Source organism: Formicincola oecophyllae (assembly GCF_006542395.2).
GTDB lineage: Bacteria > Pseudomonadota > Alphaproteobacteria > Acetobacterales > Acetobacteraceae > Formicincola > Formicincola oecophyllae.
This window is the reverse complement of record NZ_CP038231.1, coordinates 1,152,966-1,383,651: the sequence shown is the minus strand read 5'-3', so window position 1 is coordinate 1,383,651 and position 230,686 is coordinate 1,152,966. Positions and strand designations below refer to the sequence as shown.

General features: G+C 60.6%; 195 protein-coding genes, 5 tRNA genes, 4 pseudogenes and 1 riboswitch (2 of these 205 only partly in view). Of the genes and pseudogenes, 96 read left to right on the top strand and 108 right to left on the bottom strand.

Annotation, left to right across the window (positions count from 1 at the left end):
* From E3E12_RS06185 to E3E12_RS06060, 26 genes are all read left to right on the top strand, one after another.
* Nucleotides 1-615: the final stretch of a hypothetical protein gene (locus E3E12_RS06185; RefSeq protein WP_240810455.1), read on the top strand. The gene continues 948 nt to the left of window position 1, outside the view; only the last 615 of its 1,563 coding nucleotides appear in the window; the start codon falls outside the window, past its left edge; it ends in the stop codon at nt 613-615.
* Entirely contained in the window at nt 615-830 is a 216-nt protein-coding gene (locus tag E3E12_RS06180; RefSeq protein WP_141443531.1) for a hypothetical protein, read from the top strand. The genes E3E12_RS06185 and E3E12_RS06180 overlap by 1 nt, the downstream gene beginning before the upstream one ends.
* Entirely contained in the window at nt 817-1,059 is a 243-nt protein-coding gene (locus tag E3E12_RS06175) for a hypothetical protein (RefSeq protein WP_141443530.1), read from the top strand. The genes E3E12_RS06180 and E3E12_RS06175 overlap by 14 nt, the downstream gene beginning before the upstream one ends.
* A 2-nt stretch (nt 1,060-1,061) precedes the next feature.
* Nucleotides 1,062-2,801 (top strand): DUF935 domain-containing protein, encoded by a 1,740-nt coding sequence (locus E3E12_RS06170; protein WP_141443529.1) that lies wholly within the window; start codon nt 1,062-1,064, stop codon nt 2,799-2,801.
* Nucleotides 2,798-4,084 (top strand): phage head morphogenesis protein, encoded by a 1,287-nt coding sequence (locus tag E3E12_RS06165; RefSeq protein WP_141443528.1) that lies wholly within the window; start codon nt 2,798-2,800, stop codon nt 4,082-4,084. The genes E3E12_RS06170 and E3E12_RS06165 overlap by 4 nt, the downstream gene beginning before the upstream one ends.
* Before the next feature lie 156 nt (nt 4,085-4,240).
* On the top strand, nt 4,241-4,735 hold the full coding sequence (locus E3E12_RS06160; RefSeq protein ID WP_141443527.1) for a phage virion morphogenesis protein: 495 nt from the start codon (nt 4,241-4,243) through the stop codon (nt 4,733-4,735).
* A gap of 201 nt (nt 4,736-4,936) precedes the next feature.
* On the top strand, nt 4,937-5,956 hold the full coding sequence (locus tag E3E12_RS06155; RefSeq protein WP_141443526.1) for a phage protease: 1,020 nt from the start codon (nt 4,937-4,939) through the stop codon (nt 5,954-5,956).
* Nucleotides 5,956-6,483 (top strand): hypothetical protein, encoded by a 528-nt coding sequence (locus E3E12_RS06150; RefSeq protein WP_141443525.1) that lies wholly within the window; start codon nt 5,956-5,958, stop codon nt 6,481-6,483. Before E3E12_RS06155 ends, E3E12_RS06150 begins: the two co-directional genes overlap by 1 nt.
* 11 nt (nt 6,484-6,494) lie before the next feature.
* Nucleotides 6,495-7,463, top strand: coding sequence for a Mu-like prophage major head subunit gpT family protein (locus tag E3E12_RS06145; protein WP_141443524.1), 969 nt, complete (start codon nt 6,495-6,497; stop codon nt 7,461-7,463).
* 14 nt (nt 7,464-7,477) lie between these two features.
* Nucleotides 7,478-7,747: a hypothetical protein gene (locus E3E12_RS06140; RefSeq protein ID WP_141443523.1), complete on the top strand. Its 270-nt coding sequence runs from the start codon at nt 7,478-7,480 to the stop codon at nt 7,745-7,747.
* Nucleotides 7,737-8,168, top strand: a complete 432-nt coding sequence (locus E3E12_RS06135) for a DUF1320 domain-containing protein (protein WP_141443522.1) — start codon at nt 7,737-7,739, stop codon at nt 8,166-8,168. Before E3E12_RS06140 ends, E3E12_RS06135 begins: the two co-directional genes overlap by 11 nt.
* A 2-nt stretch (nt 8,169-8,170) precedes the next feature.
* The gene (locus E3E12_RS06130; protein WP_141443521.1) at nt 8,171-8,791 is read left to right on the top strand and encodes a hypothetical protein; all 621 of its coding nucleotides are present in this window, start codon (nt 8,171-8,173) and stop codon (nt 8,789-8,791) included.
* On the top strand, nt 8,784-9,008 hold the full coding sequence (locus tag E3E12_RS06125; RefSeq protein ID WP_141443520.1) for a hypothetical protein: 225 nt from the start codon (nt 8,784-8,786) through the stop codon (nt 9,006-9,008). Before E3E12_RS06130 ends, E3E12_RS06125 begins: the two co-directional genes overlap by 8 nt.
* The gene (locus E3E12_RS06120) at nt 9,001-10,473 is read left to right on the top strand and encodes a phage tail sheath subtilisin-like domain-containing protein (protein WP_141443519.1); all 1,473 of its coding nucleotides are present in this window, start codon (nt 9,001-9,003) and stop codon (nt 10,471-10,473) included. Before E3E12_RS06125 ends, E3E12_RS06120 begins: the two co-directional genes overlap by 8 nt.
* An 11-nt stretch (nt 10,474-10,484) precedes the next feature.
* Complete coding sequence (locus tag E3E12_RS06115) at nt 10,485-10,841, top strand: phage tail tube protein (protein WP_141443518.1); 357 nt, start codon at nt 10,485-10,487, stop codon at nt 10,839-10,841.
* Nucleotides 10,842-10,854: 13 nt separating this feature from the next.
* Nucleotides 10,855-11,235, top strand: a complete 381-nt coding sequence (locus E3E12_RS06110) for a phage tail assembly protein (RefSeq protein WP_141443517.1) — start codon at nt 10,855-10,857, stop codon at nt 11,233-11,235.
* A 142-nt stretch (nt 11,236-11,377) separates the two neighbouring features.
* Entirely contained in the window at nt 11,378-14,503 is a 3,126-nt protein-coding gene (locus E3E12_RS06105; RefSeq protein WP_141443516.1) for a phage tail tape measure protein, read from the top strand.
* Nucleotides 14,503-15,960: a DNA circularization N-terminal domain-containing protein gene (locus tag E3E12_RS06100; RefSeq protein ID WP_141443515.1), complete on the top strand. Its 1,458-nt coding sequence runs from the start codon at nt 14,503-14,505 to the stop codon at nt 15,958-15,960. Before E3E12_RS06105 ends, E3E12_RS06100 begins: the two co-directional genes overlap by 1 nt.
* Nucleotides 15,957-17,192: a phage baseplate assembly protein gene (locus E3E12_RS06095; protein ID WP_149498268.1), complete on the top strand. Its 1,236-nt coding sequence runs from the start codon at nt 15,957-15,959 to the stop codon at nt 17,190-17,192. Before E3E12_RS06100 ends, E3E12_RS06095 begins: the two co-directional genes overlap by 4 nt.
* Entirely contained in the window at nt 17,189-17,734 is a 546-nt protein-coding gene (locus E3E12_RS06090; RefSeq protein ID WP_141443513.1) for a phage baseplate assembly protein, read from the top strand. Before E3E12_RS06095 ends, E3E12_RS06090 begins: the two co-directional genes overlap by 4 nt.
* A 65-nt stretch (nt 17,735-17,799) precedes the next feature.
* Complete coding sequence (locus E3E12_RS06085; RefSeq protein ID WP_141443512.1) at nt 17,800-18,288, top strand: phage GP46 family protein; 489 nt, start codon at nt 17,800-17,802, stop codon at nt 18,286-18,288.
* On the top strand, nt 18,285-19,376 hold the full coding sequence (locus E3E12_RS06080) for a baseplate J/gp47 family protein (protein WP_141443511.1): 1,092 nt from the start codon (nt 18,285-18,287) through the stop codon (nt 19,374-19,376). Before E3E12_RS06085 ends, E3E12_RS06080 begins: the two co-directional genes overlap by 4 nt.
* Nucleotides 19,373-20,020, top strand: coding sequence for a DUF2313 domain-containing protein (locus tag E3E12_RS06075; RefSeq protein WP_141443510.1), 648 nt, complete (start codon nt 19,373-19,375; stop codon nt 20,018-20,020). Before E3E12_RS06080 ends, E3E12_RS06075 begins: the two co-directional genes overlap by 4 nt.
* On the top strand, nt 20,013-23,012 hold the full coding sequence (locus E3E12_RS06070) for a hypothetical protein (RefSeq protein WP_141443509.1): 3,000 nt from the start codon (nt 20,013-20,015) through the stop codon (nt 23,010-23,012). Before E3E12_RS06075 ends, E3E12_RS06070 begins: the two co-directional genes overlap by 8 nt.
* Nucleotides 23,013-23,053: 41 nt before the next feature.
* Nucleotides 23,054-23,428: a hypothetical protein gene (locus E3E12_RS06065; RefSeq protein ID WP_141443508.1), complete on the top strand. Its 375-nt coding sequence runs from the start codon at nt 23,054-23,056 to the stop codon at nt 23,426-23,428.
* Nucleotides 23,428-23,883 (top strand): hypothetical protein, encoded by a 456-nt coding sequence (locus E3E12_RS06060; protein WP_141443507.1) that lies wholly within the window; start codon nt 23,428-23,430, stop codon nt 23,881-23,883. The genes E3E12_RS06065 and E3E12_RS06060 overlap by 1 nt, the downstream gene beginning before the upstream one ends.
* An 80-nt stretch (nt 23,884-23,963) precedes the next feature.
* On the opposite strand, the gene E3E12_RS06055 is transcribed toward E3E12_RS06060, so the two are convergent.
* Both E3E12_RS06055 and xseA read right to left on the bottom strand, forming a co-directional pair.
* The gene (locus E3E12_RS06055; protein ID WP_141443506.1) at nt 23,964-24,389 is read right to left on the bottom strand and encodes a hypothetical protein; all 426 of its coding nucleotides are present in this window, start codon (nt 24,387-24,389) and stop codon (nt 23,964-23,966) included.
* A gap of 30 nt (nt 24,390-24,419) precedes the next feature.
* Complete coding sequence (gene xseA, locus E3E12_RS06050; RefSeq protein WP_141444136.1) at nt 24,420-25,799, bottom strand: exodeoxyribonuclease VII large subunit; 1,380 nt, start codon at nt 25,797-25,799, stop codon at nt 24,420-24,422.
* Between the two features lie 533 nt (nt 25,800-26,332).
* Between xseA and purD the strand changes: the two genes are divergently transcribed.
* The gene (gene purD / locus E3E12_RS06045; RefSeq protein ID WP_141443505.1) at nt 26,333-27,592 is read left to right on the top strand and encodes a phosphoribosylamine--glycine ligase; all 1,260 of its coding nucleotides are present in this window, start codon (nt 26,333-26,335) and stop codon (nt 27,590-27,592) included.
* A gap of 27 nt (nt 27,593-27,619) precedes the next feature.
* Here the strand turns inward: purD and E3E12_RS06040 are convergent, their stop codons facing one another.
* Nucleotides 27,620-28,345, bottom strand: coding sequence for an HAD family hydrolase (locus tag E3E12_RS06040; protein ID WP_141443504.1), 726 nt, complete (start codon nt 28,343-28,345; stop codon nt 27,620-27,622).
* Between the two features lie 135 nt (nt 28,346-28,480).
* Nucleotides 28,481-31,459: a DNA polymerase I gene (gene polA, locus E3E12_RS06035; protein WP_408869923.1), complete on the bottom strand. Its 2,979-nt coding sequence runs from the start codon at nt 31,457-31,459 to the stop codon at nt 28,481-28,483.
* A gap of 129 nt (nt 31,460-31,588) precedes the next feature.
* Here polA and E3E12_RS06030 point away from each other — a divergent pair.
* A tRNA-Arg gene (locus E3E12_RS06030) sits at nt 31,589-31,665 on the top strand.
* Between the two features lie 103 nt (nt 31,666-31,768).
* On the opposite strand, the gene E3E12_RS09105 is transcribed toward E3E12_RS06030, so the two are convergent.
* The 6 genes from E3E12_RS09105 to E3E12_RS06005 all read right to left on the bottom strand — a co-directional run bounded on the left by E3E12_RS09105 (nt 31,769) and on the right by E3E12_RS06005 (nt 39,291).
* Nucleotides 31,769-31,903: a hypothetical protein gene (locus E3E12_RS09105; RefSeq protein WP_286206884.1), complete on the bottom strand. Its 135-nt coding sequence runs from the start codon at nt 31,901-31,903 to the stop codon at nt 31,769-31,771.
* A 197-nt stretch (nt 31,904-32,100) separates the two neighbouring features.
* Nucleotides 32,101-34,479, bottom strand: coding sequence for a nitric-oxide reductase large subunit (locus E3E12_RS06025; RefSeq protein WP_206338643.1), 2,379 nt, complete (start codon nt 34,477-34,479; stop codon nt 32,101-32,103).
* 400 nt (nt 34,480-34,879) lie between these two features.
* Nucleotides 34,880-36,187, bottom strand: a complete 1,308-nt coding sequence (locus E3E12_RS06020) for a cystathionine gamma-synthase family protein (RefSeq protein ID WP_141443503.1) — start codon at nt 36,185-36,187, stop codon at nt 34,880-34,882.
* Nucleotides 36,188-36,387: 200 nt separating this feature from the next.
* Nucleotides 36,388-37,533, bottom strand: coding sequence for a glycerol dehydrogenase (locus E3E12_RS06015; RefSeq protein ID WP_141443502.1), 1,146 nt, complete (start codon nt 37,531-37,533; stop codon nt 36,388-36,390).
* A gap of 152 nt (nt 37,534-37,685) precedes the next feature.
* Nucleotides 37,686-38,570 (bottom strand): pantoate--beta-alanine ligase, encoded by an 885-nt coding sequence (gene panC, locus E3E12_RS06010; protein WP_240810453.1) that lies wholly within the window; start codon nt 38,568-38,570, stop codon nt 37,686-37,688.
* Between the two features lie 394 nt (nt 38,571-38,964).
* On the bottom strand, nt 38,965-39,291 hold the full coding sequence (locus E3E12_RS06005; RefSeq protein ID WP_168194407.1) for an HU family DNA-binding protein: 327 nt from the start codon (nt 39,289-39,291) through the stop codon (nt 38,965-38,967).
* A gap of 141 nt (nt 39,292-39,432) precedes the next feature.
* Here E3E12_RS06005 and E3E12_RS06000 point away from each other — a divergent pair, with 141 nt between their 5' ends.
* The gene (locus tag E3E12_RS06000) at nt 39,433-40,755 is read left to right on the top strand and encodes a TIGR03862 family flavoprotein (RefSeq protein WP_240810452.1); all 1,323 of its coding nucleotides are present in this window, start codon (nt 39,433-39,435) and stop codon (nt 40,753-40,755) included.
* The gene (locus tag E3E12_RS05995) at nt 40,752-42,305 is read left to right on the top strand and encodes an ATP-binding protein (protein ID WP_141443500.1); all 1,554 of its coding nucleotides are present in this window, start codon (nt 40,752-40,754) and stop codon (nt 42,303-42,305) included. Before E3E12_RS06000 ends, E3E12_RS05995 begins: the two co-directional genes overlap by 4 nt.
* A 178-nt stretch (nt 42,306-42,483) precedes the next feature.
* Here E3E12_RS05995 and E3E12_RS05990 read toward each other — a convergent pair whose 3' ends face one another.
* From E3E12_RS05990 to tkt, 7 genes are all read right to left on the bottom strand, one after another.
* Nucleotides 42,484-43,002, bottom strand: a complete 519-nt coding sequence (locus E3E12_RS05990; RefSeq protein WP_141444131.1) for a gluconokinase — start codon at nt 43,000-43,002, stop codon at nt 42,484-42,486.
* 32 nt (nt 43,003-43,034) lie between these two features.
* Nucleotides 43,035-43,853, bottom strand: a complete 819-nt coding sequence (gene rpiA / locus E3E12_RS05985; RefSeq protein WP_141443499.1) for a ribose-5-phosphate isomerase RpiA — start codon at nt 43,851-43,853, stop codon at nt 43,035-43,037.
* Between the two features lie 168 nt (nt 43,854-44,021).
* Nucleotides 44,022-44,786: a 6-phosphogluconolactonase gene (gene pgl, locus E3E12_RS05980; protein ID WP_141443498.1), complete on the bottom strand. Its 765-nt coding sequence runs from the start codon at nt 44,784-44,786 to the stop codon at nt 44,022-44,024.
* Nucleotides 44,783-45,637 (bottom strand): Cof-type HAD-IIB family hydrolase, encoded by an 855-nt coding sequence (locus E3E12_RS05975; protein ID WP_168194406.1) that lies wholly within the window; start codon nt 45,635-45,637, stop codon nt 44,783-44,785. Before E3E12_RS05975 ends, pgl begins: the two co-directional genes overlap by 4 nt.
* A 220-nt stretch (nt 45,638-45,857) precedes the next feature.
* Nucleotides 45,858-46,862 carry a phosphogluconate dehydrogenase (NAD(+)-dependent, decarboxylating) gene (gene gnd / locus E3E12_RS05970; RefSeq protein ID WP_141443496.1) on the bottom strand — a complete coding sequence of 335 codons (1,005 nt, stop codon included), beginning with the start codon at nt 46,860-46,862 and terminating at the stop codon, nt 45,858-45,860.
* A gap of 5 nt (nt 46,863-46,867) precedes the next feature.
* Complete coding sequence (locus tag E3E12_RS05965; RefSeq protein WP_141443495.1) at nt 46,868-48,700, bottom strand: hypothetical protein; 1,833 nt, start codon at nt 48,698-48,700, stop codon at nt 46,868-46,870.
* Between the two features lie 119 nt (nt 48,701-48,819).
* Nucleotides 48,820-50,982: a transketolase gene (gene tkt / locus E3E12_RS05960; RefSeq protein WP_408869940.1), complete on the bottom strand. Its 2,163-nt coding sequence runs from the start codon at nt 50,980-50,982 to the stop codon at nt 48,820-48,822.
* A gap of 342 nt (nt 50,983-51,324) precedes the next feature.
* On the opposite strand from tkt, the pseudogene E3E12_RS08970 reads away from it, so the two are divergent.
* From E3E12_RS08970 to E3E12_RS05945, 4 genes and pseudogenes are all read left to right on the top strand, one after another.
* A pseudogene (locus E3E12_RS08970) lies at nt 51,325-51,780 on the top strand (ankyrin repeat domain-containing protein); the annotation flags it as partial.
* Complete coding sequence (gene hisC, locus E3E12_RS05955) at nt 51,775-52,932, top strand: histidinol-phosphate transaminase (RefSeq protein ID WP_141444129.1); 1,158 nt, start codon at nt 51,775-51,777, stop codon at nt 52,930-52,932. The pseudogene E3E12_RS08970 and the gene hisC, both read left to right, overlap by 6 nt.
* Before the next feature lie 41 nt (nt 52,933-52,973).
* Nucleotides 52,974-54,263: an aminopeptidase gene (locus E3E12_RS05950; RefSeq protein ID WP_141443494.1), complete on the top strand. Its 1,290-nt coding sequence runs from the start codon at nt 52,974-52,976 to the stop codon at nt 54,261-54,263.
* 59 nt (nt 54,264-54,322) lie between these two features.
* Complete coding sequence (locus E3E12_RS05945; RefSeq protein ID WP_141443493.1) at nt 54,323-54,898, top strand: hypothetical protein; 576 nt, start codon at nt 54,323-54,325, stop codon at nt 54,896-54,898.
* Nucleotides 54,899-54,955: 57 nt separating this feature from the next.
* Here the strand turns inward: E3E12_RS05945 and E3E12_RS05940 are convergent, their stop codons facing one another.
* Nucleotides 54,956-55,237 carry a hypothetical protein gene (locus tag E3E12_RS05940; RefSeq protein WP_141443492.1) on the bottom strand — a complete coding sequence of 94 codons (282 nt, stop codon included), beginning with the start codon at nt 55,235-55,237 and terminating at the stop codon, nt 54,956-54,958.
* A gap of 398 nt (nt 55,238-55,635) precedes the next feature.
* Here E3E12_RS05940 and E3E12_RS05935 point away from each other — a divergent pair, with 398 nt between their 5' ends.
* The gene (locus E3E12_RS05935; RefSeq protein WP_141443491.1) at nt 55,636-56,358 is read left to right on the top strand and encodes a response regulator transcription factor; all 723 of its coding nucleotides are present in this window, start codon (nt 55,636-55,638) and stop codon (nt 56,356-56,358) included.
* Between the two features lie 87 nt (nt 56,359-56,445).
* Here E3E12_RS05935 and glmM read toward each other — a convergent pair whose 3' ends face one another.
* The 15 genes and pseudogenes from glmM to secA all read right to left on the bottom strand — a co-directional run bounded on the left by glmM (nt 56,446) and on the right by secA (nt 73,903).
* Nucleotides 56,446-57,813 carry a phosphoglucosamine mutase gene (gene glmM, locus E3E12_RS05930; RefSeq protein WP_141443490.1) on the bottom strand — a complete coding sequence of 456 codons (1,368 nt, stop codon included), beginning with the start codon at nt 57,811-57,813 and terminating at the stop codon, nt 56,446-56,448.
* A gap of 176 nt (nt 57,814-57,989) precedes the next feature.
* Nucleotides 57,990-59,909: an ATP-dependent zinc metalloprotease FtsH gene (ftsH, locus tag E3E12_RS05925; RefSeq protein ID WP_141443489.1), complete on the bottom strand. Its 1,920-nt coding sequence runs from the start codon at nt 59,907-59,909 to the stop codon at nt 57,990-57,992.
* 179 nt (nt 59,910-60,088) lie between these two features.
* Complete coding sequence (tilS, locus tag E3E12_RS05920) at nt 60,089-61,459, bottom strand: tRNA lysidine(34) synthetase TilS (protein WP_141443488.1); 1,371 nt, start codon at nt 61,457-61,459, stop codon at nt 60,089-60,091.
* Entirely contained in the window at nt 61,456-62,304 is an 849-nt protein-coding gene (locus E3E12_RS05915) for a tetratricopeptide repeat protein (protein ID WP_141443487.1), read from the bottom strand. Before E3E12_RS05915 ends, tilS begins: the two co-directional genes overlap by 4 nt.
* Nucleotides 62,294-62,812: a peptidoglycan-associated lipoprotein Pal gene (pal, locus tag E3E12_RS05910; RefSeq protein WP_240810451.1), complete on the bottom strand. Its 519-nt coding sequence runs from the start codon at nt 62,810-62,812 to the stop codon at nt 62,294-62,296. The genes E3E12_RS05915 and pal overlap by 11 nt, the downstream gene beginning before the upstream one ends.
* A 307-nt stretch (nt 62,813-63,119) precedes the next feature.
* Nucleotides 63,120-64,499, bottom strand: coding sequence for a Tol-Pal system beta propeller repeat protein TolB (gene tolB, locus E3E12_RS05905; RefSeq protein WP_141443486.1), 1,380 nt, complete (start codon nt 64,497-64,499; stop codon nt 63,120-63,122).
* Nucleotides 64,500-64,757: 258 nt separating this feature from the next.
* Complete coding sequence (locus E3E12_RS05900; protein WP_240810450.1) at nt 64,758-65,783, bottom strand: energy transducer TonB; 1,026 nt, start codon at nt 65,781-65,783, stop codon at nt 64,758-64,760.
* Nucleotides 65,784-65,796: 13 nt separating this feature from the next.
* Nucleotides 65,797-66,213 (bottom strand): protein TolR, encoded by a 417-nt coding sequence (gene tolR / locus E3E12_RS05895; protein ID WP_141443485.1) that lies wholly within the window; start codon nt 66,211-66,213, stop codon nt 65,797-65,799.
* A gap of 3 nt (nt 66,214-66,216) precedes the next feature.
* A complete protein-coding gene (tolQ, locus tag E3E12_RS05890; RefSeq protein ID WP_141444126.1) occupies nt 66,217-67,005 on the bottom strand; it encodes a protein TolQ in 789 nt (262 codons plus the stop codon).
* A 196-nt stretch (nt 67,006-67,201) separates the two neighbouring features.
* Nucleotides 67,202-67,666, bottom strand: a complete 465-nt coding sequence (locus tag E3E12_RS05885) for a YbgC/FadM family acyl-CoA thioesterase (protein WP_240810449.1) — start codon at nt 67,664-67,666, stop codon at nt 67,202-67,204.
* Nucleotides 67,663-68,724 carry a Holliday junction branch migration DNA helicase RuvB gene (ruvB, locus tag E3E12_RS05880; protein ID WP_141444124.1) on the bottom strand — a complete coding sequence of 354 codons (1,062 nt, stop codon included), beginning with the start codon at nt 68,722-68,724 and terminating at the stop codon, nt 67,663-67,665. The genes E3E12_RS05885 and ruvB overlap by 4 nt, the downstream gene beginning before the upstream one ends.
* A 134-nt stretch (nt 68,725-68,858) precedes the next feature.
* Nucleotides 68,859-69,464: a Holliday junction branch migration protein RuvA gene (gene ruvA / locus E3E12_RS05875; RefSeq protein WP_141443484.1), complete on the bottom strand. Its 606-nt coding sequence runs from the start codon at nt 69,462-69,464 to the stop codon at nt 68,859-68,861.
* Nucleotides 69,465-69,696: 232 nt separating this feature from the next.
* Nucleotides 69,697-70,173, bottom strand: a pseudogene (gene ruvC / locus E3E12_RS05870) (crossover junction endodeoxyribonuclease RuvC); the annotation flags it as partial.
* Between the two features lie 96 nt (nt 70,174-70,269).
* Entirely contained in the window at nt 70,270-71,022 is a 753-nt protein-coding gene (locus E3E12_RS05865) for a YebC/PmpR family DNA-binding transcriptional regulator (RefSeq protein ID WP_141443483.1), read from the bottom strand.
* 142 nt (nt 71,023-71,164) lie between these two features.
* A complete protein-coding gene (secA, locus tag E3E12_RS05860; protein ID WP_141443482.1) occupies nt 71,165-73,903 on the bottom strand; it encodes a preprotein translocase subunit SecA in 2,739 nt (912 codons plus the stop codon).
* A 529-nt stretch (nt 73,904-74,432) separates the two neighbouring features.
* On the opposite strand from secA, the gene E3E12_RS05855 reads away from it, so the two are divergent.
* The 5 genes from E3E12_RS05855 to E3E12_RS05835 all read left to right on the top strand — a co-directional run bounded on the left by E3E12_RS05855 (nt 74,433) and on the right by E3E12_RS05835 (nt 79,842).
* The gene (locus E3E12_RS05855; RefSeq protein WP_141443481.1) at nt 74,433-75,335 is read left to right on the top strand and encodes a peptidylprolyl isomerase; all 903 of its coding nucleotides are present in this window, start codon (nt 74,433-74,435) and stop codon (nt 75,333-75,335) included.
* Between the two features lie 199 nt (nt 75,336-75,534).
* Nucleotides 75,535-76,770: a bifunctional glutamate N-acetyltransferase/amino-acid acetyltransferase ArgJ gene (gene argJ, locus E3E12_RS05850; RefSeq protein ID WP_141443480.1), complete on the top strand. Its 1,236-nt coding sequence runs from the start codon at nt 75,535-75,537 to the stop codon at nt 76,768-76,770.
* Nucleotides 76,771-76,997: 227 nt separating this feature from the next.
* Complete coding sequence (locus E3E12_RS05845) at nt 76,998-78,260, top strand: NAD(P)/FAD-dependent oxidoreductase (RefSeq protein ID WP_168194405.1); 1,263 nt, start codon at nt 76,998-77,000, stop codon at nt 78,258-78,260.
* A gap of 193 nt (nt 78,261-78,453) precedes the next feature.
* Nucleotides 78,454-79,203 carry a 2OG-Fe dioxygenase family protein gene (locus E3E12_RS05840; protein WP_206338642.1) on the top strand — a complete coding sequence of 250 codons (750 nt, stop codon included), beginning with the start codon at nt 78,454-78,456 and terminating at the stop codon, nt 79,201-79,203.
* Nucleotides 79,204-79,239: 36 nt separating this feature from the next.
* The gene (locus E3E12_RS05835) at nt 79,240-79,842 is read left to right on the top strand and encodes a hypothetical protein (protein ID WP_141443477.1); all 603 of its coding nucleotides are present in this window, start codon (nt 79,240-79,242) and stop codon (nt 79,840-79,842) included.
* A 124-nt stretch (nt 79,843-79,966) separates the two neighbouring features.
* Here E3E12_RS05835 and E3E12_RS05830 read toward each other — a convergent pair whose 3' ends face one another.
* Complete coding sequence (locus E3E12_RS05830) at nt 79,967-80,191, bottom strand: hypothetical protein (protein WP_141443476.1); 225 nt, start codon at nt 80,189-80,191, stop codon at nt 79,967-79,969.
* A 484-nt stretch (nt 80,192-80,675) separates the two neighbouring features.
* Here E3E12_RS05830 and E3E12_RS05825 point away from each other — a divergent pair, with 484 nt between their 5' ends.
* Nucleotides 80,676-81,581 carry a dihydrodipicolinate synthase family protein gene (locus tag E3E12_RS05825; protein WP_141443475.1) on the top strand — a complete coding sequence of 302 codons (906 nt, stop codon included), beginning with the start codon at nt 80,676-80,678 and terminating at the stop codon, nt 81,579-81,581.
* Nucleotides 81,582-81,625: 44 nt separating this feature from the next.
* Here E3E12_RS05825 and E3E12_RS05820 read toward each other — a convergent pair whose 3' ends face one another.
* Nucleotides 81,626-82,390 (bottom strand): hypothetical protein, encoded by a 765-nt coding sequence (locus tag E3E12_RS05820; protein ID WP_141443474.1) that lies wholly within the window; start codon nt 82,388-82,390, stop codon nt 81,626-81,628.
* Nucleotides 82,391-82,515: 125 nt separating this feature from the next.
* Here E3E12_RS05820 and E3E12_RS05815 point away from each other — a divergent pair, with 125 nt between their 5' ends.
* Nucleotides 82,516-83,172, top strand: a complete 657-nt coding sequence (locus E3E12_RS05815; protein ID WP_141443473.1) for a hypothetical protein — start codon at nt 82,516-82,518, stop codon at nt 83,170-83,172.
* Between the two features lie 99 nt (nt 83,173-83,271).
* Nucleotides 83,272-83,694, top strand: a complete 423-nt coding sequence (locus tag E3E12_RS05810) for a hypothetical protein (protein ID WP_141443472.1) — start codon at nt 83,272-83,274, stop codon at nt 83,692-83,694.
* A gap of 199 nt (nt 83,695-83,893) precedes the next feature.
* Here the strand turns inward: E3E12_RS05810 and E3E12_RS05805 are convergent.
* Nucleotides 83,894-83,967 (bottom strand) — tRNA-Gly (locus tag E3E12_RS05805).
* Between the two features lie 168 nt (nt 83,968-84,135).
* Here E3E12_RS05805 and E3E12_RS05800 point away from each other — a divergent pair.
* The 3 genes and pseudogenes from E3E12_RS05800 to E3E12_RS05790 all read left to right on the top strand — a co-directional run bounded on the left by E3E12_RS05800 (nt 84,136) and on the right by E3E12_RS05790 (nt 86,854).
* The gene (locus E3E12_RS05800; protein WP_141443471.1) at nt 84,136-84,636 is read left to right on the top strand and encodes an ApaG domain-containing protein; all 501 of its coding nucleotides are present in this window, start codon (nt 84,136-84,138) and stop codon (nt 84,634-84,636) included.
* Nucleotides 84,637-84,720: 84 nt separating this feature from the next.
* A pseudogene (ispF, locus tag E3E12_RS05795) lies at nt 84,721-85,994 on the top strand (2-C-methyl-D-erythritol 2,4-cyclodiphosphate synthase).
* A 14-nt stretch (nt 85,995-86,008) separates the two neighbouring features.
* The gene (locus E3E12_RS05790) at nt 86,009-86,854 is read left to right on the top strand and encodes a winged helix-turn-helix domain-containing protein (RefSeq protein ID WP_141443470.1); all 846 of its coding nucleotides are present in this window, start codon (nt 86,009-86,011) and stop codon (nt 86,852-86,854) included.
* A gap of 74 nt (nt 86,855-86,928) precedes the next feature.
* Here the strand turns inward: E3E12_RS05790 and E3E12_RS05785 are convergent, their stop codons facing one another.
* The 7 genes from E3E12_RS05785 to aat form a co-directional block, all read right to left on the bottom strand.
* Nucleotides 86,929-87,648: an ATP12 family protein gene (locus E3E12_RS05785; protein ID WP_141443469.1), complete on the bottom strand. Its 720-nt coding sequence runs from the start codon at nt 87,646-87,648 to the stop codon at nt 86,929-86,931.
* 112 nt (nt 87,649-87,760) lie between these two features.
* Nucleotides 87,761-90,493: an AsmA family protein gene (locus tag E3E12_RS05780; RefSeq protein WP_141443468.1), complete on the bottom strand. Its 2,733-nt coding sequence runs from the start codon at nt 90,491-90,493 to the stop codon at nt 87,761-87,763.
* 48 nt (nt 90,494-90,541) lie between these two features.
* Nucleotides 90,542-91,516, bottom strand: coding sequence for an RluA family pseudouridine synthase (locus E3E12_RS05775; RefSeq protein WP_141443467.1), 975 nt, complete (start codon nt 91,514-91,516; stop codon nt 90,542-90,544).
* A 187-nt stretch (nt 91,517-91,703) separates the two neighbouring features.
* Nucleotides 91,704-93,077 (bottom strand): replication-associated recombination protein A, encoded by a 1,374-nt coding sequence (locus tag E3E12_RS05770; RefSeq protein ID WP_141443466.1) that lies wholly within the window; start codon nt 93,075-93,077, stop codon nt 91,704-91,706.
* Nucleotides 93,078-93,119: 42 nt separating this feature from the next.
* Nucleotides 93,120-96,512, bottom strand: a complete 3,393-nt coding sequence (locus E3E12_RS05765; protein WP_141443465.1) for a YhdP family protein — start codon at nt 96,510-96,512, stop codon at nt 93,120-93,122.
* Between the two features lie 132 nt (nt 96,513-96,644).
* Nucleotides 96,645-97,265, bottom strand: coding sequence for a hypothetical protein (locus E3E12_RS05760; RefSeq protein ID WP_141443464.1), 621 nt, complete (start codon nt 97,263-97,265; stop codon nt 96,645-96,647).
* Between the two features lie 189 nt (nt 97,266-97,454).
* Complete coding sequence (gene aat, locus E3E12_RS05755; protein WP_408869939.1) at nt 97,455-98,129, bottom strand: leucyl/phenylalanyl-tRNA--protein transferase; 675 nt, start codon at nt 98,127-98,129, stop codon at nt 97,455-97,457.
* A gap of 102 nt (nt 98,130-98,231) precedes the next feature.
* Here aat and E3E12_RS08885 point away from each other — a divergent pair, with 102 nt between their 5' ends.
* Nucleotides 98,232-98,402 carry a hypothetical protein gene (locus E3E12_RS08885; protein WP_168194404.1) on the top strand — a complete coding sequence of 57 codons (171 nt, stop codon included), beginning with the start codon at nt 98,232-98,234 and terminating at the stop codon, nt 98,400-98,402.
* A 52-nt stretch (nt 98,403-98,454) separates the two neighbouring features.
* Here the strand turns inward: E3E12_RS08885 and E3E12_RS05750 are convergent, their stop codons facing one another.
* The gene (locus E3E12_RS05750) at nt 98,455-99,408 is read right to left on the bottom strand and encodes an EcsC family protein (protein WP_141443462.1); all 954 of its coding nucleotides are present in this window, start codon (nt 99,406-99,408) and stop codon (nt 98,455-98,457) included.
* Between the two features lie 212 nt (nt 99,409-99,620).
* Between E3E12_RS05750 and ccmC the strand changes: the two genes are divergently transcribed.
* The 8 genes from ccmC to E3E12_RS05710 all read left to right on the top strand — a co-directional run bounded on the left by ccmC (nt 99,621) and on the right by E3E12_RS05710 (nt 107,970).
* The gene (gene ccmC / locus E3E12_RS05745) at nt 99,621-100,400 is read left to right on the top strand and encodes a heme ABC transporter permease CcmC (protein ID WP_168194403.1); all 780 of its coding nucleotides are present in this window, start codon (nt 99,621-99,623) and stop codon (nt 100,398-100,400) included.
* The gene (locus E3E12_RS05740; RefSeq protein WP_141443460.1) at nt 100,397-100,588 is read left to right on the top strand and encodes a hypothetical protein; all 192 of its coding nucleotides are present in this window, start codon (nt 100,397-100,399) and stop codon (nt 100,586-100,588) included. Before ccmC ends, E3E12_RS05740 begins: the two co-directional genes overlap by 4 nt.
* Before the next feature lie 11 nt (nt 100,589-100,599).
* A complete protein-coding gene (locus E3E12_RS05735) occupies nt 100,600-101,196 on the top strand; it encodes a cytochrome c maturation protein CcmE (protein WP_206338641.1) in 597 nt (198 codons plus the stop codon).
* Nucleotides 101,189-103,393, top strand: a complete 2,205-nt coding sequence (locus E3E12_RS05730) for a cytochrome c-type biogenesis CcmF C-terminal domain-containing protein (protein WP_141443459.1) — start codon at nt 101,189-101,191, stop codon at nt 103,391-103,393. The genes E3E12_RS05735 and E3E12_RS05730 overlap by 8 nt, the downstream gene beginning before the upstream one ends.
* A 46-nt stretch (nt 103,394-103,439) precedes the next feature.
* Complete coding sequence (locus E3E12_RS05725) at nt 103,440-104,012, top strand: thioredoxin domain-containing protein (protein ID WP_168194402.1); 573 nt, start codon at nt 103,440-103,442, stop codon at nt 104,010-104,012.
* Nucleotides 103,999-104,493 (top strand): cytochrome c-type biogenesis protein, encoded by a 495-nt coding sequence (locus tag E3E12_RS05720; protein ID WP_141443457.1) that lies wholly within the window; start codon nt 103,999-104,001, stop codon nt 104,491-104,493. Before E3E12_RS05725 ends, E3E12_RS05720 begins: the two co-directional genes overlap by 14 nt.
* A 341-nt stretch (nt 104,494-104,834) precedes the next feature.
* Complete coding sequence (locus E3E12_RS05715) at nt 104,835-106,490, top strand: NAD-dependent malic enzyme (protein ID WP_141443456.1); 1,656 nt, start codon at nt 104,835-104,837, stop codon at nt 106,488-106,490.
* 34 nt (nt 106,491-106,524) lie between these two features.
* Complete coding sequence (locus tag E3E12_RS05710) at nt 106,525-107,970, top strand: class II fumarate hydratase (RefSeq protein ID WP_141443455.1); 1,446 nt, start codon at nt 106,525-106,527, stop codon at nt 107,968-107,970.
* 88 nt (nt 107,971-108,058) lie between these two features.
* Here the strand turns inward: E3E12_RS05710 and purF are convergent, their stop codons facing one another.
* The 4 genes from purF to hemA all read right to left on the bottom strand — a co-directional run bounded on the left by purF (nt 108,059) and on the right by hemA (nt 112,448).
* Nucleotides 108,059-109,540, bottom strand: a complete 1,482-nt coding sequence (gene purF, locus E3E12_RS05705; protein ID WP_141443454.1) for an amidophosphoribosyltransferase — start codon at nt 109,538-109,540, stop codon at nt 108,059-108,061.
* A gap of 584 nt (nt 109,541-110,124) precedes the next feature.
* A complete protein-coding gene (locus E3E12_RS05700) occupies nt 110,125-110,634 on the bottom strand; it encodes a CvpA family protein (RefSeq protein ID WP_141443453.1) in 510 nt (169 codons plus the stop codon).
* A gap of 36 nt (nt 110,635-110,670) precedes the next feature.
* Nucleotides 110,671-111,102 (bottom strand): hypothetical protein, encoded by a 432-nt coding sequence (locus E3E12_RS05695; RefSeq protein WP_141443452.1) that lies wholly within the window; start codon nt 111,100-111,102, stop codon nt 110,671-110,673.
* A gap of 98 nt (nt 111,103-111,200) precedes the next feature.
* Nucleotides 111,201-112,448: a 5-aminolevulinate synthase gene (gene hemA / locus E3E12_RS05690; RefSeq protein WP_141443451.1), complete on the bottom strand. Its 1,248-nt coding sequence runs from the start codon at nt 112,446-112,448 to the stop codon at nt 111,201-111,203.
* A 164-nt stretch (nt 112,449-112,612) separates the two neighbouring features.
* On the opposite strand from hemA, the gene E3E12_RS05685 reads away from it, so the two are divergent.
* Nucleotides 112,613-113,908 carry an MFS transporter gene (locus E3E12_RS05685; protein ID WP_141443450.1) on the top strand — a complete coding sequence of 432 codons (1,296 nt, stop codon included), beginning with the start codon at nt 112,613-112,615 and terminating at the stop codon, nt 113,906-113,908.
* An 8-nt stretch (nt 113,909-113,916) separates the two neighbouring features.
* On the opposite strand, the gene E3E12_RS05680 is transcribed toward E3E12_RS05685, so the two are convergent.
* The gene (locus E3E12_RS05680) at nt 113,917-115,608 is read right to left on the bottom strand and encodes an NAD(P)/FAD-dependent oxidoreductase (RefSeq protein WP_141443449.1); all 1,692 of its coding nucleotides are present in this window, start codon (nt 115,606-115,608) and stop codon (nt 113,917-113,919) included.
* 215 nt (nt 115,609-115,823) lie between these two features.
* On the opposite strand from E3E12_RS05680, the gene E3E12_RS05675 reads away from it, so the two are divergent.
* The 4 genes from E3E12_RS05675 (at nt 115,824) to E3E12_RS05660 (ending at nt 120,070) form a co-directional block, all read left to right on the top strand.
* Nucleotides 115,824-116,876: a cation diffusion facilitator family transporter gene (locus tag E3E12_RS05675; RefSeq protein WP_141443448.1), complete on the top strand. Its 1,053-nt coding sequence runs from the start codon at nt 115,824-115,826 to the stop codon at nt 116,874-116,876.
* Nucleotides 116,873-117,844: a cation diffusion facilitator family transporter gene (locus E3E12_RS05670; protein WP_240810448.1), complete on the top strand. Its 972-nt coding sequence runs from the start codon at nt 116,873-116,875 to the stop codon at nt 117,842-117,844. Before E3E12_RS05675 ends, E3E12_RS05670 begins: the two co-directional genes overlap by 4 nt.
* A gap of 144 nt (nt 117,845-117,988) precedes the next feature.
* Entirely contained in the window at nt 117,989-118,978 is a 990-nt protein-coding gene (locus E3E12_RS05665) for an aldo/keto reductase (protein ID WP_408869938.1), read from the top strand.
* Between the two features lie 108 nt (nt 118,979-119,086).
* The gene (locus E3E12_RS05660) at nt 119,087-120,070 is read left to right on the top strand and encodes a DUF2272 domain-containing protein (RefSeq protein WP_141443446.1); all 984 of its coding nucleotides are present in this window, start codon (nt 119,087-119,089) and stop codon (nt 120,068-120,070) included.
* Between the two features lie 134 nt (nt 120,071-120,204).
* Here the strand turns inward: E3E12_RS05660 and E3E12_RS05655 are convergent, their stop codons facing one another.
* A complete protein-coding gene (locus E3E12_RS05655) occupies nt 120,205-121,542 on the bottom strand; it encodes an RsmB/NOP family class I SAM-dependent RNA methyltransferase (protein WP_141443445.1) in 1,338 nt (445 codons plus the stop codon).
* A gap of 151 nt (nt 121,543-121,693) precedes the next feature.
* Between E3E12_RS05655 and E3E12_RS05650 the strand changes: the two genes are divergently transcribed.
* The 4 genes from E3E12_RS05650 (at nt 121,694) to E3E12_RS05635 (ending at nt 126,375) form a co-directional block, all read left to right on the top strand.
* Nucleotides 121,694-122,392, top strand: coding sequence for a YggS family pyridoxal phosphate-dependent enzyme (locus E3E12_RS05650; RefSeq protein ID WP_141443444.1), 699 nt, complete (start codon nt 121,694-121,696; stop codon nt 122,390-122,392).
* 210 nt (nt 122,393-122,602) lie between these two features.
* Nucleotides 122,603-124,570 (top strand): potassium transporter Kup, encoded by a 1,968-nt coding sequence (locus E3E12_RS05645; protein WP_141443443.1) that lies wholly within the window; start codon nt 122,603-122,605, stop codon nt 124,568-124,570.
* Between the two features lie 72 nt (nt 124,571-124,642).
* Entirely contained in the window at nt 124,643-125,821 is a 1,179-nt protein-coding gene (gene hemW / locus E3E12_RS05640) for a radical SAM family heme chaperone HemW (protein WP_206338640.1), read from the top strand.
* Nucleotides 125,822-125,922: 101 nt separating this feature from the next.
* A complete protein-coding gene (locus E3E12_RS05635; RefSeq protein ID WP_141443442.1) occupies nt 125,923-126,375 on the top strand; it encodes a DUF1489 family protein in 453 nt (150 codons plus the stop codon).
* Between the two features lie 57 nt (nt 126,376-126,432).
* Here E3E12_RS05635 and E3E12_RS05630 read toward each other — a convergent pair whose 3' ends face one another.
* From E3E12_RS05630 to E3E12_RS05580, 11 genes and pseudogenes are all read right to left on the bottom strand, one after another.
* Nucleotides 126,433-127,863, bottom strand: a complete 1,431-nt coding sequence (locus tag E3E12_RS05630; RefSeq protein ID WP_141443441.1) for an NAD(P)H-dependent flavin oxidoreductase — start codon at nt 127,861-127,863, stop codon at nt 126,433-126,435.
* A gap of 156 nt (nt 127,864-128,019) precedes the next feature.
* Entirely contained in the window at nt 128,020-130,164 is a 2,145-nt protein-coding gene (gene pnp, locus E3E12_RS05625) for a polyribonucleotide nucleotidyltransferase (protein ID WP_141444119.1), read from the bottom strand.
* Nucleotides 130,165-130,524: 360 nt separating this feature from the next.
* Nucleotides 130,525-130,794 carry a 30S ribosomal protein S15 gene (gene rpsO / locus E3E12_RS05620; protein ID WP_141443440.1) on the bottom strand — a complete coding sequence of 90 codons (270 nt, stop codon included), beginning with the start codon at nt 130,792-130,794 and terminating at the stop codon, nt 130,525-130,527.
* Nucleotides 130,794-131,753, bottom strand: coding sequence for a tRNA pseudouridine(55) synthase TruB (truB, locus tag E3E12_RS05615; RefSeq protein WP_141444118.1), 960 nt, complete (start codon nt 131,751-131,753; stop codon nt 130,794-130,796). Before truB ends, rpsO begins: the two co-directional genes overlap by 1 nt.
* A 157-nt stretch (nt 131,754-131,910) precedes the next feature.
* On the bottom strand, nt 131,911-132,366 hold the full coding sequence (gene rbfA / locus E3E12_RS05610) for a 30S ribosome-binding factor RbfA (protein ID WP_408869922.1): 456 nt from the start codon (nt 132,364-132,366) through the stop codon (nt 131,911-131,913).
* Entirely contained in the window at nt 132,336-135,056 is a 2,721-nt protein-coding gene (gene infB, locus E3E12_RS05605) for a translation initiation factor IF-2 (RefSeq protein ID WP_141443438.1), read from the bottom strand. Before infB ends, rbfA begins: the two co-directional genes overlap by 31 nt.
* A 2-nt stretch (nt 135,057-135,058) precedes the next feature.
* Nucleotides 135,059-135,760: a DUF448 domain-containing protein gene (locus tag E3E12_RS05600; protein ID WP_240810447.1), complete on the bottom strand. Its 702-nt coding sequence runs from the start codon at nt 135,758-135,760 to the stop codon at nt 135,059-135,061.
* A 154-nt stretch (nt 135,761-135,914) separates the two neighbouring features.
* A pseudogene (gene nusA, locus E3E12_RS05595) lies at nt 135,915-137,450 on the bottom strand (transcription termination factor NusA); the annotation flags it as partial.
* 45 nt (nt 137,451-137,495) lie between these two features.
* Nucleotides 137,496-138,038, bottom strand: a complete 543-nt coding sequence (gene rimP / locus E3E12_RS05590) for a ribosome maturation factor RimP (protein ID WP_408869937.1) — start codon at nt 138,036-138,038, stop codon at nt 137,496-137,498.
* A 229-nt stretch (nt 138,039-138,267) separates the two neighbouring features.
* Nucleotides 138,268-139,755, bottom strand: coding sequence for an ABC transporter substrate-binding protein/permease (locus E3E12_RS05585; RefSeq protein WP_240810612.1), 1,488 nt, complete (start codon nt 139,753-139,755; stop codon nt 138,268-138,270).
* 125 nt (nt 139,756-139,880) lie between these two features.
* Nucleotides 139,881-140,624, bottom strand: coding sequence for an amino acid ABC transporter ATP-binding protein (locus E3E12_RS05580; protein WP_141444115.1), 744 nt, complete (start codon nt 140,622-140,624; stop codon nt 139,881-139,883).
* A 361-nt stretch (nt 140,625-140,985) separates the two neighbouring features.
* On the opposite strand from E3E12_RS05580, the gene ccmA reads away from it, so the two are divergent.
* Entirely contained in the window at nt 140,986-141,606 is a 621-nt protein-coding gene (gene ccmA, locus E3E12_RS05575; RefSeq protein ID WP_141443435.1) for a heme ABC exporter ATP-binding protein CcmA, read from the top strand.
* Nucleotides 141,606-142,223 carry a heme exporter protein CcmB gene (locus E3E12_RS05570; protein ID WP_141443434.1) on the top strand — a complete coding sequence of 206 codons (618 nt, stop codon included), beginning with the start codon at nt 141,606-141,608 and terminating at the stop codon, nt 142,221-142,223. The genes ccmA and E3E12_RS05570 overlap by 1 nt, the downstream gene beginning before the upstream one ends.
* A gap of 20 nt (nt 142,224-142,243) precedes the next feature.
* Here the strand turns inward: E3E12_RS05570 and accC are convergent, their stop codons facing one another.
* The 3 genes from accC to aroQ all read right to left on the bottom strand — a co-directional run bounded on the left by accC (nt 142,244) and on the right by aroQ (nt 144,625).
* A complete protein-coding gene (accC, locus tag E3E12_RS05565) occupies nt 142,244-143,608 on the bottom strand; it encodes an acetyl-CoA carboxylase biotin carboxylase subunit (protein ID WP_141444114.1) in 1,365 nt (454 codons plus the stop codon).
* Nucleotides 143,609-143,732: 124 nt separating this feature from the next.
* A complete protein-coding gene (locus tag E3E12_RS05560; RefSeq protein WP_168194401.1) occupies nt 143,733-144,179 on the bottom strand; it encodes an acetyl-CoA carboxylase biotin carboxyl carrier protein in 447 nt (148 codons plus the stop codon).
* On the bottom strand, nt 144,176-144,625 hold the full coding sequence (gene aroQ, locus E3E12_RS05555) for a type II 3-dehydroquinate dehydratase (protein WP_141443433.1): 450 nt from the start codon (nt 144,623-144,625) through the stop codon (nt 144,176-144,178). The genes E3E12_RS05560 and aroQ overlap by 4 nt, the downstream gene beginning before the upstream one ends.
* A gap of 139 nt (nt 144,626-144,764) precedes the next feature.
* Here aroQ and E3E12_RS05550 point away from each other — a divergent pair, with 139 nt between their 5' ends.
* Nucleotides 144,765-145,358, top strand: coding sequence for a septal ring lytic transglycosylase RlpA family protein (locus E3E12_RS05550; protein WP_168194400.1), 594 nt, complete (start codon nt 144,765-144,767; stop codon nt 145,356-145,358).
* Nucleotides 145,359-145,437: 79 nt separating this feature from the next.
* Here E3E12_RS05550 and E3E12_RS05545 read toward each other — a convergent pair whose 3' ends face one another.
* Nucleotides 145,438-146,364: a YihY/virulence factor BrkB family protein gene (locus E3E12_RS05545; protein WP_408869936.1), complete on the bottom strand. Its 927-nt coding sequence runs from the start codon at nt 146,362-146,364 to the stop codon at nt 145,438-145,440.
* 595 nt (nt 146,365-146,959) lie between these two features.
* On the opposite strand from E3E12_RS05545, the gene E3E12_RS05540 reads away from it, so the two are divergent.
* Both E3E12_RS05540 and nth read left to right on the top strand, forming a co-directional pair.
* Nucleotides 146,960-147,550: a hypothetical protein gene (locus E3E12_RS05540; protein ID WP_149498264.1), complete on the top strand. Its 591-nt coding sequence runs from the start codon at nt 146,960-146,962 to the stop codon at nt 147,548-147,550.
* A gap of 65 nt (nt 147,551-147,615) precedes the next feature.
* Nucleotides 147,616-148,320 carry an endonuclease III gene (nth, locus tag E3E12_RS05535; protein ID WP_141443429.1) on the top strand — a complete coding sequence of 235 codons (705 nt, stop codon included), beginning with the start codon at nt 147,616-147,618 and terminating at the stop codon, nt 148,318-148,320.
* Nucleotides 148,321-148,335: 15 nt separating this feature from the next.
* Here the strand turns inward: nth and E3E12_RS05530 are convergent, their stop codons facing one another.
* Both E3E12_RS05530 and E3E12_RS05525 read right to left on the bottom strand, forming a co-directional pair.
* The gene (locus E3E12_RS05530) at nt 148,336-150,060 is read right to left on the bottom strand and encodes a ComEC/Rec2 family competence protein (protein WP_240810611.1); all 1,725 of its coding nucleotides are present in this window, start codon (nt 150,058-150,060) and stop codon (nt 148,336-148,338) included.
* Nucleotides 150,061-150,779: 719 nt separating this feature from the next.
* Nucleotides 150,780-151,382: a DUF1796 family putative cysteine peptidase gene (locus tag E3E12_RS05525; RefSeq protein ID WP_141443427.1), complete on the bottom strand. Its 603-nt coding sequence runs from the start codon at nt 151,380-151,382 to the stop codon at nt 150,780-150,782.
* A gap of 823 nt (nt 151,383-152,205) precedes the next feature.
* Between E3E12_RS05525 and gltX the strand changes: the two genes are divergently transcribed.
* The 7 genes from gltX to E3E12_RS05490 all read left to right on the top strand — a co-directional run bounded on the left by gltX (nt 152,206) and on the right by E3E12_RS05490 (nt 162,275).
* On the top strand, nt 152,206-153,666 hold the full coding sequence (gltX, locus tag E3E12_RS05520) for a glutamate--tRNA ligase (RefSeq protein ID WP_141443426.1): 1,461 nt from the start codon (nt 152,206-152,208) through the stop codon (nt 153,664-153,666).
* Complete coding sequence (locus E3E12_RS05515) at nt 153,663-154,628, top strand: aspartate carbamoyltransferase catalytic subunit (protein ID WP_240810446.1); 966 nt, start codon at nt 153,663-153,665, stop codon at nt 154,626-154,628. Before gltX ends, E3E12_RS05515 begins: the two co-directional genes overlap by 4 nt.
* Nucleotides 154,625-155,959 (top strand): dihydroorotase, encoded by a 1,335-nt coding sequence (locus tag E3E12_RS05510; RefSeq protein ID WP_141443425.1) that lies wholly within the window; start codon nt 154,625-154,627, stop codon nt 155,957-155,959. Before E3E12_RS05515 ends, E3E12_RS05510 begins: the two co-directional genes overlap by 4 nt.
* Nucleotides 155,956-156,576 carry a glycerol-3-phosphate 1-O-acyltransferase PlsY gene (gene plsY, locus E3E12_RS05505; protein ID WP_141443424.1) on the top strand — a complete coding sequence of 207 codons (621 nt, stop codon included), beginning with the start codon at nt 155,956-155,958 and terminating at the stop codon, nt 156,574-156,576. Before E3E12_RS05510 ends, plsY begins: the two co-directional genes overlap by 4 nt.
* 5 nt (nt 156,577-156,581) lie before the next feature.
* Entirely contained in the window at nt 156,582-157,793 is a 1,212-nt protein-coding gene (gene dprA, locus E3E12_RS05500) for a DNA-processing protein DprA (RefSeq protein ID WP_141443423.1), read from the top strand.
* 213 nt (nt 157,794-158,006) lie between these two features.
* Nucleotides 158,007-160,781, top strand: coding sequence for a type I DNA topoisomerase (topA, locus tag E3E12_RS05495; RefSeq protein ID WP_141443422.1), 2,775 nt, complete (start codon nt 158,007-158,009; stop codon nt 160,779-160,781).
* A gap of 132 nt (nt 160,782-160,913) precedes the next feature.
* Nucleotides 160,914-162,275 (top strand): OmpA family protein, encoded by a 1,362-nt coding sequence (locus E3E12_RS05490; RefSeq protein WP_141443421.1) that lies wholly within the window; start codon nt 160,914-160,916, stop codon nt 162,273-162,275.
* Nucleotides 162,276-162,418: 143 nt separating this feature from the next.
* On the opposite strand, the gene E3E12_RS05485 is transcribed toward E3E12_RS05490, so the two are convergent.
* Entirely contained in the window at nt 162,419-163,075 is a 657-nt protein-coding gene (locus E3E12_RS05485; protein WP_141443420.1) for a hypothetical protein, read from the bottom strand.
* 306 nt (nt 163,076-163,381) lie between these two features.
* Here E3E12_RS05485 and E3E12_RS05480 point away from each other — a divergent pair, with 306 nt between their 5' ends.
* The 3 genes from E3E12_RS05480 (at nt 163,382) to E3E12_RS05470 (ending at nt 167,422) form a co-directional block, all read left to right on the top strand.
* Nucleotides 163,382-163,951, top strand: coding sequence for a hypothetical protein (locus E3E12_RS05480; RefSeq protein ID WP_141443419.1), 570 nt, complete (start codon nt 163,382-163,384; stop codon nt 163,949-163,951).
* 207 nt (nt 163,952-164,158) lie between these two features.
* Complete coding sequence (locus E3E12_RS05475; protein WP_141444111.1) at nt 164,159-166,198, top strand: DNA gyrase/topoisomerase IV subunit B; 2,040 nt, start codon at nt 164,159-164,161, stop codon at nt 166,196-166,198.
* A gap of 111 nt (nt 166,199-166,309) precedes the next feature.
* On the top strand, nt 166,310-167,422 hold the full coding sequence (locus tag E3E12_RS05470; protein ID WP_141443418.1) for an MIP/aquaporin family protein: 1,113 nt from the start codon (nt 166,310-166,312) through the stop codon (nt 167,420-167,422).
* Nucleotides 167,423-167,648: 226 nt separating this feature from the next.
* Here E3E12_RS05470 and E3E12_RS05465 read toward each other — a convergent pair.
* Nucleotides 167,649-167,734 (bottom strand) — tRNA-Tyr (locus E3E12_RS05465).
* 99 nt (nt 167,735-167,833) lie between these two features.
* Between E3E12_RS05465 and rlmB the strand changes: the two genes are divergently transcribed.
* The gene (gene rlmB, locus E3E12_RS05460) at nt 167,834-168,625 is read left to right on the top strand and encodes a 23S rRNA (guanosine(2251)-2'-O)-methyltransferase RlmB (RefSeq protein WP_141443417.1); all 792 of its coding nucleotides are present in this window, start codon (nt 167,834-167,836) and stop codon (nt 168,623-168,625) included.
* Between the two features lie 36 nt (nt 168,626-168,661).
* Here the strand turns inward: rlmB and E3E12_RS05455 are convergent, their stop codons facing one another.
* Nucleotides 168,662-169,201 (bottom strand): hypothetical protein, encoded by a 540-nt coding sequence (locus E3E12_RS05455; protein ID WP_141443416.1) that lies wholly within the window; start codon nt 169,199-169,201, stop codon nt 168,662-168,664.
* Between the two features lie 70 nt (nt 169,202-169,271).
* On the opposite strand from E3E12_RS05455, the gene E3E12_RS05450 reads away from it, so the two are divergent.
* The gene (locus tag E3E12_RS05450; RefSeq protein WP_141443415.1) at nt 169,272-170,243 is read left to right on the top strand and encodes an RluA family pseudouridine synthase; all 972 of its coding nucleotides are present in this window, start codon (nt 169,272-169,274) and stop codon (nt 170,241-170,243) included.
* Nucleotides 170,244-170,622: 379 nt separating this feature from the next.
* On the top strand, nt 170,623-171,504 hold the full coding sequence (gene rpoH / locus E3E12_RS05445; RefSeq protein WP_240810610.1) for an RNA polymerase sigma factor RpoH: 882 nt from the start codon (nt 170,623-170,625) through the stop codon (nt 171,502-171,504).
* A 244-nt stretch (nt 171,505-171,748) separates the two neighbouring features.
* On the opposite strand, the gene E3E12_RS05440 is transcribed toward rpoH, so the two are convergent.
* Both E3E12_RS05440 and gap read right to left on the bottom strand, forming a co-directional pair.
* Nucleotides 171,749-172,963 (bottom strand): phosphoglycerate kinase, encoded by a 1,215-nt coding sequence (locus E3E12_RS05440; protein WP_141443414.1) that lies wholly within the window; start codon nt 172,961-172,963, stop codon nt 171,749-171,751.
* A 2-nt stretch (nt 172,964-172,965) separates the two neighbouring features.
* Nucleotides 172,966-174,000, bottom strand: coding sequence for a type I glyceraldehyde-3-phosphate dehydrogenase (gene gap / locus E3E12_RS05435; RefSeq protein ID WP_141444109.1), 1,035 nt, complete (start codon nt 173,998-174,000; stop codon nt 172,966-172,968).
* A gap of 281 nt (nt 174,001-174,281) precedes the next feature.
* Between gap and E3E12_RS05430 the strand changes: the two genes are divergently transcribed.
* Nucleotides 174,282-174,812, top strand: coding sequence for a hypothetical protein (locus E3E12_RS05430; RefSeq protein WP_141443413.1), 531 nt, complete (start codon nt 174,282-174,284; stop codon nt 174,810-174,812).
* Nucleotides 174,813-174,867: 55 nt separating this feature from the next.
* Here the strand turns inward: E3E12_RS05430 and E3E12_RS05425 are convergent.
* The 4 genes from E3E12_RS05425 to hpnH all read right to left on the bottom strand — a co-directional run bounded on the left by E3E12_RS05425 (nt 174,868) and on the right by hpnH (nt 178,620).
* Nucleotides 174,868-174,942: transfer RNA gene (locus E3E12_RS05425), tRNA-Thr, on the bottom strand.
* Between the two features lie 142 nt (nt 174,943-175,084).
* Nucleotides 175,085-175,501 (bottom strand): RNA polymerase-binding protein DksA, encoded by a 417-nt coding sequence (dksA, locus tag E3E12_RS05420; RefSeq protein WP_141443412.1) that lies wholly within the window; start codon nt 175,499-175,501, stop codon nt 175,085-175,087.
* A 396-nt stretch (nt 175,502-175,897) separates the two neighbouring features.
* Nucleotides 175,898-177,193: a hemolysin family protein gene (locus E3E12_RS05415; protein ID WP_141443411.1), complete on the bottom strand. Its 1,296-nt coding sequence runs from the start codon at nt 177,191-177,193 to the stop codon at nt 175,898-175,900.
* Nucleotides 177,194-177,414: 221 nt separating this feature from the next.
* On the bottom strand, nt 177,415-178,620 hold the full coding sequence (hpnH, locus tag E3E12_RS05410; RefSeq protein WP_141443410.1) for an adenosyl-hopene transferase HpnH: 1,206 nt from the start codon (nt 178,618-178,620) through the stop codon (nt 177,415-177,417).
* A 298-nt stretch (nt 178,621-178,918) separates the two neighbouring features.
* Between hpnH and E3E12_RS05405 the strand changes: the two genes are divergently transcribed.
* Genes E3E12_RS05405 through hpnK form a run of 4 tightly spaced genes read left to right on the top strand, consistent with a single transcriptional unit; the run spans nt 178,919 to nt 183,128 of the window.
* Complete coding sequence (locus tag E3E12_RS05405; RefSeq protein WP_141443409.1) at nt 178,919-179,584, top strand: ABC transporter substrate-binding protein; 666 nt, start codon at nt 178,919-178,921, stop codon at nt 179,582-179,584.
* A gap of 13 nt (nt 179,585-179,597) precedes the next feature.
* Nucleotides 179,598-180,818: a bacteriohopanetetrol glucosamine biosynthesis glycosyltransferase HpnI gene (hpnI, locus tag E3E12_RS05400; RefSeq protein WP_141443408.1), complete on the top strand. Its 1,221-nt coding sequence runs from the start codon at nt 179,598-179,600 to the stop codon at nt 180,816-180,818.
* Between the two features lie 25 nt (nt 180,819-180,843).
* A complete protein-coding gene (gene hpnJ, locus E3E12_RS05395; protein WP_141443407.1) occupies nt 180,844-182,280 on the top strand; it encodes a hopanoid biosynthesis associated radical SAM protein HpnJ in 1,437 nt (478 codons plus the stop codon).
* A 2-nt stretch (nt 182,281-182,282) separates the two neighbouring features.
* On the top strand, nt 182,283-183,128 hold the full coding sequence (gene hpnK, locus E3E12_RS05390) for a hopanoid biosynthesis-associated protein HpnK (protein ID WP_141443406.1): 846 nt from the start codon (nt 182,283-182,285) through the stop codon (nt 183,126-183,128).
* Between the two features lie 147 nt (nt 183,129-183,275).
* Here hpnK and E3E12_RS05385 read toward each other — a convergent pair whose 3' ends face one another.
* Complete coding sequence (locus E3E12_RS05385; protein WP_141443405.1) at nt 183,276-184,265, bottom strand: adenosine kinase; 990 nt, start codon at nt 184,263-184,265, stop codon at nt 183,276-183,278.
* A gap of 317 nt (nt 184,266-184,582) precedes the next feature.
* On the opposite strand from E3E12_RS05385, the gene E3E12_RS05380 reads away from it, so the two are divergent.
* Nucleotides 184,583-185,083: a bactofilin family protein gene (locus E3E12_RS05380; RefSeq protein WP_141443404.1), complete on the top strand. Its 501-nt coding sequence runs from the start codon at nt 184,583-184,585 to the stop codon at nt 185,081-185,083.
* Between the two features lie 162 nt (nt 185,084-185,245).
* Here E3E12_RS05380 and E3E12_RS05375 read toward each other — a convergent pair whose 3' ends face one another.
* From E3E12_RS05375 to tsaE, 6 genes are all read right to left on the bottom strand, one after another.
* Nucleotides 185,246-185,905 carry a GcrA family cell cycle regulator gene (locus E3E12_RS05375; RefSeq protein ID WP_286206883.1) on the bottom strand — a complete coding sequence of 220 codons (660 nt, stop codon included), beginning with the start codon at nt 185,903-185,905 and terminating at the stop codon, nt 185,246-185,248.
* A gap of 82 nt (nt 185,906-185,987) precedes the next feature.
* Nucleotides 185,988-187,196 carry a ribonuclease D gene (gene rnd / locus E3E12_RS05370; RefSeq protein ID WP_141444108.1) on the bottom strand — a complete coding sequence of 403 codons (1,209 nt, stop codon included), beginning with the start codon at nt 187,194-187,196 and terminating at the stop codon, nt 185,988-185,990.
* A gap of 83 nt (nt 187,197-187,279) precedes the next feature.
* A complete protein-coding gene (trxA, locus tag E3E12_RS05365) occupies nt 187,280-187,606 on the bottom strand; it encodes a thioredoxin (RefSeq protein WP_141443402.1) in 327 nt (108 codons plus the stop codon).
* Between the two features lie 69 nt (nt 187,607-187,675).
* Entirely contained in the window at nt 187,676-191,608 is a 3,933-nt protein-coding gene (locus E3E12_RS05360) for a UvrD-helicase domain-containing protein (protein WP_168194398.1), read from the bottom strand.
* Entirely contained in the window at nt 191,605-194,952 is a 3,348-nt protein-coding gene (gene addB / locus E3E12_RS05355; RefSeq protein ID WP_141443400.1) for a double-strand break repair protein AddB, read from the bottom strand. Before addB ends, E3E12_RS05360 begins: the two co-directional genes overlap by 4 nt.
* Nucleotides 194,949-195,446: a tRNA (adenosine(37)-N6)-threonylcarbamoyltransferase complex ATPase subunit type 1 TsaE gene (gene tsaE, locus E3E12_RS05350; protein ID WP_141443399.1), complete on the bottom strand. Its 498-nt coding sequence runs from the start codon at nt 195,444-195,446 to the stop codon at nt 194,949-194,951. Before tsaE ends, addB begins: the two co-directional genes overlap by 4 nt.
* A gap of 233 nt (nt 195,447-195,679) precedes the next feature.
* Between tsaE and E3E12_RS05345 the strand changes: the two genes are divergently transcribed.
* Nucleotides 195,680-196,732, top strand: coding sequence for an NAD(P)/FAD-dependent oxidoreductase (locus E3E12_RS05345; protein WP_141443398.1), 1,053 nt, complete (start codon nt 195,680-195,682; stop codon nt 196,730-196,732).
* Between the two features lie 31 nt (nt 196,733-196,763).
* Here E3E12_RS05345 and thiD read toward each other — a convergent pair whose 3' ends face one another.
* From thiD to typA, 8 genes are all read right to left on the bottom strand, one after another.
* The gene (gene thiD / locus E3E12_RS05340) at nt 196,764-197,567 is read right to left on the bottom strand and encodes a bifunctional hydroxymethylpyrimidine kinase/phosphomethylpyrimidine kinase (RefSeq protein ID WP_141443397.1); all 804 of its coding nucleotides are present in this window, start codon (nt 197,565-197,567) and stop codon (nt 196,764-196,766) included.
* Entirely contained in the window at nt 197,564-198,532 is a 969-nt protein-coding gene (locus tag E3E12_RS05335; protein ID WP_141443396.1) for a HesA/MoeB/ThiF family protein, read from the bottom strand. Before E3E12_RS05335 ends, thiD begins: the two co-directional genes overlap by 4 nt.
* Nucleotides 198,533-198,542: 10 nt before the next feature.
* Nucleotides 198,543-199,178 (bottom strand): thiamine phosphate synthase, encoded by a 636-nt coding sequence (locus tag E3E12_RS05330; RefSeq protein WP_141443395.1) that lies wholly within the window; start codon nt 199,176-199,178, stop codon nt 198,543-198,545.
* Nucleotides 199,165-200,010, bottom strand: coding sequence for a beta/alpha barrel domain-containing protein (locus E3E12_RS05325; protein WP_141443394.1), 846 nt, complete (start codon nt 200,008-200,010; stop codon nt 199,165-199,167). The genes E3E12_RS05330 and E3E12_RS05325 overlap by 14 nt, the downstream gene beginning before the upstream one ends.
* Nucleotides 200,011-200,013: 3 nt before the next feature.
* Nucleotides 200,014-200,286, bottom strand: coding sequence for a sulfur carrier protein ThiS (thiS, locus tag E3E12_RS05320; RefSeq protein WP_206338638.1), 273 nt, complete (start codon nt 200,284-200,286; stop codon nt 200,014-200,016).
* Nucleotides 200,279-201,289, bottom strand: a complete 1,011-nt coding sequence (locus E3E12_RS05315) for an FAD-dependent oxidoreductase (protein ID WP_141443393.1) — start codon at nt 201,287-201,289, stop codon at nt 200,279-200,281. Before E3E12_RS05315 ends, thiS begins: the two co-directional genes overlap by 8 nt.
* Nucleotides 201,290-201,296: 7 nt before the next feature.
* Entirely contained in the window at nt 201,297-203,024 is a 1,728-nt protein-coding gene (gene thiC / locus E3E12_RS05310; protein ID WP_168194397.1) for a phosphomethylpyrimidine synthase ThiC, read from the bottom strand.
* A gap of 202 nt (nt 203,025-203,226) precedes the next feature.
* Nucleotides 203,227-203,337, bottom strand: a riboswitch (TPP riboswitch).
* Between the two features lie 181 nt (nt 203,338-203,518).
* On the bottom strand, nt 203,519-205,339 hold the full coding sequence (gene typA / locus E3E12_RS05305) for a translational GTPase TypA (RefSeq protein ID WP_141443392.1): 1,821 nt from the start codon (nt 205,337-205,339) through the stop codon (nt 203,519-203,521).
* Between the two features lie 286 nt (nt 205,340-205,625).
* Here typA and queF point away from each other — a divergent pair, with 286 nt between their 5' ends.
* Nucleotides 205,626-206,120, top strand: coding sequence for a preQ(1) synthase (queF, locus tag E3E12_RS05300; protein WP_141443391.1), 495 nt, complete (start codon nt 205,626-205,628; stop codon nt 206,118-206,120).
* A 59-nt stretch (nt 206,121-206,179) separates the two neighbouring features.
* Here the strand turns inward: queF and lldD are convergent, their stop codons facing one another.
* The 5 genes from lldD to E3E12_RS05275 all read right to left on the bottom strand — a co-directional run bounded on the left by lldD (nt 206,180) and on the right by E3E12_RS05275 (nt 213,939).
* The gene (gene lldD / locus E3E12_RS05295; protein ID WP_141443390.1) at nt 206,180-207,328 is read right to left on the bottom strand and encodes an FMN-dependent L-lactate dehydrogenase LldD; all 1,149 of its coding nucleotides are present in this window, start codon (nt 207,326-207,328) and stop codon (nt 206,180-206,182) included.
* A 171-nt stretch (nt 207,329-207,499) separates the two neighbouring features.
* A complete protein-coding gene (locus E3E12_RS05290) occupies nt 207,500-208,966 on the bottom strand; it encodes an outer membrane beta-barrel protein (RefSeq protein ID WP_240810444.1) in 1,467 nt (488 codons plus the stop codon).
* 81 nt (nt 208,967-209,047) lie between these two features.
* Nucleotides 209,048-211,030, bottom strand: coding sequence for a carbohydrate porin (locus tag E3E12_RS05285; protein ID WP_141443389.1), 1,983 nt, complete (start codon nt 211,028-211,030; stop codon nt 209,048-209,050).
* 148 nt (nt 211,031-211,178) lie between these two features.
* Nucleotides 211,179-212,714, bottom strand: a complete 1,536-nt coding sequence (locus E3E12_RS05280) for a peptide MFS transporter (protein ID WP_141443388.1) — start codon at nt 212,712-212,714, stop codon at nt 211,179-211,181.
* Nucleotides 212,715-213,018: 304 nt separating this feature from the next.
* A complete protein-coding gene (locus E3E12_RS05275) occupies nt 213,019-213,939 on the bottom strand; it encodes a DnaJ C-terminal domain-containing protein (RefSeq protein ID WP_141443387.1) in 921 nt (306 codons plus the stop codon).
* 305 nt (nt 213,940-214,244) lie between these two features.
* On the opposite strand from E3E12_RS05275, the gene E3E12_RS05270 reads away from it, so the two are divergent.
* A complete protein-coding gene (locus E3E12_RS05270) occupies nt 214,245-215,261 on the top strand; it encodes a glycosyltransferase family protein (protein ID WP_141443386.1) in 1,017 nt (338 codons plus the stop codon).
* A 16-nt stretch (nt 215,262-215,277) separates the two neighbouring features.
* On the opposite strand, the gene E3E12_RS05265 is transcribed toward E3E12_RS05270, so the two are convergent.
* From E3E12_RS05265 to E3E12_RS05245, 5 genes are all read right to left on the bottom strand, one after another.
* The gene (locus E3E12_RS05265; protein WP_141443385.1) at nt 215,278-216,822 is read right to left on the bottom strand and encodes an efflux transporter outer membrane subunit; all 1,545 of its coding nucleotides are present in this window, start codon (nt 216,820-216,822) and stop codon (nt 215,278-215,280) included.
* Nucleotides 216,823-216,916: 94 nt separating this feature from the next.
* Entirely contained in the window at nt 216,917-217,828 is a 912-nt protein-coding gene (locus tag E3E12_RS05260) for an efflux RND transporter periplasmic adaptor subunit (RefSeq protein ID WP_141443384.1), read from the bottom strand.
* Nucleotides 217,829-217,878: 50 nt separating this feature from the next.
* Entirely contained in the window at nt 217,879-218,073 is a 195-nt protein-coding gene (locus E3E12_RS05255) for a DUF1656 domain-containing protein (RefSeq protein ID WP_141444104.1), read from the bottom strand.
* A 262-nt stretch (nt 218,074-218,335) separates the two neighbouring features.
* Nucleotides 218,336-218,842: a hypothetical protein gene (locus E3E12_RS05250; protein WP_141443383.1), complete on the bottom strand. Its 507-nt coding sequence runs from the start codon at nt 218,840-218,842 to the stop codon at nt 218,336-218,338.
* Nucleotides 218,843-219,079: 237 nt separating this feature from the next.
* Nucleotides 219,080-219,367 (bottom strand): hypothetical protein, encoded by a 288-nt coding sequence (locus tag E3E12_RS05245; protein WP_141443382.1) that lies wholly within the window; start codon nt 219,365-219,367, stop codon nt 219,080-219,082.
* Between the two features lie 143 nt (nt 219,368-219,510).
* Between E3E12_RS05245 and E3E12_RS05240 the strand changes: the two genes are divergently transcribed.
* The 3 genes from E3E12_RS05240 to E3E12_RS05230 all read left to right on the top strand — a co-directional run bounded on the left by E3E12_RS05240 (nt 219,511) and on the right by E3E12_RS05230 (nt 221,082).
* Nucleotides 219,511-220,125: a YcgN family cysteine cluster protein gene (locus tag E3E12_RS05240; protein ID WP_141443381.1), complete on the top strand. Its 615-nt coding sequence runs from the start codon at nt 219,511-219,513 to the stop codon at nt 220,123-220,125.
* Nucleotide 220,126: 1 nt separating this feature from the next.
* Complete coding sequence (locus E3E12_RS05235; RefSeq protein ID WP_141443380.1) at nt 220,127-220,915, top strand: M48 family metallopeptidase; 789 nt, start codon at nt 220,127-220,129, stop codon at nt 220,913-220,915.
* 81 nt (nt 220,916-220,996) lie between these two features.
* Nucleotides 220,997-221,082 (top strand) — tRNA-Leu (locus tag E3E12_RS05230).
* A gap of 41 nt (nt 221,083-221,123) precedes the next feature.
* Here E3E12_RS05230 and E3E12_RS05225 read toward each other — a convergent pair.
* Both E3E12_RS05225 and E3E12_RS05220 read right to left on the bottom strand, forming a co-directional pair.
* Entirely contained in the window at nt 221,124-222,032 is a 909-nt protein-coding gene (locus E3E12_RS05225; protein WP_141443379.1) for a DMT family transporter, read from the bottom strand.
* Nucleotides 222,033-222,105: 73 nt separating this feature from the next.
* The gene (locus E3E12_RS05220) at nt 222,106-223,116 is read right to left on the bottom strand and encodes an SDR family oxidoreductase (protein ID WP_141443378.1); all 1,011 of its coding nucleotides are present in this window, start codon (nt 223,114-223,116) and stop codon (nt 222,106-222,108) included.
* A gap of 702 nt (nt 223,117-223,818) precedes the next feature.
* On the opposite strand from E3E12_RS05220, the gene E3E12_RS05215 reads away from it, so the two are divergent.
* Both E3E12_RS05215 and E3E12_RS05210 read left to right on the top strand, forming a co-directional pair.
* Nucleotides 223,819-224,559 carry an epoxyqueuosine reductase QueH gene (locus E3E12_RS05215; protein WP_141443377.1) on the top strand — a complete coding sequence of 247 codons (741 nt, stop codon included), beginning with the start codon at nt 223,819-223,821 and terminating at the stop codon, nt 224,557-224,559.
* Nucleotides 224,556-225,101 (top strand): GAF domain-containing protein, encoded by a 546-nt coding sequence (locus E3E12_RS05210; protein WP_141443376.1) that lies wholly within the window; start codon nt 224,556-224,558, stop codon nt 225,099-225,101. Before E3E12_RS05215 ends, E3E12_RS05210 begins: the two co-directional genes overlap by 4 nt.
* 52 nt (nt 225,102-225,153) lie before the next feature.
* On the opposite strand, the gene E3E12_RS05205 is transcribed toward E3E12_RS05210, so the two are convergent.
* The 5 genes from E3E12_RS05205 to moaA all read right to left on the bottom strand — a co-directional run.
* Nucleotides 225,154-227,394, bottom strand: a complete 2,241-nt coding sequence (locus E3E12_RS05205) for a TonB-dependent receptor (protein ID WP_240810443.1) — start codon at nt 227,392-227,394, stop codon at nt 225,154-225,156.
* A 281-nt stretch (nt 227,395-227,675) separates the two neighbouring features.
* Nucleotides 227,676-228,263 carry a molybdenum cofactor biosynthesis protein MoaE gene (locus tag E3E12_RS05200; RefSeq protein WP_240810442.1) on the bottom strand — a complete coding sequence of 196 codons (588 nt, stop codon included), beginning with the start codon at nt 228,261-228,263 and terminating at the stop codon, nt 227,676-227,678.
* A gap of 5 nt (nt 228,264-228,268) precedes the next feature.
* Nucleotides 228,269-229,201, bottom strand: a complete 933-nt coding sequence (locus E3E12_RS05195) for an NTP transferase domain-containing protein (RefSeq protein ID WP_240810441.1) — start codon at nt 229,199-229,201, stop codon at nt 228,269-228,271.
* Nucleotides 229,198-229,731, bottom strand: coding sequence for a cyclic pyranopterin monophosphate synthase MoaC (gene moaC, locus E3E12_RS05190; RefSeq protein ID WP_141443375.1), 534 nt, complete (start codon nt 229,729-229,731; stop codon nt 229,198-229,200). Before moaC ends, E3E12_RS05195 begins: the two co-directional genes overlap by 4 nt.
* Nucleotides 229,732-229,734: 3 nt before the next feature.
* A protein-coding gene (moaA, locus tag E3E12_RS05185; protein WP_141443374.1) for a GTP 3',8-cyclase MoaA crosses the window boundary here: on the bottom strand, nt 229,735-230,686 show its 3' portion. 107 nt of this gene lie beyond the right edge of the window; the window shows 952 of its 1,059 coding nt (coding positions 108-1,059); its start codon lies beyond the right edge, outside the window; the stop codon is at nt 229,735-229,737.

Genomic DNA, 230,686 nt, shown 5'->3' with positions numbered 1-230,686 from the left:
TCTGGGGATCTGAGCGTGTTTTGGCTGTTCGAACTGGCCTCGAACAACGTTCGTAAAACGGCGCTTGAGCTAGAGCTGCGCAACGTGCCTTTCGAGCAGCAGAAGCAGATTTTGTTCCACATCCTGGAACACACACCGCGCCTGCGTGCGGGCAAAATGGACGCTGGCGGCAACGGCGCATGGCTGGCGGAGGTCACACGCCAGAAGTTTGGCGCCAGGGTGGAGGCAGTGAGTTTTTCAGAGGGGTGGTACCGCGACACCATGCCCCCCCTTAAAGCGGCATTTGAAGACGGCAGCCTGACGGTGCCAGTTGACCGGGAGGTGCATGACGACATCCGCACCCTGCGGCTGGTGAATGGCGTTGCGCGCGTGCCCCAGCAGCGCAGCAAGGGCGAAGGCGGCCAGCGCCATGGTGACGCGGCGGTGGCCCTGGCGCTGGCTTATGCCGCTAGCCGCACAGAGGCCCATGAGTACGCTTACACCGCTGTGCCATCAGGCTGGCGAGCCATGCAGCCACCGGCAGGCGCAGACCGCCTGGCGGCGGAGCTGGAGCAAGAACGCGCAGGCAGGGCTGGCATGAACAGTTGGGGCCTGCGTGGCGGGGTGTTGCTGTGATGGCCGGCGCCATCACACTTCTGGCCATGGCGCTTGCAGGGTTAGGTGCGCTTGTGGCCCTCGCTGTGCGTGCTGCCCAAGCCAGGCTTGCCCAACGCCAAGCGGTGCGGGCGGCCACCAGCCAGCGCCTGCAGCAGCAGGCGGACCAGGCTAGCGCCATGGCTTGCCGCACAGATGAAGGCCTGGAGGAGGCGTTGCGCCATGACGATTTTTAAAGGTCCCTGGCCAGTTTTGGTGCTGGGCGCCCTGGTTGGTTGCGCCCAGGCGCCAGCGCAGCCCCTGTGCCCTGCTTATGTGGACTATGGCCATGCTGACCAGCAGGCCCTGCTGAAGGCTCTGCAGTCCGTGCCCGACAATGACAGCACCCAGCCTTTGTGGCAGGCACTGCGCGACTACGGCAAGCTGCGCGCCGCTGTGCGTGTGCTGTGTGGCGGGGGGAGTTAACCATGATACCCAGAAAACGCCTTCTAAACGCCCAAGGACAACCTGTGGACGCCCAGGGGGCGCCACATTCAAGCACCCAGCCATTGCGCCAAGACGTCATGGGGCCGCGCGTCATTGGGGACAGGCCAGCCACATTGGACCATCTGGGCCTGACGCAGGCTAGTCCGGATGTTGTGGCCAACCTGCTGGCCAGCGCAGCGCAGGGGGAAAGCCGTGACTGGCAGGTTTTCTGTGAACTGATCGAAGAACGGGACCTGCACTATTTGGGGGTGCTGACGACACGGAAAAGGGCCGTTGCCCAGCTTCCCATCACGGTGGATGACGCAGGTCCCAGCGAGCTGCAGAAACGCCAGGGGGATTTTGTGCGGACCTGGTTAGAAAAGGGCATTTTTCAGCGCGCGATGTTCGACATTCTGGACGCCATTGCCAAGGGCTTTTCAGTTCATGAAATCGTGTGGCACTGCGAGGCGGCCAACTATTGGCCAAGCCAGCTGGTGTTCCGCCCCCAGCGGTTCTTTGAGGTCTCCTACCAAGATGGGGAGAGCATCTACCTGCGCGCAATGGAATCCCAGGCCACCCCGGCGCTTGAGGATGCCACGCCGGAGCTGATGCGCCAGCCGCTTGATCCCAGGCGGGCGCTTGTGCACAGGCACCCTTCATGGTCTGGACTGCAGTTGCGGCAAGGACTGACGCGCGCCATAGCCTTCAACAGCTTGTTCAAGCTCTATTCAAGCCGCGACTGGGGTGTTTTCGTTCAAGCTTTCGGCCTGCCTATCCGTGTTGGCAAATATGACAACGGTTCATCTGAAAATGACCGCAACGTTTTGTGGAAAGCAGTGACTGACCTTGCTGGCGCCATGGCCTGCACGATGCCTGAGAGCATGAACATTGAGTTCATAGAGCCGAAGGGCACAACAGCTAGTGACGTTCATGAAAAACGCTGCAAATGGCTGGACGAGCAGACAAGCAAGGCCGTGCTGGGACAAACAGGCACAACCGATGCCCGCACAGGCACGCACGCCGCAGCACAGACACACAGACTGGTTCAGGAGGACATAGAGCGCGCGGACGCAACGCTTTTGGCGCACACGCTCAACAGCCAGCTTGTCAAACAGATGATTGACTTGAGCTTTGGACCGCCCAAGGACGGGCGCTACCCAGTCGCGTCCATCGGCAGGCCTGATGAAGCACCGCTTGAAACGGTGCTGGACGCTATCGCCAAGGCGGGGCCACAGGGCTTGAAAGTGAAGGCTGATGAGCTCCTGGCGCGCCTGAACATGACGCCACCCGGAAAAGGTGACGCGGTGGTTGGATTGATGGCCCAGCCCCAGCCAGCGCAGCCTGCCGAGGACACAGCGCCAGAAACGCGCCCAGGGAAAGTGACCCCAGCCCATGTTCCCCCTGTGACGGACCAGGACCCCCCAGCGCCCGCCGCAGGACAGGAACAAACGCTGCACGCCAGGCTGGGCGCGCTGGTGAGCCGCCACGCCCAGAGCCAGCCCGCCATCCTGGACATGCTTTCTAACAGTCTGGCTAATGAGGCCAGCACGGCGTGGGACCAGATGACAGGCCCCGTGCGCGCTGCCATTGAAAGTGCCCATTCACTTGAAGAGCTGCAACAAGTGCTGGAGGAAATGCGCTTGCCGGATGACCAATTTCAGGAAGCCATGCAGCAGGGATTGCTTGCGGCTGAACTTGCCGGCGAAGCGTCCATCCTGGCGGGACTGGGTGTTGGCCGATGAGCACAACACTGGACAGCGAGGTGTTGGAGAACCCCCACCTTGCGCGCCATGACTTGGCCCCTGGCGTTGTGGCAGAGGGGGCGGCGCTGGCGCCAAGCGAAGCCATAACGTTTTTTAGGCAAAAAGTGCCGGTGCCAACACGGAAGTGGGGGGAGGTCAGTTCTGAGGGCTATGCGCGTTCCTTCGCTGTGGCGGGCGCTGCCAGCCAGGCCCTGGTAACGGATTTCCAGGCGGCAGTGAACAAGGCATTGGCGCAGGGGACAACGCTGGCTGATTTTCGAAAGCAGTTCGACCGTTTGGTGAAGAAATACGGCTGGGACTATCACGGCAGCAGAAATTGGCGCAGCGCACTCATCTATGACACCAACTTGAGCGCCGCTTATGCGGCTGGACGCTACAGGCAGATGACAACGCCAGAGGCGCTGGAGCTCTATCCCCTGTGGCGCTACAGGCACAACGCCTGCCTGCACCCACGACTAGAACATGTTGCGTGGGACGGCACCATCCTGCCAGCCAACCATCCTTGGTGGGACACGCATTACCCGCCCAATGGTTGGAAATGCCATTGCTCTGTTGAAGTGGTCTCTGACGGCAAAATGGCACGCCAGGGCTGGCAGGTCAGTGAAGCGCCCCCCCTTGACGCCAAGCCTTGGACGAACCCTGCCACGGGGGCCGTGGTCATGGTGCCAAAAGGCATTGATCCCGGTTTCCAAACCAATGTTGGCCAGCAATGGCTGAAAGCTGAGAAGCAGCGCGCCAAGAAGGCCCTGCATCCTGTTGATGACGTGCGCGGCCAGCCGTTGGCCGGCTTGCCAGCGCCAGAGCACCAGGAGATTGAGCGCCAGCAGGTGCGTGACTTGGCAAGTATGGAGGAACCGTCAGGCAGTGATGACGTTCCACCATTGCCGTTTGCGGTGGGCACCGTGCGGTGCGGCACGCTTGCAGGCCGTGCCCAGGCCATTTTGCAAAGCACTACAGCCAGCGTGCTGCTATCTGGCGAGAGCCTGAACAAGAACCGCTTGCACCACCCTGAACTGACTGTGGAGGATTATGAAAGCTTGCCGGAAATCCTGGCCCAGCCATCTCATCTAATATTGAAAAGTAAACCGCCCGAGCATGAAACCACACGTTCTTTGACATTACTGGGGCGTTGGAGAGATAGACTTTACAGTCTAGCCATTAAAACCACGCTTGACCGTGAAGAAAATTATGCGGTGAGCTTGACACGTTTAGCTGAAAAGGATTGGGCAAGACTGCTGCGCAAAGAGATCAAGGATGAATGAACGCTGGCAGCGGGTGGGCCTCCGTTCCTGCAAGCAGGGAACCCACATCGCGCACACTATTCAGAGGCTACGGCCCGGAGAATATCACCGTGTCACCGCTGCCAGCCCTGAAACCCTAACATTCCCAACCCTTATCCCGCAACAAAGCTTAGACACATGGCCCAAATCACGCTCTCAGGCGATACCAAACACATCAAGCAGGCCCTGCAACGGTTGGCGGACATTGGGCGCAAACCACAGCCCTTCCTGGCCGCCTTGGGCACTGAGATTGTGGACAACACACGCCAGCGCCTGAATGAAGGACGGCCTGCGGTGGGGGCCTCCTACGTTGCGTTCAACAAGCTTTACGCCCAAAGCCGCAAACCGCTGCCGCCACTCATCCAGGGTGGGGGACTGCAGCGCAGCCTGACCAGCCAAGCGCGTGGCGACACACTTATATGGGGCAGCAACCTGGTTTACGCGGCGGCGCAGCAATTCGGCGCACTCATCAAGCCACGCACCAAGCCAGCACTGGTGTTCAGGATGGGGGGGCAGCTGTTCAAGCGCAAGTCAGTGTTGCTGCCGCCAAGACCTTATCTTGGCTTCACTGCTGAAGACCGCGCGGCGCTAGAAACCACTCTTGAGGGCTTTTTCAGCCGCGCTTTGCGGTGAGCGGTTGGGCTGGGAGTTTTCGAACGGCCTTCGAACACTTTCGAACACCCGCCAGCGCGTTTCAGGCGCTTGGTGCAGGGATTGATGCCCAGAAAGCTTTCCACCCTTCCTGGTGCATTTTTGAAGCTTGCTTGATAAGCGCGCTGGCCGGTGAACAGTGGCACCCTGAAACAGCACCCATGAAAGCGGCATGGTGGCGCCATGGATATTGCCGCCAGACCCCTGCCCCTTTCAGACGCCCCAGGCCACGCGCCCTTGTGGGTGCATGTGCTGCCGGCTGGCACATTCCCAGCCCTTGGCGGCACACGCACTTACCGTTCTGGCGACCTGACTAGCGTTGCGCGCCAGTCCATGGCCAGTGCGCGCGGCAAGCTGGTGGTGGACGAGAACCACAGCACAGATCTTGCAGCCCCACAGGGCAAGCCTGCGCCCGCCATGGGGTGGATCACTGAACTGGATGTGCGCGGCGATGGCCTGTGGGGCCGCGTTGAATGGACAGCGGCAGGCACCGCAAGGATGACAGACCATGCCTACAGGGCTTTGAGCCCAGTCCTGGTTACGTCTGGGGACGGCACGGTGCTGCGCATTCTACGTGTTGCACTCACAAACAATCCGGACCTGGAGCTTGAAACGCTGCACCATGCGGCCACTTCCCCAAAAAACCATGAAAAGGAGAAGGCAGTTTTGTCTTACCCATTCACAGAGCTGCGCGCGCGACTGGGCCTCTCAGACGGCGCTGACCGCGCAGCTGTTGATGAAGCCCTGACGGGTGCCAGGCGCTACACAAGCTTGCATTCCCGGCTGGCTGAAATGACCGGCCTGCCCCCCACCACCCCTGATGAAACTCTGCTTGCCAAAGCTCAGGCGAGCGCTGAGCAGATCACCGCCCACGCAAAGCGCACGAAAGACCTTGAAACTGAGAACGCGGCACTGAAATCCCGGATGGCCACTCAGGCCGCTGAAGCCTTCGTGGCTGAGGCCGGGCGCAAAAAGGCGATCAGTGAAGGTCTGGCCAAGACCCTCATCACACTTCATGCAGCCAACCCCGCGCAGGCGCAGGAGATTGTGGACGGCCTGCCTGACGCCCCCCCCAGCAACGTGACCCTGCACCAGGCTGGCCAGCCAACGCATACACTCGGCATGGGGAAGATCCCAGGCATGGCGGCGTTTGACGCAGCACTGGGTTTAGGCCCTGAAGACCTTGCTGGGGGTGCTTACTGATGGCACTTGCAGCAGACCGCGCGCTAGAGCGCAAGGCAGGCCCCTGCGGGCCAGAGTTCGGTCATGCCGTTGCGCCTGGTTTCCGGGTTTTCCGGGGCAGCCTGGTTGCCGTCCTGGCGGATGGCACGCTGGTGCCGGCCGGGCAGACGGCCCCTGCTGGGGGCGGCGCTGCCGTCACCCCAGTGTGCATCATCGGAATTGCCCGACAGGCCATGGACAACACCCCCACACAGGGCGTGGATGCGCTCCATGCGGGGGCTAACCCCATTTGGGTCAAAACGGGTTGTTACGCCCTGCCCTTCCTGCCCAACGAGCCAGCGCCGACCTACGCCCAGCTGGGGCAGGCCGTCTATGCAGTGGATGATGAGAACGTGAGCTTCCAGGCAACAGGCGCAGGTGGCGGCGCCCGCCTGGTTGCCGGCCACTTCGTTGGGCTGGACGGCGGCACACCTTTTGTGAACGTGGCAGCCCCCACGGCTTTTCCAGCCATGTTGCCAGCGGCGGCCACACCCAAAACCACCACTTGAGGACCTGAGACATGGACATCAACGCCGGCACGATTTCGGCACTGAACACGCGCGTTAACCTTGCCTTCAACAAGTGGTTAAAAACTGCTGACCCCACTTACAACAAGATTTCCATGACCGTTGGCAGTTCATCGGGCGCGAACTTCTACCCGCGCCTGATGGAGCTGAAGGGCATGCGTGAATGGTTGGGTGAACGCGTTGTGCAAGCCGTCTCCACCCAGGAACGTTTCACGATCGTCAACAGGACGTTTGAGGAAACGTTTTCAGTCAAGCGCGAAGACTTCGAGGACGACCAGTACGGCTTCCTGCAGCCCATCATTTCACAGCTGGGACTTGATGCCGGCAGCCTGCCAGACAAGCTTGTTTATGGCTTGCTGAACAATGGACGCACCCAGAAGGGCATTGACGGTCAGAACTATTTCGACACTGACCACCCTTCAACCAACCAGGATGGCCAGCCCATTTCATGGTCCAACTTGATGCTGCCCGACACCAGCCAGGGTGAGGCGCCTGGGCCTGCTTGGTTCCTGTTCTGCACCAAGCAGCCATTGAAGCCTATGGTGTTCCAGCGCCGGCGCCCCTTCACCGTGACGCCCCGCACCAGCCTGAACACGGGGGAGGTGTTCCACCACAATGAATTTGTGTGGGGTATAGATGGGCGCTGCGCCGCTGGATACGGCATGCACCGCTGCGCGCTCATGAGCGTTGCGCCCCTTAATGGGCCTAACCTCGATAAAGCCTACACGCAGATGCAGATGCAGTTCAGGGCTGACGGGACACCGTATGAAACCTGCCCTGACCTGCTTGTGGTGCCGCCTGGCCTTCGGGCAACGGCGCGCAAGCTGTTGAACTCGGAAGTGGCCTTGCTGCCGCAGCTGGCGCCAGACGGCAAAACATGGGTGACGGGCGCCAATGAATGGAAAGGCCAGCTTGAAATGGTTTGCAGCGCCTACCTGCGCAATGACGCGGCCAAAATCTGATGGCGCAGAAGGAGATGACGAAAAACAACCATGCGGGTTATGTGGCGCCCTCACCCAAGCTGCCCAGCATTGGCGTGCAGCTTTTGGAGGCCCTGCGGCCAGGTGAGGAGCCGTTCCAGGAACTGGGGCCTGGCACCCTGCTGGTGGTGTGCCACGCTCCTGGCCTGCGCCGTGGTGGCATGATCCATCCCCACCGCGCCATCCACGCGGTTGCGGACCTTGAGGAATGGCAAATCACGGCCATGCGGCGTGACCCAGACCTGGTGCTGATTCATGTTGCCTGACCTGTACGCCACGGTGGATGACATGGTGCAGCGTTTCGGCGCTGATGAGATCTGCATGTCTGACCCATCACTTGACATGCCGCGCGGCGCTATTGACGAAGCGCGCATTAACCAGGCCCTGGCGGATGCCTCAGACCTTATCAACTCCTACGTGCAGCGGCGCTATGAAATCCCGCTAGCGCCTGTCCTGCCAGTGGTGACGCGCATGTGTTGCTTGTTGGCGCGCCATGACCTGGCCCTTGGGGCGGAGCGTGCGCCCAGCGAGCAGATCAAGGAGGGGCGTCAGACCGCCATGGCGTGGCTGGCCGCCGTGGCGGCCGGCAAGGCCACGCTGGACGCCACTGTGAAGAATGAGGACAGCGGGGTCTGGTCACGTTTTCAAAGCCGCACGCCAACCGTTTTCAGGGGAAGGATGTGGTGAGCATGAACCAGGGAACCACCGCTGTAACGTCTGTGCCGCCCTTGCCAGGCACCCCGCCAGACTTCCCACGCCAAATTCTGCGGGGCGATGTTGTCGCACACACTTATATAAGTGTGTCGCAGCGGCTGAGAGAGGTCCTGCGGCCTGAAGTGTTCAGCCACCACCACCTGCCGCCCAGCCCAAACCGTGCCACATGGGAGAAGCTTTCTCAGAACGGCCCAAGTGTGGCGCTGGGCTGCGGAATATGGCGTGCGGAGCGCGATTGCGGAATGACGTTCCGTGGCACGCTAATATTCCCCGTGGCCGTTCTGCTGCGCCTGCCAGACCCGCAACGTCTCTACCTGGGCACTGGACAGCTGCGCGGCATCGGTGTGGCCGGCATCATGGCGGTGTTTGCAACATGCTTTCACGGTTGGGCACTGGACGGGATCGGTACGTGCAAAGTCACTGACATTTCAGTGTTGCAGACAGAGGACTGGTTTGAAGACCGCGCATGCGTGGTGGCAGCTGAACTGACGTTTGAACACGTCTCACCGGATTTGCAGCCATACGCCCAGCAACTTGACGACTTCCTGCGTTGGGACTGGGACATAGAAATAGAAAAGGAGCAGCCCCGTGGCTGACATGAAACTTGTGCGCCCCGCACCAGGCAGGCGCGTGCTGGCGCCGGATGGCAGCGCTGTGCCGCCCACCTTTAAGGTGAATGGCGCAGACCCGTACTGGGCGCGCGCCCTGCGCTGCGGTGATTTGCTGGAAGCAGATGCCCCAGCCGCTGCTGCCCTGCCTGCACGCAGTATCACGCCAAGCATTCCGAACAAGGAGGCAACGAAAAATGGTTGATTTTGCGGAGATCCCCGGCAGCTGGGCTGTGCCCGGTTCATACACTGAAGTGATTGATGTCCCCAACCCCAACAGGGTTGCGGGCATGCCGCTGCGCTGCGTGATTGTCGGCGCTACCGCCAGCAAGGCGGCAGGAACGCTTTATGGGAACATCAGCGCGGGTCAGGCAGCCCTAGTCTATGGCCCCGGCAGCGTGATGGCCCAGGCAGTGGCAACGTTCATTCAAGAACAGCCAACCCTGCAGGTGGACGCCGTTGCAGCCCCACTTGCCGGTGGCGCCACGGCAGCCAGCGCCACCATCACCTTCACGGGCACAGCCACGGCGGCGGCGCAGGGGGCGGTGTGGATCGCAGGCCAGCGCGTGACGTTCAGCGTCAGCCAGGGCACCACGGCCGTGCAAGCATCGGGCGCGCTGTTGGCTGCGATTTTCGCAAGCCCACTTATGCAGAAAACCGGCGTGACTGCAGCCCAGGGCCAGAACGGGGCCGTGACGCTGACAGCTGGTGACGCTGGCGCGCTGGGCAATGACCTTGACGTGCGCGTCTCCACCGCCCGGCAGGACATGACGCCAGGTCTGGTGGTGACGGTCACACCCTTTGCTGGCGGGGCTGGAACGTCTGACATCAGCACAGCCCTGCAAGCGCTGGGGGACAGCTGGTACACTGACCTGATTCTGCTGGCCAATGATCCAGCCAGCATCCAGCTGGCTGTGCAGGAAGCCAACAGGCGCGGCAAAGCCATGGTGGGCCAAGATATGCGTGTCTGGGTGGCTGTGCGTGCCACGCAGGGTCAGGCACTGGCGTTGGCCAAGCAGTTTGACACTGCGCAGGAGCTTGTGTTGCTGCCCATGCAGGCACCGCGCGCTTCCAGTTGGAATGTCACAGCCGCCTTGGCGGCGCAGGGCGCGCAGAGCTTGAACACGGACCCAGCGCGGCAGCTGCGCGGCCTGCCGCTTTCCACCCAAACGGGCCTTGGGCCTGATGCCGCTGACGTGTTCGACATGGCGGCGCGCCAGGTTTTGCTGATGAACGGCTGCAGCACATTCCGCCAAGCCTCTGACGGCACCATCACCCTTGAAAGGGTGGTGACCACACGCACGCAGGACCCGGTTACAAGCGCGCCCGTTGCCCCTTGGGACGTGATGCTGCCAGCCATCGCCGCGCGCGTCCGTTTTGAGTGGAATGCGTACGTTGAGGGTACCTACGCACGCGCCAAGCTTGCTGACGATGACAGCCCCCTGGCCTTGGCTGACGGCGTTGTGACGTGCCGAACCCTCAAAGGCAGTTGGGTTGCCCAGTGCGGCATCTACCAAGGCAACGGCTGGGTGGATGACGTCAAAGAGATGGCGCCCCAGGCGGTGTTCACGCGTGACGCAAGCGACCGCAACAGGGTGAACGCCAGCCTGCCCGTGAGGGCAATGGGCAGCCTGATGGTTTTGGCCAACCAGCTGCAACTTCAGTACTAAAGGAGGTATTTATGGCGCAAACATTTGGTTCGGCCAAGCTTTGGTGGCGCGGCGTTCAGTATGACATCCAGCAAGGCGTGAAAGTTCGTCTAGCTGGCAAGAAGAACAATAAAGTTGAAGGCACGCAACGCACGCTGCGTTCAACAATGTGGGAAGGTGGCGAAGTGCAGGCCACAATTATTCCCACACAGAACATGAAACTGGACGCATTTGACCCGGCGTTGGGGGAAGGTGAACTTCAAATCCAGTACGACAGTGGGAAATCAATCGTGATTTCTGACGCTTGGATCAACGACAAGCCAGAGGCCACGGATAAGGGTGAAGCGCCTGTCACCTGGACATTCAACAACTATGAAGAACTTGACTGAAGGACATTGAAACATGGCTTTTGAGCTTGAAGACACCACCACCGCCCCTGATAACAACCGCCCTGAGCTGCCAGCCGGAGCTAGTTGGCAGGAAGACGGATCAGTCCGCCTGGAACTTTCCCGCCCCGTGTTGCTAGACACCAAAACCGCCACAGGCCCAAGCACCACCACCCTTGATGAGCTTGTGCTGCGTGAGCTGACAGCGGGTGACATGATTGACAGCGGCAGCGAAACGACAAGCCAAAGGGTTGGTCTTTTCCTGCTGCAGCGCAGTGCTGGACTGAATGGCCCAGCGGGCGTCAAGAAGCTGCGTGCGCTGTCACTGCCCGATTACGTCAAGGCCCAGCGGATCATGAGTGTTTTTATGAACGCTGGGGCAGAAACTGGCGCCTGACACTGGCCGCCCTGGCCAGTCAGTTACACTTCAGCCGTGCTGACCTCAGGGCTTTGACCACAACGGAGATGGCTTTTTGGTGTGATGCCCTGGGTGAGTGGAACACGCATGTGAGCGCCAGCCTTGATGACTGAACCTTGTTATGAGTGAGCTTAGAGCGCAGTTTGAACTCTCCTTGGCAGACCACATCAGTGGCCCGCTTGGGAAGGTTCTGGCGCAGTTCAACGCGCTGGATGGACAGCTTGCGCGCAACGTCAAATCAGCCCGCAACACCAACACGGCATTGGCTGGCACCACCCAGGCGGCTGATGCTATGGCCAAAGCCATGGCGCCAGCGGCTGCGAACGCTGCACGCCTGGACGCTATGACACGCCCTTTGGCCGGCACCCTGGGTGAAGCTGGCCAGGCACTGGCCGGCACGGCTGAAAACACAACGCGCCTGTCTGAGGCCATCAGCCCCGCTGCCGCCCAGGCACAGCGCTTGGCAGAGGCCACCCAGCCACTGGGGCGTGGTTTGGGCGCAGTGGCTGAGGTAGGAAGCGGCGCTGGGCGCAGCCTGAACAGCATGGCCTCCGCAGGTGGCGGGGCAACAAGCGCGCTGCGCGGAGTGGATGAAGAGGCAAGCCGTACCACCGCCCTGATGGAACGCTTGAAAAGCGCCGTGGTGGGCGTTGGCGAGGCGCTGCGTGGCGGCTTCGCCGGAGCAGGCCGCATGGCTGGCGCAGGCCTTGGCTCCGTGGGGCGCGGCGTGGGTGATTTCAGGGGGCGCCTGCATGGCCTGCACGGCGCTTTTGACACGGCCCAGAACAGGGGTATGGGCGCCGCCATGGCTGGGTTCGAAATTGTCGAGCCAGCACGGGCAGCTGCTGAATATCAGAACAACCTGGCCCACATTGGCATTGGGCTTGATTATCACGGCGCCGACAATGACAAGTTCGTGGCTGGCCTGGGCAGGCAAATCAACCGACTGGCCCGCGACACGGGCCAAAGCAGTGAACAGCTTGTGGAAGCGGCAGGCTTCTTCTCACGCGAGGGCTACAACAAAACACGCCTGGACAGCGTGTTGCCACAGGTTGCCAAAATCGCCACAGCCTATAACGCCAACCCAGAGGGAACCGCAAAAACGGCTTTCGCGGCACAAGAATCACTGGGCATCAAGGACAAAGACCTGAAGGGGGCTTTGGCGGCCTTTGCGGTTGCCGGGAAAAACGCTGACATGGAGTTCAGCGAAATGGCGCAGTTGCTGCCACAGGTGGCGGCGTCTGCCGGGGCTTTTGGGGTGAAGGGACGCGGTGGCGTGAACTGGCTGGCCAGCCAGCTTGCTGTTGTGCGCAAAAGTACAGGCACAGTGGGTGAGGCCTTCACCAACATGGACCAGTACATCAAGGCCCTGACAGGCCACAGCGCGCAGCTGGCTTTCAAGAAGCTTGGCGTGAACGCCCTGGAGGTGGAGGACAAAGCCAGGCGGGAGGGTAAGAACCCCCTTGAGGTCATGACGGAGATTGTGCGCCGCCTAAGCAAGAATGGCACTGACCAGCACGTCATGACAACGCTGTTTAACAACCAACAGAACCACGTGGCGGCAGTGGCCATCCTGGGGCACCAGGACCAGGAAAAAGCCATCAGGGCCAAGGTGGCCAATGCTGATGGCAGCGTCATAGACAACGATTACGCGACAGGGCGCCACACGCTCAAGATTCAAGTGCAGGAGTTTGAAGACGCTGGCGAGCAGCTGTTGCGCATCATCGGCACAGACTTTGCGCCCGTTATGCAGGCCATGACGGAAGGCCTGCACAAGGTGGCGGAAGGCTTTGAGTGGCTGGACGACCACCTGCCAGGAATGAGCGCAGGCCTGCTTGGCGGCGTTGGCGCGGTGATTGCGATAACAGGCGCTGTTGCGGCACTTGGCGCCATCGCTGCACCGCTGGCGGCTGGTTTCGCGCTGGTTGCAAGCCCGGTTGGCCTTGCCGTGGCAGGTGTGGTGGCGCTGGGGGCAGCGCTTTATGCGGTCTACAAATATCCGGCGCAGGTCAGCGCCTTTCTGCACCGCATGACCGCTGCTGCTGACAGCTTCCTGCGTTCCCACTTGCCCGGCTGGCTGGTGAGTTTGGGTGAAAACATGTTGATGCTGGTGACGCCCATTGGCGCCATCATTAAGATTGCGCAGACCCTGGCTGCGTATTCGGGTCCCATCACCAGCTTCTTCAGCGCTCTCTGGGGAGGCCTGAAAAGCCTTTTCAGCATCCATCTGCCGAGCTGGATTTCCAGCCCGCTGAAATGGGCCAGCCACGCCACGGGTTTGGACAAGGCGCCAAGCCTGTGGGGGGAAGGGTCAACCCAACCGGGCCTTGCGACTTCACCCCCCAAGGCCATTGTGCCACTGCCCAAAATTACATTCCCGGCACTGATGCTGCCCACGCTGGCCGTGCCGCCACCGCCAGCACCCGTTGTGAACATTGCCGCTGCCCCCGTGGTGGCGCCAGCCGTGCACCACCGGGAGGGTGACCAGACCCACCATAATAGCGTGGTGAACAACCACTGGCCTGCACCGGTGTTGCCGCAGCCCCTGCAGGTGCACCACCATGGGGGTGACCTCATCAACAATCATGCCGGTGACCATAATAATAAGAGTGTAGTGCAGAACACCTGGCCGGCTCCAGTGTTGCCGCAGCCTGTGCAAGTGCACCACCAGGAGGGTGATCGTAACCACAGCAGTGTGGTGAACAACCATTGGCCGGCGCCAGCGCTGCTGCCCGCACCAACCACGCCCCCAGCCCCCGCCAGCGTGGTGCGTGTGATGGCTCCACCATTCGTACCGGCAGTGGCACCATCCCCTGTTGTGCATCATCACGAAGGCAACCTGACCCAGCACACTATAAACAACCACTGGCCTGCACCAGTGTTGCCACAGCCCCTGCAGATGCACCACCAGGAGGGTGACCACATCACCCACCACGCCGACAACCAGACCCATACCCATGTGGTGAACAATACTGTGTGGCCGGCGCCGGTGCTGCCCACCATCAAGCTGCCGCGGCACCCAGCGCTGCCAACGCCGCACCAGCCCCGTAGGGAAGCGCCCCAGCCCTTGCCCATGCCTGTCCCGGTGGTGATACGCCAGCAAGGGGAGCCGCAGCGCGTGAAGGTTGAAACAAGCCTGCGTGTGCGGGCGGACAAGGGCCTTGTTGTCACATCGCCGCAAGGCAAACGCTATGGCTTCGAAGCAATACCGGTGCCCGATGCCGGCCAGATGATCGGGAGGCCCTAATGGCTTTTGAAATTGGCACTTTGCTTGGCAATTCGGGCGTTCTGGGTAGTGGCGCACTGGCCTTTGACGGCATTGTGACAGAGGCTTTTCTGGGCGGTGTATCGTTTGAGGTCATTGACAGCAAAGAGAGTGCAGGGCGCCGGCTGCATCGCTTCCTTTTTCCCGGCCAGCCGGTGGAAAACCAGGCTTTTCAGGATTTTGGCACAACAGACACCCCCCTGATCCTGAGCGGCATCCTTGTGGGCGCTGATTACGTTGTGCGGGCTGAGCGACTGCGGGACGTTTTCAGACGGGGCGGCTCCATGAGCCTTGAACACCCGTGGTGGGGGACGCTCACTGTGCGCCTGGCGCAGCCCGCTGAAATCACGTTCAGCCATCAGGAACTACGCTTTGCGCGCTTCACGGCGCAGCTGTGGCGCGATCCTGGGCCGGGTGGATCATCTGGGCTTTTTGGTGATGTCACAGACAGCGTGAACAGCGTTCTTGACGCCAGTGACGATGCTGTGGATGCAGCGCAGGAAAGCGTCAGCGCGGTGCTGTCAGGCAGCATCCCCGTGACCCTGGTGCAGGGCACGCGCACCCTTGCAGGTGGCGGGGCGGCCGTCTGGGACAGCGTGACGACATCAGCGCCTGAGCCGGTGAAAAGCGCGCTGACAGCGCCTCAGCAAGCTGCACGCAACCTGCCCGCCCCTGTGCAGGCCACCACTTCTGCCCTGGAGGAAGGCCCCAGGCTTTTCATGAGCTTTGCCGTGGCCCCTGCCACCCAGACCGCTGCGCCGGCCACAGAGGATAAAGACTATGGCACGCAGGTGGGGTACGTCTTGGCCGGTGTGCCGCTTGCCCTCGCAGGCAGCATCACAAGTAGCCAGCCCCCACTCATTGCGCCAGCGGGGGAGGTGCAGGAACAGCCACAGGTCAGCGCGCAGGATGTGGCCACCCTGCTGATGGCCGGAGCAGCGCAGCTGGGCGTGCTGGCACAGAAAACAGCGGCGGAAAGCAGCCAGCGGGCTCAGGTGATGGCGCTGGGACTGGCATCCTGCGTGATGGCCATTGCCCAGCTGGGCCCGGCATGGACCGCCATGACATTTGCATCAGACGAAGACGCCCGCACAGCACGTGACCAGTTCGTTGCGGCCCTGGACGGCACGGCTGCGCTATTCAGCAGCCCACTACTGGCTGGTAGTGCGGCTCCGTTACTGCCCATGTTTAATGCCCTGCGTGCACTGCGCAGCGCAATCATTATGGACTGCACTGTGCGGGTTGGCAGCCTGCCAGCTGTGCAAACTGTGAGCATGGGCACCCGGCAGTCGCTGTGGTGGGCGTGCTACGCGCTGGGCGGTGACAGCACGAACGATGTTCGAACGATGTTTGATGACGCGGTGGGGCGCAATGGCTTGGCGCACCCTGCCCTGGCTGGTCCTGGGCAGCTGTGGATCATCAAGGAGAAAGCGCTATGAACTTGGGAAGCCATCAGGCAGGACCGGTAGTGTTAAAGGTCGGTGGGGTGAAACTGCAGCACTGGACAAGCCTGGAGGTGACGCACGACCTCGCAAACCTCGCTGGGACGTTCAGGACCAGCCTGGCAGTGGATGTGCCTTTGCAAGCGGGTAGCTTGCCGACAATAGGGGAGGCAGTTGAAATCAGCCTGGAAGGCCAGCAGGTTTTGAAAGGGTGGCTTGAGTTCATCAATGTTTCTGGTGATGCCAACAGTTTGCACGTGACACTTTCGGGACGTGATAGAAGCGGGGACTTGGCTGACTGTGCTGCCAATCCGCTTGGCCCATCTGAGTACAAGGGCATGAAGCTTGAAGCCATCGTGGGCGCTTTGGCCCAGCCCTTTGGAGTGAGCGTTGACCGAGCAGTTGAAACCGGAACGCCCTTCACACTGGTGGCGCTTGAGCCGGCAGACGTGACGCTTGACGTGATAGAGCGCCACGCCCGCCAACGCGGCGTACTGGTGACGTCTGACGGCTTGGGCGGCCTTGTGCTGACGCGCGCGGGCATCACCCACGCCTGTGACACGCTGGTGTTTCCAGGTGGCAACGTGACGCAGATGGAAGCGCGGCGTGGCCAGAAGCACCGCGATTATTGGGTGAAGGGGCAGGCGCCTTCACACAAGCGACCTCTTAAAAGCGCTCTTCATGTGGGGCAGAAACCGAGCCCGGCACAAGCCATGCCCGATGCCGCCAAGAATGAAGCGGCAGCCGCCTGCCGCTATGGTCACGCGCGCGATGAAGGCACAGCGCGCTACCGGCCTTGCGTGTACCTTGCCAAAACCCAAAGCGGCGCCAGCATGGCCACTCAGGACGTTGCCAACTCTTCACCCAGTAAGCCAGAGAAGAAGCGTTCTTCTGGACAGCCCTGGACGCTTGATGACCAAGCCGCCTGGCGCATGCGTACAAAGCGCGCTGGCGCCACCACATTTGTTTACACAGTGCCTGGTTTTCTTAACCATGCAGGGGAGCTGTGGCGCCCCAACCAGCTGGTCACCGTGCAGGATAGCGTCAACGGTTTAAGTAGGGACATGCTCATCAGCGCCGTGACGTGGATTGCTGAGCAAGACCACTGCATCACACGTTTGAGCGTTGTGCCGCCGGACGCTTTTGACCTGACCGGTGAAGCCGTTCTGCCGCCCACGGGCAACCAACGCCAGCGCCGTCATGTTGTAGCAAGGGGGCACATGTCATGACGTTCAGCAAACATCTTTTTGACCTCGCACATTCTATCCGCAGCCAGATCCTGCGCGGCGTTGTGAAGGCACTAGACGACAGTGGCGGGCAGCAGAAAGTGGCGGTGGAGATGCATGTAGGCCAGGTGCGCAGTGGTGTGCCTGTCCTGCAAACATTCGGTTTTTCAAGCCACGTCCCGTTGAATGGTGCTGTGACGCATGTTCTGCAAAACGGCGCTGACCCTTCGGACCTCTTCGCGCTACCGCCAGAGAACCCATCCATAGCCAGGATGGGCGGCCTGAATGAAGGTGAGAGTGTCGTTTACGATGCCGCGGGGCAGCGTCTGCATTTCCAAGATGGCAAGCTGCTAAAGGTCTCCGTTCAGGACGCTATTGTGATTGAGGTGGCTGGCGTTGAAATCATGCGTGTTGATGCTGATGGCCTGCATATCCAAGGCAGCATCAACAGCACAGGTGACCAGGTGGCGGGCGGCATCAGCACGCAGAGCCACATTCATGGCGGCGTTAAAACCGGACCAGCCAGCACAGGGAAGCCTGAATAAACAGGGCCTGACGGTGAACAGTGGCACCCTGAAAGACAGCCTTGGAACGCGCCAGACTGGGCGCCATGACAGTAAACACCCCTTCCGCGCCCACTTTGAAAGTTCGTCCCGGCCCCGCCGGCCAGTGTGACCTTGTTGTGCAGTCTGGCGCGCGCGGCGTTGGGCGCTTGGCGCTTGACGCAACGCTGCTGAGCCCTCTTCTGATTGCATTGGGAACGGACAGGCGTGCTGAGACTGATGACGTGCTGCCGCTGGCCCTCACAGCGCCCCAAGGCGCTGCTGAGCCTTTAGGTGCGCGGCGCGGTTGGGTTGGAGACGTTTTGCTGTCCAACGGGGAACGCTTGGGCAGCCGCACGTGGCTGCTTGAGCGCGCCAAGCGTACGCCAGAAACCGCGCGCCGCGCTGAACGCTACGCCAGCGAGGCCTGCCAGCCGATTGCGGACTACCACGGGATGGAGGTGACAGCGCAGGCAGCTTGGGCAGGGCGTGGAGTGCTGCGCGTTGGCGTCCAGGCGGGGGGTGTGAGTCTGGTTCAAACGGTGCCGGTTTCATGAGCGCCAACATTCCAAGCCCGCAAGAGCTGGCGCAGCGTTTCGCTGCAAGCTTGGCCCAGGCAACCTTCATGACGCCTGATGGGCAGATGGTACAGCTGGACCCGACAGCGCCCGGCACGCTTGAGCAAGTGCTGGCCGCCGTGCATGGCCTGGCTGATTATGAAACCTATTTGTTCATGCGTGACCGGCTGCTGGAAATGCTGCCAACAACCGCAACGGCCGGCACTGATGGGCTATTGGAACAACATGGGGAAATCTGGGGCGTGCCACGCCGTAGCCCCCTGGCAGCACTGGGGCGCGTTGTGTTCACAGCCAGCCAGGCCGTGACTGTTCCAGCGGGCACGCTGCTTGTCACAGACGGGACGGTGCAGTGGTCCGTGAATGAGGCGGTGCTGGTGCCGGCAGGTGGCACAGCGGTGGCTGACGTCACCTGCACTGTGGTGGGAACGGCTGGGAACCTTGCAGGTGGCAGCCCCCTTAGCCTGGTTTCACCCATCCCTGGTGTGACCGCTGTGACGGCAGATGCTGACGGCCTGGCTGGTGGGGCTGGATTGGAAGATGTCGAAAGTTGGCGAGCAAGAATCATTGAGGCCATCAGGTCACCTTACAACGGCGGCGATGCGGCAGACTATGTGCGCTGGGCTGAGAATGCAGGCGCAAGCTATGTGAATGTGGTGCCCGAACTGATGGGGCTGGGCACTGTCGGTGTCGTCATCGCTTTTGGCGCTTCAGGTGAAATGCCTAGCACGGCCACGCCTGATGAGGTGGCGCGTGTGCAATCGTACATCGACAATGTGCGACCCATCCGGGGCAATGTGCAGGTTTTCCCGGCCAGCATTGTGCCGCAGAATCCGTCCCTGGCGCTGCAGCCGGACACGCAGGCCGCAAGGCAGGCCGTGACCGCGGCCTTGAGTGCCCTTTATCTGAGCGTTGGCATTGGTGGCACGCTGTACCTTGAGTCTGTCCAAGCAGCAATTGTGGCGGCGGCCGGCAGCAAGAACACACTGATTTACCCCAATTCCACCCAGGTTTTTACGCCTGATGAAATGCCTGTACTGGGCACCATTAGTTGGCAGACGCTTTCATGAGTTTCACGGAGCCAGCAACTATCCCTGCCCCAAGGTCCGCCGGAGAAATCGCGCGTGAATGGGTGAATGAGTTTTTGCCGCAAGGTGAAGCGTGGGGTGGGCACAACCTAGGGCAGCTCATCAAGGCCCTGGCTGGTCCTAGGGCGGTGTTGGAAGCTGACCTGGCTGGACTGGCCAATGAGCTTTGCCCTGGCACATCCGTCTTGCTGTTTGATGATTATAAAGACTTGCTGGGACCAGACCCTTGGGGACTTGATAGGCAGGCACTTTCAGAAGCCGCGTGGCGGGCACTGTTGCAGCGGCGCTGGACGATGCGTGGCGACCAACGCCCGGCGTTCTACATCGCCCTGGCCCGGTATTTCGGCGCTGACATCACCATAGATGAACCCTGGGCGCCTTATGCGGGGCGCACTACATGCGGGGTCTCTGTGTGTGCACAGCCCATCATCAATTTCTGCTGGATCGTCCATCTGCCCAGCGTGCCCAGTCTGGCGATTTGTGGCGCTGGCATAGCGGGATCATGCATTGCTGGGCTGGTGCAGGACAATCCTTACACAGATTTGGTGCGGGTTTTCAGGCTTATCAAGCCTGCGGACACTTCAGTTTACTTTATGGACGACACGGGGAAGTGGCTCTATGACTAAAGAAACCAAAAAACAAAGCGGCGACTATTTGAAAGCCATGTTGGGCAGCACATCTTTGAGCTGGCCAAGATTCCCTGGTGTGCCCAACATGACAGTGGATGGCCAAGGCCACCCCCAGGTTCAAGACCTTATCCCCGGCAGGCAGCAAGGGACGCCGCTTGAGGCCGCGTTCTTCAATCCCATCCTGCTGGCGCTATGCATGCTGGTTGACGCGAGTAACCAGAACGGAAACGCACTGCAGAACTATGTTTCGGGAACGGTGGGGATGGGCCCCAATGATAGCGCGGGCGTTGGCATACACACAAGCAGCATAAGTGGGCGGCCAACCTATTGGGATAAATCTGGCGATAAGGGGGACCTGGCTTATTTCGCAGACCTGGAAGGCCTTCAGCCAAAAGGAAACTACGTTGCGACCGGTGGGGCAGACGATGGCAAAAACTGTCCGGTTGTTTTCATGGGTGCTGACGATGCAACGGGACAGGTCTGGGTCAACACAGCCCGGCAAAACGGCATCGGGCTGATTGCTGGCAATCAGCTCCTAGATGGCTATTCACTGCCTATTGAGGCCATCAAGAGCCAATATTTGGATGAAAACACACGCACTCAGCCGATCGGTCTTGAATACAAAGACGCCGCCGGGCTTTTCATGCTGGCGATTTCCAAAGCTTATGCGGACACACTCTATGCCACGCTGGTTGGTTTGATGGCTGAGCAGCAGCGTGCCCAGGGTGTTGAGGGAACGCTGCTTTCAGGAACGCTGGGCATGGTGCAAGGTGATGTGCAGGGTCTCGGCATTCACACTGATGGTACCTCAAACCGCCCCATTTACGGTGATGGCCGCAATGGCTGGCGGGGGATTGCACTGCTGTCAGATCTGAATGGCCTCCAACCTGGTGGCAATTACGTGCCCACCGCGGGCAAGGATGATAGCTATAACCGCCCTGTCACGTTGATGGGGGTTGACGACAAAAGCGGGCAGGCGTGGTTCAACGCTGATGGTCAGTCAGCCCAGTTCCTGGTAGCTGGCAATATCGGACTAGATGATTACTCATACACCATTAAAGGAATCAAAAGCCAGTACTTGGACAGGGGCACAAGAAAACAGCCAGCTGGCATTGAATACATTGATGAAAACGGGCTTTACATGCTAGCTCTTTCGCAGTCTTACGCTGATGAGCGCTATGCTACGCAAAGTGCACTGACGGCTGAGCAGCAGCGGGCACAGGGCGTTGAGGGAACGCTGCTTTCAGGCACGTTGGGCATGGCCGCTGGTGACGTACAAGGCCTTGGCGTGCACACAAACGGCCAAACTGGCCGCCCCATTTACGGCGATACGGTAAGCGGCTGGCATGACCTCGCCCTTGCTGCCGACCTGGACGGCCTTCAGCCAAAGGGAAATTACGTCCTCACTGGCGGGGCTGACGATGGGAAAAACTGCCCCATCCTCTCTATGGGGGCGGATGACAACACAGGACAGGTCTGGATTAACAGCGCCAAGCAGAACGACATTAGAGTTGTGGCGGGTAATACAGGACTTGATGATTTCTCTTACGGCATCCGCGGCATTAAAAGCCAATATCTGGACAGGGGCACAAGAAAACAGCCTGCAGGCATTGAATACATTGATGAAAACGGTCTTTACATGCTGGCGATCTCGCAGTCTTACGCAGACGGGCGCTATGCCACGCAAAGTGCACTGAGCGCTGAAACAGCGCGGGCTGAAAATATTGAAGGCCAGCTGAACAGATCGAAAGTGGCGGGTGATATTGCCCAAGATGATTATTCATACCCCTGCATTGGCATTAAAAGCCAGTTCGCAGATAAAGGCACACGCCAGCAGTCAACAGGGCTGCTTTATTTCGACAACTCAGGACGTAATTTCCTGGCAATCAGCCAGGGTTATGCTGATGGGCGGTATGCTACTCAGAGTGCGCTGACGACTGAGCAGCAACGTGCCCAGAACGTGGAAAACAGCCTTCTTTCAGGAACGCTGGGCATGGCCACCGGTGACGTGCAAGGCCTTGGCGTGCACACAAACGGCCAAACTGGCCGCCCCATTTATGGCGACACGGTAAGCGGTTGGCATGACCTCGCCCTTGCTGCAGACCTGGACGGCCTTCAGCCAAAGGGAAACTACGTTGCGACCGGTGGGGCAGACGATGGGAAAAACTGCCCCATCCTCTCTATGGGGGCGGATGACAACACAGGACAGGTCTGGATCAACAGCGCCAAGCAGAACGACATTAGAGTTGTGGCGGGTAATACAGGACTTGATGATTTCTCTTATGGCATCCGCGGCATCAAAAGCCAGTTTGCCGATAAAGGGAGCAGGCAACAGCCAACTGGCCTTTTGTATTTCGATGACGCAGGCGGAAACCACGTTGCGATTAGCCAAGATTATGCGGATGGGCGGTATGCCACCCAGAGTGCGCTGACGGCTGAACAGCAGCGGGCACAGGGCGTTGAGGGAACGCTGCTTTCAGGCACGTTGGGCATGGCCGCTGGTGACGTACAAGGTCTTGGCGTGCACACAAACGGCCATTCAGGCAAACCAACCTATGGTGACACGGTAAGCGGCTGGCGTGACCTCGCCCTGGCGACTGAGGTTTCAGCTGAAACGCAGGCAAGACAGCAGGACATCAGCCAGTTGCAGGCACAGATCAACAGTTTGCAGGCCCAGATTAATGCGCTGCCCAAGCTGAACAGCCCAGTGGGAAATAATTTCAGGCAAGTATGGAACGTTAGCGGATTAAGTGACGGCGCTTGGGTTACTTTCCCAGCTCCTTTCAAGAACACTGATCCATCTGAGATTTGCATTCAGATTACGGGGCAGGACAACAATCCTCAAAGTCTTTACGGCAATGTGACGCAGGGCAGCGTGACGCAGACCGGCTTTAAGCTGCGCGTTGAAGATGTCAACAGCGGCAAGTCACCAGTCCACGATAGTAGCCAGGGGACGTTCTATTTCGAAGCAGTGGGCAAATACAACTAAATGAAACTGGGTGGGCGGGTGGAACAAATAGAGGAACCCAAATGACAGACACACAAAAAACCACGGCTGACGCTTCAGCCACCACTGGTGCGGGCGCTGCAGCACCAGACACGTACAACAATGTGTTGTGGAAAGGTCCTGGACGCTACATCAGCTTTCGTTTCATGCCTCCTGGGCAGCAGGGTGGATGGCAAGTGGACGGCTATGTGCTCATGGCACGGGATTTCGCGGAAGAAGCTGACGTGCCGATATTTGAGGATTCGGCATGGGCAGCGGATTTTGACAGCAAATACCAATACAAGGATGTGTATCCAGGCCCGTATCCGGACGGCAGCTATTCCCCAAAATACGATCCGGCAACGGGGAAATGGCCCGCCGGTTACGATCCGCACAACCCCTGGCCCATTGAAAGCTGATGCTTCCTGACATCCTGGCGGGGTTGAGCAACTATAGCGGTCTGGCTGAAATCATGCTGGGCTGTCTGTCAGGCTGGCTGGGCAGTGCGGCCAAAAACCGACTAGAACGCCGCCGGCAGGAAATAGACGCGGGTCAACTTGAAAATCAGCAGTTCAGGCTAGCACTGCTGCGTGAACGTGATCTGACTGACCGGACGCTGGGATTGACGGATGAGGTGGACGCGCTATGGCGCCGCTTAGCTGCGCGTGAAGCTGTGGTGGGGGAGTATCACACTCTTATAGTGCAGGCTCGCCGCCGCATTCACGATCTGGAAGGGCAGCAGGGTCAGCCGCTCACGGTGTTTGAGGCTTTGCCTGCGTTCCCACCTTTGCGGGAGATGCCTTTGGGGTCCACGGAAAGGGCCCCTAAGGGGGTCACACGTTCGAACCCTATTCGAACTGAAAAACCCCCTTAAAGGAGGGCCTTGAAAAGCTTTAAAGTGGGGTCACTTTCAAAGTTCCCAAGGCTCATTTTTTCTGACCGCGCACATTCAGTTCAGCGGCAGACCGTGACCTGACCATTGGCTGCCATGTAAGTGGCCGTGGCTGGGTCAAAGCAGGCGTTGAGCGCACAATAGCCATCTGGCTGGGGCACGGCTGGCTCCACAGCAGTGCCTATGGCGGCGCGCTCCAGCCGGGCCTGGTCGCACAAAGGGGTGCCCGCAGGGGCTGAAGGCAGGTTTTCCTTGGACATGTTGCGCTTGTCGATGCTGCCAGCAGGGTAGGTGGGCATGGAACCACCATAGCCGCTGTCAGCCACAGCGGTGACTTGGTTCATGGTGGCGTCAGCGTCATCAGCCCAGGCTTGGGGCACCATGGCGCCCAGCGCCAGGGCTGCGCCCAAGGCCACACCCGCCACAGTGCGGCGCTTGGCAAACCAGAAAAAAGAAAAGGGGAAACGCATGTTCAGGTTCTCCGTCAAGCCGCCTGTTTTCCCTTGGCGGGGTTGGGGTTATTCAGGATCAAGGAGGGCCCTGCGGGTACCATCCATGAAATCCAGGCTGACCTCAGCATGGAGCGGCAGCTGCGCTGAGCGCGTAACAGGCCGCCCTTCAGCATCACGCACCAGAACGTAGCCTTTGTCACGCAGGGCGAAGGGGGAAAAGGCTTCCAAATTGCGCCCAAGCGCAGTCAACAGCGCTTTTTGACTTTTGACCCGGGCCACTAAGAGCGCTGGTGAAAGCACATTCTGGCTCAAATCCAGGCGCTTTGCATAGCAGTGCCTGGCCATGGCCTGGTTCATGGCAGCCCCAAGCGCTTCCAAACGCTGCTTTTGGGGGTGCAGCAAACGCGCAAAAGTGGGCAAAGCGCGCGCAGCAGCTGCCAGGCTGTGGCGGGCCTGCGCCAGTTGCTGCGGCATGGTGAGGTCCAGCCGGTGAGCCCTGTCATCAAGCTTCATGCGCAGCGTGTTCAGCAATGTTGGCAAGTCAGGCAGCTGACGCGCCGCATTTTGCAGGCGCAGCTGGCGGTCCTGCCGCCCACGGTCCCAGGCGGTGACTAAGCGCGCGCCCTGCTGGGCCAGGCTGGCCGCTACAGCACTACGTTGGGGCACCGCCATTTCAGCGGCCGCTGTGGGGGTGGGGGCGCGCCTGTCAGCGGCATAGTCGGCCAAGGTGGTGTCAGTTTCATGGCCAATGGCTGAGATGACAGGCATGGGGGCTTCAGCGATGGCCCGCACGACAGCCTCATCATTAAAGGCCATCAAATCCTCCAATGAACCACCACCACGTGCCACGATCATCACGTCAGGCCGGGGGTGGAGGGTGCTGGCCATGCGTATGCCGGCGGCGATGGCGCTCTCAGCCCCTTTGCCCTGCACAGGCACAGGGCACAAAACGACATCAGAGGGGAAGCGCCGCGCCAAGGTGGTGAAGATATCATGAACCACAGCGCCAGAGCGTGACGTCACCACAGCGATGCGCGCTGGCAGGAAAGGCAGGGGCTTTTTGCGTTCCTCAGCAAACAGCCCCTCCGCCAGGATTTGGCGGCGCAGAACCTCCACCCGCGCCAGCAGCGCGCCTTCCCCAGCGTATTCCATGCGGTCGATGATGAGTTGGTAAGTTGAACGCTCCCCGTAAGTGGAGATGCGGCCTGTCGCGATGACTTCCTGCCCCTCACGCAGTTCCATGCCCAGCTTGGCGACATTGCCGCGCCACACCACAGCGGCGATCTTGGCTTGTTCATCCTTCAGCGAAAGGTAAGCGTGGCCAGAGGAAAACTGGCGCAGGTCGGTGATTTCGCCGCGCACCCGCACGCGCCCGAACTTGCCTTCCAAAGCTTGCTTGATGGAGCTTGAAAGGGCACTGACGGTGTATTCAGCTACATTGGACATCCCCCCTGGTGATGGCTCACCCCCCAGCTCCTCCACAGGGGCTGGCGCAGCCTTAGGGGGGCTTTCCACCACAGGTGCAGGGGTGGGTGCGCGGCCACGCCGCGGCGCGCCAAAGCTACTTGGGCCAGGGGTGGTTGTTTCCGCGACAGCTGGCACGGATGCCGGCCCGTAAGAGGGCAGGCTGGGTTTGTGGCCTTGTTCAGCCTCCAGGGCATCCAGCAAACTGCTTTGGAGGGGCTGCCCCTCAGAGGGGTTGCGCGGGCGTAAAAGGTTTTTTTTCAAGGGGGCTTTTTTCAGGGGAAGGTCCTTCAGCCACCATGGTGGCGCTTTATTGGCTGGCCATGGCCACCAAGCAGGCCCTGGTGGTTTCCGTTCTGACGCAGGCAGGGCATTCTATGATATGAGCGCGCCAGCCTGAAGGGCCCTCTGCAAGGGGCCTGGCACACAGCGGCAATCATCAATCATATTGAAGCCAGACGCTGGGCAACCAAGTGTTGGGAAACCAGGCGTTGGCAGCGCAGAAGGGAAACGGCATGAAAAAACTCAGGGTGCTTTTGGTGGGGTCAGGCGGGCGTGAACATGCCTTAGCTGAGGCCCTCTCGCGCTCCCCAGCCCTGGGCGCGCTTTACGCTGCCCCAGGTAACCCTGGCATAGCGGCACTGGCCCAGATAGTCCCCCTTCAGGCTGACGATGTGGAAGGGCTGGCTAACTTTGCTGCAGAACATGGCATTGACCTTGTGGTGCCTGGTCCTGAGGTGCCCCTGGTCAAAGGCCTGGCAGATGCCTGCGCAGAGCGCGGCATCGCTTGCGCAGGGCCAAGCGCCAGCGCAGCCCAGCTTGAAGGCAGCAAGGCCTTCACCAAAGACGTGGCCGACAAGGCAGGCATCCCCACAGCGCGCTGGAAACGCTTTGACGCTGGCAGTGCCACGGTGGCTGACGCCCAGTCATGGGTCCGCCAGCAAGGCGCGCCCATTGTTATCAAAGCTGATGGTCTGGCGGCTGGCAAAGGCGTTGTGGTGGCCACCACAGTGGAAGAGGCTGAGGAAGCCGTGGCGCACCTTGGGCTGCCGCTAGTGGTGGAGGAATGCCTGGTGGGGGAGGAAGTGTCCCTTTTTGCTTTCTGCAACGGCACGGATGCTGTGCTGATTGGCGCCGCCCGCGACCACAAGCGCGCTTTTGATGGCGACAAAGGCCCCAACACAGGGGGCATGGGTGCCTTGTGCCCCCCGCCAGGGTTTGGCCGCGCTGCCCAGGAGGCGGCGCTGGACCAGACGGTGCGCCCCATGCTGCGCGAAATGGCGCAGCGCGGCACGCCGTTCAAGGGCGTGATCTTTGCTGGCCTTATGCTGACGGCAACGGGGCCGCAATTGATTGAGTACAATGTGCGCTTTGGCGATCCGGAGGCAGAGGCCCTGCTGCCGCGCATGACCAGCGACCTCCTCCTGGCCCTGCACGCCATGGCAGAAGGCAAGCTGCCTGAAAGCGCCATCACCTTCACTGATGACGCAGCCGTTTCCTTGGTGTTGGCTGCTGAAGGCTACCCTGGCACCCCCCGCAAAGGCGGTGTGATTGAAGGCTTGGAGGAGGCCGAGGCCACAGCGCCAGGCATCAAGGTGTTCCAGGCAGGCACCAAGCGCCGTGATGATGGCGCCCTGGTGGCTGATGGCGGTCGTGTGCTGACCATCAGCGCCACCGCCCCCACCCTGGAAGGTGCGCGCGCCAAGGCCTACAAAGCCGCTGGCAAAATCCGCTGGGCAGACAAATTCTGCCGCAGTGACATCGGCCAGGCCTAATCTACCAAAACCCTGAAGGGCGGGGGTTCAGCTTTGCCCAAGCTCCCCCAGCCCAAGGATCGGCAACAGGGCTGGGAAGCGCGCAATGCTGTAACGCGGGTGCAAGGCTTCGCACTGGGCATGGTTGCCATAACCATACATCGCCCAGCAGCACGCGCTTGGCACAACGTCAGCGAACTGAATGTCAGCTGCCGTGTCGCCCACGCACAGCACCTCAGAAGGCGCCAGCCCAGGGAAGAGCTTCAGAACGCGTTCCGTCCACACGTCCCGGGAGGGCTTGCGCGGGGACGTGGGGGTTGTGCCGATGATGGCCGCCATGAAAGGCACCAAGCCAAAACGCGCAAGCTCCGCCTCAAGCACGTTCTGGCGCTTGTTGCTGGTGACGATCAGTCGCCGCCCGCTTTGGTGAAGCCGCCTGACGCTTTCACCAACCCCTGGGAACAGCTGCACCTCTGTAGTGCTGAAGCGTTCGTAAAGGACCATATAGTCAGCTTCAAGCTTCTTGGCTTCAGTTACGTCACACCCAGCGATGAGGTCCACAAAGAACAGGTAAAGCCTTTTGCTGCCACTTAGCAGCGTTTCCCCTTGAAGGGTGGTAAGGGGCGGGCAGCCATGCTGGGCCAGAACGGTGTTCATGGCATGGAGGATGGCAGGGCCTGTGTTGGAAAGTGTGCCGTCATAGTCCAGCAAAAGGGTGGGGTAGAGCATGAAGACCTTGGGTTGGCTTGGGTTGGTGGGAGGTGTAGTTGACAACGCCCCGGCCCTGCACGCGGCAGGGCCCAGGCGCGCTGGCAAGCCTTTTTGAGCCCACGGAACCACTTATCTGCAAGGGTATCGGCAAAGGGTGCTGGCATGGTGGGGCGGCGCAGGCTTCCACAAACAGGCCCCTTAATGGGCTTCAGACCAGCTGTCGCCAATGCCCGTTTCCACCTCTAGCTTCACTTTGAGGTGGGCCACCGCCTCCATCTCACGCTTGGCGAGGGCAGCCAGGGCTTCAGCTTGGCTTTCAGGCACTTCGAACAGCAGCTCGTCATGAACCTGCAGGATCATGCGCCCTTCAAGCCCGCTTTGCGGCAGCGCCTTGTCTAAACGCACCATGGCACGCTTGATGATGTCAGCAGCCCCCCCCTGCAAAGGGGCGTTGATGGCCTGGCGTTCAGCATAGGCCCTGACAGTGCCGTTACGCGCCAACATGCCTGGGACATGGCACAGCCGCCCAAAAGGGCTGCTGACCTGGCCTGTGCGCGCGCCTTCCTGCTTTGTGCGTTCCATATAAGCTTTGATGCCAGGGTAACGCTCGAAATAGGCATCGATGTAGGCCTTGGCCTGCCCTTGGGAAATGCCCAGCTGCCGCGCCAGCCCAAAAGGCGATATGCCGTAGATAATGCCAAAGTTAATTGCCTTGGCTTTGCGGCGGGTGGCGGCGTCCATGCTCTCAAGTGGCACGCCGAACACTTCGGAAGCCGTGCGCGCGTGAATGTCCTGCCCACGCGCGAAAGCGTCCAGCAAAGGTTCAATGCCAGCGACATGGGCCAGCAGGCGCAGCTCGATCTGGCTGTAATCGGCAGAGACGAGCTTCCTGCCAGGTGGTGCCACGAAGGCCTCGCGCAGGCGCGCGCCCTCCGCTGTGCGGATGGGGATGTTCTGCAGGTTAGGATCGTTGGAGGACAACCGCCCCGTTGTGGTGGCGGCCATGTGGAACGTAGTGTGGATCCGCCCCTCCCGCATGAGGTTGAGGAGCGCATCCGTGTAGGTTGACTTGAGCTTAGCAAGCTGGCGCCAGGCCAGGATGTCCTGGATCATTTGCCCTGCCCCTGGCGGCAGGTTGGATGGCTGTTCCAGCAAGCTTTCAAGCATGGCTGAATCCGTGGACCAATTGCCGGCCTTGGTTTTTTTGCCGCCTGGCAGGGCCATGGTGTCAAACAGGACTTCCCCAAGCTGCTTGGGTGACCCCACATTGAGTTCTGGCCCCGAAACCTTGTGAATGGCCCCCTCCAGAACGCCCATGCGGGCTGTAAAATCAGCTGAAAGCTCCTCAAGCTTGGCTTTGTCAACAGCGATGCCCGCCTGCTCCATGCGCATCAATGTGGGGATGAGGGGACGTTCCATCTCCTCGTAAATGGTGGTGGAACGGTTCCGCAGCAGGTCGGTGGCCAGCTGGGGGCGCAAGCGCAGGATGGCGTCCGCTTGTTCAGCGCTGTGGGGGGCCAACACTTCTGGCACCAGTTCGCTTGGCTTTTTGCGCCCGCGCCCTTTGCCTGTCAGCCCTTCAAGTGCAGGCAGGCTGTGCTGGAGGTGCCGCTGGGCCAGTTCAGCCAGGTCATGGCTGTGGGCGCCTGCCTTCTGGGCGTAGGACATCAGCATAACGTCATCCACCGCTGGCAGGTCTGGGTTGATAACCACTGCCCCCAGGCTGGCCAGCAATGTCTGGGCTGTTTTGGCGTCATGGAAAATCTTGCGCGTGCTTGGGTCATTCAGAACAGGCTGCAGCACCGCCATAAAGGGTGCTGGATCCATAGTCACGGATGTTAGGGGCACTTCTGCCTTGGCAGCCTCCTGGGGCTGACCCTCCAACAAAGCAGCTTGGCCTTCCCCCTGTTTCGCGGGCTGGGGCGCCAACCTGACCAGCGGCACATAGGCCGTTTCACCAGGGGAGCGGGCCAGGCCAATGCCCACAGCCATGGCTTGCTGGGGGGGTTGGACTGGGTCGCTTTCCACCCTGATGGCCAGCTGGCCGCCTTGCTGGGCCACTTCAAGCCAAGTCTTCAGGACCTCAGGGCTTTCAATTAATGTTGGGGGGTTGTCCCAGCCAGCTTCAGGCAAGGGTGGGGTGAGCACAACGCCCACAGCCTGTCCACTAGCGTCCCCTGGCCTTGTTGGGTTGGGATTGAACAGCGTCCCCTGGCCTTGTTGGGCTGGGGTTGAACCTGCCCCACTCCCCTGCCCTTTGCGCCCTGAGGATTTGTTAAGGCGCCTGATGAGGGAGGCGAAACCCATGCGCTCCAGCCAAGCCTGGCGCGCTACCAAATCAGGCTTAGCTGGGCTGATGGCCGCCAGCGGAATGGGGACGGGCACGTTGTCGGCAAGGGTCACCAGCTTTTTGGAGATCCTGGCCATGTCAGCGTGGTCAATCAAGTTCTGGCGCCGCTTGGAGGGCTTCATGGTAGGCGCAGCCTCCAGCACAGCCTCCAGGGTACCGTGCTCCCCAATCAGCAAGGCCGCGTTTTTGGGCCCTATGCCAGGCACGCCAGGCACATTGTCTGAGGGATCGCCCATCAAGGCCTGAACATCCACCACCTTGTCGGGGGAGACGCCGAATTTCTTCAGCACCGCCCCTTCCCCCATGGGGGTTTGGCGCACAGGGTCCATCAAGCGCACCAACGGTCCCACCAACTGCATAAGGTCCTTGTCGGACGTCATGATGGTGCAGCTGCGCCCCATGGCCACGGCCTGGCGCGTGTAAGTGGCGATGATGTCGTCAGCTTCCCACCCCTCAAGCTCCACCCCTTGAAGGCCAAAAGCCTGCGCGGCCTCACGCACAAGGGGGAATTGGGGCACCAGGTCGTCAGGTGCTGGGGGGCGGTGGGCTTTGTAATCAGGGTAGATGTCGTTGCGGAAGGTGTGGCGGGCCGCGTCAAAAACCACGGCGATGTCGTGGCCTGGATAATCCTCCGCCAGGCCTGCCAAAGCGTTGGCGAAACCGTAAACCGCGTTGACAGGCGTGCCGTCAGGACTGGTCATGCTGGCTGGCAAGGCGTGGAAGGCCCTGAAGATGACGCCAGAACCATCAACCAAGATGAGGGGCCGTGTGGAGGGCTGGCTTTCCCCAGCGGCGGTGGTGATGGTTGGTAGCGTCTGCTCTGCCAAGGGGGCCTCCCTTACTGGATGCGGGGGTGGTGGGTGGGTTCCCCACCACCTTAAGCCATTTCACCCTAAGGGGGCAGGCGCAAAACGCTCTGGCCAAAACGCCGCTACTTCGTTAAACACGACTGCACTGGACCTGTAGCTCAGCTGGATAGAGCGTCGCCCTCCGAAGGCGAAGGCCACGCGTTCGAATCGCGTCAGGTCCACCAGAAACTAAGGCCCTGATGCGCGCCCACGAAAAAGCCACCTTTCCCCACAGGGACAGGTGGCTTTTGCGTTTCAGTCAGAATTTGTCCGGCAGAAAACGCCTGGTCAGTGAAGGGTAGTCATCAGCCAGAAGGTTGGCGCCAGAACCAGGAGCAAAATAAAAATGCTCATGATCATGGTTTTGGTGGAGGGCAGTTCACCACCAACGTGTTTGACCTCTTCAGCAGTGTGTTCAGCCATGGCAACGAACCTTTCAGGTGTGGGCCGCCCCAGTTCAAAAAGCCAGGGCACGGCGTACCGCCCCTGGCGTTAAAGGACGCAGGGGCGGCAATTGACTATCGGCAACCACCTTACCGCCTGCCGCGGCAAGCGGTAAGGGCGCTGGCTGCACAACGGCCATTCACCTGCCGCAACCGCCGCCTGCTGCCCAAGGCCGCTCAGGCGTCCGTGCTGAGGGCGTGGTGGGGGGTGTCACCTGTGCTGTCACGGCCCCACAGGCCCAGCCAGGACATCACCACGAAGGCGCAGATGGGCAGGGAGCCAAAGGCGATGAACACCACATCCCCCAACATACGCAGCCATTCAAGCGTCACCGCCAAGCTGCTGCGCGTGTAAAGGGTGCTGCGGGCATGCCAGTAGCCATGCACCATCACGTCCCACACCTGGCACAGACCACCAGGGAAGAGGCTCAACGCCACCATCAGCGCCAGGCCGATGTTGGTGCCCCAGAAAGCGACTTTCAGGAACTTCTGCAGGTGCGCCCAGCGTGCTGGCGTGGAGATCTGCTGCAGGACAAGCACCACCATAGCCAGCGACAACATGCCGAATGTGCCCATCATGGCGGCATGGCCATGGTTAGGGGTCAGCATGGTGCCAACCTCGAAGTAGCTGACGATAGGGGTGTTGATGAGGAAACCGCAGATGCCAGCGCCTACAAAGTTCCAGAAGCCGCAGGCCATCAGGAAGTAGAACACCCATTTGTGCGTGACCTGGCCATCATGCTGGTCAAGGCGCGTGCAGTTGACGAAGTCCCAGGCCTCAGCGGCAAGCAAGGTCAGGGGCACCACCTCCATGGCGGACATCACGGCGCCGATGGCCATCAGCGCCTGGCTCTGCCCAGTGAAGTACCAGTGGTGGCACGTCCCCAGAACACCGCCCAGGAAGTACAGGATGCCATCAAACAAGATGACCTTCAGCGCCACATTGCGGCGCGCGATGCCCAGCATCCAGAACAGGACGGCCACAAGGGTGGTCGCGAAGAACTCCAGGTAGCCTTCCACCCACAGGTGAATCAGCCAGAAACGCCACAGCTCCACAACGGAGAAGTTGGTCTTCATCCCAATCAGCAGAACGGGGGCGTAGAACAGCGGGATGGCCAGCGTGGCCAGAAGCATAGCGATGATGAGCGGGCGCGCGTTGAGGTCGCGCGCCATAACGGGCTGCACGATCCAGAACAGGAGCGCAAACCAGACCAGCATCCCCACCAGGAACAGCACATGCCAGATTTTGCCTGGCTCCAGATATTCCCAGCCTGTACCGCCCAGGAAATCCCACCACTGACCAAGCGCGCCGGTCATGCCAGCCCAGGTGCCGAAAATGGAACCGAAAATGACGATGGCAAATGCCACGAACAGAATGTTGACCAGCCATTTCAGCAACGCTGAATCAGCCAGCCCCCCTGGTCCTTCATGGCGGCGGCGCAGTGTGATGCCCATGAACAAGGTGGCTGCCACGTAAGCGGTAGCGATCCAGAAAATGGCGCATTCAAGGTGCCAGGCGCGCAGCAAGTTGGAGGGGAAGATGGTTTCCAGGTGCAAGCCGTAGAAATTGCTTGGCTCAGCGCGGTAGTGGGCCACAGCGCCCCCAAGCAGCGTCTGGCCGAAGAACAGAACGCCCACCACAAGGCAGAACTTGCCGAGCGCCTTCTGCGCTGGGGTGAAGCGGCCTGGCACAAGCTGGTTGGTCAGCTGCCGGCTGATGCCACTGACCCAAGCAGCGCTTGGGTAGCGGTCGCGGGTGTAGACGGCAGCAGCAATCCCCCCCAGAAGGGTGATGAGGCTCAGTGCCGTCCAGATGACGGCGCCCTTGACCGGTTCATTGCCCGCTTCAGGGTCATAGGGGAAGTTGTTGGTGTAGGAATAGGCTTTGCCGGGACGGTGGGCCGCTGAAGCCCACGCCGTCCAATTAAAGAAGGCTGCCAGCTTGCGCAGCTCATCAGGGTTAGTGATGAAGTCCTTGTGCAGGCCACCATTGCCAGCGGGGTTGGTGAAGTAGGCGCGCCATTGGCCGGGGGCTGCGCGCCAGGCTGCGGCCTCTCCCTCTGTCAGGGTTAGCTTACCTGTGGCGGGGTTGAAGTTGTTCTGCTTCAGCAAGTAGCGCACCGTGCCACTGATGGCCGCCTTCTGCTGGGCGTCCAGCTGGCTGTAAGGGGCGTGCGCGTCACGCTGGGCGATGGCATCGTCAAGGGCCAGGACTTCCTGGTGGAGGGCGGCTGCGCTGTAATCTGGCCCCAGCATGGCGCCATGGCCCCAGATGGTGCCATTGTTCATCAGCTCATATTTCTGGAAGACATTCTGTCCTTCTTGAATGTCATCCCTGGTGGCGATTACCTGGCCAGCCGTGTCCACCACCTGGGTGGGAATGGGGGGCGCGTCCGTGTAGGTGCGCACGCTGATCCAAACCAGCACGGCTGACGTGATGATGAGGACAACCAGGAGGATGCGCAGCCACCATGGCGACAGGCCAGGTTCTGCGGCCGGGTAAGGTGGGCTTTCCGGCCCTCCAGCCAGCATGGGTTCCGGGGCGGGTTGAGTCATGAAAGTACCTCTCCTCAAAGTGACATCGTTGCGGGCCAGAAACGGGCTTGGGGAAACATGCTCCCTGGATGCCCTTTTGGTGGGCTGCGTTGCCGGTTGCCAACACGCCATGGCCCTCATGCCTCATCCAGGGCCTTTGTCTGCGGATGCAAGCCTTCCCCCTCTAGCCAGTGGCGGGAGCGCTGTCACGCTTTTAGAATGAAATATTCATTTAGAATGCATATTTATCAACATGCTGTTGCACACATGCCAGTCCAAACACAGCCCCAATACGGAACAGCGCCCCTACCTTGAAGGGCAGGGGCGCTGGGTATTCACCTTAGGTTGGCTGCTTTGGTTAAGAGGCTTGCCTTTAGGGACCTCCCCCGGGCCGAGCCAACTTTCAGGGCTTCAACGGCATTCAGGCCGCTTCAAGCGCTTGGGCCAAGTCAGCCAGCAAGTCGGCCTCATTCTCAATGCCGATGGAAAGGCGGATGGTGGTGTCCAGCACGCCAGCGTTTTCGCGCACGGCTTTAGGCACACCTGAATGGGTGGTGCTGGCTGGGTTGCAAACCAGTGATTCAGTACCACCAAGGCTGACGGCGTTCTTGAAGAACTTCAACGCGTTGATGAAGCGGAAAGCAGCTTCCTGCCCACCCTTGATGTCAAAGGCGAAGGTGGAACCAGCGGCATCGCACTGGCGCGCGTAAACCTGGCCAGCTTTGGAATCAGCTGGGAAGAAAGCTGGGTAGTGCACTTTCTCCACCTTGGGGCTTTTGCTCAGCAGTTCAGCGATGGCGCGGGCGTTTTCGGCAGCGCGCGTCATGCGCAGCTCCAGCGTCTCCAGCGAGCGCGTGATCATCCAGGCCGTGTGGGGGTCGGTGTTGGCACCCATAGCGCCACGCAGCTGCCGCACAGGTTTGGTCTGCTCCTTGGAGCCCACCACAGCGCCAGCCACCAGGTCTGAATGGCCGCCAACATATTTGGTGAGTGAGTAAAGGGAGAGGTCAGCACCATGCTGGAGCGGGCGCTGGAACAGCGGTCCCATCAAGGTGTTATCAACCATTACCAGGGGGCGGCGGCCACCGTTGGCTTTACCTTCCGCCTCAGCCAAGCGGCGCAGCATGGCGATGTCCACTAGGGTGTCTGTGGGGTTGGAGGGGGTCTCAGCGTAAATCACGCGCACGGGGCCAAGAGCCTTGGCCTCCTCAAAAGCTTTTTTGACGCTGGCCTCGTCAACGCCGTCACGGAAGCCAACGGCCTTGATGCCGAAGCGCGCCAACGTCTTGGTGATGAGCGTCTCCGTGCCGCCATAAAGGGGCTGGGAGTGCAGGATGACATCGCCGGGTTCCAAATAGGCCAGCAACGCCATGGAAATGGCCGACATGCCTGAGGAGGTCAGCACAGCCGCCTCAGCGCCTTCGTAAACGGCCAGGCGTTCCTCAGCCAACTGAACGTTGGGGTTGTTAAAGCGGGCGTAGACCATGCCGGCCTTGTGGCCCGCCGGCGGCTCCTTGCGGCCAGAGACGTAATCGAAGAAGTCCCGCCCCGCCTCAGCGCTGGGAAACACGAAGGTAGAAGCCAGGAAAATCGGCGCCTTGACCGAACCCTGGTCGCTGGCAGGGTCATAGCCCCAGTTCATCATTTGGGTGGTGGGGTGGATGGCATGGCCACCAATCTCGCGCAGCTGGCCGTGGGGGGCGGCCTTGTTGTTTTCGTGCTCACTCATCGCAACTGTCCTTTTTGGTGGCCTGGCAAGCAGGCCGGTGCAATTACCGTTATAGCCTGTGGCGCTGCCAAACAACCACCCCGAAGCAAAGTTCTTTTATTATTTAGGGCGATTTCACTACGTTAAATGATGAATTAAAAAACCCGGCCCTTGCCATGCAAAAGCCGGGGCGCTGCCTGCCAAAGCGGCCTAGGGCTGGATCAGTCCAATTTGGGCACCGCTTTGCCAGCAGCGGCCATGTGACGCTCCCCCATGACGTTGGCTGTCACAATGGCATTGTAGACGTCATCAGGGGTGATTTTCATGGGCATGTTACCCATGGTGTCGTCTGGCGAGCAGGCCAGTTCAGCCACTTTGCGCCATTCAGCTGGCACGAATTTCTTCAAGCCAAGCTGCTGCAGCGTCAGCGGCAAGCCAGCGCGCAGGGCAATGCGCACCACTTCATCCACCGTTTCACGCGGGGTGTTGGCGAGGACGAACTGGCACATCAGGCCGAAAATGACCTTTTCGCCATGCTGGGCGTGGTGGATGTCCTCCACCACCGTCATACCGTCATGGATGGCGTGGGCTGCTGCCAGGCCACCGCTTTCAGAGCCAACGCCGCTCAGGTAAATGGTGGCCTCCACCGTTGTGGTCACAGCGTCAGTGACCACATTGCGGCTGATGGCGTCCATGGCGCTGTCCACATTGTCACGCAGGATGTCATAGCAAAGACGCGCCATGCCGAGGCCTGTGCGTGAAGGCTTTTTGCCAAGCAGGTTGGTGCCGTCTGAATCATAGCAGGCTTGGGCTTCGAAATAGGTTGCCAAGGCATCGCCAATGCCAGCTGAGAAGAAGCGCGCAGGCGCGCCTGCGATCACGCTGGTGTCAGCCATGACGGCGCTGGGGTTCTGCGGCAGGTGTAGGTAATGGCTGAAGGCGCCTTCATCTGTGTAGACCACAGCCAAAGCGATGCAGGGGGCGTCAGAGGAGGCAATGGTGGGGTACAGCACCAGGGGATGCTTGAGCGCGTGTGAAACCGCCTTGGAGGTGTCAAGTGTTTTGCCACCACCAACGCCAACCACCACATTGGCGCCACGCTCCTTGGCCAGCGCGCTCAGGCGTTTGATTTCGCTGTCGCAGCATTCGCCGTTGAACTTCTCCACACTGCCCTTCAAGCCGGCCTTGGCCAGCGCTGGCAGGGACTCCCGCTCCACATGGGGCAGGATAAAGGGGTCGCAGATGATGATGGCGTTGGTGCCAAAATCCTTCACCACATCAGGCAGCTGGGCCAGAAGGCCAGGACCAATGATGAATTTGGAGGGGGAAGCAATGCCGCGGGGCACGACTGGGGTGGATGCCGTCATGATGTTGTCACTCCCGGTGAAGAGGTAACCCTGTGGGAAAAGCCGCCTGGGCAGCAGTCCCCGCTATAATAGCCCAGCAACCTCCCTGGCGGCCAGCAATCAGCGTTGGCCTTTGCACCAGGCGCGCATCAGCCATCCGCCTTGGGGCGCCATCAGCGCGCTGGCACCTCCAGCATCTTGTTGTCAATCAGGCGTACCCCCCCAAACCAGGCTGCGACCAAGGCCAAGGCCGGCCTTCCCGGCTGCAGGCGCTGCCCTGCCAAGGGGGTGAAGGTAGTTGGGTCAACCAGTGTCGCGTACTCGACTTTTTCCGTCCCACCAGCAGTCAAGGCAGCTGAAAGCTGACCCTCCAAAAGGGCAACATCCACTACACCTTGGTTCACAGCACGTTGAAGGCTTTCCAACGCTTGGTGAATCACAGGGGCCTGGGCCCGCGCTTGGGGGGAGAGGCGAGAGTTGCGGCTGGAAGCGGCAAGGCCGTCCCCCTCGCGCCATATGGGGCAAGCGGTGATAGCCACATCCATGTTGAGGTCACGCACCATCTGCCTGACCACAGCCACCTGCTGGGCATCCTTCTGGCCGAAATAGGCCCGTTCAGGCGCCACGATGTTGAACAGCTTGCACAACACCGTGGCAACGCCGTTGAAATGCCCTGGGCGTGAAGGCCCCTCCATCACAGCAGCCACGCCGCCCACCTCAATGGTGGTGGCAAAGCCTGGCGGGTAGAGCTCTTCAGCAGGAGGCATGAACACAATGTCCACACCAGCTTGCGCCAGCAGCGCCAAGTCTGCCTCAGGCGTGCGGGGGTAAGTGGCCAGGTCGTCAGGACGGTCAAACTGCACGGGGTTTACGAACAGGCTGACAACCACAAGGCCGTTTTCAGCGCGCGCGCGTTCCACCAAGGACAAATGGCCTTGGTGGAGGTTGCCCATGGTTGGCACAAAACCCACAGTACCCTGGGGCTGCCTGTGGCGTGCGGCTGCCAAGGTTTGGCGCATATCCTCAATGGTAGCGCACAGTTTCATAGGCTCACTCAACGGGAAGCTCCTTAACACAGCTTGAGCACATCACAGCCTGGGTCCAGTCCAGCTCCTGCTGCTTTTGCACCTGGGCGCCCACAAGGCAAGCCTGCCCTTTAATCCAGACCAGACGGGCAATGGTTAAAGGCGCGGCATTTATTAAAGGACCGCCAGCAAAAAGGCTTTGAGGATGATTGCGCTTTTTTGGCGCATTTCCGCCATTCGCTTAGGGCCATCTCTGCAGTTTTTCTTATATCGCCTGTTTAGGCCATATTAATTTTTAATGTTCTGAGCTTGATTATGTTATTTATTAATTAACAGAATTTTCCTGACGTATATCGTTAATTAAAAACCCCCGCAAAGTGCACTTTGCGGGGGTCATCTTTAACCGTTCACAAAGGAAGGTTACAGATTATTTAACGCCGAACTTCGCAGTCTGACCGTTGATGACTTCCTTCAGGTCGATGGAAGCGTCAAAATCGCAGCGCTTGGAGGCAGGAACTTCGATTTCCTTACCAAAATCCTTGCTGTGCGGAAGATGGTTGACCATCTTGTACGCTTTCTGCGCGGAAACGTGGAAACGACCGAGGTAACGGTCTTCCAGAAGGCCATGCTGGGCCAGCTGGGCGGCAAACAGTTCAGCATATTTGCGGTGGGCTTCTGCAGCCTGCTGCGCAGTCAGGGTGCCACCAGCAGCGGTGACGGCTTCAACCAGGATGTTCTCGATGGCAGTCGACATGATCATGCTCCACTGTTAATTGGTGCCGAAGTGAATTCCTCGGGACGGTTTTCACCTCAACATGGCAAAAATAATTTTGCAACCGCATTCCATAAAATAATTCCTTCAAATTCCGAACTAAATGGCCTTTTAAAATATACCATGAATACATCTATGAATAATCCACCATCACCAGCCTTTTCCGCACTGCCCCCCGAAGCCGTCCACACCGCCATTGTGGTTGGGGCTGGGCCTGCTGGCCTGTTTGCCGCTGAACAGCTGAGTGCTGCCCGCCATGATGTCCTTCTGTGCGACCACATGGCCGTGCCAGCGCGCAAATTGCTGATGGCTGGCAAAAGCGGCCTCAACATCACCCATGACGAACCTGAGGGGGTCTTCCTCAGCCGGTACGGCAGCAGCGCCCCTTTCATGGCGGCTGCCTTGAAGAGCTTCACGCCAGCGGACCTGCGTAGCTGGGCGGCAGGATTGGGGGAGGAGAGCTTCAGCGGCACGTCAGGGCGCGTCCTCATCCAGTCAGCCAAAGCCACCCCTTTGCTGCGGGCGTGGCGTTCCAGGCTGGAAGGCCAAGGGGTGCGCTTTGAAGGCAGGCGGCGTTTGGTGGCGTTGAGCCCCTTGCCACCCAACCGCCCTGATGGCGCCCGCCTTGAACTGCTTTTCGAAGGACCTGGGGGGGAGCCGCACCTCATGCTGGCACGCACCGCTATTCTGGCCATGGGGGGTGGAAGCTGGGCGCGCTTGGGCAGTGACGGGCGCTGGACAGGCCTGTTCAAGGGCCATGCCAACGCCATTGCACCGTTCCAGCCAGCTAATTGCGGTTTCGTGCCTGATTGGCAGCCAGAGGACACAGCACGCCATGAAGGCGACACCCTGCGCGGTGTTGAACTGCGCTCTGCTGGGGAACAGGCGCGTGGCGACATCATCATCACCAAAGCGGGGTGGGAAGGCAGGCCCCTCTACGCCTTGACGCCACAGCTGCGCGCCCAGCTGTCGCAGCCTGGCCCAGCCCCGGCGAAAGCTGTGGCGCACCTTGACCTGCGCCCTAACCTGACGGACAAAGCCGTTCTCGAGCGCCTCCAGGCGCAACGCCCCCGTGAGAGCCGCTCCAACAGGCTGCGCAAGGCCTTGAAGCTGACCAGCCTTGAACGTTCCCTGCTGGCCCTGTTCGCACCTGACGCCCGCACAGATACAGCCCTGGCCCATGCTATTAAGAACCTGCCTGTGCGTTTCACCGCCACCGAGCCGCTGGACCGCGCCATCTCAACGGCAGGAGGGTTGAAATGGGACCAGCTTGACAGGAACCTCATGCTGCGCGCTACCCCAGGGCTTTTCGCTTGTGGGGAGATGCTGGACTGGGAAGCGCCCACAGGGGGCTACCTTCTGCAAGGGTGTTTCTCCACTGCCCATCACTGCGCAGAAGGCGTCAAACACTGGCTGCAACAGACCCCACCTGGGGAAACGCCATGACCAAGCTTGAGAACCCCTCCCCAGCTGGCACCTCAACAGACCCGCGCCATGTTATTTTGGGGCGGGACGGACAGAACCAACCCTTCACGCTGGACCTGCCTGAACTCCTGGCCACGCGCCTGCTTGTCCAGGGCAACTCAGGCTCTGGCAAGTCCCACTTGCTGCGCCGCCTGCTTGAACAGACTGCAGCCATGGTGCAGCAGGTCGTCATCGACCCGGAAGGGGACTTCACTTCCCTGGCCAAGCGTTATGGCCACGTCACGATCGATGCCCACGCTTATAGTGAAAAGGACCTTCAAGCTGCTGCCAGGCGCGCCCGCGCCCATCGGGTCTCCGTTGTGCTGAACCTGGAGCATTGCGAGGTTGAATCTCAGATACGCCTGGCTGGGACGTTCCTCAACGGGCTGTTCGATATGCCGCGCGCCTGCTGGTTCCCAGCGCTGGTCGTGGTGGATGAAGCCCAGCTTTTCGCCCCCACCGCTGGCGGCGACACGTCAGAGGAAGCGCGGCGCCTTTCCCTGGGCGCCATGACCAACCTGATGTGCCGTGGGCGCAAGCGCGGCCTAGCTGGCGTCATCGCTACGCAGCGCTTGGCCAAGCTGGCCAAGAACGTTGCAGCTGAAGCTTCCAATTTCCTCATGGGGCGCACGTTCCTCGACATTGACATGGTCAGGGCGGCTGACCTTCTGGGCATGGACAGGCGCACTGCTGAAGCTTTTCGCGACCTGGCGCGTGGCCAGTTCATGGGGCTGGGGCCCGCCTTGTCACGGCGCCCCGTTATGGTCACCATCGGTTCCGTGGTGACGGCCAGCCAAAGCACCGCACCAACCTTGCTGCCCCTGCGCGAACGCTCCCTCAGCGCTGAGGAACTGCACGCCCTTGTGCTGGCAGCCCCCAGCGGTGCCCCAGCGCCTGCCCAAGACCAACAAGGCCAGGGAAGCTTGCTGGTGCCCCCTTCAGACACAGCCACATGGGAGGGGGAGCGGTTTGAAAAAGCCACCCCGCCAGACCTCAACGCCCAGCTGGACGCCTACATTCAGCAGCGCGCCCCCGGCCCGACTGAACAAGAACACCCTGCTGAACTTCCCCCCCAAGAACTGTGGCAGGAAGTGGAGAACCTGCTTGATGACCCCCAGACGCGCTTTTGGGACACCCCGGCCAACCTGCACCAAGCCTTCACCATGGCGCTGCGCCTGCAAGGGCACCACCATGCCATACCAGCTTTAGATGACTTCAAGCTTTTGCTGGACCAGGTCCGCAGCGGCATTTCCCATGAAGGGCACAAACAACCCCCATGGCAGGCTATCACCGCCAAGGCCATGAAGATTGCCCCTGAATGCCAAGGACTTTTCCTGTTCCTGGCCCATGCCGCCATGACGGGCGCGCCATGCCCCCCTGATGACAAGCTGGCTGAGATTTACGGCACGCTGTCACAGCGCAGGGCGCGCCAACAGCTGGACCATTTGGACCAGGCTGGCCTGATTGTGGTTGATGAAAGCGCAGGCAAGCGCACTGTGGCGCTGGTGGGTACGGACTGGCGCACCAGCTGAAGGCCCAAGCGCCCTCCACCAACCAGTGCCGCATGCCAGGAGCACGTGGCTGGGGCACACAAACTAAAAAGCCCCACAGCTTTTCATGCTGCAGGGCCTTGGCGCTTGTCAGGCACCCCTTGCGCTATGGCTTAGCACCCACCCCAACAGAACGGAAGCCAGCGCAGGGGCTGCTTGGTCAGGCGCGGTTTTCAACCTGGCGCGTTTTGGGGTCCATGGGGTGCTTGTCGAGGTAGTTCACCACATAATCCACGATCTCTTCGAGGCTCTTATCGCCAGGGGCGACGATGACGGGCTCGTCCTCATCAGGCTCCTCCAGCGTGGCGAACTGGCTGGGCAGCAGGCTTGGTGGCATGAAGTGGCCAACGCGCGAATTCAGCCGCTGGGCAACGATGTCAGGCTTGACGCGCAGGTAAATGAACTGCACAGGCAAATCCTTGGCCAACTGGTCGCGGTATTTGCGCTTCAGGGCAGAGCAGGTGAGGATGGCGCCACGGCCTGCCTCAGCTTCCTTGGCCAGCCAGTCATGGCAGATTTTCAGCCAAGGGGCCCGGTCAGCATCCGTCAGGGGGTGGCCAGCGTGCATCTTGGCGACATTGGCGGCAGGGTGGAGTGAGTCACCCTCCATGAAAGGCCAGCCTTCACGGCGTGCCAAAGCCTGCGCCACACTGGTTTTGCCTGTACCTGAAACCCCCATGACCACAACATATTGCGGCGGGATGGTGGTGTTCAGTTTACCCTGGATTTCGGGCTGTTCGGTTCCGGGTTTCGCGTCCACTGCTCAATCTCCTGTTCCCTTGCAACCACGACATCGGTTGCCATATCCGGAAAAATCCCATGCTCCACCACGCCGACGGTGCGGTCGAGAAGACCTGCCAGATGGGCTGCATCCTTGATGGGGCCAAAGTCACAGTCAAGCACCATATTACCGTTGTCTGTCATGAAAGGCATGCCCCCAGCCCCTTGACGCACGGTTATCCGCTGTGCGCCAAGCTTTTCAAGGCGCGCGTGGGTGGCATGCCAGCCAAAGGGCACCACCTCCACAGGTACAGGCGTGCGCTCGCCAAGGGTGGCGACAGGCTTTGAATCATCAACAATCACGATGAAACGCTTGGCGGCTGCGGCCACCATCTTCTCCCGCAGCAACGCCCCACCAAGCCCTTTGATGAGGTGAAGCGAGCCACGCTCAACCTCGTCAGCGCCGTCAATGGCGACGTCAATCACGGGGTGAGTGGCGAAGTCCGTCAGCACAATGCCCAGCGACTGCGCCAATTGACCTATGACGTTTGAGGTGGGGATAGCTTTGATGGCAAGCCCCTGGCGCACGCGCTCGCCAAGGCGTTCGACCATGAAGGTGGCTGTGCTGCCTGTGCCTAAACCCACAATCATGCCTGCTTCAACCATGTCCGCGGCAATGCGCGCAGCGTGGCGCTTGGCGCGCACCTGGTCATGGACCGCCTCAGCAGCAAGGGCGGTCAGAGGGACGAAAACGGTCTCACCACCGGCTGGCTTGCCGCCATTGTCCTTGTCGTCCTTGTCAGCGCTCATCAAAGCTCTCCCAAATAGGTGGTGATTGGTACCAAGCAGAGAATTAAAACCAGGGCCAGAGGGCTACGAAAACCCCCACCTTAGTGGATGGCGCGCACCATAGCGGTTCGTTTGGTGGGGCTGAACCCCTGCTGCACCACTTTACAGCCCTTGGCCCCTTGCCTGCCCTTAGCTGCCTTTGGGAACGCCCATGGCGGCTTCATCAGCCAGGATGACCAAACGCCCCTGTGTTTGCACACGCCCGGCGGGCAGCGTTGCCCCGCTATGCGCAGGGCTTTTCAGGGCTTTAGTGACGGGCGCCTTGGCAGCGCCTGTGACCATGAACGCCACCAGGCGGCTTGAAGCAAGGGCTGGATAAGTCAGCGTCACGCGCTGGTGCGGCACCACAGGCGCCTGCCCAGCAGCAGCCCACGCGCTGGTGGCTGCAAGGGCTGCCGTATTGGGGAAAAGGGACGCCGTGTGGCCATCCGTTCCCATGCCCAGCATCACAAGGTCAAAAAAAGGCTCCCCTGGCTGGGTGTGCTGGGCCTTCAACAAAGCGTCATAGGCGGCAGCGGCCTTCTGGGCGCCCTCTGGAGTGGTGCCTTCAAAAGGCACAGGGTGGATTTGGCCAGGTTTCAACGGCACATGGTCCAGCAAGGCCTGCCGTGCCATGGCGATGTTGCTGGCTGGGTCATCATGGGGCACGCAGCGCTCATCGCTAAAATAGACCTCCAGGCGCCCCCAGTCGATTTGGGATGCCACATAAGGGCGCGCCAGCATGGCCAGGGCCTCACGCGGGGTGGAACCACCAGAAAGCGCCACCCGCACAGCCCCCCCGTCACCTGCGCGGTTGGCCAGGGCGCGCATGAAAATCTCCGCCATGCGCGCGCTGACTTCGTAAGGGGTGGGCATGACGTCCCACACAGCATCCTTCATGGTGGTCATGGTCATGCGCCCTCCGTTTTTTCCACCTGCCCTGGCGCGCGCGGCAGCACCCAGCGCTTGATGGCGTCCGCCCAGCCAGCGCCGCGGTTGTCCCCAGCCACGTGGGTGGCAGCGGCTTTGACGTCACCTTCAGCCTGCCCCATAGCAATGCTAAGCCCGGCTGATTTCAACATGGGGATGTCATTGTGGGCATCACCGATGACGGCGACTTCATCAGGGCGCACATGGTAGAGGGCGGCCAAGGCCTTCATGGCCTCCCCCTTGTTGGCGCCAAGCGCGGTTATATTGATGCGGCATGGCATGGAGCGGCGGATGCTGGCTGCGCCACCAAACTCTTTCTGCAGCCACCCTTCGACCTTGGCGACACTCTCAGGGTCGTTGCCCATGGCCACCAGGCGGTTGATGCCCTGCACATGGTCAGCCAAATTGGCCGCCGTGGGCACCAAGCCTGAGGAGGCGCGTTCAGCCTGCACCAAGGGGGTGTTGGGTTCGCGTACATACCACGTGTGGTCGTCCTGAAGCCAGGTTTCCACAGGTTCGCTTTCAAGAGCGTTGACGATGAGCCCAACAAGCTGTGGCGGCATAGTGAGGCTTCTGTCCACCTTGCCGCCTAAAGTACCGTTGGGTGTGAAGATGATGCCGCCATTGAAGGCGGCCTGCGGGCCCTCCAAACCAAGTTGCGCTACTACTGGCACCATGGCGCCAGGCGCGCGCGCACTGGCCAGCGCCAGGTGGATGCCCGCTTTCCGCAGCGCCTGAGCAGCCTGGATGGTTTCTGGCGCCAACTTGTGGTCGGGGTTGAGAAGGGTGCCGTCCACATCGCTGACAACAAGCCTGATGGGGTGAACAGGTGCCACGGGAATCCTCCTGGTCGGAAACGCCACCTGCAGGGGCGCTGCGGATGAAAGCGGGAAGCAAGGGCCATGCCTTGAAGCAGCGTGAACCATAGACCCACCAGCACCAGGCCCACAAATAGCCACGCACAAAAACGCCCGCCCCTCCCCTGTTGGGAAAAGCGGGCGCTGCCCTATAGGCAGGGCCAGGGCTTATAGCCGCTGGCCTTTCACAAGTGCGACCTCAGCGTTCGACATGGCCGCCAAAGCCATAGCGCATGGCGGAAAGCGACTTGTCAGCGAACGTGTTGCCAGAACGTGAGCGGAAGCGGGAGAACAGCGCAGCCGTCATCACAGGCACAGGCACGTCTTCCTCAATAGCGGCTTCGATAGACCAGCGGCCTTCACCTGAATCGTTGACCTCGCCGCTGAACTCGGACAAATCGCCATCGCGGGCCAGGGCCTCCGCCTTCAGGTCAAGCAACCAGGAGGTCACAACGCTGCCACGGCGCCACACCTCAGCGATGTCAGCCAGGTTGAGGTGGTAGCGCTCATCCTGCGGCACCTTGCGGGAACCACGGCCCTTCAGCACGTCAAAGCCTTCAGCGATGGCCTGCATCATGCCATATTCAATGCCGTTGTGAATCATCTTCACGAAGTGGCCTGAACCAACAGGGCCGCAATGCAGGTAGCCTTCCTCAGCGCGCGGGTCGTGGGGGCCTGGGCGGCGGTCTGGCGTTAGAGGCACGTTGCCTTTGCCGGGCGCCAGAGATTTCAGGATGGGATCAATGTAGTTAGCGGCCTCATCCTTGCCGCCATACATCATGCAATAGCCGCGCTCGAGGCCATGCACACCGCCAGAGGTGCCGACATCGACATAGTCAATGCCTTTGCGGCCCAGCTCATGGGCGCGGCGGATGTCATCCTTGTAGTAGGTGTTACCACCATCAATGATGATGTCCTTGGGACCAAGGAGGTTGCCCATTTTGCGGACGGCGTTTTCCGTGACTTCCCCAGCAGGCAGCATCACCCAAACAACGCGGCGTTCCTGGTCGGTGCCCTCGCCAAGCTTCTTGGCCATTTCATCAAGGTTGGCAACGCCTGTGGCCTTGCCTTTGGCGCAGCGGGCAACGGTTTTCTCCGTCACCTCAGGGGTGCGGTCATGCAGGACAACGTCGTGCCCATGGCGTGAGAGGCGAACGGCGATGTTGCTGCCCATACGGCCGAGGCCAATGATACCGATACGCATAGTTTTCAGTTTCCTTTCAGGGCCGCCTGCATGGCTTGGGCCAATGCGGCAAGGCCTTTTTCAAGTGAACCGGTGACGTGAACGCGCAGTGCGCGCCGTCCTCTCGCGTTAAGGACATCCAGATCGCCCTGGGCCTGGGCGTTCTCCACCATGCCAAGCTCGTAAGGCCGGCCTGGGATGGGCATGGAGGGACCATCCGCCGTCACCTGGAGAAACACGCCTGTGTTGGGGCCACCCTTGTAAGCCTGCCCCGTGGAATGAAGGTAACGGGGGCCGAACTCAGCAGCCGTGGCCACTTTGAGGGCATCCCGCACCCCCTGCCGCACATGCTGATTCCAGGCGGCGTGCGTGTCTGTGCGGTCAATATAGGACAAAAGACCGAAATAGTCACGTCCCCCGCAAAGCTCCAGCAGCGCGCCAAGGGCAGCAGCAGCATTTTGGGGCTGTTGGCCGCGCTTGGCCAAGTGGGCCTTCAAAGCGCCCTGGGCATGGAAGGACAGGGGGCCATCAACGCAGAATGGCGCCTCACTTTCCGCCCCACCACTTGTGCCATGCGCAGCCATGATTTTGCGCGTTTCAACCTTGCTGAACTCCACGTCAGGCTGGTCAAAAGCGTTGATGCCCAGAACGCTGCCAGCAACGGCTGTGGCCATTTCAAAGCCGTAGAATGCCCCGCCGATGGCGCTCAGATCCTCCAGCACTACATCCACGACCGGGTGACCAGCCTTGGCCAGGGCTACCAAACGTTGGTCTGGCTTTTCGCTTTTCAAGCGCAGAGTGATAAAGAAGCGGTCATCGCTGTAGACATCAGGCGTGCCTGGCTCCTCCCCCTCGAAAGGCAACAGGCCCGTGCCGTCCTTGCCTGTACTTTCAGCGAAAAGCTGTTCAAGCCAAGGTCCAACGGCCTGCAGCGCTGGGCTGGCTTGGATGGTAATCTTGTCACGGCCTGGACCGGTTACAGCCAGACCCATGGCCAGACCCAACATCAGGGGGCCTGCCACCATCTCCCCCTCTGGCAGGGAAGCAGGGCGGCAAGCACGCTCCATCGCCGCAGCGCTTTCAAGAATGGCCCTGATGTTCAGACCGCAAGCGCTGGCTGGCACCATGCCAAAAGGCGAAAGAACTGAATAGCGACCGCCAATGCCAGGGTTGCCCAGATACACGGCGCTGAAGCCTAGCTCATGGGCGCGCTTCTCTAAGCCTGAGCCAGGGTCGGTCACAGCGATGAAATGCTGGGGGCGTTTCTGGGCGCCCAGGGCCTTGCCAGCCTCATCCCAGAAGCAGTCAAACAATACGCTTGGCTCCAGCGTGCCACCAGATTTACTTGAATAGACGAACAAGGTGTGCGGGTAGTCCAGCTGCTTGCCCACGCGCGCCACCGTGGCCGGGTCAGTGGTGTCCAGCACATGCAGGCGGGGCCAGGGCCCAGTGGCGTCAGCAGGCCTGACCTCAAAAAGCTGCCCCAGCACCTCTGGCCCCAAGCTGGAGCCACCCATGCCCAGCAGCACCACGTCTGTGATGCCTTCATGGTGGGTTTTATCGCGGAGCGCATCATAGGCCTGCAGCTTAGCCTGCTCTGCCTCTGGCGCTTCCAGCCAACCCAGCCATTGTTTCTCGTCATGGCCACTCCACAATGTGGCGTCCCCTGCCCAAAGGCGCGCCATGCGCCCTTTGGGCCCAGCCCAAAGTGGCCAGGCGCCGCTCACGGCTTGCTGCAAAGCTGGGGGCAGATGAAAGCTGAAGCTCACCCCGCCAGCAGTGGCTGGCATGGTGGGCAGGATGGAGTCAGCTGGGGGGTTTGGCATGGTGTCACCCTGTTCAGATGGTGAAGGGGTCATGAAGTAAGGTGCCCTTAAAGGCAGGGAGACCTTGGGGCAAACCTGGCGCCCCTGTCCAGCCTGCCAAGTCGTGGCAGGGGTGTGCAGGGGGCAGGGACTGGACCAGCAGCGGCCAGCGTTCAGTGGAGCACAGGACAGCCTGAAAAACGCTTGCCACCCTTGGCACCAGCGCCATGGGGGGAAGGGGGGGCAGCCACACCTGGGCGGGGGTGGCGCGCCATTTGGCAACGCGCCAAGCCATAGATGCGCTCCTCAGTGAAGCCGTAACGCTCCTTGAGCTGTTCAGCTGTGCCAGCTTCGCCAAAGCCATCAATACCCACGATGTCGCCTTCCTCGCCAGCGTAGCGTTCCCAACCGAAGGGGGAGGCCATCTCCACCACCACGCGCGCCTTCACCATGCTGGGCAGGACGGACTGCCTGTAACGCTTGTCCTGGGCCTCAAACAATTCCCAGCTTGGCATAGCCACCACGCGCGCGCTGACGCCTTCGTGTTCCAAACGTTGGAAAACAGCCAGCGCCAGCGCCACCTCAGAACCAGTCGCGATGAGGATGACATCTGGCAGGCCCGCACCTGAACTGGCCAGCACGTAACCACCCAGCCCTAACATGGAAGCAGGCGCCAGGCGCTTCCTGTCCAGCAGCGGCAGCTTTTGCCGGGCCAGCACAAGGGCGGTTGGCCCATCAGTGCGCTTCATGGCGACACGCCATGCCTCGCTGACTTCATTGGCGTCAGCAGGCCTGATGACGACCAGACCTGGCAAGGCGCGCAGCTGGGCCAACTGCTCAACAGGCTGGTGAGTGGGCCCATCAGCGCCGATGGCCACTGAATCGTGGGTGAAGAGGTAAAGCGCTGGCTGGCCCATCATGGCTGACAAGCGCAGCGGGGCCTTCATGTAGTCGCTGAACACCAGAAAGCAGCTGCAAAAGGGGCGCAGGCCACTTAAGGCCATGCCATTGCACACAGCGGCCATGGCTGCCTCACGCACACCAAAATGGATGTTGCGCCCAGCTGGCGTCACAGCCTGCATGGCGGCAGCCCCCAGCATTTCCGTGCAGGTGGAGGGGCTGACGTCAGCAGCACCTCCCACCAGCCACGGCACCTGGCCCGCTACGGCGTTCAGCACGTGGCCAGAGCTTGCCCTGGCTGTTTCAGGCTCTGCCCCAGGCTGGCCAGCCTCTTTGCGGGGCAGATGGTTGTCCCAGCCATCAGGCAGCTGGCCTGCAAGAAGGGTTTCCAATTCAGCGCCCAGTTCAGGCCAGGTTTGCTTGTAGCGCGCCAGCAGCCCTTCCCATGCCTGGCGCCGCTTGGTGCCGCGCGCCCCTGATGTGGCCGCCACATGTTCCTTGACGCCTTCAGGCACATGGAAAGGCCCAGCTTCCCCTGGCCAGTTCATGGCAGCCTTCGCGCCAGCCACGGCACCAACCCCCAGGGGGGCGCCATGGGCAGCGGCTGTGCCGGCTTTGCCTGGCGCGCCATGGCCAATGGTGGTTGTGACCACAACCAGGCTGGGCCGCCCGCGTTCAGCGCGCGCCTGCCCCAAGGCCTGGGCGATGGCGGCAACATCATTGCCTTCAGCGACCTCCACTACGTGCCATCCATAGCTGCGGAAACGTTCAGCCACATCTTCCGTAAAGGTGATGTCCGTGCTGCCTTCAATGGAAATGTGGTTGCTGTCGTAAAGCCAGGTCAAATTACCCAGCTCCTGGTGCCCTGCCAAGGAAGCGGCCTCAGCAGCCATGCCCTCCATCATATCACCATCACCGCAGAAGGCGGTCACATGGTGGGTGAACAGCTCGAAACCAGGCTTGTTGTAGCGCGCGCCAAGCCAACGCGCCGCCATGGCCATGCCAACGGATGTTGTGCAGCCTTGCCCCAGGGGGCCTGTAGTGACCTCAATGCCCGCTGTTAGGCCATATTCAGGGTGGCCAGGCGTTTTAGCGCCCATGCGGCGGAAGTTTTTGAGGTCATCAAGGGTGATCCCCCCCTCCACCCCAGCCAAGTGCAGCATGGCATAAAGCAGGATGGAGGCATGACCTGAGGAGAGGACGAAGCGGTCACGGTCAGCCCACCAGGGGGCATGAGGATCGTAGGTAAAGTAATATCGCCAGAACGCATACAGGGCGGGTGCCATGCCAAGAGGAGTGCCTGGGTGGCCGTGTCCCGCTTGCTCGACAGCGTCCATGCACAGGCTGCGCAGGCTGCTGACAACCAGATTGTCCATGGCAGTGGCCATGGGCAGTGGTGTGGCAAGTTCCTGCGCGCCAGGATGGGCTGGCGGCATTGGGGACGGGGCCATGGAAGCGTTCTGGTGATGATGCCCCACGTTCTTAACGAACCTCAAACTTTGTAGTGGTGGTAATGGTGCGCCTGGGGCTGGGGAATGGCCGCATCAGCTTAACCAAGCGCCTGTAATGATCCGCCCCGCCCTTCAAGGCAGGGGGTGCGCTCTGCGCCCCTTTACATAAGCCATTATTCAGCCTTTGGGTAAAGCCGCCCTGCCCCGGTCCAAGCAACATTTCGCCCCCAGCGCTAAGCAAAGCACCCCCAGCCCCCTGCCGTGCGCAGGGCCGGGGTTTATGAAACGGGATTTTAATCAGCTGCATTTGGCGTTAACAGAAAACACATGACTGACCAGCCACAGGCCCTTGGCCCTGCCCGCATCACCGAACTTTTCATTGATGCCGCCCGTGATGGCGACACAGCCCTGCTGACACGCTTTTTGGAAAGCGGGATGCCAGTGGACCAGGCAGACGCCAATGGCTACACGGCCCTGATTGTGGCGGTCTACAACAGCCAGCCTGAAACCGCCGCCCTGCTTTTGGAACGCGGTGCTAACCCAGACCAGCCTGATGGGCGCGGCGCAACCGCGCTCGCTGGCGCCGCCTTTAAAGGCCTGCCTGACATGGTGTCGCTGTTGCTGGCCAAGGGCGCACGGGCGGACATCCCCAACCATGCTGGCCGCACCCCCTTGATGTTCGCTATTATGCTGCGCCACCAGGTCATTGCTGAAGCTTTGCTGGCCCATGGGGCTGATCCAGACGCCCGTGACGCTGACGGCCGCACCCCGCGTGAAATGGCCGCGGCACTGGGGCTGGACCTGGCTGGCTTGGACAAGCCCCGCCAACGCGCCCCCGCAGCCAAGCCAGCCCACCACCCCACTGCTGAAAGCGTGCCATACTGGAACAGGCGGGTTTTCGACCTTGACCCTTACATCCCTGGGGAGCAGCCCAAGCGCCCCTTGGTCAAGCTCAACACCAACGAATCACCCTATGGCCCCTCCCCCCGCGCTTTAGCGGCCATCAAGGCCAGCGCCAATGACGACATGCGCCTCTACCCCGATCCAACAGCGCTGAAGCTGCGCCAGGCCATCGCCGCGCAGTTTGGGCTGGCGGTGGAACAGGTATTTGCCGGCAATGGCTCTGACGAGGTTTTGGCCCACGCCTTCAGGGCATTGCTGCGTGATGACGCGCCAGCCTTATTCCCAGACATCACTTACGGCTTCTACCCCGTTTACTGCGCCCTGTTCGACCAGCCTTTTGAAACCGTCCCCCTACGCAGTGACTTCACCATCAACGTGCGTGACTATGACCGGGAAAGCGGTGGCGTGGTGCTGGCCAACCCCAATGCTCAAACGGGCATCGCCCTGCCTTTGGATGACGTGAAGGCCCTTTTGGCGATGCACCCCAACCGCACCGTCATCGTTGATGAAGCCTACGTGGATTTTGGCGCCCAGAGCGCCGTGAGCCTGCTGCGTGACCACCCCAACCTGCTGGTTGTCAGGACATTCTCTAAATCATCAGGGCTGGCGGGGTTGCGCGTGGGCTATGCCCTTGGCTCCCCTTTGCTGATTGAAGGGCTGGTGCGCGTTAAGGACAGCTTCAACTCTTACCCCCTCTCCCGTGCCGCGCTGGATGGTGCTGCCGCATCCATCGCTGACAACGCCTGGATGGCGCAGACGGTGGCGCGCATCCAGTCCAGCCGGGCGGCACTGGTGGCGGGGCTTGAAAAGATTGGCTTTGAGGTCCTGCCTTCAGCGGCCAACTTTATCCTGGCGCGTCATCCCCAACACAGCGCAGGCGAACTGGCTGCCTTCCTGCGGGGGCGCGACATCATCGTCAGGCATTTCCCCAACCAGGAGCGCATCAAGGACTGGCTGCGCATCACCATTGGCACAGACGGGCAGTGCCAAGCTTTGCTGGACGCGCTGGCAGACCACCTGAAAAGCGCTTGAGCAGGCACCCCAGCCCCCAGCTTCAAGGACAGTTCACTTCTATGACTCAGAACCAGCAACCCACACCAGCCCCAACGAACAGAAGCAAGCCCCAGGCCAGCCGCCATGAGGCCCTTCTGGACAAATTGGCTGAGACAGCCGTGCGCACAGGCCTGAACGTAGCGCCAGGGCAGCAAGTTGTTATCACGGCCCCGCTGGAGGCCCTGGCGCTGGTGCGCCGTGTCACTGAACACGCTTACAAAGCTGGCGCTTCCCTGGTGAGCACCCTCTACCGCGATGATGAAGCCATCCTGGCCCGTTATCGCCACGCTTCAGAAAGCACCTTCGATGTCGCTGCAGATTGGTTGGGCCACGGCATGGCTGAGGCATTCAGCCAGGGTGCAGCCCGCCTGGCCATCACAGGGGGCAACCCCACTTTGCTGGCTGGCGTTGACCCGGCCCGCATTGCGCGCGCCACGCGCGCCCAAGCCAAGGCCACGCGCAAAGCTATGGAGCTCATCACGCGTTTCGCCGTTAACTGGAACATCATCGCCTGCGCCACGCCAGCCTGGGCTGCCCAAGTATTTCCGAACCTCCCTCCCCAAAAAGCACTTGAAGCCCTGTGGGAGGGTATCTTCAGTGCCTCCCGCGTGACGGGCGCTGACCCTGTGGAGGAATGGGCGCAGCACAACGCCGCTTTGCACGCGCGTGCACGAGCCCTTAATGAAGCACGCTGGGACAGCCTGCATTTCACAGGCCCTGGCACGGACCTGGTGGTGGGGCTGGCTGATGGGCATTTCTGGTCTGGCGGTTCAGAGAAGGCCGGCAACGGCGTCATTTGCAATGCCAACATTCCCACTGAAGAGGTCTTCACCACCCCCCACGCCACCCGCGTTGAGGGCACGGTTTCCAGCACCAAGCCGCTTTTCCACAATGGTGCCCTGATTGACGGCATCACAGTGCGCTTCAAGGGCGGTATGGTTGTAGAAGCGCACGCCGCCAAAGGCGAGGCTGTCCTCCAGCGCCTGTTAGACAGTGACCAAGGCGCCAGGCGCATCGGGGAAGTGGCTTTGGTGCCTCATTCCTCTCCCATTGCGCAAAGCGGCATCCTCTACCGCAACACCCTTTTTGATGAAAACGCCGCCAGCCACATCGCTCTGGGGCAATCCTACGCCAAATGCATGGTGGACGCCGAAGGCCAGACTGAAGTTGAACTAACAGCGCGTGGCGCCAACCAATCCGCCATTCACGTGGACTGGATGATTGGTTCAGGCGACATTGATGTTGACGCCACCAAGGATGGGCAGTCCCACCCCCTAATGCGCAAAGGCGAATGGGTGAACAAGGTTTGAAGCCCAGGCGCGCTAGCCTGCGCCCCCAGCCCTTCACTGACTGACAAGGCAGAACCACCATGACTAACCCCAACAACCACCAACCCAACCTGCGCCAGGCCCCTTCAGACAAGGGAGCAGTGGCGCTGGACCCAGCCACCCTCCCAGCCCTGGACATCGTGAAGCTGGCCCAAGAGGGGCACATCCTGCGCGCTGAGCGTGACCTGCCCCCCCATGGCGTTCCGGCTTTCGTGACCAAGGAAGGTTGGGATGAACTCATGAAGCATTACGGGCAAGGCAAGCCGCCAGAGGAAGCAGCCCGCACCATTATTCTGCCAGCACTGGAGAAAAGCGTTCGGCTTCTCATGGCTAAAGCTGCGGAGGCCCGCCACAAAGCTGCCCTGGAAGCCCATGTAACCCAGGGTGAGGATGGGGAAGCAAGCCAGAAGAACTCCCCAGCCGTTTTGCCGCGCGTCTTCACAGCTGAAAGCGACCTTTTCCCCAGCCACCCTGAAACACGCCTGGTGCTGGTGCGCAATGCTGACAGCCCTGTTGTTTGTGCGTTGGTGGGCACGCCAGGCCAGCTCACAGCTCTTCTGGGCCAAGCTGGCCATTCTCCCCAAGTGAAGGCGCCCACCACAGCACCCACAAGCTGAACGCTGGCCAGCCATAGGGAGCTACCTCAGGCCTTATGAACATGCCCGGGGGGACTTCTAGCCCTCAGAGGGTGATGGTTTCACAGCGGAGGCTTTTAACCTCACAAGGGCTTCAAGCCGCGCCACATCGCACCCTAAGCTCAAGCGCCCCAAATGGGCGCGCGCCTGTTCAATGTTGCGCCGCAGCAAAGGCAGCTTCCTAGCGAAATCCTCCACAACATCATCACCAGCTTCCAAGGAAGTCGCCGCTTGTTGGGCCGCCAGCAGGGCCTCCTCATGGGCAGCAAGGATTTGGCGGGCTTCTTCCTGGGCTTTCTTGCTGGCCTGATAAGTATCCATGAGGTTGCCTTGATGATTTTTAATTCTTTTATGGCTTTTTTGCACAGCAAGTAAACAACATTACCATAGATTTATTTTCTTATTAAGAAACGTGCCCTATGCCATTTAGAAAATCTTTCTACTAAAGATGCACGGATGATGCAATATTAAGTGAGATTTCTAAAATGCTTCTCAATGTGATTGTTTTAAATACAAACAAAATCATTCACAGCTAGTCCCAAGCCTCGCTTCAAGAAGGCAGCAACACTCAAACCAGTCCTTCTTTTTACTTGATCTTGGCAAGCCCCCTTTCAGCCCTGCCAGAAGGGTGGCGCCGTCAACGCTTTTCAAACACGCCCAAGCATGTTCTTAACAAGAAAAGAAATTGATTAACCCTTCATCAACAGGATGGTGAGTTCATGCGTGTTTTGATTGCCCACAATCACCACGACAGCGTTCCTGGCTTGAATCAGGTTTTCCGCCAACAAGGCCATGTGGTGGAAAACTGCCCCTCAGCAGAGGAGGCCCTGAACATGCTGCAGCATTATGATTATGATTTGTTCCTAGCCGCTGCGCCCTTGGCAGACATGAAAAGCAGCGACTTGATGCGCCGTTTGCGGCGCGCCCGCATAGAGGTGCCAGCCATGGTACTGTCAGCAGAGCGGGACACAGGGGAAAAATTAAATGCATTCTCCGCAGGGGCTGACGATTACATAGACCTGCCCTGCTGCCAGGAGGAAATCACTGCGCGCGCCCAGGCCCTTCTGCGCCGCGCGCGTGGCTTTTCAGAGCCCCTCCTGCGGCACGGCCCCTTGGAACTCAACCTGGAGACACAGCTTGTCACCATCAATGGTGCCCCCGTGCACCTGACCGGCAAGGAATACGCTATCCTTGAACTGTTGGTGATGCGCAAAGGTGCCATCCTCACCAAGGATATGTTCCTCAACCACCTTTATGGGGGCATTGATGAACCTGAAATCAAAATCATTGACGTGTTCATCTGTAAACTGCGCCGCAAGCTTCAGAAATGCGGCGTTGAGAACCTCATCACCACTATTTGGGGCCGTGGGTACATCATGCGTGATGACAACACACAGGGCGCCTTCACACCAGCGAAAGCCAGCAAAACCCTGCCAGCCTGACCGCCCTTGACCTAAAGTTAGTCTGCCTAAGGGGCCCTTGAAGGCGTTTTCCTGAAAGGGCGCTGCTGGGCGGCAGCGCCTGACCTTTCACTCCTCGTCAGCGCGTGTAGCTAAAACCGCTTCAATAGCCAGGCGCACTTCTTCAACGGTGGCGGCCACACGGTTTTCATCGCGCCCCTCCACCATGATGCGGATAAGGGGCTCTGTCCCACTGGCACGCAGCAAAAGGCGCCCATCACTGCCCAGGTCCGCGTTCACGCGCCCTTCCAGGGCTTTCACATCTGGGTGGTTCAAGGGGCTTGGGCCTTGGTAGCGGATGTTCACCAGCTTTTGCGGCCATGGGGTGAACTGGCGGCAAACCTGGCTGGCAGGCTGGCCTGTTTCCACCATCACAGCCAGCACTTGCAGGGCGGCCATCAGGCCGTCACCTGTGGTGGCGTAATCGGAAAGCACAACATGGCCTGACTGCTCCCCGCCCAGATTGCCCCCCTGGGCCCGCATACGCTCCACAACGTAACGGTCACCCACAGCAGTGCGGTGGAGGGTGATGCCCTCCTCAGCCAGCAAGCGTTCCAAAGCCATGTTGGACATGACGGTGGCAACGATCCCATCGCCAGCCAGGCAGCCACGCTTTTTCCAAGAACGCGCAATTAAGGCCAGGATTTGGTCGCCATCAACCAGGCGGCCATGCTCATCCACCATCAGCACCCGGTCAGCGTCACCATCAAGGGCAATGCCGCAATCAGCGCCATGGGCTAGCACAGCTTGGCGCAAGGCCTCCGGGTGGGTGGAGCCCACACCATCGTTGATGTTCAGCCCATCTGGGTCGCACCCCATGGTGATGACTTCAGCGCCCAGTTCCCACAGGGCGGCAGGCGCCACTTTGTAAGCGGAGCCATTGGCGCAATCCACCACCACTTTGAGCCCATCAAGGCGCAGCCCCCGCGGGAAGGACGACTTGACGTTCTCAATGTAGCGCCCTGCCGCGTCATTAAGGCGCGTTGCTTTGCCAATGTCGCGCGGCGGTGCCAAACGTTCTGAGAGGTCAGACTGCATCAGGCGTTCAATCTCCGCCTCAACATCGTCTGTCAGCTTGAAGCCATCAGGGCCAAATAGCTTGATGCCATTGTCTGTGTAAGGATTGTGGGAGGCAGAGATCATCACCCCCAGGTCAGCACGCAGCGAGCGCGTCAAAAACCCCACCGCAGGCGTGGGCAGCGGCCCCACAAGCGTGACGTCCAACCCTGCTGAGAGGAAACCTGAAACAAGGGCTGATTCAATCATGTACCCTGAAAGGCGCGTGTCCTTGCCCACCACAACGGTGTGGCGGCCATGACGCCGCCTGAACAGCAGCCCTGCCGCCTGGCCCAACTTCTGGGCCACCTCCACCGTCATGGGGGATTGGTTAGCCTGGCCCCGGATGCCATCAGTGCCGAAGAACGCGCGCTTTGCCATGTGCTGTTTCCTGCCTGCCAGCACCCCTTGGTGGGCGCGCCAGCCAATTCATTCAATTGGTCACTCAATAACGCTGCCCAAACATTGTTCATGAAGGCGCAGCTGCTGAGAGCGTTCTAAACCTCAACAGGGCCGCTTTCCAGCAGCCCTGCTCGTTCGCGCAGCTTCGCAGGTAATCAGGCCTCCGCTGGCTGGTCCCCATGGTGGCTGCGCGCTGCCGCCGTCACTTGCGGTAGGGAGGAACGACCGTGGGCTGGTGCTGCAGCGCTGCCAGCGGGCGCATGGGGGCCTGCGCCAGGGCCGTGCCCCTCAGGGCCATTGCCCAAGGTCTGCCCTTTGATGATGGCCTTGATTTCATCACCCGTCAGGGTCTCACGCTCAAGCAGGGCACTGGCCAAACGATGGAGGATGTCCATATTGGCCTGCACCAGGCTTTTGGCCTGAACGTAGGCTTCATCAATTAGGCGGCGGACCTCTTCATCCACCTCATTTTGCATTTTGGCGGAAACCGTCTGAGGATCGTCATAAGCTACCATGCCCATGCGGTCGCTCATGCCCCATTGCGTCACCATACGGCGGGCGATTTGGCTGGCCCCCTTGATGTCACCAGAGGCGCCAGCGCTCACCTCCTCCGTGCCGAACATCACCTCCTCACCAATGCGGCCGCCCATGGCGATGACCAGGCGCGCCAAGCACCATTTGCGGCTGTAGGAGATGTTGTCCTTCTCAGGCAAGGTCATGACCATGCCCAAAGCCTGGCCACGCGGCACGATGGTAGCTTTGTGGATGGCGTCAGATCCCGGCGTCATGGCAGCGCACAGGGCGTGGGCGCCTTCATGGTAAGCGGTGCGGCGCTTCTCGTCCTCCGTCATGACCATGGAGCGGCGCTCAGAGCCCATCATGACCTTATCCTTGGCTTCTTCAAACTGCTTCATGGTGACGCAGCGGCTGCCTTGGCGTGCAGCAAAGAGGGCCGCCTCATTAACAAGGTTGGAAAGTTCCGCACCAGAGAAGCCAGGCGTACCACGCGCGATCACGCGTGGATCAACATCAGAGGAAAGCGGCAGCTTCTTCATGTGGACGCGCAGAATCTGCTCACGCCCGCTGACATCGGGGTTAGGCACCACCACTTGGCGGTCAAAGCGGCCAGGGCGCAGCAAGGCCGGGTCAAGAACGTCTGGGCGGTTGGTGGCTGCGATGAGGATAACACCCTCATTGCTTTCAAAGCCGTCCATCTCCACCAGCATCTGGTTAAGGGTCTGCTCGCGCTCATCATTGCCGCCGCCCATGCCCATGCCACGGTGACGGCCGACAGCGTCAATCTCATCAATGAAGATAATGCAGGGGGCGGCTTTCTTGCCTTGCTCGAACATGTCGCGCACACGGGAAGCGCCCACGCCAACGAACATCTCCACAAAATCAGAGCCGGAGATGCTGAAGAAAGGCACGTTGGCCTCACCAGCGACAGAACGCGCCAGCAAGGTCTTGCCTGTGCCGGGCGGTCCCACCAGAAGAACGCCTTTGGGGATCTTACCGCCAAGGCGGGTGAACTTCTGAGGGTCTTTGAGGAAATCTACCACTTCCTCAAGCTCGGCCTTGGCTTCGTCAATGCCGGCCACGTCCGCGAAGGTGACCTTGCCTTGCTTCTCGCTCAGCAGCTTGGCGCGCGACTTGCCAAACCCCATGGCGCCACGGGCGCCACCGCCCTGCTGCATTTGGCGGAACACCATGAAACCCAGCCCCAGCATCAGCGCCAGCGGCAGGTAGGCTGCCACAAAACGCAGGATGGGGCTTTCATCGCTTTCTGGCGGGTGGGCTGTGACCTCAACATTGTTGCGCGTCAACAGAGAGATGAGGTCAGGGTCAAAAGGCGCATAGGTGTCAAAGGCAGTGCCGTTGGTCAGCACGCCGCGCACGTCGTGTTCCCTGAGGGTGACGGAACGCACCTCATGGTTGGCCACGTCATGGACAAAATCAGAATAGGCGATCTTTTGAACAGCCTGGTGACTGACATTGGTCTGCAGTGCCGTCAATCCCACGATGATCATCAGGACAATGACGACCCAAACAGCCACATTCCGGCCAGTGTTCTTCATGTGCGCTCCCGCTTCAGGGCCCCTCCAGCACCCTTTGGCAGGGCATGGGCTGAAAAGGCTTTTCACTTGGTACCCTTGATATAGGGTCAGGACAGGACGATTTCACCCTCCCAGGGTTCCTCAACCTTCATCAAGGGCAATCCTGGCCTGTGACCATCACAATTCTTCACAACAATTCTTCACGATGGCCAAAGCTGATTGCCCGTGATGGCGGCACCGCTATCCCACATAAAATCAAACTGCGGCAGCACCGGGGCAAGGCCTGCCAACACGCCCAGCCTGGGCAGCCCCACCAGCACAGCCTGGCTAGGGGGCGTGAACTGGCTCACGCCACTTGCTGGGTAACGCCACAAGGCTGGCAAGGTCTCCAACACCCTCAAAGGAACATGGCGTTTGCCCCTGCCCAGCAAGGACCGAACCCACCCTGCCTGCCCACCCAGCGCGCCCACGCTAAGCTGCTGCCCAGCAGGATTTTGAACCATGGCATCAAGCTGGCGCCCAGGGCAGGAAAGCCGCCAGCGACCATCCCAATAAGCACCGTCATGGGCAGGGACCCAGGCTGCATTGCGCGCACGCCCTTCCCGCATGATTTGCCAGCCGCGGGGCACTGCCTGCAAACGCGCTCCTGCCAAAGTGCCACAACCTTGCACCATCAAAGCGGCGACAGCCACCAGGGGGGGTGGATAGGTACTGCCACCAACCAGGCGCAGCATGTGGCGCACAGCCTGCACGGCCTGGTTGCCCTCCAGGGGGGCTTCCCCAACAGCACTAGCCAAGGCTGCCTCCAGCCCCAAGGTGAACCACCCCTCACCATGCCAGGTGGCATGGCGCGCCAGCCAAAGCGCCATGGCCCTGTCCAGCTGGCCAGCGCCACGCTGCGCCACTTGCCCCAACAGCTGCGCTTGGCGTTTTTCAGATTCTGTCATGTCCTGGCGCAATGCCACGCGTTTAAAGGCCCTGTTTTGGTTGGAGGGGTCCTCACACCACGGCACATGGTGTTGGCGCAGGTGCGCCCGCAAAGCATCCCGCTTCACAGAAAGCAGGGGGCGCAGCACAGCGCAGCGCCCACGCAGGCTGATGGGCGCCATGCCAGCCTGGCCCTGCACAGCTGTGCCGTGCAGGTGGCGCATCCACCAGGTCTCAAGCTGGTCGTTTTCGTGGTGGGCAACCATCAGGGCGACAATGCCCTCTTCAGCGCAAGCGTGCTCCAAGGCTCTGTAACGGCCTTGCCGGGCATTGGCCTGCAGCCCCTGGTGGGGCAGGCCTGTCAGGGTGAGCTTGCGTGCCGCTACCCCCATGGCCTTCAGGCACTGCAAGGTTTGGTCAGCTTCCTGGCCTGATTCAGGGCGCAGCCCATGGTCAACCACAAAAGCCTTTACAGAAGGCAGCGTGTGGGCGGCAAGCCAGGCAAGGGCGGTTGAATCAGCCCCGCCAGAGACAGCAACCCCCACAGGGGCACCGCTGGCCCAGAAAACCCGCCCCCCCATCCTGGCCAGCAAAGTGGGGAAATGCCCAGCCAGGTTGCTACCGTCCCCCACAGCAGGCTTCAAGGGCAGCCAGCACGGCGGCGCAATTTGCTTTCCGCCGCTTTGACGCTACCTGAAGCAGCTGGAAACTCCTGGTGCAGCTTGTCCAAAGCTTGGCAGGCAGCCGGCTTCTTGCCAGCGCCCAGTTCCAACATGGATGCCGCCACGCCAAGCAAGTCTTCTGGGGCGTGCACGCCACGGGGGGCCAGCTTGTAGGAATCGTAGTAAGCCACAGCAGCGGCGCGGTAATCCTTCACGCCGCCTTCACTGCGGCCCAGCCAATAGCGTGCTTCCGCTTTGGCAGGGGTGGAGGAAGCTTTGCGCACCAGAAGCTCCGCATCATCAAGGGCGCGCGCGTAGGAATGCGCCAGCAAGGCTGCGCGCACAGCCCCCACGCTACCTTCAGCCGCAGGCGCTGCAGGGGCAGCCCCTGTACCAGATGACTTGAGGGTAAGCTGCTTGGCGCTCCCCTTGGAGGGGGTTGGCGCGGGCGCTTCTGCTGGTGTGGGCGCTGCAGCGCCACCACCATTTTGTGAAAGCTCAAAGCGCATATCGTCAAGCTTCTTGGCCATGGTGGCCTGGTTGCGCCTGACGCTGTTGGAAAGCTGGTCCAGCTCGCCGCGTATTTGGCGATTCTGGGCCTCCAGCGCGCTCACACGCTGCAACAGGCGCCCCACCAATGTGCCACTGGCAGACCCACCGCCAGCACTAGGGCCAGAGATGGGCTCTGGGCTGTCCAGTGGCTCAGCATCCACCTGCGCATGGGCTGGACGCACCGCCATGCATGCGGCAAGCGCCACCACGGCCAATGCGCCTGTGCCCAGCTTCCAGCGTGATTCAAGGCCCCGCGCCATGCTGTCACTCAACATTCGTGATGGCGTTGCGGTCCTGGGCCCAGGCGGATTCCGTGTCACCATCCACTGCAGGGCGGTCCTTGCCGTAGGAAATGGTGCTCATGCGGTTTTCAGGCACGCCTTGGGCCTCCAAGTAATCACGCACGGCATTGGCACGCCGCTGGCCAAGGGCGATGTTGTATTCTTCCGTGCCGCGGTCATCACAGTTGCCGGCAATCTGCACATTGACCTGGGGGTACTTAGCCAACCAGGCAGCCTGCTTGTTAAGCGTGGCGCGCGCATCAGCTGTTAGGTCATTCTGGTTGAGGGGGAAGTACACCCTGTCCCCAGCTGTGGCAGCCAGGTCGCTCTGGCTGCCAGGCCCACCCATGCTAGAAGCTGAGATGCCACCATTGCCCATGCCGTTGCCTGCGCCATTGCTAGCACCCGTGCCGGCGCCATTGTTGTCTGGCCCACCGCAAGCTGCCAAAAGCCCCATCAACGTCACCGCGGCAAGGCGGGTCCAGTTCTTGTTAACCGTCATGACCAATCTCCCCTTCAGGGAGGCCCGCTTCATCATACAGGCCTGTTTTCAATGTTGAAATGCGGTTGAAATGCGCTTTGCCTGGCATCCACTGAAACTGCGCTACATTGGTAAGGCGTTCGCACCTACGCCCCCAAACCGTTTCAGCATCATTCCAAATGCACCTTTAGCAGCAGAACATCCCCTTTTGCCCGCCGTCAATGCCCCTGGCTGATTAACCAAGCTCCGGCGCCAAAATGAATGCCCTGAGGTGGCCCTTCAAAGCTTCCCGCCCCAAAAACCACCAGCAGGGGCTGTTGTGCCCCTTTTAGTGGCGCAAGGGGGACCAGGCAGGGTCTGAAGCACCCGTGGGGGTGCGCACCGTGTGCTCATTAAAGCCTGAGACGTCAATCATGCCCAAGCTGCTGCTGAAGCCAGCGCCCCCTTGGCCAGCCGCGTTCTGGCGGCAGAAGACGATCTCACGCCCATTAGGGGCGAAGCTTGGGCTTTCCACAGTGAAGCCACGCGTCAAGGTGCGCTCGCCAGAGCCGTCTGGGTTCATGACGCCCAGGGAGAACTGGCCATGCTGCATCCTGGTGAAGGCGATGAGGTCGCCACGCGGTGACCACACAGGCGATCCATAATGGCCAGCGCCATAAGAAATGCGGTGCGCGCCGCTGCCATCCGCATTCATGACGTACAGCTGGGGGCTGCCGCCACGGTCGGAGTTGAAGACGATCTGTCGCCCGTCAGGGCTGTAGCAGGGGCTGGTGTCGATCACGCCAGGGGCATCTGTCAGCTGGTGGCGCGTGCCTGTGCCCAAATCAACGCTGTAAATGTCAGAACCACCATTGCGGGTGGTGACAGCTAGCACAACAGAGCGCCCGTCTGGCGCAAAGCGGGGTGCATAGGAAATGCCTTCAAACTGCCCCAGGAGGCGCTGCTGGCCTGTGGGCAGGTCATAGAGGTAAACGCGGGGGCGGTTGTCAGCATAGGACAGGAAGGCGACCTGCGTGCCAGAGGGGCTGAAGCGCGGTTCAAGCGTCAGCCAACGCCCGGAGGTCAGGTAGCGCACATTGGCGCCATCGTAATCCATAATGGCCAGGCGCGTCTGCTGGTGGCGGCGCGGGCCTGTGCGGGCGATGTAGGCAATGCTGGTGTCGAAGTAGCCTGGCTCCCCCAAAAGGCGTTCATAGATGGCATCAGCGATGATGTGGGCAATGCGCCGCCAGTCGTTAGCAGGAGCACTGTAAGCGGTACCTTGGAGGAGCTGGCCACTTGTCACGTCCCACAGGCGCATCTCCACCCGCAGCGTGCCACTGCCGCTGACGGTCCCCTCCACTGCGGCGCGCAGGCCGCGCGCCTTGAGGGCAGCTAGGTCTGGGGTGGCTTCAGCAGGACCGCCCATCACGCGGAACAGGCCTGTGCTGTCGAGGTCCGCCCCCACAACAGAGCTGATCTGGGCGCCATAAGGGCCGTTGAACACAGGCACCAGAACGGGGATGGGGTCCTGGTGGGCTTTGTCGACCGTGATTTCAGCATCACCGGCCATAGCCTGAAGCGGCCTGGCCCATGTGCCCAAGCCTGCCAGAAGCAACGCCGTCGTGCCCCCTTGGAGCAGGCGGCGGCGGCTTGTCACCAGGCTTGGCCGGGCCTTCTCAGGCAGAATGAGAGAAGCGGGCTTTTTGCCTTCATGTTCTAGACCCATGCGGAGCGGCTCCCTGTTGGCTAGGAAAACAGCTGCCTGATGGCAGCTTGGAAACATTGGACGAAAACCGGCGCCTGGGGAACCGCAAAAGCGTCCGCCCCTCCAGCCAATCCCTGCAAGCTGTGGCGGCCTTGGGGCTGCCCAAACCCTGTGAGCCCTTGATAACACAACGCGCCCCGCTTTTCAGCGCATCTTAGGGAGTTAAAAGCTGGAGGGAGTTAGGCGGCCGCTTTCACACCTGGGCAACTTCAGGGGACTTTAAGGCCTGAACACGAAACGGAACTGTCGCACAGACCCAAGAAGGCGTGAGGGCACTGGCAAATGGGAGCATTCAGGGCTTAGCACCGCTGCGCGCGCGCGCTCAGCACGCGCCCTGTAGAGCGGGTCCGAAGCCATGCGGGCTGCTGTTTCAGGGGCGAATTTCACAAGCCGCGCCATGCCGCGCTCATCGACTGTGACCACCAGGTGCGCTGTGAAACTGGCGTAATCACGCGCTGCCGTGTCTTCGGAATAGCAACGGCGCACAGCACTGCCGATGGCCTTCTGCTCCCCCAGGCCTAAGGCCTTAGTGTCTGAATCAGGCGAACCGCCCCCTTTGCGCACGCCACCGCTGACAGGTGCGCTAGCGCGGGCTTTGGGGGGGCGGGTCTGCTTTTCCTTGGTCCTGAACTCGTCAAGCGTGGCCAGCAGCGAATCACTGTTGGCTTGGTGCTTAGGGGCCTGGCGCGGCTGGTGCGTGTGCGAAGCCATGGGTTTGGGGGGGTTCTTCTCCACCTTGTGTTCAGGGGCCTGCAGCTTGGCTTCCACAGGGGCCTTGGTTTTGGGCGCCTTTTTATGGCCGGCCTCAATCATGCTGGGGGCTGGCGTTTCCACCTTCACTGGAGTGCGCGCGGCATGTTTGACCTCCGGCGTGGGCTTGGGATGGGAGGTTGCCTCAGGTGGTGGCGGTGGCGAAGGAGGGGGCGGCTCAGGCTTGGGTTCCTTAGCGGGCTCTGGCTGGGGGGGCTGCGGTTTGGGCTCTGGCATCTGCGGTGCGGGATGGGGGGCGCGCACAGCACTGTGGGGGGCTGGGTGTGAATCAGGCGTTGGTTCAAAGACCATGTCCACTGATTGCTCAGGCTGGGGCGGCAAGGGGGGGGCGCTTTCATCTACTGCCCAAAGCAGGGCCAGAATCATCAGGCCATGCAGCACTACGGACGCCGCAACCCCCACGCGCGCCGGGTTACTTTGCCGCACCATGGGGCCCACCGCCACAGGGGCCGCGTTGTCTGGGGGGGCGTTCAAGGCGCGCTGCCCCTCAATGCTCGCTCTGGGCCTGGGCCAGAAGCGCCACATGCGTGAAGCCACCAGAGGTAATGACCCCCATGAGCTTCATCACCTGGCCATAGTCGATCTTGGCGTCCGCCCGCACGAAGACCCGGCGCGAAGTGTCATTGTGCGAATCAGTCAGTAGGCGGCTGACGAGCGCATCCTCACTGATGGGCGCGTCACCGATCCACACGCTGCCGTCCGACTTCATGGAGACTGTGATGGGTTTGGTGTCCGTGTTGAGGGGCTTGGCGCTGGCCTTGGGCAGGTCAACGCTGATGCCGCTTGTCATCATGGGCGCTGCCACCATGAAGATGATCAGCAGCACCAGCATCACATCCACCAAGGGGGTGACGTTAATGGCGGCTTCTGGCCGGCGGCGCGCCCGTTTCTGCCCTATCGCCATCGCTCAGCCCTGGCCCTGGAGGTCGCTGGTTGGCTGGGGGGCGCCCTTGAGGGCGCGGGCACGTTGCTCCTCCGATTGGCGGGAGAGGATAGCTGCGAATTCAGTGCCGAAATTCTCCATGCGCTCATCGAAGCTATCGATGGCGCGGGAGAGGAGGTTATAGGCCACGTAAGCTGGAATGGCCGTCAACAAACCCAATGCTGTGGCGAAGAGGGCTTCCGAAATGCCAGGCGCCACAACGGAAAGGTTGGTGTTGTGCATGGCCCCGATGGCGTCAAAAGCGTGCATAATGCCCCACACCGTGCCGAAAAGCCCCACGAAAGGCGCCACAGGGCCAATAGTGGCCAACGCCGACATAAAACGTGTGAGGCGCTCATTCTCGCGCGCGATGGTGACGTTGATGGCGCGGTCGATGCGTTCCTGCGTGGCTGGGCGCGTCATGTCCACCCCACCAGCATGAGAGCGGCGCCATTCAGCCATGGCCGCGCCAAACACCGCCGCCATGGGGCCAGAGGGGCGCACGCCCTCGTTTTCATAAAGCGCATCGAGGGAGCCGCCCGCCCAGAAGCGATTCTCAAACACAGTGGCTTCCTTGTTGAGGCGCTTGAGGAAAATAACCTTCTGGATGATGACAGCCCACACAAACACGCTGCACAGGAACAGCCCCACCATGACAAGCTGCACGGTAAGGGAGGCATGGAGGAACAGCTGCAAGGGGGAAAGTCCCCCTGCCGGTTGAAGGCTTGCTTGGGAAACGGCTTGTGCGGCACCTGCCGCCATGTTCTGCTCCATTGCCTTTGTCATCTCCCGGTCATGGGTGGGTGTCTGCTGGGGCGCCCGTTTTGAAGGCATTGCTCAAGAAGCATGGCGCCAAGGCACACCTGGGGGGTCTTGAATGGATGATGCCCTGAAGCGCGCCGCAGCGCCAGCCCCCTTTCAGCGCCTGGGATGAATGGGCAAGCGCCCCAACTCCTTTGAGCGCACAAGCTCAGCTTGAGAGCTGGTTTGGCAGCTCAAGCCCACGCAGGGCGCGCTGGCATGATGAGGGTATGCGCTGCGGCTTGCCTGAATGCGTGTGCACGCAGGCAAGCTCCACCTGCAGCAGCACGGCCACCCGCTGGCCGTCCCCCTCCACCGCCAGAATGCGCTGCTGCAGGCACAGCCGCGCTCCATGTTGTTTGGTGACGGTGGTCTGGACCTCGAACACCTCATCCAAGCGCAGAGGGAATTTGTAGTCCACCTCCAGATGGCGCGCTACGAAACTCACCCCCTCCTGCGCAAGCTTGCCTACCTCCAGTCCATGGGCGCGCAGCGCCTCCGCGCGGGCACGCTCAGCAAAGGCCAGGTAGCGCGCGTGGTAGACGATGCCGCCAGCGTCCGTATCCTCATAGTAAACCCTGAAACGGCACTTGTGCCCTGCGTCAAGCGGCAAGGGACCGGGGAGGGTCATCATGGCGCCCCTTCAGCGCCAGCAGTGCCTGAGAGCAAATCATCCTGCTGCGCGAACCCGGCCGGCGGGACCATGCCCAACGCTTCCCAGCCCTGGCGGCCTAACATGCGCCCACGCGGCGTGCGCAGTACAAGCCCTTCCTGGATCAGGTAAGGTTCCACCACGTCTTCTAAAGTGCCGCGCCCTTCTGAAAGGGCGGCTGCCAAAGTTTCAATGCCAACAGGGCCGCCTTGGTGATGTTCGGCAATGCGCGACAGGTAGCGCCTGTCCATGGCGTCCAGGCCATTAGCGTCCACTTCCAGGCGGTTGAGGGCGCTGTTGGCCTGCGCACGCGTCACCTCAGCGCCAGCGCCCCCCATCACGGCAGCGAAATCGCGCAAGCGCCGCAGCAGACGCCCCGCCACACGCGGGGTGCCGCGTGAACGCCGCGCCACTTCCAAGGCGGCATCACTTGTCAAAGCCAGACCAAGCTTGCTGGCTGCGCGCAGCACAATGTGCTGCAATTCCAGAGGGGTGTAGAACACCATTCTGATGGGGATGCCGAAGCGGTCACGCAGTGGCTTGGCTAAAAGGCCAGAGCGGGTTGTGGCCGCCACCAACGTAAAAGGCGGCAAATCGATGCGTACGGAGCGCGCCGCTGGCCCTTCGCCAATCACTAGGTCAAGCTGGAAATCCTCCATGGCAGGGTAGAGAATTTCCTCAATGGCGGGCTGCAGGCGGTGAATCTCATCGATGAACAGCACGTCATTGGGCTGAAGATTGGTAAGGATAGCCGCCAAATCGCCAGCACGCTGGATAACAGGCCCAGAGGTGGCGCGAAACCCCACGCCCAGTTCTGTGGCGATGATCTGCGCCAAGGTGGTTTTGCCCAGGCCTGGGGGCCCATGAAGCAACACATGGTCGAGGGCCTCCCCACGGGTGCGCGCGGCCTGGATGAAAACAGCTAGGTTGGCCCTAGACACTTCCTGCCCTGTGAAATCAGCCAGTGTGCGTGGGCGCAGCGCGTGGTCAGGTGCATCTGCAGCCTGAAATTCAGCGCTCAAAGGGCGTTCAATCGGCATGGCAGGGTCGTTGGGCGGCTGGTTCATGTCATTCCATGTCGGTACGGGTGGGGCTTAATCGCCTCATCCTAGCATTTTGGCAGTTGGTTTAGGGTTTGTTGTCCAGCTGGGCTTCGTTGGGCTGGCGCACGCCATTAAGGGGTGCTCATGGCACGCAAAGCCAAGGGAACGAGCTGGTTCAGGCCAGCACCTGGATTGGCGCCGATGACCCTGCTGGCCACTGGCCACGCTTCAGAGCGCGTGTAACCAAGCGAAAGCAGGGCGCCCGTCAAGTCCTCCAGCAAACCGGCGCCACCAGCGCCAGAGGGAACTTTAACGCCACTTTGCGCCATAGGCATGTCCGGGACCTTGCCAGCCAGTTCACTGACCAGACGCCCCGCCAACTTGGGCCCCACACCGGCAGCGCGGGTGAACATGGCCTTATCGCCAGCGGCGATGGCCATGGCCAGTTCTGAAGGCGGCGCCAGTGAAAGGATGGCCAGCGCCACGCGCGCCCCCACCCCCTGAACAGTGGTCAGCAGGCGGAACAGGGAACGTTCCTCAGCGGTAGCAAAGCCGTAAAGCTGCATGGCGTCCTCACGCACCACCATTTCCGTCAGGACACGCGCCACCTTGGGAGGGCGGCTGAGCGCAGCCAAGGTGCGGCTTGAAGCCATGACATTGTAGCCAACCCCGTTAACGTCAATCAGGCAGCCATGCTCCCCCGCTTCCTCCACCAGGCCTGTTAGTCTGCCAATCATTTGTCCCCCCACTTTTCACGCCGGCTCTGGGCAAGATCTCCCCCAAGGAACAGTAGCCAGCGCCTCACCTGCATTTGCGCCGCCGTGGCCTGCTTGGCAAGGTTGTGGCCTTTCCAGAGTCCCTGCCGACTTCAGCCACCAAGCGGGCCAGCATGGCCGCCGCTGGCGCAACAGGGCTGTGCCGCTGGGAAGGAAGCATCACCTGCTTGGCACTAGCTCTGGACGTTACCGCCTGGACAGGCGCTTGGCGGTGGTGGGCGTGGCAAATGGCCACTGCCAGGGCATCGGCTTCATCAGAACGCCTTGGGCTGGCGCCAGGCAGAAGACGTGTGACCATCTGCGCCACCTGTTCCTTGCTGGCACGGCCAGTGCCCACCACAGCTTGCTTAATGCGCAGCGCGCTGTATTCAGCCACCACCAATCCCGCCCTGGCAGGCGTCATAAGGATGACGCCGCGTGCCTGCCCCAAGCGCAGGCTTGTGGCGGGGTTGGTGTTGACAAAAGTTTCCTCCACCGCCACCTCATGGGGGTTTTGCTGGGTGATGACGTCCCACAACCCTTCATGCAGGCGCCACAGGCGTTGCCCCATGGGCAATTTGACGTCTGGCGTGATGATGCCGCTAGCACGGTAAAACATCCTGTTGCCGACACATTCAACCACACCCCAACCTGTGTAGCGCAAGCCCGGATCCACCCCCAAAAGCCGCACGCCAGCAACTGCCCTGGAGGAGGCTGGCCTAACTTGGCCTTCCCTAACATGGCTTTTCAAAGAGGTTGGGTCCTCTCGCCACACCACCGGCCTGCGTTAGTCCTGGCTCAAGCGTTCGGCGACGTCATCGGGGATCTCAAAATTGGCGTAGACGGACTGCACATCATCATTCTCCTCAAGAACGTCAATGAGTTTGAGGACCGTGCGGGCCTTTTCCTCATCAAGCATGGTCGTGGTGGTAGGGCGCCAATCAAATTTGGCAGAGCGTGGCTCGCCAAAGCGCTTTTCCAGGGCTTCACGCACATTGTTGAGCTGCTCTGGCGCGCAGGTGACCTCGTGGCCGTCCTCTGTCAGCTCCGCGTTATCAGCGCCTGCCTCAATGGCGCCTTCAAGCATGTCCTCCTCATTGGCAGCGTCAGCGTCATAAGCCACAACGCCAATGCGGTCGAACATGAAGCCCACAGAGCCTGTCTCCCCCAGCGAGCCACCAAATTTGGAGAAGGCGGCGCGCACGTCAGAGGCCGTGCGGTTGCGGTTGTCGGTCAGGCTCTCCACAATCACGGCCACGCCGGCTGGGCCGTAGCCCTCATAGCGGACTTCGCTGTAATCATCGCCGCCAGCCGCGCCCGAAGCTTTAGCAACAGCGCGCTCCACTACGTCTTTGGGCATGTTGACCTCACGCGCTGAAATCATGGCAGCGCGCAGGCGTGGGTTCATGGCAGGGTCTGGCAGGCCAGAGCGCGCCGCAACCGTGATTTCGCGGATGACTTTGGCAAACTGCTTGGCGCGCTTGGCGTCCTGGGCGCCTTTGCGGTGCATGATGTTCTTGAATTTGGAATGTCCTGCCATGTCGTTCCTGCTTGCCTCGTTCAGATTAGGGGTAAGGTTGCTTGTTGTTTCAGCCAGTAGGGCTGCTTCAGGCGTTCTTACAAAAGCGCCACCCCACCTGCCAACCGGGTTGGGGCCTGGCAGGTAAGGTCAGAGAGCGTTTTCAGCCAACGCGGCCATGGCAATGCTTGAACTTCACCCCGCTGCCACAAGGGCATGGAGCGTTGCGCGCCAAATGCTGGCGCCATTGGGCTACGGTGGCTTCATCCACATCCCCCGCCTGGCTTGAAGACGCAGGGGCGGGGGATAGGGGTGAGGGCTGCTCCAGGCTTTGCTGGGCTTGGGTGGGCAGACTTTGCTGCTCACCCCCAGCTGGTGCTGGCTGGTCCAAGGGCGGCTGGGGCGCAGGGGTGGACGGCGCTGGGGCTAGTTGCACATAGGCCAGCGTCCTGGTGACGCGCAGCCGCAGTTCATCAAGCATGGCGCTGAACATCTCAAAGGCTTCCCGCTTGTATTCATTAAGCGGGTCGCGCTGCCCATAAGCCCGCAGCCCGATGCCTTGGCGCAGATGGTCAAGGGCGTGCAAATGCTCCTTCCAGACGGCATCAAAGGACGTCAGCACCACGTGGCGCTCCACCAGGCGCATCATGTCAGGACCCAAGGCCTGGGCTTTGGCCTGGGCAGCCTGGGCTGTCGCCTTTTCCAAGCGTTCCAGCACCACATCCTCAGTGATGTCGTGCTCCTCAGCCCAGGCCTGCACGGGCAGGTCCAAGTTCAACGATTCACGCACTTGGTGGGCCAAGCCCTCCATGTCCCAAGCTTCAGGGAAGGATTTTTCAGGGATGTGCGCATGGACCATGTCCATGACCGCCTGGGAGCGCATCTCAGCGACTTCTGCTGAAAGGTCCTGCTGCAGCATGTAGGCACGGCGCTGGGCATAGACCTCCTTGCGCTGGTCATTCATAACATCATCATATTTGAGGGTGTTCTTGCGCATGTCGAAATTGCGCGCCTCCACCTTCTTCTGGGCCTTCTCCAACGCTTTGTTGAGCCAGGGATGGACGATGGCCTCCCCTTCCTTCAAGCCCAGCTTCTGCATCATCGGCGCCATGCGCGATGTGCCGAAAATACGGATGAGATCATCGTCCAGCGACAGGAAGAAGCGTGAATTGCCAGGGTCACCCTGGCGGCCCGCGCGCCCGCGCAACTGGTTGTCCACGCGGCGGCTTTCATGGCGTTCGGTGCCAATCACGTAAAGGCCGCCCGCCTCATGCACCTTTTTGTGGTTTTCCTCCACCTGGCGCCTGGTTTCCTCAGCTAAACGTTCACGTTCAGCCGCGTCCTCCACGCCGTGGAGGCGCTGCTCAGTCAGCATCTCCAAATTGCCGCCCAGCTTAATGTCGGTGCCGCGCCCCGCCATGTTGGTAGCGATAGTGATGGCCCCTGGCGCGCCCGCCTGCGCCACAATGGCCGCTTCGCGCTCATGGTGGCGGGCGTTCAGCACATTATGGGCAATCCCTTTCTGGTGCAGCAGGTTGGAGAGGTGCTCACTTTTCTCAATGGAGGTCGTGCCCACCAGAACGGGCTGGCCCTTGGCGTTGATCTCCTTGACGAGGTTAGCAACAGCGTTGAACTTGTCGCCCTCGTTCAAATAAACCTCATCATCTGTATCCTGGCGCTTGACAGGCAGATTGGTGGGGATGGCGACAGGGGTAAGGTCGTAGATCTCCATGAACTCGTCAGCCTCCGTCATGGCGGTGCCCGTCATGCCAGCCAGTTTGGGGTAGAGGCGGAAATAGTTCTGGAACGTGATGGAGGCCAGGGTCTGGTTCTCCTGCTGGATCTCCACCCCTTCCTTGGCTTCCAGGGCCTGGTGGAGGCCATCGGAATAACGCCGGCCATCCATCATGCGGCCTGTGAATTCGTCAATCAGCATGACCTTGCCATCACGGACGATGTAGTCGACATCGCGCGTGAACAGGGTGTGGGCCCGCAACGCCTGCTGAACGTGGTGAACAAGTGTGACGTTGTGCACATCGTAAAGGCCGCCATGCTGCAGGATGCCCGCCTTGGCCAGCAGCTCTTCCACCGCGTGGGTGCCCTCTTCCGTCAGGATGACGGTGCGGTGCTTCTCCTCCTTCTCATAATGCTTGGGGTCCTTGACCAGTTCCACCATGACGGCGTCTACGGCCTCGTAAAGCTCTGAGCTGTCGTCAGCAGGGCCAGAGATGATAAGGGGGGTTCGCGCCTCATCAATCAGGATGCTGTCCACCTCATCGACAATGGCGAAGTTGAAGGGGCGCTGGACAAGCTCCTCCAAGGAATATTTCATGTTGTCGCGCAGATAATCGAAGCCGAACTCGTTGTTGGTGCCGTAGGTGATGTCACACCCATAGGCGGCGCGGCGTTCCTCATCAGGCATGTTGGGCACGACCACACCCGTGGTCAGCCCCAGGAAACTGTAAAGCCGCGCCATTTCAGCGGCATCGCGGCTAGCTAGGTAATCGTTAACCGTCACCACGTGGACGCCTTTGCCCCCCAGCGCGTTGAGGTAGACAGGCAGCGTGCCGACCAGAGTCTTGCCTTCGCCAGTGCGCATTTCAGCGATGCGTCCATCATGAAGGACCATGCCGCCAATGAGCTGCACATCGAAATGACGTTTGCCCAGAACGCGGCGGCTGGCTTCGCGGCAGACAGCGAAGGCCTCACAAAGCAGGTCGTCCAGGGTCTCCCCCTTGGCCAAGCGCTGTTTGAACTCGGCTGTCTTGGCCTGCAGAGCCTCATCAGTCAGGCCCCGGACACTGTCTTCAAGGGCGTTGATGGCCGGAACACGCTGACGGTAGGCCTTGAGGGTGCGGTCATTGGCTGAGCCAAACAGGGCGCGTGCAACTCGTGAAAGCATGAGGGTCTGCTGAACTCCCGGCAGGCTTGGGGTGGCGGTTTTGGGGTGCGGGCGCTGGACTGAACATGCCGCATCGTTGAAGGGACTGCCGCCAATCAAGCACGTCACGGCCTTTGGGCAGCATGGCCCCTGTGCTTGGAGATAAGCACCCCCACCCGCCAGCGCAAGGCACTGTTTCACCTGCGCAACAGGGCTGGGGGGCATCGCACAGTGCCAGGGTGCAGTTCAGGGCAGCACAATAAGGCGCCTTCCATCCCTTGCAGCGCGCCATGAGCTTTGCCATGGTGCAGCCTGCACATGAGCACGAACATTATGGGGCTGCCCTGGCACCTTGGACTTGTGGGCAGAGCCTTAGGGACCACAGGGCCAGCCCAGCCCCGTGCGCAGGGGCCAACATGCTGCCAAGCCAGTGCGGCCCACTTCACCTGGCAGCGCCATGGCGCCAGTAGGCTCACAGCCCCATCATCAAGTCCCCAAGGACGCGTCCCCCGGTGCCCCCAGCGGGTGCCTGTCATCACTGAGGTTTCCCATGCGGCATAAACGCCTTTCCCATTCCATCTTCTCTGGCGCGGCTTTGGCACTGTGCGCGCTCAGCACCGCGCCCAGCTTGGCCCAAGCGGCAAACCCCCAGGCACCAGCCGCCCCAGCCAAGGCTGCCGCGAACCCCAACATGACGATCGCCAGCGTGAATGGTGAAAAGATCACCCTTGGCGATGTGCAGAAAACCATTCAGTCCCTTCCCCCTGCCGCCCAGTCCTTGCGCAGCAACCCAACGGTGTTGGTGCCCATCGTTGTTAACCAGCTCATCGACCAGAAGGTCATCCAGGCAGCTGCCATTAAGGATGGGTTGGAAAACAAACCTGACGTGAAAGCTGCTATGCAGTCCGCCGCTGATGCCGTCCTCCAGAATGCCTACCTGGAGCAGAAGGTGCGCCCCATGATTACGGACAGCGCCCTGAAAGCCTATTACGACAAACACTATGCTGACCGTAAACCTGAGGAGGAGATCCACGCCCGTCACATCTTGGTCAACACCAAGGAGCAGGCCGATTCCATCATCAAGCAGCTGGACAAGGGGGCTGACTTCAGCAAGCTGGCCGCTGCTGATTCAGCTGACAAGGGCACGGCGGCCCAAAACGGCGGCGATCTTGGCTGGTTTAAGCGCGGCGACATGATCCCTGCCTTCTCTGACGCCGCCTTCACCATGAAGCCCGGCTCCATCTCGCAGACGCCTGTCCACACACAATATGGCTGGCATGTGATTCAGGTGCTGGGCACACGCACAGCCCCCGTGCCCTCTTTTGCGCAGGAAAAGGACCGCATCCGCGCTATCCTGATCCGTGATGATGTCAAGAAAGTCATCGACAACGCCCAAAAAGCCGCCAAGGTCGTCCGTTACGATGTCAACGGCAAAGTGGTGCCCGCTAAATAAGCGCCAAATAAGTAGGTCCACCATTTAGCAGCGGGCTGGCTCCATCAAGCTGGCCATGGCTGCCGTGAAGCTCCCTCCCTAGCGCTGAGTCCTTTGCATGGCTGGCTTCAGGGCTGGGGCTTTTTCCGTCTAGGGTGGCAGAGCGCGCTGGTGGTAAGCTCAAGGCCCTTTCAATCCCACCTTGCCTTGAGGACCCACCATGGCCGCCACTGCCACCTCCCCCTTGGCCACACCTCTCCCCATCTTGCCGCCCGTCAAGGGTGTGCGCCTGGCTGCTGTGGAGGCGGGCATTCGCTACCATGGCCGTGATGACCTGATGTTGCTTGTCCTGGCGCCAGGCACCACGGCCGCTGGGGTCTACACGCGCAACGCTTGCCCAGGCGCACCTGTGGTGTGGTGCCGCATGGCACTGGCCAAATCCCCCCAGGCACGCGCCCTTTTGGTCAATTCAGGCAATGCCAACGTGTTCACAGGCAAAGCTGGGGAGGAAACCGTAAACCAAAGCGCAGCAGCTTTGGCCCGTTTCCTCCACTGCCCTGAAGATGAGGTCTTCCTAGCTTCCACCGGTGTCATCGGGGAAGTTCTGCCCGCTGAGAAAATCATCAAGGCCCTGCCAGAAGCCATCGCTAAACTGGACAGCGACAATTGGGCTGGCGCTGTGCGGGCCATCATGACGACCGACACCTTCCCCAAAGCAGCCAGGCGCGAAACCACGATTGGCGGCGTGCCTGTGGTCATTCAGGGCATGGCCAAAGGGTCTGGCATGGTAGCGCCCGACATGGCGACCATGCTGGCTTATGTCGTCACAGATGCAACGCTGCCCCAGGGCGTTCTGCAAGCTTTGCTTGATGAAGGCGTCCAGGGCAGCTTCAACAGCATCACGGTGGATTCAGACACATCCACCTCTGACATGCTGATGCTTTTCGCCACTGGGCAGGTGGCCAACCCTCCCGTCACCCATGCTGGCCAGCCTGACCTGGGGCCTTTCAAAGCTGCCCTCGACAGCCTTCTGCAGGAACTGGCCCTGATGGTGGTGCGTGATGGTGAAGGCGCCACCAAATTGATCAAGGTCGCAGTCAAAGGGGCCATGGATGACGCTGCAGCCCGTCAGGTCGCGCGCGCCATCGCCAACTCGCCCCTCGTCAAGACGGCCATCGCTGGCGAAGACGCTAATTGGGGACGGGTGGTGATGGCTGTGGGCAAAAGCGGCGTCCCCGCCGACCGTGATCGTTTGAGCATTTGGATGGGCGGGGTGGAGGTGGCCCACAAAGGGGCCGTTGTTCCAGGCTATGACAGCAGCGCAGTCGATGCTGCCATGAAAAAGCCTGAAATCACCATTTTGGTAGATTTGAACATGGGCGATGGCGCAGCGTGCATGTGGACCTGCGACCTGACCCATGGTTACATCGACATCAACGGTTCTTACCGCAGTTGACAAGGTGGTTGCGCAGCCTGGCTCCAATGGGTTCACCCCCACTTGAGTAACGTTTTCCCCCCCTCTAAGGTGATCAGGCTGAAGCGCACCTTAATTTTTTGTCAGGGCGCGGAAAGTACCAGCGCCTGCGGGGAAGGTCCCGCCGCGACCATGATTTTCCAAGATTGGGACACCATCACGGCCTGCCCAACTGCCCCGGCCCCATGACACTTGAGGAAACCCCTGCCATGTCAGAGCCCAACGCCACCAACACCCCCGCAAGCCACCCCCACCAGAACGTCGTCATCCTTGGTGGTGGCATTGGCGGCCTGGCGGCTGCCATTTCGCTCCAACGCCGTTCAGACATCCACGTCACGTTGGTGGACCCCAACGCTGTCCATGTCTGGAAGCCCCTTTTTGACGAGCTTGCCACAGGCACCATGCCTTTCAAGGGCAATCTCTTCCCCTTTGATGAGCTGGCCAGGCGCTTCAACTTCTCCTTTGTCCAGGACAAGCCTGCCTCTGTTGACCGCAGCGCCAAAAGCGTGACGCTGGAAGGTGGCATTACCCTGCCATACGATGCCCTCATCGTTTCCATGGGGGCGCGCTCCAACGATTTCGGCACCCCTGGGGCGCAGGATAACTGCCTGTTCCTCGACAAGGTCGACCAAGCGCGCGTTCTTTACGACCACTTCTGGAATGGCATGGCCAAAGCCCACGCCACCTCAGAACCCCTGAAAGTGGCTGTGGTTGGCGGTGGCCCAACAGGCGTTGAGCTCTCCGGCAACTTCGTGGAGGCCATCGACCGCACCAAGGGGCTGGGCAAAAAAGGCCGCGAGCAGCTCTTCCGCGCAAGCCTGCTGGAAGCTTCGCCGCGCATCCTCAACAGGATGCCTGAGAACGTCTCCGTCAGCATGACGCGCGAAATGAGCAAGATCGGCTATCAGGTGCTCGACCACACCGCTGTGGCTGAAGTCACCGACAAGGGCTTCAAGCTGAAAAGTGGCCAGTTCGTGGAAGCTGACGTGCGCGTGTGGGCAGCTGGTGTCAAAGCTGTGGATGGCACGGCCATCTTCGCTGAGCTGGAGCGCAACCGCATGGGCCAGCTGGTGGTTGGCCCTACCCTGCAAACCACGCAGGACCCTGCCATCTTCGCCCTTGGGGATTGTTCAGCCATTGCTGAGAAGCCACTACCCAGCACAGCACAGGTAGCCAACCAGCAGGGCTTCTACGCTGGCTACGCGGTGCAGGATTTCCTGGCTGGACGCAAGCCGGGCAATTTCGTGTTCAACAACCGTGGCGTCATCGTCATGCTGGGTGATTTTGATGCCTGGTATGTCGCCCCCAGCGACAAGGATTTCGGCGGCACGGGGCTGTGCGGCAAAATTGTCGGCATGGCGCACCGCTCGCTGTACTACAAGTACCTGGCCTCCCTTTTTGGGCCGGTTTCAGCGGCAGAGCGCCTGATTGGCCATTTGCTGCACCCCGAACCACCCCATAGCCCCTTCTAAGCGCACAAGCCACAAGCGCTTTGCCTGTGTGGTCACCCAGGGCTGTGCCTTTGGGGCGCGGCCCTGCCCCAAGCTTGGGACCAACACCCCATGGGCTTCAGCTGGCGGGGCTGGTTGAAAGGTTGCACCAGTTTCACTTGCAGCCTGCGCCCCCTCTCCCTAAGCGGGGCAGCGAATGTCTGGAGGACCGATCATGACTGCACTGCCCCCTGTGCCCGCTTCCCTTGGCGCTGACCTGGCCAGCAAAGGCTTTGGCTACGCGCCTGCCATGCAGACCATGCCATGGCTTGAAGGTTACGGCTTGAAGGACTGGCCTGGCTTTGCGGAAAGCTGGAACAACCTGGGCGTTGACCGCTTCATGGCTGATGGCGGCCGTTACCGCCGCCGCCGCTATGCGGTTTTTTCCGTGCGCTGCCCTGAAGGGCAGGAACCCATTCTGACGCGCAAACCACACCAGCCCCATTACCAAAGCCGTGATTACAACCCCATCAATGGTGGGGTGGAACGGTGGTTCAACCCCATTGAAGACCACATCGCCCACCACCCTGCCATGCAGGCGTGCCTGAAGGCCGCCTTGAGCCGCGCCAACGCGTTGACCGCGCCTGAAAAGCGCCCACCATCATGGCATGTGGAAGTGCACCAGTTCCGCATTGAGGCCGCCCCTGGCATGGATGGCAACCCCAACCCTGAGGGACTGCACCGCGATGGCGTCGATTGGGTCTATGCCATGATGGTGCAACGGCGCAATGTGCAGCAGGGCGACACCACCATCACGGCTTTGGACAAGAAAACCCCCCTTGGTCATTTCACCCTCACCAACCCCATGGATGTGGCTTTTGTGAACGACCACAAGGTTTATCATGGCGCCACACCGGTAAAGCCTGTGGTTGAGGACAAGCCAGCATGGCGCGATGTGCTGGTCATTACCATGCGGCATGAGTAAACTGTGGGCCACCACAGAGAACTGGAAGAAAAACACATGAAAACCAGGTTCCCCATCACCCGCGTTTTCCTGCCTCGCAGCTGGGGGGCGGCTTTGGCAGCAGCCACCCTTCTGGCAGGGGCTGCTGCGCTAACAGTTCCTGGGCAGGCGACAGCAGCTGTTGCTGGCAGCATCCCTGTGCAGCTTTCAAGCCAGCCTGGAAGTGCCCTTGACGCTGACGCCCGCACCCTCAACGCTGATGACATCGCTGACGCCAACGCCCACCATGACCATGTGACGGTCCAGCTGGCGGAGCTCAACCTGGGGCAGCACAGCCCGCGCAAGGCGCTGTTTGTGCAATTGCAGTCTATGTGGCTGTGTGGGTCGGCTGGCTGCACTACCAGTGTTTGGCTCAACACCCCTGAAGGGTGGGCCCCTGCGCTTGACGCTGTAGATGGCAGTATTGCCCTTCTGCCAACTTACCATAACGGCATGCAAGATTTGCTGGTTAATGACGACCAGCGCCTGGCCTGGAATGGCAAAGCCTATAAAAGCCAAGGCGCTGTGGCACCCAACCGTCAACGGCCAAGACTAAGCGCCACCATGTCGTCAAACGTTCCAAGCGCCGCCATACCCACTAAAAGGCCAAACTCGTTTTAAGGACGGCGGTTTCAAGCCCGCTGAAGGGCACGGTGGCGCCTATCGATCGGCGTTTCTGTGCCCTTTTGGCGTTCCTAAAGGCTCAAGGCCAGATATGCTCAAGGGCCAGGTCACCTGAATGCCCTTATTCAGGGCGGCTTTGCCCTTCCAGAAAGCTTTCACACATGCGCACAGCACGCTGCAGCTCAGCGTGGTCTGCATCCTGGCGGGCCAAAAGGCGCGCGCGCAGTTTACGCACTGTTTCGCGCTCAAGCTGGGGGCCATCCCACACCACAAACTTCACCGCTTGGGGCAGTTTCTCAGGGGGCAAGGTGTCGATGGTGTCATTGGAGGCATCATGAGTGCTCATAGGTTCACTCCTTTTTGCTGAGGGAGAGGCATGGTGATAAACAGCCCCAAAGTAAAGGCACTGTTCACTATGCCAAGGCGAAGGGACCAGGGGCCCGCACGTTAAACAGCACGCCATGCGCAGCACGTGACCTGCTGGCAGCTGCCCAAGCCCAGCCACTGTCTTGAACATGGGTCAAGGCTAGCAAGGCTGCAAGGCCCCAACCGTGCCCCTGCCCCTCAGCAAGGCTTCCCTTGGGCAGCTTTTGCCTGAGCGTTTGAAGGTTCAAGGGCCAAATCCGTACTACGCATGTCCCCTATGCACTGAGTGGCCGTTCACCCCCCAAGCCCTGCTGGCTATGGTGACGCACACCTACTGTGCGCCACGCCCTGTGGCGCATCTTTCTGTTTATCTGGTTAACTTGCGCAACGTTTTCACGGCTGCTGCCCACAAAGGGGGGGTGGCTGTGCTTGTTCAGCCCCAAGACCTTCCAATGGAGCCACCCATGAAATCTCTTTTCCGTGGCCTGTCAGCCTTCCCCATCACGCCTGCCAACGCTGAAGGCATTGTCGACACAGATGGTGTTGGGCGCCTGACCCAACGCCTGCTTGATGCTGGGGTGGATTCCATCGGCATTGTCGGGAGCACAGGCATTTACCCTTACCTAGCCCATGAGGAGCGCACCCGCACCATCGCCGCAGCGGCAGAGGTGGTGCGCGGTCAGGTTCCCCTGATTGCTGGCGTGGGGTCACTGCGCACAGATGAGACCATTCGCCTGGCCCAGGATGCGGCGCGTGCTGGCGCTGACGCCCTCCTGCTGACGCCGCTTTCCTACACCCCCCTGACGGAGGATGAGGTTTTCGAGCTTTACAAGGCCGTCTGCGAAGCCACCTATCTGCCTATCGTGGTGTACAACACCCCTACCACAACGCATTTCCGCATCAGCCGGCACTTGATGGCGCGCCTAACCGCACTGCCCAATGTGGCTGCCTTCAAAACGCCCCTGCCCCTGGCCAGTACCGTGCGCGAGGAACTGAACAGCCTGCGCGAAGGGGCCACAAGCCATCTTTCCATCGGTTACAGCGATGATTGGGGCGCTGCCGCCGCCCTAATGGAAGGGGCAGACACTTGGTACAGCGTGACAGCTGGCCTGTTGCCTGAACTGTGTGTGGCACTCACCAAAGCGGCATTGGCCCGCAAAGGGGGGGAGGTGGCGCGCCTTAATGAGCGCCTGCAGCCCCTTTGGATGCTTGACCGTGCCTTCAATTCACTGCGCGTGGCCTATGCGGCCGCCAATGAGTTGGGGCTGACCGAAGCACAGCCCCCCCTGCCCATCCTGCCCTTAACGAAGGAGGAACGCCAAGGCGTTGCGCGTGCCCTGCGCGTTGCCATTGACGGCACCTTAGATTGAACAAAAAGCGCTTGGGCTAGCACAGCATGCCCGCCAGCCTACGCTCAGCCCCCCACCTTCACCAAAAGCGCGCAGGCCACGGGCAATGTCTGCCAAGCAGGCTGGAAACCAATGGTGGACACACTGCGTGGCAACGCTTTGCCAGGGGCGACACCATGAAGGTAAATCACCCTGGTTGCTGGCAGAAGGCTGGTGTTGAAGGCGCGCGCCAATCTATTTTCAAGGCGCGTGCGCTTTAGGGTGACGTCATAATGGTATGTGCCGTCTGCCAGGCTGCGGGGATAGGTGGGTGCCGTCATGTCCATGGCGGCTGGCTGGGCGTTGAGCGGCACCAACATCATGCCTGAACTAGCAACGGTCTCAGGCACATCCACGTAACCATCATGGTTGCTGTCCTGCGCCAAGGTGGCGCAATGGGCGCTGTTGCCAGCCCCATCACGGCCAGACGGCGTTAAAAAACCCTGGATCTGCTGGCCATAGACCTGGCGGGGTCCTAACCCGCTTGCCACAACAAGCACCCGCACAGTGTCACCATGCACTGTCACGCGCACATGGCCTTGGGGGGCAAGGCGTGTTTTGCGCTCGTTGAGGGGAGCGATGGCGCCTTCATAAACGCCGTCCTGCAGGGGGGCCTGCCCTGATGGGGCTGCAGGATGGCGCGCCCCAAGCACAGGGGTTACAGGGGCGGCATGTGCACACCCCCAAACACCCAGCAAAGCCATGCCTGCCTGCGCAACGTGGTGTAGACAACGCCCCCACCCCCAGGGCCGCCCCTGCCCCACCATGCCTTCAAAACCTCTTTGTGGCATGCTGCCCCCTTAATTCCCGGCCCTCGTTTCATCACGCCCAGGCCACCACGCTGGCTTGGCGCTTTGTCCACGCCTCATCAGTGCCGCCAAGGCGTGCGCACGGCAAGAGCCAGGGAATGCTTTCCTTGAAGCCTGCTAGAAGCTACAAGGATGGGGAGGCGTTCATCGAGCCGCTTCCCGCTTCCGACCGTGCAGGGCCCAGGCCCAGGCCGGATTGGGGCTGCCCTGAACTTGGCGCCCCGTTTTTCGAGATTTCACGCCACGAGCAGGACATGTCCCAGACTTCCCATCCAGCCCATGCCTACGCCGCCCTTCACATCGACCACGCCAGCAACAAGGTTTTTGCAGGTGTCGCCGGCCGCCAGAGCGATGCCCAGCACACCCTTGGCGCCCTGCTGAAAAAAGCTGGCCACAAGCATGAAGGCAACGCTGAAGCCACCACCAAAACGGTTGAAGGCATTATCCTCAACCGTCACCCCATTGATTTCCACGCCATGTCTTTTGGCCTGATTTTTGGTGGCGAGGACGCGCCCGCCAACGAGCCTTCAGGCTTCATCGTGGCTGACGGCCCCTCCGCTGAGGAGCGCCGCCATGAGATTGACGCCCTGTTTGCCGAGGCCTACGGCAATGAGCCTGCCAAGAAATGCCGCCTTCAGGTGCTTTCAGGTGATGACGTCAATATTGACTACACATCGCTTGGCGAAGATGAAGCCCACAAAACCGACCACGGCATTTACGCCCTTGGCCGCCGCTGGCGCCAGCGCCATTCAGAAGGCCACTAAAGCCGCCTGAAGGCCACCCAACGGCCTGAGCTGGCCTTGGCGCGCAAAGCCAGGGCCCTATCAAGGCCACCTCAAACCTTCCATTGCAGGATAACCTTCATGTCACACCATAAAGCTTTTGAGCAGCCCCACATCGAGCGTGAGAAGCGCCGTTACCAGTTCAAGGACCAGGGCCATGGCAACAAGGCCACTTACACCCTTGACCTGTCATTCCTGGGTGAGGAACTGCGCAACGCTGGGCGCACGGGGGAGGATGTCGGCACCATTCTGGCCAATGCACGCGAGGACATCGCCACCGCCTTCCAGCGTTCTGGCGCGGTCGCCAACCCTGAAGACGGTGGCAAAGGCCGCCTGACCCATGACCTGCTGCAGCGCTATGACAACCTCATGAGCCGCATCAATGACCTGATTGATGAAGCCGGCACCTCCCCCAATGAGGCAGCCAGCACGTTCCTTGATGAAATCATGCCCCAGATCGACCGCTTGGCCCATGCCAAGGAAGCCGATATGCGCGTGGTTTGAGGTCTGACCAAGCCGCCTTCCACGTCATAGCCCCGCAGCCTAGCTGGCATGGCGTGATGGTTAAGAAGCCCTGCTTCCTTCCCAAGGGGGCGGGGCTTTTTCATGGCTGCGCGTCACATCCAGCCCTTAGCTCTTAGGGCTTAAAACGACAAAGGCCCCATGGCGCACAAGCGCCACAGGGCCAACATCATGAAATACGTGGAGCGGATGAGGGGAATCGAACCCCCGTATGCAGCTTGGGAAGCTGCCGTTCTACCATTGAACTACATCCGCATGGCTCAAGCGCAACAGCTTGGGTTGTTCTTGTTCATAAAGCAGCTTAGCTGCGCCTGCAATCCCCCTATGAAGACCCTGGCAGTGGTTTTGTCATCCCGGCTCCAAACTAAAGAGCGCCCTCAAGGACGGGCTGACAAAATTCCACCAGGCCAGTAGAAAGGTTCGATGATCGACAAACCTTACCAGCCCCCCTTTTTCGACCAGGATGATGAAGGCAGCGATGAAGGGCCCTTTGCTGGCCGGCTGTCGCACTTGGGCGGTTTCAAGGCCCGCACCGGCGATGTCGTTGTAAGTGTGCGCACCATGTGGCTGGATGACCAGTCCAGCCCTGAGGAGCGGCACTATTGCTGGCTTTACCATGTCATTGTGGAAAACAGGGGCAGGGCCAGCCTGCAACTTCTGGGACGCAGTTGGACATGCATTGGCTGCAATGGCCAAACACACCAGCTGGAGGATGGGGACGTTGGTGGTGAACAACCTGTAATTGCCCCCCAAAGCGCCTTTGAATACACAGCCACAGCTGAAATGGACATGCCAGGCGCCTTTATTATGGGGGTTTACCATGCAGTCCACGCCACCCCAGCTGGTCTTTGGCATGCTGACGATATCATTGTTCCCAGTTTCAGCCTGGACATGCCCTCCTTACTTCTGCACGACAAACACTGAAAAACTCGTCCCAACAACCCTTCCCACCCCTGTTGGGCGCTGTGCGCGCACGCTTCGCCTGCCCTAACACCGCCGGAAAACGCCATGCAGCCCAAACCCACCACCACGCCCCCCCCACAAGCCCCGCGGCTCCGCGTGGCGGCGCTTCTGCTGGCTGCGGGGCGGGGGCGCCGCTTTGCGGCTGGCGCAGGGCCAGGCACGCCTGACAAGCAGTACGTGATGTTGGCTGGCCAACCCGTGCTGCGCCATGCGGCCCAGGCACTGCTGCCCCATGTGGATGTGCTGCAGCCTGTGGGGACTGGCCCCCTCCTGGAGCAGGCCTTGGCTGGACTGCCCCCCGACAAGGTGCGCCCTGCCGTGGCAGGCGGCGCTGAACGCCAAGACAGCGTGCGCGCTGGCCTGGAGGCCTTGGCGGCCTTGGCCCAGCCCCCTGATCTTGTCCTGGTGCATGATGGTGCGCGGCCTTACGTGCCAAACGCTGTTACGAAAGCCGTCATCAACGCATTGGCTGGCGGGGCTTCTGGCGTCATCCCAGCGGTTCCCGTCAGCGACACCCTTAAAAAGGTGGAGAATGGCGTTATCACGGGCACCGTCCCGCGCGCTGGGTTGTGGCGCGCGCAAACGCCGCAGGGATTTGCTTTCCCCCTTCTGCTGGCGCTTCACCGCGACCTTGACGCGCCTTGCACTGATGATGCGCTTTTGCTGGAACGCCAGAACCACCCCGTCCATGTGGTTGCTGGCGATGAAAACAACATCAAGCTCACACTGGCCAGTGACCTCAGGCGGCTTGAGCGCTTGCTGGCTGACGGCGCCCAGCCCCCCTCCCCCGATGAAGGAATGCCCTCATGACTGCACCCACCCCCCTGATTGCCCACAGTGGCCTGGGCTATGATGTCCACGCCTTCACCAAGGATGCAGGACGCAAGCTGATGCTGTGCGGCGTGGAAGTGCCCCACAGCCATGCCCTTGCTGGCCACTCTGACGCTGATGTGGGCATCCATGCCCTTTGCGATGCCATTTATGGCGCGCTGGGCGAAGGTGACATCGGCAAGCATTTCCCCCCCAGCGACAACACGTGGCTGAACATGGATTCAGCGCGTTTCCTCCGCCATGCAGGCGCGCTCATCAAAAGCCATGGTGGCCGGCTGGCCAATGCCGACCTGACCTTGATTTGCGAGCGCCCCAAAATTGGCCCCCATGTAGAAGCCATGCGCGCCCGCCTGGCTGATTTGCTGGGGGTTGGCGCAAAGCGCATTTCCGTCAAGGCCACCACAACGGAGAAGCTGGGCTTTACCGGGCGTGGTGAAGGCATGGCCTGCCTGGCGACTGTCAGCGTCCTGCTGCCAGACGAGGACTGAAAAGGGCCAGCACCATGGGCAAGACCCCTTCGCAGAACTGGTCTGAAGCCATCTTGAAGGCGCTTGCGCTGTGCCAGCCTGCAACGGTGGGGGAGATTGCAGCCACCATCAAGCAGAAAGGGTTGCGCACACTGACGGGCGCCACCCCTGAAGCCACCATCAATGCGCAGCTCTACGCCCAACTGCAGCCATCTGGCGCCGTGGCCAGTGAAGGCAACCGCCCCACCCGTTGGCGCCTTGCAACCCCCAGCACAACTACGCCAAGTAAACGTCCAGCTGCCCTGGCAAAGCTTGAACCCACCCAACCCCAGGCAACTGAGGATGCCGGCGGGGTGAAGGCTTTTGGCATGTTCTGGCGGCGCGCTTGGGTGGACTGGAGGGGCGCCAAACCACGTCTGGTGGGAACAGCCCAGGGGGCCAGCCAAAGCGTTGACTTCAGCGAGGAGGTCGGCGTCTACATCCTTTATGATGGCGCCAAGGCCGTTTATGCAGGCCAAGCTGGCAACTCAGACAAAAGCAAAGGCACCAACAAAAGCAACGCCACGCTTGGCAGGCGTCTTCTGGACCACACCAGGGACAGGCTGAGTGGGCGTTGGGACAGGTTTTCCTGGTTTGGCCTTTATGGTGTGGTCCAGCGGGATGAGCAGTCCCCACCCCATTTGGAGAAAACAAGCGCGCCCCTGCAGGCCAACGGCCTTATCACCACGCTTGAATCCATCCTGATGGAAACCTTGGAACCATCCCTCAACCGGCAAGGTGCCCAATGGGACAGCCTGGGCGCCATTGAGTACCTGCAGAAACCACGCGAAAAATCCCTTGCAGAAGAACTCCCCAAGCTGATGGCCTACCTCCACAAGTAAAGCTGAAGCCCCCTCCTCACAGTTGGGGGAGCACCCGCTAAACAGCGCTGCACCCTGGCAGTGCAGGGCGCTGCTCAGTTCCTTGTGGTCAGCTGGTGGTATTTCAAGGCGTCATGGACGTCCTGCTCATTGTCCTTGATGCGCTTGGCCAGTTCATCATCATGGCCCCATTCAGCAAGTTGGGCGCGTTCATCAGCTGTGCCCAGACTGATGGCCTCAGCAGGGGTGATGGCACCATCCAGCAACGCCAAGGGAATGAGGAGGCTGCCCAAGGCTGGCGCCAGGACACCAAGCGTTGCTAGCTCATCAGGGTTTTTACTCTCCAAAATCCGGGTGAGCCTGCGCTTGTAGTCATCAGGCTGTTCCACCGGCATCAACCCTTCAGTGGGGGTGGGGCGCAGGCCCTGCCCATCAGCCCATTTCAGCGCTTTGCCCAAAGCTTCTGGCGGCTGCTTGTCTGAATGGTAGCTCAGCGCGTCATCAATACCGTATTTGAACAGGGCTGCGCGCGTGCCGTCCATGTGCGGGGCGATGCGGTCAAGGCGGTTGCCGGTGATGCGCGTCAGCGGCAGGTCAGCTGGGGTCAGGGGAGCGTCAGGCGCGATGGCCGCCCATTCGTCAGCCAGCGCTTGGGCCAAAGCTGGGGAGGAAACGGCAAGTTCGCTGCCACTGGGCAGCTTCACCAATTTGCCGTCCAAAGCTGGGCCGCTGCGGCTTGGATCAGCGCTTGAAGGCGCCACGGTAACGGTTTTCCATTTACGCCTCATGGCGTTGTTGGCGGCTGCGCTGGTCATGATGGCCACTCCCTTTCACATGCAGGGCTGGGACGAGCGCCGCAACCCTTTGTGCCTCATTTGATAGGCCCTCTTTGGAACCCACTGTGCCCCAACCTTAGCAGGTTGGCCTTCAATGCCCGATGGCCCGCATGATGGCGGCGGCCATGTTCTGGGGGCGTGGCCCCGCCAAGCTGGCTGTGGCCCCTGCCGGCAACGCTGCTGAAGGGGTGCGGCCATCAAGGGCCTTCATCATGGCTGGCGCGCAAAGGTCGTTTTCAGCCTCCCCTGGCGTGACGTCCAGCATGGGGTCGTCATGCAGGATGGGCTTGGGCTGCTGCAGCGTGCCTTCCAGCCTGAACGGCAATGAATAAAGATGGTCGCCTTGGCGCACATGGTCATAAAGCACCAGCCCCAAAGCCCCTGTGGCTGGGCTGAGGCTGCCAGTGCCCGTTAAGGTCAGCGGCCCTGTCTGGAGAGCCAGGGCGTCAGCAGCGCCTGTGCCGTCATGGAACGTGAAATGGCCTGCTAAGCAACGCAACGGCAACGCGCGCCCCTTGGCAGCGCTGGACTGGGCCTGGCCTTTGCCAGCCAAGGGGGCAAGGGCGCTGGGCGCCAACGTGCCGTTGACCATGCTCACCCCCAAACGCCCTACAACAGCCCCGGCCATGGTGGCCAAGTCATCGCCACTGGTGGACAAAGTGCCGTCAAGGGCCATGGTGCCTGTGGCCACAGGGGGCATACCCACCATTTCCTGCACCAGTGATGCTGGAAGCACAGCAGGCTGCAGGTGGAAAGTGAAATGCGGCGGCAAGGATTGCAGGTTCATGCTGGCGGTTGCATCAAAAGCTATGCCGTTGACCTGCGCCTTGAGGGCTTCAAGCGTCACTACATCGTGGGCAGCCACCAAATGGGCCTGCGCGTGGCTGTAGCTCAACCCGCCCAAGCGGACCTGGCCAGCCGTCCAGCGTTCATCACCCTGATTGCGCTCCAACAAACCCTGCCACCAGTGCCAGCTTTCACGCTGAACAGAAGGTGAGGGCGCCACAGGTGGTAGGTGCGCGCGCCATTGGCGCCACCCTGCCAAAAGGGCATCGCCATCAACCGTGCTGAAGTGAAGTTGGCTATCAAGGGTGGTCGCAGGTGATGTTCCTTCCGCCCTGCCTTGCTCTACCTTGCCTGGCGCCGTGCGTATGGCACTGACCGTGCCAGAGGCCGTCAATTCATGGCTTTGGAAGGCAACGTCATTGACAAGGAGTTTCCCTTGTTGTCCCTCCCCCAACTGCCCAGACACATGGCTGCTAAACACGGCTTCATGCAGGCCCCAAAGGGTGCCTAATGCCTTGCCGGTAGGGGCACCTGTCACCACAGGTGCCACCAAAGGCACGATGGGCACATGACCTGCCATGGTGAAGTCCATGGCCTGCCGCCCCAATTGTCCTTTCAAAGCTACATGGCCAAGCTTGGCGTCAGGTGGCACGCTTGGGGAAAAGCTTGCCTGGTCTAGATTTGCCGTGAAGGGGACAAGGGGGTGCTCTGGCTGGCGCCAGGCCTTCACAGCGCCTTCCAGGGTGGCGGCTTCCGCTGTGGCTTTCCAGCTTTGTTCCCACAAGGGCCAGCTGAAAGCGCCAGAAAGCTTGAGTGGCGCTGTGGGCTGGGGCGCTTCAGCATGGAGGGCTTGCACCGTGACCGCTCCCCCAGGTGCTGGCAGGCTAGCCTGCCCCAGTGAAGCATCCAGTGAAAGGGGGTAGAGGTGGCTTGAAAGTGTCCGAAGGCGCGCCACAAAACCAGGCCAGCTGTCATCAGAAGGGGCGCTGCCATCCTGGATGGTGCCAGCGTGTTCAGAGGGCCCATCACTAGCCAATTTGGCGCGCCCCGCCAGCCCTGTGAAGCTCCCTTCAGGCCAGGCCGTGCTGGTGCTGGCAGGCAACAGGGCCTTCAAGGCGCCCCCATCCTCCACAATGGCCTGGATCTGGCCTGAGAAACCTTGAAGGTGGGAAGGCGCCCTGAAAACGCCATCCAGCTGCACCATGTTGGCCAGGTTGCGCTGCAGTAAAGGTACTGCTGGCTGGTGTTCAGCCACACCCCAGCGCAGTTCCCCACTGAAGGCCCATGGCCGTTCAGCAAGGGGGTGTTGGGGTTGGTGACCAGGGCGTGCAGGGCGTGGCACTGGCCCCAAACCAGCATGGAGATCGCGGAGGTCGCTCAAGCTGCCTTCCAGAACCACCATGAAGGCATCATGCTGCCCTACCATGCTGATGTGCGGCTGGCCCTGCAGGTTGCGCACTTGCAGGCTGCGCAAGGTCAGATAAGTCTGGGTTCCTTGCAGGATGCGGCCTTTGCTGGCCTCCAGCCCTTCAAGGCGCACATGCCACGGCAAAGCGCGTGTGGTGCCAGGGGGGACCGGTTGGCTGGGTGTTGGCTGCTGGCGTTCAGGGTCGGTTAGCCAGCCGCAGCGCCCTGCCCCAGTGCCTTCAGGGTTGGTCTGCACCACCAGGCCGCCCAGGCTTGCTTTGTGTATGAGCAGGACGCGCTGCAGCAATGCAAGCGGTTCCAAGCTGGCGCGCACGGCCTTGGCCTGCATCAGGGGTGCGCAGCCTGGCCTGCTGAGCGTGACCTGGCGCGCCGTGACCACAGGCCATGGCAGGAACTGAAAATGGGTTTCAGCAGCCGTGTAATCCAGCCCCGTACTTTGGCGCACAGCCTGGGCGAGGCTGGCCGTTAGCGCTTTTTGGTTGATTTGGGCATTAATGGTTACTGTGGCACCCACAGCCACCACCAATACCACTGTGGCCGCACCCAGGGCAAAGCGCCCACCACGCCCAACGCGTGCCAGCAAACCTTTTTTCTTGTCTTGCTCTGTCACTGTCGCCTGCTTTCCTGCTGTGGCGCACGCTGCGCGTTGGTTGAGGCTTTACTTCGGGGTGCGGGTGGGTTCAGGCGTGCTACCTGCCACAAAGCCCAGCTTGCTGAAGGTTTCCTTCATGTGGGGGGGCAAGGGGGCTGCTACCTTCAAGCGCCCCCCTTGAGGGTGGGGGATGTCCAGCTCGCGCGCATGGAGGTGCAGCCTGTCCGCAAAGCCTTCCGGGTGGGCCTTCTCCCCCCCATAGCGCGGGTCGCCCACAATGGGGGTGCCCAGGCTTTCGCAATGGACGCGCAGCTGGTGTGTGCGCCCTGTCAGAGGGGAAAGCTTTAGCCAGGAGAACTTGCGCGCTGCAGCGTCCACCACCTCATAAGCGCTTTTAGCTGAAACCGCCTCCTCATCCTTGCGGTCGGCGGGCACCACCACAGCGCCACCACCAGCGCCCACCTTGGCCAAGGGCTGGTCCACAATGCCTTCAGCTGGGTTGGGGCGCCCTGTGACGATGGCCCAGTAGGTTTTCTCCACCTCACGCTCACGGAAGGCAGCCGCCAGCTTGGCCGCCACCCCAGGGGTGCGCGCAATCAGCAGAATGCCTGATGTGTCACGGTCAATGCGGTGAACAAGGCGCGGCTTGTCCCCCCCCTCAGGGCGCAGCGCCTCCAACATCATGTCGATGTGCTCATGGATGCCAGGCCCCCCTTGCGTGGCAAGGCCAGAGGGCTTGTTGAGGACGATCACTGAATCATCCTGGTAGAGGATCATGGATTCAAGGCGTTTCCTGGTCAGCGGATCTGGCGGTGGCGGCGGGGCGGGGCGGCTGACGTCAGGCAGGGGGGGAATGCGCACTTCCTGCCCAGGCAGCAGGCGCGTGCTGGTCTGCGCGCGTTTGCCGTCCACCCTGATTTGGCCTGTACGGCAGGCTTTCTGAATGGCCCCTTGCGTCAGGTTCGGGTAACGGCGCCTGAACCAACGGTCAAGCCGGATGTCGGCTTCATCTTCAGTGACGGTGACGTGTTCAACGGCCATTCTGGTTTCTCTGTGCTGGTGGGGGCGTTGCCTGCCCAAGCCATGCGCTTTGCTTGCTGCTTGAAGCGTGCCCATGCTGGTGGGGTGTTTGTAACATGGCCGCCGTACCCGTGGGAACCAACCGCCCCAACCGTTGTTCAGCTGGTTACCGCACGGTTTGGTTGGACCTGGGGCGCTTGAGGGGACGCTAAGGGTCCTGTTTGGCTTGGCGTGCTGCACGCAGGCGCGCGTTCTCTTCCAGCCTGGTTTTGATGCGCGCCTCAAAACCGCGCCCAGTCGGCACGTAGAGGCTGGGGCGCTCTATGGCCTCTGGGAAGTAGTTCTGGCCTGAAAAGGCCCCTTCCTGGTCATGGTCATAGGCATAGCCCACCCCGTAGCCTAGTTCTGCCATGAGCTTGGTCGGCGCGTTGAGGATATGGGCTGGCGGCGTCAAGCTGCCTGTGCGCGCAGCTAGGGCACGGGCCTTCTTGTAGGCTGCGTACACAGCGTTTGACTTGGAGGCCACAGCCAAATGCACCACCACCTGGGCCAGGGCCAGCTCACCCTCAGGGCTGCCCAAACGCTCATAGGCAGCAAGGCCTGCCTGCGCCAAAGGCAGGGATGTGGGGTCAGCCTCCCCCACATCCTCAGAAGCAAAACGCACCAGGCGGCGGCCTATGTAGCGCGGGTCCTCTCCCCCTTCCAACATGCGCGCAAACCAGTAAAGGGCAGCATCAGGGTCGCTGCCGCGCAGTGATTTGTGGAGGGCGGAAATCAGATTGTAATGCTCATCGCGCGCCTTGTCGTAAAGAGCTGCACGGCGCGACAGCAAAGTGGGCAGCTCATCAGCGCTAACAGATGCGCCCTCGCCAGCCCCTGCTGGCGGTGCGGGGCGTAAGGCGGCCAGCTGCTCCACCTGGTTGAGGAGATGGCGCCCATCCCCATCAGCCATGGCGCACAGCAGGCGCCTGGCTTCAACCGTCAGGGGCAGGGGACGGCCAAGCGCCGCTTCAGCGCGCTGCAGTAAAGATTCCAGGGCTGGAGCGTCCAGCCGTTCCATAACCATAACCTGGCAACGCGACAGCAGGGCAGCGTTGAGCGTAAAGGAGGGGTTTTCTGTGGTGGCGCCCACCAGGACAACCGTTCCCCGCTCCACAACGGGCAGAAAGCTGTCCTGCTGCGCACGGTTGAAGCGGTGTATCTCGTCAACGAACAGCAGTGTGCGCTGCCCTGAACGCTCCAAGCGGTTCTGGGCCTGGGTGAAGGCAGCCTTCAATTCTGCCACACCTGATTGGATGGCGCTCACGGCCTGGTAAACCAGCCCCACCTCCCCTGCCAGCAAGCGCGCTAGGGTGGTTTTACCGCACCCAGGCGGCCCCCACAGCACCAGGCTGGGCAGCTGCCCAGACTGCAGCAAGCGCGACAGCCGCCCTTCTGGGCCGATGAGCTGGGGCTGGCCCACCACATCCTGCAAGGCGCGGGGGCGCAAGCGCTCCGCCAGAGGTGCGGCGTGGCTAGCGGCTTCAGTCTGGGGCTGGCCAGATGGCCCTTCCCCAGATTGCGCGAACAAATCTGCGCCCATGCCTTCTCTCCCTTTTTCTCCCAGGTCGCCGCCACAATTGACCTAATGGGGCAACATCAGGCGCAGGACGCCAGGCAGCAGCAACGCCCACCCATTGAGGTCAACGACAGGATGGTTGAGCGCGCCATGGACATTGTAAAGCGCTGAGAACAGCCCGCTGTTCTTCTCAGGCGCGAAAAGCCACCCAATTCCTGGAATGCGCCCAGGCCAGCTGTTGAGCGGGTAAAGGGGGGTGATAGTGCCATGCAGCGCCATGGCGCGCGTTCCAAGGTCGACATTGCCTTTGAAAGTGCCCCCCAGCAAGTCGTTCTCCACCAAGCCATTGCTGATGGTCAGCACACGGTCGCGCGCTTCTGAATCGACATCCAGATTGAGGCCACTGAACCAGTCTGATGGCTTGGTGGCCTTTGCAGGAGCTAAAGCTGAAGGACCTGAAGCAGCCTTACCACCAGTCACTTTGCCCTTGGGGGCAGGCACATAGTCGAAATGGCGCACCTGAAGGTGGCCTTTGAAGGGCATCAGCCCAAGTCCCACGCCCAAATGGTCCTCTGGCGTGCCCACAGCCATGCTGTCTGGGTGGAAGCGCCCTTCAAGCGCTGTTTGCCCGCCCTGAAAAAGCGGCGTGATGCCCATGACATTCAAAACCCCGCCAAGATTGCTTGTATGGAGCGCAATGGTGCGGTCACCTGGCACGCGCTGATCTGGCATTAGGCGCGCATGAAGGGGGTAGGGGCTTTCCAGGTCAAGCTGGGCCTGCTCAAGCGTGCGGTGGTCCCATGCCATCGTGGCCAGCACATGGCCCAAGGCCACGCCAGGGCGGTAAAGCAATTTGTCCGCTTGCAGGCGCACGTTCCACTTGCCGGCTGGAAGCTGCACAGGCGTTGGTTTGGCACGTGGATGTTCCTCCTCCAGCTTAACAGGGTTCTTCTGCGGCCCTTGGCTGGGTTGGAGGGCGCCTGCCAGGTCAAACACGCTGGCACGCAAGTTGGCCTCCCATGTTCGTTCAGGGTGGTGGGCCGTTGGCCACAGGCCTTCCAAGGCAGCCCTGGTCTGGCCAATGTCAAAGGGCACTAGGCGCGCGCCGGCCACCTCATTGTCAAGCAGGATGGCCTTGCCGCGCACATGGAGCTGCGGCCCGTCAGCGGCCAGATGATCAAGCGCCACCAAATGCCCACCCTCCCAAACCGCATGGGCGCTTGAATAGGCAGGTACGCCTGCCTGCTTGCGCCAAACCGGCGTGAGGAGTCCTGCCTTGGTCAGGTCAAGGCTCAGCCCAATGTCCAGGTTGTTGCGCTTGGGGCCTAGGTGCGTTTGCAGCACGGTTGTCTCCGCCGCCGCCTGGCCTGTGAAATGGCCATCGCTGTCCAGCCCAGACTTCCTGAGGGCGCTTGGGGTGACCAGCGCGCGCAAATTGGCGCGCGCCATGACCATACCTGGGGCGGGGGCATCAAAATTCTGCCAAAGCCGCATATGGATGGGCAGGCCATGCATGAAAGCAAAACCCTTAAACGCCATCCAATCGCTGGTGACGTGCAGCTTGCCCTGACCGTCCTTGATGCTTTGCACTACAGGGGCACGAGCCTGGACGCGCCTCATATCCACATTGGCGTTGAAACCCACCTGTCCCATGGTGACGTTTTCATCCAAGGGAAGGAAGACCTTCAACTGGCCCTTGACGTCACCAGCGACATGGGAAAGAGGCAGGTGGTAACGTGAAAGTAGGTTCAGCCTGCGATTGGCCAGTACTTTCAAAACGCCTGGCAAATGGCCGTTCAAATCCACCTTGATGGTACCGTAGTTGGTGTTAGCCATGAGGGCCGTCAGCAAGACATCGCCCTTGGGCACGTTGATGAAGCCCCCAAGGCCATCCCGCATATGCCCACCCCCCAGGGGGATGTGAATGACATTGGGGTTGATGAAGACACCCTCCGCCTCCAGCCCTGTGATGGGCTGCACCGGGCGCAGCCACCACACGGTCAACCCATGGCCGTGAACGTGGCCTTCCAAGGTGGTGAGGTTGACATTGCCGAACAGATCACCAGGGGCCTGGGTGGGGGCGCTTTTACCGTGCAAGTGCAGGACGAAGCCCGTGGCCGTGCCAGCGGTAATGTTGCCCCCCACCCAGCGCCTGCCCCCTTCAGCCAAGCCTTTAGGCCAAAGTGAGAGCAGGTTCGCGAAGTGCGCTTCCCCCATGGTGGCACGGGCGTCAAGCTCTATGGCCTTGCCAGCTTGCAGATCATCCCAACCCATGGAACCTGTGCCATCTACCGGAACCAGGCGGCCTGCGCTATCTACCATGCCAAAATGGATGCGGGGCAGGTTGATGTGCGCCTTCCTAAACGCCAGCCCTCCTTCCCAGCTGCCTGTGACCACCACGTGGGCATCATGGAAATGAAGGGGGGGCGCCTTGTCCTGAAGCATGTGCCCAGCCCCAAGGTCCACCTGCACAGTCGCTTGCGCACGCTGCCCACCATGGGCGGTGGAAGGCCAGAGGCCAGAGGCCTGCACTGCGACAGGCACCTGCCAGGGGGATAATGCCTCCCTTGCAGCTTGTGGCAGCCAAGGGGCCAGGCGTGCTGGCACGATGGGGTCGGTTTGCAGTTGCCAGAGCGTCTGCTCAGGCGCCCCCACCCAGGCGCTTTGCGCACCGGCAGCCGCCAAAACGGTTTCTAGGTGCAGCTTAGCCTGGAGCGCCTGCCCGCCCATGGCCAACATGACGTGACCACCACCTGACCACACATCACCGCCAGACGCTGGCCCAGTGCCACCGCCATGGATCACAAGCAGCTGGGGCGTGGAAACCAGAAGGGGCGTGGTGGGACCCATCCCCTTAGCTAGCTGCAGCTGGACCCTAACATGGGTCAAAGCGAGGGTGGAGAACGCGCTCAGGTCAAGATGCCAACCCTTCTGGCCATGAGCGCTAGAGGGTTTGCGCACAGAGGGCGGGTTGGATTTGGATGGCGTGGCACTTGTTGAGGCAGCTGGTGCAGGCTGTTTTGGCTGTGCTGGTTGCGCCATGCTGGCTGGCAACGTTGCCTCCAGCCCATCAAGCGTGACACGGCCCACAACCACGCTGCGCCGCAAAAGGGGGGTGAGGCGCAGCCGCACTTGCCCCCTGGCCAGCTGTGCTTGTGGGCCGTGCTGCCCTGGCAGCGGATCCAGCGCCAGGCCAGCCAAATTGACCTCCAGCCAGTCTGGGTCAGCCCAATGCCAGTTCAAGCCAATTTGCCGCCAGCGCACCAAGGCTTCCCGGCCCTGCCCCAGCGTTATGGTGAATTGGTGGGGCAGAAAGCGCGCCACTAAGGAAGTGACCGCCACTGGGCCAGCGCCTAGGCGTTGCTCCAAAGCAGCCCCCCCCATCGCCACAGGCAGCGCCACCAGAAGGGCACAACCCAGCAGCATTGTGGCTGCCAAAGCGCCACGCCAGGTTATCATGCTAGATGAAGGCCTGGGGGCCTGTTGGGGTGGCGTCACGTAAAATCTCGCTTCTCACAGCCCGGCCAAAAGCCCCGCCCCGCCAGCAGGCGCACTTGAAGGGAAGGTGGCCCTAGGGTAGCAGGTCACAGGTTAATGGTTGGTGGCTGACGGCGCTTTGGTAGACCCAACCTGGGGTGGCGTCACTTTTTTGTAGCCAGCGGGTGGTTCAAACAAGCTGGCAGGCAAAGGCCCATAATGGACAGCAGTGGCGTCCAGCTGCCCAGCGATACCGTCTGCATCCACCCCATGTTCACTGAGGATAACACCGTCAGCGGTGATGCAGGCGTCAGCATGACCTTGGGGGGAGGTAATGGCCCATTGCTGGCACGGCACGCCAGCCACTTTAGCCATTGCACCTGGCTTATACTGCATGTTGAGGTCAAGCATGAACGGATTGCGCAAACCATGGAGCGGCAGGAACTGAATGTAGCTCCGCTCGCCATTGCTGATGAGGGTAACCTTCTGGGCGGGGCGGTCAAGGATGGTCACGCCCTTGGCGCCAGCGCTTTCAATGCGCACACGGTCGCCCGTCTGCCCGAAGGAGACCGTCACGGGCTTTTCAGGTCCCATGTCCTTTTCCCCAGGGCGGTGCTGGGCGCGGAAAAGGTAGGTCACCGTCACGTCATGAAGAGGGGTGAGAGGGGGATGGACTGTGCTGCCAGCCACTGGTGTTGGCTGAACCTGCGCCTGCGCCTGGGGGGCAACCGCCACCAGACCCAACCCAAGGAGGGCCCAGGCGGCCCTGGCGCGCCAACCAACCCAGGGCTGTAAGTTGGGGCAGCTGTTCACGGTCCTTGGGGCCATGGCTGTGGGGCTGGTGGTTGTTATCATCTCATCGACCTTTAAAATTCAAAACCTGCGCCAAAGCCGGTTGCACAACGCCTGGCCAGCCGCAGGGCTTCAAGCCCCCAGGTCCTTCAGCGCAGCGCCCAGGGCGACAAGTCCAACCTGCGCTGGCCACGCTGGCCCCTCATGGGCCAAGGCCTTTGCCAGTAGCGCTTCGTAGTGGGGGCGGCTGATTGCCACCCCACCCAAGCTGGCCAAGTGAGGGGTCACATATTGCGTGTCCAGCAGAAGATAGCCCGCCTGGTTGAGGGCGGCAACAAGGTGGACAAGCGCCACCTTGGAGGCGTCACGTTCAGTGCTGAACATGCTTTCGCCAAAGAACGCCCCACCAAGTGCCACGCCATAAAGCCCCCCCACTAACCGTTGCCCACCCCCCTGAAGGGGTGACCACACCTCCAGCGAATGGGCGTGACCCTGGTGGTGGAGCGCTGTGTAGAGCTTTTCAATGCGCGGGCTTATCCAGGTGTCGCTAGCGCGCTGGGTATGGCTTGGCCCGCAGGCCCGTACCACCTGCGCAAAGTTTGTATTGCTGGTGACCTCAAAACGCCCTGAACGCACTGTGCGCATCAGCCGCGCCGGGAAGGGTTTGGCACGTTGAACGGGGGTCCTAGCAAGGGGCATGATGCCGCGCTGCTCAGGCATGTACCAGTGAAGCTGGTCACTGGTAGCATCTGGCGCCATGGGGAAGGCTCCCAAGCGGTAGGCCGCCAGAAGCGTGGCGGTGGTCACTTCAGCCAACTGCCCCTCCTTTGCCATGGGCCGTGTGCCGTGCGCTTTGTACCTAGCCTGCAAAGCTGGCCATGGCACGCAAGCCCGGCTATGAGGGAAGCCATGCCCATCACGTTTATTTACCTCATCTGTTTTTTTCTGCTCGCGCTAGGGGGCTGGCTGTGGCCAACTTACGCCACCTCAGCCCACATCCTTATGGTAGAGGCCCTCGCTTGCCTGTTGCTGAGCGGGGCACTTTACCTGCTGGCACCGTCCAAAGGCGATTCCACCTGACGTTTCCCCTAAACCGCTGCCCAGCCTGGCCTGGCCTGCCAGGCTGGTTCGTTCAGCCTGTGTAGCTGACATCCTGGCCTTCAGGTTCAGGCGCTGGGCCTTTGGGGGTGGCTTTGCCGGGGGCTGGCTGGCTGCCGCGCCAAGCCTCAGCCGCTGCACGCACGGCGTCACCATGGTTGCGCTCCAGCCGGCGGATGGTGAAGTGGGCCCGCGCCACAGCCCTGTAATGAGCCAGAAACGCAGAATTCAACGCAGCCCCACATAAAGCCCCTGCCACAGGCACCATCTGGGCAGCAAGTTTGCGAGAAAGCCCCAGACCGTAATGGCCTGCCACCTCTGCCATCAGCAGCACCAGGGGGCGCCCACGCAGTAAAGCGCGGGCAGCGAAGAAGCCCAGTTCCTTGTTCTCGCCCGCGCTAATGCCGTCAGGATCTCCCTCCCCCTGTTGGGGGCGTGTGCCGTAATGCTCCAGGGCGAATACCTCCAGGCAGGCGCGGCGGGTGTCAGGTGAAGAGAGGTCCTCGCCCTCCTCCTGAGCGATGGCAGCGATTTCGCGCATGATGGTCAAAGTGGTGAACCCCACGTCAGGCATCATGGTAAGGAACCCGCCAAAACCGCCCAAAGCCCCTGAAACGGCCACAGCCATCTGGGAAAGGTTCTCACGCATTTCAGAGGGGATGCGCCCTGGGGCTGCTTGCTGTGTGGGCGCCGTGACACCAGGTCTTTTTTCAGCCAGGCCCAGAATGGCCACGCTGTAAGCGCCTTCAATGGCTTTGCGCGCAGCCCCCTGGATCCTCTCACTCAGGCCGGGCATCAGCGCCATGCCCTGTGCGCCCAGCTGGGCTGCCTGACCAGCAGCACCCCCCATTAGGCCAGCCAAGCGGGAGAGTGTGCCGCGTTCCTTTTCAACACCAGCCAGGGCCGCATGAAGCTGTCTGGTGGCTTCTTGATCCATGTCGCGCCAAAGGGGTTGGTCAGGCAGAGTCGTGCTGGAGGATGCAGTCATGGCAGCTTTCTTTCACACGTTGCAGGCTGGTGGGTGGAATCTGGATTGGCAGCATGGTGGCGCCATGGCCCCTTGTACCCCTTTGCCGCGCCAAACCCCAAACGGCTTGTTGCTACGCCTGGGCAGGCTGCTTGGGCCGCCAAGAGCCTTTCCCAAAACAGGAACAGGACAGCCCAGCCCCCGCACAGTGGCACAAGGGGCCATCTGCAGCTATGGTTTGCCGCGCCATGCCCCACCACAGTACCAGCCACCCCATGCCCCCTACCCAAAGCCCATCATCCCAGACCACATGGCCACTTTGGGCGCTGGGGGCCTGCGCTGTGTTGTCCCTCCCCTGGGGCATGTGGCTGGGTCTGGTCACTTCCCCCCCTGAGCGCCATCAGGGCGAGGTGGTGCGGCTGATGTACTTTCATGTGCCCATGGCGTGGATCGCTTTGCTTTTCTATGGGTTGATTGGCGTGGCAAGCGCGCTTTTCCTCAAGACGCGCCAACCGCGCTGGGCCTTGGCTGGGCAGGCCATGGCGCCCTTGGGCGCGTTGGCGGCCTTCCTCTGCTTGTTGACAGGCAGCCTCTGGGGGCACAGCACATGGGGCGCGTGGTGGGTGTGGGATGGCAGGTTGACGTCCATGCTCATCCTATTCTTCCTCTATTGTGGCCTCATTGCTGTGCAAAACGCCTTTGATGCGCCCGAACGGGGTTGGACGGCAGCAGCCGTTCTGGCGCTGGTGGGGCTGTGCGACTTGCCTGTCATCCATTTCAGTGTGCAGTGGTGGAGCACCCTTCACCAGGGCAGCAGCCTGCGCCTGCTGCCTGCCGCAGCCGGTGGTGGGCACAGCGCCATGAATGCGGCCTTCCTGGTGCCGCTGCTGCTGTGCGGGGCTGGCTTCATGGCGCTGGCGGTCCTGTGCGCTTTGCTGCGCTACCACATGCTTCAAGACAAGCTAGCCCTGCTAGAACATTGGCGCCACATAAGGTGGGCTGCACCATCATGATGGCACAACCCCACAAACTGCTTGAATGGGCCACAGCTGCCCTGGGCGCCCCTGCTGGCCACGTCAGCGCGCCTGGACTGGTGGCGCTGGGTGCTGTGTTGGTACTGCTGTGCTGGGCACTGGCGTTGCTGCTGTGCTGGCGGGGGCGGTTACGTGCCCGCAGCGCCCTGCAACAGGCTCTGCGCTGATGGCTGCTTTGATGAAAGACGGTGCACAGCCTATGGAAACGCAGGGGGAAGGCTGGACCGAAATCACCCCAAGCGGCATCACCCAGCCCTATCGCCAGCGCTTGTTCCGCCGCTGCTACGCTGGCCTGGTCTTGCTGGCCTGCTTGGCTGGTGGGGGGGTGTTGGTGGGACGTGCCCTCACAGGAAGCTTGTCTTACTACCTTACCCCCACAGCCCTGCTGGCAGGGGGTGCTGCCCACCAGGCTTGGGCGGTCACGCCATGCCATCTGGGAGGGTTGGTGGTAGCAGGGTCCATCCAGCATGGGGCTGATGGCGTTGTGGCCTTCACCTTGACCGATGGCCACGCCAGCGTTCCAGTACGCTATCAAGGCCCCATCCCTGATTTGTTCCATGAAGGCAGCGGCGCCATTGTCACAGGGCAGTGGCATTGCCTGCCCCAAAGGGGGAGTGCTGGCGCCAAGGGGCCATGCCAGTTCATGGCGCGGGAACTCCTGGCCAAGCATGACGAACGCTACCAACCACCTGCCATGACTGACCGCCAGCCTGGCAGCAAGCGCAACGCAGCCCCAAGCGCCCCACTGCCCCTTGCAACCCCCCACCATGGCTGAGGCGTGGCAACTTCCACAGCCCTGCCCTGGCTGGGTTGGGTGGTTCAGCCCTGAACTGGGCCATTACAGCCTGGCGCTGTGCTGCGCGTTAGGCATAGGGGCCTTGGTCGTGCTGCTGGCTTCATGCTGGGTCCCGCCAGGGCGCCAGCAATCTTTGGGGAGGCTGGCCCGCCTTGCTATGGTTTCGCAAAGCGGTGCTTGCTTCCTGGCCTGTGCCTGCCTGGCTGTAGCGGCATGGGGGGAGGATTACTCCACCCTTGGCGTTTTCATGACGGCAGCCCCAGGTGCCACGGCCCTCTTGTACCGCCTAGCTGGGCTGTGGAGCAGCCCTGAAGGTGCCCTGTTGCTGCAATGCGCTGCCATGGCGTCTGTAACGCTGCTGTGGCTTGCTAGCTGGTACTGGGGATGGGTAGGCCGCACGCAACCAACGCCCCCAACCTGCAGCCCGCCTGAGACTCACAGGCCCCGTTCACTGGCCAATCAACCTGCCGGCCAACAGCACCCCAACCCAGGCGGCACTTTCCCCAGCACGCTTAACCGCATAGACCGCATCGTGTGCGCTGTGCTGTCCTTGCTGGTCACAGCGCTGGCCATGGCGCTTTTGCTGGCCGCCAACCCTTTCAGGCGGCTGTGGCCGCCCCCTGCTGGCGGTGTGGGGCTTAACCCCTTGCTGGAACATCCCTTCATCGCTTTCCACCCACCTTTGCTGGCAGAGGGGTGGGCTTTGCTGGCGGTGCCCTGGGGGTTAGCCATCGCCCTTCTCCTCATGCCGCGGCGGTTGTTGGGGCCAGCCACCCTGGCATATTGGGGCAAGCTCATGCAGCGTTGGGCCTTGGGGGCTTGGCTTGTGCTGACGGCAGCCATCACCACTGGGTCCTGGTGGGCTTATGGGGTGATGGGTTGGGGTGGCTACTGGTTCTGGGACCCAGTGGAGAATATGGCCCTGCTGCCCTGGCTTAGCGCGCTGGGACTATTCCATGCAGCCCAGGCTGGCACCAACAAACCGGCAGGGCTGCGCTCCCTGACCGTGCTTCTGGCTTTGCTGGGCTTTGGCACAGCGTTGCTGGGCATGATGTTGAGCCGCTCTGGCCTTCTGGCCTCTGTGCACAGTTTCAACGGAAGCGGCACCAAAATGGCCTTGGGGGCTGTTGGCGCGCCTGTGCTGGGCAGCTTGCTGCTTTACGCCTTCCGCGCGCCAAGGCTGCCTGGCGGGCAGCGCTTCGCCCCCTTTTCACAGGGTGCTGCGCTGGCGCTATGCGCCATTCTGTGTTGCCTGCTGGCGGGACTGACATTGTTGGGCACACTTTACCCCGTGCTGTGGCAAGCGTTGGGGGGCATGGCGCTTGGGGTGGGGGGTGCTTTCTTCACCAGTACAGAGCGGCCAGTCCTTTGGGTCATGCTGCTGGCCATGGCATTAGTGCCTGCCTTGGGGGCCCCCCAGCCAGGGCGGTGGCTGGTGGTGCCAGCGCTGGTGGGGATGGCTTTGGGGGCTTTATGCCTTCTGTGGGGCGCAACAGGGGGCGCTGTGGCCCTGACGGTCGCTTTGGCGGGCACGCTTTTGGTTTCAGGGTTGCAGAGCATCGTCATGGCGCGTCTAAACCACCAAGGGGGTGCTGCCGCTCCAGAAGGGCGCAAGCTTAGCGCCCAGGCAAGTTTGGTGGCCCACACAGGTGTGGCCATCGCTGTTCTGGGTATGTGCGGCATGGCCATGGGGCAGCATAGGGTTTGGGATGTCAGTCCTGGCGCGACAGTGCGCTTCCAAGGGCAGGCCTGGCATTTTGACGGATTGGAAACATACCGCGCTGGCCGCGCCCTCGTAACCACGGCTCATTTCAGCGCCAGCAACGGGGCAGCCTTGGCCCCAGAACGCCGTGACTACAGCACGCCGCGCCTTGCCGCACCAGGTGAGAACACCAGCCAAGACACCTTAGCGCGTGGTCCCACCATCAGCCATCCTGCGCGCTTGCTAACAGGGCGTGCCATGGTGCGCCTTTCATTGGGCGCTCCCCTGCCGCCCTTGCACCCAGGGGGAGTGCCACGCTGGACGGTGGAATTCAGGCGCGAGCCTTGTGGAAGCTGGCTTTGGGCAGGAGCAGCGCTGATGATGGCAGGGGGGCTGATGGGACTAGTGCGGCCAAGGCGGCACTTGCCTGCGTGCCGCACCACCCCTGCAACAGCATCAGGCGAGGGGGTTTGAAGCCATGACGTCACCTCACAACCGGAGGTCACCTCACAGCCGGAGATTGAGAAAAATTTGGGTCTATGTACTGGGGGCAGCGCCCTTAGTGCTGGCTGGCGCCCTTTGGGGGGTGGTGATAGCAGCGCGCCCCCACCCACCCCAAGCCGCCACAGGGGCTTGGCGCCCCGTGCCAAGCGTGCCGCCTTTGCTCAAACTGGGCGTAGGGGGGGAGGCCGCCTTCACGGCGGCAAGCCTTGCCAAGCAGCCAGGGCCGCTTCTAGTTGTGTTCACGGCTTCCTGGTGTGTGCCGTGCCGCACGGAACTGCCAGCTTTGCACGCGCTTGCCAGCAAAATGCCCCTTTGGGCTGTGCTTTACCATGACAGCCCAGAACGTTACAGCGCTGCCCTGCGCCATGACCACATGGCTTCCCCCTTCTGCCATCTGCGCCCTGACCCTGAAGGTGCCATGGCCCTGGAATGGGGGGTGAGCGGTGTTCCAGAGCTTTTCCTCCTCAAACGCGCCACCCCCCAGGCCCCCCTTGCCGTGGCATGGCATGGCAGCGGCCCCCTTGATGGCGGAAGCATTCAACACATCCTGCATCTAGGGTTGGAGGGAGGTGACCATGACGGCACTTAAAGGGGAGGGTGCCCTTTTTCTAACGTTTTTTCTAACGTGCGCCGCCTTGTTGGCTGGAGCTGGGTTGGCTGGGCCTGGCCTGGCTGAGGCACAGGCCCTTGACCCCGCCCAGGAACGCTTGCCCCCCCAGCAGGAGGAACGGGTGGAGCACCTGGCCAGCCAATTGCGCTGCCCCGTCTGCCAAGGGCAAAGCGTGGCTGAAAGCGCTTCCCCCCTGGCCCACGACCTGCGCGCGGCCTTGCGGCGCCTGGTCAGGGAAGGGCACCCTGACCAAGCCATCATGGCATGGGTTGAGGCACGCTATGGCGCCAGCATCAGCCTAGCACCAAGCTTGAATGGCCAGACTGCCCTGTTATGGGGCGGCGCGGGGGCCTTTGCTGTACTCTGCACCCTTGGGCTGGGGCTAACAGTTAAGCGCAATAACACGCCCCGCGCTGAAGAGGATGAGACGGAACGGGATAAAGAGGGAAAGCTGTTGTGAGCGTTCTGGCCTTCCTCCTCACAACTTGTTGCCTGATGCTGCCCCTTGCTTTTGCCATGGTCAGGCGCAGGGGGCACGGGGCCCCTGGAAGCCAGCCCAGGCCATGGCTTGCCACAGCACTTGCCATGCTGTTCGTCCCTGCTTTGGCGCTGCTGCTCTATAGCCTCTCTGGCCAGCCGCTTTACAGCCCCCAGCCCCAGGCCTGCCGCCTGCCAGGCACCTTTCCAAGCGCGCCAAGCCAGGCAGGGCCTTTATCTTCAAGCCCAGCAAGCCGATAACAGGGGGCGGGCTGCGTTTGCGCCAGCCCGCCTGCTTTTGCTGTCCCATGTCTGGAAACCACCATGACCACCACCCCGCGCCCGGTCGGCAAGCGCTCCATGGCGCTTCTCAATGACCCTTTCCTCAACAAGGGTTTGGCGTTCCCGCCAAGTGAACGTGCAGCCTTTGGCCTGAATGACCTATTGCCAGCAGGGCAGCGCACACTGGAGCAGCAAGTGGCGCTGGCCCGCCAGCATGTCCTGGACCAGCAGGGCGACCTGGCCCGCAACACGGCCCTGCGCGGGTTGCAGGATGAAAATGAAACGGTTTTCTACGCCCTGCTTGAAAGCCACTTGGCTGAGATGATGCCCCTTGTCTACACCCCAGCCGTGGGGGAGGGGTGCCTGCACTTCTCCGAAACCTGGCGCAAGCCACGCGGCCTGTTCCTGGCAGCCCCTGAGCGTGCCAGCTTCAAGGACATCCTAGCGCAGGCGCCTGATGGCATCCGTCTTGTCATCGTGACGGACGGTGAACGCATTCTGGGTCTGGGCGATTTGGGCGCCAATGGCATGGGCATACCCATTGGCAAGCTGGCCCTCTACACGGCCTGTGCTGGCATCAACCCCACCATGATGCTGCCCGTGACGCTTGACGTGGGCACGGACAACCAGCCCCTGCGCGAAAGCCCCGATTATATCGGTTGGCGCCATGAGCGCCTGCGCGGTGCTGATTATGATGCTGTGGTGGAAGCGTTCGTCAGCGCCATCACAGAACGCTGGCCTCATGTCCTGCTGCATTGGGAGGATTTCGCTAACCGCAACGCGGCCCCCCTTCTAGCGCGCTACAAGCACCGGCTGCCCAGTTTCAACGATGACATTGAAGGGACAGCAGCCATCGCCGCCGCCGCTATGCTGGCTGGCGTCAAAGCCAAGGGGGAAAAGCTTTCAGACCAGCGCATCGCCTTGGCTGGCGGTGGCTCGGCTGGCTGCGGCATCGCCGCCCTGCTCCTGAAAGCCATGGAGGATGAGGGGCTGAGCCGTTCTGAGGCCGCTAAGCGTTTCTACCTGTTCGACCGCCAGGGCCTGCTAACTTCGGATATGGCGGACCTCACCCCAGCGCAGAAAGTCTTTGCCCGCACCGATGTGCGCCAACATGACCAGGGGCGCGACCTTGAAAGCGCCTGCGCGCGCATCCACCCCACCATCCTGGTGGGCGTCACGGGTAAGGGAGGGCTGTTCAGCGAAGGGCTGGTGCGCAACATGGCCAGCCACACTAAACGCCCCATGGTGTTCCCGCTTTCCAACCCCACGCGCTTTGCCGAGGCAACGCCAGCCGACATCATGAAATGGACAGATGGCCGCGCCATGGTCAGCACAGGAAGCCCCTTCCCCCCTGTGATGGTGGACGGCAAGCCCACCACCATTGCTCAGACCAACAATGCCTATGTTTATCCAGGGCTGGGGCTGGGGGCGCTGGCAAGTGGCGCAGGCAGTGTCAGCACCGCCATGCTGATGGCGGCGGCCCGAACCGTTGCCGACTGTTCGCCACTGCTCCATGGGGGTGCCAACATGCTGCCGCCTGCAACAGACATGGCGGCTATCGCCCGCAAGGTGGCTGTGGCTGTGGCCCAGGCTGCCATGGCGGAAGGGCTGTGCCCTCCCCTCACCGAGAACGCGCTTGAGGCACGCATCAAGGCGCTTTCCTGGAAGCCAGCCTATGGCCCCTATGTGCCGGCCTAACACCACCATGCCCTTTGTCCCTGGAATACGCCCCATGACTGCAGCTTCTGAACCCGCCACCATCCCCCCCACGCCAACACGCCAGGAACGCGACAGCATGGGCGCTGTGGCTGTTCCGGCAAGCGCGCTTTGGGGCGCGCAGACCCAGCGCGCGCTGCATCACTTCAACATCGGGCGGGAGAAAATGCCGCTTGAGATGATCAAAGCCTATGCGGTGGTTAAGCGGGCCGCCGCAACAGCCAATGGGGCGTCTGGACGCCTGGCGCCAGAAAAGCGCCAGCTTGTGGAACAAGTGTGTGATGAACTCCTGGCAGGCCAGCATGAAGCGATGTTCCCGCTCCCTGTCTGGATGACGGGCTCTGGCACGCAGTACAACATGAACGTCAATGAGGTCATCGCCAACCGCGCAAGCCAGCTTACCGGCCAGCCTTTGGGCAGCAAAAGGCCGCTGCACCCCAATGATGACGTCAACATGGCCCAAAGCACTAACGACACTTTCCCAGCCGCCATTCATGTGGCGGTCGCCACAGCCCTGTCAGCAAGGTTGCTGCCTGCCCTGCGCGCCCTCCAAAGCGCCATGGCTGCCAAGGCCAGCGCCTGGGGGGATGTGGTCAAGGTGGGCCGCACCCACCTGCAGGACGCTGTGCCCATCACGCTGGGGCAGGAATGGCATGGCTATACCGGCATGCTTGAGGACCAGGCAAAACGCCTGGAGCAGGCCTTGGCGGGGTTGATGGCGCTGCCCCTCGGCGGCACGGCTTTGGGCACAGGCGCCAGCACGCAGGAAGGCTTCGACCGCCGCATTTGCGCTGAGGTGGCGCGCTTGACGGGGCTGGCTTTTCACGCAGCGCCCAATAAATTCGCCCTCATGGGCGCGCATGACGCCCTGGTGGCGTGCTCAGCCGCTTTGCGCGGATTGGCTGCCAGTCTGTTCAAGATCGCCAGTGACGTCAGGCTGCTGGCCTGTGGGCCGCGCGCAGGCTTGGGGGAGCTGGCCCTGCCCGCCAATGAGCCTGGGTCATCCATCATGCCAGGCAAGGTCAACCCCACCCAAGCTGAGGCCATGACCATGCTTTGCCTGCAGGTAATGGGCAATGACGCTGCCATCGCCATGGGTGGCGCTGGTGGCATGCTGGACATGAACGCCTACAAACCCTTGATGGCCCACGGCCTTTTGCAGTCCCTGCGCCTGTTGGCTGATGGTATGGGCAGTTTCCGCCGCTTCCTGGTGGAAGGGGTGGAGCCAAACCGGGCGCGCATCAAGCAGGCGCTTGAACATTCCCTGATCATGGTCACGGCTCTGGCACCCGTGATTGGCTATGACAAGGCAGCCCAAGTGGCCCACCATGCCCTTGAAAACAACCAAAGCCCGCGCCAGGCCGTGCTGGAGCTGGGCTTCATGGATGAGGCCGCCTTTGAGCGCGTGGCTGACCCCCGCCTGATGCTGCGCCCCAATGTGCCTGGCACTGTTCCTGAGTGAAAAACCCGTGCCAACCAAGCGGCCCAGCCTGCCCGGAAACCACCCCTAAGGATGGCCCCCCTGGCCGGCCCACATGCACGGGGCCTGGTCAGGCCTGCAGCAGGTGGCCGTCCCTGTCTACCAGGGTGATGGGGTAGTCACCTGTGAAGCAGGCGTCACAGTAGCGGTTTGCAGCTTCGCGCTGGTCCTCGTCGCCAAGAGCCTTGTAAAGCCCATCGAAGGAGATGAAAGCGAGGCTGTCCGCACCGATGAGCTCGGCCATTTCCTCCACCGTGTGGCGCGCAGCCAGAAGGTGGTTTTCAGAAGGGGTGTCAATGCCATAGTAGCAAGGGTGCTTGGTGGGAGGGGAGGCAATGCGCATGTGCACCTCAGCAGCGCCAGCGGCACGCACCATGTCCACGATTTTGCGCGATGTGGTACCCCGGACGATGGAATCGTCAATCAGGACAACGCGCTTGCCCGCCAGAACGGCCTTGTTGGCTGAATGCTTCATTTTCACACCCAGGTTGCGGATCTGGTCAGTGGGTTCAATGAAGGTACGCCCAATGTAATGGTTGCGGATGATGCCAAGCTCAAAGGGGATGCCGCTTTCAGCCGCGTAGCCAATGGCGGAGGGCACGCCTGAATCAGGAACGGGCACCACAACGTCCGCCGCCACCCCGCTTTCACGGGCCAGTTCACGCCCAATGCGCGTGCGCGCTGTGTAAACGGGATGACCTTCCAGGATGGAGTCGGGGCGGGCGAAATAAATGTACTCAAACACGCAGAAACGGTTGCCCTGCGCCCCGAAAGGCCGGAGGGACTTGATGCCTTCCTTGTTGATGATGACAAGCTCGCCAGCTTCGATGTCGCGGATGAACTCCGCGCCGATGATGTCAAGCGCGCTGGTTTCGGAAGCCAACACCCAACCCCCTTCGCCACAATCTGGCAAGCGTCCCAGGACAAGCGGACGTACACCCAAGGGGTCGCGCATACCAGCAAGCGTGCCGTCTGGCAGCAGCGCCAGGAGGGAATAAGCCCCTTTGACCTGACGTGCGGCCTCAATCAAGCGGTCAGTGATGGTGGGCGCAGTGGAAAGGGCGATGAGGTGGACAAACACCTCCGTGTCCATGCCAGATTGGAAAATGCAGCCGCGCTGCACCAGTTGCCGGCGCAATGTGGCAGCGTTCGTCAGATTACCGTTATGGGCAACTGCCATGCCGCCAAAAGCGTAATCAGCATAGATGGGCTGGACATTGCGCAGATGGGTGCCACCTGTGGTGGCGTAACGGTTGTGCCCGATGGCGGCTGTGCCTTTGAGGGTGGACATCACGGCTTCATCGCCAAAGACCTCTCCCACCAGGCCAAGCCCCTTGTGCTGGTGGAAACTCCCCCCGTCCAAGCTCACGATGCCAGCAGCCTCCTGCCCGCGGTGCTGAAGGGCGTGAAGGCCAAGCGCCGTGAGGGCGGATGCGTCTGGTGCGCCCCATACGCCGAAGACGCCGCACTCCTCATAAGGGCGCCCTGGCAGTTCCGCTGACGACACGCCAGAGGTGGTGCTGGTTTTGTGGTGAGGTATGAATTTGGTCATGTCAGCATTCCCGCCGGTTGATCAGCTGATTAAGTCAGACAATGCAGTCAGATGCGCTTGTGAAATTAAGGTGAAACGCCTCCCGCAGCGCGGGTTCACAACCCGACAGGGAGCCTAATGAGCAAATGAGGGGCCGGCGGCGGGAGCTTGGCACTGCGAAAGCAGGAAACACCCAGGGACAGGGGCTGCCTGTGAGGGGCCGAAAGCTGGCCCCACGGCATTTCTGGCCGCCTTGGAACTGACCTGCACGCTGCCCATGCATGCAGGCGGTGGTTAGGGTTGTCAGGCGCACAGCCTTGTGCCGTCAGGGAACATGGTGGACATGACGTTGAACCGCAAAGCGCCTGTGCCTGATCAAAGGGCCGTGACACCTGCGCCCAAAAGGGGCGGGCTTCACGGAAGGGATGATATGAGCTGGCATGACGCATATTTCAAGGGTTTCATCAACCCGTGGCTGTGAAATTACTTTCACAGTGCCCACACCCCAAGCCATGACCCTGAAGCCACCCCGTGGCAACCGGCGCGCCAGGGCCTGTGAACCAGCCAAACAGGCCTTGGAGGGGACATGCGAAGCCATGCCTGGCTCAGCCAGCCAAATGGTGGTTGACCCACCCCACCCCTTCCATGATCCAACCCATGAGCGCGTCTGTGGCTTGCAGGTGGCTTTCCAGCCACGCAGGGGCCAGGCGCGAAGCCAGCCATGCCAGGCCAACCAGAAGCGCAAAACCTTGGCCTGCGCCGATGAGTGCGCCCAGAAGGGTGTTGGCGCTGCCAGGCAACACGGCGCGCAGCCCTTGGGCGCAACGCGCTGCCACCATTTGCCACAGGATAAGGAAAAGGACGAACACCGCCAACAAACCCAGGGGCTCAAACAAAGGTTCGCGCACCAGCCCTGGCGACAATGAACGGCCTACAGCATTGAGGAGCGGCGCCCCAAAGCGCACGCTACACAGCGCTGCCCCAATCCATGCCATAAGGCCAGACAGTTCAGCGATGGCCCCCTTCCCCATGCCGCGCAACGCGAGAAGCCCCATGACGACAAGGGCTGCGACATCAAGTGTGGAGAGGTGCTCAAGCATGTGTTGTGGGTTCATGGGGCAGGCATCCAGATGTCAGGGCGGCCAGGGGCTTCAAGGCAGTTTGGTGGTGCGGTAGCGCCCCCCCTTGCGCGCCCTGATGCCACGCGCCAGCAACTTGTCAGACAGGTTGATGCGCCCGTCAAGCTCAGCTGCGACGTCCTGGGGGGTGATGCCCGCCTGGCGCCACAGGCTGGCCAATGTCTGCATGAAGCGTGCGCTGTCACGTGCCAAAGCGGCGCTGCGGGCTGTGGGTAAGAGAGTGTTCTCTTCCTTATCGTCAGAATGTTCGGTGGTTTGGGCAACGCGCATGGCCAGCCTCTCCTGCCGGCCATGCTCCTGCGCAGAGAGGTTACGGGTGCGGTGGCGTGAATGCGCGGGGGGCTGGGCGTCAAGGTGGCGCAGGTAATGGCTGATGCACGCGGTGGTGAGCGCGCCCAACTGAACGCTAGCCTCACTGGGGGAGGGGAGGATGGTTGATGTCATGGGAAAACGCATCGCCACACGATGGCAGCGCCTGGGCCAGACTGCAAGAACGCACTTCCCTGCGCCCTGGCTGCATGTCATCAACCGCTCCTGCGCCTTCAGGTTGGGTGCGCGGGCTGGCGCGGCAGGCCGTGTTCGTCCCAAAGGGTGGAAAGAGCGTCCACAAGGCCTTCAATGTCCTTTTCGCTGTGCAGCGGCCCTGGGGTCAGGCGCAAGCGCTCCGTGCCGCGCGGCACGGTGGGGTAGTTGATGGGTTGCAGGTAATGGCCATGACGGTTGAGGAGCTCATCTGAAAGCTGGCGGCACAGCTTGGCGTCCCCCACCATAACGGGCACGATGTGACTTGGGTTGGTAATGTGGGGGATGCCCGCCTCATCAAGCTTGCTGCGCAGCTGCGCCACGGCGCGCCGCTGTCCTTCACGCTCCGCTGAGCTGCCACGCAAATGCTTGACGCTGGCCAGGACGCCAGCTGCCACCAAAGGCGGCAATGCTGTGGAGAAAATGAAGCCAGAACCAAAAGAGCGCACGAAATCGCACAGGGCGCGGCTGGCAGCTATGTAGCCCCCCACAACGCCAAAGCCTTTGCCCAATGTGCCCTCAATCACTGTCAGGCGGTGCTCAAGGCCCTTTTCCTGGGCCACGCCACCACCTTGGGCGCCATACATCCCCACGGCGTGGACTTCATCGAGGTAGGTCATGGCGCCATAGTGGTCAGCCAGGTCGCAGATGGCCTCAATGGGGGCGATATCGCCCTCCATGGAGTAAACCGATTCAAAAGCGATGATTTTGGGCGTGCCTGCAGGCAGCGCTTTGAGGTGACGCTCCAGGTCTTCAAGGTCGTTGTGCTTGAAAATGCGCTTGTCAGCCCTTGAATGGCGGATGCCCTCAATCATGGAGGCGTGGTTGAGCGCATCCGACAGGACGACGCAGCCTGGCAAGCGTGCTGCAATGGTGCCCAGCGTCACCCAGTTGGAAAGGTAGCCTGAATTGAACAGGAGTGCGCTTTCCTTGCCATGGAGGGCCGCCAGCTCACGCTCAAGCTCCACATGATAATGGTTAGTGCCAGAGATGTTGCGCGTGCCGCCAGCGCCAGCGCCCGTTTCGTCCAGGGCTTTGTGCATGGCGCCCAAGACGTCTGGATGCTGGCCCATCCCTAGATAGTCGTTGGAACACCACACCGTCACTTCACGGTTGGCGCCATGGTGCCACGCTTTCGGAAAATGGCCTGAGCGGCGTTCCAGCTCAGCGAAGTAACGGTAGCTGCCATCAGCGTGAAGCCCATCGAGGGCTTTCTGGAACAAACCGTCATAGGTCTGGTCCTGGGTGGTGGCGGGTTCTGTGGTCATGAGGTTTCCTCCAGCCGCACACTTTAAAAAGTGGTTGAAGTGGTGCAAGTGAAAAAAGGACAACATCACCCCTGATTGCACAGAACACAAAATTTAGAACACAGAATTTCAAAGTACGCGGAAACTTTGCCCCTCCCGGAAAACAGGACTTCAGGAAAACAGCTTTGCCTGCCCCACAGCCCATAGCGCCAACTCACCATGGCACCCCCGCCACACTACGTGCCTTGCTGCCTTACTGGCCTGTCACGGCTGCTGCGTTCCTGGGATGGTTCCTGGACGCTTTTGACCAAACGGTGCTGCTGTTCACCCTGCCAGACATCGCCTCCTCCCTTGGGTGCACGCTGGCGGCCATGGGGGGTGTTCTGTTTGTGCAGTCCCTGGGACGGGCCGCAGGCAACACAGGCTGGGGTTGGCTTGCGGACCGCCATGGCCGCAAGCCAGCCTTCATGCTGGGAGTTGTGTGGTTTGGGGTCTTCTCCGCCCTCACTGGCCTGACCCACAGCCTAGTCACCATGATGGTGGTGCAGTTCTGCTTTGGCATGGGCTTTGGGGGTGAGTGGACAGCATCAGCTACGCTCCTGATGGAGACCGTGCCAGCGCGGCTGCGCGCCATGGCTTCAGCCCTCATGATGACTGGCTATGAAAGCGGCTACCTGCTGGCAGCTGGGGCGCAGGCCCTCATCCTGCCCCATTACAGCTGGCGGGTATTGTTCTTCATTGGCCTGGCGCCAGCCCTGCTGGCGCTTTTCGTGCGCCTTGGCGTGGGGGAAAGCCCCCTTTGGCTAGCTGAACGGCGCAGTACTGCGGAGGCGCCTGGCCCAAAAGCCACGTCCGCCCCGCCCCTGCGTTGGACGCCCCTGGCGGTGCAGGCCGTGCTGTTCATGGTCTTCCTGGAATTTCAGAAAGCGGCCATCTACACTTTCTACCCCACCATCCTGCGCCAATGGCACCACCTATCCCCCCAGGCGCTGTTCTGGCCTGTGGCGCTTTACTGCCTTGGTTCACTAGGCGGCAAACTGGGCTGTGGCTGGCTGGCCACGCGTTGGGGGGAAGGGCGCATCATGATGGGGGCTATCATCATTTCAGCCCTCATGGCCTGGCCGTTTCTTTGCGCGCCCAACGGCCCCCTGCTGCTAGCAAGTGCCTTCATCATGGGCACGTCAGCATCTGGGGTCTTCGCCCTTGTGCCTCATTGGCTTGCCAAGCGCTTTCCCACACGTGAACGCAGCTTTGGCATGGGGCTCAGCTACGCACTTGGCTCCATTGGGCAAGGGGTGGCTGGCAAGGTCATCCCCTTGCTGGGGCGCACACCAGCCACTTTGCCGCTGGCCGCTATCGGGCTGGTGCTGGGCGGCAGCGCAGCGGCGGTGCTGACGCTCACCTGGCAGCCTAGCCTGCTGGGCGAAGATGGTGACGCCTCAGAAAAAGCCACCCCCAAAGTGCCTCGAAGCCAAGGCTGAGTTTGGCGTCAAGCCTGGCGGGGCTCAGCGCTGTAGCCTGCTGCCACACGTTCCCCAGCCTGCAGGCCGTCTATGGCCGCTGAAAGAATGCCCCCGGCATAGCCTGCCCCCTCCCCAGCTGGGTACAGCCCCTGTACGGAAGGGCTTTGGCCAGCACGCACGCCCTCTTCATCACGGGGCAGCCGCAGGGGAGAGGAGGTGCGTGTCTCCACACCCGTCATCACTGCATCCTCACGGGCAAAACCAGGGATCTTCCGTGCGAAGGCTGGCAGGGCCTCGCGCAGGCTTTCCACCACCACAGGTGGCAAGCAGCTGGCTAGATCAGTTGGGGTCACCCCAGGTTGGTAAGAGGGTTTGACAGCGCCCAACGTGGTGGACGGGCGCTTGGTGAGGAAATCACCCACCAGCTGTGCTGGCGCCTTGTAATCGCCGCCACCAGCCTTGAAGGCCGCCTTCTCCAGCTGGCGCTGGAACTCAATGGCTGCCATGGGGTTGTCTGGAAAATCCACCCCTGGCTTGACCTCCACCACCATGCCGCTGTTGGCGTTGCGCTCAGCGCGCGAATACTGGCTCATGCCATTGGTTACGACCTGCTCCGGCTCTGACGTGGCCGCCACCACCTGCCCACCAGGGCACATGCAGAATGAATAGACACCGCGCCCTGTGCTGGCATGGTGGACAAGCTTGTAATCAGCCGCCCCCAACTTTTCATGGCCGGCCTGAGGGCCAAAACGAACTTCATCTATCATGCTTTGAGGGTGCTCAATGCGTACCCCCACCGAGAAGGGCTTGGTGTGCATGGCCACGCCAGCTTCGTGCAGCATTGCGAAGGTGTCACGGGCTGAATGGCCCACAGCCAGCACAGCATGGTCACAGGGCAGCACCTCCTCCACCGCTGGCCTGTCCGTCCCTGGGTAGGCCTGGTGCAGCTTCAACCCCACCAAGTGGCGCTCAGCGCCTTCCCCCTCCGTCAAGATGCCGTCAAGGCGGGTGTTAAAACGGTACTCCCCGCCAAGGGCTTCAATTTCAGCACGCAGGTTCTGCACCACCGTGACCAGGCGGAACGTGCCGATGTGGGGCTTGGAAAGCCACATGATCTCCTCTGGGGCGCCAGCTTTAACGAGCTCCTCCAGAACAATGCGGCCCAGGTGGCGGGGGTCCGCCACACCTGAATGCAGCTTGCCATCTGAAAACGTGCCAGCGCCCCCTTCACCGAACTGTACGTTGCTTTCAGGGGTGAAGCGTGATTGGCGCCACAGGGCGAACGTGTCCTTGGTGCGGCTGCGCACATCACATCCCCGCTCCAACACAATGGGTTTAAGGCCAGCGCGCGCCAGAACCAGCGCCGCCATCAAGCCGCAGGGGCCAGCGCCCACTACGACAGGGCGCCGGCGCCCTGCCAGGGCAGCGCGTGGCGGGTTCCAATCCACAACAGGGGTGCGCGTGGCTAGTGCCTGCTTGTTGCCCCCCTGGCGTTCAGCCGCCAGCGCCGCCAGGATGGCCTCCTCCCCCTGAACATCACAATCAACCGTGTAAACAAGCTTAACGTCACCACGTTTGCGGGGGTCATGGCCACGCCTGAACACCCTAAACCCCTTGAGGGCACCTACATGGCCTTTGGGCATACGGGCTGCGACGGCCTTCTCAAGATCGTCAGGCCCATGGTCAAGCGGCAGGATAATGTTGGTGAAGCGGATCATGGTCACTCCGGGCAAGGGATGCTGGTGGTGAAGGGGAGCGTGGCTGCCTTAATCATAATCGTTTCGCAGGGCACTGTCGCGTGCCCAAGTCGGTTTGAACGGGCCATAGAGCACTGAAAGCGTCCTTTTTCATTGCCTGGCCCAGATGCCCTCTGCCATGATGGGGTGCCCATCATGGGGCCTTTACTCCCCCACCCTCTCCTCAGGGAACGCCCATGGAAGCTGTCCACACTCAACATGGCCCTGAGGCCACACCCCCCAACTACTATGAAGACGGCCACGCTGGCCATGACACTGGCCATGACCATGCAGGCCACAGCCATGGGGAACACCACCATGGTGGAGCCGGCCATGTCCACGCCATGCCAGACGCAGGCTGGCTGTTCGCAGTCGGCATTACGCTGAATGGGCTCTATATCGCTGCTGAGGCCCTCTGGGGGCTTAAAACTCATTCCTTGGCGTTGCTGGCTGACGCTGGCCATAATCTTTCAGATGTCCTGGGCCTGGTGGCTTCCTGGGCAGCCATCATCCTGAGCCGCCGCGCCCCCAGCCGCACTTTCACCTATGGCCTCAAGCGCGCCACCATCCTCAGCGCCTTGGGCAACGCCACCGTTCTTCTGCTGGTTACAGGGGCTGTCCTGCTGGCCTCCATGGAGCGCCTGTTCCACCCTGAAGGCGTTGCAGGCACCACCGTGAGCCTGGTGGCGCTGGCCGGCATCGCCATCAACGGCGCAACGGCGTTGCTGTTCATGAAGAACAGCTCTGGCGACCTCAACATCAAAAGCGCCTTCCTGCACATGGCTTCAGACGCCGCCATGGCGGCAGGGGTGGCGGTGGCTGGCGTTGCCATCGCCTGGACTGGGTGGGTGGTGATCGACCCCATCGTCAGCATCATCATAGGGTTTCTGGTCATCTGGGGCACATGGGGGCTTTTATCAGCCTCACTGCGGCTGGCGCTTGATGGCGTACCCCTGGGCATCGACCCAGCTGCCATCACCAAGGCGCTGCAGTCCATGGCTGGGGTGGAGGGTGTGCACCACCTCCATGTCTGGCCCATGAGCACCACCCAAACAGCCCTGACAGCGCACCTTGTCACCACGCCCCAGGCCAGTCCCGCTCTTGTCCATGAGGCCAGCGCCATGTTGCAAAAGCGCTTTGGGATCAACCACACCACCCTCCAAACGGAGGGGGCGCTAGCTGCCCCTCCCCAACCGGGCGGCGCCAGCTGCCAGCCAGGTCAAAGCTGCGCCAACGGGGACTGCGCGTGACCAGCACGGTCTCTGTCTCCTCCACCCCTGCGCCGCGCACCGCCATGGCGCTGGGCGGCCTTTTGGTGGCTGTGCTGTGCCTGGCCATCAAGGTGGTGGCCTGGCTTGTCTCAGGCTCTGGCGCGCTTCTGTCAGATGCACTTGAGACCGTCCTCAACGTGCTGGCAGCCGCTGGTGCGCTGGCGGCCGTCCACATCGCCTCCCAACCCCCTGACGAACAGCACCCCTATGGCCATGGCAAGGCGGAATATCTGTGGGCCGTTATGGAGGGGACGCTCATTTCCCTCACAGCGCTTGGCATAGCCTGGGGTGCCCTCCATGAAGCGCTCCACCTGGAAGCCCCAGCAGCCCCTTGGCGCGGTGCCCTCATCAACGCTTTGGCGGTCGTTCTCACCCTCTTGTGGCTGTGTTTCCTCAACCGGGCTGGCAAGCGCCAAAAATCAGCCGCCCTGCTGGCGGAGGCTGCGCACCTCAAATCTGACGTTTGGGCGTCAGGCGCCCTGCTTCTGGGCGTGGCGCTCATCCCTGTTACCCATTGGCTGTGGTTGGATCCCCTGCTTTCAGCCGCCGTGGCCCTCAACACACTTTGGACGGGCGGGAAAATGATCCAGGAATCCTGTAACAGCCTGATGGACGAAAGCCCCCGCCCCGAAGTCGTGAACGCTGTCCGCCAAGCCATCCAGGCCCATGGCACGGAGGCCCTCAGCGCCCACAATTTACGCATGCGCCATGGGGGCAGCCAACTTTTCATTGAACTGCACCTGGTGGTGCCTGGTCCCATGAGCGTCACCAGGGCGCACAGCATCTGCGACCGCATTGAGAACGCCATTCAGCATTCAGTGGGGCCATCCTCCATCTGGATCCATGTGGAGCCAGACACAGCCATGGCCAAGGGGGCTGCGGCACGGGTGCGCTCGGGGGAGCTTCCCATCAACCCACGCACCACCGCCAAGGCACCCCAGGGATGAACCTGGCGCAGTCCTGCCCAGCGCTGTGGGCATCAACCCCCTTGAAGTCTGTTCAGGCAGAGACATGTTGAAAAGATAGCCCGCCGGTCTTCATGGCCTCGGCCCCACCCCTAGCTGGAGAGTGCGCACATGGCATCCAAACCCATCACCCCTGACAAAATCACCATCAATGGCTTGGAAAAGCCCGTCACCCGCATCGCCCTTGGCACCTGGGCCATTGGTGGCTGGATGTGGGGCGGCCCTGATGACGCCAACGCCATCAAGACCATCCACAAAGCCGTTGAGGAAGGGATCAACCTCATCGATACCGCCCCGGTCTACGGCTTTGGCCATTCTGAAAAAGTGGTGGGGGAGGCTGTCGCCCAGCTCCCCGCTTCTCAGAAGCCCTATATCGCCACCAAGCTTGGCCTGAACTGGAACGAGGACCACAAGCCTTTCCGTGATTCACGCCCCCAGCGCATCCGCCAGGAGGTGGAGGATTCACTGAAGCGCCTGCGCGTGGAGGTGCTTGACCTGGTGCAGGTGCATTGGCCAGACGCCAAGACCCCCATCGCCGAAACCGCCAGCGCCCTCAACGACCTGCGCAAGGAAGGCAAGATCCGCGCCCTTGGCGTCTCCAACTATTCCACGGCGCAGATGGACGAATTCCGCAAGGAGGCCCCGCTTTCCACATCGCAGGATCCGTTCAACATCTTTGAAACGGCCATTGAGAAGACCGTCATTCCCTACGCTGAAAAGAACGACATGGACGTTCTGGCCTATGGTCCACTTTGCCGTGGCCTGCTGACGGGCAAAATCACCGCTGACACCACCTTCCCTGAAGGTGACCTGCGCCGCATGGACCCCAAATTCCAACCAGAGAACCTGCGCAACTACGTCAACGCCGTCAAAGCGCTAGAGGCCCTGGCAGCTTCCCAAGGCAAAACGGTTCTAAGCTTGGCCATCCGCTGGGTGCTGGACCAGGGGCCGACCATTGCCCTTTGGGGTGCGCGCAAACCCGCCCAGGTTGAAGGCGTGAAGGACGCCCTGGGCTGGACCCTGTCACCTGAGATAGCGCGTGAGGTTTCCTCCATCGTGACCAAGTACATCCCCACCCCGATTGATGCCTCCTTCATGGCGCCCCCCAACCGCTGAGGCTTTCGGGCAACAGCGGAAAAGAACCTGGGCTTGACCGTACTGTCCCCACGCCGCCACTCTCAAAGATTGTGAAGACAGTGCTTCAGGCTTAACAGGTTCTTGCCCATGCGTTCATATGCCCTCCAGCCGCAGCAGGCGGCCCCCTCCTCCGCTTTTGCCTGGTCCCGGCCGTTGGGCCAGACTTCCGCCCTGGTGGGGCTGCTGTGCTGTGCCAGCCTTTTAGGATTGGGCGGCTGCGCCAACACGGCAGCAACCACCAATGCTGACGGCACACCAGCAACGGGCGCTTACAGCCATGACAGTGACGCCGTGCCCCCCTTCGCGCGCCCTAACACAAGTGGCTTCCCCGTGACTTATAATCGCGCTGACACTGTGGCCATCGCTTTGCGCGAATGGCGCCTGTGGGGTGCACCTGTGGCGGACGCTGACCCGCACAGCCGCCCGGACCCGCGCACCTCCACCTTGAAGCCAGAACGCCTTCCAGGGCTGTGGCAACGCGTTGGCGAATATTGGTGGACAGGCATGGCTGGGCAGGAGCCAGTCGATGCCTGGACAGGCCGCACCGATAATGCTGGGCAAATGTTCCAGGCTGTGCGTGACGGCAACTTCGCCTGGTCTGCTGCCTTCATTTCCTACGTCATGCGCATTGCAGGCGCTGACAGCCGCTTCCCCTATGCCCCCAACCATGCTGCCTACATCGACATCGCTGCTGAAAACGCCCAGCAAGGCCAGCGCGGCCTAACCGCCCACCAGCCTGGCGCTTATGCGCCGCAGCTTGGTGATTTGCTGTGCACGGGGCGCTCCAGCGGCGCTGCTATGACGTGGGACCGCCTGCCAGCCCACCGCTCCTACCCAGCCCATTGCGGTATCGTGGTGGCAGTGAACCAGCAAGGCGCCCCTTTTGGGCACCAAATCAGCATCATTGGTGGCAATGTGGACGACAGCGTGGCCCTGACCCACGTTCCCGTTGACTCCCAGGGCCAGGTCTCCTCACCATCCAATGGCGCAAGCTATGATCGCCGCTACCCTTGGCTGGCCATCCTTAGCCCGGATTATGACGCCTCCTCAGATCCCACTGCTGGTTACTGAACCAGGGGCTGCGCACAGTTCTTAAACTCCTTTGAAACTATCACGGGGGCGCGACCTGGCGGCCCTGCCCCTTAGTGGCAATGTGCGCACTCCAACCAGGGCTGGCTGAACAACTCAGCCGGCCATAAGAACATTCAACCTTCCCGCACCAGGCGGGCGGCAAAAAAGCCATCCATGCCCCCCTTGTCAGCCCACATGCCTGGATGGGTGCGGTAAAACCCTTCCTCTGTCCGCGCTTCTGGCAGGGCAGCAAGTTCCTCCACCGTGAACGGCTTTAGCGACCACCCCCCACGGGCCAAAGCAGCCTTGACCCGTTCTGGCCCCTCCTCATCCTGCAGTGAGCAAACGGCGTAAAGCAGCGTGCCACCTGGCTTCAGCATGGCGCGGGCAGCGTCAATCAAGTTGTCCTGCCCCTCAGTCAGGGTCGCAATGTCGGCTGGGCGCTTTGTCCACACCACATCAGGGTGGCGGCGCAGCGTGCCTGTGGCGGAACAGGGCGCATCCAGTAGCACCGCATCCAGGGGGGTCTCTGGGCGCCAAGCGTTAGCGTCCGCATTGTGAACGGCAACATTCTCTAGCCCTAGGCGCTCCAGGTTTTCGCGCAGGCGCGCCAAGCGCCCCTCCTCACGCTCAATGGCGGTGACAGTGGCGCCAGCCAAGGCCAGCTGGGCGGTTTTGCCGCCAGGGGCTGCGCACAGATCAGCCACATGCAGCCCCTTCACATCACCCAAAAGGCGCACAGGCATAGCTGCAGCGGCATCCTGCGCCCAAAACTGGCCGCCCTCAAAACCTGGGATTTCCGTCATGCGGGTGCCAGGCGTCATGCGGACGCTACCTGTGGGCAGCTGCGTGCCCCCTTCAGGCACAGGCGCACCTGGGCGCAAGGTCAAATCAAGCGGGGCCTCTTTGTAAAATCCCTCCGTGATGGGCCTGGCGCGCTCACCCCAAGCGCTCCACAGCCAAGCCGGCACATCAAGGCGCGCCTCATCAAGGCTATTGCGCACGCGCGCCCCTTCACGCGCCACACGGCGCAGCACGGCATTGGCCAGCCCAGCGAACGGTGCAAGGCCACGGCGGCGCATCAGGTCAACCACAGTGCCCACAGCGGCGTGGGGGGGCACATCCAGGTAAAGCAGTTGCGCTACCCCCAACATGAGCGCGCAGCGCACAGGTACAGGAGGCTCCTTGTGCAGGAACGCCTTGAGGATCTCCTCAATGCTGCCACGGTGGCGCAAGGCGCCAGCAGCCAGGCGGTGGGCGGCAGCACGGTCGCGGCCTTCCATGGGGGCGCCTTGGCGCAACTTGTCGAGGGTGGTCTCCAGCATGCGGCGGTGTTCCACCACACCCGTCACGATGTCAAAAGCCAGGTCGCGCACAGGGTCAGCAGGCGTGCGCTGGCCGTGGTGATGCGGGGCGCCGCTGCCATGGGCAGGGAGGCGGTGGGTCGGGCGTGGTGTGCGTGTAGAAGCCATGGTGCGCACCCATTGGCATTTTGAAGCGGTTTTGGCAATGTTTGCCCCTGAAGCGCCACGCATATGCGTGTCCCTCTGGCCAAAGCGCCGCGCGAAACCGCACACCCAACCCCTTGTTGTCTTGAAGCCTAATTTTAAGGAGGCACCCACCATGGTTCCACTGGAGGGCACCGCGGCCGCAGCTATCGCTGAACGGCTTGCCAAGGTTCAAGCCAGCATGGATCAAGCCACCCTTGAAGCCCACCGCCCCCTGGGCAGCGTGAAGCTGCTTGCCGTGAGCAAGTTTCACCCTGTTGAAAGCGTTCTGGCCGCTTGCGAAGCTGGCCAACGCCTGTTTGGGGAAAACCGGGTCCAGGAAGCCGCCACCAAGTTTCCCCTTGTTAAGGAACGCTGGCCAGAGGTGCGACTGCACATTATTGGCGCGCTTCAAACCAACAAGGCCCGGCAGGCTGCAGCCCTAGCTGACGTTCTGGAAAGCCTGGACCGCCCCGCCCTAGCCAGCGCCCTTGAGAAGGCCTCAGACAGCCTGGGGCGCCTCCCTATCCTGTATGTCCAGGTCAACACGGGCGCAGAACCCCAGAAAGCTGGCATCGCCCTTGAGGAAGCGGACCGCTTCATCGATGACTGCAAAAAGCGCTTTGGCAATCATGTTCAGGGCCTCATGGCCATTCCCCCCCAAGGGCAGGACCCCGCCATGCATTTCCGGCTTCTGACGGAACTGGCCACCCACCATGACTTGCCTGTGCGTTCCATGGGTATGTCTGGTGATTATGGCGCTGCTATCAGGGCTGGCTCCACGGAAGTCCGTGTTGGCACTGCTATTTTTGGCCCCCGCCCCCTTCAGCTGTAGCGCTGGCGCCTGGGAGCGGGGCCAGAAAGGCCCACGGCACGCTGGCTGTGATGTGGCTGGCCTGCCGCACCCTGGGGACGTTGCGGGATTTATGACCACTTCCCTGCCTTTAAGGCATGACGGCACCGGGTGGTTACTCTAAAAGGACAGAACCAGTGACGGCACCGCGCCTGGTTTCATGCTGAACAACAAACAGGGTTGATCCTTAACATGGCTGACAAGGACGACATCGCGCTGCGCTCCACCTCATCGGACGCCAGCTATCCCAGCGCCACGGGCCGTCCCACCGTCCACCCCAGCGAAGGCCACCACGCCAAGCCCAGGGGATGGGGCGCCCTGCTGGCCGTTCTGGGCGTGGTTTATGGCGACATCGGCACCAGCCCGCTCTACGCCCTCCAAGCCTCTGTGCGTACGGTTTCAGGCGCCACCCACAAAGTCATGCCCAGCGAAATCATGGGGCTGGCCAGCCTCACCTTCTGGGCGCTTTTCCTGGTCGTAACGCTTAAATACGTTTGGTTGGTGATGCGCGCCGACCATAATGGCGAAGGTGGCATCATCGCCCTGACGTCACTGGCCCAGCGCGTCTGCCACACCAAGCGCACCCGCTACATCGTTGGCATGATCGGCCTCATCGGCACATGCCTGTTCTTTGGTGACAGCGTCATCACGCCGGCCATCTCCGTGCTTTCCGCGGTGGAGGGGGTGGAGATTTCAGTCCCGGCGGCTAAGCCTTTCATTATCCCTGCAGCTGTTGCGGTGCTTGTGTGCCTCTTCGCCGCCCAGGCCTTGGGAACGGGTAAAATCGGGCGCGCTTTCGGCCCCGTCATGCTGTTGTGGTTCCTGGCGCTGGGCATTTTCGGCGCCCGCGGCATCATGCTCCACCCCAGCATCCTGTGGGCGCTTTCCCCCTGGGCGGCGTTCCACTTCGTGGCTACGCACGGGCTGCTTTCATTTTTCGCGCTTGGCACCGTGGTGCTATCTGTCACAGGCGCTGAGGCCCTCTACGCTGACATGGGGCATTTCGGGCGTTCGCCCATCCGCTGCGCCTGGCTGTTCTTCGTACTGCCCTGCCTGACACTGAACTACCTAGGCCAGGCAGCGCTGATGATCCACAGCCCAGCCACCATGGCCAACCCCTTTTACTTCCTGGCCCCCCACTGGATCCAGGTCCCCCTGCTGCTGCTGGCCACTATGGCCACCGTGATCGCCAGCCAAGCTGGCATCTCTGGCAGTTTCTCGCTCTGCCGCCAGCTGGTACAGCTGGGCTATTTGCCCCTCATGCGGATTGTCCATACCAATCCCTATGAAGAAGCGCAGATCTACATGCCCACCCTCAACTGGCTGCTGGCCTCAGGCGCCATCCTACTGGTGTTCACCTTCCGCAGCTCTGAGGCGCTGGCTGGGGCGTATGGCATTGCGGTCACAGGCACGTTCCTGTGCACCACCATCCTCTCCACATTGGTGTTCAGGCGTATTTTCCATTGGCGCCCCATCATGGTGGATGTGGTGTTTGGCTTCTATTTCCTGCTGGATGGCACGTTCTTCGCCGCCAATATCCTCAAAATCCCCGATGGCGGCTGGGTTCCATTGACCATCGCCACAGGGCTGGTCACCATCATGACCACCTGGCAGTACGGCCAGCAGCTGGTGCGCATCCGTGAACGCGCTGATTCAGTGCCCATGGCCTCCTTCCTGGCGCGGCTGACGCAGTCGCAGACCATCCACGTGCCTGGCATCTCCGTGTTCCTGACGGCCGATCCTGAATTAGTGCCTGACGCCCTCCTGCTCAATTTGCGCCACAACCATATCCTCCATGACCACACCTTGTTTGTCACAGTCGTGACGCTGGAACAGCCAGAGGCCGATCCTGGCCAGCGCTTGACCGTGCAGGAGCTGGCGCCCCACATGCACAGGGTCATCCTGCGCTATGGCTTCATGGAAATGCCTAATGTGCCGCTGGCGCTAACGCAGATTACGCGCCTTGGGGTGTATTTCGACCCCATTCAGGCCTCCTACTTCATCTCCCACGACATTGTGTTCCGTTCGCAGGTGTCGCGCATTGCGCTTTGGCGGATGTGGATCTTCCTGTTCCTTCTGAACAACGCAACCCCTGTCACGGAATTCTTCCGTGTGCCGCCTGAACGCGTTGTGGAATTCAGCGTCCGCATCGCCATTTAAAGCGTGCTGAGCAGCCCTTCCCCACAACGTGCCCACGCCAGCGCCATAGCCTCCCAACCTTTGGGAGAAGCCATGGCGCTTTACGTTCACTGGCCTTTCTGCCTCTCCAAATGCCCTTATTGCGACTTCAATTCCCATGTGCGGCGCAACCAGGACGTTCAATCCTATGCGCAAGCGCTGCTGGATGAACTGCGCCACGAGGTAGGGCGCCTCTACAAGCCTGACGGGCAGAGGCCCCACCTGCGCTCCGTCTATTTTGGCGGTGGCACGCCATCACTCATGCCGCCTGAGAGCGTGGCTGCGCTGATTGAGGAAACCAAGGCGCTTTTCACGTGGGCGCCTGACATTGAAATCACACTGGAAGCCAACCCCACCAGCAGCGAGGCCGAACGCTTCGCTGCTTTCAGGCAGGCTGGCGTCAACAGGCTTTCCCTTGGCGTGCAGAGCCTTGATGACGCGCAACTGAAGTTCCTGGGGCGCCAACACAACACAGCGCAGGCCCGTTCTGTGTTGGAGAGGGCGCGCAGGCAGTTTCCGCGCCTCTCCTTTGACCTCATCTACGCACGCCCTGGCCAAACATTGGGTGCCTGGCAGCGTGAATTGGACGAAGCCCTGGACCTTTGCGCAGACCACCTGGCGCTTTACCAGCTGACGATTGAGCCTGGCACCGCCTTTGAACGCGCTTTTGGCCGTGGGGCCTTCAAACTGCCCACAGATGAGACAGCCACAGCCCTCTACAAAGCCACTGCGGAGGCCTGCGCACGCCACGGCCTGCACCCTTATGAGGTTTCCAACTATGCCAGGCCAGGCCAGGAAAGCCTGCACAACCTCACTTACTGGCGCTATGGGCCTTATCTTGGCATTGGGGCTGGAGCACACAGCAGGGTGCGTTACCAACCAAAACGCGGCAGCCAGCAGGCTTCCCCTCTAACGGCCATCATGCGGCCACGCGTGCCTGAGCAATGGCGCCGCCAAGTTCAGCAACAGGGCGCAAGCATGGCTGAACAGGAACAGCTCAGCCCCCAGGACTGCGCCCGCGAGGCCTTGCTGATGGGGCTGCGGCTGCGCGAAGGCATTCAGGCTGAGCGCTTCAAGCGCCACACAGGCCAGGACCTGTGGCAAAGCGTGGAACAGGCTTTCATGGAAGAGGCCGTAGCTGCTGGTTGGCTGGTGGCAGGTCCTGAAGGGTTGCGGGCCACAGCGGCAGGGCGGTTGCGGCTTGACGCCATTTTACCGTCCTTGGTGGCGTAATGCTCCCTGCGCGCAAAGGGAGATTTCACGTCACAAACGCCCACAAGGTGACTTCAAGGCGCTTTCAGAAAAGCTCTGGGCACACCACATAAACCAGCATCATGAGAAACACGACCAAACACCCCACCCCAACCCTGCACATGATCAAGCTGTGCGTTGGTTGCGACACGCCAGACCAACTTCGGGCCTGGGGCAGACAGAATCGCCACGGCGATGGAACATGGGTGGGCACGCGCATGATGCCCAAACAGGCTGAGGCCTTGGTGGGGGGGTCTCTTTACAGGGTGATGGGTGGGTTCATAACCTGCCGCCAGCCCATCACGGGTTTTCGCACCGTCACCAGGGATGATGGCACCAAAGGCACCCTCATCCTCGTCACAGATGAGGTCATTGAGGTCGAGGCGACCCTCAGGCGCCCTTTCCAGGGTTGGCGCTACTTGAAACCTGAAGACGCCCCTCCGGACCTGGACCCTCTGTTGGCAAAGGCCATGGCAAACCAGAACGCCATGCCGCCTTCCATTAGAAAACGCCTGGCTGAACTGGGCATCGTGTGAAGGGGCCGCCAGGCGCCCTCACTCAGCACAGGCATAGCTAGAGGTCTGTCAGGCTATTCAGCGCCCAGTCAGGATGCGGTCAATCAGCTGCTTCATGGTGGGGATGAAGCCATTGGCGTAAAAAGGGTCAGTCCCGAAGCGCCAAGCGCTTGTGCCAGCGAACATCAGATTGTGGTCCACCAAGTGGTCAGCTTCCGCAGAAGGGGTTCGCGGCGTGATGTGGGCAATGGCCTGGAGGGTTTTCTGAATGCAGAAAGAGCGCGGGTCAGCCCGCTGGGGCAAGGCGTAGTCTGGGCCTTTCTGCGACCAATTGGAGAAGTGGCACTGTGAAAGGCACCCCATGCAGTTGGCCTGGTCTTGCAAAATGGTGCGCGCCTCCCCAGGGGTTACGAACACCAGGGTTTCATCAGGGGTGCGCAGAGCTTCCGTAAAGCCTTCTTCACGGTACTTCTCCACCTTGGCGCAATCATCTGCTTTCAGGTAAACATGCCGCCCACGCGCGCCAATAGGGCATGGCACCGTAAAGGCGCCTTCCTCAGCGGTGCGGTAAGGGACCTGGCGTTCGGAACGCTCACGCAGGTCCCGCAGGAAGGCGTTTTGAACCGCAGAGGAGTAAAACCCCGTTGGCGAAAATTTGTTGAGGTAGACATCGCCTTTTTTCAAGGTGAGTAGGCGGCGCTTCCAGGCATCCGGCACAGGGCTTTCCTGTGTCAGGATGGGGCGGGTGCCAAACTGGAAAGCAACCGGCCCAAGCTCTGGATTGCCAATCCAGTCTTTCCAGTCGTCAAGCCACCACACACCACCAGCCATGATGATGGGCACGGCATCCAGCCCAAAGCTATTCATCACCCGGCGTAGCTCGCGCACGCGCGGGTAAGGTTCTTCAGGCTTGAGGGGGTCTTCCGTGTTGGAAAGGCCGTTATGCCCCCCAGCACGCCAGGGGTCCTCGTAAACCACGCCGCCCAGCAGATTGGCCTTGTTCTTGAAAGAACGGCGCCACAAAGCGTTGAAGGCACGCCCTGAGGAGACGATGGGGTAGTAATGCACCCCAAAGCGCGCTGCCACATCTGCCAGGCGGTAAGGCATACCCGCGCCACAGGTCAGGCCATCAATGGTGCCAGGGGCCCCTTCAAGGATGCCAGCGATGACCTCTTCAGCGCCACCCATCTCCCACATGAAGTTGGCATGAATGACCCCTTTGGGGCCAGCCAGCTCACGTGCGATGCGCGCTTGGGCAATGCCGCCCTTAATGGCATAGTCAATGAGTTCCCCTTGGCGTTCACGGCGCGTTTTGGCGCGGTAAATCTGGGGGATAGGGTTGCCCTCGGCATCATAGCAATCAGCGTTAACAGCGGAAATGGTGCCAACGCCGCCAGCTGCGGCCCAGGCACCTGAGGAACGCCCCGTTGAAATCGAAACGCCCTTGCCCCCCTCCACAAGAGGGAGGACTTCCTTGCCAGACATACGGACGGCATCAAGCAATTTCATAAGGTCTGGTGCTTCCCGAGTGATGTGCCTGCGCGGCACGGAAAGAACAGCAAAAACAACACGCCTGCTAGCTTAAGGAAAAGATCACCCCAAAGGGCAAGGGTACCCATCATCGCGTGCAGGGGCAGGGGCTGGATGGCACAGCCCCTGGGCGCCTCAACCGCGCTGGGCAGGGCGACCTGGGCGCTCACCCACTTGGTCGGTGATGTCAGCGCCGGTATTCTGATCAACGACACGCATGGAAAGCTTCACTTTGCCACGGTCGTCAAGGCCCAGCACCTTCACTTTCACATGGTCGCCTTCCTTGACCACATCCGTGGTTTTGCCAACACGTTCTGGCGCCAGCTCAGAGATATGGACCAGGCCGTCCTTCGGCCCCATGAAGTTCACGAAGGCGCCGAAATCAGCTGTCTTCACCACTTTGCCGTCATAGATCTTGCCCACTTCCGGCTCTGAAGTGAGGGCCTGGATGCGCTTGATAGCGTTCTGGGCCTGGTCATCGCCCTGGGCAGCGATGGTCACGGTGCCGTCATCGCCGATGTCGACCTTAGCGCCTGTCGTCTCCACAATGTCACGAATGGTTTTGCCACCCTGGCCGATGACGTCACGGATTTTGTTGACGGGAATATTGATGGTGGTGATGCGCGGCGCATTGCTGGAGACCCCTTCACGCCCCTTGGTCAGGGCTTTGGACATCTCCCCCAGGATGTGCAGGCGGCCTTCACGGGCCTGGCCTAGGGCGGTTTTCATGATCTCAGGCGTGATGGAGGTGATTTTGATGTCCATCTGCAGCGCGGTCACACCTTTTTCAGTGCCCGCCACCTTGAAATCCATGTCACCCAGATGGTCTTCATCGCCCAGGATGTCCGTCAGCACCGCAACGCCGCGGTCTTCCTTGATGAGGCCCATGGCAATGCCCGCCACAGGGCGCGGCAGGGGGACGCCAGCATCCATCAGCGCCAGGGAGGAACCGCAAACCGTTGCCATGGAGCTGGAGCCGTTGCTCTCCGTGATTTCAGACACCACGCGCATGGTGTAGGGGAACTGTTCCTTAGAGGGCAGGACTGGGTTCAGCGCGCGCCAAGCCAGCTTGCCGTGGCCGATCTCACGGCGCCCTGGCGAACCCATGCGGCCTGTCTCCCCCACAGAATAGGGGGGGAAGTTGTAGTGCAGCATGAAACGTGAGCGATGCTCACCTTCAAGGGCATCAATGATTTGCTCATCTTGGCCTGTGCCCAGGGTGGCCACGACAAGCGCCTGGGTCTCCCCACGGGTGAAAAGAGCAGAGCCATGGGTGCGAGGCAGTGTGCCGACCTCAGCCACGATGGGGCGAACGGTGGTGAGGTTACGGCCATCCATGCGAATACCCGTGTCCAGAACGGCATTGCGCACCACGTCAGCTTCAAGCTTGTGGATCAGGGGCGCTGTCTGGGCGCTGTCGTGGCCCTCCCCCTCCAAGGTGGTGGTGATCTGCGCGCGGGCCGCGTCCAACTTGGCATGGCGGGCCTGCTTGCCGTGCTCCTTGTAGGCTTCAGCCAGCATCCCTTGGCCGATTTCCTTCACGCGTGCAGCAAGGGCTTTCACGCTCTCATCCTCAGGGACCAGGGGCCAGGGCTCCTTGGCGGCAACTTCCGCCAGGGCGATGATGGCTTCAATCACCGGCTGATAGGCCTTCTGGCCAGCCACCACGGCTTCCAGCATTTTCTCTTCAGGGAATTCCTTGGCTTCTGATTCAACCATCAGAACGCCTTCACTGGTGCCAGCGACCACCAGGTCCAGGTCACTACTCTTCATCTGGTCGATGGTAGGGTTGATGACGAACTTGCCGTCCACGCAGCCAACCTGGGCAGCCGCCACAGGCCCAAAGAACGGAATGCCTGACAAGGTCAGCGCAGCAGAGCAGCCAATCATGGCGACAACGCCAGGGTCGTTCTCCAGGTCGTGGCTGATGACGGTAGCGACCAGCTGAACCTCATTGCGGAAGTTTTCAGGGAACAGGGGGCGCAGGGGGCGGTCGATGAGGCGTGACTTGAGGGTTTCCGTCTCTGAGGGGCGCCCCTCACGCTTGAAGAAGCCACCAGGGATCTTGCCAGCCGCGTAGGCCTTTTCCTGGTAATTGACCGTCAGGGGGAAGAAATCCTGCCCAGGCTTGACGTTCTTGGCGCCAACAGCGGTACAGAGCACGGTCGTGCCGCCATAAGTCACCATCACGGCGCCATCAGCCTGGCGGGCCACTTTGCCGGTTTCAAAAACCAGCGGCCTGCCGGCCCATTCGATTTCCTTGCGGTAATATTTGAACATGCCGTCAGGGGAGACGCCAGTTGTAGGGGTGGTGGGTTTGGCTGTGTTGGTCATGCTTTATTCGTCTTACTTATCATGGGGGCTGGTTGGCCGGCCCCAACTGTTGTTCACAATGCCTGGGTGCGTTGGGAAGACGAAGCAGCGTTTCGGGCTGCATGGCGCTGCTTTCCCTGTTGGGCAAGGCCAGATGTCATCTGGGCGTCATGTGGCCGGAAACGCTGGGCCGTTGCATCTCTTCCCCACCACGCAAACGAGCGGCGCTTCAAGGCGCTCCTGGCAGGTTAGCACCAGGGGCGCCCTGGCTGAAGCCTTCAAAAGCGCAGGCTAGGCGCGCTAACCCCCTAGCCCTTCAGCAATGCCTCAGCGGCGCAGGCCCAGACGCTCAATAAGCTGCTGGTAGCGGGCAGGGGCGCGGCTCTTGAGGTAGTCAAGCAGGTTGCGGCGGCGGCCAACCAGGATCAGAAGGCCACGGCGTGAGTGGAAGTCCTTCTTGTGGGTTTTGAGGTGCTCAGTCAGGTTGTTGATGCGCTCACTGAGGAGGGAAACCTGAACTTCAGGCGAACCGGTGTCCGTGGGGCCCTGACGGTATTCAGAAATGAGCTCGCCACGGCGCTGGGGCGTAATCGACATCACGTGTCTCCAAAAAAGTGCTGATCTTCAATCATGCGCGCGGCACGCAGAACACCTTGTTCTACACGCGCCACGCCCAAAACATGCCCTTCCAGGACCACACGCCACAAAAGGCCTTCTGGTTGGTGGAAAACATCGTTGCCACCAGCAAGGCTGGCAAGGCGTTGCCCACAAACCAGGGCCCTGCCCTCCTCACGCGTGACGGCCAGTGCCGGGATGTCGGCCAGCGCGGTCGCCGCCGCCATGAGGGGGGCTGGAAGGACTTTGGCGTTTTCCCTGTTTTCTTCGGCTTTGTCCAGCTTTAACTGCGCTGGCGTAAGCGCCTCCCCCAAGGTGAAAGGGCCGCAGCGCAACCGGCGCAGCGCGCTGACATGCCCCACCGTGCCGCAAGCAAGGGCAATGTCACGCGCTAAGCTGCGCACATAAACACCTTTGCCTGATTGGACCTCAAACACGGCATGGTCTGCGTCAGGGCGCGCCACCAAGGTGACGCTGTCAATGCGTACTGGCCTGGGGGGAAGGTCAGGAGCTTTACCAGCGCGTGCCAAGTCATAGGATCGCTGCCCTCCCACCCGCAGCGCTGAATAAACAGGGGGCACCTGCAGCACAGGATTGCCCACAAAGCCTTGGGCCACTTGGCGCAGGGTGGCATCATCAGGGCGAACTTCAGAAGTGGCCGTCACGTCCCCTTCCAGGTCATCAGTCGACCGGGACTGCCCCAATGCCAGAGTGAAGCGGTAGATTTTCGTGCTATCCATGATCCAGGGGATGGTGGCTGTGGCACGACCAAAAGCAATGGGCAACACGCCGCTGGCTAGCGGGTCCAACGTGCCACCATGGCCCACTTTGCGCGCGTCATAATACCAGCGCAGCTGATTGACGAAATGAGTGGAGGTAGGACCCAAAGGTTTGTCCAACACCAACCATCCATCAAGGTCACGGCCTTTGCGGCGCCCCATTTCTTTTTCCCTCATGTTATAAGCCAAAGGGGCCAAAGCTCTTGGCCTGACTTCTGGCTTTTATATGCCCTTAACACACGCAAGGCAGCCTGGTGGGAGGCTGCCTTGTGTTCCTGGTCCCTGAAAGAGCCATGGAAGTTGTGCGCCTGGTGGCGCCTCAATCTTCTGTGTCGTTGCCCAGGTCGCGCTGTACTTCTGGGGAATGGAGGATGCTTTCCACCTCCATAGCGTGGTCAAGGGCGGTGTCTGCCTCAAAATGCAGCGCAGGCACCGTGCGCAGGCGCAGCGTGCGCGCCAGCTGCGTGCGCAGGTAAGGCGCAATGCGCTTGAGCGCCGGCAGAAGGGCGGAGACATCGCTACGTCCCAACCTGGTCACGTAAACGGTGGCTTGGCGCAGGTCCGGGCTGACGCTCACTTCCGTCACGGTGATGTGGACGTCGTGCAGGTCCGGATCGCGGAATTCCGTTTTGGTGAAGAGGCTGGAAAGGACGCGCCGTACCTCTTCCCCCACTCGGAGGGGGCGGGTGGAAGGGGCGCCTTCACCGCCAATGCCGTGAAGGTCTGGGCTGCTGGGGCGGCGGCTCATGCCGGCACCTCTTCCATCTCGTAGCATTCAACCACATCGCCTTCGCGGATGTCGTTGTAGCCAGCGAAGGAAAGGCCGCATTCATAGCCCCGGGCCACTTCGCGCACATCATCCTTGAAACGCTTGAGCTGGCTCAGCTCACCCTGGTGGATGACCACATTGTCGCGCAGCAGGCGCACGCCACAGCCACGCTTGACGACACCTTCCGTGACGTAGGCGCCAGCCACCTTGCCCACCTTGGTGATGTTGAACACCTGGCGGATTTCGGCATAGCCCAGGAACTTCTCGCGGTGCTTGGGCGCGACCTTGCCTTTTACCATCTGCTCCACATCATCAAGCACCTGGTAAATGATGGAGTAGTAGCGGATGTCCACGCTCTCGCGCTTGGCCAGTTCACGCGCCTGGGTGGTGGCGCGCACATTGAAAGCCACAATGATGGCTTCTGAGGCTTTGGCCAGCTGAACATCACTTTCCGTGATTTGACCCACACTGGAATTGAGAATGCGGACAGCCACTTCCTCATGCTCCAGCTTCTTCACGGCTGTGTCGATGGCCTCAGCGGAACCCTGGACGTCCGCCTTGACGACCAGCGCCACCTCTTTGCGCTCGCCAGCCTGGATGCGCTCCAGCATCTGGTCTAGCGTGCCGCGTGCTGTGATCTGGGCGGCCATGTCCTTCTCACGCTGCTTGCGCTGGCGGAACTCCGTCACCTCACGGGCGCGGGCCTCGTTATCTACCACCGCCATCTGGGCGCCGGCTTCAGGAACGCCGGTCATGCCGAGCACTTCCACAGGCACTGAAGGGCCCGCTTCCTTGAGCTGGCGGCCGTGCTCATCAATGAGGGCGCGCACACGGCCCCATTCACTGCCAGCCACCACGATGTCACCACGGCGCAGGGTGCCTTTTTGCACAAGGACGGTGGCAACAGGACCACGGCCACGGTCAAGGCGGCTTTCCACCACCGTGCCCTGGGCGGGGCGGTTGGGGTTGGCTTGCAGGTCCAGGATTTCCGCCTGAAGCCCGATGGCCTCAACCAGCTTGTCAAGGCCAGTTTTCTTAAGGGCGGAAATTTCCACCTCCTGGGCATCGCCACCCATGCTTTCCACCACAACACCATGGGAAAGCAGTTCGCTGCGCACTCGGTCAGGGTTGGCGCCTGGCTTATCCATTTTGTTGATGGCCACGATGATGGGGGCCTCAGCAGCCTGGGCATGCTTAATGGCCTCCACCGTTTGGGGCATCACGCTATCATCAGCGGCCACCACCAGCACCACCACATCCGTGACGGAAGCGCCACGGGCACGCATGGAAGTGAAGGCGGCGTGACCAGGGGTGTCAATAAAGGTGACGGGGCGCCCCTTCTTGGGGGTGATTTGGTAAGCGCCGATATGCTGGGTGATGCCGCCAGCCTCCCCACCCGTCACGTCAGAGGCGCGCAGCGCATCCAGCAGGGAGGTCTTGCCGTGGTCGACATGACCCATGACCGTTACTACAGGCGCACGCGGCTTGAGGTCTTCAGCCTTGTCATCCTCTCCAGAGAGGCCCAGTTCAACGTCACTTTCAGCGACCCGCTTGACCTTATGGCCAAATTCCTCAACCACCAGCTCAGCTGTATCGGCGTCAATGCTCTGGGCGGCTGCGGCCATCACGCCCATTTTCATCAGGGCCTTGATAACATCACCTTGACGCGCTGCCATGCGGTTGGCGAGGTCTGCCACCGTGATGGTTTCAGGCACCACCACTTCGCGGACAACCTGAACTTGGTCTGAACGCAGGCGGTCGAGTTCAGCCTGGCGGCGCTCACGGTCACGCTGGCGGCGCACGGAAGCCAGCGAACGGGTTTTACCATCATCGCCTTCCAGGGCAGCGCGCACGTCAATACGGCCTTGCCTGCGGCCGCTGTCCATACCGCGACGCATCCCCCCACCACGGCGTGGCGGCGGTGAGGAACGGCGCGCCCCGCCTGCTGGGCGGCGATCGTCACTCTCAGGCCCAGAACCGGCACCATCCGAACGGCTGCTGCGCAGGTGGAGGGTCTCTCCCCTGCCCTGGCCATCACCAGCATTGGAGCGCGTGGTCGTCACAGGGCGCGGCGCCATCACGGCGCGTTCAGCCAAAGGACGCAGCTTCTTGATGGGAGCTGCCAACTGCACGCCGCCTGTGGCGCTTGAGTTGTCCAGTGGGGCCAAAGTGTCTTCTTCAACCGGGGCGGCCTTGGCCTGCGCGGTCTCCGCCTTAGCTTTAGCCTGTGCTTTGGCTTCAGCGGCTGCGGCTGCGGCCTCAGCACGGGCGTTGGCCTCTGCCGCCTCTTCCTCAGCTTTGCGGCGGGCTTCCTCCTCAGCAGCGGAGCGGATGCGGATTTTCTCCGCCTCACGCGCCGCCTCTTCCTCAGCCGCCTTGCGCTGTTGCATTTCCAGCAGCACGCGCTGACGGCGTTCCTGCTCTGAAGAGGTCAGCCCACGCGCGCCCACAGGACCACGGCCACCCCTTTGGCCTCCCCCTGCATTGCGCTTGGGCTTGCGCACTTCAACGCGCACCTCCTTGGAGCGGCCATGGCTGAAGCTCTGCCTTACAGAGCCGGCCTCCACTGTCCGTCCCGCTTCCCTGCGGCCAGGACGCAGGGAAAGGCGCCCTGTGCGCCCCTGCCCTGCCGTGCCTGCGCCCTGGGCATCCTGGGTGGACTGCCCGCCATCGTTGCGCTCTTTGCCGTCACTCATACTTACCGTTCCGCCTGTTCCTTGCCAGCCCCGCCCGGGGCCAGGAGACCGTTGCCGGCCAATCCTGCTAATTTCTCACAATCTGTCATTACGCGCTGTGCAAGCGGGCCAGGAGCCATGACGCCGTAAACAGCGCCTTGCCGCCCAAAAGCACAGGCTAAAATCTTTTCGTCTACCATTGCCACTGGGATAGCACCGCATCCTGAAAGCAGCCGTTCACATTCCGCTTTGCTAGCCCCCTGGGCGCAAAGCACCAGACCGACTGCACGGCCCACCAGGCGTTCACGGCATTTTTGGAAACCGCAAACCGCCTTGCCCGCCTTCCGCCCCAGGGCAATTCCTTCCTGAATCCGCCGGGCCAGACCGTCAGCTACCATTCTAGCAGGTTCTTCAGGAAGTTTCACCATCCCACGCGCAGCCTTGCGGAAAGCGCCAGCAAGCTTGGGGCTGGCCAGCACTTTCCCCTCAGCTTTCACCCACATGCCGCGGCCTGGAAGAACGCCAGCCAAATCTGGGTAAAGGGTGCCATCTGGCGATGCCACGAAACGCAGCATCTTTTCAGATGGCCCCACCTCCCGTGTGAGGATGCAACGCCGCCAACGCACTGTGTTGGCCTGGTGCACGCCTTCATCGACTGAAAGCGCACCATCCACCGCCGCAGCACTTAACTCTTGCCGCATCGGGGTATGAGTGGAATGGGTCATGTCTGTGGGGTCAGTCGTTGGTCTTCTCCCCTTCAGCAGCCGCATCATCCTTCACACCCGCGGGTGCTTCGGTTGATTCAGCGTCAATCACGGTGCCTTCAGGAGATTCCTGGGGCGCAGACTTGGAAGCTGCCGGAGCGGTAGTCTCTTCATGCCCTTCCTTGGCTTCGCCTGCGCCTTCCCCGGCCTTGCCATCCTCAAACCAGTGGGCACGGGCAGCCATGACGATCTCATTGGCGTGGTCAACGCTCAGCAGCTCGCTGCCCAGCATCTCCACCAATTCCAAACCAGATAGGTCAGCGAGGTCGTCAAGGGTCTTCACGCCCTTCTCGCCCAGCTCCACCAGAACGCGGGGGGTGAAGACCTCCAACGCCACAAGGTCGTCTGAAACGCCCAGGGCAACGCGCTTTTCCTCCAGCTCACGCTCACGCGCAGCCATCCAATCCTGGGCGCGCGCCACCAGTTCCTCAGCCACGCCTTCATCAAATCCTTCAATGTCGTGCAGCTCCGCCTGGTCTGCGAAGGCCAAGTCCTCAACCGTGTGGTAACCCTCCGTGACCAGCAAGCCAGCGATCACATCATCCACGTCAAGGGCATCAATGAAGAGCTGGGTACGCTTGCGGAACTCTTTCTGGCGGCGCTCAGATTCCTCGGCTTCCGTCAAGATGTCGATGTCCCAGCGGGTCAGCTGGCTAGCAAGGCGCACATTCTGGCCGCGCCGCCCAATGGCCAGCGAGAGCTGGTCGTCAGGCACAACGGCCTCAACACGGCCTGCCTCTTCATCCATAACCACCTTGGTGACTTCCGCAGGGGCCAAAGCGTTCACAACGAAGGTGGCCGGGTGGGGGCTCCAGGGGATGATGTCGATCTTCTCACCCTGGAGTTCAGCCACGACAGCCTGAACGCGCGAACCCCTCATGCCAACGCAGGCGCCGACAGGGTCGATGGAAGGGTCGTGGGAGACGACAGCCATCTTGGCGCGGGAGCCAGGGTCGCGCGCCACGGCCTTGATCTCAATGATGCCGTCATAGATCTCAGGCACCTCCTGCGCGAACAGTTTGGCCAGAAAGCCAGGGTGCGTGCGCGACAGGAAGATCTGCGGCCCGCGCTGCTCATCCTTGACTTCATGAATGTAGGCGCGGATGTGGTCAGAATTGCGGAACGACTCACGCGGGATGAGCTCGTCACGGCGCAGCAGGCCCTCAGCTGTGCCCAACTCCACCATTAGGTTGCCGTATTCAGTCTGCTTGACGGTGCCGTTGATGATTTCGCCCACGCGGTCCTTGAACTCGTCATATTGACGTTTGCGCTCATATTCACGCACGCGCTGAACGATGACCTGCTTGGCAGTCTGGGCAGCTATGCGCCCGAAATCAATCGGCGGCAACGGGTCGATGATGTGCTCGCCCAGCTTGATTTCAGGGCGGAACCGCCGCGCCACATCCAGCGCGATCTGAGAATCCTCGTTTTCCACCGCCTCAACTACTTCCGTCCAGCGGGAGAGGCGGACTTCGCCCGTTTTGCGGTCGATGGTAGCGCGGATGTCTTTCTCATGGCCATATTTGGCGCGCCCAGCGCGCTGAATGGCCAGCTCCATGGCCTCAAGCACTTGTTCGCGCTCAATGCCTTTCTCACGGGAAACGGTGTCTGCCACAATGAGCAGCTCCGGACGCATCACAGATGTTTCCATCAGCATGAACCTCCTCTGCGCAGCAAGGGGATTGCCCCAGCGCGCTTAGTGAATGTCTTCCTGGTTGGCGGCGTTTTCGCCATTGGCTTCCGCGCCAGCCTTCGAGGGCGCACCTTCCTTGAGGAGGGCGTCTGTCAGCACCAGGCGGGCTTTGCGCATGGCGCCAAGCGGCAAGGCCACCTCTGTACCGTCCTCCAAGCGCAGCAGGGCCTCCTGACCACGCAGGCCGGTAATGGGGCCCGCAAAACGGCGGCGCCCCTCAAGGGGGGCCTCCATCTCCACCTTGGCCAGGTGTCCTGTGAAACGCTCCCAATCCTTGGGGCGGGTCAGGGGCCGATCAATGCCCGCTGAGGAAACCTCAAGCGACCATTTGCCAGGGATGGGGTCTTCCACATCAAGCACGGCGCTGACGGCGTTGCTGATCTTCTCGCAATCCTCAACGCTGATCAGGCGCCCATCGCTGTGGTCAGCCATGATTTGAACCGTGGGGGTCTCACGCCCCAGCACAGCCAAGCGCACCAGCTCATAGCCCAAATCGTTGAGGACGGGCACAACGATGTCAGCCAGGCGGCGTTCCAACGGATTCATCCGCACGATGTCATTGTGGGCGGTCATGAACGCCTCCTTTTCCTGAAATGCCCTCGTTCCCCGCAACAAAAAAGGTGGGCCTCGCGGCCCACCCCCCTGCTGGTCTGGAAGATGATTAAGAAAACTCTTGTCCCTTCCTTACCTCATTGCCCCTGTAGAAATCAAGAACTTGCTGGCACGCGGGGCGCAAGGCTGCCCCACGCCTGGGCCGCCCCCTTAGCGGCGCGCCTCAATGGTGCCCTTCAAGCGAAGGGGCCAGGGCCTTGCCCATGCGCTTTTCAGCCCAATGGGCCAAGCGCACGAATGGCAGGCCAATCAGCAAATACGCCAGCCCGATGAGCAGCCCTGTGCCAACGTAATCGTAATAGGTGGCTGACAAGCGCACGTAGGTTTCCGTCAGCTCCGTCAACGTGATGACGGAAACCAACGAGCTGTCCTTGAGAAGGGCAATGAAGTCGTTGGTCATCACAGGCACAACGGTGCGGAAGGCCTGCGGCACCACGACCAGGCGCAAAGCTTGGCGCGGCGTCATGTTCAACGCCAGCGCCGCCTCCATCTGCCCGCGCGGCACGCCCATAAGGCCAGCACGGTAATTCTCCGCCTCGTAAGCGGCGTAGTTCAGGCCCAGAGCCAGAACACCCGCCGTGAAGGGTGAAAGCCTGATGCCGAATGAAGGCAGGCCGTAGAAAATGAATAGGATTTGAATGAGCAACGGCGTGCCGCGCACTACCTCCACATAGGCTGTGCTGGCCCACCGCACAGGTGCTGGGCCGTAACGCCGCCCCAAGGCCAAAACCAAGCCCATGCCCACAGCCAGCGCCATGGCCAGGATGGAGACGGCCAACGTCATAATGGCGCCTTCACCCACAGCAGGCAGGAAGGAGGCGTAACGCTTCACCAGGCCCCAGCCATGGCTGCCCCGGATACGTGCCATGGCCTGTTCATAAGCATCGTAATCCACAGGCTTGACATCAAGCTGGGTGTGGTCGCCTGTGTAATCAGCCATCTGGGACGTCCAGAGGTTCCAGCGCGCCAAAATGCGGTGAAGCGTGCCGTCTGCCATCAAGACGCCAAGGGCCTTGTCCACATCGTTGCGCAAATCGGCCTCGTTTTTGGCAAAAGCGATGCCATAAGCCACGGAGCCGATGGGCGCTCCCACCATTTTGAGTGATGGCGTCAGATAGTAGAGCGCGATGGGCTGGTCGATGAGGACCGCATCCAAACGCCCATTGGAGAGGTCGCTGAAAAGGTCTGTCTCCTCATCATAAGTGCGCACACCATGGGGGTTCTGGGTCAGCAGCATCCGTTCAGCGGCTGTATCCTTAATGGTGCCGACCGTGTGGCCCTTAAGGGCGGCCAGGCTGTCCAGGCCCTTCTCATCCTGGCGCAGGACGATGCGCTCCGCCGTCACGTAATAAGGACGCGTGAACAACACGGCCGCTTTGTGCTCAGGCGTCATTTCGATGCCATCGACAACCATAGCGTAAAGGCCACGCGTCAACCCTGGGATGAGGCCGTCCCAGCCATTCTGAATGAAGCGCGACTTACGGTGCATGATGGGCCCAATGGCCTTCATGATGTCGTATTCAAAACCGATGATGCGTGCTTCATGCACAGGGTCATGGAAAACGTAAGGCACATTGGCCTGCCCATCTGAGGCCCACGGCAGGTCGTCAGCCCCATGGCCGCCAGGCAGCTGCTGGCCAGCGGTGGCCATGTCAGGCACCACAACGCCTGCCAGCTCAGCACGGGCTGGCTGCGCAGCCAGCATGGCGCCCAGCAGCGCTAACATAGCCAGGAAGGGATACACAACACCCAGGGTGCGCAAAGGATTGGGAGCCATCACAGGAATGTCCTCAGGAAGCGGCGCGTGCGGGCATCGCGCGGATTGGCGAACATCACATCTGGGTCGCCGCTTTCGACAATGGCGCCTTCCTCAATATAAAGGACCCGGTCTGAGGCAGCGCGCGCAAAGCGCATGTCGTGGGTCACCACGATCTGGGTCATCCCCTCGCGGTCCAAGGCGCGCATGACGGCCAGGACCTCCTCGGAAAGCTCTGGGTCAAGGGCAGAGGTTGGCTCGTCATAAAGCATAACGGAGGGCTTCATCGCCAAAGCACGCGCAATGGCGGCACGCTGTTTCTGCCCCCCTGAAAGCCGTTCAGGGTAACGGTCCATCACCTTCCCCAGCCCAACTTTGCGCAAAAGGTCGCGCGCCTGCTCCTCAGCCGTGCCGCGGTCCACCCCTTTGACGTGCACAGGGGCCATAATGACGTTTTCCAACACCGTGCGGTGGGGGAATAGGTTGAAGGCCTGGAACACCATTCCGACATGACTGCGCAATTTGTGCGCGCGCGCTTCCTGAGCACTGTTCCAGGAGCCATCGCACTGGATGGAGACATTCTCCACACGCACTGAACCACCATTGGGCTTTTCCAGGAAGTTCAGGCAGCGCAGGAACGTGGACTTGCCACAGCCAGAAGGGCCGATAATGGAAATGAGCTCGCCGCGTTCAACATCCAGGTTGATGCCATGAAGGATGTCATGGCCATCAATGGATTTGACGATGTTATGGGCTTGCAGCACCACGTCTGGCTGGCTGGTTGGCTGGTTGTTGGGCGCAGCGTTAGTTGCCACAGCCGCCCCTGTGGGGGTCGCGGTGGCTTCAGGGGTGGCAGGCGCCTCATGCGTGGAAAGTGTGGCAGCTTGGTCAGTCAGTTCCGTATACTCCTCATCAAGGGTGGGGGAACCACAACAGGGCGAAGGACAGGGCACGCATGCTGATTGTCAGCAAAGAAAAGGACGCACTTTGTTCCTCTCATTCTGCTTGCGCAAGGGCTTTCATGCAAACGGCTGGAAAACATTCATCAACAAGAAGTTGTTATTTGGTCATCCAGCTCTCAAAAGCCCAGGCGCCCCCTGAAGGGGAACGAGCAGTTTCGCTGCCATGAGGGGACTTCTGCTGGAGGCCAACCACCTGACATTGGGGCGCTTGGGGCGCGTTTTGGTCCGCAACATCAACCTGGCTGTGCGCCAAGGGGAGCTGGTGGAAGTCATTGGTCCCAATGGCGTAGGTAAATCTACCTTGCTGCGTGTGCTGGCAGGGCTGGCCCAGCCCATGGCTGGCTTGGTGCGGCGCAAAGATTGCGTGTGGGTCGGCCATGACAACGCCCTGGTTGAAACCCAGAGCGTCCTGGAAAACATGAGGGCTGTTCTGCCACCATCGTGCCAAAGCTTGTTCCTAGGCAAAATGGCTTGTCATCAAGCCATGCTTCAGGCCTTGGACCTTTGGGGGTTGGGGCGGGTTCTCAATGCCCCGGCCGCCACCCTTTCAGCAGGGCAGAAGCGCCGCCTGGCTTTAGCGCGCACCACCCTGGCGCCAGAGAAGCTTTGGTTGCTTGATGAGCCTTCCTCTGCGCTGGACGCTGCTGGGGAAACTCTTTTCAAGCAACAGCTGGCCCGCCACAGGGCCCAGGGGGGCGCTGCTGTGCTGGCAACGCATGGTACCCCAGCAGGTCCTGGGGCACTGCGCCTTGAATTGGCCGCCCATCAGCCAGGGAGGCTGTGATGGTGTGGTTCAGGCCGCGCTTCAACCTGATGGCTGCTGTGTTTTACCTGTTGGTGGCGGGGCTGTTCCCTTTAGGCTTTGCAACCACCGCCCAACTGCCCCACATGGCTGGCGGCGTGCTAACCACATGCCAGGCGCTGGCCTGCTTCCTGGCCCAATCAGACCCTTGGGGCGATGATTATCGTAGTGGGCGCCTGGATTTGTGGTTAAGCCAAAGTGCCAGCCCCTGGGCCCTTGTGCTTCAGCGTGCCTTATCCGCTGGGGCAGGGGAGGGGGCCCCCATGGTGGGAGCTACGGCTTTGCTGGCCATCCTCTATGATGTACCGCCAAACCAGTGGACCCATGCCATGCTGGTCAGCGCCCTGACGTTCTGTGGGTTGCTGTCAGCAAGCCATGGGTTGGGAAGCTGGCTTTTGGGCAGCCGAGGCAGCCCCTACCGCATGGCCCTTCTGCTTGGGCCCCTTGTCGCCCCTGTGCTTATAGTCAGTGCCCAAGCCATGGTGCAGCCAACCAACACAACTTTACTATGGTGTTTGGCTGGATTGGTTGGGGGGATGGCTGGCCCCATGGCGGCCCTAGCCTGCTGGGGGTTGCGCCACGCCGCTGCCCAGCGCTAACGCAGCGCTGGAACCAGGCCTTACTTACGGCTGGCGGCCGCTTCCTTCTGGCGCTCCACAAATTCCTCCAGCCAATGAATGGTGTAGTCGCCCTTGACGAATTCAGGCGCTGAGAGGATTTTCTGGTGAAGGGGAATAACAGTCTGAACGCCGTCCACAACGCATTCCTCAAGCGCCCTTTTCATGCGTGCGATGGCTTCAGCGCGCGTTGGCGCATGAACGATGAGCTTGGCAATCATGCTGTCGTAGTAAGGAGGCACTTTGTAGCCTGCATATAAGGCACTGTCCGTGCGCACCCCAGGGCCCCCTGGGGCATGAAACACAGTGATCTGCCCAGGGCACGGAATGAAGGTGTCGGGGCTTTCAGCATTGATGCGGCATTCAATGGCATGACCTGTGAAGCGCACATCCTCCTGGCGCATGGAGAGCCTTTCTCCTGCAGCAACGCGGATTTGCTCCTTGACCAGGTCAACGCCGCAAACCATTTCCGTCACCGGGTGTTCCACCTGCAGGCGCGTGTTCATTTCAATGAAGCAGAACTGCCCATCCTGATAGAGGAATTCCAGCGTGCCGGCATTGCGGTAACCCAGGCGGCTGAGCGCGGATGTGACGACAGCACCCATGCGGTCGCGCTCCTCAGCGGAAATCACTGGTGAGCCTGCCTCCTCCAGCAGCTTCTGGTGGCGGCGTTGAAGGGAGCAGTCGCGCTCGCCAAAATGGACAACATTCTTAAACGAATCCCCCATGATTTGAAATTCAACATGGCGGGGGTTGTCGAGGTATTTTTCCAGATAAACCGCATCATTGCCGAAGGCCGCTTTGGCCTCTGTCCTGGCAATGCGCCAGGCCTCGCCCAGCTCATCAGCATTTTGGGCAACCTTCATGCCACGTCCACCGCCCCCGGCGGAGGCCTTGACCAGAACCGGGTAACCGATGCGGGCTGCGACCTCATGGGCCTCCTCAAGGTTGGTCAGCTCCCCATCAGAGCCAGGCACCAGGGGAATGCCCAAATCAGTCATGACGGCCTTGGCGCTGATTTTGTCGCCCATTAGCCTGATGTGTTCCGCTGTTGGCCCAATGAAGGTCAGGCCGTGGGCTTCGACTGTCTCGGCGAAGTCAGCATTCTCAGAAAGGAAACCATAGCCAGGGTGGATGGCCTCAGCACCAGAGATGGTGGCAGCTGAAAGCAGCGCAGGCACGTTGAGGTAGGAGTCGCGGGCAGCAGGAGGGCCGATGCACACGGCTTCATCAGCCAGGCGCACATGCATGGCATCCGCATCCGCTGTGGAGTGGACCGCCACAGTTTTAATGCCCATCTCCCGGCAGGCGCGTAAAATGCGCAGGGCGATCTCGCCTCGGTTGGCAATCAGGATTTTGGAGAACACGGGAAACGCCCTTTGAGAAAATAGGGTACGGCGGGCCATACCGGCACAGCCATGCAACGGGGCCTGTGCCCCTCCTGCCCACATCTGGAGTGGGGCAGGCGGACAGGCGACTTACGCGATGAACTTACTCGATAATCGCTAGCGGCGCGCCAAACTCGACAGGCTCGCCAGAAGTCACAAGGTAACGCACGAACTTGCCAGAGCGTGGGGCCTTGATTTGATTGAAGGTTTTCATGGCTTCCACCAGCATGATGGTGTCACCTTCACGCACCATGGCGCCATCCTGCACAAAAGGAGGGGAGGCAGGGTCTGGTGTCAGGTAGGCCACCCCCACCATAGGACTTGGCACGATGCCGGGGTGTTCATCCTCGTTGCTGGCAGGGGCAGCAGGCACCTGCTGCACTGCAGCTGGCACAGTCACTGTGGCTGGCTGGGGGGCGACTGGCGCAGGCGCACGCACAACGCGAATGCGGTTTTCGCCTTCAGCCAGCTCAATCTCCGTCAAGCCAGTCTCAGCCAAAATGTCGGCAAGCGCCCGGAGGGCCTCCCTGTCCACGAGCATTTTGCTCATTTTTCATCCTCAATCATATCTGCAAGTGCCTGGATGGCGTGTGCGTAGCCACGGGCGCCCAGGCCGCAAATGACCCCACGGGCTGCCTGCGACACATAGGTCTGCCGTCTGAACGGCTCCCGGCGGTGTATGTTGGACAGATGCACTTCCACAACTGGCAACCCAACAGCAAGAAGCGCATCAAGCAAAGCAATGGAGGTATGACCGTAAGCAGCTGGGTTAATCACAATGCCGCAAGCGCGCCCCCGGCATTCCTGCACCCAACTGACCAGCTCGCCCTCATGGTTGGTCTGGCGAAAATCAAGGCCAACGCCTGCATTCTCCGCAGCTTCCGCGCAGAGTTGCTCGATGTCATCAAGGGTGGCGCTGCCGTAGTGTTCAGGCTCGCGCACACCAAGCATATTTAGGTTTGGTCCGTTGAGGACCGCAATTATAGGGCGCTTCATGCTGGCAAAGGTGATAACATCTTCCCATGAAGCAGAAAAGGGAGGGTGGACCATCCACCCGCCCCGCCACCACCAACCATGGGAAAACATTGCCGGTGCCCACATGAATTGGCCCGGGAAACAGGGAGAACAAACCACCATGAACCACCCCGCGTACCTTCCGGCCCCCTGCGCAGCAAGCAGGAAAACAGGGCAGAACGTTGGCCAGGCACGTTCAGGCAAACGTTTCAGGCAGTGTTTGCTGCGGGCCTTGGTGGCACCAGCTTTGGTGGTGGGGCTGGGGCACGCAGCCCTGGCCAGCGACAACCAGCCTTCCGACATTCAGTCCATGGCTGCTTATGATATGATGAACGTTCCGCCTGTGAATGACATGCCCCCCGCAGCTGACCAGAACACAGCTGAAGTGCAAGCTGGCAAAGGCATGGCCAGCTGGTACCGCATTGGCAAGGGACACATTGCTGGTGGCCATGCCTGTGAAGCCAGCGGCCTGCCCGTGGCAGCGCATCGGCACCTGCCATTTGGCAGCACCGTCAAGGTAACGGCGCTGCGCTCTGGCCGCAACGTCATGGTGTGCATTGGCGACCGGGGTCCTTATGTTGGCAAACGCATCATTGACTTGACCCCAGCCGCTGCAGCGCCGCTGGGCATGATGGGGCGTGGCGTGGCCAAAGTTAAACTGACGCTTGTCAGCACCCCCCATCACCGCCATGCCCACCACCGCCGCAGGGGCTGAGCGGGGCTGCCACTTGGCGTGGCCGCAACAGGCCACTGCCGTATCGCCTTAGGGTGCCCAACCAGCACTAAGGGGCCTTTCAGGAAGCCTTGTCCGCTTGGGCCGCCAGGGTAGCGGCGTGGGCAGCCCGGCTGGCTTGGGCGCCACGAGCGCGCCGTTCCAACGCTGAATCAATCACAGCGCCGAACAGCACCACGTAAGCGCTGACGAACAGCCACATCATAATAGCAGCCACTGCACTGAGAGGCCCATAGGTGGCGCTGTAGTTCGCGAAATGGCTGACATAGATCGAAAAGCCGTCAGAGGCGAGAAGCCAAAGCAAGGTGGCCACCAATGAACCTGGTATGATCCAGCGCCATTTAACGTTGCTACGGCAAGGCGCGTAACGGTAAAGCAACGTCACAAATATGAAAACGTAAAGAACCAATAAGCCTGGCGCCAGGTACTTCAAAATATAAAAGGTGCTTTTCTGCACCATGAACTGCGCCCATGCCGGGACCTGATTCATGGAAAGGCCTACCTGCCCCAAAAGATGCGGCAGCCAATCTAGCAAAGCCGGGGCCGCCACCATGAGGGCCAACGTCATGCAGGCCCCACACACTCCCATGACCGTGGTGGCGAAGGCCAAAAGCTGAAAGTGGAAATACCCCCTGTTCTCCTTCACGTCATAAGCCATGTTGAGCGCCTGTAGAATGGAACGGCTGCTGACACTTGCCGACCACAACGCCACCACAAGTGAAATCACCAGCCCCACCGTCAGTTGTGAATGGGGCTGTTCCACCAAGGCATGGATGGTGTTGCAAATCAGGTCATAGGCTGATGAAGGAAGCAGGTTCTTCAAGGCGGCCAGCTGCGGCTCCACCGTGTGAAGGTCGAAGACCAGACCATAAAGGGAAATGAGGGCGCTCATGGCGGGAAAGAGCGATAGCATGGCGAAGAAAGCGCAGCCTGCTGCCCACAGTGTGATTTGCCCACCGGCCATAGCTGCTTTCACAGCACGCCACATCACCTTGAAAGCGCTGACATGTGGTGGCTTGGAAAGCTTGCCCACCCCTTCCTCACCCGCAGGCTGGCTGGCGACCGTGTGAGTGGTTGCTGGCGCAGCAGCAGATAACATAGTTGGGGCGCGTTCAGCCAAAACGGTGCTCCTCAGGGTTTAAGCATCAGGGGACGACACGCCTTCTCAAGCCAGGCGGCCTTAAACAAGGTCTTGCAGGGGGCATGTTTCCCAGAATCGTCAGTTGGTTCATATATATTGGTTCATATATAAATGACCTTAACGCCAGCACCAGATGGCGTTAAGGTTGTTAAAAACCTGTGCAGCCCCTTGCTTTGACAACCTACGGCCCTACCCTTTCCATCGCCCACCAATCATGAAGTGGTGAGAAGGCAGGGAAAACAGGCTTATTATCTTTTCACGGCCCTTGTCCCCACGGTGAAATCCTTACACATTCCCTCTGTCCCCATTTTCAAGTCAGGTTCAGGTGATGCACGGAAAAGTTGGTGTTGTGGCCGATAAGGCACAGAAAAGCAGCGTTCATCAAGGAAAAGCCCTGAAAGGCTGGCTAACGCTGGGTTTCCTCACAACAGCCTTGGCTGCTATGGCACCTGGGATAGCCCATGCCCAAAGTTCCCTACCTTCTGGTGTGGGCGTGGATTATGATGGCCTGAACTGGGCAGTGCTGCATGGGGGCACTGCGGCCCAACCAATTAGCTGGTGCGCGTTGACGACCCATGGCGAAGCACTGATTTTCCGAACGGGCCTTTACCAAGGTAAGCTTGTTCACTCATTACGCAGCGCCAGCCCTCAATGGCACCTCAAACCTAGCCAAGGGGCCAGCCTGCTCATCAGCCATGGGCCAACACAGCACCTGTACTATCCTGTGCAGGCTGGCGACCGCGCCACCGTGACGGCCACCCTCACCCCCTCTGCTGAAGAGCAGCTCAGCCTTTACCTGCGCACTGGTGTTGTGCCCCAATACATTGACCCCAAAGGCAAAAAGCCACCTGAAATGCCCGCCAATGTAGATGTGCCCATCACAACGCCTTTTGAAGTGACCATTTTGACGGATAACAACCTAACCTCAAAACCTCGCACGGTGGATGTGAATGGCCTGCAAGCGGCCTGGCCTGCCTATGAACGCTGCGTTGGCACCCTTCAACAGGCCATTGCCCCCAAACCCACACGATGACTGTGTCAGTCAGCCCACAACACCCTTCAGGCAAGCTGCCAGCTTCAAGGGCAGCTACACCGACCATGCCCCTTGAACAGGTTGAGCCCTTCATGGACACCCTGTGCGCTTTGCGGCCCAACCCAACAACCGAACTAGTCTACGCCAATCTGTTCGAACTTCTGGTGAGTGTGGTGCTTTCAGCGCAGGCCACGGACAAGTCCGTCAATGCGGCCACGCCTGCGCTCTTCAAAGCCGCCCCTACCCCAGAAGCCATGGTTGCGCTGGGTGAGGAGGGCATAGGGCCCTTCATTCGCTCCATTGGTTTGTGGCGTGGCAAAGCCCGCAACCTGGCGGCCCTTTCTGCCCAGCTGTTGGAGAAACACGGCGGCCAGGTTCCTGAGGACCGCAAAGCCCTTGAAGCCTTGCCAGGGGTAGGGCGTAAAACCGCCAATGTGGTTCTCAACACAGGTTTTGGTCATTTAACCATGGGGGTAGACACTCATATTTTCCGTGTCGCCAACAGAACCGGTCTGGCTCCCGGCAACACAGTTGATGACGTAGAGCAAGGGCTTTTGGCACGTTTGCCAGAACACCATTTGCGTGATGCGCACCATCAATTGCTTCTTCATGGACGCTACACGTGCAAGGCGCGCACGCCTGAATGCTGGCAGTGCCCTGTGGCCCGCTTTTGCCGTTACAGTGCTAAAACGCCAGCCCCAGCAAAACTCCCTTCTGGAACAAGCGCAGGGGAAGTCCTTCCTAAAACAGCATCGCCTACCCGCCTTTAAAAGGCCTCTGTACAGCTATTCAGAAGGCATGAGGGGCAACCCCATGCGCGCCTTTGTGGGCATGGTTCGTGTCCAAAGGCGTTGCCCCATGGCCTGGCGCGCGGTGATGACGTCAACTTCATAATAGGGAGTGGTTTTTCCCAGGCTACCCTTGGGAACAGCCATGACAGCACGGCTTCCCACACGCCACGCCTCCTTGCCCAACAAGATGGGCCTGGAAAAACCTGTGCAGGGTGGCACGCGTGATACCAGGTCCACCATCAGCCAAACTTGCCCCATAGGACAAAAGGAAGCCTTTGCCGACAAGGCTTTCCGCTTTGTCACCACAACGATTTTCAGTCCTTGGCGTGTGGTCAACAAGCACCACCCCTTTTGGCATGAAGGTGGCAGCGGCTGCACCGGCAGGGCAAATGCCTCAGCCCATTTCGCCCGTACCCACATAGCTTTCCCTGGCCCTGCTTGATAAGCGGTGAAGGGCATGACTTCACCATCGCCTGTACCCAATACAGCCGCCACACCCCCTGTGTTATCAACCAACGCCACAGGCACAGCTTGCCTTTGAGGCCACAACAACGCTCCAACCAGCAGGGTAAGAGCCAATGCATTTTTCAGCCAACGCCCCAGCCCCTGGGCTTTAAACAGACACATCATCATGAGTGCCAACAAAGCTAGCCAATAGCCCAAGCCACTGGGTGCTCTGACAGCAACAGTAGCGGCCGGCCAAGAAGCCACCTGGCCTGCCATCCAGGCCATCAAGCCCAGCGCCTGACCCATAAGCCAGAAAGCGCCCTCGGCAGGCCAAGCCAACCAAGGGAAATCCCCCCACCAAGTCTGCACCCCATCAACGACCATCAACCAAAGCAACGCCACCATGCCCAAAGGCATGATCCAAAACCCCATCAAAGGCACAGCCACTATGTTGGCCACCACGAACCAAGGTTGAATGCGGCTGAAATGCATCACTGTGGCCGGCATGGTCGCCAATCCAGCCAGAAGGGATGTCAGCGCTAGGAGAAACACTCCTTCTGCTAGGCGTGCACCCTTCACCAACCAAAATTTTGGTTGCCCCAACAAGCTAACACCAAAATGCCTTTGTGCCCTTTGTGCGGGCATGGTGCGCCCTTCCAAAGCGTGGACAGCCATTTTGATGCGTTCAAGCTGGGGCTGCAACGCCTCGAAACCAGCTATCAACCCCAGCACTGCACAGAAGGACATCTGAAACGACAAATCTGTGATAATGACGGGGTCTGTGACCATGAACAGCAAAGCCACCAGCGCCAAGCTGCGCATAGCGTGCTTTTTCCGCCCCAGAACCAAACCAATGGCAAGGGCCGCCATCATGAATAGGGCACGCAGTCCCGGCACATGAAGGCCTGTCAGGAACACATAGCCCAGCCCTGCCAAAACAGAGCCACCAAGAACTATGAAACGCCCCTGGCCAAACAGCATGAGGTTTTCAAAACGTCTGACCAGGCACTGCAAGACAACAGCGGCCAAACCCGTCACCAGGGCTAAGTGCAACCCAGCCACAGCCAAAATGTGCGCCAAACCTGCAGCAGCAAACTCATCACGGGTGGCCTGGGTCAAACCGCCACTTTCTCCTGTCAGGATAGTGGCCGCAATGGCGCCTTCTTGGCCAGGGAGCATGGTTTCCACTTGATGGGCCAAGCGCTGGCGGTAACCAGCCCATGCGAAAAGCGGAACATCGGCATGGCAAGGGGTGCGTTGCACGGAACGCACCGCCAAGACATGCCCACTGCCAGCACTGCCACTAAACCATGCTCTAAAACGAGGATCAGGCCCTCCGGGCCAAACGGGCCCAGGGGGAGGGGACAGCTGAACTTCCAATTTGACCACTGCACCCAAGCAGAAGGGCTGTTCAGCATTTTTTTCTGACAAGTAAAGGGTTAGATGACGTTTCAGAGGGGTTGCGCGCTTATCCCATGGGGTCAAGAAATCAACTTGACCCAGGGTAAGCTTCAGTTTCTCAGGAGTGCCAGTCGATTCCAAGGCCTGCAATTGCCCTTGAATCAAGGTTGCCTGGGCAGGCAATGCGGGAAAAGGGGTTTGCCAATGAGCTTGCAAGCCAAGAAGCCCCAACCCTACGCTGACCCAAAATAAAGCTGCCAGAACAACGCGCCCCAGCGCCAAGGAAGCATGGCAGGGTTTGGCGCACAGCGTGTTATTACCCAACCAAGCCCATAACCCCGCAACGCTGAAGGCCACCAAGCCCGCTGCCACAAGCTCCCACAAAGGTGGTTCCTGTGAAAACGCCAGATAAAGGGCTTCGCCACTACCTAAACAGAAAGGTATCCAGCAGGCTAGCCTGTGACCTTGCAAAGCTACCCAACACCTTGGCAAGGCATCCATCACAAACGCCTACAGTAAAGCTTCAGATCCTAAAATTACTGCTTCGCTGAACAATGCACTCCAAACGTGATGAACTGGTCTGCGACTCCTTAAAAGGAAGAAGCTGCGAACCTCTTCACCCCATCAATCAAAAGCTCACCATCCTCTCTGCGGGCAAAATGAGTGCCTTCATGAATGGGACTTGCTTTAAACGACATCAACTGATGGCCATCCAGCACCTTCAAAGGTGTTAAGGAAGGGACCTCTGCTGATGGCTTATAACTAACGCCATAAGCTTTCATGTTAGGCCAATGCCGATTGAGCGTGTCCACCAAGCTTTCAAAGCGCTGTTCAAGTTCACCAAACTCTTCAAGAACGAAGAGACAAGGTTTGGTGTTGTGTAGTTTTTTGAACCGTTCAATGGTCCTGAGGTAATAGTTCCTGTCTTCTGTCTTGGTGGGGTCTTTGTGATTGAAAAATGGCCGTTCAGGGTTGGCAGCATCGTAATGCTTGTTAAAAGCCACAGGCCGTCCCTTCTCTTCAGCCAGGGATTCCACTGTTGACTCATCCAGGAAATGTCGGAAATCGCTTTGTAAGATCCTAATCAAACTTTCCACATTGCAAAAAGTCCAATCAAAAGGCATCGCTGCAGTACACAAGCCAGCTTCACGCAACAGGATTGCCGGTAAACAAGAAAGTCCCTCCTGCAACAATCATTTCACATTATCTCCAGCTTAAAAATCAACATTTCATTGATGATTGTATAAGATACAAATCTCTATACAAAATATTGTCAATTCACCGCCAACGGCGTCATGGTCAAGAGAGCGCTGTCATGGTGTGACCCATTCAGATAAACAGTCTTTCGTCAGCAAACTATCTTATTGGAAAGATAAGGTCAGATGGATTAAATATCAATTAATAATCACTCAATTAGATTTTAAATGGAAATTCCACATTTTCGGTAAATTAAAGGATAATATAGGATATAGGAAAAATTCCTGGATCTTCAATACATAGTTTTCAAGAGACCAGCAATAATTAATATTGGTAACCATCTATGATTTTTGAAAAATTATTTCATTCTCATATCCTAAGGAGTGGTCTGTTGCCATTTGATAAATTAAATCGATATGTCTTTGTCACTAAATCATTAATCCTCACTAACATTATTCTCACAATGAAAAATAAAATTCACCACAAAAATGCCTAATTTTATTAGGTAAAAATTTTCCCACCACATTTAACTACAAGGCATCTATCTTATTCGGCTCTCCAATTTCAATCCACAGCCGCTGAAGCCGTAAAATTCAAATTGCCCCTCCACAGAGCACCCCTTCCAGCAGGTCCATAAAAATGATTGTCCCTAACTTTAATGTGAGAGGGTTGCATTTTTGAACGTGTCGCATGATGAAACACCCCACCGGTTGGAATAGGCCCCAAGGCCACACCGATCGATCGAATTTGAATGCCTGCCTTTAAAAATCATCTACAGGCTTTGTTTATCCTGCCCCACCATCACCAAAAGGCGCGTCCATGACCATTCGCACCCGTTTTGCACCCTCCCCCACTGGACTGTTGCACATTGGCAATGCGCGTGCCGCCTTGTTCAACTACCTGTTCTCCCGTCACCATGGTGGGGAGTTTCTCCTCCGCATTGAGGACACCGATAAGGAGCGTTCCACCCAGCAGGCTGTGGACGTGATCTTCGATGGCCTCAAATGGATGGGGCTGGATTGGGACAATGAGCCTGTTTTCCAGTCCACACGCCAAGGGCGCCATGCGGAAGTGGTCCAGCAGATGCTCGACAGCGGCCATGCCTACCGCTGTTACTGCACAGCGGAAGAGCTGGCCGCCATGCGCGAGAAGGCGCGCGCTGAGAAACGCCCTCCACGCTATGACGGCACCTGGCGCGACCGCGACCCTTCTGAAGCGCCTGAGGGCATGCCGTTCACTGTGCGCCTGCGCGCGCCCCAGGAAGGTGAATCAGTTGTTCATGACCTCATCCAGGGGGAAGTGCGCGTGGCCAACGCTGAACTGGACGACCTAATCCTGCTGCGCTCTGATGGCAGCCCCACTTACTTGTTGGCTGTGGTGGTGGATGACCACGATATGGACATCACCCACGTGATGCGTGGCGATGACCACCTTATCAACACCTTCCGCCAAAAGATGATCTATGAGGCCCTGGGTTGGAAAACGCCCGCCTTTGCACACCTGCCGCTTATCCATGGCCCCGATGGCGGCAAGCTTTCCAAACGCCACGGCGCCCAGTCCGTGATTGAGTTCAGGGAGCAGGGCATTCTGCCTGAGGCGCTTGACAATTACCTCCTCCGCCTTGGCTGGGGCCATGGAGACGCTGAAATCCTTGACCGTGCTGAACAGATCAAGCTGTTTGACGTTGATGGCATCGGGCGTTCGGCCGCCCGCATGGACTACCGCAAGCTTGACCACATCAATGGCGTTTGGATGCGCCGCGCTGACGACCAACGCCTGACCGATGACGTCATGGAACGCCTGCGCGCGCGCCAGCAAGCTGGCACAGGCCCCAACATGGCCTTAGAAGGCCCTGAAGGGGAGGGTGCCCGCAAGCGCATCCTGGCCCTCATGCCAGGCCTGAAGGAACGTGCCAAAAACCTGGAGGAGCTGGCGACCAACGCCTCCTTCGCTGCCGCCACCTTGCCACTGGCCTTCGTCCCCAAAGCCTTGAAAATCCTTACTGGGGAAGGCCGTGAGGTCCTGCAGGCCATTCGGCCGCAGCTCGCCGCCCTGGACCCTTTCACCCCAGAAGGCATCGACAGCACCTTGCGCAGCTTCGCCGAAGCGCGCCCCTGCAAGCTGGGTGCTGTGGCGCAGCCCCTGCGCGCAGCCATGACAGGCACCACCACCAGCCCTGGCATTGATTTGACCTTGGCGGCCCTGGGCAAGGACGAAGTGCTGGCGCGCCTCGACAGCGCCCTGGTCCATGTCACCCCTGCTGGCGGGGGAAACGCATGAGCAACACCCAGACAATGCCCCACCCCATTCAGCACAGCGCCCATTTGCTTGGCATTGCGGGGCTGACCCCAGAGCAGGTGCTGCCTTACCTGGATTTGGCTGAAAGCTATGCCTTGCTCAGCCGTTCGCGCACGCCACCACGTGACGTTCTGCGCGGCAAAACCGTTATCAACCTGTTTTTTGAGGACAGCACACGCACACGCACCAGCTTTGAACTGGCAGGCAAGCGTCTGGGCGCAGACGTGGTGAACATGACGGTGGCCACAAGTTCCGTTAACAAAGGGGAGACGCTGCTTGACACAGCCTCCACTCTCAACGCCATGCGGTGCGATCTGCTGGTCATCCGCCATGCTCAAAGCGGCGCGCCAGCCCTTCTGGCGCAGAAGGTGGAAGCCAGTGTCGTCAACGCTGGTGATGGCATGCATGAACACCCCACCCAAGCCTTGTTGGACGCCCTGACCATCCGCCGCCATTTTGGCAGGTTTGAAGGGCTGGAGGTTGCCATTTGTGGTGACATCGCCCACAGCCGCGTTGCGCGCTCAGACATCCTGCTTCTGCGCCTGCTAGGGGCGCGCATCAGGTTGGCAGGTCCCCCCACCCTTCTGCCAAGTGCTTTTGGGAAAATGGCGGGTGTCACCATTCACCGTGACATGGACGAGGCCGTCACAGGAGCTGACGTCGTCATGTGCCTGCGCGTCCAGCGTGAGCGCATGGGGGCGGGGCTCATCCCCAGCACGCGTGAGTACTTCGCCCTTTTCGGCCTTGACCAGCGCCGCCTGGGCTTGGCCAGGGACCACGCCATCGTCATGCACCCTGGCCCCATGAACCGTGGCGTTGAGATTGCCTCAGAAGTGGCTGATTCACGCCAAAGCGTGATTTCAGAACAAGTGGAAATGGGGGTGGCTGTTCGCATGGCCGTTCTGGACAGACTTTCACGCAGCCGGAGGAACCACCACGCATGAGCGCTTCCAGCACCTCTTCCCCCCAGGCGCTGTTCTTCAAGAATGTGCGCTTGGTTGACCCTGCCAGTGGCCGTGACGGCCTGGGCACCCTCCTGGTGGAAAATGGCTTGATTAAAGCCCTTGATGTGGATGAGGGCAACGTGCCCCCTCATGCCGAAATCATCGATGGCCAGGGCTGGGTGCTGTGCCCCGGCTTGGTCGATTTCCGCGCCAGCCTCTGCGAACCGGGTTTTGAATACCGTGAAACCCTGCAGTCTGGTTCCCAAGCGGCTGTAGCTGGTGGCGTGACCACCATGGGGGTGGAACCCACAACCATGCCTGTGGTGGACACGCCAGCCTTGGCCATGTTCATCCGCCAACGCGGCCATGAGATTGGCCTGACCACGCTTGTGCCGCTTGGCGCGATGACCAAAAGCTGCGCTGGCGCTGAGATGGCTGAAATCGGCATGATGAAGGCCGCTGGCGCCATGGCCTTCACAGATGGGCCACGCGCTGTGCCCAATGCCAAGCAAATGCGCAACATCATGGCTTATGCCCAGTTCCTGGATGCCCTTTTGGTGCTCCACCCCCAGGAAACGGCCTTCAGCAAAGGCGCCAGCGCCACATCAAGCCCGCTTGCCGTGCGCCTTGGCTTGCGTCAGGTGCCTGCTGCCGCCGAGGCCATGCAAGTCCAGCGTGATGTGCAGCTGGCCGCCATGACGGGGGCGCGCATTCACTTCGCCGACATTTCCACCAGGGGCGCCTTGGCCCACATCCGCCAAGCCAAAGCTGAAGGCATTCAGGTGAGCTGCGACACCTCCCCGCCCTATTTCGCCATGACGGAAGTCGCCATAGAGGGTTTCAGGACCTACGCTAAGCTCACCCCCCCCTTGCGCACGGAAGATGACCGCGCCGCTGTGGTGGAGGGCCTGGCAGATGGCACCATTGACGTGGTGACATCAAGCCACACCCCTGCGGACGCAGACGACAAGCGTCTGCCGTTTGGTGATGCGCTGCCTGGTGGCACGGGGCTTGCCACGCTTCTGGGGGTTACGCTGGACGCTAGCGGCCTGCCTTTGCTGGAGGCACTCGCGCTCCTCACCACGCGCCCAGCTAAGCTCATGGGGGTGGAAGCAGGCACCATGGCACCCGGCAGGCCCGCAGACCTCTGCCTGTTCAATCCTGAAGAGGCCTGGCAGGTTGTGGCAGGCCAATTGCCAGGCCTAGCCCAGAACACACCTTTTGATGGCTGGACGCTCAAAGGTGTGGTCAAGGGGACGTGGCGCCATGGCAAAGCTGTGTACAAATCCGCTGACAAAAGCAGCCAATTAGAAGGTAGCCAGACAGCATGATGGGCCCCCTTCTGCTTGCTGGCGCCTTGGGCTACCTCCTCGGCAGTGTGCCCTTTGGTCTTCTGCTGGTGCGGTTAAGCGGTGGGGGCGACATCCGGGCCATCGGTTCAGGCAACATTGGCGCCACCAATGTGCTGCGTACTGGTAAGAAATCCATTGCTGCTGCTACCTTGCTGCTTGATGCCCTCAAAGGGCTGGTGGCCGTTCTGCTGGGCGGCTGGTTGGGCCAGGCCAGCGGCGTTGCGCCCCTTGCAGCCAGTGTGGCGGCGGTGTGCGTTGTGCTGGGCCATTGCTTCCCCCTCTGGTTGAGTTTTAAGGGGGGGAAAGGGGTGGCGACTGGCCTTGGCGCCTTAGTGGGGCTGTGCTGGCCTGTAGGGCTTGCGTGCGCCCTGTTGTGGTTGGGTGCAGCGCGTGCCAGCCGCATTTCCTCTGTCGGCGCGTTGACGGCCTTTCTAGCAGCGCCCCTGCTCATGGCCATTGTGTGGCTTTGGAGCCATGACGCCACCCCTGCCCCTGTAGTCGCCACATTGGCAGTCACCCTCATTGTGATGCTGCGCCATCACGCCAACATCAAGCGTTTGGTCGCTGGGGTGGAACCACGCGTGGGCCAGAAATAAACCATATGGCGGGGCAGGGCACAGGCAACGTTTCACCACATTGGTTGGCCCGCTACAGGCTGGGTCGCAGCCAAGGGGTGGGACCGCGCACCTACCAACGCCTGCTGGCCAAGTTCCCCAACCCAGAGGAAGCCTTGCAGGCCTTGCCCAGACTGGCCGCCAAGGCCAAGCGCCCCTGTGCTGTGCAAAGCGTTGACCAAGCCTTGGAGGAGATCAGCGCTACAGATAATCTGGGCGGAGAAATCATCCTTCATGGTGATCAGGCCTACCCCCCTTTGCTGGCCCAATTACCAGACCCCCCGCCCCTGCTTTTCACAAAAGGCTGGCCTGGCCTGCTTTCCCAAAAAGGCATTGGCATTGTCGGGGCGCGCCACGCTTCAGCAGCAGGGCTGCGTGTCGTGGCGGAAATGGCCAGCATGTTGGCCAGCCAGGGTTATAGCGTGGTTTCTGGTTTGGCGCGTGGCATTGACGGTGCAGCCCACAAAGCGGCGCTGGCCCATGGCCTGACAATCGCCGCTGTGGCTGGCGGCCTTGACCAGCCCTACCCACCCCAACATGCCAGCCTGCATGAAGACATTGCCCACCATGGCTGCCTAGTTACGGAAATGCCGCCTGGAACGCTGCCCAGGGCGCAACTGTTCCCACGACGCAACCGCCTGATTGCAGGCTTGACCTTGGGCACCGTCATTGTGGAAGGGGCGTTGCGCTCTGGCACGCTCATCACAGCGCGTTTGGCGCTCTCCTATGACCGGGTGGTGATGGCTGTGCCAGGCCACCCCCTTGACCTGCGCTCCGGCGGCGGCAACCAGCTCATCAAGGATGGTGCAGCCTTAGTCTGCAATGGGCAGGATGTTCTGGAGGCCGTCTGCCTCCTGCCTGGTTTAAAAACACCCCCGCAGGGGCCTAGATCTGGACATGGGCAACGCCCGACCATGACGCACAGCAGGGGGGAAGCGGACCTGTTCAGCCTTCAAACCAATGCCCCAGCCAACGCTGTGCAACACCCAAGGCCAGAACGGGGCCTGCAGCAAACCGATGCCGACAAGGGCGGGGAGTTGCGCGCTGCTGTGCTGGAACTGCTTTCAGATGTACCAGCAAGCCCTGACACCCTAGCAGCTTCCTGCGGCTGTCCCATTGGGGCCTTGATGGCGCTGCTGGGGGAACTGGAGCTTTCAGGCTTGGCTGTGAACACAGGGGCAGGCTTCACACGCGCCTAAGGCAGCCTTTCGGGATGCAGCCAGGAAAGCCTAAAAACGGTGCCCTGCCAGCGTTTCCACGGGTTTTCCAGGCGGGACGTTCAAGAAAATCCGCTTTTCAAGGGCTACCAAAGCTGGCCCGATGGGTTGAGCTTGGTTATGGAAGGGGCATGGCTCGGTCTCTGCCGGGGTTTTGGGCCTTGCAAGCCTGCATGAACGAACGAGGATGGTGCAATGACGAGCGTCGTGGTCGTGGAAAGCCCTGCCAAAGCCAAAACTATCAACAAGTATCTTGGGAAGGATTACGTGGTCATCCCTTCCATTGGCCATGTGCGCGACCTTCCCCCCAAAGATGGCAGCGTCAATCCAGACGAAGACTTCGCGATGAAATGGCAGACCAGCGAAAGCGGCGCCAAGCAAATCAGCAAGATCGTCAAGGCTTTAAAAGACGCGGACGAACTCATTCTGGCCACTGACCCTGACAGGGAGGGGGAGGCCATCTCTTGGCACGTGCGCGCCGCTTTGATGGAAAAGAAGGCACTGACCGGCAAGAAGGTCCAGCGCGTCACATTCCATGAAATCACCAAGCACGCCATCCTGGAGGCCATGCAGCACCCGCGTGAGCTGGACCAGCCGCTGATTGACGCTTACCTGGCCCGCCGCGCCCTGGATTACCTGGTGGGTTTTACCCTTTCGCCTGTCCTGTGGCGCAAGCTTCCTGGTTCACGTTCAGCAGGGCGTGTGCAGTCAGTGGCACTGCGCCTCATCTGCGAGCGCGAGGCGGAGATCGAGGTCTTCAAGCCACGCGAATACTGGTCCGTGACGGCCCAGTGCACCTGCCCCGAAGGGCAGCTTTTCCAGGCACGCCTCACCCACCTTGCGGGCACTAAGCTGGAGCAGTTCAGCTTGGGGGACGAGACCGCCGCCCACAAGGCGCAGGCGGCTGTCCAGCAAGCCGCCTTCAAGGTTGAAGCCATTGAGAAACGCCGCACCAAACGCCACCCGGCACCACCGTTCACCACATCCACCATGCAGCAGGAGGCTTCGCGCAAGCTAGGCTTGAGCGCCCAGAACACCATGCGCACCGCCCAGCAGCTTTATGAAGGCGTTGACCTAGGCGGAGAGACCACAGGCCTCATCACCTATATGCGCACTGATGGCGTCACCATGGCCAAAGAGGCGGTGGAGGCCATCCGCCAACACATTGGCGAGGCATTCGGGGCAGCCTACCGGCCTGAAAAGCCTCGCCTTTACAACACCAAAACTAAGAACGCCCAAGAAGCCCACGAAGCCATCAGGCCAACTGACATCAGCCGCACCCCTGACATGGTGGCTGGGTATTTGAACGCCGATCAAGCCAAGCTCTATCGCCTGATATGGCAACGAACTGTTGCCGCCCAGATGCAGTCTGCCGAAATTGACCAAACCGCCGTGGTACTGGCGGACCCAACCCAGGGGGTGGGCACGCCGCGCCTGCGTGCAACGGGTTCAGTCATCGCTTTTGACGGTTTCCTGAAGCTTTACCGTGAAGGGCAAGACAGCCAGGATGAACGCGAAAGTGGCCTTCTGCCTGAACTGGCTGAAGGGGATTCCATCACCTTGGGCGAAGTCGTTCCTGAACAGCATTTCACCCAGCCACCACCACGCTACACGGAAGCTTCCCTGGTCAAAACCATGGAAGACATCGGCATTGGGCGCCCCTCCACCTATGCTTCCATTTTGGGCGTTCTGCGCGACCGCAATTATGTTACGCTTGAAAACCGCCGCTTCATGCCTGAAGACCGCGGACGCATTGTCACCACCTTCCTGGTGAAGTTCTTTGAGCGCTACGTGGACACAGGCTTCACGGCCGCCCTTGAGGAGCAGCTGGACGAGATTTCAGGCGGGCGCGCTGACTGGCACCAGGTCATGGGAGGGTTTTGGCAGGATTTCTCAGGCGCGGTCGGCCAGACGAGCGACCTGAAGATATCTGACGTCATCGATGTGCTTGACGCTGACTTAGGCGACCATTTCTTCCCAGCCGTAGCCGAAGGGCAGGATCCACGCACTTGCAGCGTGTGTCATACAGGCCGCATGGGACTGAAATTGGGGCGCCACGGCGCTTTCCTGGGCTGTTCAAACTACCCTGAGTGCCGCAACACACGCCCCTTGGCACTGCCAGAATCAGCTGATGCCGTTCCCATGGAAAGCGAACACCTGCTAGGCCATGACCCTGAAACAGGGGAGGTCATCAGCGTGCGGCGGGGCCCTTATGGCTTCTACCTCCAACGTGGTGAAGCCAACCCTGAAGACAAGAAATCGAAACCCAAGCGCGCTGCCATACCAGCTGGGATCTCCCCAGCAAATCTGGACCTTAAAATGGCCCTTGGGCTTCTCAGCCTGCCGCGCCCTATCGGGGTTCATCCTGAAACGGGCCAGGCCATTACGGCGGGGCTGGGGCGTTTTGGGCCTTTTGTACGCATGGGCAGCATTTATGGCAGCCTCAGCAAAGAAGATGATGTCCTGACTGTTGGTCTGGAACGCGCCCTTGAGGTCTTGGCCAAAAAGCTGGCCAGCATAAGGAACCTTGGCCTTCATCCTGTGGATGGTGAACCGGTCATGGTGCGCAAGGGGCGCTTCGGACCTTATGTCCAGCATGACCAGACCATTGCGAACCTGCCTAAGGAAACCGCCATGGATGACGTCACCATGGAGGAGGCGCTCCAACTGTTGGCTGAAAAAGGCAAACCCCTGAAAGGGCGCAAAACCACCCGCAAAGCCGCCACCAAGAAAACCACCACATCATCCAAGGCTTCCAGCGCAGCCAAACCTGCCAAAAAGACCAAGGCAACCACGGCAAGCAAAAAAGCAACAGCTAAAAAAGCGACTGCGAAAACAGCAACGCGCACCACCACAAAAGCACGCACCACCAAAACGACTGCCAAGGCAGCCACGGCCACCACAACTGCCAAAGGGAAAACTACGTCTGCCCCGCAGTCCGACACCAAAGCCGATGATGTGCCCTTTTAAGCAGCGCAGAGGTCTGGCAGAGGCTGAGGCGGCTTCAAGGAAAAGCCCCACTATGGCTTTTAGGCAACAGCACGTTGCACAGCCCAGCTGTTTAAGCGAAAAGAAAAAGCACTGTCTGGGTGGGAGTATTACATGAAGCACCGCATCACGATCATGGCCATGAAGGCCCGCGGTCGCGCGCTTTTCATGCGTGGCGGCATCGTGAGCGGCGCACTGGCATGCCTGTCTGGCCTTGGGGTGGCCAGTGTCGCGCAGGCTCAACCTGTGCGCGGCCTCTACATTAATGGCGACATCGGGGCCACCTTCACGCAGGGCCAGATGATGCAGCCCCAAGGCACCCCTATGGGGTCGGACAGCCCTTATGGCGCTGGCGGCAAGCCTGACTGCTCTGGCCTCAGCCACAAGCAGTGCCACAAGCTGAATCACAATGCCGAATACTGGAGCCACCATAGCTGGGCCAATGAGCGGCTGCAGCAAAACCGCTACACCTCAGGGCGTCAGGAATTCGATCCTGGCATCATGGGTTCTGGCAGTGTGGGTTATGGTTTTGACAATGGCTTCCGTGTGGAGGTTGAGGGGGGTTACCGGGAAAACCGCCTTGGCCATTTCCACGACCCAGGGCTGGGCGCCCAAACCAGTGGGCATGAGCGCACCTACGACGTCATGGCCAACGCCTTTTTTGACATGGATGTGGGGCTGAACTGGCTCTACCCCTATTTCGGTGCCGGCGTGGGTTACATCTGGCAGAATGAACATGCTGGTATCTCCGCCAACCAGCATGGTTCTGTGCGCAACCTGGCCACTGGCCAGATGATGAAGCTTGGCCACTACAATGAGCGTTTGGGCGGTACTGCAGGGGAATTCGCTTACCAGGGCATGTTCGGCCTGGCCTTCCCCCTGCCTTGGGTTGTGGGGCTTTCCGCCACAACTGAATATCGCTTCCTGAGCAGCTGGGGCAGCAACCGTCACAGCTGGCGCGCCTCTGGCGTGGCAACGGATGGCAACAAGAACATCTATGCCAGTGGCCACGGCCGCATGGGCTCAAAAACCTACTTCAACCATTCGCTCATGTTGGGGCTGCGCTACGAATTCGACCCAGCGCCACCGCCGCCACCACCTGCAGCGCGTACGGTCGCAGCGCCAGCGCGGGCACCGGTGCGCACCTATCTGGTCTTTTTTGACTGGAACTCAGCTGCTCTTACAGGGCGGGCACGGGCCATTGTTGATTCTGCAGCGCGCAGCTCCACGGCTGTTCAATTCACGCGTGTTTTGGTCAATGGCTACACTGACACCTCTGGTGGCACCCAGGCCCACGCCTACAATTATAAGCTGGGGCTGAAGCGCGCTGATGCCGTCAAGGCAGAGCTAATTCGTGATGGTGTGGCTGCTGGCCTCATTTCCGTGAAGTCTTATGGCGACACGCATCCCTTGGTAGCCACTGGGCCTAATGTGCGCGAAGCCCAGAACCGCCGTGTTGTGATTGAAATTAAGTAACGCCTTCGTCACAGCACCGCAGAGAAAAAGCCCTTGCTGTTTTGGCAAGGGCTTTTTCTATTACTCCAACACCCATGGGCATGAAGACGCCCCGCCAAGGTGGGGTGGAAAACCCGCACCTTGGCACAAAGGCTTAATGGGCCTTAGCGCGCTTTCCTGTGGGCACGGGCGCGCACCACCCTGTGGTGCCTACGGACCTTAGTCTTGGTAGCTTTGGTTTCTTTCGCTGCAGCCTTGGGTGCCGTGGCAGCTGGCGTAGGCGTAACAGCAGCTGGTGCTGTAGCTGCTGGCGTGGCTGTGCTGGCAGGGGTAGCACCTGCATTGACCGTCACCGTCATGGTAGCGCGGGGAGCCGTACCAGCTGGAATCAACACCACACCGAATGTCTCCTGGCCCTGCTGGCCAGGACGTGGGGTGAAGTCAACGTCTGTTTTGCCGTCCCAGTTATACATGTAGACCTGCCCAGCAGCTGGGGAAGGGTCAACACCATAGGAAGCGTACTGCTTGCCATTGTTACCAGGGGCCGGGAAGCCGCAAACGCCACCTTCATTGCTGACAGTCATGGTGATGGCATAATGGTTGGCGCCATCCTGCGTGATGGGCGAAAGGGTGCACACAGCGGCATTCTGCAAGCCTGTGCGGAAGGGGTTGTTGGTGGTCAAGGCAATAGGGCCACCATTAGGCTGCTGCTGGCAGCCACCAAGCAGCCCAGCGCCCAGAACGCCAGCAGCCAGTGACAACCCCCCGGCACGGGTAATGGAGCGCGTGAGGGCGCTGGCGGCCTTGAAGGGTGAATGCATGATGTGTGTCTCCAGAATTCATGTCACGGCCGCCTGCAAGCCCAGGCATTGGGTGGCGCTCCGTGCCCTCCCAGCGAAGAGGGTGTTTGCGTAACATGCAGAATAAGCTGATAAACAGCAAAAGAGAATGAAAGACCGCACATGCATAAAAAGCGTTCCCCTTGGGCGCCCCTTTCATCTCCCTCACCCGCCTGCCTGACCCTGCTGCCAGGACCTTGAGAAAACAGTTTTCAAAAAGGTTCCTGTTTTGTGGTTTCGGCGGCTTCACCGTGCTATAATTGGCCAGCGTTCACCTGGAGATTTCCCATGCAGTTCCCCTCCTTCCGCTTCTCACCAGCAGGGCTTGCCGCTGGTCTGTTTGCCACTGCTTCTCTGATCATGGCAGGGCATGCCAGCGCGAAGGATTGTGGCGCTGCCGCCACGGCTGACCATGGCGCCTTCGCCCTTGAAGGCCTCAAGTCTGAACTCATGGTTACGGCGCTCGCTTGTGGCCAGCAGGAACGCTACAATGCCTTCGTCATGAAGTTCCGGCCCATTCTGCTGGCTAATGAACACACGCTGGACGCTTACTTTCGCCGCACCTACGGTGCTCGCGGCGCCAAACTTCGCGATGATTACGTCACCCAGCTTGCTGATGTGCAGTCCCTTCAGGGCGGCAAGCAAGGCACCCTTTTCTGCACCCAGCGCACCCCCATGTTTGATGAGGTGAACGTCCTGCAGAATGGCCCTGACCTTATTCATTACGCTGAAGCCAAAGCCATCACGCAGCCCCCCTCCTATGAACAGGCCTGCCAGGGCAGCGTCACCCACACTTTCCACCGCATTATGCGCACCGCGCGCCGCCACGCGCGCCATGGCCGCACCCACAGGAAGTGATTTCCGACTGCAGCCCCCTGTGCCACTTGGCGCGCTTTGGGTAGGGCCGCAGGGGCCAGGCTTCACAGCCCGGCCACTTTTTTGACAATGAACATCCGACAGGCCGTGTCATGATGGCAGGCCATGACGATGCCACGCTCAGCCCCCCTTCAAGGGCCTGATAGGGTGGTTGGCCTGTCTGACATGATGAAAGCGTCACCAGAACACATGGCTTCCACGCCCGCCACACCACCGCTGGACCTTCTTGCCCAGCAAAGTGCCTCCTCAAAAACCTCCACAGCTGGCCCTTCTTCCAGCAACCTTTACGATGCCCAGGCCATCGAGGTCCTGGATGGGCTTGAAGCCGTCCGCAGGCGCCCTGGCATGTACATTGGTGGCACTGATGCCACCGCTTTCCACCATTTGGCGGTGGAAATCATCGACAACGCCATGGATGAAGCCGTCAGTGGCCATGCCAGCACCATTGAAGTGACGCTTGAAAACGCCACAACGCTGAGCGTTCGCGACAATGGCCGTGGCATACCCATTGGCAAACACCCCAAATTCCCTGACAAATCAGCGCTGGAAGTGATCTTCACCATCCTGCACGCTGGCGGCAAATTCTCTGGGGAGGCTTATGGCTTCTCTGGCGGCCTTCATGGTGTGGGCAGCTCTGTGGTCAATGCCCTTTCCAGCTTTCTTGAAGTGGAGGTCGCCCAGCAGAAGCGCCTTCACAGGCAGGTATTCAGCCAAGGCCACCCCCAAACCCCTTTGGAGGATGTAGGGGGCGCCCCCAACCGGCGCGGCACGCTGGTGCGCTTCACCCCTGATGAGGAGATCTTCGGGCGCCAGCATTTCTCCCCTCAGCGCCTCTACACCATTTGCCACGCCAAGGCGGCGCTGTTTCGGGGTGTCACCATTAAATGGCGCTGCAACCCTGACCTGTTACCTGAAGACAGCTCTGTCCCTGCTGAAGCCGACATTCACTTCCCTAATGGCCTGGCGGACGCGCTGGCTGGGGAACTCCAAGCGCGTGAAGGGGCGGAGATCCTCGTTCCCTGGGACGATAGGGTGGATTTCCCCCCTGCAGGACGCAGCAAGAAATCATCTGGCCGTATGGAATGGGCCATGGCCTTCCTGAACGGTGGCACTGCCAATGTGGTGTCATGGTGCAACACCATTCCCACACCCCAAGGGGGCACGCATGAGGCTGGCTTGCGCGCCGCCTTGACCAAAAGCTTCCGCGCCTGGGGGGAGGAACGCAAAGTCAGGCAAGCAGCCGCCATCACGGCTGATGACATTCTGAGCTTCACAGCCGTGCGGCTGTCTGTGTTCATCCCAGACCCGCAATTCCAAGGCCAAACCAAGGAGAAGCTGACTAATAGCGGTGTTAGCCGTCAAGTGGAAGCTGCCCTGCGCGACCGTCTTGACCAGTGGTTTGGCGCCGACCCCACCCAGGCTGACCTATTGGTGGAGAAGGCCGCCACCTTGGCTGAGGAGAGGCTGCGCCGCCGCGACCGGCAGGACATTTCGCGCAAAAGCGCCACGCGCAGGCTCACGCTGCCTGGCAAGCTCACTGACTGCACGGCCACACGCCACCAAAACACGGAAATCTTCCTGGTGGAGGGGGAGTCGGCAGGGGGGTCTGCCCGCCAGGCCCGCAACCGTGAAACCCAGGCTGTGCTGCCTTTGCGTGGCAAGATCCTCAATGTGGCTTCAGCCACCTCTGACAAGCTCATTGCCAACCAAGAGCTGCGCGACCTTACAGAGGCCCTCGGTTGTGGTCTGGGGCGGGAGTTCGCCCTTGAGAAGCTGCGTTATGACCGCATCGTCATCATGACAGACGCTGACGTTGATGGGGCGCACATCGCTTCTTTGCTCATCACGTTCTTCTACCGGGAAATGCCTGACCTCATCCGCAACGGCCACCTTTACCTGGCATGCCCGCCCCTTTACCGCCTCACCCATGGCAAGAAGACATTCTACGCCATGGATGACGCTGAACGCGACAAGCTTCGCCGCACCAAATTCCGCAAAACGGACAAGGTGGAGATTTCGCGCTTCAAAGGCCTTGGTGAGATGCCCGTGGGGGATTTGAAGGAAACCACCATGAACCCAGGCCAACGCACTTTGCTGCGTGTTGAACTTCCCCCCGAACGGCAGGAAGCCACTGAAAGCCGCGTTGAGGACTTGATGGGCCGCAACCCCCAGCCCCGTTTCCGTTTCATCCAGGAGAATGCCAGCACTGTGACGGACCTGGATATCTGACCTGCTTCCAGGGCGTGGCAGGCTGGTTCCCCCGCCCCCGCCTACTGTGCCATCAAGGCAACCGATTGGGCGGGAAGCAGGTGCTGTCCCTGCCCTTTCGGAGTGGCAAGCATGACTGACGCGCCCCATCAACAACCCTCCACGCCACGCAGAGCGCCTCAGGCACGGCTGGCCAAGATGCAGCGCCATGTTTGGCGATGGGTGCGGCGCCATGGCGGCCACACTATCCAGGGGGCGCTTCATGGCAAAAAGCCCCACATTAAGTTCCCACACATCAGGTTCTACCTGCATGAGCTGAAGGACCGCCCCCTTTCAGGCGCGCCCACACAGCGCTGGCATTGGCGCCTTTACGGCTGCGAAGCTTTAGCCACAGCCATCATGATGGTTGTTGGGTTGAGCGTCTGCATGGTGACGTTGGCTTCATCCTCCCCCTTAGCGCAATGGTTGCGCCACTGGCCCCTGGTGCAGATCGCCTTGTGTGGGTTGGGTTTTGGCCTCGCCTGCACAGCAGGCGCCCTGACACGTTTTGGCAAAGTCAGTGGTGCGCACCTCAACCCCTCCGTCTCACTGGCCTTTTTTCTGTCTGGGCGCATGAAAGCGCCAGACATGCTGGGCTATTTTGGTGCCCAACTTCTAGGGAGCCTCATGGGGACAGCAGCCCTGTGGTTAGTAGGGTGCCTGGTCCCCCAGTGGGCGCAAATGGCCCAGCAAACGGGTTATGGTGGCACGTACCCTGCCCATGAATGGCCCCTGTGGGCCGTCATGGTGGCAGAGCTCATCGCCACGATGGGGCTGGTGCTGGTGATGTTGTGGTTTGTGGCCCATCCACGCTTCCAACGTTTTGCGGCTTGGTGGACGGGGCCTTATTTCTGCATCATGAATCCGCTGGTGGCTTTCATCAGCGGTGACAGCACCAATTTCACACGCACTTTGGCGCCAGCCCTGTTCATGCACGATTACAGGGGGCTGTGGATTTACCTGGTGGGGCCATTCCTGGGTTCAGCACTGGCCATTTTCTTGGTGCGGAGCGCTGTTCTCGGCAAGCTTTCCCTGCGTGAGGCCAGATTGGTGAATTTCGGCCATTATGGGCGTGTGCCCCAATTCGCTGAGCCTGAAGCGGCAGGTCCGTCACCTGAGTGGCTTAAGGCCAACCCACCCCCCAAAACCAGTGGCCCCGACCCGGTAGCTGTGGATGAAAGTCCAGCCGGACCGGTTGCAAATTGAATAGTATTGGCTGAAGCCTCCAATAGGGGCATTAACTTCTGCCAGTGAGGCATCCAGAAAGCTTCGCGCCATCCCCCAACCCCTGGTAAAACCTTGATGAGGGGTGAACGCCCCCCTATCAAGCGCTTAGGCAAAGAGCCATGAGAAAACGTCTGGGGGAAAGGGAGCCATCATGCAAAAAGCCTGTTGCACCCTAGGGGCAACAGGCTTTTCCAATCATGCTCTCTGGTGGAGGAGGTTGGATTCGAACCAACGTAGGCGTACGCCAGCGGATTTACAGTCCGCCCCCTTTAGCCACTCGGGCACTCCTCCGAAAGAGTGTGTCTCACTTAAAACGTCATGGCTTTAGTGTCAAACAATTACAGGGCTTTTTCTGCATCGCTCACCAAAAAAAGAGTTTATAGACAAAGGATGAGCAAAAAACCCTTCCCTTCCTCACCCCGTTCTGGCCGGGGCCGGGGCGCACGCAATGCAGCCCCCCGTACAGGCACTCCAGGCCCTGGTGGCCGCTACTGGCTTTACGGGCTTCACGCCGTTGCAGCAGCACTTAACAACCCGTCCCGCCAAAAGCATGACCTTCTCCTGACGTCAGAAGCCCAGGAGCAGCTCCCTGTTCCTGACAACATGCTGCCCAAACTGGTCAAACGGCCTGACATTGACGCCGTCTGTCCCCCAGGCGCTGTCCACCAAGGGGCAGCGCTGCTGGTATCCCCCCTGGAAAACCCAGACCTTGAAGACGTCCTGGCACAGCGCCCTGGTCCTGTGCTGCTTCTCGACCAAGTGACGGATCCCCACAACATAGGTGCTATCCTGCGTTCCGCAGCGGCTTTTGGGGCTGCCTGCGTGGTGGTGCCTTCACGCAATGCCCCTGCTGAAACCGCCAGCATGGCCAAAGCAGCCTCTGGCGCCCTTGATGCCGTTCCTCTGGTGCATGTCACCAATCTTTCACGCACCATCAAGGAGCTTCAGAACGCTGACATCTGGACAATGGGCCTTGATGCTGGTGGCACCCCTTTGCACAGCACCAAGCCCAAAGGCCGCGCTGCTTTGGTGATGGGGGCTGAAGGGGCTGGCATGCGCCGCCTGACCCGTGAAAGCTGCGATGAAATCGTCTCCATCCCTATGCCTGGGGCTATGGAAAGCCTCAATGTCTCCAACGCCGCTGCTATCGCCCTTTATGAAATGACGCGCGCCCAGGGCTGACGGGCCCCCTCCACAAGCCAGGGAAGGGGCCACCCTTCAATGGCTTTGCTGGGCCTGGGGCGCCGTTCGGGGTGCTGAGCCAGTCAGCTGGAACTCCGCCATGACACGTGCCCTCTCAGGGGCCCAGAGCACAATGCGGCTGCCTTGGTCACTGTTCAGCAACACAGCCAAGGCGCCATCAGGGCGCGCTGTGACGGATTGGATCCATTCCCCCGGGCGTGCTGGCACCATCAGACGGCTTTCAGGTTCATCGCTCAAAACAGGACGGAGGGTAAAATCCTGTCCATGGACAACAGTCATGGCTGGCACAGGCCGGCTTGCTACAACATCATGATGGCTGGCCCGCACGATGACGGTGTAAACAAGAAACACCACCCCCACCACAAGCATAATGCCCATGATGATCACGGCCGCCAACAAAAGACGTGGCGGCTTGTAAGGCGGCACGTCATCCCCCCCGCCTCCTCCAGCGGTGGGGGCATCTTCTGAAGCGCCCTCGCTGCCTGCACCATTTGGCGCTACAATGCCCTTTATGTCCTCTGGTTTACCTTCAGCCTCTTCTACCGCCACACTCATGCAAGCCTCCGCCAATGGAAATCATGCCCAACGCCCCCCTGGCCTTGATGGTCAGGATGCGCTCTCAGGCATGTCCCATCAATTCATAGCGCAGCCTGGCATGGAGCCCCAACGGGTGGATCGCTATCTGGCTGAGAAGCTCGATGGCCTGTCGCGCTCGCGCACCAAGGCATTGATTGAGCAAGGGCACTTGCGCTGCAATGGGCAGACCGTCACCGACCCCGCCATGATGGTGCGGCCAGGGCACACTATCACTTTGGAGGTTCCCCCAGCTGCCCCGGCCACCCCGCGCGCTGAAGCCATGGCGCTGGACATCATTCATGAGGATGATGACCTCATTGTTATCAATAAGCCGGCAGGGTTGGTGGTTCACCCAGCCCCAGGCCATGAGAACGGCACTTTGGTCAATGCGCTCCTGGCCCATTGCGGTGAAGGTTTCATGGGCATTGGCGGTGAAAAGCGCCCTGGCATTGTGCACCGACTGGACAAGGACACTTCCGGTGTCATGGTGGTGGCCAAAACTGAACGGGCCCATCATGCCCTTTCAGAAACCTTCGCTACCCGCCGTGAACTGGAACGGCGCTATTTGGCAGTGGCATGGGGGCAGATGGTTCCCCTTGAAGGTGACTACGAAGGCAACATTGGTCGTGACAAGCGTGACCGCAAACGCATGGCCGTTGTGGAACGGGGTGGCAAGGAAGCCCGCACCCATTACGAGACGGTGGAAAGGTTGGGCACAGCGGCAACATTGGTCGCCTGTCGCTTGGCAACTGGGCGCACGCACCAAATCAGGGTGCATTTCGCCCATAATGGCCACCCCTTGGTGGGTGATCCCCTTTATCTGCGCCGTATTCCAGCCCCCGCCCGGGCCATGGCCAGTGCCCCCAAAGCCGCGGCGCTGGATTTTCCACGCCAAGCCCTCCATGCTGCAAGCCTGGGCTTTCGTCACCCCCGCACAGGTGAGATGATGCATTTCACAGCACCGTTGCCACCTGACATGGAAAAGCTTTTGGCGGCCTTACGCCCCTCACAAACGGCCTAAACCAATTCTGGTTCACAGCCATGGCAGTGTAACCACATTCAGGCCATGTTGGTGGTCTGCAATGACTCCCACCCCTACAGCGTGACTGGACAAATCGGAAACCATCATGGCAGCTCCATCCACCACTACAGTCCGCAAAACGCCTTCCAAGGGGAAGGCAGCCACGCCTAAAGCTGCTGGCGCCCCCACCAAAGTGGGCGCCAAGAAAAGCGCGCCCCACAAAATATCTGTGCAGCCCAGTACCACCAACAAAGCTACCAAGCATCCACCGGTGCCAACAGCGCCCAGCATGGCGCCTGGCCCAGAGCGGGCGCGCAACCTACCGGTAATTTCCACTCAAAAAGCCTTGGACCGGACAGCGCGCAAAAAAACACCCAACCTGCCTGTCCTCAGCAGCCCTGAAGACAATTTATCACGCTACCTACAGGAGATCAGGCGTTACCCCTTGTTGACCCCTGAGGAGGAACTGGCCTTGGCCCGGGCCTGGTTTTACGACCAGGACAGGGAGGCAGCACACCGCCTGGTGACGTCACATCTGCGGCTTGTGGCTAAAATCGCCATGAGCTACCGCGGCTATGGGTTGCCTGTCAGTGAACTTATCAGTGAAGGCAACATTGGCATCATGCAAGCTGTGCGGCGTTTTGACCCTGAGCGCGGCTTCAGGCTGGCCACTTACGCCATGTGGTGGATCAGAGCCGCCATGCAGGAATACATTCTGCACAGCTGGTCCTTAGTCAAAATGGGCACTACCGCAGCGCAGAAGAAGCTGTTCTTCAATTTGCGGCGCTTGAAAGGGCAAATGCAGGCCTTCGATGAAGGCGACCTGCACCCAGAGCAAGTTGCTCAAATCGCGACTTCGCTTGACGTTCCTGAACAGGACGTCATCTCCATGAACAGACGCTTGGCGGCGCCAGACCACAGCCTTAATGCGCCTTTGCGCGTTGAGGGAGAAGGAGAATGGCAAGATTGGCTTGTTGATGACCAAGACAGCCAAGAGGAAAGCCTGGCCCGTGATGAAGAGATGGGCAAACGCCGTGCCTTGCTCTCTAAAGCCATGGGTGGCCTCAATGAACGCGAGAAACACATCCTGAAGGAAAGGCGCTTGAAAGACGAACCATCCACCTTGGAGGAACTTTCAAAGCACTATGGCGTTTCACGCGAGCGCATTAGGCAGATTGAGGCCCGTGCCCTTGAGAAAATCCAAAACAGCATGGCAGGCGCCGTTGAAAACAGCCACCGTGACAAAGGTTTGCAAGATTAAGAGTTTGGGGCCTGGGGCCCTTAAAAACCCTTCCCTTCTCGTCAGGGAGCGCCCTGGAGCCATCTTGCCACCCTAAGAACGCCCCCAAAGGGTTTTGATGGAAGAAAATTTATCGTTCAATATGAGAAACCCTTTTCCCCAAAGGAGGAAAAGGGTTTCTCACATGGACTAGAACACTGTAGTTAAAGCGCTCTAGATCTTTTAGAACCACCTTGCCCTTAAGGGAGGGCAAGGGCTGAGCTTATCAGCCAAGGCCGAGTTCGGCGCCTGTGGTCTCAAGCACTTTCACACCTGGGAGGACTTTGCCTTCCAGCCACTCAAGGAAGGCACCGCCTGCCGTTGAGAGGTAAGTGAAATCATTAGCAACGCCAGCGTGCTTCAAGGCAGAGACGGTGTCACCACCGCCAGCAACCGTGATGAGCTTGCCTTCCTTGGTGAGCTGGGCAGCAGCGCGGGCCACGTCCACAGTCGCCTTGTCGAAGGGGGGCACCTCAAACGCGCCAAGCGGGCCATTCCAAACCAGCGTGCGAAGCGTCTTCATCTTGGCGATGATCAGCTCAACTGTTTTGGGGCCAACATCCAGAATCATGGCGTCAGAAGGAACGGCGTCAATCGCAACCGTCTCCGTAGCCACATTCGGGGCGAATTCCTTGGCGACCACGGCATCAACCGGCAGGATGATGTCGCAACCCTTGGCTTTGGCCGTCTTCAGGATTTCCAGGGCTGTCGGGTACATGTCCTTCTCCTGGAGGGACTTGCCGACATTCACGCCCTGAGCGCCCAGGAAGGTGTTAGCCATGGCGCCGCCAATGACCAGCACGTTCACCTTGGCAACCATGTTGTTGAGCAGCGCAATCTTGGTGGAGATCTTGGACCCACCGATGATGGCACCAACAGGGCGCTCTGGATGCTCAAGGGCTTTCTCAAGCGCTTTGAGTTCCTGCTCCATCAAGCGGCCAGCGAAAGCGGGCAGCAGGTGGGCGATGCCCTCTGTAGAGGCATGGGCACGGTGAGAAGCTGAGAAGGCGTCATCAACATAGATGTCACCGTTAGCAGCCAACTCTTTGGCGAAGGCTGGGTCGTTCTTTTCCTCACCCGCGTGGAAGCGAGTGTTTTCAAGAACCAGCACCTGGCCATCCTTCAGGGCGTCCACAGCTTCCTTCGCCTTGGGGCCAACGCAGTCAGAGGCGAAGGCGACAGGCATGCCAAGGATCTCGGAAAGCTTCTTGGCAACGGGAGCAAGGGACATTTCCGGAACGACCTTGCCTTTGGGACGGGCAAAGTGGCTCAGCAGGATGACTTTGCCACCATCCTTGGCAAGTTCACGGATGGTGGGGGCAACGCGGTCAAGACGGGTGGTGTCCGTGATGACGCCATCGTGCATAGGCACGTTGAGGTCAGCACGGAGCAGAACCCGCTTTCCGCGCACATCAGCATTGTCGAGTGTGCGGAAAGCCATGATCAGAATTCCCCGTACAGGGCGGCGACGTCAGACATACGGTTGGAGAAGCCCCACTCGTTGTCGTACCAACCGCTGACGTGGACGATCTCGCCATCATTGACCCAACGGGTTTCCGTGGCATCGAAAATGGAAGAGAACGGTGAGTGGATGAAGTCGGAGCTCACCAGCGGGTCAGTGTTGTAACCCAGAACGCCCTTCAGGCTGCCAGCCTCAGAAGCTTTCTTCATGGCGTTGTTGACGTCATCCAGGGAGGCGGGCTTGCGCTCGGGGATGTAGTCCAGCGCCACGAAGGACACGTCTGGGGTCGGCACGCGAACGGCGTTGCCGGTCAGGCGGCCTTTCAGGATGGGCAGCACGGCGGCGACAGCCTCTGCAGCGCCCGTCTTGGTCGGGATCATGTTGACGGAGGCAGCGCGGCCACGACGGGGATCCTTATGGATGCTGTCGATGGTGCGCTGGTCACCGGTGAAGGAGTGGACGGTCAGCATGTAACCGCACTTGATGCCCGTGGCGTCCAGCAGGACCTTGCAGATGGGGGCAAGGCAGTTGGTGGTGCAGGAGCCGTTGGAGATGACGGTCATGTCAGGGCGCAGGACTTCGTTGTCCACACCGTAGACGATGGTGGCGTCAACCTGCTTAGCAGGGGCGGAGATCAAGACGTGCTTGGCGCCGGCGTCCAGCAGGGGCTGAGCTTTTTCCTTGGTGCGGAAAATGCCGGTGCATTCCATGCAGACGTCAATGCCCTGCAGGGGGAGGGCCTTGGGGTCACGCTCGGCGGTCACCTTGATGGGGCCCCAGGTGCGCTTGCCGTCTTTGCTCTTGATGGTGATGGTGTTGCCGTTGACGATGATCTCGCCAGGGAAACGGCCATGCACTGAATCGTAGCGCAGCAGGAGGGCCAGGTCCTCAACATTGCCGAGGTCATTGATGAGCTCGGGAATAACGTCCGTGCGGCCGGTTTCAATAATACCGCGCAGCACGAGACGGCCAATGCGGCCGAAGCCGTTGATGGCGATCTTCTGGGGAACGGCCATGACTTTCTGACCGAAACCGTTAATGCATTCCACTTTCTGGGCTGCCATGTGTATCGCTTCCTTCTTTTAACACATGCCCGCAGACATGCGTGTTCTCAAGGGACAGCCAGCAACATAACACACCACCCCGGTGCCGCACGGCTCCAAGATGCGTTATTCATGCATGGCGCCTCCGCGCTTTTAGGGCCCCCTTCACACCCAGCCGGTGCGCTGGCAGGCTGCAGGCCCGCTTTTCCGCCAGCCCCCATGGGGCCAAGTCCCCGCGCCGCCAGGAAGCCGCCATGCCATTGCCCCGTTTTCCCACAACCTCCTGGCTGCTTGCCAGAAAGTCATCTTCCCGCCATGGCAGTTTCAGTTCAGCCAGCCGGCGCGCCCTTTGGGGATGGGGGTTGGTCGCTGCCATAGCCGCCCTTGGCGCCTGCCATCCGCTGGACCAACGCACGTTCGACCCCATGGCCGGCAAAGCCCCTTACGTCCCCCACCCTGCCCCCAAAGCCGTGCGCCCAGGGGCGCCAGCTCTGCTAGAGGTTATGGTGCCCACACCAGAAAGCACGTGGAAACCTGTTCTGCACCAAGCTGTTCAGGCAGCGCTTTCCAGCAAGCGCAACATCCTTTTCCAAGTGACGGGCACAGCGCCTTTGGCACCCACCCCTGATGAGCAAACCAAAAGGCTTGAAGCCCTGAACCATGACGCCGTTGAGCCCATCGCCGCTGAACTGGTAGCAAGCGGCGCCCGTGACGTGCAGGTACAGATGAAAGTCATCAGTGTGCCTGGGCTGCTGCAACCTGCTGTGCGCGTTACTGTGCGCTGAGGGCAGACAACAAAAAACGCAGGGCCGCTGGGGCGCCTGCGTTTGAGAATAAAACTGGTGCTGCCAGAGAGGATTGAACTCTCGACCTCTCCCTTACCAAGGGAGTGCTCTACCACTGAGCTACGGCAGCGCCGGTTGAAGGGATGCTTAGCCCATCATCATGCTGGTGGCAAGCGCCCCCTAAGAAAAATTAGGGGAAAAAAGCCTTGTGTGGGCCCTTCGCCCAACCCCGCCATGGTGGCATGAACGCTGGGACGGGGTCTCCTCATGCCTTATTCATCACGGTGGGTGCGTTCATGGCGCTCATGGCGCTCCTGGGCCTCAATGGAAAGCGTGGCGATAGGGCGTGCCTCAAGGCGCTGCAAGCTGATGGGCACGCCTGTGTCCTCGCAATAGCCATAAGTGCCATCCTCAATGCGGCTCAAGGCCATGTCGATTTTGATGATGAGCTTGCGTGCGCGGTCACGTGTCCTGAACTCGAAAGCGCGGTCAGTCTCTACAGCGGCGCGGTCAGTGAGGTCTGGCTCCTGGATGGCACCCTCGTTGGAGAGGCTGGCCAGCGTCATGCCAGCCTCCCGCAGAAGTTCAGTGCGCCACTGGCACAGCTTGCGCCTGAAATATTCCCGCTGCAGCGGGTTCATGAACTCTTCGTCATTGCTTGGGCGGTAATCTGGCGAAAGCGTTAACATGCGGTTCCTCCACTGTGCGGCAGTGCAAAGCTGCCCCAGAACCCCTGGGCCTTCCTCACATTCCCCAGCCCTGAGGCTTTCTGGGCATTACAGGGCCAGAACAGGCCCCAGGGACGCCCCCTTATGGCGGAGGGATGGCAGAAGGGGAACCAGAATTTCAGAACATGTGAGGCAGAGATTCTGCATGTCCCACAAGCCCAAACGGGTTTTGAAGCAGCTTTACCTTTCGGCCTCGGCAGCAACAGGACCATCCCGTTGCTTAGCAGTGTGTGTCATGACAACATTTTTGCCGACACGTCCAGCTAAAGGCCTACCAACTGCCCTTTTCCACACTAAGAACAGCCTTCCAAAGCGCCCACGCTCAGTAAGGCACAAAGACAGCTACCCTTAAGGGATTCAGTTCAACGCCAAAGGCTGCCGGGTGGCGCGCACCTGCACCACGCGGCGCTTGTCCATTTCAAGCACCTCAAACAGCCAACCACCGTAAACCACCTTGTCGCCACGGCTGGGAACGCGCTTCAACAGGGCCATCAAGGCGCCACCAAGGGTGTGGTAGCTGGCGTGCTCTGGAAATTCCGGAATGTCCAGCACAGAGCAGACCTCATCAGCAGGGGTAAAGCCTTCAAACACGTAATCATCGCTTGGGGCACCAGCATGGGGCGCTTTAGCAGCCGTGAGGTCATGGGGCTCATCGCCAATGATGGCCTCAAAAATGTCTGATGAGGTGACGATGCCCTCAAAAGTGCCGTACTCGTCCAGCACGAACACAATGCCGCTGGGAATGCCGCGCAGGCGCTCAATCATTGCTTGCGCGGTTAGGCTGTCTGGCACAGCTGGGGGCACGCGCAGCAGGGCCTCCACGGAAAGGGGCTTTTTCTCCAAAAGCCGCTCCATGATGTCCTTGGCCAGGATGACGCCAACGGGGTGGTCGACATCGCCATCACACACAACGACCCTGTCCCAACGTGACTGCAGGAGCTTCTGCACTAGGTCTTTTTGACTGGCGTTGCGGTCTATCCAGAACAATTCGCTGCGTGGCGTCATCACGGCCCGTACAGGCCTGTCCGCCAAGCGCAACAGACGTTCGATCATGGCACGCTCGCCTGATTCGATCACGCCTGCGCGCATACCATCAAGCAAAACGGCGCGTAGCTCCTCCTCCGTCAAAGTGCGGCGGCTGGAAGCAGTGAAGCCCAAAACATGCAGGATAACGGTGGAGGTCTTGTTGAGGAACCAGACAAAAGGCCTGGTGAGCTTGGCCAAGGTCACCAGCACGATGGAAAGCGCTGACGCGATGGCCTCAGGGCGCTGAAGGGCAATCTGTTTCGGCACCAACTCGCCAAAAACGAGCATAACAAATGTGATGGCAGCCACCACGACCGTCATGGAGATCTGGTCTGCCCAGGGGGCGAGGGCTGGCCAGCTGGCAATGAAATGGCTGAGCCTGCTTTCAATGCTGGCACTGCCGAACGTGCCTTCCAAAATGGAAACCAGCGTCATGCCGATTTGGACAGTGGGCAGGAACTCAGTTGGGGCTTCGGCTAGTTTCAGGGCGCGTTCAGCGCCTTTGCTGCCCGCTTTAGCCATTTGCTCCAAACGGGGCTTGCGACAGGAGACTAAGGCCAGTTCACCTGTGGCAAACACCGCATTGAGCAGCACAAGCAGCACAATGATGATGAGCGATACAATCATGGTTCACAGCCATGGGCCGAAACCCCATCGATGACGGACGTCACCCCAACTCCTGATATCAAAGGCGTGCAGCTAGTTGGCTGCCTGCTGGCCCATAGCTGGCCTGGAAAAGTGCTGGTTGGCAGCGTCTCCGCCCCAGCCCCGCACACCATGGAGCGAAAATATACCGCACTCTGCAAGCAGGCTTCCCAGAAACTAGGAAACCTGCAGTGCTGGCTTGGTCAGGCGTTCTCAGCCACTTTCTCACGCGTGCGGGCGCTCTCGCTGCGAGTGCGATTGACCTTCACACGGGGGCCACGCTTGGCCTTTGCGGGGTTTTCGGCCGCAAGCTTGGCCAGTTGGGCTTTCACCTGCTCCTCATAAGCGTATTCAGCAGGGCGCTGGTGGGAGAGGTCGATTTCAGGTGCCATGGGCCCTTCAGTCTGTGGCCCCATGAGCGCCACCTTGGCAATGTGCCAAGGACGTTTGACCGCATCCATGACAGCTGTGGACTCATAGCCTGAATGCACCATGCAGTTGGCGCATTTCTCATAAGCGCCTGTGCCGTATTTGCTCCAGTCCGTCTCATTCATGAGGGCCTGGAATGTGGGGGCGTAGCTTTCGCCCAGCAGGTAGCAGGGGCGCTGCCAACCGAACACCGTGCGCAGCGGCTTGCCCCAGGGGGCGCAGCGGTAGCTCTCATTGCCAGCCAGGAAGTTCAGGTACAGAGGGGACTGGGTGAAGCGCCACTTCTTGCCTTTGCCAAGGCGGAAAAGGTCGCGGAACAGTTCCTTGGTGCGGCGGCGGCTAAGAAAGTGCTCCTGGTCGGGGGCACGTTCGTAGGAATAGCCAGGCGCTGTCATGATGCCGTCAACGCCTAGTTTCATCACTTCATCAAAAAAATGCGCCACACGCTCTGGGGCGGCATTGTCATAAAGGGTGCAGTTAATGGAAACCCGGAACCCCCTTGAGCGGGCAAGCTTGATAGCTGACAGGGCGCGTTCGAACACGCCTTCCTGGCACACTGAGGCATCATGCATGGCTTTGTCGCCATCCAGGTGGATGTCCCAGGAGAAGAAGGGGGAAGGCTTAAACTGGTCAATCTTCTTCTCAAGCAGAAGGCCATTGGTGCAAAGATAGACGTATTTTTTGCGCGCAATGAGCGCTTCCACAATCTGAGGCATTTCACGGTGAAGCAAAGGCTCCCCGCCAGCCACGGCGATGATGGGGGTGTTCGCTTCCGCGTCAGCGTCCAGGCAATCCTGCAGCGATAGGCGCTGGTTGAGGATTTCGGCGGGGTAGTCAATCTTACCGCAACCCTGGCAAGCCAGGTTGCAACGCAGAAGGGGTTCAAGCATCAAAACCAGGGGGTAACGTTTACGGCCGCTCAGGTGCTGTTTGAGAACATAGCGCCCGACACGAACAGCCAGCATCATAGGTACGGCCATTACTTTCCTCTAAACCATTAAAACAATTGGTGCCCTCAGCGGGGCCTGCATTAGGGTAGCGCCGTGATCCCCTGCGCGTATGGCAGCTTACTTATCGGACTGCGCCGAAGTCAGCGGTGCTCTTTCATAGCATCATCTATAAAGGGGTGATTGCTGGGCCATCAACGTGAACTAAGTAGTCTGGCCACGGCATGTGGTACGAAAACAACGCAAGGGATGACGGATTTCCTTCCACCAGGCATAACCAAACATAGCCTTTTCGCTTGCACTCCAGTCCAACTGCGGAAAAGAATTCACCATGACAACATCGGCACATCCGGCATACCGCCGCTTCCTCCTTGTGGGCACTTTCTTGGGGGCGCTGGCCTTCACCCCGCTTGCACTCCAGGCTGGGCCGGCGGCAGCGCAGGCAACCCAAGTCGCCCCCCAAGGCGTCCTCACCCCTGTTAACACTCTTTACAACGCCCTCAGGCAAGCGCAGACGCAGGATTCCGCTCAGCGGCGCCTGGCCATCATCCTGCCTGCCGTGGACAGCGCGTTTGACCTGCCTACTATCCTGCGGCGTTCCATTGGTCTTCATTACGATGATTTCACCCCTGTGGAACGTCAGCCCCTGCAGCAGGCCTTCAGGCGTTTCACGGCGGCGCGTTATGTTTCCTCTTTCACCCCAGGTTCCAAAGGGGTGTTCACAGTCAGCCCGCGCCTGACCTTGAACCCAGCTGGCGGTTACATCGTCCACACCACCGTGCACGGCGAAGGCGACCAGCCCTCTGACGCGACATCCATTGACTACATCGTCAAAAACACCCCCACGGGTTGGCGCATCGCTGACATCCTGCTTGATGGCCACATCAGCCAGGCTGCAGCGCAACGTTCTGACTTTGGTTCCGTCATTGACCGCAAAGGCCCAGCTGGTTTGACCCAGGTGCTTTCTGCCAAGGCAGACAGCATCCTGCAGGACTGACCTGGGTAAAAGAATGAGCTTAACCACCCATTCCAAGGGGGCCGCACTGCGCAGTGCGGCCTCCCTGTTTTGTGGCTTGCTGGCCGGGACCGGTCTTGTTCAGGCCATGCTTGGCCTGCGTGCCCTGCGCCGCTTCAAGCGACAGGCAGGCACGGCCGCACCCCCTCTGGCTGGCCGCGCTGCGCCCTTTAGCACGGAAGAACCAACCTGGCCTTCCGTCAGCCTGTTCAAGCCAGTCTGCGGTGAAGAACCCCTCCTTGAGGAGGCGTTGGAGAGCTTTTTCAAGCTAGCTTACCCAGGCACCCATGAACTGGTTTTTGGCCTCCACAGCGCTGACGACAAAGCGTTACCCGTCATCAAGGCCTTAATAGCACGCCACCCTGAGGTGGAAGCGCGCCTGGTCATTGACGCCACCTTGCATGGGTCCAACCGCAAAGTCAGCAACCTCATCAACATGGCTTCCCATGCCCAGTATGATGTTTGGGTGGTGGCTGATTCAGACATCCATGTGGAAGAAAGCTACCTCACCAAGGTGGTGAAACCCCTGGGCGACCCAGGAACTGGGTTGGTCACGGCCCTTTATACCGGGCTGCCTGCCAGCAACACATTGGTGCGCCAAATGGGGGCTTATCAAATCAACGCCAGTTTCCTGCCAGGCGCCCTTATGGCACGGCAAATGGGGCGGCAGGACAGTTTCGGCGCCACAGTGGCGCTGCACCGCCAGACCTTGGCGCAACTGGGCGGTTTTGAGGCCCTGGCCAACCAGGTTGCTGACGATGCCCTCCTGGGGGCCTTGACCAGGCGTCACGGCCTAGCTGTGGCTTTGGCCCCCACGCTCTGCCAGACCACCATCAGCGAAACGAGCCTCGCTGCCCTTTTAAGCCATGAACTGCGCTGGGGGCGCACCACACGCAAGGTCGCGCCTGTTGGCTATGCATTGTCCATCCTGCAATACCCCCTTTTCTGGGCTGTTGGGGCCATTCTGCTGCGCCCTGCCAGCACACCTGCCTGGGGCCTGTTGGGGGGTGGGTGGCTTGCACGCCTTGTCATGAACCGCTTTTTAGGCCAGGAAACGGGCATTGACCTCACGGGGCTGGACTTTTTCTTGCCGCTGCGCGACTGCCTGTCTGCCGGCATTGTCCTGGCCAGCTTGACAGGGCGCCGCGTCACATGGCGGGGCCATACGCTTCAATTAACTGACGGCCCGTTCCCCACCTCCGGGCCCCACCACTGAGATTTACTTGACGGAACCCCACCCCATGATGAGAACCCTTTTCCTTCAGCCCCCTTCATTTGATGGCTTTGACGGCGGCGCCGGCTCCCGCTACCAGGCCAAGCGTGAGATCCGCTCTTTCTGGTATCCCACATGGCTGGCCCAACCGGCGGCGCTTGTGCCAGGCTCACGCTTGATTGACGCCCCCCCAGCTGGCATCGGCATGGGGCCGATCCTTGATGACGTCAAGAATCGCGACCTTGTCATCATGCATACCTCCACCCCTTCGTTCGCCTCTGACCTGCGTGTGGCCAAAATGCTGCGCCAAGCCAACCCAAAGCTCAAAATCGGTTTTGTGGGCGCCAAGGTCGCCGTGCAACCGGTGGAGAGCCTGGAGCAGGCTGGTGACATCATTGACTTCGTCACCGGCAACGAATTTGACTACACCATCAAGGAGATCGCTGAAGGCAAGCCCTTCCCTGAGGTGGATGGCATCACCTATCGCAACGACCAGGGCAAAATCGTCACCAACAAGCCGCGCGCCATGATTGAAGACATGGACAAGCTGCCGTTCGTGACGGAGGTCTACAAGCGCAACCTGAAAATCGAGGATTACTTCATTGGCTACCTGAAGCATCCCTACATCTCGATTTACACAGGGCGCGGCTGCAAGTCTCGTTGCACATTCTGCTTGTGGCCGCAGACTGTGGGCGGGCACCGTTACCGCACCCGCAGCCCGGAGCATGTCGCTGCCGAAATCAGGCTGGCCAAGCAGTACTTCCCGCAGGTGAAGGAGTTCTTCTTTGATGATGACACCTTCACTGATGACCTGCCGCGCGCTGAGGCCATCGCGCGCGAGCTTGGCAAGCTCGGTGTGACGTGGTCCTGCAACGCCAAGGCCAACGTCCCTTACAAGACCTTGAAAATCCTCAAGGAGAACGGGCTGCGCTTGCTTCTGGTTGGCTATGAGAGCGGCAACCAGCAGATCCTCCACAACATCAAAAAAGGCATGCGTGTTGAGGTCGCCCGCCAGTTCACGGAGGATTGCCACAAGCTGGGGATCAAGATCCACGGCACGTTCATCATGGGCCTGCCTGGTGAAACCAAGGACACCATCCGCGAGACCATCGAATACGCCAAGGCCATCAACCCACACACGCTGCAGGTTTCGCTGGCTGCGCCTTACCCTGGCACTTTCCTGCACAAGCAGGCCACGGAAAATGGCTGGCTGAACGAGAATGAAGCTGACCTGATTGACGAGAATGGCGTGCAGATTGCGCCTTTGCACTATCCGCACCTTTCCCACCAGGAAATCTTCAACAATGTGGAGACTTTCTACAAGGAGTTCTATTTCCGCCCCAGCAAAATCTGGTCCATTGTGAAGGAAATGGCCACTGACCCACAGATGATGAAGCGCCGCCTGCGTGAGGGTGTGGAATTCTTCCAGTTCCTGCGCAGCCGCCACAATGGTGAAAACTGCTGACCATGGCGGCAAGCAGGTCTGTGCCCGCCCGCAAGCGGGCCATCATCACTGCTGATGACTTTGGCATGAGCGTTGAAATCAACGAGGCCATCGAGGAAGCCTACCGCAAAGGGCTTCTCTCCACGGCCAGTTTGATGGTGGCGGGGCGCGCTGCTGATGATGCCGTCAGGCGCGCCAAGCGCCTGGAGGGGTTGCGGGTTGGGCTGCACCTTGTGGTGATTGAGGGCGAGTCCATGGAGCACGCCCCAGCCCTGACAGACAGCCAGGGCTGGCTGGGCAGCGACCAACTTGGCCTAGGGGTGAAGTACTTCTTCTCCCCCCCCCACAGGCGGGCCTTGGAGCGCGAAATCCTGAGCCAGTTCCAGGCTTTTGCGCGTACTGGCTTGGCGCTGGACCACGCTAACGCTCACAAGCACATGCACCTGCACCCCACTGTGGGGCGTTACATGATTGCGCATGGCAGGAATTTTGGCTTGCGCAACGTGCGTGTACCTTATGAACCCACAGAGGTCCTGGGCCTGCGCGCCACCCGCGGGGAAAAGACCCTAGCGCTGTGGACAAGGCTTCTGCGCCAGCAAATCAGGCAAGCCGGGATGCGCACAACTGATTACTGCTTTGGTCTGCGTTGGTCTGGCGCCATGACGCCTGAACGGCTGGAGAGTCTGCTGGCGAACCTGCCTGATGGAAGCAGCGAAATCTACTTCCACCCTGGCACGGGCCATAACAGTCACATGCACAGCCTGATGCCCACTTACCGCCATGAGGAGGAGTTTGCGGCCTTGCTGGCCCCCACATGCCGTCAAGCTGCCCTGAAATCTGGCGTGGAACTGGTGAGTTGGCCGGCCTGAACAGGCTGCACAATCTGTAGCTGCTCCTGCATGGGCAGGGGGGTCATCATGTGAAAAAGCCCTTCTGTGATAAACAGAAAGGCTTTTTGAGGACCGCAGGATGGACCCCCTGCCTTTGAAGGCCAAGGGGCCTGAAATCAAGTAGGCTCAAGCTTTGATGAAATCAGCGCCAGGACGCGCCCCCATATGGGTGATAATGCAGCCTGCTGCGCGATTGCCCAGGTCTGCGCAGGCTTCAAGCGCCTTGCCCTGCACGAAGGCAGCCAAAAAACCACCAGCGAAAGCGTCCCCAGCGCCTGTGGTGTCCACTGCCTTCACAGGTGTTGTCGGCACATCAAAGCGTTGACTGCCCTCTACCACCACTGCACCCTGCTGACCACGCGTCACCGCGCCAATGGCCACATCCTTGGCCAAACGGGCCAGGGCATCATCCAGGTCTGCGACCTGGTAAAGGGCCTTGATTTCATCATCATTGGCAAACAGCACGTCCACTCCTGTGCGGATGAAGTCCTGGAACGCTTTGCGGTGGCGCTCAATACAGAATGAATCTGAAAGTGTCAGTGCCACTTGGCGTCCATGCTCGTGCGCCAATTCAGCTGCGCGGTGGAAGGCCTTCTGCGCCTGGGGGTCATCAAACAAATACCCCTCCAAATAAACAATGCCTGAATCAGCCACTGTTTCTGGCGGGATGTCGTTTTCATCAAAACGCACGCTGATGCCCAGATAAGTGAACATGGTGCGTTGTCCATCAGGCGTCACCATCACCATGCACCGGCCTGTCCCCTCACCATGGTCATGGCGGGCGGCACGCCCCACAAAATCGACATGCTGCGCTTTGAGATCGTGGGTGAAGACATGCCCCCCCTCGTCACGCGCGACCTTGCCAATGAAAGCGGCCTTGGCGCCCAAGCGTGCAGCCACCACGGCACTGTTGGCCACAGAACCACCGCTGCATTCAGCTTCCACCGTGACTTTGGAAAGAAGTTCCTGCATGGCTGGCCCATCCACCAGTTTCATGGTGCCGGCTTCAGCATTGAGGGTAGTGATCAACTGGGCTGGCACCTGCGCCAAGGTGTCCACAATGGCATTGCCTATGCAGAGCACGTCATGGCGGGGTGGGTGGGAATGTGAACTCATGGTGTTTGCCGTCCGCTTTGGAGATAATTAATTTCTGTCTGATAGGGTACAGCCCAGCGTCAAAGAGGGCGAGCGATGAATGCCGTGCCAATCCAGGGCTGCATGTCAGATGCCCTTCCAGACGCGTGGCAGGGAATTGGGCCTGAATTGAAGCCACAAATGGGCGCCAGGCACAAATCTGCGTTTTAAAAGCCGCTTAGGCCTTGGTTTTTCAGCCCAAGCGTGTTGAATGATGTCTAGCCTGGTTTTACACCACGTCATGCCCTTGTCCCGGGCATGATTTCACCAATGCCACCTTCTGCCTTTGGGAGAACGCCATGTTCCGGAAGCACCGTCAGGAAGAAACCCCCAAGCCTGCCGCACCTACCACACCGCAATCCACCAACACGCCGCAGGTTACGCGCCCCACGGCTCCGGTGAACCGTCCTGACCGTTCCTCTACGGACAACCAAGCCTCTGCAGCCCAGCAGCCCAATGCGCCGCGCACCTTGGTTGTTGGCCGTGGCATCAGCGTTCAGGGCACCATCCAAGATGCGGAGCGCCTGATTGTTGAAGGGCTGGTGGAATCAAGCAGCATCAAGGCAAAAACCTTGATTGTGGCACCGGATGGCGTTTTCAAGGGCACTGTCGAGGTGGAAAACGCAGAGCTGGCTGGCACTGTTGACGGCACATTGGTGGTCCGCAACAACCTTAAGGTGATGGGCACAGGCAGGCTTCTGGGCAAAGCTGAATGCCGCAACTTCCAAGTTGAGCTGGGTGGGCAAGTGACCGCACAGCTGGAAATGCTGCCTGCATCAGGCCCTAAAACAGAAATCTGAAGCCACAGGCTAGGCCACGCTCCTTCAAAGGATATGGCCTGGCACCTTAGTCAACCAATTGGTGTTTGGGTGGACCCTAGCCTGCAAAAGCCCAGCGTGTGCTGCCAAAATGGCAGACTGCTGGGCTTTTTAACGGGCAGCACAAGTCCTACAAAGCTAAGCTCAATCGCGCCGTTCGCGCAGTTTCACGTAAGCGATGGCCACGTGCTCCACGCAATAGGGCTTCCCCGTGATAACTGTCCGACCACAGAAATGGAATTCTACAGTGCCTGGATCACCAAAAGGCCATTGGCACTGAAACGCTGAGCGTAAAGGGCGCACAGGTTGGCGTTTCTGCAATTTCTTCACTGCTGGGCCTGGGCTGGCCGCTTTGGTGGTTTTGCGCACCCGTGCCTTGGAAGGGGCTTTGGTGGTTTTGGCGGAAACTTTCTTCGCGCCATCAGTACTCTTCACAGCCTTGGCTGCCTTAGAGGTTGTTTTAGAAGTTGTTTTGGAGGGGGTTTTCCGGGCAGGCGTGATGCTTTTGGTTTTTTTTGCCTTGGTTTTCTCAGGTGCCGCATCCGCAGAAGGGCTGGCTTTGTTGGTCACGTTGGAAGCCTTTGGGGCAGATGGTTTAGAAACAGCGGCAGCTTTAGCTGCCACGCTTGAACGTGATGGGGCGGGACCTTTGATGGGGGAAGGGCGGGGAGGCAAACCCAACCGGTGCACTTTGCCCACAACGGCATTCTTAGTCACACCCAATTGGCGCCCGATGTCAGCGGTTGAAAGGTTCTGGACCCACAGGTTGCGAAGCTTCGCAATCATGTCTTCAGTCCAATCCATTTTCATCACCCCTCGTCCGCCGCGGCCCCAGCAGCGTTAAAACTGCCTGCCCTGTAAGCGTGGCATTCTGTACCGTTACCGATCACTTTACCGCAACCAGCCTGGTTTCGCCATCGTGCAATGCAAGCGCTGATGTCCCCTCCAGCAGGGCCAAAGCTGCTTTGCCGAACACATCCCCACGCCAGCCTTTGAGAAATTCTAGCTCACGCTCCCCAGCAGCGAACCGCTCCAGTTCTGCTGGGGAAGCGACAAGGCGCGGCGTCAAGCGGTTTTGCGCACAACAATGCGCCAGCAACGCCCGCAAAAGGGCCACTACAGATGGGGGCACAGCCCCGGGGCCTTGGTGTTTGGGCTTTTGGGGCAAGGACGGCAGGTCCTCTTCAGGGCGTTCCAAAGCCTGCGCCACCATGGCCAGAAGGTCCATGCCCAAGTCGCTGCGGGCTGTTTCAGCACTCACACCGCGCACGCGCGCCAACCCTTTGGCAGAGGTGGGCTGGGAAGCGGCAATCTCCAGCAGGCTTTCATCACGGAACAGATGCTGCCTGGGCACATCACGCTTCTGGGCTAGTTCCTCCCGCCAGGCCACAATGTCTTGCAGGACGCCCAGCATCCGGCGGCTGTTGGTGCGCGCCTTAAGCTTGCGCCAGCGTTCGCGCGGATCTGGCAGGAAGGTTTCCTCACGCTCCAACACGACCATTTCACGCTTGAGCCACGCCAAACGACCATCTGCCTCCAAGCGCTTCCTGAGGGCAAGGTAGACGTCACGCAGGTGGGTAACGTCCGCTGCCGCGTAAGCGCACTGCTTGGCGCTTAAAGGGCGGGCGGCCCAGTCGGTGAAGCGTTGGCCCTTGTCTATCGGCCGTTCCAGAAGCAACGCTACTAAGCTGTCATAACCAATTTGGTCCCCTAAACCGGCAACCATGGCTGCTATTTGGGTGTCAAAGACATTGACGGGCAGCGCGCCAAATAAATGCAGGAATATCTCCAAGTCCTGCCTGGCCGCATGAAACACCTTCACGCATTCTGGGCAGGCCAGCAGCCGCCCCAAAGGGGCCAGGTCCATGCCAGGGGCCAGGGCATCAATCAGCACCACTTCCTCAGCGCCTGCCAACTGCACCAGGCAGAGTTGAGGCCAATAAGTACGCTCGCGGACAAATTCCGTGTCCACCGTGACGAATGGCTCCTGCGCCAACCGCTGGCAGGCGGCAGCCACAGCTGCAGGGTCGCTCAACAACTGCGCGTCTGGGTAGCCCTTGGCCGTGGGCACCGTAACTGGCGCCTGCCCTGCCATAGCCCCTGCGGAAGCAGCCTGCGTGGGGGAAGCGGGTGCTGTCATGATGTTTCCTTGAGATGTCCTGGCCGGCAGAACTGGGTTCAGCTGTTCTGCTCAATCCAGCTAACAAGCTGGCTGCGCGGCATGGCCCCCATCTGCTGGGCCACGGCCTCGCCATTTTTGAACAAGATGAGGGTTGGGATGCTGCGGATGCCAAAGCGGCTGGCCAGTTCAGGGGACTGGTCAATATCCACCTTGACGACTTTCAGCCGGCCCTGCATCTCTTTGGCAACATCCTCCAGAATGGGGCCAAGCATTTTGCAAGGCCCACACCAAGGCGCCCAGAAATCCACCACCACGGGCGTGGTGGCGTCTTTTGTCAGTGCATCGAAATTGGCGTCAGTGGCAGCGGTCACGTTCTCAGCCATGGTGTTGTTCCTCAATCATGAGCTGCCCAGCCCCCTAGGAGAAGAATAGGCAAGCAAAGCTGCAGCCAGTCAATCTGGCAACTGCATCTGTTTTAAGGGATTACTGCCTTCCCCTCCACCCACTTCAGCATGTTGGCGCAAAAGCCACTCATGGTGCAGGGCTTCATTCATGGCTTTTTCATCAAGCACGTCCACACGCGGCCCCGCTGTCCACACAAGAACGCACCGAACTCTGTGCTGGGGGTAGATTTGCCTTAGCAAAGCCTTGTAGCTGGCCATCTGCACCAAATAGGCGGCAGGGGTCTGCCCTTCGGGGGGAATGCGGCCTGTTTTGTAATCGCACAGCAACACTTCATCCCCGGCCACTGTGAAACGGTCAACACGCCCCATGACCACCATGCCGTCCTGGGACCTGTGCCCGTTACCCCCGCCTGCGGCAGGGGGTGCCTGAAGCGTGCCTGAAAGCGCTTGTTCACTGCGCGCGCCTGCACTGAAAAGGGGTTTGAGTACAGGCAAGGCCATGACCTTCAAGGCCTCTTCAAGCAAAGAGGAGGCTTGCGCACCCTCCAAACCCTGTGCAGCCAGCCAGCGCATACCCCTATTGGGGCGCTCCACTTCTGGCAGTTCAGGCAGAAACTGCAGCAATTCATGCAAGCGCGTTCCGCGCACCAAGGCCTTCATGCGGGGCGTTTGGCCTTTCAACGCCAACGCCTCTACAGGGGAGAGGGCCTGAGGGTAAACGTCCCCCTCAGCTGACAACACACGTGATGGCCTGAAGGGATGGGCAACTTCAGGGGCACGCGGTGGCGCTGCTGCAGCACCAACCATCGTGAGCCATGAGGGGGCTTTCAAAAGGGGATGCTGCCCCCCATCCCTAGCAGGCACAGGGCTGGGTAAACCAGAAAGTGAAAGGCCAGAACCCTTTTCCTCTTGAAGGGTGCGGGCGCTACTAGGCGCTGCCTTGGTGCGCAACGTGATGATTTCAGGCACGTGGCTGGCGGTGTCCTCAGGCTCCAGGTCCGTGGTATGAGGTACGTCATCGGGCGTAGGCCCAGCTGGCCAAGGCTGTGCTATGACCTCAAAAACCTGATGGTGGCCCTGATTGGGGCTGGCCTGGCCTGCCATGGCGCTTTCAGTCGCCTGCGTGGCGGCTTTTAGGCTTTCAAATCCTGCACGGCACTTCGCATACCAGCTCTCAGGGCTGGGGACTGGCTTGGGGCTGTTCTGGCAAGCGCACACCAGCAGCATTTCCTCAGCCCTGGTCAGGCCCACATAAAGCAGGCGGTTGTTCTCCTCCCCTTCGCGCTGAGCGCGTTCAGAGCGCAGTTCCTCAAGCGCTGGTACGTTGCTGACATGGCCTGGTACCGCCAAGGGGATGTCATAAGGCTGCTGCGTGCCCGTACCGTGGGCGCCTGACCACAGCAGGTTGGTTGTGGGTTTGCGGGTGCTCAACATTTCAGGCAGGATCACCAAACGCGATTGCAGCCCTTTGGAGCCATGAACCGTCATGAGTTTGACGGCATTCTCCCCGCTGTCAGCCTCACGCTTGACCTCAATGCGGCTTTCCTCCAGCCAGCGCAGGAAATCCTGCAAGGCTGGGGCATGGCTGGCAGCGTAGGTGGCAGCCGCCTGCAAAAGCTCCTCCAGGGCCTCCATGGATTCAGGGCCTAAACGACCCCTAATGCGCTTGCGCCCTTCAAGCGGCCCCAGCGCGTAGGTCAGAAGCTCATAAGGGGTGAGGTAGTCCACACGGCTCTGCAGTTCGGAAAGATCATTCCAAGCCTGGGTCCATTCCGCCCGCTCCCCATGGCGCCTGCGCAGAACATCCCACAAAGGAGGCTGCCCTGGCCCCAGAATGGATCTTCTGCCGTTTTCAGTAGCCAAGTCCATGAGGGAACGGTCTGAAAGCCCCCCGAATGGGGACGTCAGCACAGCGGCAAGGGTCAGGTCATCATCAGGGAGCAGCAGGGATGCGCACAGGTTCATCAAGTCAAGCACAGCCAGGTTGTCTGTCAGGAAGCTACGTATATGGCTGGCCACAGCGATGCCACGCCTTTTGAGCTCACGCTCCAACGCCCAGAGGAAATCACTTTTTTTGCGCACCAGGATCATGACGTCACGTGGTTCCAAAGGTGGCGTTCCGGGCACAAGGGGCGCTGCGCCGTGGCCTGCCAGATGCGCTGCCAACCATTCAGCTAGTGCGGCGGCCAGGCGTTGCTCTGCCGACTGAAACTCGTGGTTGCGCCCCGTTGGCCTGAAGGGTACTGGCTCTTCCGACCCTTCCGGTTCGCTGCCCATGACAGGCCACAATTGCACCATGCCTGGCTTTGCTGACCGTGCAGCGCGGTGTTCCAGCTTCTCCTGGGTTATGCGCACGCCAACAGCCGCCCCCTCTTCAGCGAACACGCTGTCAACCAACGCCAGAATGGGGGGAGCTGAACGGAAAGAGACATTCAAAGCTGGCGTAGCCATGGTCTGCCCAGCCTGGCGTACGCTGTTTTCAAAATGCTGGCGCCATGTCTTAAACGCTTCAGGTTCAGCACCCTGGAAACTGTAAATAGATTGCTTGAAGTCACCTACAGCGAAAACCGTGCGCGGGCGCCTGCTGTCGCGCCGGCTTTCATCGGCCCCCACGCCACTGAAGAACTCCTCCGTTAAGGCAGCGGCGATTTCCCATTGAATGCCTGAGGTGTCCTGGACCTCATCAAGCAGCAAATGCTCTAGGCCGCCATCAAGTTTGTAGGTCACCCAGCGCGCGCCGGGGTCTTCCAGCAAAGCGCGGGTGCGCAGGATGATATCATTGTAGTCAATTTCGCCTGCCAGGCTTTTGCGTTTGCCAAAACGCGCTAGAACGGGCATGGCGAATTCAAGGAACGCTTCCTCCAAGGGCAGCAGCTGGGCCACTTCCAAACCAACTTTCAATGAGGCCTGGCGTTCCGCCTCCCCCTCCAGCAATGGCAGTAATTCCGGCACCACTTCGCGGCCCTTTTTGCCGACAATGCGCGCCATTTTATAAGGGGTGCCGTTTTCTGGCTTCAGGAAAAACCCCTGCACGCCTTCAGCTGCACGCTTTTCTGGCGCCAGGCTGAACCAGTCCAGCAAAGCGGTTATTTTAGGCTTCTGGGCAGCGCTCGCTACAGCCAGTAGTTCCCGAAGCTGGGTGACCATGGCGACCTCCCCAGGGGGGGTGCAGATTTTACGCGCAATGTCCTCAGCGCTGCCTTGCCAGCTAAGGGCCTTTTTAAGGTCTGCGCGCAGTTGAGCGCGGCCTTCTGGCGTTTGCCACAAGCGCATCAAGGCTTCCAGGCGCCCTGAACGCTCGCTCAGCTGGGCAATCAGCTCCTCCAATTGGTTCAAAGTGAAGGCGGTTGCGAGCTCACGGCCACTTTTCAAGCCCCGCCCCGCCACCTCGTCAAAAGCCTGGTGCAGGTAATCAGCGACCTCCGCCGGCTCCGTCAAGGTGAAATGCGGGTCCATGGCCGCTTCAAGTGGAAAACGCTTGAGGAGTGATTGGCAGAAGCTGTGGATGGTCTCAATCTGCATCCCGCCAGGCAGGTCAAGCACCCGCAGGAACAGGCTGCGTGCTTGGGCCCTGGTGGAGGGGGTGTTGGGGACCTCCAGGGCGTTGAGTTCCATGCCCAGGGCGTCATCATCCATCGTGACCCAGGCGCCCAGGCGTTTTTGAAGGCGTTCGGCCATTTCAGCGGCGGCTGCGCGGGTGTAGGTCAAGCAAAGGATGCTGGCAGGGTCTGAACCTGGCGCCAAACGCAGCCGCCCTTCATTGTCAGGCAATTCCAGCGGCAGCATGAGGCGCAAAAGGCGGTCGACCAATAATTTGGTTTTGCCAGAACCAGCAGAGGCTGAAACGAAAGCAGAATGGCGCGGGTCTGAAGCCCGTTTCTGCGCCAAAGTGGCCTCACGCGCGTGGTCAGGCGCTGGTAAAGCCGTGCTGGCAACCGCATTTTGATTGAAAAGGTCAGGGGATTGGGAGGATTGCGTCATTTCCAGACTTTCCCCCCCAGACCACTGCCGCTGCGCCATTCTGGCACGCGGGCCAGAAGGGCATAATCCGTGTAACGGGGCACGTGATTGGAATAAGGCTGCGAACGGTAAGCGAAGCCAGGGCGTTCATAAAGTGCCATCAAGGTGCGGACCTTGTCGAGGGCGCCGTCAACCAACTGTTTGAGTTCATCAGTTTTTTTAGGGCCGGAGCCGTTTTCACCCCAAAGCCCTGGCTGTGAACCAGCAATTATTTTGATGGCGCCAGGATCTTTGGTCGTGCCCCGCAAGTGCCAGTACACTATGCCCTCCACGAGGGGTGTGGCCACCTCACCCAGCTGGTAAGCCCCCGCTTCCACCATGGCCGCTTCCAGAACGGTTTGGGAGGCCCAGCCCGCCTTGACTGCGGCACCGCTCGGTGGCGTGCCCGTTTTGTAATCATAGATCCAGCAATGGGGCACCCTATCAACGCCCACCATGACGTCAATGCGGTCAGCCCGGCCTTTCAGCACAAACCGTCCAGCCGGCAAGGTTGTTTCCCACTGGCCTGTCAGTTCCGTCCAAACATGGGCTGGGTCGTGCCCCGGCTGCAGGCGCGCAAGGCGCGCAGCCTCCTGCTCAGCCACCCAATCAGCGATGCGTAGCAAACGTGGCTTCCACCACAGCCGCAGTGATGGCCTGAAAGCGCCCCGCGCCAGCTCCTCCATAAAATGGTGCCGCAGCAAGGAGGCGCTGGGCGCCCCATCAGGGGCAGCTCTGAAAGCATTGTCCAAGGCTGCGTGAACCAAGGTGCCATAATCAGCCTGGTCCGCATCCTGTGCCAAAGGTGGCAGTGCCCTCAACTTCAGGATATGGCGGGCGTAAATGGCGTAGGGGTCGCAATTGAGGGTGTCGATTTCCGTCACGCTGAGTTGGCGCGGGCGCAGCGCTACAGGTGGGCAGGGCGCAGGCGGCTTGACGGGCCCAGGGCTGTTGCGCGGCACGTCCAGCCTGCTTTCCCATGCCAGGGCCGTTGCTGCGGGCACCAGCGGTATTTGGAATGGTGTGTCCCCCTGGGCGCCAACATGAACAGCAGGCGCCTGCAGACGGTGGCTTTGGCCATTCATGAAGGCCTCAAGTCGTGCCCACCAGCGGGCTGGGCGGCAAGGGGTGCCACCATGACGAGCCGCACGCGCTAAAATAACCTTTCCCGCCCTACCCTCTAAGCGGGGTTGGCTGTTGCCCAGCACAGCATTGATAAAATAGCGCGCAGCTGTGCCAATGCGTTCCTCAGGCAGGGGCAGTCCAGCACGCGCGCGCATGGGCCTGCTAAGCCATGGGCCGCTTTCGGCCGCTGGCGGCCACACCCCTTCATTCAGGCCGCCCAGCACCACGGTGTCGAAAGAAAGCGTACTGGCTTCCAGAAGGCCCAGGATCTCTATGCGGGGGCATTCCACCACACCTGGTTCCTGGTAGCCACGCTGACCTGTGACGCTCACAGGGGCCAGCATGGTGACCAAGAACGGCTCAAGCCCGCCAACAACAAGGGGGGGCAGCCCAACAGCCCCCTCAAAGGCCTCCATATGCTGCGCTAGGACATCTGAAAGGCGCTGGCCGTCCTCCCCCACCCAAAGCAGGCGCCGCTCACTTGCCTGGGCGCTTTGGGCGGGAGGGGCGTCCAGCTGGTCCTCAGGCAGCCTGGCCATGGCGTCTGCCACGCGTGCCAACGCACCAAGCACGCTGACAGGCCCTGGCAACGCAGGCAACGTCAACAACGGCTGAAAAGCCGCTGTGAGGGCGCTGACATAAGCTTGCAGGCGCTTGTTCTGGAGAAGCTCCTCACCAAAGGCTTCAGCCGTCATGGCGCCAGCCCTGTGGCGCTCCTGTTTTTGGTTGTGGCGCTGGCCAAGGGCCTGAGCGATGCCTTTCAGGCCATCAGGTGCAGGCCCGCGCAAAACCGCCCGCTCCAGCTGGCGCGCCAGGGCGCGCGCTTCAGCACGCCTGAAACCAAGTGCCGTGAAAGGGTGTTTGAGCAAGGCCAGCAAGGTGACGGGGGCAAAGTCGCTTTCCCAAGTGCGCGCCACCAAACGCAGGAACACAGCGCCTGGGGTTTCCAGCAACGGCTCGCCAGAACTGTTGCGTGGCCTGACGCCAAAGCGCTTGAGCTCCGCCGTGACGCGCCCAGCCAAATCGCGGTCAGGGGTGATGAGGGCGGCATGTCGCCCTTCCACCTGGACAGCATCGCGCAGCGCTAGCGCTATAGCGCGCGCCTCCTGCTGGGTGGTAGGGGCTGAGAGGGTCTCCAGTCCTTCAAGGCCAGCTTGGAGCAGCTCTGAAGGCTGACTTTGGCGCCAGGCGTCAAGCCCTTGCTCTGGCGTCATAACATGGCGCCACAGTGCCCGGCGCGCCCCCTCAGGGCGTTTCTGGGCCCCCTGTTGGGCCGGGGCGGGGGGCCGCCATGTCTCCAGGTCACCACGGCGCAGCCCCAGCTTGCCCAGAAGCTTGCGCAAGGTGGCCTGGGGGTGGGTTGGCGCCAAAGACTTCCACAAAGGGGGGGGAAGTTCATCATCCACCCCCTGCATAACCACCAGCCCCTGTGGAGCCGCCATAATGGCCGCAAGCAGCTTCACCAGCCCCGTTGTAGCGTCCGTAAAGCCCACCGCCCACAAGGGCTCCGCTGGCGGATTGGCCTGCCAGCAGGCTGCCTGCGCTTCCAGAAGGACCATGCGCCGCGCCACAGGGTTCATCATGGGGACTTTGCCAAGCCCCCCTTCCGCCAGCCACGCTGGCCAGGCCTCTGTGATGATCCCTAGAAAAGAGAGCGTCTGCTGCCAATGGGCTGCCAGGTCTCCCTCAACCGCCTTGGGAAGCGCTTTGCGCAAATCCACCCCTTCGCGCTCCGCTTCATCCATCAGCTCTGCCAAGGAACGCGCCAACGGCCAAACGCGCTCAAGCGATGGTGGTTCGCCAGCTTGCTCCGCCGTCATGTGGAAAGAACGTGACGCCATGATGAGCGAAGACAGCACAGCTAGGCGCTGTTCTTCCGTCACGGCAGGCGGCAGGTCATGGTCAAGCATGGCCGCCAAAGCTGGTTCCCTGTCCAACATGCCCAGGGGGATAATAGCTGGCAGAAGCGCGCACTGCCCTTTCAAAACGCGTAGGAACGCTTGCTGCAGCCCCATGGCCGTGCGTTTGCTGGGCACCAGGATGGTACCTGATGAAAGCCCCCCTGTGCCTTGGCCACACGCTGCGCACCAACGCCGCGCCACTTCGTCCAGGAACAGGACGTCAGCAGGGATGTTGGCGGCCAGGCACCCGGTAGCCAGCCGCACGCCCCCTGTGGTGGCCGCTTGGGGGGCAACCGTCATGGCCGTTCACCCTGCTGGGGGGTAGGGATGGCTTGCTGCCACAAATTCCAAAGCTGGCCACAGCGGCTGCGCGTCCAGCCTTCCAAGGTTGCTCTGCGTCCCTCATTTTCCAGAACTGCCAGCCGCACTGCCAACGCCCCTTCAGGCAAGGCGTCACCTGCCTTGTCTGGCCATTCAACCAGTGTGATGCCGTCAAGCGCCTCATCCCAGCCCAGTTCCCACAAACCCTCTGGATCGCCAAGGCGCCACAGGTCGTAGTGGTGGACAGGTCCTTGGGGGGAATCATAAGGCTGGACGAATGCGAAAGTGGGGCTGGGCACGTCCAGGCCCTCATCACCACAAAGGGCACGCAGGAACGCACGGGCGAAAACGGTTTTGCCTGCCCCCATGGGGCCTTCAAGGGCGATGCAATCGCCTGGCCTGCAAAGGGTGGCGCACAAACGTGCCAAGCGGGCGGTTTGTTCAGGGCTGTTCAAGTCGAGACTGTAGGGCATGTCGCCCCTTCTCTAACATGTGTGGCCTGTGGCGGCACGTGGTTTTGAGGGCAGCCACGGCCACCCTTTAACCAGGCTGCACCATTCCCCCCCCACGGGGTGAGTGGTAATAAGGGGTAAAGCCTTGTCTGCCAGCGCGTTGCCAGAGACCAGGCCCTGGCTGCCAGCGCGTGTGGCACCAATGCCAGCCGGCCCCTTCACTTCAGCTTTGCCAAGCCCAGCGGAGAACAAACGTGAGCGAACACACCCAGAATGCCCCCCAGGGCAGCCCCCGTAAGCTTGAAGCAGACGTGGCCATTGTGGGCGCTGGCCCTGTGGGGCTTTTCGCAGCTTTCCAGTGCGGCATGCTGGGGCTTTCCTGTGCGCTGGCTGACGTGCTTGAGGTGCCTGGTGGGCAATGTGTTGCCCTTTACCCTGAAAAGCCCATCTACGACATTCCCTCCCGTCCCTCCATCACGGGTGGCGGCTTGATTGAGGCCCTGCTGGAGCAAGTGTCCCCCTTCAATCCAGCCATGCTGCTGGGCAGCCGCATCAGCGACGTTGCCGGCAAGGCTGGCGCTTTCACCCTGACCAATGAACGCGGCGACAGCATAGCGGCCAAGGCCATCATCGTGGCCGCTGGCGCTGGCGCCTTTGGCCCCAACCGCCCTCCCTTGGAGGGATTGGAAGCTTACGAAAGCACAGGTGCCGTTCAGTACTTCGTCAAAAAACGGGCTGACTTCGCCGACAAAACCATTGTCGTGGCTGGGGGGGGCGATTCAGCGCTGGATTGGGCGCTGTCGCTTTCAGAGATCGCCAAGCATGTCTACCTGCTGCACAGGCGCGACCGCTTCCGTGGCGCGCCAGACACCCTTGCCCGCATTGAGAAACGCATCAGCGAAGGCAAGATTGAAAAGGTTGTCCCCTACCAGCTCAGCGCTCTCCAGGGGGAAGAGGGGCATCTGCGGCAAGTGGAGGTCAAAACCCTCAAAGGGGAGGCACGCCTGCTTGACGCAGACCACCTGCTGCCCTTTTACGGCCTTTCCACTGACCTGGGGCCCATTGCGCTGTGGGGCTTCAACACGGAACGCTCCTCCGTCCCCGTGAACCCCGCCACCATGGAAACCACCACGCCTGGCATTTACGCCATTGGTGACGTGGCGCATTATCCAGGCAAAATGAAGCTTATCCTGCAGGGCTTCTCTGAAGCGGCCATGGCCACCCATGCCGCTTACGCTGTGGCGCGCCCTGACGAAGCACTGCGCTTTGAACATTCAAGCAACCGCAGCAGCCGTCCAGGCGCCTGAACGGGGGCTTGGAAACGGCTTGCTGACCCCTTCATGCGAAAGGCTGAAGGGGGCCGCGTTCAGCCACCAGCCCCAGGTCAGCGGCCCGCCTGAGGGAAGCGCGCACATGGTGGCGGGCCTTGGCCACGGCCACTGGCATGGGGCAACCCTGGGCGCAGTACAGCGCCACCGCGCTTGAAAGCGTGCAGCCTGTACCACGCCCATGGGGGGTGTTGATGCGTGCCCCCCTGTAAAGCTGCACCACCCCCCCTGGCCCTGCCAGGACATCAGGCGTCTCCAGGTGGGGGACGCCTTGTTCAGGGAAATGCCCCCCCTTGAGCAAAACCCAGGGCGTTACACGCGCCAAGGCCTGGGCCTGCGCCACCATCCCCGCCAGTGACGTGGCCTGGGCAGTGTTCAGCAAACGCCCCGCCTCAGCCAGGTTGGGGGTGATGAGCGTGACAGCCGCCGCCAACGGCCCACGCAGCACCGCCTGCTGTTCATCACCAGCAAAAATGTGCCCAGCGCTGGCAGCCATCACAGGGTCAAGGACGGCTGGGCGGCCAGTGGCCTGCAACCATGAGGCCATGGCGCGCATGGCGGCGGCACTGCCCAGAAGGCCGATCTTCACCATGTCCACGGCCATGACCTTCGCCACTGCCTCCATCTGGGCCAGCAGCAAGGCTGGTTCCGTGACCACGCAACCCAGCATGTCCCAGCCATTTTGTGCCACAACGGCGCTGACGACAGGCAAGGCGTAACCGCCCAGCGCATGGATGGTCTTGATGTCGGCAGCCAAGCCTGCACCACCTGTTGGATCTGTGCCTGCCACAGCCATGACGGTAGGCACCCTCATGGTGCGCCCTCCAGCACAGTAGCGCAAAGAGCTAGGTTGGCATGGCCTGCCTTGCGCAGGGCTGCGGCTTCCAGGCTGGCGCGCGCGCCCTGCTGGCAGAGGATCACCACACGTTTTTGGGGGGGCAGTCCACCAGGCAAAGCGCGCACGGCACCAGGGACAGCGGGCCAGGCCATGGCAGGCCTGATGTCCCACACTACATCGTCAGGCTTGAGGTCAGCCAGCGTGACCACGGGGCATGGGGGTTGATTGCCCACCACAGGGCCACCTAACGTCATGCGTTCCATGGCCCAACGCGCGCCATGCCAGCACAGCACCGTGCCAAGAGGCGAAGGCGCCATGCCCAGAAGTACAGCCATGGCCATTTGCGCTTGGAGCGCGCCCATCAAGCCTGCGACAGGCCCCAAAAGGCCGGCCTGCTCGCAGCCCCCCTCCCCCATGGCTGGGAACACATCACGCAGAAGGGGCGTCACCCCAGCCTGGAAAGCGCCTACATGGCCATCCACCCCCTCCACCCCAGCACTGATGAAAGGCCTGCCCAAAGCTGCGCAGGCATCGTCAAGCAAAAAGCTGGTGGCGGCATTGTCGGCACAATCTAGAACGACATCAGCTTCCCCCACCCAAGGGCGCATGGTGTGGGGAGTGGCCATGGCCGCTTCGGCTATGATGTTTACAGTACCATTGCGCGCTGCCAGGTGGTTGGCCGCCACTTTAGCTTTGGCTGCGCCAACGTCACATTCAGTGTAAAGCGTTTGCCTGTGAAGGTTGCCTGGTTCCACACGGTCACCATCGACCAGGCGCACAGTGCCAACGCCAGCCCCCACCAACCAAGGCAGAACAGCGCACCCCAATGCCCCAGCCCCCACCACCAGAACATGGCTTCGCGCAAGCTTGGCCTGGCCTGCAGGGCCCAGCTGGGGCAGGCGCATCTGGGTTTCGTAGCGCGCTTCCCACAGGGCGTTCATGGCCGGGCCCTCATGGTGAGTGCGCCTGCATTGACAAGGATCGGCGCCATGCCGCCAAGGCGGCAGCGGGGTCTGGCTGGCGGAACAAGGCGCTGACGGCGGCGCAACTGTCGGCGCCTGCCTCAAGACACGCCACGGCGCGTCCGGGCGTCAGCCCACCAATGGCCACTAAGGGAACATTGCCAAGGCGCCTGCGCCACCGCCCAAGGCGTGACAAACCCTGCGGATGCCACCGCATGACCTTGAGCGTTGTGGCGAATACCGGCCCCAAAGCCACATAGCCAAGCTGGACCTCACCACCCAGAGCCAAGGCACGGCGTAGCTCGGTCCTATCATGGGTGGAAATGCCTAGCTTCACCCCAGCCGTCTTCATGGCTTCCAGGGCGCCTTTGGGCAGGCCATCCAAATCCTCCTGGCCCAGATGCACCCACTCTGCGCCCGCTTCAAGGGCCACATGCCAATGGTCATTGACCACGCACACAGCACCAGTCGCACGGCAACAGTCCAGGCTTTCACGCACTTGTTGGGGCCTTTCAATCGCAGGGCCTTTAAAGCGCAGCTGAATAAAACGCGCCCCAGAGGCCGCCGCCAGCGCCACTTCACGGGCTGTGCCCGCCACAGGGTAGAATACGTCAGGCAGGCGCATGGGCACTCTCCCGCCATGGCTGTGTGTCATCCGTGAAAGCGCGCCCCGCCATGGGGGTAGAGGGTACGGCCTCCTCACGCTCCAAGGTTGGTCCCGCTTTAAACGCCATGCGGCCAGCCTTCACAGCCTTGGCGAAGGCGCGCGCCATCAAGGGCGGGTTTTCAGCGCGTGCCACGGCGGTGTTGACCAAAATGGCGTCATAGCCCCACTCCATCAACGCAGCCGCTTGCGAAGGCACCCGCAGGCCAGCATCAGCCACTAGAATGGTTTCAGGAAAGCAGGCGCGCAGACGCTTCATGGCAGCGGGATCATGAATGCCCTGCCCAGCCCCGATGGGGGAGGCACCTGGCATCAGGATAGTGCATCCAGCCTGCATCAGCTTGTCCGCCACGCTCAAGTCAGTGGTGCAGTAGGGCAGCACGTGAAAGCCTTCAGCGCACAGCAAGCGCGCTGCCTCCATCAAACCAGGCAGGTCCGGCTGAAGGGTGGTTTCATCCCGGATAACCTCAAGCTTCACCAAAGGGGTTTGGAAAAGCTCTCGCCCCATATGGGCTGTCGTCATGGCCTCCGACACGCTGAGGCACCCTGCCGTGTTGGGCAGAACGGGAACGCCCATGGCCTTCAACAACCCTTGGAAGCCGTGGCTGCCTTGATAGGCGTGGGGGCTTTTAGCCTTCCTGCCCATGCCAATGGCTTCACGTCGCAGCGAAACAGTGATGAAACCTGGCTTGGCCTCCTCCACGGCTTGGCCAAGCGAAGCTGGTGAGGGGTAGCGTGCCGTCCCCAGGAAAAGGCGGCTTTGGCACGGCTGGCCATAAACATGCAGTGTCATGGTTCAGCCCCCCTGCATGGGGGCGATGACCTCCACCCTGTCGCCAGCCCGCACCATCCGGGCTTTGCGGGCCCCCTGAGGGATGAACTGCCCATTGTGGGCGGTCGCAACCTGGTAAGGCTCCACGGAGAGCGCCTCCAGAACCTGTGCCAGGCTTAGGGGCGCTTTTCCCAAAGGCAAGGCGTACCGCTCCCCATTGAGGATGAAATGGCCCCCTCCAGCTTCAGGCGCCGTTTCAGCACGCTGGGGCATGACCGGTGATGATGGCTCAACCATGAAGCACCCCCATGTTTTCCATCTGGGCCATGACCTGGCCAGCGCACCAGGGCGAAAGCAGCCAGCCATGGCGGTAAAGCCCATTGAGGTAAATGACCCTGCCTTCCCTGGTCACTTCTGGCAGGTTGTCTGGGTAGGCTGGGCGCACGCCAGCGCCCAGCTCAATCACCTCTGCCTGGCCAAAGGCGGGGTGAAGGCGCTCGCAGGCCTCCAGGTAGCGGGCGGCGGTGCGCACGCTGACAGGTCCATCCCAGTCCGTCTCCACAGAGGAGGCGCCAATCATGAACTCCCCCTTGGCGCGCGGCACGATGTAGATGGGCTCACGCAGATGCAGCAGGCGCACTGGCCTGGTGAGGGTAACGTCGTCTGTGCGCACACGCAGCATTTCGCCCCGTACACCGCGCAGGCGCGGCAGGCAGTCGCGGGCGCCAAGGCCGCGGCAATCCACCACCACGTCCTCCCCCAGCCCTTCTGGCCTGACGTCACGGCCCGTGTGCAGCGTGCCGCCGCGCGCTTCAAAGCGCTGTGCCAGTTCCAAAAGGGCCTCACGCGGGTCAAGGTGACCTTCACGTGGGTAGAACAGGCCATCCTGGTAAAGCCTGGCCAAATCTGGCTCAAGCGCTGTAATAGCAGCACCATCAAGGCTTTCATGGGCGGTGGTGCGGCTTGCGTAGGTGGCGATTTCGCTACGGTCACGCTTGGAGGACAGCACCAGGGAGCCATGGCGCTCAAAAGCGTCCACGTGGCCTTCCCACCAATCAAGCGCCATGACGCCACGCGCGACCACCTCTGGGTCTGTGTCGGCCTTCTCGCACCAGGGCGCCAACATGCCACCAGACATCCAGGAGCAGCAGCCAGGCCCCACTTCCCGGTCACGTTCATAAAGCGTCACAGCGCAGCCAGCATCCAGAAGGGCCGTGGCCGTGACCAGCCCACCAACCCCAGCGCCCACCACGGCAACGCTTGGCCCCTTCAGGGCAGTTGGTGACACAGGTTGTGGCATGGGGTGTTCAAGCCGCGACATAGAGCTTGCCCCCCTGCGCTGCAAATTCAGCGCTTTTCGCTTCCATGCCTTGCTGGCGGGCCGCTTCGTCACGTACATCCTGGGAGATTTTCATGGAGCAGAACCTAGGCCCGCACATGGAGCAGAAATGGGCTGACTTCTGGGCTTCCTTCGGCAATGTGCCGTCATGGAACGCACGGGCCCGCTCTGGGTCGAGGGCCAGGTTGAACTGGTCATGCCAGCGGAAGGCGAACCGCGCCCTGCTCATGGCGTCATCATGGGCCTGAACGCCAGGCAGCCCCTTGGCCAAATCGGCAGCGTGGGCGGCGATTCTGTAGGCGATCACACCTTCCTTGACGTCATCACGGTCGGGCAGGCCCAGATGTTCCTTGGGGGTGACGTAGCAAAGCATGGCCGTGCCATGCCAGGCGATCATGGCCGCACCAATGGCGGAGGTGATATGGTCATAGCCAGGCGCCACATCCGTGGTGAGCGGACCAAGCGTGTAAAACGGCACGTCACCGCAGAAGGCGTCCTTCTTGCTGACATTGTCAGCGATCTTATCCATGGGCACGTGGCCTGGGCCCTCGATCATCACCTGGCAGCCCATCTCATGGGCGATCTTGGTTAGTTCACCCAATGTCTCCAGCTCAGCGAACTGGGCTGCGTCATTGGCGTCAGCGATGGCTCCTGGGCGCAGCCCGTCACCCAATGACAAGGTAATGTCGTAGCGGCGGCACAGAGCGCATATGTCCCTGAAATGCTCATAAAGGAAGCTTTCCCTGTGCCCAGCCAAGCACCAGCGCGCCATGATGGCGCCACCACGGCTGACGATGCCGCACACGCGCGACGCCGTCAGCGGCACATGGGCAAGGCGCAACCCTGCATGAATGGTGAAGTAATCCACGCCTTGCTCTGCCTGCTCAATCAGGACGTCCCTGAAATCCTCCCAGTTCAGCTTCAGCGGGTCGCCATCAGCGCGCTCCAGCGCCTCGTAAAGTGGCACAGTGCCCACAGGCACAGGAGCATTGCGCATGATCCAGCTGCGCAAAGGGCTGATGTGCTGCCCTGTTGACAAATCCATGACGGTGTCAGAACCCCAGCGGATGGCCCAGGCCATTTTCTCCACCTCATCAGCCATGGAGGCAGGGCCTGCACCTGAGAGGGCGGAATTGCCGAAATTCGCGTTGATTTTGGTACGGAACTTGCGCCCAATGACCATGGGCTCAAGCTCTGGGTGGTTCACGTTGGCTGGCAGGACGGCGCGACCAGCGGCGATCTCATCGCGCAGCCAGGTGGGGGAGACCTCCTCACGGGCGGCAGCGTAAACCATTTCATCGGTCACAATGCCAGCGCGCGCGCATTCCAGCTGCGTGAACGGCGCCTCGTCCCCCTCAGGGCGGCGGCGGATGGTGCGTGGCGCTGGGTGTTCAAGCCCCTGAGGGGCTAGGGCTTGGCGCGCTTCAAGGCCACGCCCCTCCAGCCAGCTGCGCGCAGGGGGCAGCCCTTGGGCCAGGTCAATTGGTTCCTGCCCTGTGAACGGGCCTGATGAATCGTAAAGCAGGATGGGCTTTTCACCCCCGCCCAACTCAATGCGCCTGAAAGGCACCTTGATGTCAGGGCGTCCTGGGGCGGAGCGGTGAATCTTCGCAGAGCCAGGCAAAGGCCCTGTGGTGCTTTCAGACAGTTTCAGGCCATCTGGCCCAGAAACTGGGAAGGTGTCGTTAGTGGACAAGGTTCTTCTCCATGGCGGTCAATGGAAAAGACCCGGGGTGTGGCCCTGCGGCTGAAGGCCCATGCAACCTGCTGGGCAGGCTGGGGCTGGTTGGCTGCAGGAATAGTGGCGTTTGGTGAAGATGGCACGTGACAGCACCCCAACGCACCTTCTGGTGCGCCAAGCTTAAACTGCCCAGCCTTGGTGTGCGGCATGGTGGCCTGCATCACGTTAACTCCGTTCCCTTCGCCGGCATGACCCGGATCAGGTTCAAAGGGTTTGGCGTGTCGCCCTCTCAGCCCCACATTACAGTGGGACGCCCCTCGGAACAGGAAAAGCTTATTCCACCCCAGCTGGGGCGTCAATCCAAAGCGCGCACCAGGCGGCGCATGGCTGGTTTCAGTTTTCCATCCAAACCTTTCCCCTAACATTGAGACATAAAAAAGGCCCCTCCTGCCGGAAGGGCCTTTCCAACCCCATGCCCAGCTGGGCATGGGGAGCACCGTTCAAAGCGCTCAGTCCTGCTTTTTGCGGGCCTGCTTTTTGCGCTCATTGGGGTCAAGGTAGCGCTTACGGATACGCACGACAGATGGGGTGACCTCCACCAGCTCATCATCATCGATGTAGGCGATGGCCTGCTCCAGCGACATGCGGCGCGGCGGGGCCAGCTGCACAGCGTCATCCTTGCCTGAAGCACGCATGTTGGTGAGCTTCTTGCCGCGCACCGGGTTAACGTCCAGGTCGTTCTCGCGGGAGTGCTCGCCCAGCACCATGCCCGTGTAGACGGTTTCGCCAGCGTCAACGAACAGCACGCCACGGTCCTTGAGGGCGTCAAGGGCATAAGCGGTCGTCTGGCCATCCTCGCCAGAAATCAGCGCGCCATTGCGGCGCCCCTCAATCGGGCCGGCATAAGGCAGGTAGCCGTGGAACAGGCGGTTCATGATGCCCGTGCCGCGCGTGTCGGTCAGGAATTCACCGTAATAGCCAATCAACCCGCGTGAGGGGATGAGGAACGTCAAGCGCACCTTGTCGCCGCCGGAGGGGCGCATGTCCTGCATCACGCCTTTGCGGAGGGACATCTTCTCCACCACGACGCCGGAGTAGGGCTCGTCAACATCAATGAGCACCTCTTCAAAGGGCTCCTCGCGTTCGCCAGTCTCAGGGTTGTTGCGGAACAGCACACGCGGGCGCCCAATGGTCAGCTCAAAGCCTTCACGGCGCATGTTCTCAATCAAGACGCCTAGCTGAAGCTCGCCGCGGCCAGCCACTTCGAACGCCTCGCTCTCAGCGCTGTCAGTCACTTTGATGGCAACGTTGCTCTCCGTCTCCTTCATCAGGCGGTCACGAATCTGGCGGGAGGTCACCTTTTTGCCTTCGCGGCCGCCCAGCGGGCTGTCATTGATGCGGAAGGTCATGGAGAGGGTGGGCGGGTCAATAGGGGTGGAAGGCAGGGGCTCCGCCACCGCAGGGTCAGCGAGCGTGTCTGGGATGGTGGCTTCGGAAAGCCCGGCGATAGCCACGATGTCACCAGCCTTGGCTTCCTCAACCGGCACACGCTCCAGCCCACGGAATGAAAGCAGCTTAGTGACGCGGCCCTGCTCCACCACCGTGCCGTCTGGACGGATGGCCTTGATGGGGGCGTTGACTTTCAAATGGCCTTGTTCCACGCGGCCAGTCAGGATGCGGCCCAGGAAGTTGTCGCTCTCCAGGATGGTAGAGACCATGGCGAAAGGCTTACTTTCATCCAGCCCTGGCTCAGGCACATGCTTGAGAACAAGCTCGAAGAGGGGGGAGAGGTCCTTGCGCGCGCCCTCCAGCTCAGCATCAGCCCAGCCCTGACGGCCAGAAGCGTAGAGCATCGGGAAGTCCAGCTGCTCCTCATTGGCGCCCAGGGCTGCAAAAAGGTCGAAGATTTCCTCGTGCACTTCATCAGGGCGGGCATCGCCACGGTCAATCTTGTTAACCACGACAATGGGCTTAAGGCCACGCGCTAGAGCCTTGCCCAGCACGAACTTGGTCTGCGGCAGGGCGCCTTCAGCGGCATCCACCAGGATGACGCAGCCATCCACCATGCTCAGGATGCGCTCCACCTCGCCACCGAAATCGGCATGGCCTGGGGTGTCGATAATGTTGATGCGCGTGTCATTCCAGACCACGGATGTGCACTTAGCCAGAATGGTGATGCCACGCTCGCGCTCAAGGTCGTTGCTGTCCATAGCGCGCTCAGCGACCTGCTGGTTCTCGCGGAACGATCCAGACTGCTTCAGAAGCTGGTCAACAAGTGTGGTTTTGCCATGGTCAACGTGTGCGATAATGGCGATATTGCGTAGTTTCATGAGCCATCCCAAAAAACGCGGCCAAACCTGCCCCCTGTGGAGGGGGCGGTTGCCGCGGCACCAAGCCCGTTCAGGGTTGGTGTGTCGAACGCAGCGGTTCAACAAAAACAAATATGGCCGCCTTACTGCACCTTATAAGCGCAGATTGCAAATAGTCTTTGGGCACGTCCCTGCACCCCAGTCCCTGGCAGCTTGACGCTTGGGGACCTTCAAGGGCTTTTTAAGTCCTTGTGGCCTGTCTGGGCCCAAGCCAGTGAATGTGACCCGCGAAAACCAGGGTGTTTAGATGCAGCATGAACCTTCAGCCCCCACCCATTCCAGCCAAAGCAAGGCCGGAAGCCTGACGCAGCTCGGTGCCAAAGCCGCCCTGCCAGCCCACCCTGATGAAGCTGTGCTGGAACGCGTGCCCGCCCCCCACCAGGGCAAGCGCTACATGGTGCGCTTTACCGCGCCAGAATTCACGTCCCTCTGCCCAGTAACGGGCCAACCTGACTTCGCCCACTTGGTTATTGACTACGTGCCGCGCCAGTGGATTGTGGAGAGCAAGTCCTTGAAACTTTACCTGGGCAGTTTCCGCAACCATGGTGCCTTCCACGAGGACTGTACAGTGGGCATTGGCGTGAAGCTGGCAGAGCTTTTGGAGCCAGAATGGTTGCGCATTGGCGGTTACTGGTACCCGCGTGGCGGCATGCCGATTGATGTGTTCTGGCAAAGCGGCCCCAAGCCAGAGGACCTCTGGATTCCCAACCAGGATGTCCCCCCCTACCGCGGCCGCGGCTGAGGGGGATTGGCTTGCCTCCCCCTGTAGCCCCTATGCGGAGGGGCTACAGAGCCGCCAAGTCAGATGGGAAGCTTGGCAAGGCTTTCACGGGTTAGTTCCTTGAGGTTGCGTGCGCCCGTCAATGTCATGGCGACACGCATCTCCTGCGCCATAATGGAAAGCAGGTTGATGACGCCAGCCTTCCCCCCTGCCGCCAAGGCATAGATATAAGCACGGCCGAGCATGGTCATGTCAGCGCCCAGCGCCAGCATGCGCACAACATCCAGGCCAGAGCGGATACCCGAATCCACCAAGATGGCCGTCTGCCCCTTCACGGCGTCCACGATGGGTGGCAGGGCCTTAGCGGTGGAGATGGCGCCATCCAGCTGGCGGCCGCCATGGTTGGAGACCACGATGCCATCAGCGCCGAACTTCACGGCCTGGCGCGCGTCATCAGGGTCCAGGATGCCTTTCAAGATCATGTTGCCTTTCCAGGAATCCCTGATCCACTGCAGGTCCTTCCAGGCAATGGAGGGGTCAAAGTTCTTGTTGAGCCACCCCATGTAATCCTCAAGGCTGATGCGCTTGCCGAAATAGGCTGAAACATTGCCCAAATCGAGGGGCAGGCCGAAAACGCCGACATCAAAGGCCCACCAAGGGTGGGCAACGGCCTGGCTGATGCGGCGCGTCCAGCGCCAGGGACCTGACATGCCTGAGTGCGCGTCACGGTAGCGCGAGCCTGGAATGGGCATGTCCACCGTGAAGACCAACGTGCGCACCCCGGCGGCCCAGGCGCGCTCCAGGACGTTTTTCATGAAGCCGCGGTCGCGCAAAACGTAGAGCTGGAACCAGATGGGGTTCTCGCGCCCAACAGCCTTCATCACCTCCTCAATAGGGCAGATGCCCACTGTGGAAAGGGTATAGGGCACACCCACCTGCTTGGCCGCCAAGGCCGCCTGCACCTCACCGCGGCGGCGGTACATGCCTGTGATCCCCACAGGGTCCATGCCGATGGGCAGGTTGTACTTGCGCCCAAACAGCTCCGTGGTGAGGTCGACCTCCCCCACGCCCCGCAACACGCGCTGGCGCAGGGCGAGCTTCTCCAGGTCGCTCTGGTTGGCACGCATGGTTTCTTCATCAACTGCGCCGCCATCAATGTAATCAAACAGGAAACGGGGCAGGCGGCGCCGGGCCGCTTCACGGTAATCACGTGCTGAGGAGATGATCATGGAAAAAGGTTCCTGCGTTTGAGGCGCTGAACAAACAACCCAGATGACAAGGCTGTAATGAGGAAATAACGCGCAAACCTTACGCCTGGTGTTTTTTAATGAGAACCCGTTGTTCAGGTTTCAGAAAGGTTTTCGCGCCCACCAAACGCATTGCAGACTTGCAGCCCGCGCTTAGAACCCCACCGTCACGTCACCACCAACCAGGATGCGGTCACGGTGGGTAAAGTCAGCGAATGGCCTGGTGTTGTTCAAAGCCCTGTCAAAACGGATTTCCGGCCGCAGCTGCAGAATAGCCACATGGGGGACGGTGGGGCGCCAAACCATGTTGAACGATAAATCACCATAAGTGGTCGCGCCATTGCCGTAGGAATTGTTGGGCAGCCCCAAAATGGCCCGCATGTAGGACGTATTGCCTGGATACTGCGCCACCAAGGCGCCGTTTTGGTCCCGGTAGACCTCGCCACGGGCGTTGAAGGTCACAGTGGGGGTAAAGTGGTAAGCAGCCCAAGCAACGGCGCTCCAGCTGTTGTCATGCAGCCCCTCATCATAAACGTGGTTGAGCTCGCCAGTGAATGTCCACTGGCTGTTGGCTTTCCAGGAGGCATTGAGGTCATACCAATAGCGCTGGGCGTCATGGGCCTGGTGGCGCCCCAGAGCGCGCCAAGCGTCCTCTGGCCCCACCCTGAACAAGCCCGTGAACGTCACGGTGTCAGAGGGGGTGCCGCTGAAGCCAAAATAGCCATCTGGGCGACCATTGTTGTTTCCACGGCCAAATGAAACCTGGTTGCCGGCGTCAAGACCGTACATAATCTGGTAATGACTGTTGATGTGTTGCTGGAAATACAGCCCCACATGTTCAAAAGGCACGGAGAATTCGCTTGTGTTAGCCAAGGTGTAGAAGGCGCGCTGGGTCGGGTCCAGAACCTCCACCCCCATGGGCGCCATGAGGATGCCCATCTGGCCATCAAGCCCTTCCTTGGAGAGCCAGGGCATGTGCACATCTAAATGGGCCTGGGTGAGGGCGAAGGCGTTCTGGGTGTTCATGATGCGGTCATCAATGCCAGCAATCTGGTAAATGCGCGCGTCTGACCCGTACAAGGCCTGGATGGTGAAACCCAAACCATAGCCCCCACCCACATCATCCACTGGTTTTGACAGGTTCAGCACAAGCTGGTTGAGCATGGGCTCATTGGCATAGGGCGACAGCAACTGGCCGAAGTTCTGGCCATTGTGGTTGCGCGCCCCTGCGTGGCTGGGGCCTGAATTGAACATGTCGCCAGCCTCCGCCAGCAGGCCCAGCTGCAGGTCATGAAACCAGGTGCCTTGCAGGTTCCGCGCCACCCAACTGTTGATGTCGGTCATGCCCGCAGTGGGGGTGGGGGCCATCCCAGCAGGCGCTGGGCTGGCCAACGTCTCTGTGGCAGTGGTTGCTGGCACCTTGGGGGAGGGGTTGGTGGGCGCGCCAGCCACAGCTTGGCTGTCGCTGGGAAGCGGCTGGGCGGGCGCTGCCTGCGCACTGCCAGCCTCCTTTAAGGTCAGTCCTGCCAGAAGAGCTACCAAGGCACCCCCAGCCAGCCAGCTGCCCCGCCCCCCTTGGACAAGGGAAACGGCTTTGGCGATGTGGGGTGCCAATGGCATTGAGACAGATCCTCCCTACGTGGTCGTGGCAGCACTGCCGCCCTGCCAAACCAGTGGGGACGCGCTGCGCTCACAGCGCCATCAGAAGGTAACGCCGGCTTCCAGGTCAAGCAGCAAGGCGTTTTTGTAGCGCCCCGTGCCGCCGGGGCTCCAGATGTACTGGAAACCAGGCCTGATGAGTGCCCACCAAGCTGGGCGGTAGCCATAGTTCATTTCAAAAGCACTTTCAGAACCTGGGCGGAACAGCCCACCCTGGCGCGATGCTGCGGCGCAGAATCCATTGCTGCCGTTCTTGGCGCACGCACGCTGGATGGCGCCCACTTCATTGGTCAGCTTGGGGCTGACCCACAGCACCTTGCCACCAATGGAGATGGTGTCTTCAGGGCGGCTGGCGAAGGTGCCTTTGCGCACCACGCCAAACGTGATGAAGTAAGGCGCTGGCGCTGCGGCCCTGTTGCCCCATGTGAAGGAGAAGAAGGCGGCCGTGGAGCGGCGTGGGTCGTCTTTGTCACGCTGCAGCATGCCATCCCACTGGAAGTAGGCGCCATGGCGGTTGCGGATGTTGTGGGGCGTGATATAGCCAGGCGCGCCATTCCAGCTGACGGGCTGGCCAGCATGGCGGTAATGAAGGGCGTTTCCTGGTGGCAATGTAGTGAACATGCCAAGGTTGCCGTAAGTATCCACGTGTGACGAACTGTCCCAGTAAGCGCCAACCGTGACGTTCATCTGTAGCGGGCCGCTATAGTCGTCAGCGCCGCCCCTGTGCCAGCGGAACTGGACTGGCACAAAGGCGCCCTGGGCACCGTTCACGTTTTTGTAGACGCCTGGTGGCTCATAAATGCCCGTGTTGTAGCCACCACGGCCATTGTGGCCATCCATCCAGGCCTTCTGGTGCAGCGACAGACGCCAGCCCTGGCCTTTGCCGGCAATGGTATTGTCCACCGTATAGGCGCCGACCTGAATGGTCCATTCATCTGTACCTGTGGGAAAGAACTTGGCCCAGGCGCCCGGGTGGGCGGTTGGGTACCAGCCATAGCCCGAGTTCATGGCAATGGATTGGGGCATACCGCAGATGGCGTTTGATTCAAATTGGCAGTAAAGGTTCGCGCCCCAATAGGTGGAGGAGGCCTCGAACTGGTCTTCCGCGTTCAGCTCGCCGAACTCTGTGCGGACATAGCGGTTCCACTGCTTTTCCCAGGAGAGTTTGACCAAGTGGGGCCATTCGCCTGAGCCCGCGATTTCCATCGGGCTGTCGAGCAACGGCATGGACTGAGCCAAACTGTGCCCCTGCCTGGCCACGCCGGCAAAGTGGATAACGCCCCAGTCACTGTCCAAGCGGAACAGCTTCTGCAAGTTGAGGTCGACACTGTAGCCTTCCTCGTCAGCGTACTGCATAGAGCGCGACATGCCGCCTGTGACGTTGGCCGCCGAATCCTGCAGCCAACGCCCGCTGATGCCAATGCCCATGTCAGCCAGCTTGGTGCGGTAACCATCCCAGTCACCCGTCATGGTTGGCCAGTTCATCCAGTCCTCAAAACTGTCAGGCAACCAGCCGGTTTGCTTGGGCAATGGCGAGAGCGGCAGGTAACGCGCCAGCGTGCCACCACCGATTGGCTCACTGTCCAGGCCTGGCATGTATTGGTAAATCTGGGGGTAGTAAGCGTTGCTGCGGTTGATGAGCGGCTTGCTCAGCAAAGCGGCCGCTTCAGACTTAACGGCACTTTTGGCTGATGAGGCCACTGGTATGGCCCCTTTACGGCGCACCAGCGAACTGGGGCCAGTGTCTTCATCAGCCAAGGCGCTGTCTGCGGGAATGGGGGTTGAGGGCGCATCAAGCAGGTCAGGTGTGGCTGGCCCTGTAGGTGTTACGCTATCAACACTCAAAGCCGGGTCGGCGGGTTGGGTGTCAGCCCAGGCTGCCGTGGCGCCGCCCAAACTGGCTGCACCCGTGACGGCGCAGAGCCGTGCCCACCAAAACAGACGGGACAATGTGGAAAAGGGGGGCTGGCTTGCAAGGCTGGCACAAGAGCGGGCAACCTTTGCTTCTGGGGCAGCTTTGTTCATGCGAGGGCGTTGCTCCGGCAAACTTTGGGCAGCGCAACAGGAGTGGGGCTGTTGGCCTTTTTTGCGCCTTCGACTTTATAAAAGCTTTTTTAGAATACAACAGTTAAAAATGAGTTTCCGCCTTCAAAAAAGGTTTCTTTTCCCTTGTTCAGCTTCCTAAGGGCTCCCCAAGGGCTGCCTCATTCAAGCTTCGGCAGCGCCTCTCAAGGCGCATTGTCCAAGGCGCCATGCAAGCAATCACCAGGCAAAGCGCCAAAGCGCCCCAACTCAGAAAACCGAAAAGCCGCCCATAAAGCACAGCCCCCTCCCCACCAGCTGCCGTGGCCGGCAGGGCAGCCAGATTCGCCACCAAGCTGCCTGCATACATCCCCACTCCCCACAGAAGGCACACAATGCCCATGAGAATCGCGCTAGCGCGAGGCGGCCCATAACGGGCGATCACAGCCAGGCCCATGCCGATGGTCAGCAGCTCCCCCAAAGAGACCAGGCCATAACCGCCCACCATCACCCAAGGTGAAACCAGGCCCTTGACCCACGTGGCAGCCCACCACCACAAAATGTAGCCAGCTGCCACGAAGCCATAGCCCAACAACATGCGCAGCACCATGGACGGCGCCCCACCATGTTGGCGGCGCCACGTGTAGAAGGCCGCCAAAAGAGGGCTGAACACCATGACCCACAAAGGGTTGAGTGATTGGAACTGCCCTGGGCTCCAAGTGAACAGCACCCAATGCCCCAGCCGGAACACCCCTGAAACATCCCTGAGTGCGAACAAGGTCAGCGATGTTTGCATTTGCTGGTAGAAAACCTGGTAAGCCGTGGTCTGAGCGCAGAGGACATAAGTCAGCAGCAGCCCTGGCTTTTCCGCCATGGCGGTACCCCGCCAAAGCCAAACGGCAACCGCCACCAGCCCCACGCAGCACAACAGCACACACCAGCGCGCCAAGCGTGCGTCAGCGAGCACCAACGCGCCCAAAGCCCAAAGCAACGCGAGGCCTGGGATGAGCAACAAGGCGACATGCTTTTTAAGGGTGGAAGCTTCTTGGCTGTGCAAAGGATTATGGGCGTGCAGATAAGCCACAATGCCCTTGGCGCGCGCCAGGAAAAGGGCTGTGCCGCCAGCCAGGCCCAAGCTGCAGGCGCCAAAGGCCACTGCTGGGCCCTGACTTTGCTGCAACCATGGCATAATCAGCATGGAGCAGGTCGAGCCGACATTGACGCTCATGTAGTAAAGGGTGAAAGCAGCATCAAGCGCGCCATCATCCCCAGCGAACAAGCGCCGCACCAAGGTGCCTGCATTGGGTTTGAACAGGCCATTGGCCAGGGCGATAAGCGAAAGCGCCCCCATGACCAACTGGGTGCTATCCGTCTGCGCACCCCACGCCAGCAAGCCATAGCCAGCCGTCAGCCCTACGGCCCCAGCCACCAGGGCTGGGCGGGTGCCCAGAACACGGTCCCCAAGCCAGCCACCCAAGACCGGAAATGCGTAGGTTAAGAGGGCCAATGCCCCTAAAAGCAGGTTTGTTTCGGCATCACCCCTGTGGAGGTGCTCCACCATGAACAGGCCAAGGATGGCCTGCATGCCGTAATAGCCAAAACGCTCCCAGAATTCTGCCGCCAGCACCGTGGCAAAGGCGCCACGCCGCGCGCGTGCCTGTTCAGGCTGTGCCATAGCTGTTGGCATGGCGCCCTTCATGGGGCAAAGCAACCCTGTGCTAGGCCGCCTTTACACCCTTGCAGGCGCAGTCTGGGTAAAGTGCCCTCAGCCACCGGCAAGGTGGAAACCATGCACAAGCAGAACCCCATTGTAAGCTACAAGGCCCAGCAACAGAACAAACAAGGAAGCTGCCACAAACCCCATGATAGGCGGGAAGCGCCAACGCAACAGGTGCAGGACAGTATAAAAGGGGCTGTGGGCTGCTTTCATATGCTTGTCACCTTGTTATCCTTGCTTCTGTCCTGGGCAGTCGCACCCTCGGGACAGGGTGTTAGGCTGCTTCACCTGTCAGGGTGCCTAGGTTTGGGTGATCTTTCAGGAAAGCCTCAAGCTCTGGCTCAGCCTTGCCCAGCACGATAGCCAACTTCAGGATAAGGTCCCCAGCAGGCTGGCTACCGTGGGCGGCGATGCCGCGCCCTTTAAGGCGCAACAGCGTGCCGCTGCTTGAATTGGGCTGAACGGTCACAGCCACAGCCCCCTTGGGGGTTTCCACACGGACTTTGCCGCCCAGCACTGCAGTGCGCAGGTCAATATCCTGCGTGGCTTCCAGGTTATTGCCATCGCGCCTGTAGCGCGGGCTGCTGCCCACAACCAGGCGCAACAAAACGTCCCCTGCTGGACCAGGCGTACCGTCATGGCCTGGGCGCCCTGGCATACCCTTGCCGCGCAAGCGCAAGGTGTTGCCGCTTTCCACCCCAGGGGGGATGGTCACATCCACCGTGCGGTCCCCAATGCGCACGTCCTGGTGGCCACCCAGCACAGCTTGGTCAAAGGGAACGTGAATTTCACCATGCAGATCTTGGCCCTTGCGGGGCATGGCGCCAGCACGGAAACCACCGCCCCCTCCAAAGCCGCCACGGCCGCCACCGAACATGTCTGAGAAGAAAGCCCCCAGATCCTCCTCATGCATGGCTTGGCCACCAAAGCCGCCACCGCCAAAACCGCCACTGAACTGAGGGGCACGCTCATTGCCGTCAGCATCAATCTCGCCACGGTCGAAGCGGGCGCGCTTTTCCTTATCGCCCAGCAGGCCGTAAGCGTTGTTGACTTTCTTAAACTCAGCTTCAGCTGTGGCATCACCCGGATTGGCGTCTGGGTGGTATTTCTTGGCCAATTTGCGGTAAGCGCTTTTGATTTCCGCATCGGTGGCGGTTTTTGGCACCCCGAGGACGGCATAAGGATCGGCGGTCATGGTCCGGCAGGGCCTCCCAGTTTATTTGTTGTTCCAGTCGTACAGGCTGACGGCGGGAAACTGCACCATTTCACCACAGCAGGCAACGCGGCAGAAGCCCTGGGCCCTTCAGCGCTGACCTGGCGGGGGCACTACTATAGCGCTTGCCCCCTTGGCCACAGCCCTAAGCCACCAGGCGCCCAGCCGCGGGCTGGGGAAATCATGGTGCCTGTCTTGACGTGACAGAATGATACCCAGAATGTGTGGCCGCGCGGCCTCCGCGTCAATAGCATGCAGGCCAGTTCCCTGGCCAAAGGCACGCTAACATGACCTCTCCCCACCTTTTTCACCAACCATTGCTGAGCACCAAAGCCACAGGCACGCCACGCCGCTTAATCGTGACGGGGGGCGACAGCGCCTATTTCCCCATGATTAGTGAACTGGTGGCCTCTATCCGCGCCTTGCCAAATTGGCGCGCGACAGACCTGGCCTGTGTGGATGGCGGCCTGAAGCCAGCAGAACGCCAACGCTTAGCCAATGTGGGTGTGCAGGTGCGCGCTCCCCAGCAGCTGCCCTTGCCGCCCCAAGCGCGCAAAGCCCTTGCCAAACGCCCCAACTTGGCCATTGGGCTTTCCAAGCTCTGGCTGGACCAGCTCTTCCCCAACCATGACACGATCCTGTGGCTGGACGGGGATGCCTGGGTGCAGGATGGTCAGGCCTTGGCGGACCTTTTCACAGCCGCTGAAGCTGTTGTCACTGGCGCTGGTCCGCAAGCAGCACCAACCCATGCCATGGCAAGCGTGCCAGAACTGTTCACTCACAAGCCTTTCAGGTTGCGTTGGCTGGGGTGGGGTTTCGCGCAGGTACGTTCAATTCTTTACAAAAACAGCGCTGTAGCGCGGCTGCCTTGGAAAGTGCGCCATCAGGCAGGGCAACGGCCCACCCTCAACGGCGGATTGTTCGCCCTGGCGCGCCAAGCACCCCATTGGGCTGTGTTGCGGCAGTGGCAGAAGACCATCCTGGCCCGCAAAGGCAACGTCTTCAGTTCCGACCAGCTTGCCATTGGGCTGACAGCCTATGTCAGCGGGCTGCCCATGCATTACCTGCCTGTGAGCTGCAATTACATGGGGCCATGGTTCATGCGCAGCCAACCAGGCGGAGGGCCTGTTATATGTGAGCATTACTGGCCCCACAAACCCGCTGGCATCATCCACATGGCCGGGCTTGAAGCCATGCGCCGCCCTGAAGGGGGGCTTGTGACGGCCTTTGATGCTGAAAGCGGCGCCCCGCTTCAGACATCGCTGCGTTTTTCAGCCCTCCATCCCGATGTACCGCTGCCTTGAAGGGCACAAACCACCCTCAACGCATGAAGGCGCGTTCAATGATGGATGGACCGCCGTTGCGCTGAATGGGCAGTTCCGTCTGCCCACGGTAGCCCTGCCAGCCTTCACCCATGGCCACATAGAGCGCGACAGCGTCATGAAGGCGCGCACCCCTGGTGATAACAGCGCTTTCCTGGGCTGAAAGGGCGTTCTGCTGGGTGTTGAGCACATCCAGGAAGGGGGTGAGGCCAGCAGCGTAAAGCTCCTGCGCCTGGTCGCGCGCCAGCGTGGCCTGGTTGGCGGCCGCCAAACGTTCCTGCACCTGGACATTGTCCTGCTGCCAGTCCGTCATGGTGTCTTCCACCTGGCCGAATGCATCTAGGACAGTTTGGCGGTAACCCAGCCTGCTGCCCTCAGCCGCGGCGCGCGCCTGCAGGATTTCGGACGTGATACGCCCGCCATCCAACACAGGCACGGAAGCCATCAGCAGGAAGTTCCACGCCATACCGTAAAGCGTGAACATTTCAGAAAAGGCGGAGGCGTTGGGATCAAAGGTGATGGGCACGCTGAAATGGGGGTAGAGGTCTGCCACCGCCATGCCAATGCGCGCCATAGAGGCTGCGTAGACCTGCTGGGCTTCCTGGATGTCAGGGCGGTTCTCAAGCACGGTTGAAGGGAGCGCCGCTGGGAAAGCAGGCTGGTGGGGCATTTTCTGGCGCCGTTCTAGGGCTGGCTCCAACGTGCCAGGCATTTCCCCCATCAAGATGGCGATGGCATGGATCATGTGCTGCTGTTGGGCCAGAAGCACCGGCAGGCGCGCCCGCTCTGAGTGCTCCTCCGCCAAGGCCTGTGAAACGGAAAGCGAGTTGCCAACGCCATTGGCGAACATGCGCTGGGCCATGTCGGTGGATTGGTGGGCTGTGCGGATGGAGTTCTCCACCACGCCAAGGCGTTCCTGGATGGTGCGCAAAGCGATATAGTCACTGGCCACACCGCTGAGGATGCCCAGCAAAACAGCCCTGCGCTGGGCGATGGTGGCCTGCACCATGTGCTGCTGTGATTCGACCTCACGGGCGATCTGGCCAAAAATGTCCAGAATCCAGCCACCCGTGGCGCCCCAGGTCATAATGGCGGCGTCAGCGTATTTGCCTGGGCCCGTGTGCTCCGTGTTGTAGCGCCCTGGCCCGTCACGGTGGAAAGGGCGCAACGGCCAATTGTCGATGGCGGTTGAGTAACGCGTGTTGCCCCCGCCCGCATTTACGCTGAGGTGCGGGTACCATTGCGCCTGTACCTGCATTTTATAGGCCTGCGCAGCCATGATGTGCTGGGTGGCTGCCTGCAAGTCGTAATTGCCCGCCACAGCGCGCGCGATCAATGCATTGAGAACGGGGTCGTTGAAGCGCGCCCACCAAGTCTTCAGCTCACGCGCAGTGGCGTCCAACTGTTCCTTAGTGGGGTCTTGGTACTTGGCGCTGGCGAACTGCCGCGAAATCGGCATTTTCTCGGGCTTGTAGTCAGGCCCAACCTTGCAAGACGCCAACAGGACGCAGCAGCCAACCATGGCTGAGAGAAAGCGTTTCATGACAGGCCCTCCAGCGGGCACGGCGCTGGTAAGCGTCCAGTCTTTTCCCAACAGGGCAGCTGCGCAGGGAGCAGGGCGGTGGTTGGCGTGGTCATCACAAATGGTTCTGCAGCCAGGTGGTCAGGATGCCGTTGGCGCCCCTGCGCACAGGCCCCACAGCGACACTGGCTGTTTCGCCAGCAGCCAGGATGATGTAGGGGGGGACTTCATCAAATTCCACACGCACGGGAATGCGCTGCGCCAAGCGCACCCAGGTGAAGATGGGGTCAACGTCAGGCAGCCCCAGCCGGTCCCATACGCCGTTCTGGTCGTTGATGCCACGGCCAATGCTAACCACATGGCCCTGAAGGACCTCCCGGTAGCCCATTAGCTTGATGCGCGCTTTGTCACCGATGTGAACGCCGTGCAGCTTGGTTTCCTCAAAATAAGCGTTCATCCAGAAGCTTGCAGCGTCAATGACAGAAATGCGCCCTTCGCCGATTTTGGCGTAATCGCCAACGCGCAGCTGCAGGTTAGTGACGTAGCCATCCACAGGGGCGTAGATGGTGGAACGCTGCAGATTGAGGAGGGCCGTGTCCAAGGCTGCCTTGGCGGCGTCCATGGCAGCGCGCTTGCCCACCACTTCCGAATCGTAGATGTCCACATCCTCGCGCGAGACGACACCGTGAAGGCCACGGCGGCGGTGCGCGTTGGCAACGGCCAGCTCATACTCGTCCGTGGTGCCAGCGACACGGGCGCGGGCTTCGTCTACAGCCAGGCGGAAACGCAGCGTGTCGATAGAGAATAGCGGGTCGCCCTTGTGGACGAACTGATTGTCCACCACCGGAACTGAGATGACCGTGCCCTCCACTTCCGGCGCAGCCACCACCACATAAGCGCGCACGCGCCCATCACGGGTCCAGGGATCAAGGACGTAGACGTCCCACACGACATAAGAAAGGCCGACAGCGATGCACACGACCAAACCGGTCAGGACAGGGCCGACAAGGCGGGCAAGCCAGTTCACGCTGTCAATTCCTCCATCACGTCAGGGGCTGCATTCATAGCCTGCCCCCTTCACACGTAAAGCACGAGAAGACACAGGACACAGGCATACAGCGCCACCTCAAGCAACGGAACGTGCCAAAACCACCCCAACGCGCCAAGGCGCCAAAGTATTTTGCGTATCGTTACTGTGACAAATGTCGCCGCAACGGCATAAATCGAGATGGGGGCGACATAAATGCCAAATAGATTGACTTCCGCCAGCATCAGCCCCTCCTGCGTGCCGTTGATGGCCCAGCGCCTGCCAGATGAGTGGCCTGAACCACATCCACCGTGCCTGGTGCGTTTCAATTGCCCGACCGCTCTAACCGATAAGGCGGCCTTTGGCCAGCACCTGCTTTTCAAACCCCTTCTGAGCTGAATGCAAGGGAAAGGCGCTTCCATGATGCAATACTGCCACACCCCAGCCAGACTGGCCTACCTCACGCCCAGGACAGGGCGATGCAAAGCGGTTGGGGTGGGGCGTTCCTCAACGCCGCCCAAACAAGCCGCGCTTGGGGGGGGCTTGCTTGATGGGGGGTTGTTCCTCAGCGCGCTCATGACGTTTGGTGAAAGCATTACGCACATGGCGAATAATCATGTCGCGCAGCATACGCCCCAAAGGCCCGAACAAAAGCGCCGTCAGCGCACTGAAAGCCAAGGACTGGCGCAAATCCTCCATCACGGCGTTGCGTTTCATCCGTGCCTGATCTTCCGCCCTGTCTGGCCGGCGGCCACGCATCATGAGGAAGCCAAACACCAGCACGCCCAGTAGATCAAACCCCAGGACGCACAAAGCGGAACTCAACGCCCCAAGCCCCAGCACCGTATAGAAAAGCGCCCAGAGCACCCCATGAAACGTGACAAAGGCCCCAAGCAGGAACACCACCATGGCGGCGGCCATGACCGCCCGCATGCCGAAGCGCTTGAAAATGGCGGCAAAAAGCTGCCCCTGGGCATGCAAAGCATCTTGGCAAAGTTCAAAAGGGTTGGTCATCACAGTACTGTGGTCCCTGTTTGAGTGAGCATAAGCTGCCTTATAACGGGGTTGGTCATCAAGGCGCCAGCACCCTGGTTCAATAGGAGGATTTTCAGGGATTGTCGCAAGCCGGGCCTGATTGCACAACCCACCTAAAAAGCATGTTCACCCCGACTGGCCTGCGTGCCCTTGGCCAAAATGGCCAGGACACATTCAGGCAAGCCTTGTTCAAGGCACTTTGCCAGAAGGGTAACGTCAGCTCTTGGTCAGGCGCCCCAGGACAAAACCAACCAGCAGCGAAAGGAGGACGCTGGCGATGGGGCGGTGGCGAACTTTCTTCTGCGCTTCCTTGAGTTCAGGCTGGTTGATGTTTTCCAACTTGTCCAGGGCCTCCTTGGCGCGCGCGCCAGCCTCCTTGCCAAGCACCTCCATGGACTGGCCCTTGGGGGAGCTGAGGAAGGAACGGAACTGGTCAGTCAGGGCCTCGATGTGGTCCTGGCCTTCCTGGGCCAATTTGCTGGCCGTGTTTTTCTCGTCGCTCATGATGCCTGGCCTTTCAACTGCAATGGAATGAAATGTGGTTGACTCTCAACCCATCGACTTTGCGCCACTCCTGCAGAGCTGTCCAGAAGCAAGGGCGCAGCCAAGGAATGCCAGCCCAGGCCGGCCATGCTATGGGTGGTGGCATGAAACACCCCAACCAGGCAGCACCAACCGCGCCAACAAGGCGTGAAGCCCAACACCCCCCCACATCGCCCACTATAGTGGCCCAAGGCGGGGAAGACCCCCATAAGGAAGCGCCTTTCTGGCGCACCACCCCTTTGGACGAAATGACCAGAACGCAGTGGGAATCACTGTGCGATGGCTGCGGGCGGTGCTGCCTTGAGAAACTTCGGGACATGGAAACAGATGAAATCATCTGGACCAATGTGGGCTGCCGCCTGCTTGACAGTTGCAGTGGTCACTGCACGCGCTACAAGGTGCGCCAGCGCTTTGTGCCTGACTGCATCCAGCTGACCCCGGCCCTGCTGCCCACATTGGACTGGCTGCCACCAACATGTGCTTACAAACTTCTGCGTGACGGTTTCGATCTGCCCACCTGGCACCCCTTGCGTTCAGGCACAGCTGAAACCGTGCGCCAGGTGGGCGTGGGGGTGGATGGACGCGCCATCAGCGAAAAGCAAGCGGGGGCCTTGGAAGACCACGAAACAGCGTGGCCTGGAAAATGGCCCGCTAGGGCGGAGCGGCCACAGCAATTGAAGCGACACGTGAAGCCCGCCCCCACCAAGCGCACGCCCTGACATGGCTGCTTGGCCTGAGGCAGTCCACCCCCACCAGGCCAGCTGGGAAGGACTGGCCAATTTTCCCATCGTTTGGCGCCATTCTAGCCGCGCGCGGCACATCTCATTGCGCCTTGACCCACAGCTGCGTGGGGTGGTGGTGACGTTACCAACCGGCGCAAGCCGCCAAATGGGCCATGCCTTCCTGGCCAGCCGTATGGATTGGGTGACAGGCGCACTGGCCAAGCTGCCCGCGCCAGCGCTTGAAAGCGGCGCTGTCATGGTAGGGGGGCAGCGCTTCGCCTTAAGCGATGCTACAGAAGCAGCCCTGGCCACCACAACCTTGGACAGAGCCAACCAAACACTGTTCCTTAAAGGGGCGAGTGCGCACAAGCCGCGGCGCCTGCGTGATTTCCTGCGCGCTGAGGCGGGACGGACCTTCCCCGCCCTGCTTGCCGCCTGTGCCCAGGGTGGCCATAAAAACCACGGCCTTCCCTTGCTGCGCCCCAGCTCCCTGGCCTTGCGCGACCCCACCAGCCGCTGGGGAAGCTGCACGCGCCAAGGACGCCTGATGCTGAGCTGGCGTTTGATAATGGCACCCCCTGACGTGCGTGATTACGTCATGGCCCATGAACTGGCCCACCTGCACCATTTTAACCACAGCGCCGCTTTTTGGCATTGTTGCGGCCAGCTTCACGAAGCACCCTGGTCATCGCCTGAGGGCGCCCGATCTTCAACGCGCGCCCACACCTTGAAAGAGGCGGAGGCTTGGCTGCGCCAAAATGGCCTTGCCCTCCATGCCATGGTGTAAAAGCTAACAGGTGCCTAAGGGCATTATTATGTGCCGCACCCTTTCCCAAAAGGCGGCAATTATCTATAAGTGTGGCCCCAGGCGCGCTTGGCGGAATGGTAGACGCACGAGACTTAAAATCTCGAGTCCGTATGGGCGTGCGGGTTCAAGTCCCGCAGCGCGCACCACAATTCACAATTGGTGAAGGCCCTTACTCATACTCGCCCCCTTAGGGTTCAGGGGCCAGGGTTGGCGTGGGCCGCGGCCGGTCGAGGCGCGAAAGCGCCAGCCCACCCAGCACGATGCAACCGCCAACCAGCGTTTCAAGGCCTGGCCATTGCCCCTGCAGCACAACGCCTTCTACAATGGCAGCTGGCGGCACGGCGTAAAGGAGCAACAAAGCTTGTGAGAGCCTGACATGCTTCAGAAGCCATGCCCAGCACGCGAAGCCAACCAGGCCGGGAACTAAGGCCAGCCACAGTACCTCCGCCCGGCCAGCCCACGGGGCGGCGCGCAGTTCGCCCAGGGCTTCTGGCAGCCAGGGCAACAAGAAGAAAGCGCCAGCCATGATGACCCACCCCATGGTGAGCAAAGCGCCATAGCGGTGGGCCAAAGGTTTTTGCAGCACGTTAAACACGGCGTTGGAAAAGGCCGACCCCACAACAAGCAGCGCCCCCCAACCCAATGTCACGCTTTCGCTGGCTTGGCACACAACAGCCACACCGCAAAGCGCTACAATGGACCCCAGCCATCCAGAAGCCGTGAGTTTTTCCCGGCCCAGGAAAACCCCCATCAAAGCGGCCATGATGGGGGTGGAGGCATTGATGAGGCTGGCTGCGGAGCCAGAGACCGTCATCTCCCCCCAGTTGAGAAAAACATTGAACGCAGCAATACCTGTCAGGCCGCAAAGGGCGAACCCGCCCCAGGCTGAGGGGGACATTCTGGGCGCACGCAGCAGGGCTGGCAGAATGATCAGGCCGGCCAGGCCGTAGCGCGCCGCAGCCAGGGGGACTGGGGTGAAACCATTCCCCAAAGCCATGTTGATGACGGGGAACGTGCTACCCCATGCCAAAACCAGCAGGATGGACAAGCCGATGACAAGCTCCCGCCTGGCCACGTGCACTCCGTTAACGCTCATGATGTGGATGCCAGCCTTGTTTGCCGTGGTGTTGCCGAGCCGGCACCATAAGGCAAATGGGGCTGCTGGCCAATCAGCCCGGCTCGCCGCTGCCGCCGGTTATGCCCCAGACCTGCCCAGCCACGTAGGAACTGTCTGTGCTAGCTAGGGTGACGTAGACGGGCGCGATCTCCACCGGCTGTCCTGGGCGGTGGTAGGCGACCTCGGCGCCAAAATGTTCCACCACGGCCTCAGGTTGGGCGCCGCAAACCTGAAGAGGGGTCCAGAAAGGCCCCGGCGCCACAGCATTAACACGAATACCCTTTGGCAGAAGTTGCTTGCCCAGGGAACGCGTCATGTTGGCGATGGCAGCTTTTGTGGCCGCGTAATCAACCAAGTTGGCACTGGGGGAGTAAGCTTGGCGCGATGTGGTGTTCACAATGGCACTACCAGGCGGCATCAGTGGCACTGCCGCCTTGATCAGCCACACCAGTGAATAGATGTTGGTTTTCAGCGTCCAGTCCAGCTCCTCAGTGGAGAGGTCAAGGATGCTTTCATGAAAATGCTGCCGTCCCGCTGAATTGATGAGGCAGTCGAGCGCGCCCAAGCTGCTTGCCGCCTGCGCTACAAGGCTTTTGCAGAAAGCCTCATCGCGCAGGTCTCCAGGCAGCGCCACAGCTTTACGGCCAGACTGACGGATGAGGGCTATGACCTCACGCGCGTCCGATTCCTCTTGCGGGAGGTAGTTCAAGGCCACATCAGCCCCTTCACGCGCTAAAGCGATGGCTACTGCCCGGCCAATGCCTGAATCACCACCTGTCACCAAGGCATGGCGGCCTTTCATGCGACCTGAGCCTGTGTAGGATTTCTCGCCGCAATCAGGCACAGGGTGCATTTTGGATTGCAAGCCTGGCCAGGGCTGGGGTTGCGGGGGGAAAGGTGGGGCTGGGTAGGCACCCACTGGGTCGAAAAGGGGCGGGGCGGGGCTGCCAGTATCCTGGGCCTGGGCTGTGCGGGGCATGGCCCCCGCTGCCAGGGCGGCAGCACCCAGTGCGGTGCCCAGCAATACGCCGCGCCTTGAAGGTTGTTCTGGTTGGGAAGCCATAACTTGCTCCTAACTTTGTTCAAGGAGAATGAAGGGAAAGGATGACAAGGAACGTCCCACCACCTTGCAGCCCCTACAAGTCTTTTACAATTGCCTCGCCCTTCTGCGCTGCTATTGGGCTGCGCTGCTGTCTGGCAGGGTTTGGCCGCGCCAGGGCAGTCACATATGCTTGAAGCAATTTCCTTTAGATTTTCTGCCGCTCCACTGGGTGAGGGCCAAACCACACAACACAATGGCGCCACCAACCAGCACAGCGGGGCTAGGCCATTGGCGCACCAACAAAATGGTTTCCATGATGGCGGCCACGGGCACGGCGTAGAAAAACATCACAGCTTAGGACAAACAGGCATGGCGCAAGTCCCATGCCCACAGGACCTTGGGCAAAGCAGATGACGGCCACGCCACCCAATGCCAGCAAAGACCCCAGCCTCCCCTTCAAGGATAAGTGATCCTTGTGGGCGAATGAATTGAGTGAGTGTGGCCATGACCAGGCCAGAGGCATTGATGAGGCTGGCTGCTGATGGTGAGACTGTGCGCTCGCCCATGTTGAGGCCTATGTTGTAACCCGCAATGCCAATAAGGCCACACAAAACAACGCGCCCCACGTGCCCTGCCACCATGGGGCGCCAAGCGGGCTGGTGGGGCAGGTCAGCGACCATGGCTGGCTTCCCCACCAGCAGGGTGGGGCGCTAAACTTGCCCCATGACAAGCACCCCCCCAACCACCCGACCCAAACTGACGCCGCCGCGCACACCAGCCCAACTTCAGCCTGGCGCCACAACGCGCGTTTTGCTCCATTCATGCTGCGCACCCTGTTCAGGGGAAATCATGGAGGCCCTGTCGGCTTCGCGGATCGACTACACCATTTTCTTTTACAACCCGAACATCCACCCACGTGATGAATATGAGCTGCGCAAAAACGAGAACATCGCGTTTGCGCGCAAAAACGGCATCCCTTTCTTTGACGGTGACTATGACAGTCCAGAGTGGTTCAGGCGTGCCAAGGGATTGGAGATGGAGCCGGAGCGTGGCGCTCGCTGCACCATGTGCTTTGACATGCGCTTGGAACGCGCCGCCCTGTTCGCCCATGAGAATGGCTTCCAAGTCATGACAAGCTCATTGGCCATATCACGCTGGAAAAACATGGCCCAGGTCAATGGTTGCGGCCACAAAGCGGCCAGCCACTATGACAATCTGGTTTACTGGGACTTCAATTGGCGCAAAGGGGGCGGTTCAGCGCGCCAGGTGGAAATCGCTAAGCGTGAACACTTCTACAAGCAGGAATATTGTGGCTGCGTGTTCTCATTGCGTGATTCAAACGCTTGGCGCGCCCAAAAAGGCCTCCCCCCTATTGAGCCAGGCACACTGCGCTATGGGGTAGAGGGCAAGCTAGCCGTTGGGGAAAGCGCTTCTTCACCCCTAACCAAAAAGGAAACGCCATGAGCGCCCAAGCCCATCCACCAGCCACCCTTCAAGAAAAAGGCCCTAACCATTGGGGGCCAGACCTGTTGGCCCAGGCGCGAGGTTTGATGGAATCTGAAACCGACCAAACCGCTTTGCTTGCTAATATGGCCGCGCTGCTTTTTGCAACAGTGGGGGATGTGAACTGGGCTGGGTTTTATGTCCTCAAACCCTGTAGGCAGGTTACAGAGGGGCAGCCTAGCCAAGGGGAGCTTGTCCTGGGGCCTTTCCAAGGGCGCGTTGCTTGCAGCCGCATCCCCCTCAACAAAGGCGTGTGCGGCGCAGCAGCCAGCAAGCGCAAAACCCTGCGCGTAGCTGACGTGCACGCTTTCCCAGAGCACATCGCCTGTGATGGCGCGTCCCGTTCTGAAATCGTAGTGCCGCTTTGCACAGGGCAGGGGAAGCTGTTTGGCGTCCTCGACATAGATAGCCCCACCCCTGGCCGCTTTAGCGCCACTGACCAGGCGGCGCTGGAACAGCTGGCAAGCTTGCTGGGCGCGCAGCTGGGGCGTTGTACTAACTAAGTCCCCCTTGAGAGGCGCACACAGGCAGCTGACACCCCACCTGCACAGTCCGTCAAAACGCCACGCTCACTGTGCCTTGGAAAGTGCGCGGCAAGCCGGCCATGGCCACGCTGTTGCCGCTGCCGCCTGCCTGGCTGTTGGGAAAAACGGAAGCCCAGTAACGTTCCCCCGTCACATTGTTGACTTGGAAACGCCACACCAGCGGCTGGTGGCAGATTTCCGTTGCGTAGCGTGCCCCTAGGTCAAGCGTGGCGTAAGCGGCTGCGAACGCCTTGTTGTAGACGTCAGCAGCACGGCGGCCCGTATAGTGGAAATTGGCCGTCAGCGCCGCGCCGCGCAGCATGGTCCCCTCCAACGGCAAAGTGTAGTCCAGCAAGATGTTGGCTGCGATAGGCGGCACCCCCACCACTTGCTTGTGGGACGTCAGCGCGCTGGCTGTGCGGCCATTCTGGGCGTCCAGCCATGTCATGCCCGCCATGATGGCCAGGCGCTTGGTCACATGGCCTGAAATCATGAACTCAACACCATAGTTGCGCTGCTTGCCGAACTGCCCATAGGTCATGGTGGCAGGGTCAACGAACGCATAAGGGCGCGACATCACAAAACCATCAGCGCGCAGCATCAAATCGTCATTGAGGCGCCATTTCGCCCCCACCTCATATTGTTCCGAACGCATGGGGGGCATGACGCTGCCTTGGTTGGTGCTGTTGGTGGGCGCTAACTGCCCAGGCTGAATGGAGCGGCCCCAGTTGAAATAGGCCGTGACGTCATCAAGAGGTTTGTATTCCGCCGTCACCGTGGGTGAAAAGGCGCCATCGCGTCTGTAGGCGCTGGTCAAGCGTGATTGTCTATTCCAGTTCTGGACTGAAAGCCACGACCAGGAAAACATCCCCATGATGGTAACTTGCCGGCCCAAATGGATGGTGTCGCCAGCTAAAAGCGCCTGCACCTGGGTATTGGCTGAATGATAGCGCCCGCCCATGCGCGGCCGCGTCCCGCCCCACACCTTGGGATTGCTGATATTGGTTGTGCCCAACGTGTAGCTTTGCGCCCAAAGGGGGTTGTAATTGCCCAGGTCATAGCCGTTTGAGCCCAAAACCAGCTCATGCCGCACAAAGCCTGTCCGCACCTTGCCATTGAGGTAGGCGAAGTTGCTCCAGGCGGCGAAGTCATTGGCTGTGCTGGCAGCTGCAATGGTTTGGGTGTAATCACCACGGTTATTGATGATCTGGTTGTTGGGGGTGAAGACGTCACGCGCGGCGTTTTGGTAAAGTCCCCCCAGACGGAGGCTCCAATCATCGTTGAAGCGGTGCTCCAACCGGGCCAGGCCAGTCTCAGTTAAGGTGCTGTAGCCGCCCTGCCGTTGCCCATAGCCGCGCCGTGCGATATCAGGCGCCTTAGGCAGCGCCAATCCTGACTTAAAAGTGAACGCCCCTGGCAGCCCACGCCAAGCGTTGCTGTAAGCGCTGCCATCGACATAAAGGGTGGTGTCGCGCCCCAAGTGGATGTCGAAGTCCCCACTCACCATGTCACGCCTGAGGGAGGAGCCGCCAACGTAGCTTTGCCCATTTTGGTTCAGAAGGTTCAACCGCGCCCCCACAGGGCCATAACGTCCTGAGAAGTCGCCGCTTTCCAAAGGGGCGCCATTGGAATCAGCGCCGAAGTTAAACACAGCCATAGGCTTGTCCGTTGGGCGCTTGAGAACGTAGTTGAACGTGCCTGCTGGATTTTGGGGGCCGTAAAGGGCGCCAGCCAAACCTTCCAGCACGGTCAGGTGGTCGAATTGCTCCGCAGCGTAAGGGGTGGTGGTGAGGACGTTCAGCCCGTCCATGCGGGAATTGTTGATGACGTCGCTTTCAAACCCGCGCGACTGGGGGCGCGATATGTTGGGGTCGCCGCGTTCCTCCAGCTGGACGGAAGGCATGAACTTGGCTGTGTCATTGATGTTGCGAACCTGCTGGTTCAGCAGGACGTCACGGCGCACCTCATCGACAGTGAACGGTTCATTGAGGATGGACTGGGCGCCAAGGGGGCCCAGATCAGCTGATTGGGCCATGTAGTGGGCATCCGCACCCAGGATGTCCGCTTGGCCACGCACCCCATGGATAACCAAATGCTGGGGCTTGGGCTGGGCTTTCAAATAGGTTTTCGAGGGGCTGGTGCTTGATGAAAGCTCAGGCGCCCTGGCCTGGGTACTGGGCGTGCCTTGCGCGAAAGCGCACACAATCCCCCCCAGCGCCATGGCCTTGAAGGCATGGGTTGGCGCTTGCAGGTGCTGCCTGAATCCAGGCATGGCCCTGCATCTGCGCTGGCCCCGAAGGGGCAGCACAACCTGTTGAAGGAACAATTGAAGACGCCTCCCTGCTTGAACAATGCAGCCGAACGGGCTGGCTTTGTGTTGAATGAAGCGCCCAGCCGTGCCCCCACAGGGATTGGTCTGAGCGCCAATTCAACTTACAGGACCGGGGAAGCAAACGTCACGCCTTGGGAACCAAGCAGCAGCCTGCCGGCCTGTTTACAGTTCAAGGGCCGGTTACCTTCAAGGTTCACAGGGCATGTCGCGCAGCTGCAGTCTCAGGCGTGGTCATGGCCTCGGCATGTCTGGGAATGCGCGCCAGTTTCACCCACCACCGCGCCACCCTGCGCTTGGGGGGCATGTTGGCCACGGTGATGGCACGCCACCCATTGGGGCGGGGCGTTGACGTAATGTTCACGTTTCCACACAGGCAGGCGCGCCTTGATTTCATCAATCACGTAACGGCACGCGTCAAAGGCAGCTTCGCGGTGGGCGGCTGCGGCCCCCACCCAAACAGCCATTCCCCCAACCGCCAGCGTGCCGTCCCTGTGCATGGCGGCAACGCCCGTCACGGGAAAGCGCGCGCAGGCCTCAGCCAAAATGGCCTCACCCTCTTTTTGGGCTAGGGCCTCATAAACCTCGTAATCAAGGGCTGTGACGTCAGCGCCTTCATTGTGGTCACGCACCCATCCCTCAAACGTGCAGAAGCCGCCTGCAGAACGCGCTTGCAGCTTTTCGCGCAACGCCGCCACATCCACATCAGCATGGGCAATCATGAAGTGGCGCACCTGGCGCCCCCCTTCTATAGAGGTAGCGCTGGCTTGGGCGGCTTGGTGCGGCTTGGTGGGCTTAGCTAGGGTGTCCATGACCTTCAACCTCCGGTGACAGGCGGGATGAACACGACCACGTCACCTTGCTTGAGCGGCGTGTCCCATTCAGCGAATGAATCATTCAAGGCCAGGCGCAGCTGTTGACACTCAAAGGGGAAACCATGGCGCTGGCGTAGCTCATCATAAAGTGGCCCAGCCGTGCGGTGCGCTGTGGTGATGGCTTCCCCCTTCATGCCAGCCACGTCACGCAGCTGGGCAAAGTAAGTAACCTGGACCATCACTGTGGGGGCCACGCCCTGCTGCGCAGCCTGCACGGCCCGGCGCCGCTCAAGGCGCCGTTCAGCCTGGGCGCGTTCCTCAGCTGTGTTAGCGTTGTCAAGCGCATGGGGGTTTTCAGGCTCCAGCAGCAGCGTTTTGCTGTTGAGCAACGCCTTGCGCGGGCAAACATGGCCTTCAGCCACGTGGTTACCCAAGGCAGCCAGGGCTTCAGGCGTCCAAAGTGTGCATAAGGGCTCAGGCAGGCCATCATGGGTGCTGCGGTAAGCAAGCGCTGTCCACCCCACAGGGTTGCCCTTGGCCACCACTTCTCGCCAACGCTTCACCAGGGAGCACAAGGTGGCTTCATCCAGCAAGGGCAGGTCGCAGGCCAGCACCAGCCAGGCTGCGTCTGGGTCTTGGGCATGGGCAGCCAAAAGACCCGCTGCTGGCCCACTAACGGTTTTGCCAGCGTTGTCCACCAAAGGCTGGTCAGGGATCTGGCGGTAGCGCTGGCGCACAGCATCCTGCTGGCCAGGGCGTACGGAAAGAAAGCTCTCCTTCACCAGCGGCGCCAACAGCGCCATGGCCCGCTCAATCTGGCTGTGGCCTTCAGGCCCATAGGCCAGCAGCGCTTTGTCGCGCCCCATGCGCCGGCTTTCCCCCCCTGTGAGGACAAGGCCGTTGAGCTTCATGGCTTTGATTTTGCTGGCCATCATGAGGGAACCTGGCTGCTGCCAGCACGCTTGAAATCACGCTTGCCGCCTTTTTTACCCATAAGCTGAACCTCCCTGATGACGATGTCGTGGCTCAACGCCTTGCACATGTCGTAAACCGTCAAGGCCGCCACGGAAACCGCCGTCAGCGCTTCCATCTCCACCCCCGTTTTGCCCTCACACGAAACTGTGGCCGTGATCATGACATCGTCACCAACCATGTGCAGCGCCACGTCACAACCATTCAGCGCTAGGGGGTGGCACAGCGGAATAAGCTGCGATGTGGCCTTGGCGCCGCAGACGCCCGCAATATGTGCCACCGTCAGAACAGCGCCTTTTTTGGTCATAAAGCCAGCAGAACGTAGTTGCGCAGCCACCTTTGGCGGGAACGCCACCCGGCCTTGGGCGGTGGCGGTGCGCCTGGTTGGGGCCTTAGCGCCAACGTCAACCATCATCGGTTGTCCGTCAGCGCTATCCACATGACTCAGGCTGGCTGTGCCCTTGTTGGCGTGGTGGTGTTCAGGCGCTGTCATGATTCATCCTCCAATATAGTTCATTTCTATGCGCCCAGGCGCTGCAACGCCATCAGCGGTTTGAGGGTCCTGCGCGCGCCCTTGGCCCCGCAGTTCGCTATAGCGGTCAGTGCGCGCCCCCCAGAAACGCGCAAGCACAGCCACAATGGCTTCATCAGTCGCAGGTGTGGGGGCACGCAGCAAAGCGCGGACATCAACCCCCTTGGTTGCGAAAAGGCAACCATAAAGCTTGCCGTCAGATGACAGCCTCATGCGGGTGCAACCACTGCAGAATGGCTGGGTGACAGAGGAGATCAAGCCAATCTCGCCCTGCCCGTCTTTATAGCGCCAGCGCCGCGCCACCTCACCGCGATAGGCAGGCACCAGGGGCTCAAGGGGGCCAAGCTGTTCGGCAAGGCGCTTTATCTCCAACGCTGGTACCACCTCAGCACGGTTCCAGCCGTTGCGGGTGCCTGCATCCATGTATTCAATGAAGCGCACAGGCACACCGTGGTCGCGCCCCCAGCGGGCCAGCTTCACAACCTCACCTTCATTGACGCCCCGCCGCACAACGCTGTTCAGCTTTACCCCACCAGGGAAACCAGCCTCCAACGCGGCCTCCAGGCCAGCCACCACCGTGGCAGCTGCCCCCCTGTGGCCACTCATGGCAGCAAACACGCCATCATCAAGGGCATCCAGGCTGACTGTCACCCGGCTTAGCCCAGCTTGCCGCAGGGCCTTTGCCTGGCGCGCCAGCAAAACGCCATTGGTGGTCAAGGCTAGATCCCGCACCCCCTCCAGCACTGCCAGGCGTCCTACCAACTGGGGCAGATGAGGGCGCAGCAAAGGCTCCCCCCCTGTAAGGCGGATTTTGCTCACACCCAGGCTGACAGCCAAACGCGCCAGGCGCGTGACCTCATCAAAATCCAGCCGCTCAGCTGGTGGCAGGAAACGGTAGGAAGGGCCAAACTTCTCC

Coding starts and splice junctions, on each gene's coding strand:
- E3E12_RS06180 (WP_141443531.1), top strand. CDS start 615: ATGGCCGGCGCCATCACACTTCTGGCCATGGCGCTTGCAGGGTTAGGT.
- E3E12_RS06175 (WP_141443530.1), top strand. CDS start 817: ATGACGATTTTTAAAGGTCCCTGGCCAGTTTTGGTGCTGGGCGCCCTG.
- E3E12_RS06170 (WP_141443529.1), top strand. CDS start 1,062: ATGATACCCAGAAAACGCCTTCTAAACGCCCAAGGACAACCTGTGGAC.
- E3E12_RS06165 (WP_141443528.1), top strand. CDS start 2,798: ATGAGCACAACACTGGACAGCGAGGTGTTGGAGAACCCCCACCTTGCG.
- E3E12_RS06160 (WP_141443527.1), top strand. CDS start 4,241: ATGGCCCAAATCACGCTCTCAGGCGATACCAAACACATCAAGCAGGCC.
- E3E12_RS06155 (WP_141443526.1), top strand. CDS start 4,937: ATGGATATTGCCGCCAGACCCCTGCCCCTTTCAGACGCCCCAGGCCAC.
- E3E12_RS06150 (WP_141443525.1), top strand. CDS start 5,956: ATGGCACTTGCAGCAGACCGCGCGCTAGAGCGCAAGGCAGGCCCCTGC.
- E3E12_RS06145 (WP_141443524.1), top strand. CDS start 6,495: ATGGACATCAACGCCGGCACGATTTCGGCACTGAACACGCGCGTTAAC.
- E3E12_RS06140 (WP_141443523.1), top strand. CDS start 7,478: ATGACGAAAAACAACCATGCGGGTTATGTGGCGCCCTCACCCAAGCTG.
- E3E12_RS06135 (WP_141443522.1), top strand. CDS start 7,737: ATGTTGCCTGACCTGTACGCCACGGTGGATGACATGGTGCAGCGTTTC.
- E3E12_RS06130 (WP_141443521.1), top strand. CDS start 8,171: ATGAACCAGGGAACCACCGCTGTAACGTCTGTGCCGCCCTTGCCAGGC.
- E3E12_RS06120 (WP_141443519.1), top strand. CDS start 9,001: ATGGTTGATTTTGCGGAGATCCCCGGCAGCTGGGCTGTGCCCGGTTCA.
- E3E12_RS06115 (WP_141443518.1), top strand. CDS start 10,485: ATGGCGCAAACATTTGGTTCGGCCAAGCTTTGGTGGCGCGGCGTTCAG.
- E3E12_RS06110 (WP_141443517.1), top strand. CDS start 10,855: ATGGCTTTTGAGCTTGAAGACACCACCACCGCCCCTGATAACAACCGC.
- E3E12_RS06105 (WP_141443516.1), top strand. CDS start 11,378: ATGAGTGAGCTTAGAGCGCAGTTTGAACTCTCCTTGGCAGACCACATC.
- E3E12_RS06100 (WP_141443515.1), top strand. CDS start 14,503: ATGGCTTTTGAAATTGGCACTTTGCTTGGCAATTCGGGCGTTCTGGGT.
- E3E12_RS06095 (WP_149498268.1), top strand. CDS start 15,957: ATGAACTTGGGAAGCCATCAGGCAGGACCGGTAGTGTTAAAGGTCGGT.
- E3E12_RS06090 (WP_141443513.1), top strand. CDS start 17,189: ATGACGTTCAGCAAACATCTTTTTGACCTCGCACATTCTATCCGCAGC.
- E3E12_RS06085 (WP_141443512.1), top strand. CDS start 17,800: ATGACAGTAAACACCCCTTCCGCGCCCACTTTGAAAGTTCGTCCCGGC.
- E3E12_RS06080 (WP_141443511.1), top strand. CDS start 18,285: ATGAGCGCCAACATTCCAAGCCCGCAAGAGCTGGCGCAGCGTTTCGCT.
- E3E12_RS06075 (WP_141443510.1), top strand. CDS start 19,373: ATGAGTTTCACGGAGCCAGCAACTATCCCTGCCCCAAGGTCCGCCGGA.
- E3E12_RS06070 (WP_141443509.1), top strand. CDS start 20,013: ATGACTAAAGAAACCAAAAAACAAAGCGGCGACTATTTGAAAGCCATG.
- E3E12_RS06065 (WP_141443508.1), top strand. CDS start 23,054: ATGACAGACACACAAAAAACCACGGCTGACGCTTCAGCCACCACTGGT.
- E3E12_RS06060 (WP_141443507.1), top strand. CDS start 23,428: ATGCTTCCTGACATCCTGGCGGGGTTGAGCAACTATAGCGGTCTGGCT.
- xseA (WP_141444136.1), bottom strand. CDS start 25,799: ATGTCCAATGTAGCTGAATACACCGTCAGTGCCCTTTCAAGCTCCATC.
- purD (WP_141443505.1), top strand. CDS start 26,333: ATGAAAAAACTCAGGGTGCTTTTGGTGGGGTCAGGCGGGCGTGAACAT.
- E3E12_RS09105 (WP_286206884.1), bottom strand. CDS start 31,903: ATGGCTGAACACACTGCTGAAGAGGTCAAACACGTTGGTGGTGAACTG.
- E3E12_RS06025 (WP_206338643.1), bottom strand. CDS start 34,479: ATGACTCAACCCGCCCCGGAACCCATGCTGGCTGGAGGGCCGGAAAGC.
- E3E12_RS06020 (WP_141443503.1), bottom strand. CDS start 36,187: ATGAGTGAGCACGAAAACAACAAGGCCGCCCCCCACGGCCAGCTGCGC.
- E3E12_RS06015 (WP_141443502.1), bottom strand. CDS start 37,533: ATGACGGCATCCACCCCAGTCGTGCCCCGCGGCATTGCTTCCCCCTCC.
- E3E12_RS06005 (WP_168194407.1), bottom strand. CDS start 39,291: ATGTCGACTGCCATCGAGAACATCCTGGTTGAAGCCGTCACCGCTGCT.
- E3E12_RS06000 (WP_240810452.1), top strand. CDS start 39,433: ATGAATACATCTATGAATAATCCACCATCACCAGCCTTTTCCGCACTG.
- E3E12_RS05995 (WP_141443500.1), top strand. CDS start 40,752: ATGACCAAGCTTGAGAACCCCTCCCCAGCTGGCACCTCAACAGACCCG.
- E3E12_RS05990 (WP_141444131.1), bottom strand. CDS start 43,002: ATGGGGGTTTCAGGTACAGGCAAAACCAGTGTGGCGCAGGCTTTGGCA.
- rpiA (WP_141443499.1), bottom strand. CDS start 43,853: ATGAGCGCTGACAAGGACGACAAGGACAATGGCGGCAAGCCAGCCGGT.
- pgl (WP_141443498.1), bottom strand. CDS start 44,786: ATGACCATGACCACCATGAAGGATGCTGTGTGGGACGTCATGCCCACC.
- gnd (WP_141443496.1), bottom strand. CDS start 46,862: ATGCGTATCGGTATCATTGGCCTCGGCCGTATGGGCAGCAACATCGCC.
- E3E12_RS05965 (WP_141443495.1), bottom strand. CDS start 48,700: ATGACCCCTTCACCATCTGAACAGGGTGACACCATGCCAAACCCCCCA.
- tkt (WP_408869940.1), bottom strand. CDS start 50,982: ATGCCGCCAGCCCATCCTGGCGCGCAGGAACTTGCCACACCACTGCCC.
- hisC (WP_141444129.1), top strand. CDS start 51,775: ATGGCCGCGGCACTGGGGCTGGACCTGGCTGGCTTGGACAAGCCCCGC.
- E3E12_RS05950 (WP_141443494.1), top strand. CDS start 52,974: ATGACTCAGAACCAGCAACCCACACCAGCCCCAACGAACAGAAGCAAG.
- E3E12_RS05945 (WP_141443493.1), top strand. CDS start 54,323: ATGACTAACCCCAACAACCACCAACCCAACCTGCGCCAGGCCCCTTCA.
- E3E12_RS05940 (WP_141443492.1), bottom strand. CDS start 55,237: ATGGATACTTATCAGGCCAGCAAGAAAGCCCAGGAAGAAGCCCGCCAA.
- E3E12_RS05935 (WP_141443491.1), top strand. CDS start 55,636: ATGCGTGTTTTGATTGCCCACAATCACCACGACAGCGTTCCTGGCTTG.
- glmM (WP_141443490.1), bottom strand. CDS start 57,813: ATGGCAAAGCGCGCGTTCTTCGGCACTGATGGCATCCGGGGCCAGGCT.
- ftsH (WP_141443489.1), bottom strand. CDS start 59,909: ATGAAGAACACTGGCCGGAATGTGGCTGTTTGGGTCGTCATTGTCCTG.
- E3E12_RS05915 (WP_141443487.1), bottom strand. CDS start 62,304: ATGTTGAGTGACAGCATGGCGCGGGGCCTTGAATCACGCTGGAAGCTG.
- pal (WP_240810451.1), bottom strand. CDS start 62,812: ATGACGGTTAACAAGAACTGGACCCGCCTTGCCGCGGTGACGTTGATG.
- tolB (WP_141443486.1), bottom strand. CDS start 64,499: ATGGGTCTAGAACATGAAGGCAAAAAGCCCGCTTCTCTCATTCTGCCT.
- tolR (WP_141443485.1), bottom strand. CDS start 66,213: ATGGCGATAGGGCAGAAACGGGCGCGCCGCCGGCCAGAAGCCGCCATT.
- tolQ (WP_141444126.1), bottom strand. CDS start 67,005: ATGGAGCAGAACATGGCGGCAGGTGCCGCACAAGCCGTTTCCCAAGCA.
- E3E12_RS05885 (WP_240810449.1), bottom strand. CDS start 67,666: ATGATGACCCTCCCCGGTCCCTTGCCGCTTGACGCAGGGCACAAGTGC.
- ruvB (WP_141444124.1), bottom strand. CDS start 68,724: ATGCCGATTGAACGCCCTTTGAGCGCTGAATTTCAGGCTGCAGATGCA.
- ruvA (WP_141443484.1), bottom strand. CDS start 69,464: ATGATTGGCAGACTAACAGGCCTGGTGGAGGAAGCGGGGGAGCATGGC.
- E3E12_RS05865 (WP_141443483.1), bottom strand. CDS start 71,022: ATGGCAGGACATTCCAAATTCAAGAACATCATGCACCGCAAAGGCGCC.
- secA (WP_141443482.1), bottom strand. CDS start 73,903: ATGCTTTCACGAGTTGCACGCGCCCTGTTTGGCTCAGCCAATGACCGC.
- E3E12_RS05855 (WP_141443481.1), top strand. CDS start 74,433: ATGCGGCATAAACGCCTTTCCCATTCCATCTTCTCTGGCGCGGCTTTG.
- argJ (WP_141443480.1), top strand. CDS start 75,535: ATGGCCGCCACTGCCACCTCCCCCTTGGCCACACCTCTCCCCATCTTG.
- E3E12_RS05845 (WP_168194405.1), top strand. CDS start 76,998: ATGTCAGAGCCCAACGCCACCAACACCCCCGCAAGCCACCCCCACCAG.
- E3E12_RS05840 (WP_206338642.1), top strand. CDS start 78,454: ATGACTGCACTGCCCCCTGTGCCCGCTTCCCTTGGCGCTGACCTGGCC.
- E3E12_RS05835 (WP_141443477.1), top strand. CDS start 79,240: ATGAAAACCAGGTTCCCCATCACCCGCGTTTTCCTGCCTCGCAGCTGG.
- E3E12_RS05830 (WP_141443476.1), bottom strand. CDS start 80,191: ATGAGCACTCATGATGCCTCCAATGACACCATCGACACCTTGCCCCCT.
- E3E12_RS05825 (WP_141443475.1), top strand. CDS start 80,676: ATGAAATCTCTTTTCCGTGGCCTGTCAGCCTTCCCCATCACGCCTGCC.
- E3E12_RS05820 (WP_141443474.1), bottom strand. CDS start 82,390: ATGCCACAAAGAGGTTTTGAAGGCATGGTGGGGCAGGGGCGGCCCTGG.
- E3E12_RS05810 (WP_141443472.1), top strand. CDS start 83,272: ATGTCACACCATAAAGCTTTTGAGCAGCCCCACATCGAGCGTGAGAAG.
- E3E12_RS05800 (WP_141443471.1), top strand. CDS start 84,136: ATGATCGACAAACCTTACCAGCCCCCCTTTTTCGACCAGGATGATGAA.
- E3E12_RS05790 (WP_141443470.1), top strand. CDS start 86,009: ATGGGCAAGACCCCTTCGCAGAACTGGTCTGAAGCCATCTTGAAGGCG.
- E3E12_RS05785 (WP_141443469.1), bottom strand. CDS start 87,648: ATGACCAGCGCAGCCGCCAACAACGCCATGAGGCGTAAATGGAAAACC.
- E3E12_RS05775 (WP_141443467.1), bottom strand. CDS start 91,516: ATGGCCGTTGAACACGTCACCGTCACTGAAGATGAAGCCGACATCCGG.
- E3E12_RS05770 (WP_141443466.1), bottom strand. CDS start 93,077: ATGGGCGCAGATTTGTTCGCGCAATCTGGGGAAGGGCCATCTGGCCAG.
- E3E12_RS05765 (WP_141443465.1), bottom strand. CDS start 96,512: ATGATAACCTGGCGTGGCGCTTTGGCAGCCACAATGCTGCTGGGTTGT.
- E3E12_RS08885 (WP_168194404.1), top strand. CDS start 98,232: ATGCCCATCACGTTTATTTACCTCATCTGTTTTTTTCTGCTCGCGCTA.
- E3E12_RS05750 (WP_141443462.1), bottom strand. CDS start 99,408: ATGACTGCATCCTCCAGCACGACTCTGCCTGACCAACCCCTTTGGCGC.
- ccmC (WP_168194403.1), top strand. CDS start 99,621: ATGGTTTGCCGCGCCATGCCCCACCACAGTACCAGCCACCCCATGCCC.
- E3E12_RS05740 (WP_141443460.1), top strand. CDS start 100,397: ATGATGGCACAACCCCACAAACTGCTTGAATGGGCCACAGCTGCCCTG.
- E3E12_RS05735 (WP_206338641.1), top strand. CDS start 100,600: ATGAAAGACGGTGCACAGCCTATGGAAACGCAGGGGGAAGGCTGGACC.
- E3E12_RS05730 (WP_141443459.1), top strand. CDS start 101,189: ATGGCTGAGGCGTGGCAACTTCCACAGCCCTGCCCTGGCTGGGTTGGG.
- E3E12_RS05720 (WP_141443457.1), top strand. CDS start 103,999: ATGACGGCACTTAAAGGGGAGGGTGCCCTTTTTCTAACGTTTTTTCTA.
- E3E12_RS05715 (WP_141443456.1), top strand. CDS start 104,835: ATGACCACCACCCCGCGCCCGGTCGGCAAGCGCTCCATGGCGCTTCTC.
- E3E12_RS05710 (WP_141443455.1), top strand. CDS start 106,525: ATGACTGCAGCTTCTGAACCCGCCACCATCCCCCCCACGCCAACACGC.
- purF (WP_141443454.1), bottom strand. CDS start 109,540: ATGACCAAATTCATACCTCACCACAAAACCAGCACCACCTCTGGCGTG.
- E3E12_RS05700 (WP_141443453.1), bottom strand. CDS start 110,634: ATGAACCCACAACACATGCTTGAGCACCTCTCCACACTTGATGTCGCA.
- E3E12_RS05695 (WP_141443452.1), bottom strand. CDS start 111,102: ATGACATCAACCATCCTCCCCTCCCCCAGTGAGGCTAGCGTTCAGTTG.
- hemA (WP_141443451.1), bottom strand. CDS start 112,448: ATGACCACAGAACCCGCCACCACCCAGGACCAGACCTATGACGGTTTG.
- E3E12_RS05680 (WP_141443449.1), bottom strand. CDS start 115,608: ATGATCCGCTTCACCAACATTATCCTGCCGCTTGACCATGGGCCTGAC.
- E3E12_RS05675 (WP_141443448.1), top strand. CDS start 115,824: ATGGAAGCTGTCCACACTCAACATGGCCCTGAGGCCACACCCCCCAAC.
- E3E12_RS05660 (WP_141443446.1), top strand. CDS start 119,087: ATGCGTTCATATGCCCTCCAGCCGCAGCAGGCGGCCCCCTCCTCCGCT.
- E3E12_RS05655 (WP_141443445.1), bottom strand. CDS start 121,542: ATGGCTTCTACACGCACACCACGCCCGACCCACCGCCTCCCTGCCCAT.
- E3E12_RS05650 (WP_141443444.1), top strand. CDS start 121,694: ATGGTTCCACTGGAGGGCACCGCGGCCGCAGCTATCGCTGAACGGCTT.
- E3E12_RS05645 (WP_141443443.1), top strand. CDS start 122,603: ATGGCTGACAAGGACGACATCGCGCTGCGCTCCACCTCATCGGACGCC.
- hemW (WP_206338640.1), top strand. CDS start 124,643: ATGGCGCTTTACGTTCACTGGCCTTTCTGCCTCTCCAAATGCCCTTAT.
- E3E12_RS05635 (WP_141443442.1), top strand. CDS start 125,923: ATGAGAAACACGACCAAACACCCCACCCCAACCCTGCACATGATCAAG.
- E3E12_RS05630 (WP_141443441.1), bottom strand. CDS start 127,863: ATGAAATTGCTTGATGCCGTCCGTATGTCTGGCAAGGAAGTCCTCCCT.
- pnp (WP_141444119.1), bottom strand. CDS start 130,164: ATGTTCAAATATTACCGCAAGGAAATCGAATGGGCCGGCAGGCCGCTG.
- rpsO (WP_141443440.1), bottom strand. CDS start 130,794: ATGTCGATTACGCCCCAGCGCCGTGGCGAGCTCATTTCTGAATACCGT.
- truB (WP_141444118.1), bottom strand. CDS start 131,753: ATGGGGCGCCGCAAAGGCCGTGACCTTGATGGATGGTTGGTGTTGGAC.
- rbfA (WP_408869922.1), bottom strand. CDS start 132,366: ATGCTACGAGATGGAAGAGGTGCCGGCATGAGCCGCCGCCCCAGCAGC.
- infB (WP_141443438.1), bottom strand. CDS start 135,056: ATGAGTGACGGCAAAGAGCGCAACGATGGCGGGCAGTCCACCCAGGAT.
- E3E12_RS05600 (WP_240810447.1), bottom strand. CDS start 135,760: ATGACCCATTCCACTCATACCCCGATGCGGCAAGAGTTAAGTGCTGCG.
- rimP (WP_408869937.1), bottom strand. CDS start 138,038: ATGAATCCGTTGGAACGCCGCCTGGCTGACATCGTTGTGCCCGTCCTC.
- E3E12_RS05585 (WP_240810612.1), bottom strand. CDS start 139,755: ATGGCCACCGCTGGCCAGCAGCTGCCTGGCGGCCATGGGGCTGACGAC.
- ccmA (WP_141443435.1), top strand. CDS start 140,986: ATGAGGGGACTTCTGCTGGAGGCCAACCACCTGACATTGGGGCGCTTG.
- E3E12_RS05570 (WP_141443434.1), top strand. CDS start 141,606: ATGGTGTGGTTCAGGCCGCGCTTCAACCTGATGGCTGCTGTGTTTTAC.
- E3E12_RS05560 (WP_168194401.1), bottom strand. CDS start 144,179: ATGAGCAAAATGCTCGTGGACAGGGAGGCCCTCCGGGCGCTTGCCGAC.
- aroQ (WP_141443433.1), bottom strand. CDS start 144,625: ATGAAGCGCCCTATAATTGCGGTCCTCAACGGACCAAACCTAAATATG.
- E3E12_RS05550 (WP_168194400.1), top strand. CDS start 144,765: ATGAACCACCCCGCGTACCTTCCGGCCCCCTGCGCAGCAAGCAGGAAA.
- E3E12_RS05545 (WP_408869936.1), bottom strand. CDS start 146,364: ATGTGGCGTGCTGTGAAAGCAGCTATGGCCGGTGGGCAAATCACACTG.
- E3E12_RS05540 (WP_149498264.1), top strand. CDS start 146,960: ATGGCACCTGGGATAGCCCATGCCCAAAGTTCCCTACCTTCTGGTGTG.
- nth (WP_141443429.1), top strand. CDS start 147,616: ATGCCCCTTGAACAGGTTGAGCCCTTCATGGACACCCTGTGCGCTTTG.
- gltX (WP_141443426.1), top strand. CDS start 152,206: ATGACCATTCGCACCCGTTTTGCACCCTCCCCCACTGGACTGTTGCAC.
- E3E12_RS05515 (WP_240810446.1), top strand. CDS start 153,663: ATGAGCAACACCCAGACAATGCCCCACCCCATTCAGCACAGCGCCCAT.
- E3E12_RS05510 (WP_141443425.1), top strand. CDS start 154,625: ATGAGCGCTTCCAGCACCTCTTCCCCCCAGGCGCTGTTCTTCAAGAAT.
- plsY (WP_141443424.1), top strand. CDS start 155,956: ATGATGGGCCCCCTTCTGCTTGCTGGCGCCTTGGGCTACCTCCTCGGC.
- dprA (WP_141443423.1), top strand. CDS start 156,582: ATGGCGGGGCAGGGCACAGGCAACGTTTCACCACATTGGTTGGCCCGC.
- topA (WP_141443422.1), top strand. CDS start 158,007: ATGACGAGCGTCGTGGTCGTGGAAAGCCCTGCCAAAGCCAAAACTATC.
- E3E12_RS05490 (WP_141443421.1), top strand. CDS start 160,914: ATGAAGCACCGCATCACGATCATGGCCATGAAGGCCCGCGGTCGCGCG.
- E3E12_RS05485 (WP_141443420.1), bottom strand. CDS start 163,075: ATGCATTCACCCTTCAAGGCCGCCAGCGCCCTCACGCGCTCCATTACC.
- E3E12_RS05480 (WP_141443419.1), top strand. CDS start 163,382: ATGCAGTTCCCCTCCTTCCGCTTCTCACCAGCAGGGCTTGCCGCTGGT.
- E3E12_RS05475 (WP_141444111.1), top strand. CDS start 164,159: ATGGCTTCCACGCCCGCCACACCACCGCTGGACCTTCTTGCCCAGCAA.
- E3E12_RS05470 (WP_141443418.1), top strand. CDS start 166,310: ATGACTGACGCGCCCCATCAACAACCCTCCACGCCACGCAGAGCGCCT.
- rlmB (WP_141443417.1), top strand. CDS start 167,834: ATGAGCAAAAAACCCTTCCCTTCCTCACCCCGTTCTGGCCGGGGCCGG.
- E3E12_RS05455 (WP_141443416.1), bottom strand. CDS start 169,201: ATGAGTGTGGCGGTAGAAGAGGCTGAAGGTAAACCAGAGGACATAAAG.
- E3E12_RS05450 (WP_141443415.1), top strand. CDS start 169,272: ATGTCCCATCAATTCATAGCGCAGCCTGGCATGGAGCCCCAACGGGTG.
- E3E12_RS05440 (WP_141443414.1), bottom strand. CDS start 172,963: ATGGCTTTCCGCACACTCGACAATGCTGATGTGCGCGGAAAGCGGGTT.
- gap (WP_141444109.1), bottom strand. CDS start 174,000: ATGGCCGTTCCCCAGAAGATCGCCATCAACGGCTTCGGCCGCATTGGC.
- E3E12_RS05430 (WP_141443413.1), top strand. CDS start 174,282: ATGCCATTGCCCCGTTTTCCCACAACCTCCTGGCTGCTTGCCAGAAAG.
- dksA (WP_141443412.1), bottom strand. CDS start 175,501: ATGTTAACGCTTTCGCCAGATTACCGCCCAAGCAATGACGAAGAGTTC.
- E3E12_RS05415 (WP_141443411.1), bottom strand. CDS start 177,193: ATGATTGTATCGCTCATCATCATTGTGCTGCTTGTGCTGCTCAATGCG.
- hpnH (WP_141443410.1), bottom strand. CDS start 178,620: ATGGCCGTACCTATGATGCTGGCTGTTCGTGTCGGGCGCTATGTTCTC.
- E3E12_RS05405 (WP_141443409.1), top strand. CDS start 178,919: ATGACAACATCGGCACATCCGGCATACCGCCGCTTCCTCCTTGTGGGC.
- hpnI (WP_141443408.1), top strand. CDS start 179,598: ATGAGCTTAACCACCCATTCCAAGGGGGCCGCACTGCGCAGTGCGGCC.
- hpnJ (WP_141443407.1), top strand. CDS start 180,844: ATGATGAGAACCCTTTTCCTTCAGCCCCCTTCATTTGATGGCTTTGAC.
- hpnK (WP_141443406.1), top strand. CDS start 182,283: ATGGCGGCAAGCAGGTCTGTGCCCGCCCGCAAGCGGGCCATCATCACT.
- E3E12_RS05385 (WP_141443405.1), bottom strand. CDS start 184,265: ATGAGTTCACATTCCCACCCACCCCGCCATGACGTGCTCTGCATAGGC.
- E3E12_RS05380 (WP_141443404.1), top strand. CDS start 184,583: ATGTTCCGGAAGCACCGTCAGGAAGAAACCCCCAAGCCTGCCGCACCT.
- E3E12_RS05375 (WP_286206883.1), bottom strand. CDS start 185,905: ATGGATTGGACTGAAGACATGATTGCGAAGCTTCGCAACCTGTGGGTC.
- rnd (WP_141444108.1), bottom strand. CDS start 187,196: ATGGCAGGGCAGGCGCCAGTTACGGTGCCCACGGCCAAGGGCTACCCA.
- trxA (WP_141443402.1), bottom strand. CDS start 187,606: ATGGCTGAGAACGTGACCGCTGCCACTGACGCCAATTTCGATGCACTG.
- E3E12_RS05360 (WP_168194398.1), bottom strand. CDS start 191,608: ATGACGCAATCCTCCCAATCCCCTGACCTTTTCAATCAAAATGCGGTT.
- addB (WP_141443400.1), bottom strand. CDS start 194,952: ATGACGGTTGCCCCCCAAGCGGCCACCACAGGGGGCGTGCGGCTGGCT.
- tsaE (WP_141443399.1), bottom strand. CDS start 195,446: ATGCCCTACAGTCTCGACTTGAACAGCCCTGAACAAACCGCCCGCTTG.
- thiD (WP_141443397.1), bottom strand. CDS start 197,567: ATGAGGGTGCCTACCGTCATGGCTGTGGCAGGCACAGATCCAACAGGT.
- E3E12_RS05335 (WP_141443396.1), bottom strand. CDS start 198,532: ATGAACGCCCTGTGGGAAGCGCGCTACGAAACCCAGATGCGCCTGCCC.
- E3E12_RS05330 (WP_141443395.1), bottom strand. CDS start 199,178: ATGCGCCTGCCTGACGTATTCTACCCTGTGGCGGGCACAGCCCGTGAA.
- E3E12_RS05325 (WP_141443394.1), bottom strand. CDS start 200,010: ATGACACTGCATGTTTATGGCCAGCCGTGCCAAAGCCGCCTTTTCCTG.
- thiS (WP_206338638.1), bottom strand. CDS start 200,286: ATGGTTGAGCCATCATCACCGGTCATGCCCCAGCGTGCTGAAACGGCG.
- E3E12_RS05315 (WP_141443393.1), bottom strand. CDS start 201,289: ATGCCACAACCTGTGTCACCAACTGCCCTGAAGGGGCCAAGCGTTGCC.
- typA (WP_141443392.1), bottom strand. CDS start 205,339: ATGAAACTACGCAATATCGCCATTATCGCACACGTTGACCATGGCAAA.
- queF (WP_141443391.1), top strand. CDS start 205,626: ATGCAGCATGAACCTTCAGCCCCCACCCATTCCAGCCAAAGCAAGGCC.
- lldD (WP_141443390.1), bottom strand. CDS start 207,328: ATGATCATCTCCTCAGCACGTGATTACCGTGAAGCGGCCCGGCGCCGC.
- E3E12_RS05290 (WP_240810444.1), bottom strand. CDS start 208,966: ATGCCATTGGCACCCCACATCGCCAAAGCCGTTTCCCTTGTCCAAGGG.
- E3E12_RS05285 (WP_141443389.1), bottom strand. CDS start 211,030: ATGAACAAAGCTGCCCCAGAAGCAAAGGTTGCCCGCTCTTGTGCCAGC.
- E3E12_RS05280 (WP_141443388.1), bottom strand. CDS start 212,714: ATGCCAACAGCTATGGCACAGCCTGAACAGGCACGCGCGCGGCGTGGC.
- E3E12_RS05275 (WP_141443387.1), bottom strand. CDS start 213,939: ATGACCGCCGATCCTTATGCCGTCCTCGGGGTGCCAAAAACCGCCACC.
- E3E12_RS05270 (WP_141443386.1), top strand. CDS start 214,245: ATGACCTCTCCCCACCTTTTTCACCAACCATTGCTGAGCACCAAAGCC.
- E3E12_RS05265 (WP_141443385.1), bottom strand. CDS start 216,822: ATGAAACGCTTTCTCTCAGCCATGGTTGGCTGCTGCGTCCTGTTGGCG.
- E3E12_RS05255 (WP_141444104.1), bottom strand. CDS start 218,073: ATGCTGGCGGAAGTCAATCTATTTGGCATTTATGTCGCCCCCATCTCG.
- E3E12_RS05250 (WP_141443383.1), bottom strand. CDS start 218,842: ATGACCAACCCTTTTGAACTTTGCCAAGATGCTTTGCATGCCCAGGGG.
- E3E12_RS05245 (WP_141443382.1), bottom strand. CDS start 219,367: ATGAGCGACGAGAAAAACACGGCCAGCAAATTGGCCCAGGAAGGCCAG.
- E3E12_RS05240 (WP_141443381.1), top strand. CDS start 219,511: ATGAAACACCCCAACCAGGCAGCACCAACCGCGCCAACAAGGCGTGAA.
- E3E12_RS05235 (WP_141443380.1), top strand. CDS start 220,127: ATGGCTGCTTGGCCTGAGGCAGTCCACCCCCACCAGGCCAGCTGGGAA.
- E3E12_RS05225 (WP_141443379.1), bottom strand. CDS start 222,032: ATGAGCGTTAACGGAGTGCACGTGGCCAGGCGGGAGCTTGTCATCGGC.
- E3E12_RS05220 (WP_141443378.1), bottom strand. CDS start 223,116: ATGGCTTCCCAACCAGAACAACCTTCAAGGCGCGGCGTATTGCTGGGC.
- E3E12_RS05215 (WP_141443377.1), top strand. CDS start 223,819: ATGACAAGCACCCCCCCAACCACCCGACCCAAACTGACGCCGCCGCGC.
- E3E12_RS05210 (WP_141443376.1), top strand. CDS start 224,556: ATGAGCGCCCAAGCCCATCCACCAGCCACCCTTCAAGAAAAAGGCCCT.
- E3E12_RS05205 (WP_240810443.1), bottom strand. CDS start 227,394: ATGCCTGGATTCAGGCAGCACCTGCAAGCGCCAACCCATGCCTTCAAG.
- E3E12_RS05200 (WP_240810442.1), bottom strand. CDS start 228,263: ATGGACACCCTAGCTAAGCCCACCAAGCCGCACCAAGCCGCCCAAGCC.
- E3E12_RS05195 (WP_240810441.1), bottom strand. CDS start 229,201: ATGATGGCCAGCAAAATCAAAGCCATGAAGCTCAACGGCCTTGTCCTC.
- moaC (WP_141443375.1), bottom strand. CDS start 229,731: ATGACAGCGCCTGAACACCACCACGCCAACAAGGGCACAGCCAGCCTG.